The following is a 230,686-nucleotide window of genomic DNA, read 5'->3' as shown; positions in this document are numbered from 1 at the left end:
CAGCCCCGCCCAGGAGCTGATCAGGTGCAGATGGTGGAACATCGCCGTCACGAAGGCGAGGACGCCGAGCACCCCGGTCACCACCATCAGGACGTCCTGGACGGGGTGGGGCCTGCCGTCCGTCGCGAAGAGCGAACCGGTGGCGGGGCGGCCGGTCGTGGACCGGGAGCCGGCGGGACGAATGGTCTGTGCCATGGATGACCTCCTGGCCGGACGGGCGGTGGAATGTAGCGCCTCTCACACCGCATCTGTCTCGATTGTGCCCCTGCGGCTCGGGATCCGCCCTCCGGAAAGCGGCCCGCATGTACCCCCTGACCTCCGGATTTCAACCGGAGGTCGGTCTGCGGGTAGTCTGTACGGTCTGCACCGGTGTCTGCCCAGGCCAGCACGGCGAGCCCCTCCCCCAGGAATCTTCCCGGGAGCGGATTGTCAGTGCCGGGTGTTCTCCTCGACGGACACCGTTGCGATACGCATCACGACCCTCCTGCCACGGAACGACCGTGGCCGCTGAGTCCAAAGGAGGTGGGTTCCACATGCGTCACTACGAGGTGATGGTCATCCTCGACCCCGATCTCGAGGAGCGAGCAGTCTCCCCGCTGATCGAGAACTTCCTCTCCGTCGTCCGTGAGGGCAACGGAAAGGTGGAGAAGGTCGACACCTGGGGCCGTCGTCGGCTCGCTTACGAGATCAAGAAGAAGCCCGAGGGCATCTACTCGGTCATCGACCTGCAGGCCGAGCCTGCGGTCGTCAAGGAGCTCGACCGCCAGATGAACCTGAACGAGTCGGTCCTCCGGACCAAGGTCCTCCGTCCCGAGATCCACTGAGCTTCTAGCTCAGCGGTTTTCGGGTCCGAGTAGCAGCAAGCAGCCAGAAGCAATCCCCGCCGAGAGGTTCACCCATGGCAGGCGAGACCGTCATCACGGTCGTCGGCAATCTCGTCGACGACCCCGAGCTGCGCTTCACCCCGTCCGGTGCGGCGGTCGCGAAGTTCCGTGTCGCGTCCACTCCCCGCATCTTCGACCGGCAGACCAATGAGTGGAAGGACGGCGAAGGCCTGTTCCTCACCTGCTCGGTCTGGCGTCAGGCGGCGGAGAACGTCGCGGAATCGCTCCAGCGAGGCATGCGCGTCGTCGTGCAGGGCCGGCTGAAGCAGCGGTCCTACGAGGACCGTGAGGGCGTCAAGCGCACGGTCTACGAGCTGGATGTCGAGGAAGTCGGCCCCAGCCTCAAGAACGCCACGGCCAAGGTCACCAAGACCACCGGTCGCGGCGGTCAGGGCGGCCAGGGCGGATACGGCGGCGGTGGCGGCCAGCAGGGTGGCGGCAACTGGGGCGGCGGTCCCGGTGGCGGTGGCCAGCAGGGCGGCGGCGGTGCTCCCGCCGACGACCCGTGGGCGACCGGCGCGCCGTCAGGCGGCCAGCAGGGCGGGGGCCAGCAGGGCGGCGGGAGCGGCTGGGGCGGAAGCCCCGGTGGTTCCGGCGGCTCCGGCGGCGGCTACTCGGACGAGCCCCCTTTCTAGGGCGGCTCGTACCCCCACTTCTTGATCACACAGGAGAAACACCATGGCGAAGCCGCCTGTGCGCAAGCCTAAGAAGAAGGTCTGCGCGTTCTGCAAGGACAAGACCCAGTACGTGGACTACAAGGACACGAACATGCTGCGGAAGTTCATTTCCGACCGCGGCAAGATCCGTGCCCGCCGCGTCACCGGCAACTGCACGCAGCACCAGCGTGACGTCGCCACGGCTGTCAAGAACAGCCGTGAGATGGCGCTGCTGCCCTACACGTCCACCGCGCGATAAGGGAAGGGTGACAACAGCATGAAGATCATCCTCACCCACGAGGTCTCCGGCCTCGGCACCGCCGGCGACGTCGTCGACGTCAAGGACGGGTACGCCCGCAACTACCTGGTTCCGCGTGGCTTCGCCATCCGCTGGACCAAGGGCGGCGAGAAGGACGTGGCGCAGATCCGCCGCGCCCGCAAGATCCACGAGATCGCGACGATCGAGCAGGCCAACGAGATCAAGGCCAAGCTCGAGGGCGTGAAGGTCCGGCTGGCCGTTCGCTCCGGCGACGCCGGCCGGCTCTTCGGCTCGGTCACCCCGGCCGACGTCGCTTCGGCGATCAAGGCCGCCGGTGGTCCGGACGTCGACAAGCGTCGTGTGGAGCTCGGTTCGCCGATCAAGACGCTCGGCGGGCACCAGGTGTCCGTGCGTCTGCACCCCGAGGTCGCGGCGAAGCTTGCCGTCGAGGTCATTGCTGCCTAAGGGCAGAGCTCAGCAGAGCAGGTGAAGGGCCGCATCCCCGACGGGGATGCGGCCCTTCGCTGTGTGCGGGGGAGTGTTTCACGTGAAACGGACTGTTTCACGTGAAACAGCGCCGCCGGGGCGGTCGGCTGTGGCGTTTCACGTGAAACAGTCCCGTCGAGCCCGCGCCTCAGCGGGTCGCGCCGGTGACGATCCACCGGCCGGAGCGCGTACGCACCCATAGGGTGGCCAGCCGGACGGCCATCATCAGCGTCATCGCCCACCAGAGCGCGGTGAGGCCACCGCCGAGAGCGGGCACCAGAAGCGCGACCGGAGCGAAGACGGCTAGCGTCGCCAGCATGGCCCAGGCGAGGTAGCGTCCGTCGCCCGCTCCCATCAGCACGCCGTCCAGGACGAAGACCACTCCGGCGATCGGCTGCGAGACCGCCACGACCAGGAGCGCGGGGAGCAGGGTCTCCTTCACCGCCGGATCGCTGGTGAAGAGCGGGATGAAGAGCGGTCGGGCGAGCATGATCAGTACGCCGAGCGCGATGCCGCAGCCGATGCCCCACTCGACCATGCGACGGCAGGCCTCCCGCGCGCCCTTCTCGTCGCCGGCCCCCAGATAGCGTCCGATGATCGCCTGGCCCGCGATGGCGATGGCGTCGAGTGCGAAGGCGGTCAGGCTCCAGAGGGAGAGGATGATCTGGTGCGCGGCGATGTCGACGTCCCCGAGCCGCGCGGCCACAGCGGTGGCGATCATGAGGACGGCCCGGAGCGAGAGCGTACGGACAAGGAGCGGCACACCGGCTCGGGCGCTGGCCCTGATGCCGGCGGCGTCGGGGCGCAGGGAAGCGCCGTGCCTGCGGGCTCCGCGCACGACCACCACGAGGTAGGCGACAGCCATGCCCACCTGGGCGATCACCGTGCCCCAGGCGGATCCGGCGATGCCGAGCCCGGCGCCGTAGACGAGGACCACGTTGAGGATGCCGTTCGCCGTGAAGCCGCCGATGGCGACGTACAGCGGGGTCCGGGTGTCCTGGAGGCCGCGGAGAACACCGGTGGCGGCGAGGACGACCAGCATGGCCGGGATACCGAAGCTGGAGATCCGCAGATACGTGATGGCGTACGGGGCGGCGGTGTCGGAGGCGCCGAACACATCGACGAGCCAGGGGGCCGAGGGGATGGCGAGCGCCACGACGACGGCACCGAGCAGCAGGGCCAGCCAGATGCCGTCCATGCCCTGGCGGATCGCCGCGGGCAGATCGCCCGCTCCGACCCGTCGGGCGACGGCGGCCGTGGTGGCGTAGGCCAGGAAGACGAAGATGCTCACGGCGGTCATCAGCAAGGCCGCGGCGATCCCGAGACCGGCCAGTTGCGGGGTGCCGAGGTGGCCGACGATGGCGCTGTCGACCATCACGAACAGGGGCTCGGCGACCAGCGCGCCGAACGCCGGTACGGCGAGGGCGATGATCTCGCGGTCGTGCCGTCGGCGGCCTGTTCGCGGGGTGGTGGGGGCCGGGGTCATGGGGGTCAATCTAATCTTCCACAGGTAAGAGATGCAATGGCTTAGTGTCCCTTACTCGATCTCCCGTGGGGTGCCTGCCCCTGCGCCGTTTGCGGTGATCTTGAAATCAGGGCGAAAGTTTTTCTCCCCCACAGTCAGTGGACGGAGAACATGCAGGTCAGGCTGGTAATGGCGATCCTGCTATGAGTTTGTCCACAGTGCTGTCCCCTGTTCCGTGCACAGGTTCCGAGGAGTTCTCCACAGCATCTGGTCCGTCATCCACATGCCCTGTGGATAACCAGATTGGCTGACGGTGGAGACGGGCCTACCGTGGTCCGGCGCCCGTACTCCGTTCCGGCACCGGAATCAGCAGAACCAGACGCGCCGGAAGCGGAGTCGGGCGACTTGTTTGTCAGCGCCGTGCCGTAAGAAAGAGTGGCACGGCTAGGTCCGCGATGCGGACGGGAGGAGGTGGGCCCGGTGAGCATTCCCGAGCCTTTGGACGACCCCTGGACCGAGGCCGGTCCCGGCGACCGTCTGCCTGTCTCCCGCCCGCGCCGCGGGGAGCGCAAGGGCAACCGCGAGGACCGGCACGACCGGGGCTCCGACGAGGGATGGGACGGCGGCGGCCCGTCCGGCTTCGAGCGGGTGCCACCGCAGGATCTGGACGCGGAGCAGTCGGTGCTCGGCGGCATGCTCCTGTCCAAGGACGCCATCGCCGATGTCGTGGAGATCATCAAGGGCCACGACTTCTACCGCCCGGCACACGAGACGGTCTACACGGCCATTCTCGACCTGTACGCCAAGGGCGAGCCGGCCGACCCGATCACGGTCGCCGCCGAGCTGGTGAAGCGCGGTGAGATCACCAAGGTCGGCGGAGCGCCGTATCTGCACACCCTGGTCCAGTCCGTGCCGACCGCGGCCAACGCCTCGTACTACGCGGAGATCGTCCACGAGCGGGCCGTCCTCCGGCGGCTCGTCGAGGCCGGCACGAAGATCACGCAGATGGGATACGCGGCCGACGGGGACGTCGACGAGATCGTCAACTCCGCGCAGGCCGAGATTTACGCGGTCACCGAGCAGCGCACCAGCGAGGACTACCTCCCCCTCGGCGACATCATGGAGGGCGCGCTCGACGAGATCGAGGCCATCGGGTCGCGCAGCGGCGAGATGACCGGTGTCCCGACGGGCTTCACGGACCTGGACGCCCTGACGAACGGCATGCACCCCGGCCAGATGATCGTCATCGCGGCCCGTCCCGCCATGGGCAAGTCCACGCTGGCCCTGGACTTCGCGCGCGCCGCGTCGATCAAGAACAACCTGCCCAGCGTCATCTTCTCCCTCGAAATGGGGCGCAACGAGATCGCGATGCGTCTGCTGTCGGCCGAGGCGCGGGTGGCCCTGCATCACATGCGGTCCGGCACGATGACGGACGAGGACTGGACGCGGCTGGCGCGCCGGATGCCCGAGGTCTCGGCCGCCCCGCTCTACATCGACGACTCCCCCAACCTGTCGATGATGGAGATCCGCGCGAAGTGCCGCCGGCTCAAGCAGCGCAACGACATCAAGCTCGTGATCATCGACTATCTGCAGCTGATGCAGGCCGGCGGATCGAAGCGTTCCGAGAGCCGTCAGCAGGAGGTCTCGGACATGTCCCGAAACCTGAAGCTGCTGGCCAAGGAGCTGGAGGTCCCGGTGATCGCGCTCTCGCAGCTGAACCGTGGCCCCGAGCAGCGCACGGACAAGAAGCCGATGGTCTCCGACCTGCGTGAGTCCGGCTCCATCGAGCAGGACGCCGACATGGTCATCCTGCTCCACCGCGAGGACGCGTACGAGAAGGAGTCACCGCGCGCGGGCGAGGCCGACATCATCGTCGGCAAGCACCGTAACGGCCCGACGGCCACCATCACCGTGGCCTTCCAGGGCCACTACTCGCGCTTCGTGGACATGGCGCAGACCTGAGGGCCGTCACTGTAGGGTCTCAAGTTTCGTGTCGGAATCTCACGGTCGATGTCGGAAGGAAGCCGGATCCGCCGTCGACCGTGAGACACCGCAGTTCAGCCGGGCGCGGTGCACGCCGGGGTGCCAGGGGTTCGTGGAGTCGCTTGGCCGGCCGAGCGGGTGGGGGAAGCGTGCGGATCGTCATTGACGGGGCGCACATCGGAAGCCAGGCGGACCTGCACCGGGTTCTTGCCGGGCCTCTGGACCTCGGTCCGTACTACGGGCACAACCTGAGCGCTTTGTGGGACCGTCTGAGCGGGGACGTCGAGCGTCCGGTCGAGATCGTCTGGGAGAACGCCGAAGCCAGTCGTGGCCGCATGGGCGGTGAAGCGTTCGAGGCGATCGCGTCCGTCCTGGTCCGGGCTGCCGCGGAAGACGAGTCGAACGCGCCGCACGAGAGGCTGACCGTGCGTTTCACCTGAGGTGGAGTCCGGCGGCGAGTGGCCACGGTTCGCCGTCGACTTCCGGCACGGAGCTGAGACGCTGAGCATGCGACACGGCGTGAGACGGCGGGCGTGGCCACGTCACAGCCTCAGTGTCCGACACGAGCCGCGAGAACCTGCGGTCACCCCGTCACCGGACCGGAATGATCCGCTCCACGACCGTGTCCACCACGACGCCGAGGTCGATGTCGCCGAGCATCTCGGGCAGGGTGAAGTGCTCCAGGAGCACGCCGGTCATGGCCAGGTAGAGCACGAGGAACGCGGAGTGGTCGCCGGGGAGGTCCATGTCGCGGTGGAAGGCGGCGCTCTCCTCGAAGCCCTTGCGGACGGTCCGGGTCAGCTGTGCACGTAGTTCCGGGCGGCGGGTCGCCTCCAGGCGGAGTTCCAGCAGGGCCAGGTAGCCGGTGCGGTCGTCGGTCATCCGCCGGACCAGCCAGTGCATCAGCTCGGCGACCAGTTCACGGGAGGGCGCGGGGCGCAGCGCCTGTTCGACCTGGGCCGGGTCCGGGGTCATCCGGTCGTGGATGCGGGCGCCTGTCTGCATGAACAGGTCGTCACGGCTGCTGAAGTAGTTCGACGCGGTGCCCACCGGCACGCCGGCCCGGGCGTCCACGGCGCGGAAGGTGAGCCCGCGGGCCCCTTCCCGCGCCAGGACCTCGACCGCGGCGTCCGTGAGCGCCACCCTGCGCTCGGGGTTCTTCGCCATGTTCCTTCTCCCTGCTCGTCGTTCTCCGGAAAGAGGTTGCGTAACCACTACACATGAAGCACTGTAAGTGTCGTGGTTGCGGCTCGTCACCCCGGTGACACGGTCGCCGCCGCGTCCTGGGCCGTCGGGCCCGCGTCGGCACGTCGAACGGGGAACACATGCGCAAGCTCACCTACTTCATCGCCTGTTCGATCGACGGCTTCATCGGTGACCCGCAAGGTGATGCCGAGACGATGATGGCCTTCGTCGACGAGGAGTTCATCGCCTTCCTCAAGGAGGAGTACCCGGAGACGATCTCGGCTCCAGGCCGTAAGGCCCTGGGGATCGAGCACCTGGAGAACCGGCGGTTCGACACCGTGGTCCAGGGGCGGGCCAGCTACCAGCTGGGCCTGGACGCGGGGTTGACGAGCCCTTACGGCCATATGCGCGAGTTCGTCGCCTCCCGGACGCTCACCGAGTCACCGGATCCGAACGTGGAGCTGATCGCGGAGGACGTGGTCGGCAGGGTCAGGAAGCTGAAGGCGGAGGAGAGCGGGCTGGACATCTGGCTCTGCGGCGGTTCCCAGCTGGCGGGCCTGCTGACCGACGAGGTCGACGAGCTCGTGATCAAGACCTATCCGCTGGTGTACGGCTCCGGGATGCCGATGTTCGGGTCCGGGTTCGCGGCCCACGAGTTCACGCTGGAGCAGGTGCGGACCTTCGCGAACGGGATTCTGATGCGGACGTACGGCCGGAAGCGCTGACGCCTGTTCCCGGAACTCCCGCCGCTCGTAATCTCCTCGCCAGGCGGCGGCCCGTCGGGTATGGGTTGACCATGACCTCTCCGCGTGAAGAACTGCTTCCCAGTACCCGGCGCTCCCTTATCCACCGCGTCGCCACGGCCCAGCGGGAGGGCCGGGCGCCTTCACTGGTGGCCGCCGTGCAGCGGGAGGGCCGGGTCGCGTGGAGCGGGGGCCGTACGGGCCTGGAGGGGCCGGCGCCGGACGCCGATACGCAGTACCGGATCGGCTCGATCACCAAGACGTTCACCGCGGTGCTGGTCCTGCGGCTGCGCGACGAAGGCCTGATCGGCCTGGACGACCAGTTGGAGAAGCACCTCCCGGGCACCGGAGCGGGGGGTGCCACCGTCTTCCAACTGCTCGGCCACAGCGCGGGCCTGGGTGCCGAGACTCCCGCACCGTGGTGGGAGCGGACCCCGGGAAGCCTGCGGCCCGAGCTCGCCGATGTGCTCGGCGAGCGGCCGCAGACGCACCCGGCGGGCCACCGATTCCACTACTCCAACCCGGGCTACACGCTGCTCGGTTCGCTGGTCGAAGCGGTGCGCGGGGTCTCCTGGGAGGAGGCGCTGCGCAGAGAGGTCCTGGAGCCGCTGGGCCTGCACCGCACGACCTACGGGCCGGTCGCCCCGTACGCGGAGGGCTGGGCCGTGCATCCCTGGGCCGATGTCGTGGTGAGCGAGCCGGCCGAGAACCTCGGGCTGATGGCGCCCGCCGGCCAGCTCTGGTCGACCGCTGCCGACCTGCTGCGCTTCGCCGGCTTCCTGTCCGAAGGCGACGACCGGGTGCTGTCGGCCGCTTCCGTACGGGAGATGAGGACGCCCGCCGCTGCCGCCGAGACCGGTGGCAGCGGATACGGCCTCGGGCTGCAGGTCGTGAAGACCGACAGCCGCGTCCTCTACGGGCACGCGGGTTCGCTGCCCGGGTTCGTCGCCGGTCTCTGGTTCAGCGAGGAGGACGACGTGGTCGCGGTCGCCCTCGCCAACGCCACCTCCGGGCTGCCCGCCGCCACGGTGGCCGCCGAACTCCTGACCATCGTCGCGGACGCCGAGCCGCGGATCCCGGCGCCCTGGAGCCCGCTGCCCGAGGTCGACCAGGAGCTGCTGGCCCTGACCGGGATCTGGCACTGGGGGACGCACACGTTCACGCTGAGGCTGACCGGGGGCCGGGGCCTTGAGCTCAGGCCGCTGGGCGGTACGGGGCGCGGAGCGGCCTTCGTGCCCCGGCCGGACGGTGGCTGGACGGGCCTGGACGACTACTACGCGGGAGAGACCCTGCGCGTCGTACGCCGGGACGACGGCTCGGTCGACCATCTCGACCTCGGCTCGTTCGCCTTCACCCGGGAGCCGTACGAGGCGGGCGCCGACGTTCCGGGCGGGCTGGACCCGGCGGGATGGCGGGGGCTCGGCGGCTGACGGCTGAATGGCAACGGTCGGTGGGGGGGGGGGGGGGGGGGGGGCGCGGCGCCCCCCCCCCCCCCCCGGGCGCGGCGGGGGGCGGGGCTGGGGGCCGGCGGGTAGGCCCCCGGCGGGGGGGGGCGCGCCCCGCGGGGGGGGGGCCGCGGGGGGGGGGGGGGGGGCGGCGGCGTAGGCGGCTATAGGGCACGGGGGGGGGGGGTGCTTTTTCCAACAAAAACCCCCCCCCCCCCCGACCGTTGCCATTCGAGAGCGAGACCTTCAGAGGGCCAGCTTGAAGCCCACATGGCTGGCCGTGAACCCGAGCCGCTCGTAGAAGCGGTGCGCGTCCTCGCGGGTGGCATCCGAGGTCAGCTGTACCAACTGGCAGCCCTGGCGGCGGGATTCATCGACCGCCCACTGGATCAGCTGCGTACCGAGCCCGCTGCCGCGCTCGTCGGCGTGGACGCGGACGGCCTCGATGATCGAGCGGGTGGCGCCGCGCCGGGAGAGGCCGGGGATCACCGACAACTGGAGGGTTCCGACCACACGGTCCTCGCGGACGGCGACGACGACGTGCTGGTTCGGGTCGCCGGCCAGCCGCCGGAGCGCCGCGCGGTACGGGGTGAGGTCGTCCGGCGACTCGCGCTGCGCGCCGAGCGGGTCATCGGCCAGCATGGCCACCACGGCGTCGAGGTCGGGCTCGGCAACGGGGCGTATCCCAAGATCGCTCATGATCGGCAGCGTACGCGGTCGGCGGCCGTCAGGCCGCGACCTTCAGCTCCTCGACCGCCCGGACCAGCGGCGCCAATTCGGGGTTCTCCGCGGCCTCGTCCAGCGCCGCCCGCAGGGCGCTGTCGTTGGTCGGCCGGGCCTCCGCGAGGAGAGTGAGACCGGCCTCGGTGACATCGGTGTAGATGCCGCGCCGATCGGTGTCGCACAGATACCGGGTCAGCAGCCCGCGGTCCTCCAGCCGCGTGACCAGACGGGTGGTGGCGCTCTGGCTGAGGACCACGGCGTCGGCGACCTGCTTCATCTGGAGATGGCCGCCGGGGCCGCTGTGCTGCCGGCTCAACACGTCGAGCAGCGAGTACTCCCGCGCGCTGAGCCCGTGGCCCGACTGGAGGGCGCGCTCGATGCGGGCCTCGATCTTCCCGTGGAGCAAGGAGAGGGCGCACCAGCCCTGGGCGAGGGCGGTCAGGGCCGGGTCGGTCGCGGTCATGGTCTCTCCTCCGTGCGGGAGCTGCGTGGTTCCAGGATAGGGGACGCCTGCAATAGCCCGCGTTTGCAATTAACCGGCGTATGCAATTATTGTGGACGCTCGTAAGGCGCAGACGCAATCTTCAGAGAAGGTGGAACCCATGCCGCTCGCGCTCCTGGCCCTGGCCATCGGGGCATTCGGGATCGGAACGACCGAGTTCGTGATCATGGGGCTGCTCCCCGAGGTCGCCGCGGACTTCCAGGTCTCGATCCCCACCGCAGGCTTCCTGGTGACCGGCTACGCGCTGGGGGTCGTCCTCGGTGCCCCGCTGATGACGCTCCTGGGCACCCGGGTCACCCGTAAACGGATGCTGATGCTCCTGATGGGCCTCTTCATCGTGGGCAACCTCGTATCCGCCCTCGCTCCCGTCTTCGGCGTCATGCTCGCCGGCCGGGTCATCGCCTCCCTCGCGCACGGTGCCTTCTTCGGCATCGGCTCGGTGGTCGCGGCCGATCTCGTCGCCCCGCAGAAGAAGGCGGGCGCCATCGCCATGATGTTCACCGGGCTCACGGTCGCCAATGTCGTCGGCGTCCCGCTCGGCACCTACATCGGGCAGTCCGCGGGCTGGCGGACCACCTTCGTCATCGTGGCGCTCCTCGGCGTGATCGGGCTCCTCGGAGTGGCGAAGCTCGTCCCCGAGCAGCCCAAGGCCGAAGGCGTACGCATCCGTCACGAACTGGCCGCGTTCCGCAACGTCCAGGTCCTCCTCGCGATGGCCATGACCGTCCTGGGCTTCGGCGGAGTCTTCGCAGCGATCACCTACATCACGCCGATGATGACCGAGATCGCCGGCTACTCGGCCTCCTCCGTCACCTGGCTGCTGGTCCTCTTCGGCCTCGGCATGGTGGGCGGCAACCTGGTCGGCGGACGGTTCGCCGACCGCCATCTGATGCCGATGCTGTACGTCTCCCTCGGCGCGCTCGCCCTGGTCCTCGGCCTCTTCACCGTGACCGCCCACAACAAGGCCGCCGCGGCCGTCACCATCGTCCTCATCGGCGCTCTGGGCTTCGCGACCGTCCCTCCGCTGCAGAAGCGGGTCCTCGACCAGGCCGCCGGCGCTCCCACCCTGGCCTCCGCGGTCAACATCGGCGCCTTCAATCTCGGCAACGCCCTCTCCGCCTGGCTCGGCGGCCTCGTGATCGCCGCCGGCCTCGGCTACACCGCCCCCAACTGGGTCGGCGCCGCCCTCGCCGCCTCAGCCCTGGTGCTGGCCGTGGTCTCCAGCCTGCTGGAGCGCCGTACCTCCGACGCCGGAGGCCGGATCGTCGCCGAGAGCAGCCCCGAGCCCGTCACCGCCCCGGCAAGGCACTGAGCCCCGCCCCAGACCCCTCCTCACCGCACCGCACAATGATCAGGAGCAGTTCCATGACCATCACCACCGCTGTCGCCCCGCTGACCATCCAGGACGCCGAGGCTCTCGTCACCGCCGCCCGTAGCGCCGCCGAGGCGGCCGGGGTCGCCGTCGCCGTGAGCGTCGTGGACGCGGGCGGCCACCTCCTGGCCTTCCGACGGGACGACCGGGCGGTGCTCATCGCCGGGGAGACCAGCACCCGCAAGGCGTTCACCGCACTGCAGCTCGACGCCCCGACCGCGGACCTGGCCGACGCCGTCCAGCCCGGCGGGCTCTTCCACACCCTGCCGACCGCGCTGGACCGCCCGCTGCTCTTCATCGCCGGAGGCATCCCCCTGCACCGCGGCGGCCGGCTGATCGGCGCCCTCGGCGTCGGCGGAGGAGCGCCGGAGCAGGACCACGGGTTCGCGTCCGCCGCCGCGGACTCCCTCGTCTGAGGCCGAGCACCCGGGCGGGGGGCGTCAGCCCGTCGCGATGGTGAGCGGGGCGAACCTGCGGGCCGCGTCGCCCGGGAGGTCCGCGATGCCGTACGTCATCACCGCGGTACGGGAACCCGGTTCGAGGCCGCGCTCCACCAGCCAGCCGAGCAGCTCCTCGTGGCGCGCGTCGACATCGGCCCGCAGCGGCCGGTCCGTCGTGGCGGCCAGCGCGGTGACGAGGGCCTTGGCGGTCGCCGTGTCGCGCGCGATGAGCGGGCCGACGGCGTGGACGTCGCCACTCGGCCAGAGCGCCGCGTAACCGGTCAGCTCGCCGTTCTCCTCCGCGACCTGGAGCCGGTCGGAGAAGGCCGGGAGCCGGGCGATGATGTGCGTACGGTCGACCCCGAAGACCGGCAGGTCGAGGCGGACCATCGCCTGGAGATCGTCCGCTGCGGCCGCGCGCGTGGTGACGGCCGGGGGCCGGTCCTCCGCCCGGAACCGGCCGAGCACCCGCTCGCTCCGGCCGACGTGGGCGAAGCCGAGCTCCTCGTAGAGCCGCTCTCCCTGAGGCGTGGCGTACAGCGCGAGCGGAGTGGACCCGGTCTCCTCCATGACATGGCGCATGAGGCGTCGGGCGACCCCCTGGCGGGTGTGGCGTCCGGCGACGAGCAGCATCCCGACGGTGGCCAGGCGGGGCCCGTACGACGTCACCACACAGGCCGCGACCAGGCCCTTCCCGTCCGGCTCCGCGATCCCGTACCCCGTGCCCGCGGAGAGCAGCAGCCCCCATCGGTGTTCGTCACGCGGCCAGCCGCGTTCCTCGGAGAGGTCGGCGCAGGCGGCCAGATCTCCCCGGGTGAGGCGCCGTACGGGCAGGTCGACGAGGGGCAGGGGTGATGGGCTGTGCATGGGGTCAGGCTGTCCGACGCGATGATCGCCCGTCCACCGGTTTCCCGGAACTGGCCGAGAACCGAAGCTTCCGCCGTCATGTTTCACGTGAAACATGACGGCGGACGCGTGTGGAGGCCAGGGACCGTCAGCTGAGGTCAGGCGCGTGCATCGCCCGTACGCCTTCGATGTTGCCGTCCAGATAGTGGCGCAGCGAGAGCGGTACGAGGTGGACGGCGGCGATCCCGACCCGGCTGAACGGCACCCGGACGATCTCGTACTCCCCGCAGGGCTCGTCGATCTCCGGGCCGTGCCGCCGGCTCACGTCCATCGACGCGAGCCGGCAGACGAAGAAGTGCTGGACCTTCACGCCCGTGACCCCGCCGTCCGCGATGTGCTCGACGGTGTCGACGAAGCAGGGCACCACATCGGTGATCTTGGCGCCGAGTTCCTCGTCGACCTCGCGGTGCAGGGCCTCGACGACGGTGGTGTCCTCCGGCTCGACCCCGCCGCCGGGCGTGAGCCAGTACGGATCGACCCCCGGCTTCGTGCGCTTGATCAGGACGAGGTCGTCGCCGTCGAGCAGGATGGCGCGTGCGGTGCGCTTGACCACAGGACGTTCGGTCATGGCAAGAGAGTGGCCCGTGCGGAGCCGTCTGAAACTCCCCCGGCCTACCGGGCCGCCTCGTCCAGCGCCCGCGCCACGTCCGCCAGCAGGTCCTCCGGGTCCTCCGCGCCGACCGAGAAGCGGATGAAGCCCTCCGGCACGGCGTCGCCGCCCCAGCGGCCCCGGCGCTCCGCGGTGGACCGTACGCCCCCGAAACTCGTCGCGTCGTCGACCAGCCGCAGCGCCGAGAGGAAGTGCTCCGCCGTCTCCCGGTCGGCCAGCTCGAACGACACCACCGAACCGAAGCGCCGCATCTGGCGCACGGCGATCCCGTACGACGGGTCCGTCGGCAGCCCCGGATACCGCAGCCCCGTGACCTCGGCCCGCTTGGACAGCGCCTCGGCGAGGGCCAGCGCCGTGCTGCACTGCCGCTCGATGCGCAGCTGGAGCGTGGAGAGCGAGCGGTGGGCGAGCCAGGCCTCCATCGGACCGGGGATCGCGCCGACGACCTTGCGCCAGCGCCGTACGTCGGCGGTCAGGCCGGGATCACGGCAGGTGACATGGCCCAACAGGATGTCGCCGTGCCCGGTCATGCCCTTGGTGTCGCTGGCGACCGAGAAGTCCGCGCCGAGCTCCAGCGGACGCTGGCCGATCGGAGTGGCCAGGGTGTTGTCGACGGCGACCAGCGCACCCGCCTCATGCGCGGCGGCCACGAGCCGGCGGATGTCGCAGACGTCCAGGCCCGGGTTGGACGGGCTCTCGATCCACAGCAGCTTCGCGCCCTCCAGCAGCGCCAGCTGGGCATCGCCGCCGGTCGGCGCGGTCTTGACCTCGACGCCGAAGGCCGTCAGCTGCTCCCGTACGAGCGGCAGCGCCTGGTAGCCGTCGTCCGGCAGCACCACGGTGTCGCCGGTGCGCACCTGCGAGAGCAGTACCGCGGTGATCGCCGCCATGCCGGAGGCGAACACCGTCGTGCTCACGTCCTCGCCGGGCGCCTCCAGCTCGCCGATGGCCCGTTCCAGATGGGTCCACGTCGGATTGGTGTCCCGGCCGTAGGTGTAGGGGCCCACCGGCTCGCCGGAGAGGTGGAAGTGCGCGGCGAAGACCGGCCCGGGCAGGGTCGGCTCGTACTGCTCCGGTTCGGGAAGTCCGGCGCGTACCGCGCGCGTTCCGTCGCCCATGCTGCTCATGCTGCTCCGTAGTCAAGTGGTCGGGCGGCCCCGGAGGGCCGGGAAATCAGTCCTCGTCCGGCAGGACCATGTTGAGGGCCCAGGAGACGACCGAGATGATCAGGGCGCCGAGGACCGCTGTCCAGAAGCCCTCGACATGGAAGCTGAGATCGAAGACCCCGGCCAGCCAGGAGGTCAGCAGCAGCATCAGCGCGTTGACCACCAGGGTGATCAGTCCGAGCGTCAGGATGAACAAGGGGAAGGTCAGCAGCTGGACCACCGGCTTGACCAGGAAGTTCACCACACCAAAGATCAGCGCGACCAGGATCAGGGTGAGGACCTTGCGGCCGGTGGAACCGCCCTCCAGCGTGATGTCCCCGATCAGCCAGATGGCCACGGCCAGCGCACCCGCGTTGGCGATCGTCTTGACTACGAAATTCTTCATGTGTCTGATCGTGGCAGACATGATCGGTGGTGGACACCGACAGCGCACGCGAACCGACGGCACAGGTCACAAGGGCCGACGGCACAGGTCACAAGGGGCGGACGGGCCATGAAGGCATTCAGACTGGACGAGCTGGAGGCGGAACGGGCCGCCAACGACGGCGCGTATCTGCAGTTCGTGCGGGAGCGGAACATGTCCGTCGGCCTGTACGCCCTCGACGCGGGCGAACTCGATCCGCAGCAGCCGCACCAGCAGGACGAGGTGTACTTCGTCGTCAGCGGCCGTGCGTCGATCACGGTCGGGACGGAGACGACCCAGGTCGGCCGGGGGAGCGTCGTCTATGTGCCGGCCGGAGAGGCCCACAAGTTCCACCACATCACCGAGGACCTGCGGGTGATGGTCGTCTTCTCGCCTCCGGAGGGCTGAGACCTCCCCGCCGGAGGTCCCCGGGCCCCGGGTTCCCTAGGGGTTCGATCAGGGGTCTTCAAGGGCTGCGGAGCCCTCGTCGGGGCTCCTCGCGCGCTTAGCATCGAGGCAGCAACCCAGAGAGACGAGGTAGATGGTCATGGCCGTGCGGGAGATATACGCGGGGATGCCCTGGTGGGTGAAGTGGATCGCGGTGCCGGTCATCGCGATCTTCGTGTTCGGCGGTCTGATCGCCAGTGTGATCGGCTTCGTGATCGGCCTGCTCTTCAAGGTGCTGGTCTTCGTCGTGCTGGTCGGCGGTCTGGTCTTCGTCGTACGCAAGTTCATGTCCTCCTCGTCCTCGCGTGGTGACTGGTAGGAAGGCTGCCGTGGGCCCGTGCGGGATCGGGGGTGCGCACAGGCCTGCGGATTAGCCCAGCTGAGCTAAGTCCCCTGGGAAAACTCCTCCCTTCAGAGGGCGGCCGATACAGTGACGTAACGCTGCCGCCGCCATCTGGAATGTGACCTTCTGTCACCGAACCGACCGAGTGACCAGTGGTTTGAACGACAGTCCGGTCGTGGGTGCGGCAGGCCCGTGGGGGCGGCCCCCACGGGAGGGCCGACGGCCCGTCACCATGCCTGGGGGTGACCTTTGACCACGGCATCGAGCACCGCTGTCCCGACGTTGATCGGTTCGGTTCAGCGGGCGTTGAGGCTGCTGGAGGCTGTGGGCACCCATCGGGACGGGGCGCCCGCCAAGCAACTCGCGCGGGAGGCCGGGCTACCGCTGCCGACGGCGTACCACCTGCTGCGCACGCTGACCCATGAGGGCTATCTCCGCCGGGAGAACGGCGTGTTCCTCTTCGGCGCGGCCGCCGAGAACCTGACCGCGGCCCGGGGCTCCAGGAGCCGGCCCGTCTCCGTCACCGACTCCCTCGCGCACTGGCGGGACGCCATCGGGGTCCCGGTGTACTGCGCGGTCTACCGCGACGGTGAGATCGAGCTGATCGCGGTCGCGGACGCCCCCGACGCCCCGGCGGTCGACGAGTGGGCCTCCTTCCGGGAGACCGGGCACGCGCACGCGATCGGGCAGTGCCTTCTCGGCCAGCTCGACGAGAAGGACCGCGAGGACCACCTCGACCGGCACCCCGTACGGCCCCTTACCCGTTACTCAGTGCGAGATCGCGCGGCACTTCTGGAACGTCTCCGAACGCTGCGACGGGGTGAACCGGTCATCGAACGCCAGGAGTACGCACTGGGCACCGTCTGCGCCGCCATTCCCGTCACAGCCGGTGCCACCATTGCGGCGATGGCCATTTCCGTACCCCTGGACCGTGAAGAACGGTTGCTGCCCGCAGTCGAACAGCTACGTGGCGAAGTGGCGAGCCTCTTGCGTTCGTTCGTGTTCTCTATCAGTATCTGAAAAATCACTCCTTGTGATCTGCTATCGCGTGCACCACGATGGCGTCAATAGGGCCATAGGGGATCATTCCTGGCCAGTTTCATCTACTGCGGGGTTGAGCGATGCGCGAGTCGGTTCAAGCAGAGGTCATGATGAGCTTCCTCGTCTCCGAGGAGCTCTCGTTCCGTATTCCGGTGGAGCTCCGGTACGAGGTGGCTGATCCCTATGCCATCCGGATGACGTTCCATCTGCCCGGCGATGCCCCGGTGACCTGGGCGTTCGGCCGTGAGCTGCTGCTGGACGGGCTCAACAGCCCGAGCGGCGACGGTGATGTGCACATCGGGCCGACCGAACCCGAGGGCCTCGGCGATGTGCACATCCGCCTTCAGGTCGGCGCGGACCGCGCGTTGTTCCGGGCCGGTACGGCACCGCTCGTCGCCTTCCTCGACAGAACCGACAAGCTGGTGCCCCTCGGCCAGGAGCACACGCTGGGTGACTTCGACGGGAACCTGGAGGAGGCGCTCGGCCGCATCCTCGCGGAGGAGCAGAACGCCGGCTGAGCCGCACCGCACGTACCTCCCCGCCTCATGTTTCTCACGCCTTACGGCGGCGGCCCCTGCCGGTCCGTGCGGGGGCGGCGGCCGTCGACGAGGAGAGGGAGGCGCCCGGGCGGTCCGCGGAGACCACCAGCGCGGCGAGCACCGTCGTCACCGGCACCGAGGCGACCAGACCGATCGAGCCGACCAGCGTCCGGACGATCTCCTCGGCGACCAGCTCGCTGTTGGCCACCGTGCCCACGCTGCTCTGGGCGATGGAGAAGAGCAGCAGCAGCGGCAGCGCCGCGCCCGCGTACGCCAGCACCAGGGTGTTCACGACCGAGGCGATGTGGTCCCGTCCGATCCGGATACCTGCCCGGTACAGCCCGCGCCAACCCATCCGCGGGTCCGCCTGGTGCAGTTCCCAGACGGCGGAGGTCTGGGTGACCGTCACATCGTCGAGCACACCGAGCGATCCGATGATGACACCGGCCAGCAGCAGACCGCTCATGTCGATGTCCGGGTAGAGGCCGTGGATGAGGCCGGTGTTGTCGTCGGTGTTGCCGCTCAGGTCCGCCCAGCCGATGAAAAGGGACCCGAGCAGGCCGATCAGCAGCAGGGAGATCAGCGTGCCGACGACGGCGACGGAGGTCCGGGCCGTCACCCCGTGGCACATGTAGAGCGCCGCCAGCATGATGGCGCTGGCCCCGATCACCGCCACCACCAGCGGATTCGAGCCCTGGAGGATCGCCGGCAGGATGAACAGGGTCAGTACGGCGAACGAGACGGCCAGCGCCACCAGCGCCATCACCCCGCGCAGCCGGCCCACCGCGACCACCGCCAGCGCGAAGATCGCGGCCAGCAGCGTCATGGGGATCTTCCGGTTCACATCGGTCACGCTGTACTGGAGGTCGGGCGGCGCGTCGGGGGCGTACGCCACCACCACGCCCTGGCCCTCGCGCAGTTGACGCGGGGCGTCCGGCTGGACCACCTCGACGAACCTGCGGCCCTTGTCGTCGCCGCTGGTCACCTCGACGGTCGCCTTCGCGCACTCCCCCTCCTGCCCGGCGACCGCCTCGCGGCCCGAGGGCGTGGAGGTGTCACCGGTCGGCGGGACCTGTGCGGCGTTGACGTCGGCGCAGTCGACCTTGACGACCTGGACGACCTTGCCGTCCTGGGTCTGCCGGTCGAATCCGACGCCGGTGCGCTCGTGGTCGGGGACGCCGCCGGGCCAGAACGCGATCAGGCCGACGACGACCGCCGTGGCGAACGGGATCAGGACGGCGGCGATGACCTTGCGCAGGTGCTTGGAGACCGGTGCGGCGGGTCCGTGGCTGTGCGTGTGGCCGTGGCTGTGGCCCTGGGGCGGCGGCTGGGGTGCGGGGTCGCTTTGGGGGGAGGTCACGGGGCGATCATCGCAAGAACAGGAGGGCCCTCTGGTCAGCTCGCCGGAAAGGACGCTAGCGTGGAGGCACCTTTGCACACGCGGGAGCTCGGAGCACCGGGCTGAGAGGGCGCTGACCGCCGTAGATCCGTACGGGACACGCTGCGCCGACCGCCGAACCTGTTACCGGGTAATGCCGGCGTAGGGAGTAGGTCTCATGACCACAGCGGACGCACGCACGCCTGCCTCGAAACAGAACGACGGGACGCCGGACGGCGCTCCGAACGGCGAGGGCGGGAAGTCCATCGGCTGGCACAAGGGGTACGTCCAGGGTTCGCGCCCGGACCTCCGGGTGCCGGTCCGGCAGGTGCACCTCACCAACGGCAAGGACGTGACGCTGTACGACACGTCGGGGCCGTACACCGATCCCGGGATCGACACCGACGTCCGCCGGGGCCTCGCGCCCCTGCGGGAGAACTGGATCATCGCCCGCGGCGACACCGAGGAGTACGCGGGCCGCCCGGTCCGCCCCGAGGACGACGGTCTCAAGCACACCTCGCCACGCGGCGGACTGCGCAACCTGGACGCGGTCTTCCCCGGCCGTCCGCGCCAGCCGCGCCGCAGCCGCGACGGACGGCCCGTCACCCAGCTCGCGTACGCCCGGCGCGGGGAGATCACGCCGGAGATGGAGTACGTCGCGATCCGGGAGAACGTCGGGGCCGAGACCGTACGCGAGGAGATCGCGGCGGGCCGGGCGGTGCTGCCGGCCAACGTCAACCACCCGGAGACCGAGCCGATGATCATCGGCAAGCGGTTCCTGGTGAAGGTCAACGCCAACATCGGCAACTCGGCCGTCACCTCCTCCATCGAGGAGGAGGTGGACAAGATGACCTGGGCGACCAGGTGGGGCGCCGACACGGTCATGGACCTGTCCACCGGCCGCAACATCCACACCACCCGCGAGTGGGTGCTGCGCAACTCCCCCGTACCGATCGGAACGGTGCCGCTCTACCAGGCGTTGGAGAAGGTGGACGGCCGAGCCGAGGAGCTGACGTGGGAGATCTACAAGGACACCGTCATCGAACAGGCCGAGCAGGGCGTGGACTACATGACGGTGCACGCCGGAGTGCGCCTGCCGTACGTCCCGCTGACGGCCCGCCGTAAGACCGGCATCGTCTCGCGCGGCGGCTCGATCATGGCGGCCTGGTGCCTGGCGCACCACAAGGAGTCGTTCCTCTACGAGCACTTCGAAGAGCTCTGCGAGATCCTCGCGACATACGACGTCACCTACTCCCTCGGTGACGGACTGCGCCCCGGGTCGATCGCGGACGCCAACGACGAGGCGCAGTTCGCCGAGCTGCGCACGCTGGGTGAGCTGAACACCATCGCCAAGCGGCACGGCGTGCAGACGATGATCGAGGGCCCCGGGCACGTCCCGATGCACAAGATCAAGGAGAACATCGACCTCCAGCAGGAGATCTGCGAGGAGGCGCCGTTCTACACGCTCGGCCCGCTGACCACGGATGTCGCGCCCGCCTACGACCACATCACCTCGGGCATCGGCGCCGCGATGATCGCCTGGTGGGGCACCGCGATGCTCTGTTACGTCACGCCCAAGGAGCACCTGGGCCTGCCGAACCGGGACGACGTGAAGACCGGCGTCATCACCTACAAGATCGCCGCCCACGCGGCCGACCTCGCCAAGGGCCACCCGGGCGCGCAGGAGTGGGACGACGCGCTCTCCGACGCGCGGTTCGAGTTCCGGTGGGAGGACCAGTTCAACCTGGCCCTCGACCCGGACACGGCCCGGGAGTTCCACGACGAGACGCTGCCCGCCGAGCCGGCGAAGACGGCGCACTTCTGCTCGATGTGCGGGCCGAAGTTCTGCTCGATGAAGATCTCCCAGGACATCCGGCGTCAGCACGGCGGTTCGCAGGAGGAGATCGAGGAGGGCATGGCCGAGAAGTCGAAGGAGTTCGCGGCCGCCGGCAACCGGGTCTACCTGCCGATCGCCGACTAGGACACACCCTGGGACCGCGGTCCGCCTCTCCGTCCCCGACGCCCCGTCCGGCGTCGGGGACGGCTTGCGTACGGCCGGGTGACCGGTGACGTGACGCCAAGGCTCTTCACCTATGGGCTACTTGCTGCTTTGGTCACCATCTGGCCTGATTACGGCACGTGTTAAGCGACAGTATGGACACAGTCGTGTGGCAGGTGGATGTACGTTTCGCAGCTGCGTCAACTGGGCTTGACCCGTTCCTTATCTGTGGCTTACTTTCCGGCTTGCTTGGCTGAAATTTGGTGGCCCTCGCACGGGGGCCTGGGGAGGGAACACAGTGAATTGGTACCTGGCCGTACTCAAGAACTACGCAGGCTTCAGCGGGCGCGCGCGCCGCAAGGAGTACTGGATGTTCACGCTCGTCCACCTGATCGTCGCGGCCGTCCTGTACGGCCTCGGCCTGGCGATCGACACGATGCTCCCGTACTTCATCTACGCCCTCGCGACGATCGTCCCGTCGCTCGCCGTGCTGGTGCGCCGCCTGCACGACACCGGCCGCTCCGGCTGGTGGTTCCTGATCGCGGCCGTTCCGCTGGTCGGCGGCATCATCCTGCTGGTCTTCCTCGCCTCGGAGGGCAAGCCGGAGCAGAACCAGCACGGCGCCAACCCGAAGCTGGCTCCGCAGGCTGTCTGATCCACCGCTCCGGCCCTGCCGGAGCGTCGCACAGGCCGGGCGCGGCACTCGCCGCCCCGGCCTGTGGCGTTTCCCGTGACCCGCGGGTCCTACTCCGGCCGGTGGTCCGGTCCGCCGAAGTCCGGGCTGGTGAAGTCGGGGCTCGTGAAGGTCGGCCGGGGGCCGGCCGACGGGCCGTCCTCCGGACCGGAGAAGTCCGGCCTGCTGTAGCCGACCTTCGGGATCCGGTTCGGTGAGCGGTGCGGGGTCCGTGCGGCGGGGCCCGCGGTCGGGTCGGCCAGGGCGTCCCGCAGGAACGGCAGGATGCCGCGCTCCAGCAGCGCGTGGCGCCAGGCCTCCCGGGCCCGGGCGACCTCTTCCGGCAGTTCGTCCTCCTCGTCCTCGGCGGCGAGCGAGGTCGAACCGTTGCGCAGGGCCGTGACGAGCAGCCCCACGGCGGCGACCAGGATGGCCGCGGCGGCGAGGGCCGCGAAGAACCACCCGGCCGCGATCATGGTGGTGCCGAAGCCGACGGACGGGCTGAGGGCCCTCATCAGATAGCCGACGAGCAGGAAGATCACGGCGGCGGCGCCCGCGAGGAGCGGCGTCAGGACCGTGAGGACCGCTCCTATGCCGGCGCCCGGCCCGGTGGCCGAGGATGTGTCTCCGTACGGCTCGCCCTCCGGTACGGCCGCGCTGGCCGCGCGCAGCTCGGCCCGGGCCTTCACGTAGTGCTCGTACTCGGTGGCCGCTGCCGCGGTGATCAGCGCCGTGGCGTTGAGCGCCATCGTGCGCAGCTGCTCGGTGTTGAGCCGGTCGCCGACGCCTTCCAGGTCCGGGCGTTCGTGGGCGTGACGCAGCGCGTCGCCGAGGATCCGGGCGTACTCGGGACCGTCCTCGGCTTGCAGGTGCGGAGCGCTTGTCATCTGCATCCCCCGATGCTCCGTCGGGCCCGGCAGCCCGCGTTGGCCGGGCGGTCGGGCGGAAACGGAGGAGAGCCTGCTACTGATGAGCCGATGGTAGAGCGCTCACGGCGCGCGGTGACAGGGTGTTTCCGGAAATAGGCCCGATGATCGGCGCGGTCCTGTCCAGGAGCGTCTTCCCGGTCAGAGCTCAGTCATGCAGGGGGAGTTGGACGACCAGGAGCTTTCCGGCCATGGTCACTCCGCCGTCCATGGCGATGGCGAGCCCGTCCGCGTAGACGTGCGGGCCGTTCACCACCGGCCCCGAACCGTCCTCGCCGTCCTCCGTGCCGACTTCGCCCAGGAGATACGGGATCGGGCTGTGACCGTGGACGACGCGCTGTCCGCCGTACGTCGTCAGCAGCTCGCGCACCGCTTCGGCGCCGCCCTCGTCGCGGAAGGCGAACCGCTTGGTGAGCTTGCGGAAGAGGTCCCAGCACTCGTCGGCGTCGTTGCGCGTGAGGATGTCGGTGATGGTGTCGTTGACGGCGTCGATGGTGGTGCCGTAGTCGAGGTAGGCCGTCGTGTCGGAGTGCATCAGCAGATGTCCGTCCTCCTCGACGACCGCGTCGAGCCGGGACATCCACTGCAGGTGCACGTCCTGGAGGCGGTCCATGTCGCTCTTCTGGCCGCCGTTGAGCAGCCAGGCGGCCTGGAAGGTGGCGGTGCCCGCACCGGAGTTGACGGGAGTGTCGGAGAACCGCTTGGCGCCGATCAGCAGCAGCTCGTGATTGCCCATCAGGGCCTTGCAGTAGCCGCCGGCCGCCGCCGCCTCTGCGGAGAGCCGCATGACGAGGTCGATGACGCCGATGCCGTCGGGTCCCCGGTCGGTGAAATCGCCCAGGAACCAGAGCCGGGCGTTGCCCGCGGCCCAGTTGCCGTCGGCGTCGATGAGGCCCTGTGCGGCCAGGGCGGCCACCAGCTCGTCGAGGTAGCCGTGGACGTCGCCGACGACGAAGAGCGGGCCTAGCCCTTCCCCGGTGACGGGGCGGGGCTCGGGGACGGTCTCCATCTTGACGGTGTCGCCACGGTTGATGACGGGGAGGTCGCGCTCGGTGGGGGTGTACCCCTCCGGCGGCTCGTCGCCGACGGCGGCGTTGCCCGGATGCGGCAGGTGGGGCGGTGCGGGGGCGTGCGGAGGCACGGAGGCGTGCGGCTCGGTCGGCGCCGGCGCGTGCGGGGGCACGGACGGGTGCGGCGCCGCGCCGGGCGCCGCCGGTGGTACGGGTGTCTGCGCGTACGGCGGAACTCTGAAGTCACGCAACGTCGCCGTCCGCACCACGGGTTCCTGACCGGCCCCCTGAGTCATCGACCCCTCCACCACCGTCGCGCCGCCGTACACCTGACGGGCCCTGCCTGGTAGAGGGGGTCCGCGGTGTCGTGCGCCCATCATAGGAATGCGGATCGATCTGTGTGACGCACCAGGGGTGGTGAATCCGGGCGCACGTACGGTTCACCGGCCGATTGGTCCGAAAAAAGACGATCAGTCCCTGCTCAAGAGACGATCAGTCCCTGCTCGGAGAGCGGGGCGCACTGACCGTGGTGCGCGGCGGACGGCGTTGCGAGGAGGTCCGGACGATGAGCTCCGTCGGTATCACCTGCTCCACCGGCCCGTCGTGCTCCACGCCTTCGATGGCGTCGATGAGGAGCTGGACGACGGCCGTGCCGATGCGCCGGGGCTTCAGCGAGAGCGTCGTGATGGGCGGTTCGGTGGCCGCGTACACGGTGGACTCGCTGCAGCAGACCAGCAGCAGGTCCTCGGGGACCCGCAGTCCGTAGCGGCGGGCGGCCGCGAGGAGGTCGGTGCCGTTGGGGTCGAAGAGCCCGTAGACGGCGTCGGGCCGGTCCGGCCGGGCGAGCAGCCGGTCGGCGGCGACCGCGCCCGCGCAGGGGTCGTGCGCCGGGTAGGACTCGTAGACGGGATCCTGGCCGACCCGCTCGCACCAGTGGAGGTACGCGGTGGTGGAGAGCCGGGTGTACGTGTCGGTGGTGGTGCCGGTCAGCAGGCCGATGCGGCGCGCTCCGGCGGCGGCGAGGTGGTCGAGGAGGTCGAGCACGGCGGCCCGGTGGTCGTTGTCGACCCAGGCGGTGACGGGGAGCGTGCCGGCCGGGCGGCCGTCAGAGACGACGGGCAGCCCCTGGCGGACGAGTTCGGTGACGACCGGGTCCTGGTCGGAGGGGTCGATGACGACGGTCCCGTCGAGCGCGACGTTCGACCAGACGTCGTGCCGGGAGGTGGCGGGGAGGATGACGAGGGCGTAGCCCCGGGCGAGCGCCGCCGAGGTCGCGGCTCTCGCCATCTCCGCGAAGTACGCGAATTCGGTGAAGGTGAAAGGTTCATCCCCGTACGTGGTCACGGTCAGGCCGATCAGCCCCGACTTGCCGGTACGGAGGGTTCGGGCCGCTGCGGAAGGGCGGTAGCCCAAGCGCTCTGCGACCTCGCGGACATGGCTGCGGGTGGCGTCCGGGAGCCTGCCCTTGCCGTTGAGCGCGTCGGAGACGGTCGTGATCGATACTCCGGCCGCGGCGGCCACGTCGCGGATCCCCGCCCGTCCTGGCCGGCCGCTGCGCCGGGGGGTCTCCGTCCGGCTCACCTGGTGCTTCCCTGCTGCTGTCATGGCGAGCCGATAGTAGGGCTCCGAGGGGTGGTCGGTCCGGTCGCATATGCACCCATTGACAGGCACGTTTTTGCATGATCGTTAGCCATCAAATTCCTTGTAAAGAAAGGGCGTTGATGGGCATGTCTTTAGTGTGTCAGGTGTTGGTGGTCGGCGGCCTGCTGAATGGCCGATGTCTCGAAGAGGTCTCAACTCACCACTTCGGGGGACGCGCGCCACGGCGTGAGACACGGGCGCGCGCCGGAAACCGAAACGCTCCCCCTGAGGAAGCCTTCGGATGCGGACCATTCCCGGCACTGCGGGAGATTCCGCGCCCGGGCCATTCGCAGCGGAGCCCAATCCTCATAAGGTGAGCAGTATTGATGTGTACGACGGTATGGATGTGTACGACGGTCGAGGAGGACCTGCGGTGAGCGAGACGAGCCCCAAGCTGCGCGCCGAGCTGGACGGCGTTCCCGCCTATGTGCCGGGCAAGCCCGCCGCGGCCGGCGGACCGGTCGCGTACAAGCTGTCCTCGAACGAGAATCCCTACCCGCCGCTGCCGGGGGTCCTGGAGTCGGCGCTCGCCGCGGCGGGCAGCTTCAACCGCTACCCGGACATGGCGTGCACCGGGCTGATGAACGAGTTGTCGGACCGGTTCGGTGTGCCGCTCTCGCACCTGGCGACCGGCACCGGATCGGTCGGGGTGGCGCAGCAGCTGCTCCAGGCCACCTCGGGCCCGGGTGACGAGGTCATCTACGCCTGGCGGTCCTTCGAGGCGTACCCGATCATCACGCAGGTGAGCGGCGCGACCTCGGTGAAGGTCCCGCTGACCGGCGGTGAGGTGCACGACCTCGACGCGATGGCCGCGGCGATCACCGACCGGACCCGGCTGATCTTCGTCTGCAACCCGAACAACCCGACCGGGACCGTGGTGCGCCGGGCCGAGCTGGAGCGGTTCCTGGACCGGGTGCCGAGCGATGTGCTGGTGGTGCTCGACGAGGCGTACAAGGAGTTCATCCGCGACGCCGATGTGCCCGACGGCATCGAGATCTACCGGGACCGGCCCAATGTGGCGGTGCTGCGGACCTTCTCGAAGGCGTACGGTCTCGCGGGGCTGCGGGTCGGGTTCGCCGTGGCCCATGAGCCGGTGGCCGCCGCGCTGCGGAAGACCGCCGTCCCCTTCGGCGTCAGCCAGCTCGCCCAGGACGCGGCGGTCGCCTCGCTGCGCGCCGAGGACGAGCTGCTGGGCCGGGTCGGTTCGCTGGTCTCCGAGCGGAGCCGGGTGAGCGAGGAGCTGGTGCGGCAGGGCTGGACCGTGCCGGAGTCGCACGCCAACTTCGTCTGGCTGCGGCTCGGCGAGCGGACCCTCGACTTCGCCGCCGCCTGTGAGCGGGCCGGTGTGGTGGTGCGCCCGTTCAAGGGGGAGGGTGTGCGGGTCTCGATCGGGGAGAGCGAGGGCAACGACCTCTTCCTGAAGGCGGCGGAGGCGTTCCGCGCGGAGCTCTAGCGATCCGGCGCTTCGGCGCCTGTACGGCCTGGTGGCCCCTGACCTCGTTCGGTGAGGTCAGGGGCCTTTTGCGTACGTCCAGGGGCGTGTGTGGCCGAAAGGGGTACCCCCGGCGAACGGCCCGAAAGTGTGTGCGCCATAATTGCTTGTGAATGTGAACGCGTTCACAAGCGTGCCCCGTTTAGTCCTGTGATCGGTGGGATTAAAGGGGCGGAGTGCCCGGTGTGGCCACGGCGACGTGGCGTCACCACGGCGACGTAAGGAGAAAGACGACGTGGACCTCGCTCTGGCGCCGGAGACCCTGGCGCGCTGGCAGTTCGGCATCACCACCGTCTACCACTTCCTCTTCGTTCCGCTGACGATCTCGCTCGCCGCGCTCACCGCCGGCCTGCAGACCGCCTGGGTGCGGACGAACAACGAGAAGTACCTCAGGGCCACCAAGTTCTGGGGCAAGCTCTTCCTGATCAACATCGCCATGGGTGTCGTGACGGGCATCGTCCAGGAGTTCCAGTTCGGCATGAACTGGTCCGACTACTCGCGCTTCGTCGGTGACGTCTTCGGCGCTCCGCTCGCCTTCGAGGCGCTGATCGCCTTCTTCTTCGAATCCACCTTCATCGGACTGTGGATCTTCGGCTGGGACCGGCTGCCGAAGAAGATCCACCTCGCCTGCATGTGGATGGTCTCGCTCGGCACGATCCTCTCCGCCTACTTCATCCTGGCGGCCAACTCCTGGATGCAGCATCCGGTCGGCTACCGCATCAACGAGGAGCGCGGCCGCGCCGAGCTCACCGACTTCTGGAAGGTGCTCACCCAGGACACCGCGGTGACGCAGTTCTTCCACACCATCACGGCGGCCTTCCTGGTCGGCGGGGCCTTCATGGTCGGCATCGCCGCCTTCCACCTCGCACGCAAGAAGCACATCCCGGTGATGCGGACCTCGCTGCGGCTGGGTCTGGTCACGGTCGTCATCGCCGGACTGCTCACCGCCGTCAGCGGCGACCAGCTGGCCAAGGTGATGTTCCGCCAGCAGCCGATGAAGATGGCCGCCGCCGAGGCGCTCTGGGACGGCCAGAACGGAGCGCCGTTCTCGATCTTCGCGTACGGGGATGTCAGCGAGGGCCACAACTCCGTCGAGATCTCGCTGCCCGGCGTGCTCTCCTTCCTCGCCGACAACGACCCGAACTCCTACGTACCGGGCATCAACGACATCAACAAGACGCTGGAGGAGAAGTACGGCCCCGGCGACTACCGGCCCAACATCCCGGTCGCGTTCTGGAGCTTCCGCTGGATGATCGGCTTCGGGATGGCCTCCTTCGGCCTCGGCATCCTGGGGCTCTGGCTGACCCGGCGGAAGTTCCTGCTGCCGCCGGCGCTGCGTACCGGCGAGGACGAGGTCCCGAACCTGGTCCTCTTCCGGAACAAGGCGCTCAGCCCGAAGTTCGCCAAGCTCTACTGGCTCACCGCGCTCTGGACCCTGCTCTTCCCGCTCATCGCCAACTCCTGGGGCTGGATCTTCACCGAGATGGGCCGCCAGCCGTGGGTGGTCTACGGAGTGCTCCAGACCCGCGACGGCGTCTCCCCCGGCGTATCGCAGGGCGAGATCCTCACCTCGATGATCCTCTTCACCCTCCTCTACGCCGCGCTCGCGGTCGTCGAGGTCAAGCTGCTCGTGAAGTACATCAAGGCCGGGCCGCCGGAGCTCACCGAGTCCGACCTCAACCCGCCCACCCGGATCAACGGCCACGACGACGAAGACGCCGACCGGCCCATGGCCTTCTCGTACTGAGAGCACAGGAGCTGAGAGATGGAACTCCACGACATCTGGTTCGTGCTCATCGCCGTCCTCTGGATCGGCTACTTCTTCCTGGAGGGATTCGACTTCGGCATCGGGGTCCTCACCAAGCTGCTCGCCCGCGACCGCAAGGAGCGGCGGGTCCTCATCAACACGATCGGGCCCGTCTGGGACGGCAACGAGGTCTGGCTGCTCAGTGCGGGCGGCGCGACCTTCGCCGCCTTCCCCGAGTGGTACGCCACCCTGTTCTCCGGCTTCTACCTGCCGCTGCTGATCATCCTGCTCTGCCTGATCGTGCGCGGCGTCGCCTTCGAGTACCGGGCCAAGCGGACCGGTGAGCGGTGGCAGACGAACTGGGAGAACGCCATCTTCTGGACCTCGATGATCCCGGCGGTGCTGTGGGGTGTGGCCTTCGGGAACATCGTGCGCGGGGTGAAGATCGACGCCGACATGGAGTACGTCGGCACCTTCGTCGACCTGCTGAACCCGTACGCGATCCTCGGCGGGCTCGTCACGCTCTCCCTCTTCACCTTCCACGGTGCGGTGTTCGCCGCGCTCAAGACGGCCGGGGACATCCGGGTACGGGCGCGCTCGCTGGCGCTGAAGCTGGGTCTGGCCACGGCGGTGCTGGCGCTGGGCTTCCTGCTCTGGACCCAGGCCGCGAGCGGTGACCGCTGGAGCCTGGCGGCGCTGATCGTGGCGGTGGTGGCGCTGGTGGCGGCGATCGGAGCCATCGCCAAGGGCCGAGAGGGCTGGTCGTTCACGTTCTCGGGGCTGACGATCGTGGCGGCGGTGGGGATGCTGTTCCTGACGCTCTTCCCGAACGTCATGCCGTCCTCGCTGAACGAGGCCTGGAACCTCACGGTCACCAACGCCTCCTCCACGCCGTACACGCTGAAGATCATGACCTGGTGCGCCGGTATCGCCACACCGATGGTGCTGCTGTACCAGAGCTGGACGTACTGGGTGTTCCGCAAGCGGATCGGCACCCAGCACATCGCGGACGCGCACTGATCCGTACCGGCCCCGCCGGGCCGTGTTTCACGTGAAACACGGCCCAGTTCGCTCCACTGACCCTGCTGATCCCGCTGCTGGGGGATGTTTCACGTGAAACCGATCGACCCGCGTCTCGTGCGGTACGCCCGGGCCACCCGCTTCTTCCTGGCGGCCGTGGTGGGCCTCGGACTGGTCGGCGCCGCGCTGGTGATCGCCCAGGCGATGCTCATCGCGGAGATCGTGGTGGGCGGATTCGAGGACGGACTGACCGTCACCCAGCTCCGCACGCCGCTGTTCCTGCTCGCGGCCGTTGCCGTCGGCCGCGCCCTGGTCGCCTGGCTCACCGAGCTGGCGGCCCACCGGGCGAGCGCGGCGGTCAAGTCCGAGCTGCGCGGCCGGCTCCTGGAGCGGGCCGCCCAGCTCGGACCCGGCTGGCTGAGCGGTCAGCGCACCGGCTCGCTGGTGGCGCTGGCGACCCGTGGCGTGGACGCGCTCGACGACTACTTCGCGCGCTATCTGCCGCAGCTCGGGCTCGCGGTCGTCGTGCCGGTGGCGGTGCTGGCCCGGATCGTCACCGAGGACTGGGTCTCGGCGGCCATCATCGTGGTCACGCTGCCGCTCATCCCGCTCTTCATGATCCTGATCGGCTGGGCCACCCAGTCCCGGATGGACCGGCAATGGCAGCTGCTCTCCCGGCTCTCCGGCCACTTCCTGGACGTCGTCGCCGGACTGCCGACGCTCAAGGTCTTCGGCCGCGCCAAGGCGCAGGCGGAGTCGATCCGCACGATCACCTCCGACTACCGCCGGGCCACCCTGCGCACCCTGCGGATCGCCTTTCTCTCCTCGTTCGCCCTGGAACTGCTCGCGACCCTGTCCGTCGCGCTCGTCGCCGTCACCATAGGGATGCGGCTGGTGCACGGGGAACTCGACCTCTACACCGGTCTGGTGGTCCTGATCCTGGCCCCGGAGGCGTATCTGCCGATCCGGCAGGTCGGGGCGCAGTACCACGCGGCGGCGGAGGGGCTCTCGGCCGCCGAGGAGATCTTCGCGGTCCTGGAGACCGAGCCCCGGGCCGGCGGCACCGAGGACGTCCCGGACTCGACGCGCCTGGAGCTGGAGGGCGTGACCGTACGCCACGAGGGCCGCACCGACCCGTCGCTGGACGCCGCCTCGCTCACCGTCGAGCCGGGGGAGACCGTCGCCCTGGTCGGCCCGAGCGGCGTCGGCAAGTCGACCCTGCTGAACGTGGTCCTGGGGTTCGCCGTACCCGACGAGGGACACGTCCGGGTCGGCGGCCGGGACCTCTCGGAGCTGGACCTGGAGCAGTGGCGGAGCCGGATCGCCTGGGTCCCGCAGCGCCCGCACCTCTTCGCGGGCACGATCGAGGAGAACGTCCGCCTCGCCCGGCCCGGCGCCGACGACGAGGCGGTGACGGCGGCGCTGCGCGAGGCGGGTGCGTACGACTTCGTCGCGGAGCTGCCCGACCGGGAGCGGACCCTGCTCGGTGAGGACGGGGCCGGGCTCTCCGCCGGTCAGCGCCAGCGCCTCGCCCTGGCCCGCGCGTTCCTGGCCGACCGGCCGCTGCTGCTCCTGGACGAGCCGACCGCGAGCCTGGACGGCGAGACGGAGGCGGGGATCGTCGAGGCGGTACGGAGGCTGGCGGCGGGCCGGACCGTGCTCCTGGTCGTCCACCGCCCGGCGCTGCTCGCGGTGGCGGACCGGGTGGTGACGCTGGAGCCGCGCGAGGCGGACGCCTCCGTGCCCGCCACGACCGATGCGCCCGGCCTGCCCGTTCCGCAGCCCCTCGCGGGCGGTGAGCCGCTGGACGCGCGGCGCCCCGGGGACGTACTGGAGGCGGCGGACCTGCTGGAGCCCGGGGACGTACGGGAGGCCGCGACCGAGGTGCTGCGGGAGACCGACGCGCGCTCCGGACGGATCCTGGCCCGGGTCCGGGAGGCGGCGGGCGCTCAGCGCGGGCAGCTGGCCCTGGCACTGCTGCTCGGCAGCCTCGCCGTCGGGTCGGCCGTCGGGCTCATGGCCGTCTCCGGCTGGCTGATCTCCCGCGCCTCCGAACAGCCGCCGGTGCTGTACCTGATGATGGCCGTCACCGCCACGCGCGCCTTCGGCATCGGCCGGGCGGTCTTCCGGTACGCGGAGCGCCTCGTCTCCCACGACGCCGTGCTCAAGCTGCTCGCCGAACTGCGGGTGGCGGTCTACCGGGGCCTCGAACGCGTAGCCCCCGCCGGGCTGCGCACGGTCCGCCGGGGCGACCTGCTCTCCCGGCTCGTCGCCGACGTGGACGCGCTCCAGGACTACTGGCTGCGCTGGCTGCTGCCCGCCGGGACCGCGCTCACCGTCTCCGCGGCCGCCGCCGGGTTCACCGGCTGGCTGCTGCCCGAGGCGGGCGTGATCCTGGCGGTCGGGCTGCTGGCCGCCGGGGTCGGTGTGCCGCTGGTCAGCGGTGGAGTCGCCCGCCGTACGGAGCGTCAACTGGCGCCCGCCCGGGCCGCCCTGGCCACCCGGGTCACCGACCTCCTCGGCGGAACGGCCGAGCTGACCGTCGCCGGGGCGCTCCCGGCCCGGCAGGCCCACATGCGGTCCGCCGACACCCTGCTGACCCGGATCGCCTCCCGCGCGGCCACCGCCACGGCCCTCGGCGGCGGGCTCTCCGCCCTGGTCTGCGGGCTCACCGTGGTGGCCGCCGCGTCCGTCGCCGTCCCCGCCGTGAACGACGGCCGGCTCTCCGGCGTCGCGCTCGCGGTGGTGGTGCTCACCCCGCTCGCCGCCTTCGAGGCCGTCGCCGGGATGCCGCTCGCGGTCCAGTACCGCCAACGGGTGCTGCGGAGCGCCGAGCGCGTGTACGAGGTGCTCGACGCCCCCGTCCCCGTACGGGAGCCCGCGGCCCCGGCCGGTGCGCCCGCCTCGCCGTTCCCGCTGGAGGTGCGAGGTCTCTCGGCCCGCTACCCGGGGGCCGACCGTGACGCCCTGGAGTCGCTCGACCTCACCCTGGTGCCCGGCCGCCGGATCGCGGTCGTCGGCCCTTCCGGCTCCGGCAAGACGACGCTCGCGCAGGTCCTCCTCCGCTTCCTGGACGCCTCCTCTGGGACGTACCGCATCGGCGGTGTGGAGGCGGCCGGCCTGGACGGCGACACCGTACGGCGCTCCGTCGGCCTGTGTGCCCAGGACGCCCACGTCTTCGACAGCTCCATCCGGGAGAACCTGCGCCTCGCCCGTACCGGCGCGACCGACGCCGAGCTGGACGACGCGCTCTCCCGGGCCCGGCTGCTGGAGTGGGTCCGCTCGCTCCCGGAGGGGCTCGACACCCCGGTGGGTGAGCACGGCGCCCGGCTCTCCGGCGGCCAGCGCCAGCGCCTGGCCCTGGCCCGGGCGCTGCTGGCCGACTTCCCCGTCCTCGTCCTGGACGAGCCGGCCGAGCACCTCGACCTGGCGACCGCCGACGCGCTCACCGCCGACCTGCTGGCGGCCACCGAAGGGCGGACGACCGTCCTGATCACCCACCGGCTGGCCGGGGTCGCGGCGGTCGACGAGGTGCTGGTGCTGGAGGCGGGCCGGGTGGCGCAGCGCGGACCGTACGCGGAGCTGGCGGCGGGGGAAGGGCCGCTGCGCCGGATGCTGGAGCGGGAGAAGGAGACGCTGGAGGTGGCCGCGTGAGCCTCCGTGGACGCCTGTGGAAGGAAAACCCGACTTTCCTCCCTAATCGCCACTAACTAGGCTCGGTCCATGGCAGAGCCGGAGCCGGACCCGCAGGACTCACTCGATGCCGCCACGCAGGCCGCCCGCAGCCTGCAAGGCCTCTCCACCGAGCTGACCGCCCGGGTCCCGCAGCTCCTGGAGGCGATGCGTTCGGTCGGCACGGGGCTGGAGCTGCACTCCACCCTCGACCGGATCTGCGCGACCGCCGCCGAGCTCGCCCATGCCCGGTTCGCCGCCATCGGCGTCGTCGACGAGACGGGCGAGGGGCTCTCCGACTTCGTCACCCACGGCGTCCCGGACGAGGTCGCGCGGGCGATCGGGCGCAGACCCGACGGCCACCGTGGCCTGCTGGGCGCGCTGATCCACGACCCCGACCCCGTGAAGCTGGCCGACCTCACCGGTGATCCGCGCTCGGCCGGATTCCCGCCGGGTCATCCCCGGATGCGGAGCTTCCTCGGCGTACCGATCCGGGTCCAGGGCGAGGTCTTCGGCAACCTCTACCTGACCGAGAAGCGGGACGGCGATGAGTTCAGCGACTCCGACCTGCACATGGTGCGGGTGCTCGCCACCGAGGCCGGGATCGCCATCGGCAACGCTCGGCTGTACGAGGCGGCGCGCCAGCGGGAGCGCTGGATCGACGGTTCGGTGGCGGTGACCACCGCTCTCCTCTCGGGCGGGGACGCCGACGACGCGCTCTCCGTGGTCGCCGAACAGGCCCGCCACCTCGCCGACTCCGCCGCCGGGATCGTGCTGCTGCCCACCGGGGACGGCGGGCTGGAGATCGTCGCCGTCTCCGCCGACGACCCCTCGTCCTCGCTCGGAGTGATCATCCCGGCCCGCTCCACGGTGGCGGCGAAACTGCTGGCGGGCGAGGCGGTCTTCATCGACGACTCGGCCGCCGACAGCCGGATGGTCACCAGGCTGGCCGGACTCTACGGGCCCAGCATGCTGCTGCCGCTGCAGAGCGGCGGCCGGGTGCTCGGCGCCCTGGCGACGCCCCGGGCACGCGGAGCGCGTCCGTTCAGCCGGACCGAGCGGACGCTGGCCACCCAGTTCGCCTCGCAGGCGGCCCTCGCGCTGATGATGGCCGAGGCGCAGCGCGACCGGGAGCGGCTCGCGGTCTACGAGGACCGCGACCGGATCGCCCGCGACCTCCACGACCTCGTCATCCAGCGGCTGTTCGCCACCGGGATGATGCTGGAGAGCGCCCAGCGCGGGTCGGTGGTCCCGGAGGTGCGGTCCGGGGTGGGCCGGGCGGTCGACGAGCTGGACGTGACCATCCAGGAGATCCGTACCGCCATCTTCGCGCTCCAGCAGGAACCGGCCGAGGCCCCGTCGGGGCTCCGCACCCGCGTCCTGCGGGAGATCAACATGGCGGCGGTCCCGCTCGGCTTCAAGCCCTCGCACCGTTTCCTGGGCGCGGTGGACGCGCTCGTCGGCGAGCTGACCGGCAAGAACCTGGTCGCCGCGCTCCGCGAGGCGCTGTCCAACGCGTTCCGCCACGCCGGGGCCTCGGTGATCGACGTGGTCGTCGACGCCACGGCCACCCTGCCGGACGGGCGGGGCGCGGTGCGCCTGTCGGTGGCCGACGACGGGGTGGGCATCCCGGAGGGCGGGCGCCGCAGCGGTCTGCGGAACCTGGCCCGCCGGGCGGAGTCGCTGGGCGGGGCGAGCTGGTTCGGGCCGGGGATCGGGGAGGACGGGGGCGGGACGACGGTGGTGTGGGAGGCGCCGCTCTGAGCTTCGGGGGGCGGCCGGCTTCAGGGGAGCCGCTGTGGGCCCGGCGATGCGTGCGGTCAGCGGGTGGCGAGGATCCGCTCGATGACCACGGCCACGCCGTCCTCCTCGTTGGTGAGGGTCTGCCCGGAGGCGGCGGCCAGCGCGGCGGGGTGGGCGTTGCCCATCGCGTACGAGGCTCCGGCCCAGCTGAGCATCTCGACGTCGTTCGGCATGTCCCCGAAGGCGACCACCTCGGTGGGCGCGATGCCGCGCTCCTCGCAACAGGCGGCGAGCGTACTGGCCTTGGAGACGCCGAGCCCGCTGACCTCCAGGAGCGCGGAGGGGCTGGACCGGGTGATGGAGGCCCGCTCGCCGGCCGCCGTACGGGCCAGGGCGAGGAAGGCGTCCGGCGGCATCTCGGTGTGGTGGGCGAGGAGCTTGAGTACGGGAGCGCCGCCGCCCGGCACGTCCTCGTGCAGCAGCTTCTCCGCGATGGCTACGGTGGCGCCCGGGTCCAGGTGGAAGGGCGGGTAGGCCGGCTCGTAGTGGATGCCGGTGGTCAGCTCGACGGCGAAGGAGGTGCCGGGGGCGACATCGCGCAGCGTATGCACGACGTGCAGGGCGGCCTCGCGCTCCAGCGCGCGTACGGTGAGCAGCTCGCGGTCCGCCCGCAGATCGGTGACCACGGCGCCGTTCGCGCAGATCGCCAGCCCGTGGCCCTGCACATGGTCGCTGACGACGCCCATCCAGCGGGCCGGCCTGCCGGTGACGAAGAGGACCTCGATCCCGGCCTCCTCGGCCGCCGCGAGAGCGGCGACGGTACGCGCGGAGAGCGTCTTGTCGTCGCGCAGCAGGGTGCCGTCCAGGTCGGTCGCGATCAGCCGGGTCACGGCAGGCAGAGGCGCATCGGTAGCTGAGGTCACCTCGCCATTCTCGCCCACCGGAGTGCACGTGCGTGCGGAGGGGCGCACATTTGAGTGGGTGCGCCCCTGAGCTGCGGAACATTCCCCAGGCATATGCCAAGGGTTCAGGTGGGCGCGACAGGCCTTCCCCGAGCGCTCGGGGAAGGCACCAGCGCCTTGACCGTCCACGAGCAGGTTCCCGTGGCCGAGGCGGACTCCACCGGTTCGATGCGGAGGCGGGCGAAGGCGTGCGGCGGTGCGCCACCGCCTGGGCCTCTCGTAGGGTCGTCCTCATGCGACTGAGCACTGTGATCCTGCCGATCGACCGCTGGCACGAAGGGGGCCGCGACGCGTGGGCGCGCGCCGAGGAGCTGGGCTTCCACACCGCCTACACCTACGACCACCTGTCCTGGCGGAGCTTCCGCGACCGTACGTGGTTCGGCGCGCTCCCCACGCTCACCGCCGCCGCGACGACCACGAGCCGGCTGCGCCTCGGCACGCTGGTCACCTCGCCGAACTTCCGCCACCCCGTGACCCTGGCCAAGGAGCTGATCTCGCTGGACGACATCTCCGGTGGCCGGATCACCCTCGGCATCGGCGCAGGTGGCAGCGGGTTCGACGCCACGGCGCTGGGCCAGGAGGCGTGGACCCCGAAGGAGCGTGCCGACCGGTTCGGCGAGTTCGTCCCGCTCCTGGACCGGCTGCTCACCGAGGACGCGGTGACCCAGCACGGAACGCACTACTCTGCCGTCGAGGCCCGCAACATCCCGGGCTGCGTCCAGCGCCCCCGGCTGCCCTTCGCGGTCGCCGCGACCGGCCCGCGCGGGCTGCGGCTGGCCGCCCGCCACGGGCAGGCGTGGGTCACCACCGGCGACCCGAAGCTGTACGAGAGCGGCACCCCCGAGCAGTCGGTGGAGGCGCTCCGCGAGCAGAGCGAGAAGCTCGCCGCCGCCTGCGAGGAGACCGGCCGGGACGCCTCCGGACTGGACCGGATCCTGCTCACCGGCTTCACCCCCGACCGCAACACCCCGCTGGAGTCGGTGGACGCCTTCGTCGACTTCGCCGGCCGCCACGCGGAGCTCGGGTTCACCGAGATCGCCGTCCACGCCCCGATCCCGGACTCCGACTTCGACACCGATCCGGCCGTCTACGAGCGCATCGCGACGGAGGCGCTTGCCCAACTGGGCGGACGGCCGGGAGGGTTCACTCCCTGAGCAGCAGGAACTCCGGCGGTACGGCGTCGGCGAGCCAGACCCCGTTGGCGCTGACCCGGAACACCTGGCCGGCACGGTGCATGGCGCCCGCGTCGACCGTGAGGACCAGGGGGCGGCCGCGCCGGGCGCCGACCCGGGTGGCCGTCTCGCGGTCGGGGGAGAGGTGGACGTGGTGGCGGGCCATGGGGCGCAGGCCCTCGGCCTGGATCGCGTCCAGCGCCTGGGCCACCGTGCCGTGGTAGAGGTACGCCGGCGGCTCCGCGGGCGGCAGGTCCAGGTCGACGGTGACGGTGTGGCCCTGGTTGGCACGGATGCGGTCGCCGTCCACGGCGAAGCGCCGCTTGTCGTTGACCGTGACGACGTGGTCGAACTCGGCCCGGCTGATGGCGAAGCCGTGGAGGGCCGCCGCGCTCAGCAGCGTCTCGACGCCCACCCAGCCGTTGTCGTCGAGGGTGATGCCGATGCGCTCCGGCTGGTGCCGCAGATGTTTCGAGAGGTACTTGGATACCTTGACGGTGCGTCGCTCGTCCATTCCGCCAGAGTGCCCGTGCGCGGTTCATCGGTGCATCCGGATTTCCTACAGGCTTCTTTTCGTCTTTCCTCGCACCGATGTTTGATCCACAGCCAACTCGACTTATCCACAGGCTATTTGACAACTCTGTGGACAACTGGCTGGCAATTTAACCCTTTTCATCAACTTTGTTGGTTCTTGAGTGATATGAAGCGAGTGCGTCCAAAGCGCGTGCCTGCACCTCGCGTTCGGCGGCCGTCGCGATGAAGGCCGCGACCTGCTCTGCACCAACCAGGTCCTGTACGGCCTGCGTTGTCCGGGCCGGCAGGAGCACCGGACGGCTTTCGCTCCCCGCGATGGTGCTCTCCTGGGCCCCGAGGTGGTGATGCAGATGCCGGGTGGCGAACATCCGCATCGCACGGGCCAGTTCGGCATCCACCGTCTGCTGTGCCAGCGGCCGCAGCCGGCGCACCATCGACGCCGCCTCCGCCGCGTCGGAGTCGGTGGGCGGCCGGTGTCCCAGATAGCGGGCGAAGACGTGCTCGGTGGTGAACTCCAGGAAGCGGGAGGCTATGTGCTCGACCTGGCCGCGAAGTTCCTTGAGGTGGGAGGAGATCGCGAGCAGCGGGACGCCGGCCGCGTGCAACTCGACTGCCACCGCCAGCTCTTGCGGGCTCGGTACGAGGAACTCGTCGGCCTTGCCCGGGACGCGCTCCAGCACGCCGAGCGCCACCGCCTCCGCGATCGCCTCGTCGTCCTGCGTGCCGCCGAACTTCGCGTCCAGCTCCGTTCGGGTGATCCGGTCCGCCTCCTCGTCGGTCCAGGGCCCGTGCACCTCGGCGACCAGGCCGAGCACGCCGCCCAGCCCCCGCCCCGCGTCCCACGCCTCCAGCAACTCCTTGATGCTGGCCAGGGTGTAGCCGCGCTCCAGCAGGTCCGCGATCTGGAGCAGCCGGGCCAGGTGTGCCTCCCCGTACACATTGGCCCGACCGCGCCGCTCCGGCGTCGGCAGCAGCCCCCGGTCCTGATACCCCCTGATCGTGCGCACCGTGGCCCCGCTGGCATGGGCCAGATCCTCGATCCGGTACTCGGCGGTGCCGCCGCCCGCCGCGGTACCTCCCGCCTCCCGCCCGCTCACAGCGGCGGCTTCACTCGGGCGAGCCGCCGCAGCGCCCCGGGGCTGACCCGCGAGAGCAGCCGGGCGCCGCGCGCCTCCGGGGTCACCGGCACCACGGCGCGGTTGCGGACGACCGCCTCCAGGATCGCGTCGGCGACCTTCTCGGGCGGGTAGTTGCGGCGGCCGTAGAGCCGGGTGGCCTTCTTCTGCCGCCGCTGCTCCTCCGCCGCGTCGGTCCCGGCGAACCGGGTGGTGGCGGTGATGTTGGTGCTGACGATGCCGGGGCATATGGCGCTCACCCCGATCGACTTCTCCGCCAGCTCGGCCCGCAGGCACTCGCTCAGCATCAGCACGGCCGCCTTCGACGTGCTGTACGCGGGCAGAGCGCGGGAGGGCTGAAAGGCCGCGGCCGAGGCGGTGTTGACGATATGGCCGCCCTGGCCCCGCTCGGCCATCTGCCCGCCGAAGATCCGGCAGCCGTGGATGACGCCCCAGAGATTGACGTCGAGGACCCTCTTCCACTCCTCGCTGGTGGTCTCCAGGAAGGAGCCGGAGAGGCCGATCCCGGCGTTGTTGACCAGGACGTCGACGGTGCCGTACTCGGTGGCGACCTTCTCGGCGAGCTTCTCCATCGCCGCCTCGTCGCTGACGTCGACCGCCTCGCCCCAGGCCGCCGGCGCCCCGACCAGCCGGGCCAGCTCCGCCGTCCTGGCGGCCCCTTCCGCGTCGAGGTCGACGGCCACCACCCGGGCGCCGGCCTCGGCGAACGCGAACGCCGTGGCCCGCCCGATCCCGGAGGCGGCACCCGTGACCAGCACCAGCTGACCGCCGAACCGCTCCGCGTACGGCCCCTTCGCCGCGGGCGGGTGCGCGGTCAAGCCCTCCTGGCCGCCCGTCTCGTTGGCGGCGGCGAACTCGCCGATCCACGCCGCCAGCTGGTCGGGCCGGGTCCGCGGCACCCAGTGCTTGGCCGGCAGCGACCGGCGTACCAGACGGGGAGCCCACTGCTCCAGGCCGTCGTAGAGCCGCTCGGAGAGGAAGGAGTCGCCGGTCGGTGTGATGAGCTGGACCGGCGCGTGGGCGTAGGCGTCGGCGCGCGGCCTGGACAGCCGGGCGCGGACGTTGTCCCGGTAGAGCCAGGCACCGTGGGCCGCGTCGTCCGGCAGAGAGGCGGTCGGGTAGCCGCCGGCGGGCACCTTCTCCAGCCGCTGGAGGATGCCGGGCCACCGCTTGCCGAGCGGCCCGCGCCAGGCCAGCTCCGGCAGCACCGGCGTATGGAGCATGTACACATACCAGGACTTGGCGCCCTGGCCCAGCAGTTGGCCGACCCGGCGTGGGGTCGGCCGGGCCATCCGCTGCTTGATCCAGTGGCCGAAGTGGTCCAGGGACGGGCCGGACATCGAGGTGAAGGAGGCGATCCGTCCCTCGGTCCGTCCGACCGTGACGAACTCCCAGGACTGGACGGACCCCCAGTCGTGCCCCACCACATGGACCGGCCGGTCCGGGCTGACGGCGTCGATCACCGCGAGGAAGTCGTCGGTCAGCTTCTCCAGCGTGAAGCCACCGCGCAGCGGCTTGGGCGCCGTCGACCTGCCGTGGCCCCGGACGTCGTACAGCACGACGTGCCACTGCTCGGCCAGCCGCACGGCGACATCCGACCAGACCTCCTTGCTGTCCGGGTATCCGTGGACCAGCACCACCGTCGGCCGGTCCCCGTCCCCCAGCTCGGCGACGCACAGCTCGACGCCACCCGTACGTACCCTGCGCTCGCGCGCTCCCGGCAGATTCACGCCGCCACCCTCTCCTCGGCCCAGCGCCGCACATGCGGCAGATCGTCGTCCAGCCAGAAGGCGCTCTGCTCGGGGTCCTCGGAGTCGGTGACGACCAGGATCTCCTCGAACTTCGCGCCCGTACCCCGGAATCCGAGGTGCGGTTCGACCGCCCACAGCCCGGGCCGCGGTGGATGGTCGGAGAAGCGGTACGGGCTCCACAGCGGCGACCAGCCGTCCCGGTGGCCGTGCACCGCGTCGCTCAGCAGCCCCTTGAGCGACTGCGTACCGAACCCGAACACGCTGGGGGACCAACGCCGTTCGGGGACGCGGTCCACCTTGTGGGCGATCACGCCGAAGGGGTAGGCGCGGTGCCGGTTGGCGTATCCCTGCGTGGCCATGAGGCGTTCGACGTCCTCGTAGATCTCGCGGAGCGAACGGCGCTCGCGCACCTGGCGCAGGATCAGTTCGCGGTGCGCCTCCAGGTCGGCGAGGAGCTTGTCGTGGAGCGGATCGAGGCCGAGGCAGCCGGAATACCCGATGTCCGCGGTGTAGCCCTGATACACCGGTGCCATGTCGAGGATGAACGGCATGCCCGGCTCCAGCTTCCGGTCCGTCGGGAAGAACTGGAGTGGAATCCTGAACCCGGCGAACGCCGTCCGGTCGCCGAACCAGGCGAACGGCAGGTGGAACCAGTCCCGTACGCCCCGCTCGCGCAGCCACACCCGCTGCATCCGGGCCGCCTCGCGCTCGGTCACCCCCGGTCTGAGCTGACCGGCGACGGCCTCCGCGCAGGCGTAGGCGAGGCGCTGCACCTCCCGGAACCCGCGCAGCTCCGAGGCAGTGGATCCCGGCAGTGTCCGGGCCCTCAACCCTCGTACTTCCGGGGCGTTTTCGTCCTGCGCTGCCGCGACCATGCCACCGTCCGTTCCCTGCCGTGTGCGGTACGTGCCCGTAACGTGACACTGATGAATGTGACAATGTCCAGCGGCTACGTCAAGGGGTGTGCACGGGCCTGTGGACAACTCCCGCCGGAGCCGTACGCGGAGGCCGTAGGCAGAGGCCGGAACGCCTCCTCCGCGCGATCCCCCTACGGGGCCGTACGCCTGGAGTCTGATGCTGATCCAGCCGTCAGGGCTGACGATCCCTGTGGCCCGCGCCACTACCGTCGTATCCGTGAATGCCGTCATCGCTACCGAAGCCCTGAGCAAGCGGTTCCCCCGGGTGACCGCGCTCGACCGGCTCACGTTGGACATCGGACCAGGTGTGACCGGTCTGGTGGGTTCCAACGGAGCCGGCAAGTCCACGTTGATCAAGATCCTTCTTGGCCTCTCCCCCGCCACCGAAGGCCGGGCCGCGGTGCTCGGGCTCGATGTGGCGACCAGCGGCGCCGCCATCCGCGAGCGGGTGGGATACATGCCGGAGCACGACTGCCTGCCGCCCGACGTGTCGGCCACCGAGTTCGTCGTGCACATGGCGCGCATGTCCGGGCTGCCGCCGACCGCGGCCCGCGAGCGCACCGCCGACACCCTGCGCCACGTCGGCCTCTACGAGGAGCGCTACCGCCCCATCGGCGGCTACTCGACCGGTATGAAGCAGCGGGTGAAGCTGGCCCAGGCCCTGGTCCACGACCCGCAGCTGGTCCTCCTGGACGAGCCGACCAACGGCCTGGACCCGGTCGGCCGGGACGAGATGCTCGGCCTGATCCGCCGCATCCACACCGACTTCGGCATCTCCGTCCTGGTCACCTCGCACCTCCTGGGCGAGCTGGAACGCACCTGCGACCACGTCGTCGTCATCGACGGCGGAGCCCTCCTGCGCTCCAGCTCCACCAGCGACTTCACCCAGATCACCACCACGCTCGCGGTCGAGGTGACCGACAGCGACACCCACCCCGACGGCACCGACGCCCTGCGCCAGGCCCTCACCAAGGCCGGCGTCGCGCTGGTCGGCCAGGACGGGCTCGACGCGGAAGGCCTGCCGGGCGCGGGCCACATCCTGCTGGTCGAGGCCACCGGCGAGGAGACGTACGACCTGGTCCGCGACAGCGTCGCCGGGCTCGGTCTCGGCCTGATCCGCATGGAGCAGCGCCGCCACCACATCGCCGAGGTCTTCCGTACGGAGCAGGGCGGGGCGCGCACCGTCCCGGCCCCCGCCGCGGGTGCCGTACAGCAGGCCGCCACACCGGGGCCGTACCAGAAGGAAGGGGAGCGGTCGCGATGAGCACCGAGACCAAGGCCGCGGCCGGGCGCGACACCTCCCGGATCCACAACATCGGCTACCGCTCCTACGACGGCAGGCGGCTCGGCCGGGCCTACGCCCGCCGCTCGCTCTACTCGCAGACCCTGCGCGGCTCCTTCGGACTCGGCCGTTCCGCCAAGTCCAAGGTGCTGCCGATGCTGCTGTTCGGCGTGATGGCGCTGGTCGCGGCGATCCTGGTGGCCGTCTCCATGGCCGCGCCGGACTCCACCAAGCTCGTCATCAAGTACACGTCGTACGCGATCTATCTGCAGGCGGTCATCGGACTCTTCATCGCCGCACAGGCCCCGCAGGCGGTCTCCAGGGACCTCCGTTTCAAGAGCGTGCCCCTGTACTTCTCGCGGCCGATCGAACGCGCCGACTACGTCGTCGCGAAACTCGCCGCCATGGCGACCGCGCTCCTCATCCTCACCGGGGCGCCGCTGCTCATCCTCTATGTGGGTTCACTGCTCGCGAAGTTCGACTTCGTCGACCAGACCAAGTGGTTCGGCCAGGGGCTGGTGTCGGTGGCGCTGCTGTCGGTGCTCTTCGCCGGGCTCGGCCTGGTGATGGCCGCCCTGACCCCGCGCCGGGGATTCGGCGTCGCCGCGGTGATCGCGGTGCTGACCATCTCCTACGGTGCCGTCTCCACGGTCCAGGCGATCGCCTGGGAGACCGGTTCGCCCGGCGCCGTGGAGTGGCTCGGCCTCTTCTCGCCGATCACGCTGATCGACGGCGTACAGACCGCGTTCCTCGGCGCCACCTCCGCCTTCCCCGGAGGGGAAGGCCCGGGGGCCGGTACGGGCGTGGTCTACCTGTTCGTTGTCCTCGCGCTCGTCGTCGGCTCGTACGCCGTCCTGATGCGCCGCTACCGGAGGGTCGGGCTGTGACCACCATCGAGATCGACCACACCTCGCGCTGGTTCGGCAATGTGGTCGCCGTCAACGACGTCTCCATGACGGTGGGCCCCGGCGTCACCGGGCTGCTCGGCCCGAACGGCGCCGGAAAGTCCACGCTCATCAACATGATGGGCGGATTCCTGGCCCCTTCGACGGGGAAGGTCACGCTCGACGGGCAGCCGATCTGGCGCAACGAGAGCGTCTACACGAAGATCGGCATCGTTCCGGAGCGGGAAGGGATGTACGACTTCCTGACCGGCAAGGAGTTCGTCGTCGCCAACGCCGAACTCCAGGGCCTGGGCGGGGCGGAGGCGCAGCGGGCGCTGGCCACGGTCCAGATGGAGTACGCGCAGGACCGCAAGATCTCCACGTACAGCAAGGGCATGCGCCAGCGCGTGAAGATGGCGTCCGCGCTGGTCCACGAGCCCTCGGTGCTGCTGCTCGACGAGCCGTTCAACGGGATGGATCCGCGGCAGCGCATGCAGCTGATGGAGCTGCTGCGGCGGATGGGTGCCGAGGGCCGTACGGTCCTGTTCTCCTCACACATCCTGGAGGAGGTCGAGCAGCTGGCCTCGCACATCGAGGTGATCGTGGCGGGCCGGCACGCCGCCTCCGGCGACTTCCGGAAGATCCGCCGGCTGATGACGGACCGCCCGCACCGCTACCTGGTCCGCTCCAGCGACGACCGGGCGCTCGCGGCCGCGCTCATCGCCGACCCGTCGACGGCCGGCATCGAGGTCGACCTGGCCGAGAGGGCGCTGCTCATCCAGGCCGTCGACTTCGGACGGTTCACCGAACTGCTGCCGAAGGTCGCCCGCGAACAGGGCATCCGGCTGCTGACCGTCTCTCCGTCCGACGAGTCCCTCGAATCGGTCTTTTCCTACCTCGTAGCGGCCTGAGTAGTGGCCTGAAAGGAGCTGTGCACCGTCATGTACGACCCCACAGTCGCCCGGCTCACCTACCGGGCCCTGCTCGGCCGGCGCCGGGCCGCCATCCTCTTCGTCCTTCCCGCGCTGCTGCTGCTCCTCGCGGCGGCGGTCCGCATGTTCGCAGGGGCGGATGACCAGGTCGCCGCCAACGTCCTCGGCGGGTTCGCCATCGCCACGATGGTGCCGTTGATCGGCGTGATCGCCGGAACCGGCGCCATCGGCCCGGAGATCGACGACGGCTCGATCGTCTACCTGCTGGCCAAGCCGGTGAAGCGGCCCACGATCATCTTCACCAAGCTCATCGTCGCCATCGCGGTGACCATGGTCTTCTCGGCCCTGCCGACGCTGCTCGCGGGGCTGATCCTGAACGGCAACGGGCAGCAGATCGCCATCGCCTACACGATCGCGGCGCTGGTCGCCTCGATCGCGTACAGCGCGCTGTTCCTGCTGCTGGGCACCGTCAGCCGCCACGCGGTGGTCATCGGCCTGGTGTACGCGCTGGTCTGGGAGGCCCTCTTCGGCAGCCTGGTGCCGGGTGCGCGGACGCTCAGCGTCCAGCAGTGGTCCCTCGCCGTCGCGGAGAAGGTGGCCGGCCAGGGCATGGTCACCTCGGACGTGGGGCTGCCGCTCGCGACGGTCCTGCTGGCCGCCGTCACCGTGGCCGCCACCTGGTACGCGGGCCAGAAGCTGCGCGCGCTGAAGCTGGCCGGGGAGGAGTGAGTCCGGCCTGATTCCGTACGCCTTCCACGCGGCCCCCGCCCTCCGGTTCTCCGGGGCGGGGGTTGTCGTATGTACGAGACAGTCGTAAGAGCGGGACAGATGTGCGCGTAACCGTACGTTTATCGGGTCGTTGGTCAGGGTGCGTGGAGGCAACTGGAATCCGTGGCGTCGTAGCGTTCGTGAAATCGGGGAGTGCCGGATCCGGGTGAGGCCGAAGCCCACCGGTCCGGTCATCGAGTGAGTGGCAACCGTGAGCGTCCTCCACCCCTGCAGCCCGGGGTAGGGGCCGTCCCTTGTCATTCCCTCGTACGGAAGGCATGCCCATGCCCACGGAAGTCGCCCTGCTCGAATCGCGCGCGCTGCGCGTCGAGCAGATGGGGCGCGTCGATGTCCTGGACAAGGTGAAGAGCCTTGTCATGCTCCCGGACGGAATTCACGTTCGCACAGAGGACGTCGCACGTTACTTCGAAGTATCCACAGCCTCGGTCAGGAGGCTTACCGATCGCCATCAGGAGGAGTTCGCCGAAAACGGGCTGCGCGTGTTGCGCGGCTCTGACCTGCAGTCCTTCCATAGCGACATGATGTCGCTATGGAAGGGGGCGGGGCTGGAAAGTTATCCACAGGCGGCCACGCAGCTCCGTCTCTACACCCGCCGAACCGTCCTCAACGTCGCCATGCTTCTTCGCGACAGCGACATCGCCCGCTGCGTCCGTACGTACCTTCTCGACGCCGAGGAGACAGCGCGGGCGCAGTATGACGGACTCGATGTGCGGGTCACCCGGATCGAGAGCTGCCTCGCCGATGTCGGCAGCGCGCTCCAAGAGCTCGGGCCGGTGCTCTGCCGGATGTCGGAGCGGCTGGACAGCCTGGATCGGAAGGTGGAGATGACGCAGCAGCTGGTCGGCGCGATGAGCGTGCGGCTCTCCGACCTGTCGCACGACGTCGTACGGATGGACGCCCGCTTCGACGCGCGGATGGAGGCCTTCGCGTACCGGCTGAAGGATCTGCGGCGCCGCACCGGGCGCCGCTGAGCCGTGAAAAGGCCCTGCCCGCCGCCGCTGGAGTCCAGCGGCGGCGGGCAGGCCCGACAGGCAGGGTTGCGTCAGTGCGGCGCGGCGATGGAGCCCGTGCGGAGCAGCTCCTCCAGGACCACCGCGATGCCGTCCTGCTCGTTGGACGCGGTGATCTCGTGCGCCACGGCCTTCAGCGTGTCGTGGGCGTTGGCCATGGCCACGCCGTGCCGCGCCCAGCCGAACATCGGGATGTCGTTCGGCATGTCACCGAAGGCGATGGTGTCGGCGGCCTTCACCCCGAGCCGGCGGGCGGCCAGCGAGAGGCCGGTCGCCTTGCTCAGCCCGAGCGGGAGGATCTCCACCACGCCGGGGCCCGCCATGACCACGTCGACCAGATTGCCGACAGCCGCGCGGGCCGCGGTGGCCAGGGCGTCGTCGTCGAGCTCCGGGTGCTGGAGGTAGACCTTGTTCAGCGGGGCGGTCCACATCTCCGTGTGGTCGTCCACGAAGACGTACGGCAGCGGCCCCTCCTGCACCCGGTAGCCGGGGCCGACGAGCACTTCGCCCTCCAGACCGTCGCGGCTGGCGGCCAGTGCGAGCGGGCCGACCTCCGCCTCGATCTTGGAGAGCGCGAGCCCGGCGAGCTGCCGGTCCAGGGTCAGCGAGGTCAGCAGCCGGTGCTCGCCCGCGTGGTAGACCTGCGCGCCCTGACCGCAGACGGCGAGGCCGTCGTAGCCCAGGTCGTCCAGGATGTGCCGGGTCCAGGGGACCGAGCGCCCGGTGACGACGATGTGCGCCGCACCGGCCGCCGTGGCGGCGCCCAGGGCCTCGCGGGTGCGCTCGGAGACCGTGTCGTCGCCGCGCAGCAGCGTGCCGTCGAGGTCGGTCGCGACGAGCTTGAAGGGGAAGGTCACTTGGCGACCGGTTCCAGGACCTCGCGCCCGCCCAGGTACGGACGGAGCATCTCGGGCACCCGGACCGAACCGTCGGGCAGCTGGTGGTTCTCCAGGAGCGCCACGATCGTGCGAGGTACGGCGCAGAGCGTGCCGTTGAGCGTGGCCAGCGGCTGGACCTTCTTGCCCTCGCGCATCCGGACGGAGAGGCGGCGGGCCTGGAAGCTGTCGCAGTTCGAGGCGGAGGTCAGCTCGCGGTACTTGCCCTGGGTCGGGATCCACGCCTCGCAGTCGAACTTGCGCGAGGCCGATGCGCCGAGGTCACCGGTGGCGACGTCGATGACCTGGAAGGGCAGTTCGAGGCCGGTGAGCCACTGCTTCTCCCACTCCAGGAGCCTGCGGTGCTCGGCCTCGGCGTCCGCCGGGTCGACGTACGAGAACATCTCGACCTTGTCGAACTGGTGGACGCGGAAGATGCCGCGGGTGTCCTTGCCGTACGTACCGGCCTCGCGGCGGAAGCAGGGGGAGAACCCGGCGTAGCGCAGGGGCAGCTTGTCCGCCTCCACGATCTCGTCCATGTGGTAGGCCGCGAGCGGGACCTCCGACGTGCCGACCAGGTAGTAGTCGTCCTTCTCCAGGTGGTACACGTTCTCCGCGGCCTGGCCGAGGAAGCCGGTGCCCTCCATGGCGCGCGGGCGGACCAGCGCGGGGGTCAGCATCGGGATGAAGCCGGCCTCGGTGGCCTGGGCGATCGCCGCGTTGACGAGGGCCAGCTCCAGGAGCGCGCCGACGCCCGTCAGGTAGTAGAACCGCGATCCGGAGACCTTGGCCCCGCGCTCCATGTCGATGGCGCCGAGCGCCTCGCCGAGCTCCAGGTGGTCCTTGGGCTCGAAGCCCTCGGCGCCGAAGTCGCGGATGGTGCCGTGCGTCTCCAGGACGACGAAGTCCTCCTCGCCGCCGACCGGCACGTCCTCGTGGACGAGGTTGCCGAGCTGGAGGAGCAGCCGCTTGGCCTCGGCGTCGGCCTCGTCCTGGGCGGCGTCGGCCGCCTTGACGTCGGCCTTGAGCTGCTCGGCCTTCTTGAGGAGCTCGGCGCGCTCCTCGGGGGTGGCCTTGGGGATCAGCTTGCCGAGCGACTTCTGTTCGTTGCGGAGTTCGTCGAAGCGGACACCGGACGACCTGCGCAGCTCGTCGGCGGAGAGCAGGGCGTCGACGAGCGCGACGTCCTCTCCACGGGCGCGCTGGGAGGCGCGAACACGGTCGGGGTCCTCACGGAGCAGGCGAAGGTCAATCACCCCTCCAGGCTACCGGTGCGCGGATCTCGCACTCGAACCGATATTGCCGAGCGTGTCACTTTGCCCGAATTGCCGCAATTGGTATTTCTGGTGGTGAATCGCGAGGTGCGCACGCGGGTGGTGCGTCAATAACGGTGGTTAACTCCCCTGAACAGGGCAGAAGGTGCGGGCTCTCTTGACGTACGAGCCTTGGATGGAGGGGGAGTTGGGGGAGGCCTCGCTCGCGTTGTCCACAGGAGAGTGCGCTCCGGAATGGTTATCCACAGGCTGTGAAGAAGTTCTGTGGATGCTGGAACGGAATGTTCCGAGGCGTGGACGAAGGCGGCTCGATCCCCCGGTCTCCGTCGTCGAAACCTGCCCCGCACGCTCATTCGGGTGGCAATTCGTCGCTCTGGTGAGTTGATCAAGAGAATTCGCGCGACCCGGGAGGGCTCATGGCGAGTCGGGCCTCTGTGGAGACATCCAGATCCACCGCGTTGATTTGTCGATGATGTCGCATTGAGGTGTCGACTTGTCCCCAGGTCGAGAAGCGAGCCTGTGGATAACTCTGTGGGCGGATGACTATGTGTAGGTAGGACCACAGCGCAGCGCGGTCGACCGCCCGCGGACCCGGCGCGGTCGACCGCCCGCGGGCGCAGCGCGGTCGACCGCCCGCGGAGCCGACGGGAGCGGAGCTGGGCCGGTCAGATCCGCCCGTCCTGGCTGCGCGCCAGCCAGTCGGAGGCCTCAGTGAAGGCGCTGTCCGAGGTGCCCGCCCGCAGCGGCCGGACCTCGTCCGCCGAGACGCCCGCCCGCGGGTACGAGCCGAGGAACCGCACCTTCGGGCAGATCCGCTTCAGCCCCATCAGCGCCTCCCCGACCCGCCGGTCCGCGATGTGGCCCTCGGCGTCCACGGCGAAGCAGTAGTTGCCGATCCCCTCGCCGGTCGGGCGGGACTGGATCAGCATCAGGTTGACGCCGCGCACCGCGAACTCCTGGAGCAGCTCCAGCAGCGCACCTGGGTGGTCGTCGCCCAGCCAGATCACCACGGACGTCTTGTCGGCCCCGGTCGGCGCGGACGGCCGGGCCGGACGGCCCACCAGGACGAAGCGGGTCTGCGCGTTCTCGGCGTCGTGGATCTCCGTGACCAGCGGTTCGAGGCCGTAGGTGGCGGCGGCGAACTCACCGGCGAACGCGGCGTCGTAGCGCCCCTCCTGGACCAACCGGGCGCCGTCCGCGTTGGACGCCGCCGACTCCCACACGGCCTGCGGGAGGTGGGCCGCCATCCAGTTGCGCACCTGCGGCTGGGCGGCCGGGTGCGCGGTGACCGTCTTGACGTCCGACAGCTTGGTGCCCGGCCGTACGAGCAGCGCGAAGGTGATGGAGAGCAGTACCTCGCGGTAGATCATCAGCGGCTCGCCGCTGGTCAGCTCGTCGAGCGTGGCCGTGATGCCGCCTTCGACGGAGTTCTCGATCGGTACGAGGGCCGCCGCCGCCTCTCCGTTGCGTACGGCGTCCAGGGCCGCCGGCACGGAGACCATCGGGACGAGCTCGCGGGTGGCGGCTTCCGGGAGCGTACGGAGGGCGACCTCGGTGAAGGTGCCTTCGGGACCGAGATAGGCGTAGCGCGTGGCTGACATACGCTCACCCTATTGCGCCGTACGCCAGGGGCACCGCCGTCTCAGAATCCGGTCGGGGCCGGCCCGCGGACACCTGTACGCCTCACGACTCCAGCAGCCGCTGCCCCACGTACTCGCCCTCCGCCGCCCCGCCCGGCACCGCGAACAGCCCGCTCGCCTCGTGCCGGATGAACGGCGACAGCGCGTCGCCCCGGTCGAGCTTCCGCTGCACCGGCACGAACCCCTTGAAGGGGTCCGCCTGCCAGCAGACGAAGAGCAGCCCGGCGTCCGGAGTGCCGTCCTCCGCGACCCCGTCGTGGTATGAGAACGGGCGCCGCAGCATGGCGGCGCCGCCGTTCTTCTCGGGCGAGGAGATCCGGGCGTGCGCGTCGTCGGGGATCAGGAGCCGGCCGTCCGGGCCCGCCTTGTCGAGGTCCATCTCCGTGGTCTCGCTCCCGCCGCTCAGCGGCGCCCCGTCCGCCTTGCGCCGCCCGATGACCCGCTCCTGCCGGTCCACCGGAAGCTTCTCCCAGTCGTCCAGCAGCATCCTGATCCGGCGGACGACGGCGTACGAACCGCCCTCCAGCCACTCATGCGGGGTGCCGGGGGAGGCGGGCACGAACACCCGCTGCCCGAAGTCCTCGTCGGCCGGCTTCGGGTTGCCGGTCCCGTCGATCTGGCCCATCAGGTTGCGCGCGGTCATCGGCCGGGCCGTGGCCCCAGGGGTGCGGTTGAAGCCGTTCATCTGCCAGCGCACCTTTGCTGTTCCCGCGCCCTCCTTCTGTACGGCCCGCAGCGCGTGGAAGGCGACCAGTGCGTCATCGGCGCCGATCTGCACCCACAGGTCGCCGTCGGAGCGCCTGGCGTCCAGCTGGTCGGACGAGAACGCGGGCAGCGGGTCGAGCCCGGCGGGCAGCCGCGAGGTGAGACCCGTACGCGCGAAGAACGTACGGCCGAAGCCGAAGGTGACCGTGAGGGAGGAAGGCCCCGCGTCCAGCGCGATGCCGGTGTCGTGGCCGGGCCCGTCCGCCGAGCCTCCCGCCGGACGGCCCGCCATCAGCTCGCGGGCCACCGCCGACCAGCGCCGCATCAGGGCCACGGCCTCCTTGCGGCCCGCGCCCGCCACCAGGTCGAAGGCGACGAGGTGGCCCCGGGCCTGAAGCGGAGTGGTGATCCCCGGTTGATGTTTCCCGTGAAACATCGCCTCGGTGGAGCCGACGGTGGCCAGAGCGGTCGGCGGATCGGAACGGGTCGCGGCGTACCCGGCGGCCCCGCCGCCCGCGCCGAGTGCCAGCCCGGCGGCGCCCGCAGCGCCCACACCGCCCAGCAGCCGCCGCCGCGAGACGCCGGCGGACGTGGAGTCCGGCGCGGAGTCCGGACCCTCGCCACGGCCCCGGTCCTGGTCCTGCTTCCTGGTCGTGCTCACGTACCTCAGCCGATCTTCACGTTCTTGTCGATGGTGACCTGGTCGATGTCGGAGGTCCGTACCGTCACGTCGACCTTCCACTCCCCCGCCAGCGGGATCTGGACATTGCTCGCCGACCAGTGCCCCGCGGCGAGCCGGTCCGGCGCGACCGGCAGCGGACCGATCTCCTGCGCCTCCAGGGTGAGGGCGACCTTGAGCTCGGGGACGTCCAGCGGCTTGCCGTCGGTGCCGTCGACCCACACGTGCAGTTCGTTGGCGCCGGAGCGCCCGGGGTCGATGTCGATCCGGACGGTTCCCTTGCCGTTCCGGCCGCCGGTGTCGAAGGGCATGCTCAGGTTGACGGGGCCCGCCGCCGGTGCCGCCGCGGCGGTGGAGGCACCCAGGGCCTCCTCCTCCGTACGGCCCGGCTCGGTCGACGTCAGCACCGTGGTGACGGCGAGCAGGACCACGGCGATCGCCGCCTCGGCCAGGACCGAGCGGCGCAGCCCGGAACGCTCCGGGTCGGCGTCCCGTATCCGCTTCTTCTTCGTGGCGGTCAGCACGGCCTGCTGCCGGGCCAGTTGGGCCGCCCGCTCGGGGTCGACACCGTCCGAGGCCGTCACCGGACCGGGCGCCTCCTCAGCGGCCCCGCCGGGTGCGGCATCCGTCAGCCGCCCCGTCCACCGCCGCGAGAACCACGCCACGGCGAGCAGGACCGCGATGAGCGCGACCTTGATGATCAGCAGCTGCCCGTACCGCGTCCCGGTCAGTGCCGACCAGGAGCCGACCTGCCGCCACGACTGGTAGATCCCGGTCGCCGCCAGGACGAGGACGCTGCCGAACGCGACCCGGGAGAACCGCCGTACGGCACCGCTGTCGATGTCCGGCGTCCGGTACAGCGCCACCAGCAGCGAGGCCAGACCACCCAGCCAGGCGGCCACCGCCAGCAGGTGCAACACGTCCACCGGCATGGCGATCCCCGCCTGGATGCCGGTCGACGCGTGCTCGGACATGGCCCAGGTGGCGGCGATGCCCGCCGCGACGACCCCGCCGCCGACCGCGAGACCGAAGGTGAGGTCCCTCTTCTCGACGGCGTCCTCACGTCGGGCGTACGTACCGAACAGCACGGCGATGAAGAGCGCGGCCGCGCCGAGCAGCAGCAGCCGCGAGACGAGGGCGGCGCCCGGCTTGGTGTCCAGGACACCCTGGAGCCCGTCCAGATCGAAGGCGTCCGCGAACTTCCCGCTGCCCGTGTACGGGTTGCGCAGCAGCAGCATGACCAGGGTCGCGGCGGTCAGCGTGACCCAGCCGCGCACCACGAGCCGCTGTATCGGCCGCGCGCTCGCGCCTGGCGGCCAGCAGCCCAGGACGAAGGCCGCGCCGCCCACGAGCAGGACGAACCCGGCGTACGCGACGTACCGCGCGATGCCGTAGACGACACCGACCGGGCCGCCGCCCACCTCCTCGGAGGGCAGGGCCACGGTGGTCTCGGAAGGGGCGCCGATGGAGAAGGTGAAGGCGCCGGAGATGGGGTGGCTGTCGGCGGAGATCGCCTGCCAGGCCACGGTGTAGGTGCCCTCGGGAAGGCCGGAGTGAAGGTCGACGCCGTAGCGGACGGTGGAGCCGTCGGACAGGTCCTTCGGCTCGGCGCCGGTGTCGACGCGCTTGCTGCTGGGGTCCAGGACCCGGATCGACCCGTCGCCGACGGCGATCGCCTCGGAGAAGGTGAGGGTGACCTCCTTCGGCGCGGTGGCCACCACCGCCCCGTCCTGCGGGTCGCTCCCGGTGAGGGCGGCGTGCGCGGACGCCGGTCCGGCACCGGCCAGCAGCAGCCCGAACACCAGGCTCAGCAGGGCGGCGACGAGCGCGGCGGCGGTGAGCGGCCGCGGTATCGGGGACGTTCCGGGGTGCGGGGCGGTGGCAGTCGTCACGGTCGGACCCTCACTGCTTCTTCGGGTTGTGGGTGGTTTCCTTCACCGGCAGGTCGACCGCGATGGGGTCGGCCTTCTCGAAGTGCAGCTCGACGGAGACCTTCTCGCCCTGCTTGGGCATCTGCTTGAGCTTCATGAACATGATGTGGTTGCCGCCGCGTTCGAGATCCAGCTCGCCGCCCGCCGGCACCTCGAACGATTCGACCTCGCGCATCTGCTGGTTCTTCGTCTCGTGGATCGTGACGTCGTCGGAGAGCGGGCTGGTCACCGAGGTGAGCCGGTCGGCGGTGGACCCGCTGTTCTGTACGACGAGGAAGCCGGCGGCCATGTCGCTGACGGGCTGCGGCATGAAGGCGCCGACGACCTTCAGCTCGGGCTCGCCGCCGTCCTCGGAGCACCCCGCCAGCGTCAGCCCCGTGGTGAGGGCGAGGACGGCGGCGAGGGTGGTGCGGCGGTTCACGGGTTCTCCCCCTTGATCAGCTTGGGGAGGTCCTTGGCGTACTCCTCGGCGGTGGTGTCCTCGCCGTACAGCACGTATCCGCCGTCCGTCTTCGGCGAGAAGGCGACGACCTGCGCCCCGTGCATCGAGACGGGCTTGCCGTCCTTGTCCTTCGTCGCCGGCTCGATGCCGATGCCGATCTGCCGCGCGCCCGCCTGGATGGTGGGGAAGTCGCCGGTGAGGCCGGTGAAGGTGGGGTCCTGGGCCTTGAGCCACTTGCCGAGCGAGGCCGGTGTGTCGCGCTCGGGGTCGGTGGTGACGAAGACGACCTGGAGCTTCTCCTGGTCGGCCTTGGGCAGGTCCCGCTTGGCGATGGAGATGTTGCTCATGGTCAGCGGGCAGACGTCGGGGCAGTTGGTGTAGCCGAAGTAGATGAGCGTCGGCTTGCCCTTGGTCACCTCGCGGAAGTCGTACTCCTTGCCGTTCGTGTCGGTGAGGACGAGGTTCGGCTTGGTGAACGGCCGGTCGAGCACGGTCGCGGCCTCGGTCTTCGGGGAGGCCTCGACATCGGCGATCGACGAGGACTCCGTCGTGCTGTCGCCGGTACCGCAGGCCGAGAGGGCCAGTGCGGCCGCCGCGGCGAACGCCACGGCCGTCACTGCTTTTCTGTTGCGCATGAGGGGGTGTCCTGAACGTGGTGCGGGTGGTGGGGCCGGCGGGCCGGGCCGTACGCGTACGCCGTACGGCCCGGCCCCGGGTGGATCAGGTCGTACGGCGGCGGCCGGCGAGCACGCCGAAGGCGACGCCCGCGATGCCGACGAGGATGCCGATGATGCCCAGCGTGCGGGCCGTGGTGTCGCTGGAGGAGGAGGACGCGGCGTGCGTCTCCTTCGTGTCACCCTCGGCCGAGGCGGCCTTGTCGTCGGCCGCGTGGTCGTCACCGGCCTCGTCGGCCGCGCCGCCGCCGTGGTGGTCGTCGCTCGCGGCGGACAGGGCCAGGACCGGTGCCGGGCTGTCGGGCTCCTCGCCGCCGGCCTTCGGCTCCTCGATCCAGCGGACGACTTCCTTGTTGTCGTACGTCTGGATGGCCTTGAAGACCAGCTGGTCGGCGTCCTCGGGAAGCTGGCCGACGGAGACCGGGAACTGCTGGAAGTAGCCGGGCGCGATCTTGGAGCCGTCGGCGGTCCAGGTCACCTTGGTGACGGCCTCGGTGATCTTCCGGCCGTGCACCTCAAGGGGCTTGTCGAGCTTGCCCTTGGTGATCTGGATCTTCCAGCCCGGTACGGCCTCCGGGGTGACGGAGGAGAGCGGGTGCTCGGCCGGGAAGTTCACTTCGAGCTTGACCGTGGAGGCCTGGTCCCGCTCGTTGGGGACCTTGAAGTTGAGGGTGGCGTAACCGCCCTTGGCGGCCTCGCCCTGCGGCTGGACGCTGACGTGCGCGGCGGCGGGCCCGGCGAGCAGCAGGACGGTGGAGGCGGCGACGCCGGCGGCGATGGCGGTACGGGAAAGGTTCATGGCGGAATCACTCCACGGAGGAAGAGGAATACGGGGACGAGGAACACGCTGGTCCGGCGCGCGGGTACGCGACGGCGGCACGACACCTCGTCCGGTCCGTGAGGGATCCGGCCATGCCCGCGTGGGCCGTCCCCGAGGGACCGTCCGGTGGGACGGCCGGCGTTCGGGTACGGCGGTGGGCGCAGGTGTCGCGTCAGGCTGCGAGGGCGTACGGGGCCGGCGGCCCGCGCCTGATCACCAGGTGGTCCAGAGGACCTTCGGTGGCCGGTACCGGGTCGTCGTCGGCCGTACGCAGAGGGCGCGGGCCGCTCGCGAGCTGCTCACGCGCTCCGGCGCGCAGGGCGCGTACGAGCGCGAGCGCGGCGCGCAGGGAGCGCAGCCGGGCGCCGGCCGCGAGCGCCTGGGCGCCGTGCGCGGAGAGCCGGGCCACCCGGAAGAGGGCGGCCTCGCCGCGCCGCAGCAGCCAGCCGGCGGCGAGCGCGGCCAGCAGGTGGGTCAGGAACATCGGCAGGCCCGGCAGCAGCGCGACCACCGAGGCGTACGCCGACACCAGGCCCGACCCGCCCTCCGGAGCCGCCGTGGTGGCGCCCGAGGCGAGGTGGCCGTGGCCCGCAACCGTGGAGGGGTCGATGCCCGCCGTGGTGACGATGCGGTGGGCGTCGGCCGCGTCGAGCTGCCCCGGCCCGCCACCGCACACCAGCCCGGCGGCGAAGCGGATCAGCGGATTCTCACCGCTGCCCCGGGGCGCGGTGACGGCCTGCGCGCTGCCGTGGCTGCCGTACGCGAAGAGGACGTGCAGGGCGAGCTGGCCGCCCGCCAGCGCACCCGCGATCGACGGCAGGGAGCGTTCCCGTCCGGCGAGGACGGAGGCCACGGCGAGGACGCCGAGGAATCCGGCGAGCAGGGTCCAGGCGGGCACCGGCGCACCGGCCGCGAACGCGTGTCCCGCCGCGGACAGCACGACGCAGACCGCGGTGAACACCGCGGCCCTCATGAGCCGCAGACCGGCTCCGGCGTGTGCGACAGGCGTGGACATGGCCGGAACATCATCGCACTGGACACCCCTTGGCGGTACGGCAGGTCCCAAACATCAGCCTCCGTCCGCAAGCGCGCTTGTTGCGGCTGTTGGCGGGGGATGTACGGAGTGTGGACGCGCCGCTTCCGGAACCCGCCCCGGCCTCCGCCGGGGTGGTTCCCCGAGTGGCCATACACCGGTGCGCGGAATATCCGCATCCGCCGAATGAGGGCTCTCACAGCCGATCCGTGCTTACGAAGTGCCTTGTGCGGCAATACGTATCGGTACGTCGAGCCGCAGCCAGGAGGCTGGAGCATGAGCATCTGGTGGTCACTCCATTTGCGGCGCGAAGCTGCGAGCGTTCCGCTCGCCCGTCGTTTTCTGCTCGGCACCATGGAAACCGCGGGGGTGGATCCGGACATCTCCTTCGACCTGTCGGTCGCGCTCAGCGAGGCCTGTGCCAACGCCGTCGAACACGGCGGCGACCGGTCGGGCCTCGATGAGCAAGGGGATCACGGACCCGGAAGGCCTCCGGCGGACTCCGGGCAGTACCGGGTCACGGCCTATCTGGACGGCGAGAAATGCCGTATCGAGGTGGCCGACTCGGGGCCGGGCTTCCCCGCCCGGCGCGCGCTTCGCCCCGCCGCGCACACCGAACACGCGGAGCACATCGAGAAGACCCGGGGCGCCGAGCCCGTCGGTGCCCAGCCCACGTTCCCCCCGTACATCCCGTGCGTCGCCGAGAGCGGCCGCGGACTGGACCTCATCGAGCAGCTCGCCGACCACGTCCAGTTCGGCAACCGGCCGGGCCGGGGCGCGGTGGTCAGCTTCGACAAGGTCCTGAAATGGCGGGAGGGCGCACTGCTCATGGTGTGAGCGGCGCGCCCTCTCATCAGGCGGTGGGCGGATCAGCCCTTGAGCCGGGCCATCCACGCCTCGACCTCGTCGGCCCGGCGCGGCAGCTTGTCGGAGAGGTTCCGGTTGCCGTCCTCTGTGACCAGGATGTCGTCCTCGATCCGGACGCCGATGCCGCGGTACTCCTCGGGCACGGTCAGGTCGTCGGCCTGGAAGTACAGGCCCGGCTCCACGGTCAGGCAGACGCCCGGCTCCAGGACCCCGTCGACGTACGCCTCGGTCCGCGCGACGGCGCAGTCGTGGACGTCCATGCCGAGCATGTGGCCGGTGCCGTGCAGGGTCCAGCGGCGCTGGAGGCCGAGTTCCAGGACCTTGTCCACGGACAGGTCGCCGAGCAGGCCCCACTCCACGAGCTTCTCCGCGAGCACGCGCTGCGAGGCGTCGTGGAAGTCGCGGAAGGAAGCACCGGGCTTCACGGCGGCGATGCCCGCCTCCTGGGCCTCGTACACCGCGTCGTAGATCGTGCGCTGGAGCGGCGAGAACGTGCCGTTGATCGGCAGGGTGCGCGTCACGTCGGCGGTGTAGAGGTCGTTCGTCTCCACGCCGGCGTCCAGGAGCAGCAGCTCGCCGGCGCGGACGGCGCCGTCGTTGCGGACCCAGTGGAGGGTGGTGGCGTGCGGTCCGGCGGCGCAGATCGAGCCGTAGCCGATGTCGTTGCCCTCGATGCGGGCGCGGAGGAAGAACGTTCCCTCGATGAAGCGCTCGCTGGTCGCCTCTGCCTTGTCCAGGCTCCTGACGACGTCCTCGAAGCCGCGCGCGGTGGCGTCGCAGGCCTTCTGCAGCTCGGCGATCTCGAAGGCGTCCTTCACGAGGCGGGCCTCGGAGAGGTATACCCGCAGTTCCTCGTCGCGCTCGGCGGTCACCTTGTCGGTGAGCGCGGCCTCGATGGCGGCGTCGTGGCCGCGGACGTTGCGGACCGGGCCGGTGGCCTCGGCCAGCGCGGCGGCGATCTCGCGGACGTCCTTCGCGGGGATGCCCAGCAGCTGCTCGGCCTCGGCGAGGGAGTGGCGGCGGCCGACCCACAGCTCGCCCTGGCCGTCCAGCCAGAACTCGCCGTTCTCCCGGTTCGAGCGGGGCAGCAGGTAGATCGTGGCCCGGTGTCCGCTGTCTCCGGCCGGCTCCAGGACGAGCACGCCGTCCTGGGTCCGGTCACCCGTGAGGTACGCGTACTCGGTGGAGGCGCGGAAGGCGTACTCGGTGTCGTTGGAGCGGGTCTTCAGGTTGCCCGCGGGGATCACGAGACGCTCGCCGGGGAAGCGGGCGGAGAGCGCGGCGCGGCGGGCGGCGGTGTGCGCGGCCTGGGCGATCGGTTCGAGCCCGTGCAGCTCGGTGTCGGCCCAGCCCGACTTCATGTTCTCGGCAAGCTCGTCGGAGACACCCGGGTACAGGCCGTTCTTCCGCTGCTTGATCGGCTCCGCCGCTTCGTTCTCCTCGGTCTCCTGCTCCGGGGTCTCCGGGATGAGCTCCTCAGACACGATTTGTCTCTCCTTGTTACGACACTGGACCATCACCCATCGTACGGGCGTACGGAAGGGGTCCCAGGGCCGAAAGACCTGTTACCGAGGAGGTCATGCGAAGTGCGCGGCGAGGAGGACCACATCCTCGGTGGAGCCGCTCCGGTCGAGCCCGTCGGGCAGCACCGTGCGCAGGACGTGGTCGGCGACGGCTTCCGGATCGTGCCGGCTCGCCTTCGGTACGGAGGCGGCGGCGGAGTGCAGCCGGGCGAAGGCGCGGTCCATCGCGTCGCCGGTGCGGCGCAGCAGCCCGTCGGTGTAGAGAAGCACCGTTTCTCCGGACGCCGGCGAGAACTCCACGCTCGGCGCCTCCCAGCAGGCGAGCATCCCCAGCGGCGCGGAGAGCGTGGTCTCGACGTACTCGCAGCGCCGCTCGCCGAGTACCAGCGGCGGGGTGTGCCCGGCCCCGGCGAGCACGACCTTGCGGGCGGCGGGCTCGCAGTAGGCGAAGAGGGCGGTGGCGGTCCGCGCGGGCTCGGTCAGCCGGAGCAGGAGTTCCAGATCGGAGAGTACGGCGACGGGGTCCTCGCCCTCCATCACGGCGTACGCCCGCAGGCTCGCGCGCAGCCGGCCCATGGCGGCCATGGCGCTCGGCCCGGATCCGCCGACCGAGCCGACCGCGAGGCCGAGCGCGTGGTCCGGGAGTGGCAGCGCGTCGTACCAGTCGCCGCCGCCTTGGGGGCCGGTCCGGTGCCGGGCGGCGAGCTGGACGCCGGGGATGCGGGGCAGCCGGCTGGGCAGCAGCTCCTCGGCGACGGTCGCGATGTCGGCGCGGGCGCGCTCCAGCTCGATCAGGCGGGCCAGGTGCTCGGTCGCGTACCGCGCGTACAGGCCGACGAGGTGGCGCTGCTTCTCCGAGGGCTCGCCGGGTTCGTCGTAGAGCCAGAGGGCCGCGCCGAGCCGTCCGGCGGCCTCGGAGGCGAGCGGCAGGGCGTAGCTGGCGGCGTAGCCGAGGCGGGTGGCGACCTCGCGGTGGCGGGGGTCCAGGTCCGGATCGCCGAGCAGGTCGGGGGTGCTGACGCCGTCCGCGGTGCCGGGGTGGCCGCCGAGGACGCGGCCGAGCGCGGTGCCGTCGCGCCGCACGCTCTCGATATGCCCGAGGTCCGCGTGGCCGAGGCCGAGGCCGAGAGTGGTGGACGGCATCGCGTGGTCGCCCGCCGGTTCCAGCACGAGGAGGCCGCGACGGGCGCCGACGAGGGCGGCTCCGGCGTGCAGCAGCTCGTTCAGGGCGGCGTCCAGGGTGGTGGTGGAGGCCAGCCGCTCGGTGAGTTCGTGGAGGGTCGTGAGATCGGAGACCCAGCCCGCGAGCCGGTCCTGGATGAAGGCTCCGGGCGCTGCCGGGACCTCTCTCAGCGGCGCGGCAGACTGCGTTGAAACCGGAACTTCTGGATCGATTCCAGCCACTTTCGGAAGGTGTGGGGCGCTCATGGCAGCCAGCTTTCCGGCCGGTGCGATTCGTCGAATAGCATCGCAAACCCCCATGTGATTCTGCGCCACTATCAATCCATCCATATGTACACGCACAAGTAACCTGATGTCCAGCATTGTCCTCTGGAGGCTCGCCGGATCCGCTCCTCTCCAGTGTCAGTCAGGTTGGCCGAAAAGTGCACCCTCCGGCGGCTATTTGCGATCGACTGGGGCCGTTCGACAAGGCTCCACCAGGGGTGTCCCGGGGACGAAATCCCAGGGACAGCGTCATTCCGGGCAGGCTGGGTACGTAATCGACGATGCTCGGGGCAGACGCCCACGGGTGGATGTGATCGCTCAGGAACCTGACAGCGGGTCCGGACGTCCTTACCCGTGACGGTCGTGATCAAGTGACGGTCACGCCTCCGCCCCACGCGGCGGGGGTTCGGGCCCGGCCGGCAGACACGCGGCGCCCGTGGCGGGCGCCCCCGGCTCCACGCAGCTCGGCACCACCCCAGATCGGTTCCACTCGGATCGGTTCCACTCGGCTCGGCTCGGCTCACGCTCGGTACCGAAGGCACGCCCGTATCCCGTACCGCGGAAACCTGATGAGCACGTAAGCACAGCGAAGAGACGCACGCGATGTCCCACCCGCGTGGCGTCATGTGGACTCGGCGTTCAACGGAAAGGAACGAGCGCTCATGCGCGAGATCCTCGGAAGGCGACGCAGGCTCCGGCTCCGGCGCAAGGAGGGTGCCGCCCGGCTCGACGCGGCCCTGACCTTCGCCACCGCATGGCAGTGGCCCGTGCTCCCCGGAGCCGGGACCGCGCCGGCCGCCCTGCGTGACGGGCGTGGCCTCGGCTGCGCCTGCCCCGACCCCGACTGCGCCGTTCCCGGCGCGCACCCCTTCGATCCCGGACTGCTGGCGGCCACCACGGACGAGCGGATGGTGCGCTGGTGGTGGACCAACCGCCCGGCCGCCCCGGTGATGCTGGCGACCGGCGGCCGGGCGCCGTGCGCCGTGAGCCTGCCCGCGCTGGCCGGCGCGAGAGCTCTGGTCGCGCTGGACCGCATGGGCATGCGGCTGGGCCCCGTCGTGGCGACGCCGACCCGGTGGTCGCTGCTGGTGGCTCCGTACACGCTGGAGCGGCTCGGCGAGCTGCTGTACAGCAAGGACTGGGTGCCCAGCTCGCTCCGGTTCCACGGCGAGGGCGGCTATCTCGTGCTGCCGCCCTCCGAGATCGGCACGGGCCAGGTGCGCTGGGAGCGGGTCCCCGCACCCCCGGCGGCCCGCCCTTCGCCTCCGGTCTTCCGCCGGGCCTCCGCCAAGGGCGCCCCGGTGGCCGCGCCCTGGCTCCCGGACGTCGAGGCGGTCCTGGACGCGCTGGTCGCGGCGAGCACCAGCGCCCCGGACGGCGGAAGCCGGCTGGCGTACTAGCCGGTGTGACCGGCGTGCCGGCCGGTGTCACGGGCCCGGCTCTCACTCGTACGGGTGCGAGCCGGGCACTCGTACGGGTGTGAGCCGGGCCGTATGCGCGGTGAACGGGCGCCGGGCGGCACGGCCGCGCGCCCCGCGTCGATATCGTCGCCTCCTGATGCGTACCTGCTTGTGCGCGATATCCGTGATGGTGCGCGCGGTCGGCAAGGGGGCCACCATGAATCTCCGCACGATCGGTCTCACGGCGGCCGTCGCGTTCGCGTGCCTCATTCCTGTCGTTGCTTCCGCAGATCCTGGAGGCTCCTCGGACGGGGTTTCGGCGGGTGAGGAATCGGCGGACAGTTCATCAGAAAGCCGTGAAAAGAAGCTTTCTGATGAACTGTCCGCCGAAAAAACCGATCCCCCTTCTCCGCCGCTGTCGGCATCACCCTCGAAAAGGGGTGTCGAGAACGCTGCCCGGTGCGGTCCTGAGGTGGTCGCGCCGGAGGGCGTCGAGGCGCAGACCTGTGTCATGACCGGGGGTGGCGAGACCTGGGCGCGCGCCTACCACCGCAACACCTCCGGCGGAGAACTCCGTTCCGTACTCACCCTGATGGGACCGGGCGGGCGGACCGTGGAGCTGCACTGCGTCCTCGCGGCCGACGACGAGCCGGGCAGCTGCGAGACTCCGCGAAGCGCTTCGGCGGGTGATCCGGATGACTATGCGGCAGTGGCGGAGTACGCCGGGGCGGGGCCGGTGGAGGAGGCGCCGCTGCTGCTCCGCGCGGGATCACATCGTGCGCCGGGCGCATCGGAGTGAGCGGGAGCGGGTCCGGCTGTGCGCGCCGGGGCGGCCGGAGCGGTCCGCGGCCGGAAACGCAGACGCCCGGTCGCTGGCGACGGGGGATGCACCAGCGACCGGGCTTCTAGAACGGTAACAAGAGATCTGCCGTTCGCAAATTCGATCTGGCCTACAGGGGCGGCGATTTACTTGTGAGTACGGTGAGTTGTGACACGGTTCACCGAATCGGAGCGGGCGTCGCCGGGGCCCCGGCAGGACCCCGGCACAGCGTCCGAAAGGTCAGCTGAGCGTCACCTGGCGGTTGGTGAGACCGCCGCGGGCCCGGCGCTCCTCGGCGGTGAGCGGGGCGTCGGAGGCGAGCGCCGTCGCCAGCCGCTCGGCGAAGGCGACGGCGGGCTTCTCGCACGCCTCGGCCCCCATCGAGGTCGGCAGGTCCCAGACGGGAACGACCAGACCGTGCGCCCGGAACGAGCCGACCAGCCGGGTGTCCTCGCCGAGCGAGGAGGTGCCGGCGGCGTGCAGCCGGGCGAGTGCGTCGAGGAGCTGCTCCTCGGGGTGCGGCATGACCCAGCGCAGATGGTTCTTGTCCGGGGTCTCGCACCAGTACGCGGCGTCGACGCCGGACAGCAGCACCGTCGGGATCGCGGCGGCGTTCGCGCGCTCCAGGGAGGCGGCCACCTCGGGGGTGGTGTTCTCCGCGTCCGGCACCCAGAACTCGAAGCCGGTGTGGACGACCGGCTCGAACGCGGCCTCCGGGTCGAGCAGATCCTGCAGCCGCGGCCCGTCGGCCGGTACGCGGCGGGCGGCGACCGGGGTGCCGGGCTCGACCTCCAGCGCACGCTGGAGCGTGTCCGCGAGGTCGCGGCTGAGGTCGCCGGAGGAGGTGTCGTTCTGCAGGGCGAGGAGGACGGAGCCGTCGTCGCGGCGCAGCGCGGGCCAGGCCATCGGCAGAACGGTCGCGAGCGTCACCGACGGAACGCCCTCGGGCAGCCCGCCCCTCAGCGTCAGCTCGACCGTGGCGGCGGGCACCAGCTCGCGCAGGGCGACCCAGTCGCTCTCGCCCGCGAGGCCCTCGAACGGGCGGTGCACCAGCTCGGTCACGGCCTGGGCGGCGGCGCGTCCGTGACACGCCTTGTAACGGCGGCCCGAACCGCACGGGCAGGGCTCACGGGCCCCGACGACCGGGATCTCACCGGCCTTGAGCTGCTGCTTCCCGGCCTTGGTCTGAGGGCGCTTCTTGGCCATGGTGGGCATTCTCCCGATTGCGACAGTGCGGTCTCGGCGCGAGCCTAGCGGCCCGCGACACCCTCGCCGGACACCCGCCCTCCGCGGCCCTCGCCGACGCAGGCGGTCGGCTGAGCCCGCCTCAGCTCACGGCATCGGCTTCACGGCCTGCGGCACCTCACGGCATCGGCTTCACGGCCCGTGTCAGCTCGCGTCGTCGAGGATGTCGGAGAAGTCGAGCCCTTCGAACCCGGTGAGTCCGCCGACCGCGCCGAGCTCGGGCGGCTTGGGGCAGGGGACATGGGCCCAGACGGTGACCTCGCCGGACGAGTCGTCCCGTACGCCCCACTCCTGCGCCAGCGCGCTGATGATGTTGAGCCCGCGCCCGCCGCGTGCCGTCACCGAAGGGGTGGCGGGAACGGGACGGGTCGGACCGCCGCCGTCCGTGACCTCCACGGTCAGACCGCCACCCGTGTCCACGCGCCACGCGGCCCGGATGTCGCCGTCACCGACATCCGTGTACCGCCCCAGCGGCCTGCCGTGCCGGCAGGCGTTGCTGAGCAGTTCGGAAAGAATGAGAACGGCGTCGTCCACCACCGCGTCCGACACTCCGTTGCCGCGCAACTGCTCACGCATCCGGTGCCGTGCCTGTCCCACGCCGGCAGGGCCATGGGGAACGGCCATGCTCGACGACGCAGGCACCTCTTGTGCCACCACCAACGCCACCCCCGAGACCTCCTTTGCCCCACGCCACGGGTTGGATGCCCCACTGAGCTGCGCCGGAAACCGGCCAAGGCACGGCTGGTGGCGCACTCGTGGCGGCCGAACGCGCAGTGAATGCGCCGGTGTACTCCCTGTCACGGTGGTGCGCGGGTGTTCCGCGTGCCTGTTGTGTGGCTGAGGGGTACTAAATGCGGCCCAGCTGGGACAGCACCTGCTTCGGCCGGTTGGTGATGATGGCTTCGACGCCGAGTTCGGCGCAGAGCTCCACGTCCACCGGTTCGTTCACCGTCCACACGTGCACCCGGTGGCCCGCCCGGTGCAGCCGTTCGACGTATCCCGGGTGGCTGCGCACGATCCGCATGCCGGGTCCGGCGATCCGGGAACCGGCGGGCAGCCGTCCGTCGCGCAGCCGGGGCGAGACGAACTGCATCAGGTAGACCGTGGGCAGCGCGGGCGCGGCGGCCTGGACGCGGTGCAGGGAGCGGCCGGAGAAGCTCATGATCCGGATGGGGGAGGGCTCGTCGGGGGGCGGCGTGGCCAGCTCGAAGCGGTTCAGCAGGTTCAGGAGCCGCTCCTCGACCTGTCCGGCCCAACGGGTGGGGTGCTTGGTCTCGATGGCCAGCTGGAGCGGCCGCCCGGTGGCCCGTACCTCGGTGAAGAGCTCCAGGAGCCGTTCCAGGGTGAGTACGGAGGTGAGCTCGCCCGGCACCGGATCCCAGTCCGGCGACTCCTCGCGGTCCTTCCAGGAGCCGAAGTCCAGGGCGGCGAGATCGGCGAGCTCCAGGGCGGAGACGGCGCCGCGCCCGTTCGACGTACGGTTCACGCGGCGGTCGTGCACGCAGACGAGGTGGCCGTCGGCGGTCAGCCGGACGTCGCACTCCAGGGCGTCGGCGCCGTCCTCGATCGCCTTGCGGTAGGCGGCCAGGGTGTGTTCAGGCGCGTCGTCGGACGCCCCGCGGTGGGCGACGACCTGGATGGAGGTGTGCGGGCTGCGCTGCCGTGCGTGGGTCACCCGGGCCATGGTGTCACCGCTGAGGGGGTAGGCGAACCATGTCACCGTGGGAGGACCGTTTTGTCTGATGTAAAGATTGGTGTGCGGATGCACAGGTCCTGCTTACAGTGGCCCGACGCGCTGTGGGAAAAGCTGACCGCAGACACGTGCACAGCGGATTTCTTGCCGAATGCCGACCGGATGCCGAGTGGAACCGAGGAGTAGAGAGCTGTGAGCACCGAGAACGAGGGCACCGAGGGCAACGCGGTACCGGCCGTGCCGTCCGTTCCGCCCGCACCTCCCGTGCCGGCCACCACTCCCGAGCCGAAGACCGCTCCGACCGCTCCCGGGCCGACGGCGGACGGCGTACACGGCGAGGCCGAGAACGGCGCCGGTGCGGAGACGACCTCGCCGGCAACCCCGCCGGCGGCCCCCACGACGCCTCCCGCACCGTCCACCCCGGCGCACACGGACGCCCCGCGCCACACGCCCACGGCCCAGGGCACCCCGGCGCACCAAGCCACCCCGCAGGACTCCGCGCCGCACTCCGGCGCGCACCAGGCCCCTCCGGCGTACGCGGGCGGACCCACGCACCACCAGCCCGAGCCCCACACCCCTCAGCACCCCCACCAGCCCCCGCACTCCCCGTACGGAGCGGCGCCCGAGCCCCCCGCGGGCGCCGCCTCCTGGCCCCCGCCTCCGCCCGCGGTCCCGTCGTACGCGAGCGGCGGCGCGGCCCACACGCCCGGCGGCGGCATCGGCAACGGCGGTGGGAACGGCTCGGTCTGGGGCGCCCCGCAGCCCGGCCACGACCCCTCCCACGGCAACGGCACCGGCAAGCGCCGGGGCGCGGGCGGTCTGGTCGCGGCGGTCGCGGTGGCGGCCCTGGTCGCGGGCGGGGTCGGCGGCGCACTCGGCTTCTGGGCCGCCGACCGCAACGACAACGGCTCCTCCGGCAGTTCGACCACCGTCTCCGCGTCGGACAGCCCGAGGGACCTCAAGCGCCCGGCGGGCACGGTGGCCGGCGTCGCGGCGAAGGCCCTCCCGAGCGTGGTCACGATCGACGCGCAGGGCGGCGACGGCGAGGGCGGCACGGGTACGGGCTTCGTGTACGACAAGGAGGGCCACATCCTCACCAACAACCACGTGGTGGCCTCCGCGGCGGAGTCCGGCGAACTGTCGGCGACGTTCTCCGACGGCAAGAAGTACGCGGCCGAGGTGGTCGGCCGGGCCCAGGGCTACGACGTGGCCGTCCTGAAGCTGAAGAACCCGCCGGCGGGCCTGACACCGCTCCCGCTCGGCAACTCCGAGAGCGTGGCGGTCGGCGACTCCACGATCGCGATCGGCGCCCCGTTCGGCCTCTCCAACACGGTCACGACGGGCATCATCAGCGCGAAGAACCGCCCGGTCGCCTCCGGGGACGGCCAGAGCAACAAGAACTCCTATATGAGCGCCCTCCAGACGGACGCCTCGATCAACCCGGGCAACTCCGGCGGCCCGCTCCTGGACGCCACGGGCGCGGTGATCGGCATCAACTCCGCGATCCAGTCGACCGGCGGCGGCCTCGGCCAGTCCCAGGCCGGCTCGATCGGCCTCGGGTTCGCGATCCCGATCAACCAGGCGAAGAACGTCGCCGAGCAGCTGATCAAGACGGGCAAGCCGGTCTACCCGGTGATCGGCGCGACGGTCTCCATGGAGGAGAAGACCGGCGGCGCCGAGATTTCTCCCGAGGGCGCCGGCAACACCCCCTCCGTCACCCCGAACGGCCCGGCGGCCAAGGCGGGCCTCAAGGCGGGCGACGTGATCACCAAGTTCAACGACACCGTGATCGACAGCGGCCCCACCCTCATCGGCGAGATCTGGACCCGTAAGCCCGGCGAGAAGGTGACCCTGACGTACGAACGCGACGGCAAGACGTCCACCGCCGAAGTCACCCTGGGTCAGCGCGAGGGCGACAGCTGACCGGCTAGGCTGTCCTACGCGTCGCACCGGCCTTCCGGGACCCTGACGGCCCATCGGCCATCACGGGCCCGGGCCGCCGACGCGGGGTGGGTTGCCCGAGCGGCCTAAGGGAACGGTCTTGAAAACCGTCGTGGCAGCGATGTCACCGTGGGTTCAAATCCCACACCCACCGCAGCGGGCCGGCGTCCGTGCCGGTCATAAGAGGCGCTCCGATTCCGGGGCGCCTCTTTTCGTCGTCCGCTGTTCGTCGTCTCAGTCGTCGCGCCCGCGCCCCCGAGTCAGCCGCTCCGCCGAGGCGATGGCCGCACGTGCCTCCTGTTCCGTGAGGCCTGTGCGGATGGCTGCGGTGGTGAGGGCGTCGGCCAGGGCGTCGCCGAAGCCGTGTTCGTAGGCGCGGCAGGCGGCCCAGAACAGGCGGGTGTTGCGTTGGCCCTCGTGGGCTGCCAGGACGAACTGGATCAGGCCCTCGCCCCGGCGGCCCGGGGGCGTTTCCTTACCGGGTGCAGTGGGCTCGCGGCGTGGCGGGGTGAGGAGGCGGAGGAGCGCGCGGGGGCAGGGGGCCGGGGTGAGGTGGGCGGTGCCGGGGGCCAGGCGGTAGCGGCCGTGGGTGGTGACCGAGCCGGGGCCGACCAGGTAGCCGCCGCTGCCGCGGACGTCGATGCCGGGGGCCAGGCGGCCGGCCGAGTTGGGGACCGTGGTGTCGGCGGGGCCGGTGAGCCAGAGGTGGCGGCCGCCGCTCGGGGTGAGCACGGTGACCGTCGGCGGGATGGTGAACAGGTGCTGGAGTGCCAGCTGCTGGAGGGCGCCCACCGAGTCGTTGCCGTGCGCGGTGTCGATGTCCAGGTCGACCCCGATGAGCCGGTGCGGGGCGCGGCCGCAGGCGATGCCGTAGCCGGTGGCACGGGGCGCGGCGGCGAAGAGGGCCCTGACGGCCGCGGGGTCCGTCGTCGCGTCGTGCACCCCGTGACCGGGCAGCCCGCACTCGCCCCGGCAGTGGACCGGCGGCCGCTCGCCGTGGTGCGGGGAGCGCAGCGCGGGGAGCTTGGTGGCGGACAGGGGGAAGACGGGGAGCCCGCGCCCGGCGGCGGAGAGGGCGTGGGCGAGGGCCAGGGTGGCGGTCTGCCGGTCGATGGTGGCCATGGTTCTAGTTTCGTACAAGAGTTCGAATAAGGGAAGTGGGGGCGGGCGTCGCCGGACCGGGCTGCGTAGCCTTGGTCGTAGTGAGCAAGGAAGGAGTTCCGCATGACTCCCCAGCAGCCCACGACCGAGCTCGACGCCCGCTACAGCTCCGCGCTCAACCCGCGGCCAGGTGCGGAGGACGTCACCGCCACCGACTGGGCCGAGGCACAGAGAAGGCTGCGTGACGCCGAGGTCTTCTGGATCACCACCGTCCGGCCCGACGGCCGGCTGCACGTCACACCGCTGATGGCCGCCTGGCACGACGGGACGCTGTACTTCAGCACCGGACCGGGCGGGCAGAAGGCGAGGAACCTGGCCGGCAACGCCCACTGCGCACTCACCACCGGGCACGGCTCACTCGCGGGAGGCCTCGACATCGTGGTCGAGGGCACGGCGGAACAGGTGGCGGATCCAGCGCGGCAGGACGCGGCCATCGCCGCGTTCGAGGCGCAGTACGGGGACCACATCACCTCGCCGGAGGGCGCCTTCTTCGGCTTCGGCGACAGCATCCGCGAGGGCCGGGACCTGCTGTTCGCGGTGGCGCCGACGACGGCGTACGGCTTCGGGCACGACGGCCAGGTGTTCAGCCAGACCCGGTACACCTTCTAGCGCACCTCCGCCTCTTTCCTCATGGACAGAGGCAGAGGTGGCCCGTGGAAGGTTTAGCGCCTCTTCTTCATGCTTGAGAGGGAATGGGGCGGTGCGGCGCGGTTCGACGGGGATGTGCTGGGCAACTCTGGTCTCGCGACGTCGTGATCAGCACCGGAGTGGTCGGCCAACTGCCCGGGGAACAGCCGCATATGAAGCGCATGAAGCCCGCATCGGGCCCGCATGAAGCCTATGAAGCCGGACTTCCGGTTCCTGGAGGAACTCACATGGCAAGCATCCGTACCGCTCGTGTTCTCGCCGCAGTCGCCGCGCTGCCCCTGACCGTCGCGCTCTGCGGCGGCGTGGCCCTGGCGGACAACGGCTCCTTCGCGAACGACGGATCGAACGCGGCCGTGGCGACGGTCGGCGGCAGTGGCGTCGACGGCAACAACTCCGGCAACTCGTCCACCACGCAGCAGCAGGCCGTCGGTGCCGGGGCGTCGAACCAGAACACCTCGGCCCAGGTCAGCGGCTCGGACTTCACCGCCATCGACCAGTCGGACCACAGCGTCGCCGTCAACTTCACCCCGTTCTTCTGGTGATGGGCCCGGCGGTCACGCCTACTCGGTGACCAGGCGTCCGGGACCTCCCGGGGGGTGGGTTCCGGTCGGCTGAACAGCAGCCCGTGCGGCGGCACTTCGGTGCCCCGTACGGGCTGTCGCCGTTTCCCTTGACGCGACGAGCGGATCTGACGGATAGTCAGAAATTGTTACGCCGAAAGATCCGCGTCCCCCGGAGGTCCCGCCGTGCACCTCGCCCCTACGGAGCGCCAGCAGCAGCTGCGTACCGAACTGCGCGCGTACTTCGCGGCCGCGCTGCCCGAAGGCGGAGGCTGGCGCGACGACCCCGCTGAGCAGCGGCGGTTGCTCCGCGGGATCGGCGCCGACGGCATGCTCGGCCTCGGCTGGCCCGTCGCGTACGGCGGTCAAGGGCGCGGCACCGACGAGCAGTTCGTCTTCTTCGACGAGGCGTACCGGGCCGGCGCCCCCGTCTCCATGGTCACCCTCAACACCGTCGGCCCGACCCTGATGAAGTACGGCACCGAGGAGCAGAAGGCGTACTTCCTGCCCCGGATCCTCAGCGGCGACCTCGTCTTCGCCATCGGCTACAGCGAACCCGAAGCCGGTACGGACCTGGCGGCGCTGCGGACCCGCGCCGTGCGCGACGGCGACGACTGGGTGGTCCACGGCCAGAAGATCTTCACCAGCAACGCCCAGCAGGCCGACTGGATCTGGCTCGCCTGCCGCACGGACCCCGACGCGCCCAAGCACCGCGGCATCTCGATCATCCTCGTGCCGACCGACGACCCCGGTTTCTCCTGGACGCCGATCGAGACCGTGGGCGGGCTGACGACCACCGCCACCTACTACGACGGCGTACGCGTTTCCGCATCGAACCTCGTCGGCGCGGAGAACGACGGGTGGGGGCTCATCACCAACCAGCTCAACCACGAACGCGTCGCCCTCGCCGCCATCGGCATGCAGGCCGAGGACTTCTACGAGGAGGCCCTCGCCCACGCCCGTACCCCCGACCCCGCCACGGGGCGCCGCCGGATCGACGAGCCGTGGGTGCGCGCCCGGCTCGCGGAGGCGTACGCCCGGCTCGCGGCGACCCGGCTGCTGAACTGGCGGCTCGTCGGTGCCGTGGGGGCGGGCGCGCTGGCGCCCGGGGAGGCGAGCGGCGTGAAGTTCGCGGGGACCGAGAGCGCCGTGGAGGTGTATCGGATGTGCCAGGAGGTGGTGGGGGATGCCGGGCTGCTGCGAGGCGGGTCGGCCGGCTGCCTGGGTGGGAGCGGTGCCGACGGCGAGCTGGAGCGGATGAACCGGGCCGCGCAGATCAACACCTTCGGCGGTGGTGTGAGCGAAGTGCAGCGCGAGATCGTCGCGACCATGCGGCTCGGGATGACCCGGAGCAAGCGGTGAACCCGGGGGCCCTGAGTGGTCCGGATGACCCGCGTGACCCGCGTGACCCGCGTGGCCCGCGTGGCCTGAGCGGCCTGGGTGATCTGAGTGACCCACAAGCCCTGGGTGATCTGAGTGACCCGAGTGACCCACAAGCCCCGGGTGACCCGAGAGGCCCAAGAGCCCCGCAGGCCCCAGGCGCCCCGAGAGACCCGCAGGCCCCAGGCGCCCCGGGTGACCCAAGAGACCCGCAGGCCCCAGGCGCCCCGAGTTACCCGACCGTGCAGGTCCGGTCCGGTACGCCCGACGACCCCCTGTACGAGCAGCTCGCCGCCTACGCAGGCCGTCCCGCCGCCACCGCCGCCACCGGCAAGGACCCCGTCAACGCGCCCATGATCCGCCACTGGTGCGAGGCCATGGGCGACACCTCGCCCGCCTACCGTGGCCCCGACGCCGTCGCCCCGCCCACCATGCTCCAGGCCTGGACGATGCGCGGGCTCACCGGAGAACCGGAGTCCGACGACGCAACCGACGCCCGCTCGACCGCGTACGACGAACTCCTCCGCCTCCTCGACGGCGCCGGCTACACCTCCGTCGTCGCCACCGACTGCGAGCAGGAGTACCTGCGGCCGCTCCGCCCCGGCGACCTGATCACCTTCGACGCCGTCATCGAGTCCGTCTCCCCGCGCAAGACGACCAAGCTCGGCACCGGCTACTTCGTCACCACCCGGATGGACGTCCGCACCGGCGGCGAACTCGCCGGGACGCACCGCTTCCGCATCCTCAAGTACCGCCCGGCACACCGCGCGAAGGACCTCCGCCCCCGCCCTGTCATCAACCGCGACAACGCCGGATTCTGGGCCGGGGTCGCCGAGCACCGCCTCCTCATCCAGTGCTGCGCGGACTGCGCCACCCTCCGGTTCCCCTGGCTGCCCGGCTGCAACGCGTGCGCCGGCCAGGAGTGGGACACAATCGCGGCGAGCGGCGAGGGCACGGTCTTCAGCCATGTCGTGATGCACCACCCGTCCTTCCCGGCCTTCGACCCGTCGGGCGAGGGCGGCCCGTACGCCGTCGCGCTGATCGAACTCGCCGAGGGGGTACGGATCGTCGGAAACGTGGTCGGCGTGCCGTACGACAAGGTCCGCGTCGGCCTGCCCGTACGGCTGGAGTTCCTGCGTACGGACCCCGAGCTGGAACTTCCGGTCTTCCGGGCGAGCGAAGGCGGTTGAGATGGACTTCACCCCGAGCGAGGAGCAGTCAGCCGCACAGGGGCTGGCCGCGCGGATCTTCGGCGACCTGGCCACGCACGAGCGGTCCGCGGCGGCCGGGACGGGTACGGACGCCGACCTGTGGAAGGAGCTGTGCGCGGCCGGGCTGCCGGGTGCGGTGGAGGACATCGGGCTGCTCGGCCTCGTACTCCTCCTGGAGGAGCAGGGCCGGACCACCGCCCAGGTCCCGCTGGCCGCGACCTGTGTGTACGGGCTCCTCGCGGTCGCCGGGCACGGTACGGCCGAGCAGCGGGAGCGCCTGCTGCCCGCGCTGCGTGACGGTACGGCGGTGGCGACGGGAGCGTTGCCGGTGCACGGTGAAGTGAGGTCGGTGGAGGGGGCGTTGTACGGGGTCGTGTCCTGGGTGCCGTGGTTGCGCGACGCCACCCATGTGCTGGTCGCCGACGCGGAGCGGGAGCTGTGGATCGTCGATGCGCGGGCGCCGGGCGTGAGCGTGGTGCCGGTGGAGACGACCGCGCCCTGGTCGGCGGGACGGCTCGGCCTCGACGGCGTACGGGGAGAATCCCTCGGTACGGGCCCGGAGGCCCACGCGTCGGTCCTCGCCGCGGGCCGGACCGCCTTCGCCGGGCTCCAGGCGGGCGTCTGCGCGGGCTCACTCGCACGGGCCGTCCAGCACACCACCACCCGCGAGCAGTTCGGCCGCCCGCTCTCCACCAACCAGGCCGTCCTGCTCCGCGCCGCCGACGCCCATATGGACACCGAGGCCATCCGGGTCACGGCGTACGAGGCGGCCTGGCGGTATGACCGGCAAAGGGAGTACGCGGCACAGGCGTTGACCGCCGCCTGGTGGGGATCCGAGGCGGGGCGGCGGGTCGTGCACGCGGGACAGCACCTGCACGGCGGCACCGGAGCCGACCTCGACCACCCCGTCCACCGGCACTTCCTCTGGGGCCGCCAGCTCGACGCGTACCTCGGCTGCGGCGCCGAAATCCTGCAGGAACTCGGCCTGTTGATAGCGGGAGGCAGGCTGTGAAGGACGTGTACCGCGTCGGTGCCGAACTGCCGCCCCTGGAGATCCCCGTCACCCGCACCCTGATCGTCGCGGGCGCCATCGCGTCCCGCGACTACCAGGACGTGCACCACGATGCCGAACGGGCCCGGGAGAAGGGCTCACCGGACATCTTCATGAACATCCTCACCACCAACGGGCTCGTCGGCCGCTACGTCACCGACCACTTCGGGCCGACGGCCGTCCTCCGGAAGGTCGCGATCCGCCTGGGCGCACCCAACTACCCCGGCGACATACTCCGATTGACCGGTCATATAGAAAGCCTGGAAAACGTGGTTCTGGAAGGCGAGAACGACGCCCTTGTAGAGATCGCGGTAACCGGCGACAACCGCAGAGGGCGACACGTCACCGGAAAGGTCACCGTCGCCCTGCCCCAGGAGGCGCGGTCCCTATGAGCATCCGCAGGCCCGACTCCCTCGGCGGAAAGGCGGCCATCGTCGGCATCGGGGCCACCGAGTTCTCCAAGAACTCCGGCCGCAGCGAACTGAAGCTCGCCGTCGAAGCCGTCTCCGCCGCCCTCGACGACGCGGGCCTCACCCCCGCCGACGTCGACGGCCTCGTCACCTTCACCATGGACACCAGCCCCGAGATCACCGTGGCCCAGGCGGCCGGGATCGGGGAGCTGTCGTTCTTCTCCCGCGTCCATTACGGCGGCGGCGCGGCCTGCGCCACCGTCCAGCAGGCCGCCCTCGCGGTGGCGAGCGGGGTGGCCGACGTCGTCGTCTGCTACCGGGCGTTCAACGAGCGCTCCGGCCGCCGCTTCGGCTCCGGCGTCCAGCGGCGCGAGCCCACCGCCGAGGGCGCGGCGCTCGGCTGGAACCTGCCGTCCGGGCTGCTCACGCCCGCCTCCTGGGTGGCGATGGCGGCCCAGCGCTACCTGTACGCGTACGGGCTCGACCCCGAGGTCTTCGGACACGTGGCGGTGGCCGACCGGAGGCACGCGGCCCGGAACCCGGCGGCGTACTTCTTCGGGAAGCCGATCACGCTGGCCGATCACGCCGCCTCCCGCTGGATCGTGGAGCCGCTGCGGCTGCTCGACTGCTGCCAGGAGACTGACGGCGGCCAGGCGCTCGTCGTCACCAGCGTGGAGCGCGCCCGCGACCTGCCCCGTCCGCCGGCCGTCGTCGTCGCGGCGGCCCAGGGCGCGGGCCGGTCGCAGGAGCAGATGACGAGTTTCTACCGGGACGGGCTGACCGGCCTGCCGGAGACCGCCGTCGTGGCCCGGCAGCTCTGGCGCAATTCGGGGCTGGCTCCGGCCGACATCGACGTGGCCATCCTCTACGACCACTTCACGCCGTTCGTCCTGATGCAGCTGGAGGAGTTCGGTTTCTGCGGTCCCGGGGAGGGCGGTGCGTTCGTCGCGGCGGACGCGCTGCCCCTGAACACGCATGGGGGTCAGCTGGGGGAGGCGTACCTCCACGGGATGAACGGCATCGCGGAGGCCGTCCGGCAGCTGCGCTCCACCTCCGTGAACCAGGTGGCGGGGGCGGCGAGGTCCCTGGTCACGGCAGGTACGGGGGTGCCGACGTCCGGGCTGATCCTCGGCGTGGACGGCTGAACGATCCCGGAGGGTCTCGGGGGCGGACCCTTATGGCGGGGTGGTGGCCCGTCCACCTTCAGGAGGTGGAGGGTGAGCCGCCCCTACAACCTGAGGCGGACGGGCCTTCGGGACCTGGGGCCGATCCCCTCGGCGGGCCCCGCTCCTAGGTTGAGTACATGACCACGCCAGTCTGCACGGGCGCCTCCAGGGCGGCCTCCGCCACCGCCGCCGGCCACCACGCGCACACGCCGTACGCGTCGTTCTCCTCGTACGTCCGGGCCCGGGGCCCGGTCCTGCTGCGCACCGCGCGCTCGCTCACCGCGAACCCGTGCGACGCGGAGGACCTGCTGCAGACCGCGCTGGCCAAGACGTACGTGGCGTGGGAGCGGATCGAGGACCACCGGGCGCTCGACGGCTACGTCCGCCGGGCGCTGCTGAACACCCGGACCTCGCAGTGGCGCAAGCGCAAGGTCGACGAGTTCGCCTGCGAGGAGCTGCCCGAGCAGGGGGGCATCCCGGCGCCGGACCCGGCCGAGCAGCAGTCGCTGCACGACGCGATGTGGCGCGCGGTGCTCAAGCTCCCGGACCGCCAGCGCGCGATGGTCGTCCTGAGGTACTACGAGGACCTCAGCGAGGCGCAGACGGCCGAGGTGCTCGGCGTGTCGGTCGGTACGGTGAAGAGCGCCGTCTCCCGCGCCCTCGGCAAGCTCCGCGAGGACCCGGAGCTGACGCCGGTGCGCTGAGGAGCGCGCATCCCCTGGCACCCCCGGACAGGCCCGCCCACGTGCCCCGGACAGGAATTTTCTCCCGCGAGTAGTGACATACCGCTTGGTATGTGCGCAGAATCAGCGCAACCCTACTGCCGCGTAGCGCCCACCGGGAGGACGCCGTGCTGAGCACCATGCAGGACGTACCGCTGACTGTCACCCGCATCCTGCACCACGGGATGACGATTCACGGGAAGTCGCAGGTCACGACCTGGACCGGCGAACCCGAGCCGCACCGACGCACCTTCGCCGAGATCGGCACCCGTGCGACCCAGCTGGCCAACGCGCTCCGCGACGAGCTGGGCGTCGACGGCGACCAGAGGGTGGCGACCCTCATGTGGAACAACTCGGCGCATATCGAGGCATACCTCGCGATTCCCTCCATGGGGGCTGTGCTCCACACCCTCAACCTCCGGCTGCCGCCGGAGCAGCTCGCCTGGATCGTCAACCACGCGGACGACAAGGTCGTCATCGCGGACGGCACGCTGCTGCCGCTCCTCGTACCGCTCCTGCCGCACCTGCCGAGCATCGAGCACGTGGTGGTCTCCGGACCCGGCGACCGCTCGGCGCTGGCCGGGGTCGCGCCGCGCGTGCACGAGTACGAGGAGCTGATCGCGGGGCGCCCGACCACGTACGACTGGCCGGAGCTGGACGAACGCCAGGCCGCCGCCATGTGCTACACCTCCGGCACCACCGGCGACCCCAAGGGCGTCGTCTACTCCCACCGCTCCATCTACCTGCACTCCATGCAGGTCAACATGTCGGAGTCGATGGGGCTGACCGACAAGGACACCACGCTCGTCGTGGTCCCGCAGTTCCACGTGAACGCGTGGGGCCTGCCGCACGCCACCTTCATGAGCGGCGTCAACATGCTCATGCCGGACCGCTTCCTCCAGCCGGCCCCGCTCGCCGAGATGATCGAGCGCGAGCGCCCCACGCACGCCGCCGCCGTCCCCACCATCTGGCAGGGCCTCCTCGCCGAGGTCACCGCCAACCCGCGCGACCTCTCCTCCATGGCCAACGTGACCATCGGCGGCGCGGCCTGTCCGCCGTCGCTGATGGAGGCGTACGACAAGCTCGGCGTCCGGCTCTGCCACGCCTGGGGCATGACGGAGACCTCGCCGCTGGGCACGATGGCCCACCCGCCCGCCGGGCTGAGCGCCGAGGAGGAGTGGCCGTACCGCATCACCCAGGGCCGTTTCCCGGCCGGTGTGGAGGCGCGGCTGGTCGGCCCGGCGGGCGAGCACCTGCCGTGGGACGGCGAGTCGGCCGGTGAGCTGGAGGTCCGGGGGCCCTGGATCGCCGCCGCGTACTACGGCGGGGCCGACGGCGAGCACCTGCGGCCCGAGGACAAGTTCAGCGAGGACGGCTGGCTGAAGACCGGCGACGTCGGCGTGATCAGCACCGACGGCTATCTCACCCTCACCGACCGGGCCAAGGACGTCATCAAATCGGGCGGCGAGTGGATCTCCAGCGTCGAGCTGGAGAACGCGCTGATGGCCCACCCGGACGTCGCGGAGGCGGCCGTCGTCGCCGTACCGGACGAGAAGTGGGGCGAGCGGCCGCTGGCGACGGTGGTCCTCAAGGAAGGTGCCGCCGATGTCGACTACGAGGCGCTGAAGGCGTTTCTCGCCGAGTCGGGCATCGCCAGGTGGCAGCTGCCGGAGCGGTGGTCGGTGATCCCGACCGTACCGAAGACGAGCGTAGGCAAGTTCGACAAGAAGGTGATCCGCAAGCAGTACGCGGCCGGGGAGCTGGACGTCACCCAGCTCTGAGGCGTCAGTTCTGGCCTTGGTTTCACGTGAAACAGGGCGGGGGCGGTACGGGAGTTCCCGTACCGCCCCCGCCTCTGCGCGCCGTCAGTTGGTGCCTATCTTCGCCAGCAGGTCGACGATCCGGGACTGCACCTCGTCGCTGGTGGACCGCTCCGCCAGGAAGAGAACGGTTTCCCCGGAAGCCAGCCGCGGCAGCTCCGAGGGGTCCATCCCGGCCGAGGTGTAGACGACCAGCGGTGTGCGGTTGAGCTGGCCGTTGGCGCGCAGCCAGTCGATGATCCCGGCGCGTCGGCGGCGTACCTGCATGAGGTCCATGACCACCAGGTTCGGCCGCATCCGGCCCGCCAGATCGACGGCCTCGCTGTCGGTCGCCGCGCGGGCGACCTGCATCGCGCGCCGCTCCAGGGTCTGCGCCAGCGCCGCCGCGATCTCCTCGTGCTCCTCGATCAGGAGGACGCGCGGCGGGTGCTGCTCGCTGTCGCGAGGCGCCAGCGCCTTGAGGAGGACGGCCGGGTCGGCCCCGTACGCGGCCTCCCGGGTCGCCTGCCCCAGACCGGCCGTGACCAGTACCGGAACCTCCGCGGCGACGGCGGCCTGGCGCAGCGACTGCAACGCCGTACGGGTGATGGGCCCGGTCAGCGGGTCGACGAAGAGCGCGGCCGGGAACGCGGCGATCTGGGCGTCGACCTCCTCACGGGAGTTGACGATCACCGGACGGTAGCCGCGATCGCTGAGCGCCTGCTGGGTCGGCACGTCGGGAGCGGGCCAGACGAGCAGCCGGCGCGGGTTGTCCAGCGGTTCGGGCGGCAGCTCGTCGTCGAGCGGGCGGGGCTGCGGCCGGTTGGCGACCTCGACCGCACCGCCGGGCCCGTCCAGCGGCTCCGGACCCTCGGCACCCTCGTCGGGCGCCCCTATGGCGTACGCACGCCCCTCGGCCACCGGAGGCGCCAGCAGCTGACCGGAGCCGGGGTGGGTGGCGGAAGGCCCTTGAGTCTCCGGAGACGGGGGCTGGCCCTGAGCCGGCTGGGGCTGCTGAGCCGGAGCGGTCGGAGCAGCGGCCGGCTCCGTTCCGGTGGCGAGCGGCTGGGCTGTCGGGCGCTCACCCTCCGGCGGGGCGGCGAGCTTGCGCCGCCGGCCGGCACCACCGAGGCTCTGCTGCTGGTTCGCCGGAGCGGACTGGGCAGGCTGGCCGGGCTGGCCGGGCTGGTTCTGCTGGTGGGTGAGGTGCTGCGCGAACGGCACCCCCTGGCCCAGCGTCCGCACGCTGAACGCCCGCCCCTGCGTGGAGTCCGGGTTGACGCCCGCCATCGGCTCCTCGGCCGGCAGCGGCTGCCGCCGTGCGTCCGGTGTGGCGGGGGGTGCGCCGGAGTCGGCCGGGTGCGCCGCCGGAACGGCCCCGGTGCCGGTGGCGTGGGCGGTCTGCCCGTTGCCGCCCCAGGACCGGTCGTCCGGTGCGGGCCGGGAGGCGGCGTTCGGGGCGGCGGTCCAGGGCTGCTCGTCGGGTGCGGGGAGCGGCGCGTCCCGCTCCGGGGCGCCGGACCGGTCGGCGGGAGGCGCCACGGGGTGGGCCTGCGGAGGCGTGTGACCGGCCTCGGGTGCGGTGCGCCCGTGGTGGCTCTCGTCGCCGGGAGGGGATGCGGGGGTGGGGCCGGGGGCGGGTCCGTCCGGTGCCGGTACGGGGGCGGGTCCGGGCGCCTCTACGGGAGCGGGGCCGGGCGCCTGCGCCGACGCGGCCGGGGTCCGGTCGGCGTCGGCGGGCGGCAGGGCGAAGGCGGTACGCGGACCGGCGTCGGCGGCCGTGCGCTCCTGGGCGGCGGCCAGCGCGCGGCGGGCCCTTCGCCCACCGGGCTGCTGCGCCGGGGCCTGGCTGAGCGCGAGGGCCTCCTCCTGAGGCTGCTGGCGCCCGTTCTGGCCGCTCGGGGCCTGCTCCGGGTCCGTACCGCCGCTTCCTGCCGCGAGGGCGGGGAGCGCGGGGCGGTGTTCGCCTTCGCGCCGGGCCCGCCGCCCGGCGGGCGGTACCGGCTGCTGCGGGTCGGCCGGTACGCCCTGCGGCGGCACGGTCTGGCCACGCTGGGGCCGTCCGGCGCCCTGGGCGCCTTCGGCCGCGGTGACGACGGACCCCTCGGAGGGCGCGGAGGACGCGGCGGAGGTCAGCGCGAGAGCCTGCCGCTGGGGCTGCTGATCACGCGGCTGAGGCGGTGCCTGCTGATCACGCGGCTGAGGCGGTTCGAGCTGGGCCGGGCCGCTCTCCGCCGTACCGTTGCCGGCCGCCGCGCTCTCCGCCGGACTGGGCCGTCCGCGCCGGCGCCCCGATCCCTCGCCCTGCTGGGCCGGGGTGAGCTCGGGAGCCGTCTCCTCGGCCGCCGCGGCCCCACGGCGCGCCCGGCGCCGCCCGGTCGGCTCGGCGACAGGGCCGTCCGCCGGGCCGTCCGCGACCTCGGCCTCGGGCGCGCCACCGGGACTGTCCAGGAACGCGTCGGTCGACGACCGGCGCGCACGCCGGCGCCCGCCACTGGTGACGCCCGGCGCCCCGAGACCCTCGGCAGGGGCGGCCGGGGAGGGCTCGGGATCGAGTGCGGGATCCACCGGCACCTCGGGCGGCACGATGGTGCCCGAGCCGGCGCCGATCGGGATGTCGAGAACGTACGCACTGCCGCTCATGCCCGGCATCTCGTGCGTCTGGAGCACACCGCCGTGCGCCTGGACGATGCCGCGCACGATGGGCTGGTGCACCGGGTCGCCGCCGGAGAACGGCCCGCGCACCTCGATCCGTACGACGTCACCGCGCTGGGCGGCGGCCACGACCACGGTGGAGTCGACGTATCCGCCGCCGGGGACGGCCCGGGCCTTGCCGGTGGAGTCGACGCCGCAGACGTCCGCGACGAGGTGGGCGAGGGCGGTCGCGAGCTGACGGGCGTCGACCTCGGCCTCGATCGGCGGGGCGTGCACGGCGAACTGCGCGCGCCCGGGCCCGATCAGCTCGACCGCTCCGTCGATCCCGCCCGTCACGATCCCGTCGACCATCGCGGGACCCTTGTGCAGCCCGTCCACGCCCGCGTCGAGGCGCTGGTAGCCGAGCACGTTGTCGACGAGCGTGGTCATCCGGGCGTACCCGGCGGCGAGGTGGTGCAGGATCTGGTTGGCCTCGGGCCACAGCTGCCCGGCCGGGTCGGCGGCGAGCGTGGACAGCTCACCGCGCAGCTCCTCCAGCGGTCCGCGCAGCGAACCGCCGAGCACGGCCGTCAGCTGCGAGTGCTGGGCGCCGAGGGAGGCGAGGAGCTCGGCCTGACCCTCGATCTCGGCGGCGTACCGCTCGGTCCGGTCGGCCAGCTCGGCGGCGTGCGCCTCCTTGAGCGCCGCCAGCTCGGCCGCGTGCGCTTCCTTCAGCGCGGTGACCTCGTCGGAGTGGCTGGTGGTCAGCTCGGCGACGACGTTCTTGTGCTGGGCGGAGAGCTCTTCGTACGGCCTGCGATCGGTGAAGGTCATCACCGCGCCGACGAGCTGGTCACCGTCCCGCACGGGTGCGGTCGTCAGGTCCACGGGCACCTGGGCGCCGCTCTTGGACCAGAGCACCTGGCCGCGCACGCGGTGCTTGCGCCCGGACTTGAGCGTGTCGGCGAGCGGCGATTCCTCGTACGGGAACGGCTCGCCCTCCGCCCGCGAGTGCAGGATCAGCGGGTGCAGCTCCTGGCCGCCGAGGTCGCTGGCCCGGAAGCCGAGGATCTGGGCGGCGGCGGGGTTGACGAGGACGACGCGCCCGTCCGTGTCGGTGCCGACGACGCCCTCGGAGGCGGCACGCAGGATCATCTCGGTCTGGCGCTGCGAACGGGCCAGCTCGGCCTCGGTGTCGACGGTGCCGGAGAGATCCCGTACGACGATCATGAGCAGCTCGTCGCCGGTGTAGCTGGAGTGGATGTCGTTGTACGCGGCCTGGCCGCTGTCCAGGCCGGCGCTGGTGACCTCGACCGGGTACTCGTGCCGGTCGGTGCGGCGCGCGATCATGCGCGCCGGCTTGGTCCTGCCCTGCTCGTCCGCAGCCTCGGGCCGGCGCATCGATCCCGGGATCAGCTTGGAGTCGAACTCCGGCAGCAGATCCAGCAGTCCGCGACCGACGAGCGCGGTGCCCGGGGTCTCGAACATTTCGAGGGCGATGGCGTTGGCGTTGACGACCGTGCCGTTGGCATTGACGAGTAGAAGCCCGTCCGGAAGGGCATCGAGTATGGCTGCGAGGCGAGCAGTGCCTCGGGATGGCCTGCTGCTCACGACGACGCTTCCTCCCTGATTACCGCACCTTGCCGACAGCGGGCCCCATCTTGCCCCTCGGGCCGCAGACTGTCACTGGAGGAGTCTAAGGCCAGGCGAGGGCCCAGGGGCGGCGGATGAGGGGGAGCTCTCACCAAGGTTCTGTGCACGGCGTGTACGCCGGTGGCCCGTCACGTGAGCGTCCGCGCACCGTGTGACGTGCGCGGACGCCTGGCGGAACGGGCCCTGCCGAAGCCTTAGCGAAGATCGGGGAGCACCGGAACCAGGTTGTTCCAGCGCGCGATCTCGCAGCCGTCGCCCCGGGTCACGGTGGTGTCCACGGGCCGGCCCTCCCAGGTCCCGACGATGCGGGCGGAGGCGTCGCCGCCGTAGATCATGGTGCACATGGTGCCTTCGGGCGCCGCCCGGAACAGCTCCGGCCCCGTCCGCGTCGCCCCGACCTCCGCGAGCCGGTCGCAGGCGCCCTGCCGCTCAGGGTGGGTGCCTCCGGTGGGCCCGCAGGTCAGCTCGAACGTCCCGTCGGCGCCGGCGACCCCGGAACGCTCCACGGTTACGGTGAGCCGGGTCCGCGCGGCGGGCTTCTCCTGGCCCACACCGCTGCCGCCGTCCAGGAACGAGGGCAGCGGCGGAAGCGGCACGGGCAGCGGCCCGAGCGCGGGGAAGGCCGAGGAGAGGGGGCCGGCGGTGGGCACGGCGGACGGCACCGGACCGGTGGCGGTCGCCGAAGCGGTCGCGGCGGGCGCGGCGACGGACAGCGCGGCGAGCGTGACGACGGCGGTGAGAGCGAGACGGCGCAACATGCGGGCTCCTGTATCTCCGCACCACGGTCACGGACGACCGGGGACGCGGCGGATGACGAGGCGGGCGGTGGGGTGGTTCACGGCGGGCCGACCGCTCCCGGCCGCCCCCGACCGACGGAGGCCGAAACCTCCACGCCTCTCTAACGCCTCTGCGGCCCGGACGTTGCGCCACCACGCCGAAGTGCTTTGCCCTGGCCCCCGCATGGCTAGTAACGTGAGCGGCGATTGGTGGCACGACGTTCGACTGTGTCATCATCTGCACGCACCACTCGCGTCCGCGCGAGGTGTGTGGAGGAGGCGTCGCCTAGTCCGGTCTATGGCGCCGCACTGCTAATGCGGTTTGGGTCTTAAAGCCCATCGAGGGTTCAAATCCCTCCGCCTCCGCTCCACCCCGAAGCCCCGTGCCCCTGGCACGGGGCTTCGGCCGTTCCTGACCGGATCCCGTGTGCGGCCGTGGTCAGCCGTGGTCAAGGGGGTGGCCGAGATCGGCCCCAGAAGGGTGTTTCCGCAGCTCATAGGTGGTGCGGACAATGGATTTCGCGTCACGGCGCAGGTCATGTAATGTTGTTCCCGCAACGCCGACCAGGCAGAAAAGCCCGGAACGCCAAGCACTCGTAGCTTAACGGATAGAGCATCTGACTACGGATCAGAAGGTTGCAGGTTCGAATCCTGCCGAGTGCACACAGGTAAGAGGCCCCCGGAGATGATCCGGGGGCCTCTTACGTTGGGCTGTACAGCAGCGAAGTACAGCAACCAGGTCAGCCGCTACCGTCCATCGCGCCGGACAGCTGATCGAGTGCCGAGCGCACTTCCTCCTCGCTCGCCTCCGCGTAGACCTCCATCGTCATGGCGATCTGCGAGTGCCGCAGGATGCGCTGAGCGACCTTCGGGTGCACCTTCAGGGCGACCAAGAGCGAGCTGCACGTGTGCCGAGTGTTCCGCAACGGGATCACTCGCAGGCCCGCGCGCCGAGCCCGTAGGGCGAACATCCGAGTGAGGTTCCCCGGCTCGATTGGCGTCCCGTACTTCGTCGTGAAGATCAGGCCACGATCGTCCTGCCACGCGTCCCCGATAGCTTTCCGGTCGCCGGACTGCTGAGCGCGACGCATCCGGAGCGCCTTCAGACAGAGCGCGGGCAGGGGCAAGAAGTCGTCGGAGTCCTCGGTCTTGGTCTCCCGGTGCAGGATCTGCCGACCAGCGCGCTGGATCTGGTGGTCCACGTACAGCTCGCCGCGTTCGAAGTCGACGGACGTCCATGTCAGGCCCAGGACCTCACCCCGGCGGAGCCCGAGGCAGAGCACCAGCATCCACGCGGCGAACAGGTGGTCATCCCGAGCGGCGGCATCAGCGAGGAACTGCCCGGCCTCCGCGACGGACCACGGCTTGATCCGGCGGCGACGCGGCTTGGGCACCTTCACCAGGGAGGCGACGTTCTTGCTGATCTCCTCCTCGGTGACGGCATGGGTCAGAGCGGCTCGCAGGGCATCGCGGGCAGCCTGGATGACGCGGCGGGAGGGGTACGCCTCGCAGCAGTCCCCGACCGCGCAGCACTTCCGCCGGGCCGTTGCTCGCTTCGCATCCTTCTCCTGGGCGCAGCACTGGCAGACGGTCGCCAGCTTGGTCAACCACTCCCGCACATCGCGGACGGTCAGCCGGTCCAGCCGCTTCGCCCCGAGGTAGGGCGCGATGTAGAGCCGTACGCAGCCTTCGTACGAGACGTAGGACAGCGGGGCCAGGTTCGGCTTCACGATCGAGTCAAGCACCCGGCTGCGCTCCGCTCCGCCGGGCGGGCTTCCCGGCTCCGCTGGGGCTGCCGCTCCTGCCTTCGGCCCGCTCCGCCCCGCTGCGCCGACGCCCGCCCACTGTGGATAGGCCCGGAGGTCATGAGTCGAGCACCCGACACGTTCACGGCGCACGGTCACAGACGATGCCTCCGGCGGGGGATCGGCCGGCACCGGGTGGGAGGGGGCGCCGCTCCCGGCCGCGGGCACATCGTGGCGAGCGTGGTGGGCTCCCATCCCGTCCACCGTCGACCCAGGCAGAGCCGAGCAGACGCGGCCCATGGCGTCCAGGTCGTTCGTACAGTGGCGCGCTCCACCTGGACGCCATGAACCACGCCCGCTCCACAGACGTGTGGGTCGACGGCGGACGGGATGGGAGCTAGGGAGAGGTGTGGTTGAGCGAGGCGATACCCCCACTCCCTCCTGGCCCCCCACTAGCAGTCCGTCAGATACTGCGGCAAATCCCCAAGTCGACTGATCACGCGAGTCTCAAATCGCCGATCGAGCTTGGCAACCTTGAATAGATGAGCCCACTGCCGTTCAGTCACGACAATGTCAGCATAGGGAAGCGCCACGGAAAGTGAAGCCAAATCAATGTGGTCGTGCTGTTGCCACGGCCACTGAGCGTTGCGATGTTTCAGGCGGCGAGCGTCATACCTGACAGCAACGGACGGCATACTATGCAAGAACCCTTTCCCCGCCTCTGGACCACCCATCTCAACCAGCCGCCCCAAAACATCCAAATCCGTAATGCCGACCGATTTCGCAGCTTCATGGATGTCCTCAGAAAGCCCTATCAGGTCCTGGGTGGCAATAAAATAATCGAGCTTACCCTTCTTTTCCGGATTCTCCACTAGATGGGCCGAGAGGGCTCGCTCTTGCTCTGCATATGAGTCGCCGATTCTATGCTGACCTCGCGTTTCCCAGTCATCATGAATCATTGAGTCGTTCTCGTTCCCCGCTAGCGACCACCACTCGTAGGCATCGTTAGGAAGGCTTCGCACTCTTTCCAGTAGGTCCATGAACTCCGAGGAAGGCTCCAGCTCTTCCCTCTCGGGGACCCCACGGGCAGCCACGCTTTCAACGAGACGTAGACGCCCGGTAGGCGACGCGAAAGCGTGATCAACACCACGGCCCAGAATTCGATCCCTGATCGTTTCGGACACCATCTGGTTTGCCGCAAAACCAAGGTAGTCAACGAGCGCGAGATCCATTTCCCATCGCTGCACACTTTGAATCGGAGCCAGAGTGGAGAATTGCGATATATCTCGCATGAGTCGCGCCAAAGCGTGTCGCGACTCCCAATTCGACCGATGCCATGTTTCAAGATAATGGCCAGCAGAGAGCGGTACCACTGCACGCCCCGCCGCCACGGCCTGCCGAAGCGCAGCACCTGCCGCCAGAGACGGTGAATCCTCGCCGCTCTTCTCTGCTCTGAGCAGGTCGATCCACTTGTTTTGGTCGAGATAAACGATCTTCGTGGAAGCCATGAGGAAAGTCTGACAGAGAAAAGGACGGAGGACGTCGAATTTATCTCTGAGCTGCTACCCCGCCTCGACCGCCTTACGAACGCCAGTGCAGGCGACCAGCGATCCGCCGTCTCCCGTGAGGAAGAGCATGAACACCCATGATCTATCGGCGGCGGTGACCTGTCCAAGGCGTACTGGTCGCTCATGCTCACCGAGGCGTTGCACCGCGTGTTCCAGGCCCACGGTCTCGACGCCCTTCCGTCGCGTGTGCCGAAGCCGACGTGCATAGACGTTGGCGTACGACTCGGCCGGCGAAACCCCGTCCCAGACAACGTAGGTAGCGCCACCGCGGAGGGCAGCCAAGGCAGCCAGGGATACCTCGTCGCCATCGGCCAGCAGTTGCATCAACGGATCTCGTTCCAAGGCTCCTCCTGCCGGGATCCTGCTGTACAGCAGAGAAGTACCGCAACCACATCGACCGTCCCTGTCCGTTCGAGTGCCTTAGGGACTACGCCTCGACCGGAATAGCCGTCGCTGACCGATCCACATAGAGCTACGGATCAGAAGGTTGCAGGTTCGAATCCTGCCGAGTGCACAGCAGATGAGAGGCCCCCAGGAGAAATCCTGGGGGCCTCTCGCGTCATCCGGCGTTCGCGGTGGTGGGGTGCGGCACGGGGGCTGGGCGCTGTATGACGCCGCGGCGGCGGGTCGGCAGGCCGAGGGTGGGGTTGGCGACGGCCCAGGCCGCGCCCTTGCAGACCAGTTCCTTGTAGAGCGCGGCCAGGCGGCCGGTCAGGGCGGCGGAGCGGGACTGGTCGTCGGCGGTGACGTACTGGATCAGGCCTTCCTTGCGGCCGAGCGAGATGCACTGGTTGAAGTAGCGCAGTGGGATGGTGGGGGACTTCGTGCCGGTCAGGCGGGCCGCGATGGCGTCGGCGGCCTGCCAGGCGGTCGGGCCGCCTGTGGCGCAGGCCATGCGCAGCGGCTTGTCGCCCGGGCCCATCACCAGGGCCGCGTCGCCGATCGCGTAGACGTCCGGGTGGGAGAGCGAGCGCATGGTGGCGTCCACCTCGATTCGGCCCATGGCGTCGGTCTGCAGCGCGGTTGCCTGCGCGATCGGGTGGACCGCGAAGCCTGTCGTCCAGATCGTGACCGATGCCGGGATGTCGCCCGCAGTGGTGGTGACGTGGTCCGCCGATACGGCGGTGGCCGTCGTGTGTTCGTGGACCGTGATGCCGAGCTTGTCGCAGACCTCGCGCAGGTGGCGGCGGCCCTTCGGGGAGAGCCAGTCGCCCAGTGCGCCCCGGGCGGCGAGGGCGACGTCGAGGTCGGGGCGCATCTCGGCGATCTCGGTTGCCGCCTCCAGGCCGGTGAGGCCGCCGCCGACGACGACCACGGGCTCCCCTGCGGCCAGGGCGGCCAGGCGTTCGCGCAGCCGGAGGGCGCCGGGACGGCCGGCGATGTCGTGGGCGTGTTCGGCGGTGCCGGGGACGCCGTGGGTGTTCCAGGTGCTGCCGAGGGCGTACACGAGGGTGTCGTAGGTGAGTTCCTCGGTGGCCTGCTCGTCCGTGACGGTGATCGTCCTGCGGTCCGCGTCCACGGCCGTCACCCTGGCGAGCCGCAGCCGGACCCCCGTACCCGCGAACATCTCGCTGAACGGGCGAGGCCTCAGCTCCTGGCCGACCGCCAGCTGGTGCATCCTCACCCGCTCGACGAAGTCCGGCTCGGCGTTGACGAGGGTGATGGCGACGTCCTCGCTCCGCAGCCGCCTGGCGAGGCGGCCGGCGGCGATGGCTCCGGCGTATCCGGCTCCTACGACGATGACGCGGTGCTGCCCGTGGGATCTGTGCTGTCCGTCCTGCATGACCTGTCTCCTGTCTCGCGCGGGTTCGCCCCTTGAACCGGGCAGCCCGTCGTTTCCTGACAGGTGGGCGAGGTGACCTGCGTCACGTGGTGGTCAGAAGACGTTGAACAGGGGGTCGCCGTGGCCGGTGGCCGACCACTGCCTCGTCGCGCGTTCGAGCTTGTCGGGGTTGGCCTGGCTGCGGAACGCGGCGATGCCCTCCGAGGTGATCTCCAGGCACAGCACGCCGATGACCCGGCCGTCGAGGACGACCACGACGGCCGGGGCGCCGTTGGCGGATGTGAGGTGAACCTCGGGAGAGCCGCCGACCAGATCGCGCTTGGCCTTGCTGGGCTTGAACAGGCCCCGCATGAACTTCGCGACCGCGAGTGCGCCCTGGAACGGCGTGGTGCGCGCCGGAACCTTCCCGCCGCCGTCGCCGATCGCGATGACGTCCGACGTGAGGAGCCGGACCAGCGGCTCGGTCCGCCCGCTGGTGGCCGCGGTGAGGAACTCCTCGACGATCCGCCGGGCGGCGGCCTCGTCGATCTCCGTACGGGCCTTGCCCTGCGCGACGTGCTTCTTGGCGCGGTGGAAGATCTGCTGGCAGGCGGCCTCGTTGATGTCCAGGATCTCCGCGATCCTGCGGTGCGGGTAGTCGAACGCCTCCCGCAGCACGTACACCACCCGCTCGTTGGGCGAGAGGCGCTCCATGAGGGCGAGCACGGCGTACGAGACCGACTCGCGCTGCTCGGCGGTTTCGGCCGGGCCGAGCATCGGGTCTCCGGCGAGCAGCGGTTCGGGCAGCCACTGGCCGACGTACGACTCGCGGCGGGCGCGGGCCGAGGTGAGCTGGTTGAGGCAGAGGTTGGTGAGCACCTTGGTCAGCCAGGCCTCGGGGACCTCGATGCGGTCGATGTCGGCGGCCTGCCACCTCAGGAACGTGTCCTGCACGGCGTCCTCGGCATCGCTCGCCGAGCCGAGCAGCCGGTAGGCGATGGCCTCCAGGCGGGGCATGGAGGCCTCGAACCGGTCCATGTGGGTCCGCGTCAGAGCCATGGGCCGGATCCTACGCTCGCCGGTGTGTGAAGCCCGCCGGTGCGCGAAGCCTTCGGGTCGCCGCCGACCCCCTGTACCGTCGGGGGCCAAGGCGCCGGCGCCCTCGTCTCACGCGAGGACGGTACGGCTCCATGTCGGTCGGGGGGCGACTGAAGTGATGAACCGCTATGCCAGGACGGGCCGTTGGGCAGCTCCGCTGTTCCTTTCCGTCGTTACGTTGTTGGGCGCGGGAGCCTGCAGCGGGGGCGGAGAGGCCGGTGCGCCGCCGTCCTCGTCCTCGTCCCGGAACGGTGAGTCGGCCGGCGTGACGCCTGGCGCGAGCGCCGGGACGGACTCCGGCCCCGGCGCGCCGGCCGCTGTCGACGAGGCCAAGGCCGTCCTGGAGGGGCTTCTCGTCGAGCGGGAGCCCTTCGCGAGTGGGAGCGGCGTGCTGCGGCCGGAGTTCGGCGACGTCCTCCCGGCCGCCCCCGACGGCGTGGTGAACGTGACCTTCGTCTTCACCTGCACCGGCGGCGGCGAGGTGAAGCTGCGGAACGAGGTCGGGGGCACGGACGTTCCGTCGGCCGCCGGGACGCAGACGTGCGACGGCTCGCTCTTCCAGACGCGGGTGGACGTGCCCGCGCCTGATGCGTCCCTCGGCTTCATCGCCACACCGGTGGCGTACTCCGCGGACGGTGGGTACGCCTACGCCTATTACGTGGAGAAGGAGAACCTCCCGTAGCCGGGCGGGACGCCCACGGCCGCGTGCCAGGCTGTCCGGCCAAGATCGAGGGGCGGGCGCCTCCGGTCGGGAGGAAGCTGGAAGGAGAACACTCCTCTCGGGGCTTCTCGGCGAGGTGACGGGTGTGAGCGGGCTTCTTCGGTCGGGTGTGCGGAGCGCGGGATGCGCTGTGGTCGTGGGAGTCGTCGGGATCGTCGGTGCCGGGGCGTGTGCCGGGGGCGGCACCGACGGGGGTGCCACGCCCGTCTCGACCTCGGTGGCCGCACCCGCCTCCACCTCTCCCGCCTCCTCGGCTCCGGCCGAGGTGACCGCCACGGTGACCAGTACCGTCACCGCCTCTCCGGAGAAGACCGCGCCCTCGCCGGAGAGGAGCGCGCCTCCTCCGGCGCCGTCCACGACGAGCACCCTGAGCGCGGAGGCGACCGTGGCCGCCTACTTCGACGCCATCAACTCCCGTGACTACCGCGAGGCTTGGGAGCTGGGCGGCAAGAACCTCGGCGGCGGGTACCGAGCCTTCGTCGACGGTCTCGCCGGGACGGAGCGGGAGACCGTCCGGATCCTCGGTGTGGAGGGCGACTCGGTCCGGGTGGAGCTGGAGGCGCTCCAGACCGACGGCAGCGTGAAGGTCTTCGAGGGCACCTATACCGTCCGGTCGGGCGTGATCACCGATGCCGGTGTACGGGAAGTGACCGAGCCGGAGGACGGAACCGCACCGCCGGGCGAGGAGACCGGGGGCGTGTACTACGAGAACTGCGACGCTGCCCGGGACGCCGGAGTCGCGCCCCTGAAGTCGGGCGATCCCGGGTACGGGGACCACCTGGACCGCGACGGCGACGGGACCGCCTGTGAGCCGTACGTCCCCCTCCCCTGAGGGCGCTCGTGCGTCGGTGGAACGTTACGGGGTAGCCGGATGTGCACGGGGCGTCGTGGGCGCGCCCGGGCGCGGAGGTTACCCATGGGTTCGCAACGGCACGGCCAGGTGCAGCGGTGGCAGGACCGGTGGTGGGCGGTGGCGCTGCTGGTGCTGGTGGTGTGGGTCGGCATCCGGCTGGCCTTCGACGGGTGGTCGGGGTGGCCCGGGATTCTGGTCGGCGGGTTCGTCTACGCCGGGTTCATGACGTGGTACATGATGCGGCGCCGGCGTCGTGACGCCCGGGCGGTCGGGACCGACGCCGCGCGGGTGCCGGAGCTGGAGCGGCGGATCGCGAGGAACGGCGAGCTGCCCGAGGACCCGGCCGAGCAGGCTGCCATGGTCCGGCTGATCCGGCGCCGGGAGGAGAAGCTGCGGCGCAACCGGTGGTGGGCCTTTCCGTTGCTCGGGCTGATCTTCTTCGGGACTCCGGTGCTCTGGTTCGCCGCCGGGAACGTGGCGGCCGGCCTGTGGGGGCTCGCGTTCGGTGCCGCGTTCCTCGGGTGGATGGTCTGGTTCAACCGGCGCTTCGTCCGCCGGATGGCCGGGATGCGGCAGCGGATCGAGGGCGTGGGTGGCGGTGCGGCCGGTGGTCCGGTCGGTGGCCCGCCTGCCGGTCCGGTCGGTGGGCCGGGAGGGCTCGCTCCCGGGGCCCGTTAGCCTTCGCGTTCGGGGTGTGAGGCCCCGGCGGGACGGAGAGAGCGGAGTTCGGGTGGCCTTCGGGTGGCGGTGTGCCGGGGTCGCGTGGCCGGGCCACGGGCCGCAGCTGGGGTGGAGCAGGGGCGCCGAGCGGCGGGTGAGCCTGCTGGCGTACGGGGGGCGGCTCGGGTTCCGGGCCGTGGGTGAGCGGCACTGTGTGGGGGCCCGGGGGAACGTGTGTCCTCTGGGTGCCGTGGTGGCCGGGCGCTCCACCGGGGGCCGGTGCCCGGAGTGTGCGCGGCTGGACCGGGCCCACTCGGTGGCCGCCGACACGATGGTGGACGACCCGCGTACGTACCGCGTCTATCTCGCCTGGTTCGGGCCCGGTCTGGTCAAGGTCGGGATCACCCGGGAGGAGCGGGGCGGTGCGCGGCTGCGGGAGCAGGGGGCCGTGGCGTACACGTGGCTGGGGCGTGGGCCCCTGATGGCCGCCCGGCGGACCGAGGAGGTGCTGCGGGCCGCCCTCGGGGTGCCGGACCGGATCCCGTACGCGCGGAAGCGGACCGTACGAGGCCGACTGCCGGGCCGGCAGGAGCGGTTCGACGAGGTGGTGGAGCTGTACGGGCGGGCCGTGGCGCTTCACGGGCGCGGCTGGCCCGAGTCGTTGGAGCCGGTTCCGGTCGAAGTCGTCGATCACGCGGGGATCTTCGGGCTGGATCGTTCGGACGCCGCCACGCGGTCGGTGGGTGAGCTGGTCGACGGGGGCGTGGTCGCGGGGCGGCTCGTGGCTGCCGCCGGGCCCGATCTGCATCTCGCGGTGGGCGGCGGAGGTGGTGTGGTCGTGCTCGATACGCGGTTGATCACCGGGTGGGAGCTGGAGGCCTTTCAGCCCGTGGGCGAGGGCGAAGGTGAAGTGCGTGTGCCTCTCATCGACATCACGGGTGGTGGCGTGCAGGGTGGGTTGTTCTGACCTTGTCCCGTGAGGGCCTGTCGACCTGTATGGAGTTGTGCGTGGAAGACGACAGCCTTGACGTCGTGCGGTTCTGGGAGCGGCTCGGGCTGCCCGGGATCATCGACGTCCACACCCACTTCATGCCCGAGCAGGTCCTGCGCAAGGTGTGGGCCTACTTCGACTCCGTCGGGCCGCTCACCGGTCTGGAGTGGCCGATCACCTATCGGCACGAGGAAGAGCAACGGCTCGCTCTCATCAGGTCGTTCGGGGTGCTCCGCTTCACCTCCATGCTCTATCCGCACAAGCCCGGCATGGCCCGCTGGCTCAACGACTGGGCCACCGGATTCGCCGCTCGGACGCCCGACTGCCTGCACACCGCGACCCTCTTCCCGGAGGACGGAGTGGAGTTGTACGTGAAGGAGGCCGTCGAGAACGGGGCGCGGGTCTTCAAGTCGCACCTCCAGGTCGGTGCCTACGACGCCAACGACCCTCTGCTGGAGCCTGTTTGGGGGCTGCTCGCCGAGGCCGGGGTGCCCGTCGTGATGCACTGCGGGTCCGGGCCCGCTCCGGGTCGGTTCACCGGGCCCGAGCCGATCGGGCGGCTCCTCGCACGCCATCCTCGACTGCGGCTGATCGTGGCGCACATGGGGATGCCGGAGTACGCGGAGTTCCTGGCGCTGGCGGAGGCGTACCCGGAGGTACGGCTCGACACGACGATGGCGTTCACCGACTTCAGCGAGCGGCTCTCGCCGTTTCCGGCCGGCCGGCGGGGGCGGCTCGCCGATCTCGGGGACCGGATCCTGCTCGGTACGGACTTCCCGAACATTCCCTATACGTACGTCCACCAGCTGGAGGCCCTGGAGCGGCTGGGGCTCGGGGAGGAGTGGCTGCGGGCCGTCTGCCTCCGGAACGCGGAGGCGTTGTTCGGGCCCGTCGCCTGACGGCCGGGCCCCGCTTTCTCAGGCAATTCACAGAAACGGGTCAGGCTTCTCTCACGGGCGGCTCACAGGCTGGTGCCCATGACGACGACCGCGCCCCAGGGGCGTACCGAACTGCTCAGGCCGGACCGTACGCCCGTGCGCGTCCTGGTCGTGGACGACGAGGCTCCCCTCGCCGAACTGCTCTCGATGGCCCTGCGGTACGAGGGGTGGGAGGTGCGCAGCGCCGGTGACGGGGCCGGGGCCGTGCGCGCGGCCCGCGAGTTCCGCCCGGACGCCGTGGTGCTCGACGTGATGCTCCCGGACATGGACGGGCTCTCCGTGCTGGGCCGGCTCCGGCGCGACCACTCCGACGTGCCGGTCCTCTTCCTCACCGCCCGGGACGCCGTCGAGGACCGGATCGCCGGGCTCACGGCCGGTGGCGACGACTACGTGACCAAGCCGTTCAGCCTGGAGGAGGTCGTGGCCCGGCTGCGCGGGCTCATCCGCCGCTCGGGCACGGCGCTCGCGGCCGAGCGGAGCCAGTCGACGCTCACCGTCGGGGACCTGGTGCTCGACGAGGACAGCCATGAGGTGAGCCGGGGCGGGGACGCGATCCACCTGACCGCCACCGAGTTCGAGCTGCTGCGGTTCCTGATGCGCAACCCGCGCCGGGTGCTGAGCAAGGCGCAGATCCTGGACCGGGTCTGGAACTACGACTTCGGCGGCCAGGCCAACGTCGTCGAGCTCTACATCTCGTACCTCCGCAAGAAGATCGACGCCGGACGGACGCCGATGATCCACACCCGGCGTGGGGCGGGGTATCTGCTCAAGCCCGGTGAGTAGGCGCCCCCAGGGCCTGGGTGTGCTGCGGCGGCCGTGGACCCTGCGGACGCGGCTCGTCGTCTCCGCCGTGTCCCTGATCGCCGTCGTCGCGGCCGTCATCGGGTCCGTCACCGCCATCGCCTTCCACAGCTATATGTACGGCAAGCTCGACGACCAGCTCCACTCCGTCGCCGTACGCGCCGAGCGGCCGCCCGGACCCGTGCCGGAAGCCCTCCGGGACGCCGGTCCGCTCGGCTTCGTCGGCGGCGGCGGGCAGCCGCTCGGCACGTTCGGCGCGCTCGTCGACGGCGGGGGCGTCACCGCGTCGAAGGTCGTCGAGGACAGCGGGCTGCGCTCCCAGGAGAGCGCGAAGCCGCTGACGGAGGCGCAGCGGCGGGCGCTGGAGGCGGCGGCTCCGGCGGTCGGCGACGAGGCCCGGAGCGTCGAGCTGCCCGGCCTCGGCGGCTACCGCGTCGAGGCCGCCACCACCACCGAGGGCCACACCGTCCTCGTCGGCATCCCGACCGCCGAGGTCAGCGGCGCGCTCACGACCCTGATCGTCGTCGAGGTCTGCGTCACCGCCGCCGGGCTCATCGCCGCATCGCTCGCCGGCACCGTCCTCGTCGGCGTCGCCCTGCGCCCGCTGCGCCGGGTCGCCGCGACCGCCACCCGGGTGGCCGAACTCCCTCTCCACAGCGGTGAGGTGGCGCTCCTCGAACGTGTCCCGGACGCCGAGGCCGATCCCCGTACCGAGGTCGGGCAGGTCGGCGCGGCGCTCAACCGGATGCTCGGACACGTCGGTTCGGCGCTGGTGGTCCGGCAGGAGAGCGAGACGCGGGTACGGCAGTTCGTCGCCGACGCCAGCCATGAACTGCGCACCCCGCTGGCCTCGATCCGCGGGTACGCCGAGCTGACCCGCCGCGCGTCGGGAAGTGGTGTGCCGGAGTCCGACCCCGTCACCCGGCACGCGCTCGGGCGGATCGAGTCGGAGGCGGACCGGATGACCGGCCTGGTGGAGGACCTGCTGCTGCTCGCCCGGCTCGATGCCGGACGCCCGCTCTCGTTCGAGAGCACTGATCTGCTGCCGTTGGTCGTGGACGCGGTGAGCGACGCCCGGGCGGCGGACACCGCCACCGGCGCCGGCGCACTCCACCACTGGCGGCTGGAGCTGCCCGGCGAACCCGTGACCGTACGCGCCGATCCCGCCCGGCTCCAGCAGGTACTGGTCAACCTGCTGGCCAACGCCCGCACCCACACCCCGCCGGGCACCACGGTGACGGTCTCCGTAGAACCGTCCGCGTCCGTCCGCGCCGAAGGGCCGGTCACGCTGGAGGTACGGGACGACGGGCCCGGCATCCCCGCCGAGCTTCTGCCGCACGTCTTCGAGCGGTTCGCGCGCGGTGACGCCTCGCGCACCCGTGGCCCCGCCGACGAGCGGACCGGCGGCTCCACCGGCCTCGGTCTCGCCATCGTGCAGGCCGTCGTCTCGGCGCACGGCGGGCGCGTACGGGTCGGCTCGGCGCCCGGCCGGACGGTCTTCGCGGTCGAGCTGCCCGCGGAGGCAGACCCGTACGAACCGCCCGCCGAGAGGGCCGCGCACCAGGGTTCACAGGGCAGGGACAGGCTCACCACACCGGTGTGACAGCGCGGTTGGCGAACGTCGGTGCCATGACCACCACCGACAGCCTCCGGAGCGCGAACCGCGGAGACGGGGACCACGGCCGCCTGCCGGGCCGGGAGCACCTCCCGGCCCGGCACACGGCGCCCGCCGCCTCCCGCGTCCCCGTGCTCGACGTCGTCGTCCCCGTGTACAACGAGGAGAAGGATCTCCGGCCCTGCGTCCTGCGCCTCCACGACCACCTCGCGCGCACCTTCCCGTACGCCTTCCGCATCACCGTCGCCGACAACGCCTCCACCGACTCCACGCCCGCCGTGGCGGCCGCGCTCGCGGCGGAGCTGGCCGGGGTGCGCAGCGTACGGCTGGAGGATAAGGGGCGCGGGCGGGCGCTGCGTACGGTCTGGTCGGACTCCGACGCACCCGTCCTCGCCTACATGGACGTCGACCTCTCCACCGACCTCAACGCCCTCCTCCCGCTGGTCGCGCCGCTGATCTCCGGCCACTCCGACCTGGCCATCGGCTCGCGGCTGGCCCGGAGTGCGCGGGTGGTGCGCGGGTCGAAGCGGGAGTTCGTCTCGCGCGCCTACAACCTCATCCTGCGCTCCTCGCTCGCCGCCGGATTCAGCGACGCCCAGTGCGGGTTCAAGGCGATCCGGAGCGAGGTGGCCGAACGGCTGCTGCCGATGGTGGAGGACAGCGGCTGGTTCTTCGACACCGAGCTGCTCGTCCTCGCCGAGCGGGCCGGGCTGCGCATCCACGAGGTGCCCGTCGACTGGATCGACGACCCCGACTCGACCGTCCACATCGTGCGGACGGCCACCGAGGACCTGAAAGGCGTGTGGCGGGTGGGACGGGCGCTGGCCGTCGGCGCGCTGCCGCTGGACCGGCTGGCCCGGCCCTTCGGCGACGACCCGCGCGACCGGGCGCTGAACGGGGTGGAGCGCGGACTGGCCAGGCAGTTGGTCGGGTTCTGTGCTGTCGGGGCCCTGTCCACCCTCTTCTATCTGGCCCTCTACTCCCTCTTCCGGCTCGGCGTCGGCCCGCAGCTCGCCAACGGCGGCGCGCTCCTCGTCTCCGCCGTCGCCAACACCGCCGCGAACCGCCGTCTCACCTTCGGCGTACGCGGCCGGAGCGGAGCCGTCCGCCATCAGGCCCAGGGCCTCGTCGTCTTCGCGATCGGCCTCGCTCTCACCGGCGGTTCGCTCGCGGCGCTCGGGGCGGCCTCCGGATCTCCGTCCCACAGTGCCGAGTTGGCCGTCCTGATCACCGCCAACCTCGCCGCGACCGTGCTCCGCTTCCTGCTCCTGCGCGCCTGGGTCTTCCCGGCCCGCGCCTGCCCTGACTCCGAGGACCTCCGATGACCGCGACCATCACTCCACCGTCGGCACCGCCCGAACGCGCCGCCGGCCCCCGCTGGGCACGTCCCGCGCTGTACGGGCTCCTCCTGGCCGTCGGACTCGCCTACCTCTACAACCTCAGCGCCTCCGGTTACGCCAACTCCTTCTACTCCGCCGCCGTCCAGGCCGGCGGCCAGAGCTGGAAGGCGCTCTTCTTCGGCTCGCTGGACTCCGCCAACGCCATCACCGTCGACAAGCCGCCCGCCGCGCTCTGGCCGATGGCCCTCTCCGTACGGCTCTTCGGCCTCAACTCCTGGGCGATCCTGGTTCCGCAGGTCCTGATGGGGGTGGCCACGGCGGCCGTGCTCGACACCGCCGTACGCCGTCGCTTCGGGCCGGTCGCCGGGCTGATCGCGGTCGGTGTGTTCGCGCTGACACCGGTGGCCGCGCTGATGTTCCGCTTCAACAACCCGGACGCGCTGCTCGCGCTGCTGATGACCGTCACCGTGTGGTGCGTGCTGCGGGCGCTGGAGGACGGCCGGACGAAGTGGCTGCTGTGGGCGGGGGCGGCGGTGGGGTTCGCGTTCCTCGCGAAGACCTTGCAGGCGTTCCTGATCCTGCCGCCGCTGGCGGTGCTGTACGCGGTGTGCGCGCCGGTTCCCGTACGGAAGCGGCTCGGCCAACTCGCCCTTTCCGCACTGACGATGGTCGTCGCCGGTGGCTGGTGGGTGGCGATCGTGGAGCTGATGCCCGCGTCGTCGCGGCCGTACGTCGGCGGCTCGCAGAACAACTCGTTCCTGGAGCTGACCTTCGGTTACAACGGGCTCGGCCGGCTCAACGGGGAGGAGACCGGGAGCGTCGGCGGTGGCGGTGGCGGCCGTGGCGGCGATGGCTGGGGTGAGACCGGGATCGGGCGGATGTTCAACTCCGAGGTCGGCGGCCAGATCGCCTGGCTGCTGCCCGCCGCGCTGATCCTGCTGCTGGCCGGTCTCTGGCTGACCCGCAAGGCCGGACGGACCGATTCGGCGCGGGCCGCGTTCCTGGCGTGGGGCGGGGCGCTGGTGATGACCGGTGCGGTGTTCAGCTTCATGGCCGGGATCTTCCACCAGTACTACACGGTGGCCCTGGCTCCGTACATCGCGGCGCTCGTCGCCATGGGGGTGGCCGTGCTCTGGGAGGAGCGGGCCGCCTGGTGGCCGAGGGTGGTGCTGGCGGGGACGGTGGTCACGACGGTCATCTGGGCGTACGTGCTGTTGGGCCGGACTCCGGAGTACCTGCCGTGGCTGCGGTGGGCGGTGCTCGTGGGCGGGCTGGTGGGGGCCGTGGGGTTGCTGGTCGTGGGGAGGGTCGGCGGACGGGGCCTGGCGCTCGTGGCGGTGGGGCTGAGCTTCGCGGCGTCGCTGGCGGGGCCGGCCGCGTACACCGTCAGTACGCTGAACTCCGGTCACCAGGGGTCGATCGTGACCGCCGGGCCTTCGGGGGCCGGCTTCGGGATGGGCGGGCCTGGTGGCGGCGGCGGCCGGGGTGGTGCCGGTGGTCCCGGTGGCGGGGACGGCGGGCAGCGCGACGGCATGCAACAGGCGCCAGGGCAGGGGCAGTTCCCGGGTCAGGGGCAGGGGGCTTCTCAAGGGGGCCGGCCCGGCAACGGGCCCGGGGGAGCGCCCGCCATGCCCGGCGGGACGGCCCCCGGATCCACCCGCGAGGACGGTGGCGGCATGGGCGGCCTGCTCAACGGCGCGTCCGTCTCCGCCGAGGCGAAGGCACTTCTGGAGAAGGACGCGGACGCCTACACCTGGGCCGCCGCAGCCGTCGGCGCACAGAACGCGGCGGGCTACCAACTCGCCACCGGCGATCCGGTGATGGCCATCGGCGGCTTCAACGGCAGCGACCCCTCCCCGACGCTCGCGCAGTTCAAGAAGTACGTGGAGGAGGGCCGGATCCACTACTTCGTCCTGGGCGGCGGCATGGGAGGCGGAGGAGGCCTGGGTGGGAGCGCCGGGACCTCGTCGCAGATCTCCTCCTGGGTGACGGAGAACTTCACCGAGGTCACCGTCGGCAGCGCCACCTTCTACGACCTGACACGGCCGGTGAGTTGACGGCCTGCCGCGTACGCGGTCGGGGCCGGGGTCAGATTCCGGCTGAGGCCCCGGCCCCGGCCGCGTACGTCCAGAAGTCCCGCATCAGCTGCGGCGCGGCGGGCCCGGCCAGCTCCGTCTGCGTGAGCAGGACGGCGACCGTGCCGGTGGACGGGATGACGTGGGCCGTGGTGCCGGTGCCGCCGATCCAGCCGTAGCGGCCCGGCACGTTGTACGGGGCGGTGATCTCGACGTCCACCGAGCCGCCGAAACCCCAGCCCTGGCCCTCCGTGAAGAGCCCGCTGGCCGCGCGCTGGTCCGCGGTGAGGTGGTCGGTGATCATCTGGCGTACCGACTCGCCGGCCAGGACCCGCCGCCCGTCGTCCGCCAGGCCGTCGGCGAGCAGCATCCGGCCGAAGGCGTACCAGTCGTCGACGGTCGAGACCAGGCCGCCGGCGCCGGACAGGAAGGCGGGCGGGGTGCTCCACTGCCCGTCCGGCGCGTCGACCAGCTCCGGATCTCCGCCCTCGCCGGCCCGGTAGTAGCCGGTGAACCGGTCCAGCGCGGCGGGCGGGACGGCGAACCCGGTGTCCGTCATGCCGAGGGGCTCGAAGATCCGCTCCGCCAGGTACGCGTCCAGCGGGCGGTCCGCGACCCGGGCGATCAGGACGCCGAGGATGTCGGCGCACGTGTTGTAGAGCCAGCCTTCGCCCGGCTGGTGGATCAGCGGGATCCGGGCGAGCGCAGCCATCCAGGCGTCCGGCGCCGGCACGGCCTGCGGCTGGGGCGGGCCCTGTTTCAGCTCGGTGAGGAGCGGGGCGACGGCCGGGAGCGAGAAGTCGGACGGGAATCCGTACCCGGCCCGGAAGGTCAGCAGGTCCAGGAGCGTGATCGGGCGGACCGCCGACACCACGTCGTCGACCGGGCTCTGCGGGGTCCGGACGACCAGCGGCGAGGCCAGCTCGGGCAGCCAGGCGGCGACCGGGTCGGCGGGTGCGATCAGGCCGTCCTCGACCAGCGTCATGGCTGCCGCCGCGACGACCGGCTTGGTGATCGAGGCGAGGCGGAAGACGGAGTTCCGCCGCATGGGCGTGCTCCCGGCGAGCGTGGCCGAACCGGCCGCCGCCACCTCCACCCGATCGCCTCGCGCGACCAGCGCCACCGCTCCCGGCGCCGGTCCCCGGGCGATGTGGGTGTCCAGCAGGTCCTGAAGTCCGTGCGGGGTGCTCATGGTCGGCCTTTCTCCGGTACCGCGTGCTCGGTCATGGGTCCGCCCTTCATGGTGCGTCCCCCCGCAGTTCCAGGTCCGCCACGACCGCCCGGTGGTCCGAGGCGCCGGCGCCGCTCTCCGGCACCCACGCCCGCCGCACCCGCGCCGTCTCCTTCGACACCGCCACGTAGTCGATGCGCTTGGCCGGGTCCTTCGCCGGGAACGTCGGCCCTCCCGGGTCCGCATCCGTCAGCTCCTTCCAGAGCGGGGCCAGCTCCGGAGCGCCGGGCTCCGCGTTGAGGTCGCCGAGCAGGATCCGCGTACGGCCCCGGTCCTCGGCCATGATCCGCCGGGTGTCGGCGACCTGGGCGGTGCGTACGGCGGGGTCCGGGCGGAAGTCGAGGTGCGTCACGTACACGTGCACCGGCCGCCCCTGCACCCGTACGACAGCCTCACCGAACCCCGGAGCGGGCGCGGGCACCGGGTTCGGGTCCTGGGTCGAGAGGCGGGTGATCTCGTGGTTCTCGGCGCTCACGATCCGGTACCGGGAGAGCACCGCCACCCCGTACTCCGCCCGTGGCCCGCCCGGTTCGGCCGGATCCAGGCTGTAGATCGGGGCGAAGAACACGTGCATGCCCAGTCGCTCGGCCAGCTCACCCGCGAGATCGCGCCACTCACTGCGCGGGCCCCAGTGCCGGTCGGCCTCCTGGAGCCCGATGACATCCGCCCGCAGCGAGCGCAGCGCGGCCGCCTGCCGGTCCAGATCGAAGACGTTGTCCAGGCCCGCACCGGCATGGATGTTGTACGTGGCGACGCGCAGCGGCACGGTCCGGGAGCCTGCGGCGGCTGCAGGCGGTGATGCGAGTAACGCACCCAACAGCACTGTGGTCAGCAGGAGTTGCGGGAGGCGAATGAGGCGGCGCAGCGGCATGGCTCTCCAGAGGGTGGCAGGGGCGGTGTGCCGGCCGTAATCAAGTTGTACGCCGTACAGGGAGTGCCCTACGGTGTACAGCGGTCATGTCCTATACGCCGTAGAACACGGGTCCCGCACACCGTAGGGGCCCGCACGACCTCCGCACCGTAGGACTCACCGCACCGTAGGACTCACCGCACCGTAGGACTCACCGAACCGTAGAACTCACCGAACCGTCGTGGCACCAGCCGCGCCGGAGACCCAGGAGCCCGCATGACGGCGCCCGCCGCACCGCGAACCGATCTCGCCGCTCAGCCGCACCCGCAGCGCTGGCTGATTCTCGGCGTCATCTGCCTCGCCCAGCTCGTCGTGCTGCTCGACAACACCGTCCTCAACGTCGCGATCCCCTCCCTCACCACGGAGCTGAACGCCTCCACCGCCGACGTGCAGTGGATGATCAACGCGTACTCGCTCGTCCAGTCCGGCCTGCTGCTCACGGCCGGCAGCTCCGCCGACCGGTACGGGCGGAAGAAGATGCTGGTCGTGGGCCTCGCGCTGTTCGGCATCGGTTCGCTGGCGGCCGGGCTCGCGCAGTCCTCCGGCCAGCTCATCGCGGCCCGCGCCGGCATGGGCGTCGGAGGCGCGCTGCTGATCACCACGACGCTCGCCGTCGTCGTGCAGATCTTCGACGACTCCGAGCGGGTCAAGGCGATCGGCCTCTGGTCGACCGTCAACTCCCTCGGCTTCGCGGCCGGTCCGCTCGTCGGCGGGGTGGTGCTCAACCACTTCTGGTGGGGCGCGATCTTCCTCATCAACATCCCGGTGGCGCTGATCGGCCTGGTCGCCGTCGTCCGGCTCGTACCGGAGTTCAAGAATCCGCGCGGTGAGCAGCCCGATCTGCTCGGCGCGCTGCTCTCCACGGTCGGGATGACGGCGGTCGTCTTCGCGATCATCTCCGGGCCCGAGCACGGCTGGACGTCGGCCCGGGTGCTGCTGACGGCGTTCACCGGGATCGTGGTCCTCGTCGGGTTCGTCGGGTGGGAGCTGCGCATTCCGCATCCGATGCTCGACATGCACTTCTTCCGGAACCAGAAGTTCATCGGCGCGGTGGCGGGCGCGATCCTGGTCGCCTTCGGGATGGGCGGTTCCCTCTTTCTGCTCACGCAGCACCTTCAGTTCGTTCTCGGGTACGGGCCGCTGGAGGCGGGACTGCGCACGGCGCCGATGGCGCTCACCGTGGTCGCTCTCAATCTGACCGGCCTCGGGGCGCGGCTCGTCCCGAGGATGGGGACGCCCGCCACGATCGCGGCGGGGATGAGCGCGCTGGCGGCCGGTCTCGCGGCGATCGCGGTGCTCGGCCGCGACGGGTACACCGGGATGCTGCTCGGCCTGGTCGTGATGGGCGCGGGGATCGCCCTCGCGATGCCCGCGATGGCCAACGCCATCATGAGCGCCATCCCGCCGGAGAAGGCCGGGGTCGGCGCGGGCGTCAACGGCACGCTCGCGGAGTTCGGCACCGGGCTCGGGGTGGCGGTGCTCGGCGCGGTCCTGAACATCCGGTTCGCCGCGCTCGTACCGGCGGCCGTCGGCGCCGCCTCACTGCCGGCCGCGCTGGCCGCCGCCGACGGCACCGGTGAGCGCGCGGCCATCAAGGACGCCTTCGCCACCGGCCTGGAGACCAGCCAGCTGGCCGGCGCGGTCGCGGTACTGGCGGGTGGTCTGCTGGCGGCGCTGCTGCTGCGCCGGGCCGAACGGACGGAGGCGGCCGAAGGCCGGGCCGAGGCGGCGGGACCGGCGGCATAGCATCGAAGGAGGCAGGACGGGCAGTACGGGTCAGTCAGGACGGGTCAGTCAGGACGGGTCAGTACAGGCCGGGGGCCGGGCCGGCCCCGCGAGACGAGGAGAGTGCGCCATGGTGTCCGCGTCCGACCGCGTGACGAACCCCGGGAAGGCCGCCGGGAAGGCCGCCGGGGAAGACCCCGAGGCGCCCGCCGCCAAGGGCTCCGAGGCGGCCCCCGGCCCGGCCCCCGGCAAGGGCTCCGAGACGGCCCCCGCGCGGACCAGCGTGTGGCTCGACCGGCGGACCCCTTCGCGGAGCCGCAGGGCGGCCGAATCCCCGGCGGGCCTGGACCGCAACCGGATCACCGAGGCGTCGGTACGGCTGCTGGACGCCGAAGGCCTCGCCAAGTTCTCCATGCGCCGGCTCGCCGCCGAACTGGACGTCACCGCGATGTCCCTCTACTGGTACGTCGACACCAAGGACGACCTCCTGGAGCTGGCGCTCGACTCGGTCTACGCGGAGATCGCGCCGCCGCGCGAGGACGCCGACTGGCGGGACCGGCTGCGCGAGCTGGCCCGCAGCTACCGCGAACTGCTCGTCCGCCACATCTGGATCTCGCCGCTCGCCGGGACCTTCCTCAACATCGGCCCGAACTCGATGCTGTTCTCGTACGCCGTCCAGGACGTCATCCGGGCCACCGGCCTGCCGCTGGAACGGCAGACGGGCGCGCTCGCGGCGGTCTTCCAGTTCGTGTACGGATTCGGCACCGTCGAGGGCCACTTCAAGGCGCGGTGCGAGGCGACCGGGCTGACGGAGGACGCGTACCACCGGCACGCGATGGGCACGATCCGGGCCCAGCCGCACCTGCGGGCGATCGTCGAATCCTCCGACGACCTGATGGCGGCCCGGGGCGGCGACACGGTGGAGGAGATGCGCGAGCGGGACTTCGTCTTCGCGCTGGACCTGCTGATCGCGGGCATCGAGGCGAAATGCGACCGTACGGACTCCGCGACGGGCTGACGGGCCGACGGACTCCGCGACGGACCGACGGACTCCATAACGGACCGACGGACCGACGGACTCCGCGACGGACCGACGGACTGACGGACCGCGGACTCCGCGACGGCCGCCGCTCAGTAACCGCGCCCCACGTCCACCGCCAACCCGGGACGGCGGCCCTCCCGGACGGCCTCCCAGCAGGCGGCGAAGTCCTGGGCCACGTCCTCGTCGGCGGTGATCCCCGCGGAGTGCGAGGTGATCACCGTACGAGGCAGCCGCCAGACCGGATCGTCGGGCGCGGCCGGCTCCCGCGCCAGCACGTCCAGCACCGCGCGCCGCACCCCACCGCCCCGCAGAGCGTCCTCCAGCGCCGCCAGATCGACCGTCGCGCCCCGCCCCACGTTGACGAACGTCGCACCCCGCACGGCCGCGAACCGGCCCGCCCCGAAGAACCCCTCCGTCGCCCCGGTCAACGGCAGCGCACCGACCACCCACCGCGCCCCCGCCAACTCCTCGGCCTCCGCTTCCGCGTCCGCGCCGATCACCCGGTCGAAGCCCGACGGCATCCGGTCGAAGCCCGACGGCATCCGATCGACGCCCACCGGAGGCGTCCCGCTCCCCGCCGTCCGCCCCACCCCCACCGTCCGCACCCCACAACTCCGCAGCAACCCGGCCACGGCCCCGCCGATGCGCCCGGTCCCGTAGACGAGCGCGGTCTGCCCGGCGACCAGCTCCGTCGGGAGCCGGCGCCACTCGGCGCGGGCGTGCTGGGCGGCGTACTCCGGGACGGCCTGGCACTCCGCGAGCACCCAGCCCACCACGTACTGCGCGATCCGCTCGCCCATCCGTCCCACGGTCCGGGTCAGCAGCGCTCCGGCCGGCCAGGGCCCGGCGGCGAGCAGCGGATCCGTACCGGCGTTGACGCTGTGGAACCACACCAGCCGCTCCGCGGCCCGCACAGGGCCCGGCAGCGCGGCCCCCACACAGAGCAGCGGACCGTCACCCGGCATCTCGTCCGCCAACGGCTCCGCGCCCCGCCCGGTGATCCGCTCCACCTCCCGTACGAGAGAAGGGCTCAGCTCGGGCGCGACGAGCAGCCGGGCCCGCGCGAGAAGCTCCGGTCCGGGCACCACGCCCATCACTTCACCTGCCCGGCGCGAGGTGAGCCGGGAAACCGCCGGTCGCGACCGGACCCCACCGCTCCGGCGTGACCCGGATGATCGACTTGCCCTGCTTCACCATGGCGGCCCGGTACTCGTCCCAGTCCGGATGCTCGCCGGAGATGTTCCGGAAGTACTCCACGAGCGGCTCGACCGACTCCGGGACGTCGAGCACCTCCGCCACACCGTCGACCTGTACCCACGGGCCGTCCCACTCGTCCGAGAGGACGATCACGCTGACCCGCTCGTCGCGCTTGGCGTTCCGGGTCTTGGCGCGCTGCGGGTACGTCGACATGACGATCCGGCCCGCGTCGTCGACCCCGCAGGTCAGCGGGGAGCCCTGGGGGCGGCCGTCGGCCCGGGTGGTCAGCAGGACCGCCCGGTGCCGGGGCCGGACGAACGCCAGCAACTCGTCCAGGTCCACGGCGGTGTTGGTCGCGATGTTCTGTGCCATGGCCACCACCCTACGACCGCGCACGGACACCGCCCCGGCAGCGAATCACGCTCTCACCGGCCCTACCCGGGCAGCGCGTCGCCCTGCACGGCCTGGATGTCCAGCTCCACGCGCAGGGTCGCCCCGATGGCGGAGATGCCGGCCTGGACGACCTGGTTGTAGTTCATCGCGAAGTCGTCGCGGCGCAGCTCGGCCGTGGCGTGGAAGGCGGCCCGGATCCCGCCCCACGGGTCGGGCCCGGTGCCGAGGTAGGTCAGGTCCAGGTCGACGGGCCGGTTGACGCCGTGCATGGTCAGCTCGCCGTGGACGGTCCAGCGGTCGGGTCCCGCCGGGGCCAGGCCGGTGGAGTGGTAGGTGATCTCCGGGTAGCGGTCCACGTCCAGGAAGTCGGGTGAGCGCAGGTGCTTGTCCCGCATGCCGTTGCCGGTGTCGATGCTGGCCGCGCCGATCACCGCGTCGACCCGGGAGCGGGACACGTCGTCGCCGATCTCGATCCGGCCGCCGAAGTCGGTGAACCGGCCGCGGACGCTGGAGATCCCGAGGTGCTGGGCGACCGCGCCGACCGAGGAGTGGACCGGGTCGAGCGACCAGGCGCCCGGCGGCGGCAGCTGCACCCCGCCCTGGCGGGCCAGCACGATCTGCCCGCCTTCGATCCGGCCGCTCGCCGTGACGAGGGCGGTGGAGGCGGCGGGCGCGTACCCGACCGCCGTGACGATGACCGTGTACGCGCCGGCCGGCAGGGACCCGTCCGTGCGGACGGCTCCGTCCTCGTCGGCCGCGGCCCGCAGCACCTGGGTGCCGGTCATGTCGGTGACCGTCACGACGGCGTGCTGGACCGCCCAGCCGTCCCGCGTCCGTACGTGTGCGCGAAGTCCCATGCGTATCTCTCTCCTAGCTCCATGACCCGCGGGCCACATGAGTCGGGCCCCGGGGCGGGTACGGCAGGCCGTCCCCTGCCTGCCGTACCCACCTCCGGGGCCCATTTCCACCCGGCCGCGACAGCCTCTCCGCAAGAAGTGCTGCCCGAACAGGGGTCTTTGCGATCCCTTCACGTGTTGACGCGCATCCCTATAGGCACACGCGTGCACATAAGGGGGGTCAATCACTCACCTGGATGGGCGAGTTCGATGTCGTGTCCGTCAACTCCCGTACCGGTCACCGTCACGGCGCCGGCCACCGGCGGGTAGCCGGTCGCGATGACCGAGTACTCGCCCGCGTCCAGGTCGGTGAAGGCGTACGCGCCGTCCTCACCGGTCGTCGCGGTGGCGACCACGTTGCCGGCCGCGTCGATCAGCGTGACCCGGGCGTCGGCCAGCGCGCTCCGGCCGGACCCGGCCCGTACGACACCTCGGACCAGCGCACCGGCCCGCAGCGCGGCCTCGATACGGGTCACACCCTGGCCGCCGACCTCCACCGGCAGCGCCAGCGGACGGAACCCGGCCGCGTTGACCGCGACGGTCACGGAACCCGGGACCAGCTCGCCGAAGGCGAACTCGCCGGTCGGGCCGGACGTACCGGTGGCCAGGACGTCGCCGCGTACGTCGGTCACGATGACCATCGCGCCGTCCACCGGCGTACCGGACTCGGCGGCCCGTACGGTTCCGGCCAGGCCGCTCGTACCGGAGAGCAGGATGTCGAAGGCCAGCGGCTCCTCGCCGACGACCACCGTGGAGGCCTGCGGCTGGAAACCGTCGGCGGAGGCGATCAGGACGTAGCTGCCGGAGCCCGGCGCGTCCAGGGTGTAACCGCCGTCGGCCCGGGCGACGGACCGCCCCAGCTGACGGCCGCCCAGAGAGATCAGGGTGAGCGCCGCACGGGCGACCGGAACCCCTTCGGCACCGCGCACCACACCGCGTACGGGCGTGCCCTGCGCGGTCTCGTACGAGGCGGCCTGCTCGGTTTCGTTCCCGTACGGGGTGCCCTGCTCGGTCTCGTTCCCGTACGAGGCGGCCTGGACGGTCTCGTTCTCGTACGAGGTGACGGCGCCGACGGTGGCGGGCACGGGAGCCTCCATCACAGAGCTCTCCAGGGTCTCCGGATTCTCCGGGGCGTCATTGGCGGCGCTGGTCTTCAGGGCGACCTCCTTGATGAAGAGCGTCACGACGAAGGCGATCAGCGCGCACGGAGCGGCGTACAGGAAGACGTCGCCGACGCCGTGCCCGTACGCGGCCTCCATGACCAGCCGGAACGGCTCGGGCAGCTTGTCCAGGTCGGGGATGCCTCCACCGCCGGTACCGCCGTGGCCGAGCTTGGCGCCCTCGGGACCGAGTGCGGCGAGGCCGTCCTGCACGTAGTGGGTGACGCGGTTGCCGAGGACGGCACCGAGCGCCGAGACGCCGATCGCGCCGCCGAGGGAGCGGAAGAAGGTGACGACGGAGCTGGCGGAGCCGAGGTCCTCGGGAGCGACCTGGTTCTGCGTCGCGAGGACCAGGTTCTGCATCATCATGCCGATGCCGAGACCCATGACGAACATGTAGACGGCGACGTGCCAGTACTCGGTGTCGTACCGGATCGTGCCGAGCAGTCCGAGCCCGGCCGTGACCAGGAAGCCGCCGGTGACCAGCCAGGCCTTCCAGCGCCCGGTCTTGGTGATGACCTGACCGGAGACGGTCGAGGAGAGGAAGAGGCCCGCGATCATCGGGATGGTCATGACGCCGGACATCGTCGGCGACTTGCCGCGCGCGAGCTGGAAGTACTGGCTGAAGAAGACCGTGCCCGCGAACATCGCGATACCGACGAAGAGCGAGGCGATGGAGGCGAGGGTGATGGTCCGGTTGCGGAAGAGGCGCAGCGGAATGATCGGTTCCTTGGCCCGCGACTCGGTGAAGACGAAGATCAGGCCCAGCAGGACCGATCCGCCGACCATCACGTACGTCTGCCAGGACAGCCAGTCGTACTTGTCTCCGGCGAAGGTGACCCAGACCAGCAGGAGCGAGACGGCGGCGCTGATGAAGAACGCGCCCGTCCAGTCGACCTTCACGCCTTCGCGCTTGACGACCGGGAGCTTCAGGGTCTTCTGGAGCACGATGAGCGCGACGATCGCGAACGGCACACCGACGTAGAAGCACCAGCGCCAGCCCATCCAGCTGGTGTCGGTGATGACGCCGCCGAGCAGCGGGCCGCCGACGGTGGCGACGGCGAAGACCGCGCCCAGGTAGCCGCTGTAGCGGCCGCGCTCGCGCGGGGCGATCATCGCGGCCATCACGATCTGCGCGAGGGCGGAGAGGCCGCCGACGCCGATGCCCTGGACGACACGGCAGGCGATGAGCATGCCGCTGCTGGTCGAGAGACCGGCGACGACCGATCCCAGGACGTAGATGATCAGCGCTATCTGGACCAGCAGCTTCTTGCTGAACAGGTCCGAGAGCTTGCCCCAGAGCGGGGTGGTGGCGGTCATGGCCAGCAGCGAGGCCGTGACGACCCAGGTGTAGGCGCTCTGGCCGCCGCCGAGGTCGGAGATGATCTCGGGCAGGGCGTTGGAGACGACCGTCGACGACAGGATCGCGACGAACATGCCGAGCAGCAGCCCGGTCAGCGCCTCCATGATCTGGCGGTGCGTCATGGGTGTGCCGTCGGAGGCGCCGGAGCCGGTGTGGCCTCCGTGGCCTCCATGACCTCCGTGCTTGGCGTGGCCGCCCCGCACACCGGTCGGTGTGGTCGTAGCCATGGGGTTCCTTATCCGTGCGTGTTTGCTTCTGTTACACAGGTGTACGGGTGTGCGCGTCGTCGCCGAGCCCGTTCCGGCACTCGCCGGAGTGGCTTCCGGGGGCACAGCCACCGGGTCCGCGACAGGCGAAGCTGTCACGCAGCCGGGACAGCAGCGCGTTGAGCCGGCCGACGTCCTCGTCGGACCAGTCCTGGAGGTTGCGGGCGAACATCTCGGTGGTCCGCCGCGTCAGCTCGTCGAGCTGCGCGTGGCCGCCGGGCGTCAGCCGCAGGATGCGGGACCGCTTGTCCGCCGGGTCGGGGGACCGCTCGATCCAGCCGTGCTCGGCCACATGGGCCACGTGGCGACTGGTCACCGAGAGGTCCACGGCCATCAGCTCGGCGAGCCTGCTGATCCGCATCTCGCCGTGCCGGTCCAGGAGCGTCAGCACGGCGGCGGAACCACCGGGACACTCGGGAGGCAGTGCGCGGGCGAGGCCCCGCTTGACGGCGCCGACGGCGCTGAGCTGCCGGGCCAGTTCCTCGTACCGACTCCGTGCGGCCACCAGGCCCCCCAACGCACTGACTGATTCACGCTGTCCATGTTGTTGCTTAGGGCAACCATAGAAGCCGTTGGTTGCTACAGGCAAACGAAAACGGCCTTGCAGGAGTAAAGGAACGCCAAAGCCTCCGTAGGCTCCCGGTCAAGCCGGGCCCACCGCGCGCCGCGGCCCGTTTTCCGCGTGCTTCGCCGCTGGTCGGACGGGACGCAGGGCGGCCCGGGGGTTGGGCGGAAGGCCCGAGTTCGCTAGGGTCCTGCCCCATGGCACACAACCCCCACGCCCCTCAGCCGGGCCCCGAGGGCACCCCTGATCCGGCGGGCAGCACGCAGATGTTCCGCGCCTTCGTCGACGAGGGCGAGCCGCAGCGCCGGGCGCAGCCGGCCGCGACCTCGTCCGGGCCGAGAGTCGGGGTGATCGCGGCGGTCGTCGCGGTCGTCGTCGTCCTCGGCGCGGTGGCGTGGCTCGCACTGGGCTGACGCACCGAACCACGACGGAGACGCTTGTGGGGCGGGCCGCGGCCCGCCCCACAAGCGTCTCCGTCCGTCATGGCCGAGGCTCACTCCCACACGGCGGAGACGTCCTGGGTCTCGACGCGCATCCCGAGCGGAACGCGCCAGGACTCCACGCACACGGTGTACGTCTCCGAGCGCGTGGCCCCGGCCGCGATGGGCGCGGGCAGCGACTGGCTGGACCGGATGGTGGCCCAGTCGACGCCGAGGGCCCCGATGATGTGAGTGGCGAAGGTGACGGTTCCCGAACGGGTCGGCGAGCCGCCGGTGTTGCGGAACTCCACGGTCACCTTCTCGCACCACCGCTTGTCGGCCGGCGCGCGCTGGGGGGTGCTGAGGCTCAGGGCGGGGGGTGAGGGGGGAGGCGCGGGCTCGCCGGGCTCGGAGGGTTTCGGCGCCGGCGTCGGCTTAGGCGCCGGGTTCGGGTTCGGTTTCGAGGGCTTGGCGGCCCCGCCCCCGTCGGGTGTCTCCGTACGAGCTCCGCTCCCGCTCCCATCACGGCTGCCCGCCCCGGAACCGGTGGCCGGCGCCGCGGGACCTCCCGCAGGCCCATGGGCGGCGTCAGGCTCACCGGCAGACGGACCACCGGCAGACGGGCCACCGGCAGGAGGCTCACCGGCGGAGGGGAAGGAGAGTGCGGGACTCCGCCGCCCGGCTCCGTCCTCGCCGGCACCCGCATGGTCGTCACCGCCACGCGTAAGGCCGTCACCGTCCAACGGAACCAGCGTCACCTTGCCCGAGGGCCCGGAGGGCCCGGACCGCTCGGCCCCGTTTCCGGCCGCGCCCACCGCCGCGTAACCGTCCTCGACCGGCCCGCCCCCGCAACCGGTCAGAAGGCCGCCGCCCAGACACAGTGCGACCGCCGAGGTGGCAACCAAGACGCCCCGGCGGCCGTACGGACCGAACGTATGGCGGGTCTGAGATGTCCGACGCAGCATCGTGCCAGTGTGTCTGACGACCCGTCAAATCAGAACCCTCCTGCACGGCTCAGTCGGAGATGAGCCCTTCCCTCAGCTGGGCGAGGGTGCGGGTGAGGAGGCGGGAGACGTGCATCTGGGAGATGCCGACCTCTTCGCCGATCTGCGACTGGGTCATGTTGGCGAAGAACCGCAGCATGATGATCTGGCGCTCGCGCGGGGCGAGCTTGGCCAGCAGGGGCTTCAGCGACTCGCGGTACTCGACGCCCTCCAGGGCCGCGTCCTCGTACCCGAGGCGGTCGGCGAGGGAGCCCTCGCCGCCGTCGTCCTCGGGGGAGGGGGAGTCGAGCGAGGAGGCGGTGTACGCGTTGCCGACGGCGAGACCGTCGACCACGTCCTCCTCGGAGACCCCGAGCGCCTTGGCGAGCTCCGGGACGGTCGGCGAGCGGTCGAGCTTCTGGGCCAGCTCGTCGCTGGTCTTGGTCAGCGCGAGCCGCAGCTCCTGGAGGCGCCGGGGGACCCGGACGGACCAGGAGGTGTCGCGGAAGAAGCGTTTGATCTCCCCGACGACGGTCGGCATCGCGAACGTCGGGAACTCCACGCCGCGTTCGCAGTCGAACCGGTCGATCGCCTTGATCAGGCCGATCGTGCCGACCTGGACGATGTCCTCCATCGGTTCGTTACGGCTCCGGAACCGTGCCGCGGCGTAACGCACCAGCGGGAGGTTGAGCTCGATGAGTGTGTCCCGCACATAGGTCCGCTCCGGACTGTCCGTTCCCTCGGGACCCGAAGCGGGGCCGAGCGCGGCGAGCCGCAGGAACAGGGAGCGGGACAGAGTGCGGGTGTCGATGGCTTCCGGCGAGCTGGTGAGCACGGCGGGTGCCGGCACGCTCTTCGTGAGCGTGAGCACCTTCGAGCTGCCCTGTTCTGCGGACATGCCACCCCCTTGAGGTCGCGGACGGTCGCGGTGGCCGCGACCATCGGAGGAACGCAGCCTCCACCTGAATACCGGAGGTGGGGCTGCGGCAAACGCGCTTCCAGCAGAATGTCACATGTCGGCAACACGCTGTAGTGACATGTCGACAAGTCAGCGGTGAATCCGCCCTGGAAACAGGGGGTGTAGGGCATTTATGCCGTCAGAACCGGTCCCTGGAGGGTCTACCCGTTCCGGTTACGCTTCGATCCTGTTTGCGGACCTCAGTCGGGCGAAACTTCTGGCCAGAAGCCTTGACACATGCATCTGGGAGACGCCTAGTTCGGCGCTGATCTGAGACTGGGTCAAGTTGCTGTAGTAGCGCAGGAGAAGGATGCGCTGCTCGCGCTCGGGGAGCTGGACGAGGAGATGGCGTACGAGGTCGCGGTGCTCGACACCGGCGAGCGCGGGGTCCTCGTAACCGAGCCGGTCGAGCAGTCCGGGCAGCCCGTCGCCCTCCTGGGCCGCCTCCAGGGAGGTCGCGTGGTACGAGCGCCCGGCCTCGATGCAGGCGAGTACCTCGTCCTCGGAGATCTTCAGCCGCTCGGCGATCTCGGCGGTGGTGGGGGAGCGGCCGTGAGCGGTCGTCAGGTCCTCGGTGGCGCCGGTGACCTGGACCCAGAGCTCGTGCAGCCGGCGGGGGACGTGGACGGTGCGGACGTTGTCGCGGAAGTAGCGCTTGATCTCGCCGACGACGGTGGGCATCGCGAAGGTGGGGAACTGGACGCCGCGTTCCGGGTCGAACCGGTCGATGGCGTTGATGAGCCCGATGGTGCCGACCTGGACGACGTCCTCCATCGGCTCGTTACGGCTCCGGAAGCGGGCTGCGGCGTACCGGACGAGCGGGAGGTTCGCCTCGATGAGGGCGGTCCGGACGCGGCCGTGTTCCGGGGTGCCGGGCTCCAGGTTCTTGAGCTGCCCGAAGAGGACCTGGGTGAGGGCCCTGGTGTCCGCCCCGCGGGTTCTGGCAGGCGGGGTGGTGGGGTCGGGGGTCTCGGTCTGGATCTCGTCGGCGGGGGAGGTCCGAGGGCCCTGCGGGGAGCTCGGCAGAGGTCCTCGTGGGCCCTGGGCGGCGGCCGGGGGCGACTGCTGAACGGACTGGGGAGGCACTTGAGGCGCTGTACTGGCCGGCACGGTGACGCCACCCCTTCACGTTCGCGGTCAACTACGGTCAACTCATCCGTCAAAAGCGGTCATAGCATCACAAGACATGTCCACTGTGTGCAAGCACCGCAAAGTGCCGTGTTGAGGACATAAATCCTCAAAAAAGACAGAAAACCCCTCGCCTGAACGGCGAGGGGTCGGTCGGAACGGGTCCCGCGTCTGCGCGCGGGAGGGATCAGAAGGGATAGTCCGCGATCACCCAAGTGGCGAATTCACGCCACTGACCGGCGGCGGCCTGGTGGGCGGGGTGCTCGATGTAGCGCTTGAGGGCGGCCTCGTCGGCGACGGCGGAGTTGATGGCGTAGTCGTACGCGATCGGCCGGTCGGTGATGTTCCAGGCGCACTCCCAGAACTCCAGCTCGGGCACCTGCCCCGACAGCTCCCGGAAGGCACGGTCCCCGGCGACGACCCGCGGATCGTCCCGCTCGACGCCCTCGTTGAGCTTGAAAAGAACAAGGTGGCGGATCATCGATACCCCTACTGCTTCGCTACTTCACCAGTTCGGTCATGAAGTCGCCGACGCTCCGAGCAGCGCTGGAGACGCCTTCGAACCCCACCCCCACGAGCTCGGCGGACCGCTTGGGCGAGGTGATGATCGAGTACAGCACGAAGACCACCAATATGTAGAGCGCGATCTTCCTAGCCTGCGCCACTGCCGTTGCCTCCCCGTAGACCCGCCGGACCCGCGTGTGCCCTACCCAGGGCCGCCTGGGCCGGGCGTGCGATCGGCAGATTGTATCCGCACGTTTGGCCGTATCCGGTGGCTGCTCTCGATCACTGATGCGCCCTTTAAGGCCCTAGGACCCGCCTATAGGGGCCTTTCGCCCACGGCCACGGCTTCCGCGCCCCGGCAGGATGGACCTCAGCCCTCCGGCCCTGGCAGGACCCGGAGAGCCCGGAACAGGCCCTCCCTGCGGGGCCACCGCCGCGCGACTTCCCCCTGACCGCGACGGCCGGCCTGGAGGCCCTGTTCTCCCCGGGGGAAGCGGCCTGTCCCCCCGACGCCGCTTCCCCCGACCTGCCTTCTCCGACGCCGCCCGGGAGCTGACCGAGGGCGTCGCGGACAGGCCCGCCCCCGCGCGCGTGGACCACTTGCCCCACTGGCCGGTCGCCCGGGTGTTCTGGGAGCCACCCCCCGCAGGCGCGGGGGAACACGGCGCGGTGAAGCCGTACGCGACGACGACGTCGGGACCAACCCCGCACGCGCGGGGACCACGGTTGCTGACCTGCGGTGTTATCGGCCACGGGTCCCGTTTTTACTTACTTCCGTAGATTCCGGCATTACGGCTATTTCTCTCTCGTCGTCCACCCGTACCACTGAATCTCCGAAGACGCTCCCCCGCTCAGTACGTGCCTCCCTCACCCCCTGCCGCCCCCGAACCTCCGCCGCTTCGACGCCTTGCTCCATCCCTGCCGGGGCACGTCGGCAGGAGCCTTCCCAGGCTGAGGCCGTGGCGTATGGGGGCTCGGGCGGTGGATCAGGGTGAGGCCCTCGTGGTCGGTCGGGTGCCAGGCGTGGTCGTGGGTCTCGAACGCGTAGCCCTGTTCGGTGTCCGTCTGGTAGGCGAGCAGCGCGCGGCCTTGGCCGGCGTACTCGCGGACCTCGGCCCACAGAAGCTCACGGATACGGGTCGACGGGGAGCCCAGGAAGACGCCCGGTGAGATTTCCAGCAGCCAGCGGGTGAGGAAGCCCCGCAGGCCGACCGGGCAGTTGGTGAGGACGATGACGGTCACCAGATGATCTCGTCTCCGTGGTTCCGGCCGCCTTCGACGTGTACGTCCCCGTCGGACTGGAGCGTGACCCGGTCCCGGTCCGGCGGCGTACCGTCCGCCTGGGCCGTGTCGCGGGTGCCGTCGTAGCCGAGCAGGTCCCTGATGTCACGGACACAGCGGTCGAGCAGCCCGGTGCGGTTGATGCGGTCCCGGAGCATGCGGCGGGTCCGCGCCGCGATGTCCTCCACCCCTTCCGCCGCCGCGTCGAAGGCGGCCGGAATGGCGACCTCCGTCTTGTAGAAGTCCGCCACGTCCATGACGAACGACCGCTCGTGGCCCGAGTGGACGAAGCCAAGCCCTGGGGAGCAGCCGAGTGCGGCGACGACGGAGTGGGAAACGCCGTACATGCACTGGGCCGCGGCCGTCACGGCCTGGTTGGGGGCGTCTCCGGCCGCGAAGTCCTCGCGGTGGTACTCACGGCGCCGCCAAGGGACCCCCGTACGCAATGACTCCCGCTTGTAGCACTCCTTCAGCCGCCGCCCCTCCATCCCGAGCAGGTCCTGCCGGGTGCGGCCCGTCGTGTCCTCGCCGGGGAAGCGCAGCCGGTACATGGCGCGGGCCACCTCCAGCCGGGTCCGCCGGTTCGCCCACGCCGTGGCCTGCGCTTCGATGAGGACGGACGAACGGGTGAGCGCCCGGCCTCCCGCGTAGTACCGCACCCCGTGCTCGCCCACCCATGCCACGCCCGCACCGCTGTCGCCCAGGAGCGCCATCGCCTGGTGGGTGACCCGGGTCCCGGGTCCCAGCAGGAGGGTCCCGATCGTCGCGGACGGGATGTGCGTGACACCGTCCACGTCCTCGGCGGTGATCGCGTTGGAGTCCCGGTGGACCGTGCACCGCTCCAGGTAGACGAACGACAGCCGGTCACCGACGCGTGTGAGCTCGCGGGGCGTGGAGCCACCCCTGCGGCCAACCGTGCTCACGCCGCCCCCTCCCCCCGTACCGGAGCCAGGGTCATCAGACCGCATCCGTACGCCTTGGCCTTGCCCAGCCCGTGCGTGAGCGTCCGGCGGAACAACTCCGGCTCCGTGACGCGCAGCCGGCCGTCGAAGGTGACTTTGGTGATCTGTACGTCATCCCTCCTGGGGGCCCTCGACCGCGTCTGTTCTCCTGCCGGGCGCCGATGGAACTGCAGCGGGATCTGGTCCCGTACGACCAGCTCGTATTCGTCCCCCACCGGCAGCAGCCGCCGCTCCTCCGGCTTCTGGACGATCTCGAAGCCCGCTCTCTCCTGGCGCTCCAGCAGCCACCGCATCTGGTGCCGAGGGGTCCGGTGCGCGGCCCGCTTCGTCCGTTCCTCCTCCTTCAGATACTCGTGGCGGATGTTATGCACGGGGTTGGCGGTCAGCCTGAACCCCCAGGTGTCGCCCGCGTGCAGCGCGGTGAGGAAGTCCGCGTACGAGAACGTCGTCCACCCCGGCTCGTCCGATGCGGGCCACCCCGCCTGCTCGACCAGGTGGGTCAGGTCGGGACGGGTGGGGCTGACGATGTACAGCAGCGTCTCGGCGTTCGCATTGCGGTCCACCCGCCACAGCACCCGGGGGCCCGAGCCCTCCCGTGGGGGAGGTGTGGGGAAGGACGCGTTCACCGCGCCGTGCAGGCGGTGGGGCGAGCCGAGCAGGCGGCGGGCGTCGGACCGGTTGGTGTTCACACGGAAACGGGTGAGGTACATCAGTCGGTCCTCGGTGTGACGGGAGTGAGCAGGGACGTGGGTTCGTGCGGTGGCGGGGGTGGTGGTGACGGCCGAGCCCCGGCCTCGGCGGGCACGCGGGTCTCCGTCGTACGGACGCCCCGCAGCCCGTACCGCCGGTGGCGCGGATCGAAGCTCATGGGGAGATCCCGCAGCGTGATGTCCGGCATCCGGTCCGAGGCGGCCGGGCTGTCCAGCAGGAGGTCGAGGCGTACGTCGTCGGGCGGCACCTGGCCCCGGCGGCGGAAGGAGGCGGCGCGTTGTCTCCTGTACCAGCCGGAGGCCTCCCACCGAGCCTCCCGCAACGCCTGCTCCACCCCTCCCTCCAGCGGCTCCGCGATCGTGACCGGTCGTGAAGGAGGGCAGGATCGGCGTCCCAGGTAGGGAAGGAACATGGGCTCCAACAGCGCCTCGTACAAACGCTGTACGAGCCTTTCCTCACCGCTCACTCCGGCCACGAACACCGCGTCGGCCAGGTAGAAGCGCTCCGACAGCGGCATCGCCTTGAGCGTGTCGCTGTGATGCGCGGTGTGGAAGTCCCGCAGTCGACTGCCGGGTTGGTCGATGCGGACGCCGAACTCCAGTGCCGCCAGGTCGGAGAGGTCGGCGTCCCGCCTGCGCCCCTGGGCGGCGGCGAGGAGGCCGACGACACCGCTCTTCGTCGGGGCGTTCTCCGTGGTGCGGCGAGTGAAACGGGCCGAGGACCCCCAGGACTGGAGCGGACCCGCGAGCCGCAACAGCAGCACGCTCATACCCCGGACTCCGCCGCCACGCCCGCTCCACCGCCCGTGCCGCCGTTCTCCGAGGACTCCGGCGCCAGCCGTGCGGCCACGGCGTCGCCCACCTCGGTCAGCAGCTCGGGCAGGTTCACCGTTCTGCCGAGCCCGCTCAAGGCCTTCGTCTCCTCGCCCACGCGGAGAACCCACCCCTCCGGACCGCCGGAGAGACCGAAGCTCGCTTCCAGGTCCGGAACGAACGTGGCGAGCCTCTCGCAACTCCCCTTGAGGAAGCCACCGTTCTTACTCAGCGCGACAGGTTCCTCGAAGGCGGCCACGTAACTGACCGGGCGCCGTGAGCGAACCTTCACGATCACCGCGGCCGGCAGTGTCTGGTTGCCGAAGGTGTTGATCTTCCCCGTGGGGAGCGACGTGATGAACCCTTCGAGGAAGGCGGCGACGGCTCGCCGCGTAGGCTCCACCGGCCGGGCGTCGTCGTGCCCGGCGCCCAGGTTCTCCTGGAGGCGGTTCACGTCGAGCGCGGCATAGCGGTAGAGCGTTGCGGAGTTGAAGTCGACGGTGCCGATCATCCCGGCGCCCGTCTCGGCATCGGTGTTCTTGTCGTCGACCGCCGTGTAGTAGTCCGACTCGACCTCCACCGCGTGCACGCTGAGCGCATGGGCGACCTGGGCCGCCGCGTCCACGTTGAGATCGGTCGAGTCCGCGACCATGCGGCCGAACAGCGCGATGTCCACCGAGTGTTCGGTGAGGACGAGCTGCTTGGCCCTGGACCTGTTCTCCTTGGCCTTGAGGAAGTCCTTGAGCGCCTGGACGTCTCCGCCCTTCCCACCTTCCACCGTCATGGCGGCAAGAGCGCCGTACTGCCGGTTGCTCAGGAACATCAGGTACGTGGACTCGGCGGCGGGATCCTCCATCTCCTGCTTGCTCTTCCGGCCGGGAACGACGACCTTCGAGCCGGTTGCCGTGGTGATCGTCTCCGCCGCCAGAGCTTGCGCGGCGGCACGTGTGAGCGACGTGTCCAGCGCCATCACCCGATCTGCGAGGACCTCCACGACCTTCTTGGTACGGATGCCGAGCTCGGAGGAGTCGAGCAGCTCCGCGAACGCCTCGCGCGTAGCCCTTTTCCACGCCTGACTGGACACACGCGAGCGCCGCACGCCCCCATAAGTGGCCGACTTCGGCGTCCCTGTGTCGTCACGGTTGAGGTTGCTGGGCGGAACGGTCTGGAGGATGTGGATATCGAGAATGGTCCTGTTCAGGGTCACGCGTGCTCAATTCCTCTGTTTGTCAGGTGCGAAAGGTGCTTGTCGGGAGAAACGAGAGTTCATGGAGAGGCGAGATATGAGTGCGAAGGGGACGGGTGTGTCGGCGCACGGAAGCTGGGCGTCACTCCCCGGCCGCGTAACCGCCGTACTCCTCATCGGCCGCCAGCGTTCGGTCGATCGCCTCGCCGTCCGCGGCCGTCCTCCCCTTCTTCCCGGCGGTGGCGGCGGCCAGATGGAACTCGCGCCCCCACTCCCGCTGCACCCCGGCCCGGTCGGGGCGGTGCTGCCAGCGGTAGAGCTGGCCGGCCAGGCGCGCGTAATCGAGAGGCACCTTCGCTCCCCGGAGCAGCAACACGATCTCTCTGAGCCGTACGGCGACGGAGTCCAGGGATTCGGCCGTGCCGACCCGCACCAGGCGCTTGCGCAGAGAGGAGTCCTCCTCGTCCTCGCCCGCTGTCCCCTGCAACCGGATCAGGGCACGAACCGCCCCGCCCAGGTGGTGATTGCGCTTATGCATGCCCTGTTCACGGCCGGATTGCTGGTGCAGGGCCCACAGGGTGCAGGCGAGGAAGACCGCTTCTTCGGCGTCCTCGGAACGGCCGAACTCACCACGGTCCGCCAACAGGTTGGCCAGATCATCCATCCCCTCGATTCCCCAGAGGTCCTCGACTTCGTGAGCCCGCTTCCCCGCCCCGCGCCGCAGCCGGGCGAGCTCGGACACGGCGTGCGGCCGGTCGGCCAGATACTGGACCTGGATCCGCGCGATGTACCTACCTGTCGCGCCGGAGACCAACCGGTGGACGGGCAGGCGTTCAGCCTCCTTCTCCCCGCTGTTCGCCAGAGGCGGCGAGGCATCCGCGCCCGCTGTCGTAGGGGTAAGGGTCATGAGGTTCCTTCCGGAGGAGCTTCGTCGCCGCTCTCGCTGTCGCCGACGGCGGCCGAGGCAGGCGCAGCTGACGGGGTTCTGGGCAGCACCTTGTTGATCCGGGTCCGGAACCACAGGTCCGCCCGCGAACTGTCGACCCAGCGCTTGCCCACGACCGGCAGGTCGACCACGCGACCCTCCGCCGCACCCCGGCCCGCCGAGTCGAGGAGCTGACGGCCGAGGTCGAGGACAAGGTGCCGTGCGGTGGCCTGCCACTTCACGCGAGCGGCATCCGGCTCGGGCTCTTCCTTGAGGCCGACCAACCACTGCCGGTAGGGCCCGTCCAGTACCCCGAACCCCAGATCTCGTGCCGTGGCTGTGGGTCCCCCTGGTTCCGAGCCCGCCGCGCGCGCCAGGTTTCCGGCCAGTTGGCCGAGTGCGGCCACGGCCCGCTCGGCGTCGGAGACCGCGTCGACGGCGACCGCACCGTACAGAGGCCGGTCCTGGTGGAGCAGGACGACCGGCAGGGCGATGGAGTCGTCGACCACCTCGTCCACCACGGACTGCTGCGTCCCGTAGACCGCGCCGACCAATCGCGTACGGATCAGTGAACCCTTCGGCAGCACGCCTTCGGCACTGAGCAGAGCCAGCCACCGGACGACTGCGGGCGGCAGGCTCTTGTCCGTGCTTCGCCCCGATGTGTCGCCGTCCTGCTTCTGGGCGTACAACAGGCCCGCCAGACCGCGCCAAGCCGCCCTTGCCGGATCGTGCTGGCGCGGCAGGTAGATCAGCGGACGACCGAGCTTCTTCTCCTGCACCGTGCTGCGCCGCCAGCCCGTCATCGGTTCCGACTTGTGCCGGTTGGCGGGGGCGAGCGGGTCCCCGTAACCGAGGACAACTCCAGTGACGTCATGCCCCTCCGTATGGAGGAGCAGTCGCCGGGACTGCCAGGTGTAGAGGTCGCGCGGGCCTGCGGGCCGGGGAACAGACGGATCGCCTTCCAGGACTCCGGGCCCGGGAGGCGGATCGCGACGCCATACCGGAAGATCTGCCTTCGGCTCCGACTTCAGGATGTCCTCATCCGTCGGAATCAGGTTCAGCAGGAGCGTCTCGCGCAGGTCCGCGCCCTCCGCGAAGACACCGCCGAGCCCGCCCACCCAGCCGACGCCCTGCGGATACACCTTCCCGCCCTTGACCCGGTCGTCGCCCTCCATCCCGGACTTGATGCCGGACGAGTCGTACGCATGCGTGTGGACGAGCCAGCGGGCCGCCTCCGCGAGGCCCAGCCGGTCGACACCGGGCCGGCGCATGGAGAAGAACGCCTCGCCGTTCGGCACGTCGGCCACGATCCGGTTCAGCGAGGCGACTTCGTGCTTCTGCGTGTGCAACCCGGCCACCTGGAGGAACGGCCGCGCGGGGTGAAGAAGATCGAAGCGGTCTCGGTACCGGTCGAGGTAGTCGCCGACGACGTCCAGGGAGTCCGGCGCCTCCCACAGCGCCTCCCAGTCCTCCAGCTCCGCCGGTGCGCCCGCGGATCTGCCGTCGGCCTCGTCGAGAGCGTCGTACAGGATCGCGAGCAGCAGCCGCAGCAGGGCCAGCTCCTGAGTCGGAAGGTCACCGACCAGGCGGCGGATGCCTTTCGCCCGTGCGAAGACATCGTGCAGCGACAGCTCACCGGTGGAGCCGTCCTCGTACTGGACGGGCAGCCACGGCCGGGAGACCAGGTCGAAAGAAGGCACTGTGGACGCCACCGCTTCGAGCCCCTTTGCTCTGCCTGCGCTGCGCGCGCCGACAGGACCCACCCGGAGCCCGTCGTCAGCGCTGTAGTGGACTTCCCAGCCTGACAGGTGGGTCTGACGGTCCTCGTCCAGGACGAGCACCAACTCCCCTGCCAGCCAAGGGCACTCCTTCACCTGCCAGGCGGGCACGACGAACCGCTCCAGCTCCGCGATGGTCCGGTCGATCACCCCCGGATGGGTGAGGACGCGAGGCAGCGTCAACGCGGACGCGGCGACGATCTCCGCGGTCCGGTGCGGCGGAGGCGCGTGTTCCGGCAGATCCAGACCGCCACGCCCGCCGTCGAGCCACTCCACGGTGGTCAGCCGGCCGTCCGCGCGCCGCTGGACGACCAGCACCTCAAGGCTCTCGTCGCTGTCCCGCACCTGGGCTCGTCCGCCAGGGCTGTCGTCGGCGTCCCCGGCGTTGCCGTCCAGCCAGCCGAAGAGGGGCCGTCCGGCCCGGCGTACGGGCCCCAGCCGGAACACATCGGCCTCCTCCCGCTTCTTCGCCAGCCTGATCAGGTACTGCCGGCGGGCGTCGGCCAGCGCGGGCGCCCAGTGTTCGGGCCCGGCGGGACGATCGTCGTAAGCGGCCTGTACCAAGGGGCTGATGTGGTCAGGCAGAACCAGCGGTACGCCGTCGAGATGCGGCCCCAGCACGGCGAGCGCCCGGAGCAGGGTGTGCGGCCCCTGGTAGACGGCGACCGAACCCTTCACCGGCTCGGGCGGGTCGGCGTCCCAGTCCTTCACGCCGGTGATCAGACAGCGGGCCTGGGCGAGGCGGGGAGGCCGGGTACGCGGATGGCGGTGCAGCCGCCCCATGCGCTGAAGCACCAGGTCGACGGGGGCGAGATCGGTGACCAGAAGATCGAAGTCGATGTCGAGGGACTGCTCGACGACCTGACTGGCCACGACGATGTGCGGCCCGGCGGGACGCCTGTACGCCCGGCCGGGGGAGTCGGCCGGCTCAGCGGAGTCACCACCACCGGGCCCGAACCGCTCACGCAGCTCGGTGTCCTTGCGCGCGCGGTCGGCGGCGATGAACCGGGAGTGTGCCACGGTGACGGCCTCCGCCCCGAAGCGCTCACGGAGGTGTTCGGCTGCTTCCAGGACCCGGTCGACGGTGTTGCGTACGACGAGGGCGCAGCCGCCGTCCCTCAGCTCCTCCTCCAGCCGGGTGACGAGCGAGGGCAGTTCGTCGTCGAGCCGCTCCAGCACCACATCCGTACTCCGTCCGGAAGCCGGCGCGGGCCGAGCGGTCAGAACACTGCCGCCGGCCGCAGCGGGTGCGACGGCGGTGATCAACGGGTAGGCGTCGTCGGGCAGATGAAGGGCGTCTGCAAGCTCGGGGGTTTCCTCCCCGGCGTACGCGGCGGCCAGTTCACGCCTGCGCTGCGCGGGCAGGGTCGCGGAGAGCATCACCACGGGCACCCGGTAGGCGGCCAGCCACTCCAGTACACGGTCGAGATAGGTGTTCATGTACGCGTCGTAGGCATGCACCTCGTCGATGATGACGACCTTGCCCGCGACGGCGAGGTGCCGCAGCGCCAGGTGCCGGCTCTTGAGCCCGGCGAAGAGAACCTGGTCGATGGTGCCGACGGCGAACGACGAGAGCAGCCCTTTCTTGCGCCCGCGCAGCCACTGGTGGGCATGGAGGGAGGCGGGGGCGGCCCGCTCGGAGGCCCCTGCCGGTGAGACGGTCTCGTCCGGACCGTCGAGGTCGACGGCCGCGATGGTGCGCCGGTCGGCCTTGGTCATCCCGGCCCACACCTCGTTGAGGGCCGCCTTGGCATGGGCGAGGACCACGGACCGGGGTCCGTCCGAGGGAAGCCGCTGCAACCACCCGATCAGCCGCGGGAACATGGCGTCCCCGGTGGCCCGGGTGGGCAGCGCCACCAGACACCCGCCGGCACCCGACCGGGCGGCCATGACCTCCGCCGCCGCGAAGGCCGCCTCGGTCTTGCCCTCGCCCATGGGCGCCTCGATGATCAGGAGGCCGGGTGCGGGCGACTCCCGGGCCATCCGTACGGCTTCTTCCTGTACGGCCCTGATCTCGGCGCCCTCCGGAAGGTCGAACCGAGCCCGGAACAACTCGGCCGCGCTACCGACCGGTTGCTCGGCCCGCCAGGGCCCGGGAAGGTCGAGCCCGCCCCAGGCGGCGGCAAGGCGACGCCGCTCCCCTTCTTCATCCCCCGGCGCCCAGGAGGCAGGATCGTACGGAAACAGCTCGGAGGAACTGGCGATCCAGTCGGAGACGATGACGATCGCGGTGAGCACGACCTGTACGGGCTGCGGCAACCGAACGCCCTGCCAACCGGCGAACCGCCCCTCCACACCGGCCCGTACAGCGCAGGCATCCATCAACTCGAACTGGACGCGCTTCCATACCTCTTCACTCTCGCCCCCGGTACGCAACAGCCGCGGCCGAAGCCCGAGGTCGTGGATCTGCTGGTGGTCCGGCGGCGTCCCATGATGCCCACCTGCGACCACGGCGAACTGCCCCGAGGCCCGCTCACTCCACCCGAACCGCTCACCCAGCCACTCCTGGATGAGCAACTGTCCGGCCAGCCCATGAGGAGCCATCCTGCGATCCAGCCCGAACTGCTTCTGATACGGCATGTCGAGCCCGGCGTCCCGCATCTGATCCGCGAGCCCGTCCACCTGGCAGGCGAAGGCGGGGGTGGCCTTTCCGATGTCGTGCACACAGGCGAGGTAGACGGCCACCTGCCGCGCATCGTCGGCCCCTTGAGGAAAGGCCTCCGCGACGAGCGTCTTCACGTTCCCGGGCACCCACTCGTCCCAGAGCCTGCCCGCGACGGCGGCGCTGTCGGCCATGTGCCGCCACAGGGGGAGCCACTGTTCGGTCGGCCGATCGTGCTTGCCCCAGGCCGTTCGGGCGGCGGGGGACAGGTGGCGGAACGCGGTGAGGAGTTCCGTGTCGATCATGGCCATGTGGGTCATTCGACACGGGCAAGTTACCTAGGAGCGCCAGTTGTTCAAAAGTGATTCGAAATTGACAGGTTTTGACCGGATTAGCCTTTTTAGTGCTCTAGATTCGCTACGCGTGGCTGGGTCGATCTCGGAATATCTTTGCTCGACTTTTCGTACGGGAGACCGTTCCCCGACCTGAATAGCTCTCCGGTCACCCTCGTTCGCCCGGGGGTGACCGGAGTCGAGCTAGTTGGCCGGGCTGAAGTCGCGGGGCCTTGGGGGCATCACCGCAATACGGTCGGCGCGATAGCCACGGTGGTCAAGGTCAGCACGGCGATGGCCGCAGCTCGCCGAGAGAGCGCCGAAGAAACGACCACCCTGGCGGACACCAGAATGGTGAACGCTGGCTGACCACCCTCATCTTGTCTCTCATTCGGCTCTTTCCTGCCCATAAGAGGCTCCTTGCCGCTAGCCGTAATCCGATGTGTGGGGTCGGCCCACCTTGCAGCGGGCAGGTTTGGGGCTGCGTCGATCCTGCTGGTTACGTCTCGGGGCCGACATTGGGACCGTATCTTCTGTGGCCAGTTTCGCGGGCTCTGTTGAGCTGAAAGGGTGTGTCTAGATCGCCATCATTCATGGAGTGGGTCGCCCTAATTGAAAGGTTTCTCCAAGGCCACGGATGAAGCCATCTGACTCCGTTCGGCATTTAAGCAGAACCCCGCGTGCGCGGGGACCACACGCGAGGTATCAACGTGGCGTGGGTCGCCCTAGGGGCCATCCCCGCGTGCGCGGGGCCAAGTCTTGGCTCCGAGGTGGAGCCGCAGACTATCGAGGGACGCTCCCGCGTGCGTGGGCACCACGCCGCGAACGGATGGACCCCGCATTCCTTGCGGGGCCATCCTAGCGTGCGCGGGGACCACAACCTCACGATGAAGGGCGCCGAGCTGGGCCGGGGACCACCCCCGTATGCGCGGGGACCACTTCGTGCAGCACGACGCCGTTGGCCAGGCCGCGGGAACACCCCCGCGTGCGCGGGGACCACACCCCGAGCTGCACCCCCCACACCGCGCCGCTGGGAACACCCCCGCGTGCGCGGGGACCACCCGGCCTCGACGTGGACGACGAGGGCAACAACGGGAACACCCCCGCGTGCGCGGGGACCACGAGGAGGCGGAGCGGCTCGGGCTGCTGCTGCGGGGAACACCCCCGCGTGCGCGGGGACCACGCGCTCTGCGCCCACTGCACCGTGATGAATCCGGAACACCCCCGCGTGCGCGGGGACCACAGGCCGTCGGCCTCGGTCATGTAGTCCGCGGCGGGAACACCCCCGCGTGCGCGGGGACCACCCAATCCAGATAGCCGATGACGTCCTCAGCGAGGGAACACCCCCGCGTGCGCGGGGACCACTCCTCAAAGCCCTCCGCGACGAAGGCCTCACCGGGAACACCCCCGCGTGCGCGGGGACCACACGCGGTGAACGACAGGAGACCCCGGCTCGATGGGAACACCCCCGCGTGCGCGGGGACCACAGTTCGTGACCTGCGGGTTTAGGTGGCTGGAGGCTCGTTTTTACTTACTTCTTGAGAAACGGACATATCTCTCCCGCGTCGCAAACAGCCCTTGCCTGAAGCTGGGCTGTCAGCGGTGATTCTGCCTGTCAGCGGCCGTCGAGGAGGCCTCATTCCTCTAGGAAGACGGTCCAGCGCCTGCCCAGGAGCTTGTGAAGGCGAAGGAGTGCGGTGCCAGTGCTCCGCTCCGTCCCCGCTGCTCTCGGCTTCTGTTGGCTGTGTGGCGCGAGCTCAACCTCATACGGTTCTGAGCAGGTCGCGGAGGTTGGTCATGTGGGTCTTGATGTCGGCGGCTCCGTCGCCTTTGGTGGGGCGGTCCGGGGTTTCGGCGCTTGTTTGGTTGCGGGTTGTGCGGCAGGGGCGGCAGAGGCCGTCGGGGAGTGCTTCTGGCCTCCCGGGGCGGCCGCAGTCGGTGCATTCCATCAGGACGCGGCGGGCCGGGGCTGGGGTGTTGGGTGTGGTGTTCTCGGTCGGGAGGTGGGGTGGCATTTTGTCGGTGAGGCGGCGGCGGACGAGGCCGGCGGGGTAGCCGATCTCGGCGGGGAGTCCTGCGGTGAGTGCGCTGGTGAGGTGGTCGACGCTCGCGCCCCGGGCGAGCCATTCGGCCGCCAGGGCTTCGAGGGCGGCGCAGTCGTCGGCGGAGAGCGTCAGGCGGTGGTCGTTGCGGCCCAGGCGCGCCAGGGCGAGGTAGGCCGGGGACGGGCCCGCCTCGGGGGTGCGGGGTGCTGCCGGGGTCGTGTTCGTCGCGGGAGGCTCGGGTTCTGTGTTCGGGGTCTGGGGTGGGATGCGTTGTTGCGGTACGGCGGTGGATTCCGGGCCCTGTTCCGGACCGGGGTCCTCCGGCGGGGGCGGGGGTTCCTCGTCCGGCGGGGGCTCCTCGTCCGGGACCCACGGCGGCGGGGAAGCCGCCTCCGGCGCGGGGCCCGCCGCCTGGTCGGAGCTCTGGGCGGTGAGGTAGGTGTTCCACCACTCGTTGTCGCGGGCTGTGCGGGACCAGAACGTGCGGGAGACCCACCTGGTCTCGTCGCCCGCGCTGACCGTGCACCGTACGCGTCGCAGGTGCCCGGCGACGGAGAGGGCCGTCAACGCGGAGGAGATGGCCTGCTGGCCGTACAGCGGGAGCTGCTGGCGAGCTGCTTCACGCTCATCGCCGCACCATCCGGGAGGTGGTCGACGAACCCGGCGACGTACCGCTCACGTACCGGCAGGAGCGCGAAGTCCTGCGGTGTGCGGGGGTGTTGGTGGGGTGCGGAGCGTTTGCCGTAGCCGGGGTTGGCCATCGGGTACGCGGCGGGAAGTGCGGGGGACTGCAGGGCGGAGCTAGGGTGCTGGGTAGCCACGGGATCGTCTTTCTAGGGTTGCGATCTTGCGGTCAGACCCCGGCCTGGTGTGGCAACACCTACCGGGGTCGATTGGTTCTCGAACCGTAAGCACTCGTGACGCTCCGCCGCAAGCTGTCACGATTAGTCATACTTGCTCGCCGTGACAGGTCAGGGAGGTAGGGGAGGTTTTCCCCAACCCCCTCATCTACCCGCCGGTTAAAGAAGGCGCTCGAACCTCGAAGCTCGCATCCCGAAGCCCGAATCCCGGGACCCGAGCTTCGGGTCGGGACCCCACCTCCGTACCTCCGTAAGCGGGAACCGACCGGTCCCGACGCTCGGAACCCGGCGCTTGGGACCCGAGCTTCGGGCCGTCAGCCGTATCGCCACCCCATCCGGCACATCCTGATCTCCTGCCCAGTGCGGGCGGAGGGCGCCACGAGCCCTCTGGTTCAGGTCAGGGCGTCGATCGCCTTCACGATCAGGGCGCGAGCCGCGGCGCCGTACACGGCAGCCTTCCTTAGCTCCTCGAACGCCCTTGTGTACAGCGCGATTTCGCTGGGCTGAGTGATACGGACACGGGCCGAGACCAGCTCGACCGAGACGAGTGAGTTGTCGTAGACGTGGAACGTCTCGCGAGGCCACTGTTCGCGGTGCGCGGTCGCCGGGATGACACCCAGCGACACGGCGGGCAAGGCGCCGGCGGTGAGGAGGTAGCCGAGCTGAGCGGCCATCGCGTCGGCATCGCCGATCCGGTAGTGCAGTACGGACTCCTCAATGAGGAGGACGAAGCGGTGGCCCCGCTCGTGGATGACGCGGGAACGGTCGACCCGGGCGCGGGCGGCTTCGGCACTGTCGTCGACCGGCAGATCACGGAAGCGGGCGCTCATACCGAGGACGGCGGCAGCGTACCCCTCGGTTTGCAGCAGGCCGGGAACGAGCGAGGACGAGTAGACGCGGAACAGTTCGGTCTGTCGGAAGAAGGCGATGGAGCTGTTCTGGAGCTGTTTGAGCCCGTGACGGATTTGGTGGCGCCACTCGGTGTACATCGACTCGGCGTGCAGCGACTGGGCAATGAGATCCTCGGCCAGGGCCTCCGCACCGACAGTCCGGCACCATCGGCGGATGTCCCCTGCGGACGGGGCGGTGCGGGCGTTCTCGATGCGGGAGGTCTTGGCGTGGTGCCAGCCGCACCCGGAGGCCAGCTCGGTGACCGTGAGTCCGGCTCCCTTGCGGAGGTCGCGCAGTCGCCCTGCTACGACTTCGCGCGCGGCCTGGGCCGAGGAGGAGGGGGATGTGGTCATGTGCCGGCCTGTCCGGGTGCAGCTGTCAGCGGATTTCGTACTGGTCGTGCGGTACGCCCCGGTCCCACACGGCCTCGAAGGCGTCAGCGCACAGCTTCGCCGCAAATAGCTCGGTGGTGTGCTCCGGGCCTTGGGATGAGCCATCGCCTGCGAAGTGGTTCCACCGGACGAGACGGTCGTCGAAGAGCCAGAAGTCGTTGCCGGGCAAGGCGATGTCGGATGCGCGGTGACGGGGCAGCCACCGTACCTGCTCCCCTGCGGCGATGTTCGTGAAGGTGCAGGAGTGCTCGTACCGGATGTATTCGCTGACGGGTTCGGAAACGATGCGGGCCCGGCGCATGACGACGCCTCGCCCGACGGCCTCGGCTACGAGATCGAGCCAGGGCCGCCACCAAGAGGCTCGGTCCGCCGGGTCGTGACGGATCCCGGCCCGCCACTCGGCGAACGGGCCCGTCTCGTTGCCGACGGCGTAGACGTCCCGCATTTCGAGGTGGACGGCGGACCGTTGGCACTGAGCTAGCAGATCAGCGAACCTGGTCGGCGCTGTCGAGGACATCGCACGCCTTCCTGATCATGTCCACCATCCGGGCGGGGACGCGGACTACGGCTTCGGTGTCCGGGATTCCCACAGCGTGCCCGGGGAGTTCGAGTGCGGCGCACTCGGCTTCGAGTTCGGGGCCCGCTTTCCATCCCTGGAAGACGAGTTCACCTCTCTCCTGGTCTACCCACACAGTGGGACTTTCGTCGTCTCCGGTCTGTGGGTCGATTCCGATGAACTGTAACGACATGCTGCAACCTCCTTCTGAGTGGCGTGCAGTTGTGTGCAACACCGTTGGACATCGAGGGGCTTGGGTCAAGAAGGCATGGCTTCGTGAGCCTGGAAAGAGAGGCTGAGTGCACAGATCTGCACATAGCTGGAATGCGTGCACGGCAGGTCCCTACGGTCTGGCGTATCTCACGAACTGTGACGGGAGCCTTACCCGTGATGACGATCAAGGTGTACGCGGTGAATCGCGAAGGAGATGTTCGCGTCCTGCGTGAACGGACCGAAGTGGTCCCGCTCGACGAGCCCGACACCTCGCAACGGCTCCCCTCTTGCGGGTGCCTCAGGTGCGCGGAGACGGAGCCGGTGCAGTGAGGGCCGTGGAGCGGGTGGCTCGGCCGGACGCGGCGTACCGCATGTTGCTTGGCCACACCATGGTCTGCGTCGACTGCGGGTCGGCCCGCCGCCCCTGCCCGAAGGCCGTGGAGCTGGGCCGTGCGTGGCGGGAGGTCCGCCGTGGTGTGTGACCGCTGCGATGAGCCCATTCCTTCCGGGCAGGCGGAGGAGGTCGTGGTCGACGGGGCGTCCGGTGCGGGTGGCACGGTCGTGATGCACCGGGTTCCGTGGCGGGTATCGGCTCGCGTTCGGCCTGCTTCCTACCCGGTGGAGGGCAGGTGACCGTCTCGCTGTCGGCCACGGATGTCCGTACGTGTGAGGCGTGTTGGCGCGCTCCCGTCACCGCCGTTCGTCGCACCGCGAGCGGTCGGGATCTGTTGTGCCGGGCGTGTGCCTTGGGCGGTTGTCCGCGCCGCGTCGATCTGTTCCCGCCGTACGGGATCTACCGGCTCCACCAGCCCGGTAACCGATCAACCCCACTACATACAGAGGGAGATGGATGATGAGCAGCATTGCGCTGATGGATGACGGTAAGCATGGTGGTCCGCCCTCGGACAAGCCGTGGACGCCGCCTCAGGAGCCGAAGCCGTCTCCGGATGGCAGCCGCCCCAAGTTCGCTCCGCAGTCGTGAGCACCTCACAGTCCGTTCCCACCTACCCGGGCCTGGTGCAGGATCTCGCCGACCGGGGGTTGCTGGATGCCCGGTGGCGGCAGGTGTTCGAGGCCGTGCCGCGCTGCCGGTTCGTTCCGGCTGTGGTGTGGCGGCAGTTGTCCGACCGGTGCGAGCCGGTCGTCGGTAGGGATGCGTGGCTGGCTCTGGTCAACAGCGACGAGCCCGTGGTCACGCAGCTCGATGACGGGGTTGAGGGCGGGCCCGGCGTCGCCACCTCGTCGAACTCGATGCCGTCCATGGTGGCCCGCATGCTCGCCCTGCTCCGTGTCGAGGACGGGCAGCGGGTGCTGGAGATCGGGACCGGGACCGGACATGTTGCCGCGCTGCTGTGCGAGCGGCTCGGGGAGGAGCTGGTGCACAGTGTGGAGCTGGATCCGGTCGTGGCCGGGCAGGCTGCCGAGGCGCTGGCGCGGGCCGGGTACCGGCCGTACCTGCGCGTCGGCGACGGTGAGCAGCCCTGGCCCTCCCTGGGGCTCGTCGACCGGCTGATCGCCACCTGCGCCCTGCGGCACGTCCCGTACGCGCTGCTGCGGCAGGTGCGGCCCGGCGGGATCCTTGTCGCCCCGCTCGCCCGGGAGTTCTGGTCCGGGGCCCTGGTCCAGCTCCACGTCCAGGACGACGGCACCGCGTCGGGCCCCTTCTGCGGCGGGGCCACGTACATGCCGATGCGCTCCCACCGCGCCCCCGACCTCCACCCGGTCCACGGCAAGGGGCGCGCCCGCGCCGCCGGGCTGGACCCCGCCCGTGTGCTCGACCTCGGGTTCGCCCTCTACGCCGGGGCCCGGCTGCCCGGCGTACGCCTTATCCATCAGACCGTCCCCGAAGGCGCCCAGGTCTGGGTCACCCGTGAGAACGGAGCCGCCGCGACAGCGGCCACCGGGGAGCAGGTGTGGCAGTACGGGCCCGGGCTCGTGTGGGAGGAGATCGAACAGGTCTGGTGGGAGTACGAGACGGTCGGGCGGCCCGACGCCGAACAGTTCGGGCTCACCGTCACCGACCGAGCGCAGCAGGTCTGGCTACGAGATCCGTCGGCGGTCATCCGACCGAGCAGGCGGTGATCGGCCGCCTCATGGCCGCCGAGACGTACGACGCATGTCAGAAGGGGCGTCCGACTGCTACCAGTCGGACGCCCCTTCTTCAAGCGGTAGCGGTGGGATTTGAACCCACGGTGACGGGTTACGCCACACTCGCTTTCGAGGCGAGCTCCTTCGGCCGCTCGGACACGCTACCGAGAGAGAGCTTAGACCATCCCGGGGCGTGCACAGAAATCGGTTCCCGGAGGCGGGGGCCTACGCCGTCAGAGCGTGCGGAAGAACGCCGTCAGCTGGGTCGCGCACTCCGTCTCCAGCACGCCCGCGATGACCTCCGGGCGGTGGTTCAGGCGGCGGTCGCGGATCACGTCCCAGAGCGAGCCGGCCGCGCCCGCCTTCTCGTCGCGGGCGCCGTAGACGACCCGGGCCACCCGGGACTGGACCAGGGCGCCCGCGCACATCGTGCAGGGCTCCAGGGTGACCACCAGCGTGCAGTCGGTCAGGCGCCACTCGCCCACCGCCTCGGCCGCCCGGCGCAGGGCCAGGATCTCGGCGTGGGCCGTCGGGTCGCCGGTGGCCTCGCGCTCGTTGTGGGCGGCGGCCAGCTCGGTGCCGTCGGGGCCGAGCACGACGGCGCCGACCGGTACGTCACCGGCCGACGCCGCCCGCTCGGCCTCGGCCAGAGCACGGCGCATCAGGGCCTGCCACGGATCGCGTACGGGGTCGGGGCCGGGCACAGGTACGCGTACGGGATCCGGGGTGGGCCGGGGGGAAGGGGAGGGGTTCGGCGGGCTCGCGGTCACCCGCGGACCCTAACGGACGGGGCAGGAGAGGGGAGGGAGAGCGTCCCGGCCATCAGCCCCGACCGCCCCTAGCGCACCGCCTCCAGGACCTCGGCCGCTCCCAGCGCGTCGGCGATCTCCGTCAACGCGTCCGTTCGCAGCGTCAGCAGGTCCTTCTCCGAGACCCCGAAGTCGGCGAGGATGCCCAGCTCGCCGATCGGGCCCGCCGGCACGGAGTCGGGGTCGGAGTGGGGATCGGGATCGGAGTCCGTGTCCGCGTCCCGGGCGGAGGCGGTGGTCCGATCGGTGGTCGTTGCGGAGGAGGACGCCGGGCCGTCCGGTTCGCCGTCCTCCGTGCCGTCGAGGTCGACGAGCTCCTCCAGTGCGGCGATCTCGTCCTCGGCCCCTGGTTCGCGGCCGAGCAGTTCGTCGGTGAGCAGGATCTCCCCGTACGAGGAGCGGGCGGCGGCGGACGCGTCCGACACGTAGATACGGGGGTCCTCCTCACCGTCCACCCGGAGGATGCCGAACCAGGCGTCCTCCTGCTCGATGTAGACCAGGACCGTGTCCTCGTCCACCGAGGCCTCCTGGGCCAGATCCGTCAGGTCGGACAGGGTCTCCACATCGTCGAGCTCTGTATCGCTCGCTTCCCACCCGTCTTCGGTGCGCGCGAGCAGTGCGGCGAAGTACACCGTGACTCTCCCACTGGTCATAGGTGAATCGGTCCGACGGGAGGGCAGACGGGAAAGTCCGCCTGCCTGAGCCCCGCCCAATCGGCATCGTGGCAGAAACAAGCGCCGAGCGAGACCTCTTCGGCCGTTGCGTCGGCCATCAGTTCCAGGAGTGCCTGGTCGGGCGCCTCCCTGACGGTACCCGCCGATGACCCGATCGGCGGGGGGAGTGCGCCGGTGGTACGGCCCGGCTTCACCAGCGGAACGTGCGCATCCGCATCTGTTGCCGCATACGGGCCGCACGGGCCCGGCGCGGCTGCACGCGGTCGCGCAGCTGCTTCGCCTCGTGGAGCTCGCGGAGGAACTGGGCGCGGCGTCGGCGCCGGGCCGCGTCACTCTCCTGCGCGTCCGTGACGTCACCCGCCGTGTCGCGCGCCGGCTCGCGTGTCGTGTCGCGCGGCTCGCGCGCGTCGCTCACTCCGCGTGAGACCGCGTTCCGCCGCTGTTCCCCGTCCGCCATCGACACACCACCCCAACCCTGGGTCCGTATGCCCCCACCTTCCCCCCGAACAGGTGGTTGATGCCAGCGCAGAGTGCCGGAGGGCGCGGTTACTGTTGACGCATGCGGATCCACGTCGTCGACCACCCGCTGGTGGCGCACAAACTGACCACGCTGCGCGACAAGCGCACCGACTCCCCGACCTTCCGGCGCCTCGCCGACGAGCTGGTCACCCTCCTCGCCTACGAGGCCACCCGGGATGTGCGGACCGAGCAGGTCGACATCGAGACCCCGGTGACGCCCACGACGGGCGTCAAGCTCTCGCACCCCCGGCCGCTCGTCGTCCCCATCCTGCGCGCCGGCCTCGGCATGCTGGACGGCATGGTGCGGCTGCTGCCCACCGCCGAGGTGGGCTTCCTCGGCATGATCCGCAACGAGGAGACGCTCCAGGCGGAGACGTACGCGACCCGGATGCCCGAGGACCTCTCCGGCCGCCAGGTCTACGTCCTCGACCCGATGCTGGCCACCGGCGGCACCCTCGTCGCGGCCATTCGCGAGCTGATCAAGCGCGGCGCCGACGACGTCACCGCCGTCGTCCTCCTCGCCGCGCCCGAGGGCGTCGAGGTCATGGAGCGTGAGCTGGCGGGCACCCCCGTCACCGTCGTCACCGCCTCCGTCGACGAGCGGCTCAACGAGCACGGCTACATCGTGCCGGGCCTCGGCGACGCCGGTGACCGGATGTACGGGACGGCGGAGTAGCCACCTCGGCGGCCCCACGGCCCTACGGCCCCTCGGCGCGACAGGCAAACGGCCCGACAGCGCCACGGCCCGACAGGCCAACGGCCCGACGGCCCAACAGCACGGTGCCCCTTCCACGTAAGTCGTGGAAGGGGCACCGGTGTGTCTGCCCGCGCGTGCTGCTCAGCCGCTCTTCGTCGTCGGAGTCGTCGCGCAGGACGCCGACGGTGCCGGGGAAGGCTTCGTGAGGGCCGTCATGGCGGCCGTGGCCTCCGCCGGGGTGCTGAACGCCTTGAACTTCGCGCCGAGGATCAGGTCGACCTCTGCCGTCTTGCGCTGGTCCGTCTTCTGCACCGTGCCCGGCAGCTGCGTGCCCAGCACGGTGAAGCTGCCGCCGGCCGCCGCGGCCGGGGCGCCGAGCAGCACACCGGGGCCGGGGACCTTCTTGTCGTACGCCTTCGGGGCGTTGCCCACCTCGCCGACGGTGAACCCGCGCTTCTTCAGCTCGTCCGCGGCGGTCTTGGCGAGCCCGCTGGTGGTCGTCGCGTTGTAGACGTTGACCTTGATGGCGGCCGGCTTCGGGAGCGCCTTCGCCGGAGCCACGGGCTTCGGCGTGGGGCAGTCCCGCTGGTGGCCGGCGGCGCTGGCGCTCTGGTCGCCGCCGGTGAAGACGTCGATGAGCTGCAGTGTTCCCCAGCCGGCCAGGCCGAGGGCCACCACGGCCGAGACGCCCACGAGGACGATCCTGCGGCGGTTCCGGGGGCGGCGCATGCGGGGGTAGGTGTCGCCCGTGATGCGGTACTTTCCGCCCATGCCGGGGGGAGTGAGCATGCTCATGGAGGCAGCGTAGTGCGACCCGGTGATGTCGCGTACTAAATGATCAACGTATGGCACCCGGATGAGCGCGAAAGCACCCGAAAGGCCCGAATTCGGGTGTGGGCGTCAGGCGGCTGTTATGAGGGTGATACGTACGGATGCGCGGCGGGCGCGGGAGGGCGCGGCGGCGTCAGCCCAGGTCGAGGACGCGTGCGTGCAGCACCTGCCGCTGCTGGAGTGCGGCCCGGACCGCCCGGTGCAGCCCGTCCTCCAGGTACAGGTCGCCCTGCCACTTCACGACGTGGGCGAAGAGATCGCCGTAGAACGTGGAGTCCTCGGCGAGGAGGGTCTCCAGGTCCAGCTGGCCCTTGGTGGTCACGAGCTGGTCCAGGCGAACCGGACGCGGCGCGACATCCGCCCACTGTCGGGTGCTTTCCCGGCCGTGGTCGGGGTATGGCTTCCCATTTCCGATGCGCTTGAAGATCACACGGAAAGCCTACCGGTCAAGGGGTGCCGGGCGCAGCCACGGAACCCCACAGCGGCCACGGAACCCCCCGGCGGCGGCCGCCAAAGGGTGTGCGGCGTCGCATACCGCTGGATACCGGGACAGGCGTTTCCGCTCGTACGGGTGGAGCGGGCCGAAGAGCGTGCCGAGGGTGGACGGCGTACGTCGCGGGCGGAGGCGGGCGCTCAGGCCTGCGCTCCGCCCGCGACGGACGGTGCTCGGTGTGCGTACGGGCCGCTACTCCGTGACCTCGTGACCGTGGCCGTCGTGCAGGCCGCCGCCGCTGCCCGGCGTGCCGGTGCTCGGGACCGGCTTGACCGGACGGGTCAGCGAGCGAAGGTCGTGGGCGTACGTGCCGACCGCGTTGGCGATCACGTCGATGTTGACGTCGAAGTGGCGCATGCTGATGTTGCTCAGGTCGTCGCAGGCGGCGTGGTAGCACGCGTCGTAGGCGACGCCCGCCTGCCCGCCGTAGGCCTTGGCCTGGGCCTCCGTCTTGATTCCCTCGGCGCCCGTGAACGTACCGCCGGATGGGATGCCGATCTCGATGAACGGGCCGTAGTCCGAGCGGCCGGTGAAGTCCGTGCCCTCGTGCCTCTTGCCCTTGCTGTCGAGGAACTTGTTGATGTCGCGCTCCAGTTGGGCGGAGCCCTCCGGGCCGGGGCCCGCGCCGACGCCGTCGGAGTCGTCGCCGTCGTAGACGAACTGGACGCCGTTGGGCGAGGCGATCATGTCGAAGTTCAGGTAGAGCTTGATCTGCCGGCGCTGCTTCTCGGAGAGCCCCGCGACGTACGCCTCCGAGCCGAGCAGGCCGTTCTCCTCGGCCGACCACCAGGCGAACCGGACCTTGTTGGCGGGCTTGCTCTTCGACTTGGCTAGTTCCAGGGCGACTTCGAGGAGGCCGGCGGAGCCGGAGCCGTTGTCGTTGATGCCGGGGCCTTCGGTGACGGAGTCGAGGTGGGCGCCGAGCACCACGGTGTTCGCCGCCTTGCCGCCGCGCGTCTCCGCGATGACGTTGCGGGTGGCCCGCTCCTCCTGGAGCTCACGGATCTCGAACGAGACGGTGACCTCGCCGGAGGCCAGGTCGGCGACGAGCTTCTCGCCCTCCTCCTGGGTGATGCCGCCGGTCGGGATCCGGCCTGCCGAGATCTCGCTGAGCGTGCCGGACAGAACGCCCTCGGTGTTGTTGTAGACGACCGCTCCGGCCGCACCGGCATCGGCCGCTGCCGCCTGCTTCTCGGCGAAGGAGCAGCCGCCGCGCTTGATCAGCGCGATCTTGCCGGTGAAGTTCGCGGAGGCGTAGTCGGACGCCTCGCAGCCGGAGGTGTCGTCGACGGGGACGTTGACGAGTCCCGCCGTCAGACCCCCGACCGGCGTCGACGGGGTGTACGTCATCGCCGCGATCGTCACGTCGCGGGGCGTCGGCGACACCACGGCGAGCTTCTGGGCCAGGGTCTCGGTGTAGATGAAGCGGAATTTCTCGTACGCGACCTGGTACCCGGCACGCTGGAGCTGCCGGTGGACGTAGGCGGCCGAGGCGTCGTGGCCGGGCGATCCCGCCGCGCGGTGGCCGTCGGCCGAGTCGGCTATCGCCTGGAACTTCTGGAGGTGGCGGTAGGCGTCACGCGCGGACGCCTTCTTCACCAGCTCCCGGGACAGCTTGACCGCCTCTTTCGAGGGGCTCTTCCCATGACCTGCTCCGGGCTTCGAGTGGCCGTGTCCGTGCGAGGGCCCGTGGTACGGGGCCGCGCCCAGGAGGAGCGGCGTGGCCAGGGCGGTGGCGGCCACAACTGCCATGGCTCTGCGACGTGTTGCGTGCACAAGAGTCCTTCCGGTCGAGACGTGACGGAGGTGCGCTTGACGGTGCGAACGAACGTGCTGCGAAAGCTGTTGCGAAAGCTAGCGAGTGGGGTGGCCGCTGGGAACACCGGTGGCCGATTTTGATCGTTTCCGCCGGGTGTTCTGTCCGGCTGTGTGCTGAGCTGTGCATTCCGGTCACCCCTTGGCGTTGGGTGAGCCCTTCGCCGTTTTCGCCGCCTTCGCTGCCGTCCCCGTCTTTGCTGCCGTCCCCGTCTTCGCTGTCGTTTTCGCCGCCTTGGCCGCCTTGGCCGCCGCCTTGGCCTCCTGCTTGTACGCGCGCACCTCCGCCAGCGACTCCGGCCCGGTGATGTCGGCGACCGAGCGGCGCGAACCGTCCTCCCCGTACGCCCCTGCCGCCGTCCGCCACCCCGCAGGACGTACGCCGAACTGCTTGCCGAGCAGCGCCAGGAAGATCTGGGCCTTCTGGGTGCCGAAGCCCGGCAGCTCGTTCAGCCGGCGCAGCAGCTCCTCGCCGGTGTCCGCGTCCCGCCACACCGCGCTCGCGTCCCCCTCGTACTCCGCCACCAGGTACTGACACAGCTGCTGCACCCGCTGGGCCATGGAGCCGGGGTAGCGGTGGAGCGCCGGTTTGGTGGTGAAGAGGGCGGTGAAGGCCTCGGGGTCGTACGCGGCGATCTCCGCCGCGTCGAGGTCGTCCGAGCCCATCCGCTCCGCCAGCGTGTACGGGCCCGTGAACGCCCACTCCATCGGCACCTGTTGGTCCAGCAGCATGCCGACGAGGGCGGCCAGCGGGCTACGGGCGAGGAGCTCGTCGGCCTCCGGCCGCTGGGCGATCCGCAGGGTGGTTTCCTTGCCGCTGTCACTCTTGGTCATACATTCGATGATCCCGACGCGGGGCGCCGACGGCGACTCCAGCGGCGCCGATGAGCCCGTCTGGCCGTGTCCGCCGTGGCCCGGGCGGGTTCGGCCGGTGCTGCGGCTTCCGCCGGAGGGGGTACGCGAGGGTGCTCGTGACGTCGCCGTACGTGTTCGGGTGCGGGCGCTACGGCCCCGACCGCTCCGCGCGCATCCGCAGGTAGCGGGCCTCGGGTTCGCTGAGGGTGGCGTCGGCGGCCGCGCGGTAGGCGGACCGGGCAGCGTCCAACTCCCCGGCACGTTCAAGGAGATGGGCGCGTACGGCGTCGAGGCGGTAGTGGCCGCCCGACGCCTTCGCCACCGCGTCGACCGCCGCGAGGCCCGCCCGGGGCCCGTGCACCATGGCCACCGCGACAGCCCGGCCCAGCGCGGCGGCGGGGTCCGGGGTGCGGTGCACGAGGAGCTCGTACAGGGCGAGGATCTGCGGCCAGTCGGTGTCCTCGGCGCGCCCGGCCTCGTCGTGCAGCGCGGCGATGGCGGCCTGGAGCTGGTAGTCACCCGCCGGGCCCTGGGAGAGCGCCTCCTCGGCCAGCGCGGTGCCCTCCGTGATGGCCGTACGGTCCCAGAGGGAGCGGTCCTGTTCGTCGAGCGGGACCAGCTCACCGTCGCGCCCGGTGCGCGCCGGAGTGCGCGCCTCCGTGAGGACCATCAGCGCCAGGAGCCCGGTCACGCGCCCTTCGTGCGGGAGGAGCCGGCGTACGGCACGGGTCAGCCGGATCGCCTCGCGCGCCAGGTCGGTGCGATGGAGGTCGGGTCCGGCGGAGGCGGTGTAGCCCTCGTTGAAGATCAGGTAGAGGACCTGGAGGACCGCCGAGAGCCGCCGGTCCCGGTTCTCCGGCTCCGGCCTCCGGAACTCCGTCCCCCGCACCGCCCGCTTCGCCCGGCTGATCCGCTGCGCCATCGTCGCCTCCTCCACCAGGTGGGCGCGGGCGATCTCGGCCGTGGTGAGACCGCCGACCGCGCGGAGGGTGAGGGCGATCTGGGCGGCGGGGGTGAGGGCGGGATGGCAGCAGAGGAAGAGCAGGGTGAGGGTGTCGTCCTCGGAGGGCGCCCGGCCGCCCGGCCCGGCGGGGCCTTCTCCGGGCGGCGGGGCGACGAACGCGTCGGCCGGGGTCAGAGCCGCCACGGTCTCCTCGCGCCGCCGCCGGGCCTCGTCGCTGCGCAGCCGGTCGGTGAGGCGGCGCGAGGCGACCCGGATCAGCCAGCCGCGCGGGTTCTCCGGAACCCCGTCCCTGGGCCACTGCCCGGCGGCCGCGATCAGGGCCTCCTGGACGGCGTCCTCGGCCGGGTCGAAGTGCCCGTACCGGCGGACGAGCGCGCCGAGGACCTGCGGCGCGTGGCGGCGCAGCAGGTCCTCGGTGTCGTCGTCGTGATCGTGGCCGTGGCCGTCGTCGCTCGTACGGTCCGCCCTCAGTGGTCGCTCCTGGTCGAAGCCTGCTCCTGGTCGAGCCGGTCGAAGCCTGCTCCTGGCCGGGCTAGTCGATCCCGCCGCCGATGGTGCGGATGAGCACCGGGTACTCGGGCGCCCCGGCCGGCTGCGGACAGCGTGCCACGCGGGCGGCGATCTCGGTCACCCGCTCCAGGCTCTCGCATTCGAGGATCCAGAACCCGGCGAGCAGCTCCTTCGTCTCGCTGTACGGCCCGTCCGACACCACCGGCCGCCCCTCGGCGTCGAGGCTGACGGCCCGCCCCTGCGCGGGTTCCGTGAGCCCGTACGCGGTCACCAGCTCACCCGACTCGGCGAGGTCGTCGTTGATGCCGCCCATGTGGGCGAACATCTCCTGCATGGCCTTCTCGTCCCAGGCCGGACTGTCCGCCGACCCCTTGCCGGCCTGCGCGTCGTAGTCCGCCTGGCTGCCCTGGACCATCACCAGATACTTCATGACCGCCGCCTCCTGGAAGCTCGCTCTTCGTGCTCTTCTTCTCCGCTTACACAGGGGACGTCGGGGCCGGGGCTGGGTTCTCGACACGACGCGCTGATTCTTTTCGGGATTCACCCGCTGGAGGGGTCGGAACGGGACGTTCAGTAAAGTTCGCCAACGTTGCGCCCGCCCGCCACCCGCCCCCGTCCGTCCCCCTCGAACGAGGTCCTCCGCCTGTGTCTGCCGCCCCTCCCGTGGTCATCCCTCCCCCTTCCCCTCCCGTCTCGGTCGTGGGGATCGGCGCGGACGGCTGGTCCGGGCTGTCCGGAGGGGCGCGCGCGGCGCTGCGGGAGGCGGAGGTGGTGATCGGCGGGGCGCGCCAGCTGGACCTGCTGCCGTCGGAGTGCGCGGGCGTACGGGTGGCGTGGCCGTCGCCGCTGCGCCCCGCCGTGCCCCGGCTCCTGGCCGAGCACCGGGAGCGCCGGATCGCGGTGCTGGCGAGCGGGGACCCGATGTTCTACGGGGTCGGGCGCGCGCTCGCGGAGGAGCTGGGCCCGGAGTCGCTCCGGGTCCTCCCGCACCCGTCCTCGGTCTCGTACGCCTGCGCGCGGCTCGGCTGGCCGCTGGAGGACACGGAGGTCGTGACGCTGGTGGGCCGTCCGGCGGCACGGCTGGCCGCCTCGCTCCACGAGGGCCGGAGGCTACTGGTCCTGAGCGCGGACGCGTCGACGCCGGCCACGGTGGCGGCCCTGCTCACGGCCCACGGCTTCGGCCCGAGCCGGCTGCGCGTCCTGGAACAGCTGGGCAGCGAGGCGGAGGCGTACGCGGAGGGCACCTCGGAGACGTGGACGCACGCGCCGGGCGACCGCCTGAACGTCATCGCGATCGAGTGCCGCGCCTCGGCGGACGCGCTGCGGCTCGGTACGGTCCCGGGCCTGCCGGACGAGGCGTACGAACACGACGGCCAGCTCACCAAGCGCCACATCCGGGCCGCCACGCTCGCGACTCTGGCCCCCGCGCCGGGTGAGCTGCTGTGGGACGTGGGCGGCGGCTCGGGCTCGATCGCGATCGAGTGGATGCGGGCGCACGGCTCCTGCCGGGCGGTGAGCGTGGAGCGGGACCCGGCGAGGGCGGAGCGGATCACGCGGAACGCGGACCGCCTGGGGGTGCCGGGGCTGCACGTCGTCACAGGCCGGGCCCCTGCCGCCCTGGCCGAACTGGAAGCGCCCGACGCGGTGTTCATCGGCGGCGGTCTGACGGCACCGGGCCTGCTGGACGCGTGCTGGGAGGCGCTGCGGCCGGGTGGCCGGCTGGTGGCGAACACGGTGACGCTGGAGTCGGAGGCGCTGCTGGGGGAGTGGTACCGGTCGTACGGCGGGGAGTTGACCCGGCTCGCGGTCGCGCACGCGGTCCCGGTGGGCGGATTCACGGGCTGGCGGCAGGCGATGCCGGTGACGCAATGGTCCGTACGCAAACCCTCAGTTTCAGGAGATCGAACATGACGGTGTACTTCATCGGCGCCGGCCCGGGCGCGGCCGACCTGATCACGGTGCGCGGCGCGCGCCTGCTCGCCGCCAGCCCGGTCTGCCTGTACGCGGGCAGCCTGGTCCCGGTGGAGCTGCTGGCGGAGTGCCCGCCCGACGCCCGCCTGGTCGACACGGCGGATCTGGACATCGAGCAGATCACCGAGGAGCTCGTACGGGCCCACGCGGACGGCCACGACGTGGCGCGGCTGCACTCGGGCGACCCTTCGGTGTTCAGCGCGGTGAACGAGCAGATGAAGCGCCTGGACGAGGCGGGCATCCCGTACGAGGTCGTCCCCGGCGTCCCCGCGTTCGCGGCGGCGGCAGCGTCCCTGAAGCGCGAGCTGACGGTCCCGACGGTCGGCCAGACGGTGATCCTGACCCGCATCGCGCAACGAGCCACGGCCATGCCGGAGGGCGAGGACCTGGCCACCCTGGGCCGTAGCGGCGCCCTGATCGTCCTCCACCTGGCGGCCCGCTACGTGGACCGGGTCGTGGAGGAGCTGCTCCCGCACTACGGGGCGGACTGCCCGGCGGCGGTGGTCGCGATGGCGTCCCGCCCGGACGAGATCATCCTGCGCGGCCCTCTGGACTCGATCGCGGAGCAGGTGAAGGCGGCCGGGGTGATCAGGACGGCGGTCATCATGGTGGGCCGGACGCTGGGGGCGGAGCAGTTCCGGGACAGCCATCTGTACGCGGTGGGGCGGGAGCGGGGCGGGTGCTGAGGGGGCGCGGTGTCCGGGAGCCGGGCAGGACACTCGCGACGCTCCGCGTCTACTCCCTCCTCCGCCTTGCGATGCACGGCACCGGACCCCGCTCCCTGATCCGGCCTGATCGACAGGACACCCCCTAGCGCCCACCCCCGTACCGCCCCACCACCACCCCCGCCCGGTCGATGCAGATCACGTCCACCTCCACCGGCGCCCCGCGCAGCACCGACAGTGCCTCGTCGCGTGCCCGCGCCGCCACCAGGTCGCCCAGCCGCACCCCCGCCGCCTCGCTCAGCCGCAGCGCCTCCAGGCCCGTGTTGGCCGTGGCGATCCGGGACGCCAACTCCTCGTCCGCGCCGCCCTCGCGGGCCAGGTCCGCCAGGAAGGGTTTGTCGACCTGGGAGCGGGCCGAGTGGAGGTCCAAATGGCCCGCCGCCAGCTTCGAGAGCTTGGCGAAGCCGCCGCAGATCGTGAGGTGGTCGATGGGGTGGCGGCGTACGTATTTCAGGACCGCGCCCGCGAAGTCGCCCATGTCCAGGAGCGCGATGTCCGGGAGGTTGTACTCGGCAGTGACCGTCTTCTCCGACGTCGAGCCCGTGCAGCCCGCCACATGCGTCAGGCCCGCCGCCCGCGCCACGTCCACGCCCCGGCGGATCGAGTCGATCCACGCCGAGCAGGAGTACGGGACGACCACGCCCGTCGTGCCGAGGATCGACAGGCCGCCCAGGATGCCGAGCCGGCCGTTCCACGTCGAGCGCGCGATCTCCTCGCCGTGGTCGACCGAGACGGTGATCTCCACGTCGCCCGCCTCCCCGTGCTCCGCCGCCACCCGCTCCACGTGCTCGCGCATCAGCCGGCGCGGCACCGGGTTCACCGCAGGTTCCCCGACGTCCAGCGGCAGGCCGGGGAGGGTGACCGTACCGACGCCGGAGCCCGCCCGGAACACCACCCCGGAACCCGGCGGCAGCCTCCGTACCGTCGCTCTCACCAGCGCCCCGTGCGTCACGTCCGGGTCGTCTCCGGCGTCCTTCACCACCCCGGCGCTCGCCCGTCCGGGCCCCAGCTCCTCCACCGCCAGCGCGAACGCCGGGCTCTGGCCCCTCGGCAGCGTGACCCTCACCGGGTCCGGGAAGTCGCCGGTCAGCAGGGCCGTGTACGCGGCCGTCGTCGCCGCCGTCGCACAGGCACCGGTCGTCCAGCCGGGGCGGAGACCCGTGTGCTTGAGTTGGGCACTGCGACCGCCCCGCGCCTCAGCGGTCATGGGAAGCGTTCATGAGAAGAGTCCGTTCGATGCATGTTCTCGTTCTGGGAGGGACCACCGAGGCCCGTCGGCTCGTCGAGAGCCTGGTCGGTGATCCGCGCGTGCGCATGACCACCTCGCTCGCCGGTCGCGTCGCCGCTCCCCGCCTGCCCCCCGGTGACGTGCGCGTCGGCGGTTTCGGTGGAGCCGACGGGCTCGCGGAGTGGGTACGTGAGCACCGCGTCGACGCTCTTGTCGATGCCACCCACCCCTTCGCCGCCACCATGAGCCGCAACGCCGTCCTGGCCGCCGCGCAGGCCCATGTTCCCCTCCTCGCCCTCCGCCGGCCCGGCTGGGTCGCGCAGGACGGCGACCGCTGGCACTCCGTCGGCTCGCTCGCCGAGGCCGCCGAGCTGCTGCCCGCACTCGGGAAGCGGGTCTTCCTCACCACCGGGCGGATGGGGCTCGCCGCCTTTGCCGGTGAACGCCTCGACGCGCTGTGGTTCCTCGTGCGGTCCGTCGATGCGCCGGAGCCGCCCTGCCCGGGGAATATGGACGTCCTGCTCGATCGGGGGCCGTTCAGTCTCGACGGTGAGCGGGAGGTCATCCGGCTCCACGGGATCGATGTGCTCGTCACCAAGGACAGCGGCGGCGACGCCACCGCCCCCAAGCTCACCGCCGCCCGTGAGGCCGGGGTTCCCGTCGTCGTGGTGCGGCGGCCACCGGTTCCCGCAGGAGTGCCGGTGGCCGCCACGGCCGACGAGGCCGTCGAGTGGGCACGACGCCTCTACGCCTCCGGGTAGCGCCTCGGCGTCCACACGATGGACCGGCCCGTCCCGCCCCGCCGCACCCAGCGCGTCCGCGACGAGCCCACGATGAGCAGCGTCCGCATGTCCACCTCCGCCGGGTCGACGTCCGCCAGCCGCACCGTACGGACGGACTCCGCCGGGCCGCCCACGTCCCTCGCCAGCACCACCGGGGTGTCCGGGGAGCGGTGTTGCAGGAGGAGGTCGCGGGCCTGGCCGACCTGCCACGTACGGGACTTGGAACCCGGGTTGTAGAGGGCGAGGACCAGGTCGGCGGAGGCCGCGGCGCGCAGGCGTTCCGCGATGACCTCCCACGGTTTGAGCCGGTCCGAGAGGGAGATCGTGGCGTAGTCGTGGCCGAGCGGTGCGCCGGCGCGCGCCGCCGCCGCGTTGGCCGCGGTGACGCCGGGCAGGACCCGTACGGCGATGTCCGCGTACTCCTCCTGCGCGGCCACCTCCAGCACCGCCGTCGCCATCGCGAAGACGCCGGGGTCGCCGCCCGAGACGACCGCGACGCGGTGGCCGCGCCGGGCCAGGTCCAGTGCGAACTCCGCCCGCTCCGACTCCACCTTGTTGTCCGAGCCGTGCCGCGCCTGGCCGGGGCGGACCGGGACGCGGTCCAGGTAGGTGGTGTAGCCGACCAGGGCGTCCGCCGCCGCCAGCGCGCCGCGCGTCTCCGGCGTCAGCCACAGCGGGCCCGCCGGGCCGGTGCCCACGACGACCACTTCGCCGTCCGCGGTTCCCGACGGCCTGACCGCGTCCACCCGGCTCGGCAGTACCGCCACCGAGAAGTACGGCACCGACGCCGGGTCGATGCCGGCGAGGTCGCCCGTACGCTCCCCGGCCATCGTCGCCCGCTCCACGTACCGCGCCTCCGCCAGCCGGCCCGACGCCTCGAACGCGCCGCGCACCGCCGGGAACGTACGGCCCAGCTTCATCACCACCGCGGTGTCCGTGGCGGCGAGACGGGCCGTCAGCTCCTCCTCCGGGAGGGTGCCGGGGAGGATCGTGAGGATCTCCTCGCCCTCGACCAGAGGGGTGCCGAGGCGGGCCGCCGCCGCGCTGACGGACGTCACGCCGGGGATGACCTCGGTGGCGTACCGGTCGGCCAGGCGCTTGTGCATGTGCATGTACGAGCCGTAGAACATCGGGTCGCCCTCGGCGAGGACCGCCACCGTCCGGCCCGCGTCCAGGTGCGCCGCGAGCCGGGCCGCGGCCTTCTCGTAGAACTCCTCCAGCGCGCCCCGGTAGCCGCCCGGGTGGTCCGTGGTCTCCGTCGTGACCGGGTAGACCAACGGCTCCTCGATGTGGTCCGGGCGCAGGTGCGCGGCGGCGATGGACCTGGCGATCGAGCGGCCGTGGCGGGCGCTGTGGTACGCGATCACGTCGGCCTCGCCGATGGCCTGGACGGCCCGGAGCGTCATCAGGTCAGGGTCGCCGGGGCCGAGCCCGACGCCGTACAGCCTGCCGCCGCCGCTGCCGTTTCCGCTGATCTCGCTCACCGCTTACTCTTCCTCGCTGGCTATGGCGTTGATGGCGGCCGCCGCTATCGCGCTGCCGCCGCGCCTGCCGCGCACGATCAGGTGCTCCAGGCCCGACGCGTGCTCCGCCAGGGCCTCCTTGGACTCCATCGCGCCGACGAAGCCGACCGGGACGCCGATGACGGCGGCCGGGCGCGGGGCGCCCTCCTCGATCATCTCCAGCAGCCGGAACAGGGCCGTCGGCGCGTTACCGACCGCGACCACCGCACCCTCCATCCGGTCCCGCCACAGCTCCAGCGCCGCCGCGCTCCGGGTCGTACCCATCTTCGCGGCCAGTTCGGGCACGGACGGGTCGGAGAGCGTGCACACCACGTCGTTGTCCGCGGGCAGCCGCTTGCGCGTGACCCCGCTGGCCACCATCGCCACATCGCAGAGGATCGGTGCGCCGGCGCGCAGAGCGGCGCGGGCGTCGGCCACGGCGTTCGGCGAGAAGGCGAGGTCCGTCACGAGGTCGACCATGCCGCACGCGTGGATCATCCGGACGGCGACCTGGCTGACGTCGGCGGGCAGCCCGGCCAGGTCCGCCTCCGCGCGGATGGTGGCGAAGGACTGGCGGTAGATCGCCGGTCCGTCCTTCTCGTACTGGTGCACAGTGCTGTCGCTTTCTTCTGCCGTGAGCTGATCAAGGAGGGGGGTTCAGGCGCGGGCCCCGGCCACCGCTGCCGCCAGCCGCGCCGGGTCGTTCCGTACGGTCGTCGGTGCGTCCCGCCGCTCACCCCGGACATGCGCGATCCGGTGCCCGTCCGGCGTGGCGACCACGTCGATCCACTCCCCGTGGGGGTGGCCGCAGCGGCGTTCGCACCCCGACCAGTACACAGGTAGCCGCCCGGGCGCTCCGACAGCGGCCCCCGCTTCGGCCCGCACGTCGGAGAGCGACTTCGCGCAGCCGGGGTGGCCGATGCAGGCGCCTACACCGGTCCACGGGGAGTCGGGGGCGGTGATCAGGCCGGATCCGGAGAGCGCGCGGAGTGCGTCCGCCGCCTCGGCCTCTCCGGCTCCGAAGGGGATGACGACTCCGCGCCACGGGGTGAGCCGCAGTTCGCCGCCGTAGCCCCTGGCGGTGTCGGTGCCGTAGTGCCTGGCCGTTGCGGTGAGCAGCCGCCACTGGGCCGGGGTGAGGCGGCCCAGAGGTACGTCGATGCTGAGCGCGGCCGTGGAGCCGAGCGGGCCGGGGGCGGGGGGCGTTGCCGTACGAGGGCGGGGGCGGTGCTCGGCCGGGCCCGCCGCCGAGCCGATGGCCCGGACCAGTTCGACCCGTACGTCGTCGGGCAGGTCCTTCACGCGCCAGGCGCCGGAACCGGAGGCCACGCGGAGGAACGCCTCGGCTCCCCGGAGCGCGGCGCGCGGGGCCTCGGCGGCCGGGATCCGGAACACCTCGTCCGCCGCGCCGATCCGCAGCAGAGCGGCCGAGCCGCCTTCGGCGATGACCGTCACGTCCGCTCCCAGCGCGTCCACGTCACCGCGGCCGTCGTCCAGCGCGAAGAGGAAGCGGCCGGAGAGCGCGGCGGCGGCGGGCGAGCCGCACACCAGCCGGTCCAGCTCCCTCAGCCAGGCCGTCAGCGACGGCGAACCGTCCAGGCCCGCCGACGGCGAGGCCACGATGTTGCGGGCCCGCTCGTGCGCGGTGGACGGCAGCAGACCGGCGTCGGTGAGCAGCGCCGCCAGCGCGCCGGCGCACTCCGTACCGAGGCCGCGCAGCTGTACGTTGCCGCGCGAGGTGAGATGCAGGTCACCGTCGCCGAACCGCTCGGCCGCCGCCAGGAGCGCGTCCGCCTGGCCGGGGTCGAGCACGCCGCCGGGTATGCGTACGCGGGCCAGCGCGCCGTCGTCGGCCCGGTGCAGCCGCAGCGTTCCCGGGCAGGCGTCGCCGCCGGCGCGGGAGGAGACGCCGCCCACGGAAAGGGGCGAGGGGGCGGAATCGGGCATGGCGGCGAGCATACCGACCGGGCCGGTCCCGACGGCGGGCTCGCGCCTGTGACCTGCGGGACAGGGCCCCGGCTCGCACGCTGCGCCGCACGCGGTAAGGGCCTTGGCTCGCACGCTCCGACCGGCGGGACAAGGCCCCGACCCGCGTGCGGCGGAGGGCGCAAACAGTGATCACCACCGCACCCCCGCCCCCTGCCCCGCCTCCACCCCCGCCGCTTAGGATGCAGGCGGTGGTCCGTTCAGGCCGCCATCGCCAGACGGCGACAGGGGAGGAAGCCCGGTGAGATTCCGGCGCGGTCCCGCCACTGTGAGCCCGGCCGCCACCACCGGCCGGGCGAGTCAGGAACTCCCTTCTCCGAGTGCCCGGTCATCGCCGGGCCGACCGGGGAGACCCTCCGACACCGCCCGGGGCGTGGACACCCCGAGGAAGGCCTGACGCAGCATGATCCTGCTCCTGTCGACGTCCGACACCGACCTCCTGAGCGCCCGCGCTTCCGAGGGGCCCGTCAGCTACCGGTACGCCAACCCCTCCCGCGTCGACCTGGCCGGGCTCCCGGCGCTGCTGGACGGCGTCGACCTCGTCGTCGTACGCCTCCTCGGCGGCGTACGCGCGTGGCAGGAGGGGCTCGACGCGGTGCTGGCCACCGGGCGGCCGGTCGTCGTGCTGACCGGTGAGCAGGCTCCGGACGCGCAGCTCATGGCCGCCTCCACCGTGCCGATCGGGATAGCCGCCGAGGCGCACGCCTACCTCGCGCACGGCGGGCCCGCCAACCTGGAGCAGCTGGCCCGGTTCCTCTCCGACACCGTGCTGCTGACCGGCCACGGCTTCGAGCCGCCCGCCCCGGCCCCGGCGTGGGGCCCGCTGGAGCGGGAGGCCCGTGCGGTGGACGCGGGGGCGCCGACGGTCGCCGTCCTCTACTACCGGGCCCACCACATGAGCGGCAACACCGCGTTCGTGGAGGCGCTGTGCACGGCGGTGGAGGACGCCGGGGCCCGGCCGCTTCCGCTGTACGTCGCGTCTCTCCGTACGCCGGAGAGCGAGCTGATCGACCAGCTCCGCGCCGCCGACGCCATCGTCACCACCGTCCTCGCGGCGGGCGGCACCAAGCCCGCCGAGGCCTCGGCGGGAGGCGACGACGAGTCGTGGGACGCGGGCGCGCTGACCCAGCTCGACGTGCCGATCCTCCAGGCGCTCTGCCTCACCAGCCCGCGCGCCGCGTGGGAGGAGAACGACGAGGGCGTCTCGCCGCTGGACGCGGCCACCCAGATCGCGGTGCCGGAGTTCGACGGCCGCCTGATCACCGTCCCCTTCTCCTTCAAGGAGATCGACGAGGACGGGCTCCCGGCGTACGTCGCCGATGCCGAGCGCGCGGCCCGCGTCGCCGGGATCGCCGTACGCCACGCGAAGCTGCGCTCGATCCCCAACGCGGAGAAGAAGATCGCGCTCGTGCTCTCGGCCTATCCGACCAAGCACTCGCGGATCGGCAACGCGGTCGGCCTGGACACGCCCGCCAGTGCTGTGGCGCTGCTGCGGCGGCTGCGCGCCGAAGGGTACGACTTCGGGCCGGAGGCCGACATCCCGGGACTGGTCTCCGGGGACGGCGACGAGCTGATCTACGCGCTGATCGAGGCGGGCGGCCACGATCAGGAGTGGCTGACCGAGGAGCAGCTGGCGAAGAACCCGGTCCGGATCCCGGCCGCCGACTACCGCCGCTGGTTCGCCCAACTTCCTCAGGAACTCCGGGAGTCGGTGGAGGAGCACTGGGGCCCGGCGCCCGGCGAGATGTTCGTGGACCGGTCCGCCAACCCGGAGGGCGACGTCGTCCTGGCCGCTCTGCGGCGCGGCAACCTCCTCATCCTCATCCAGCCACCGCGCGGCTTCGGCGAGAACCCGATCGCGATCTACCACGACCCCGATCTCCCGCCGTCCCACCACTACTTGGCCGCCTACCGCTGGATCGCCGCCTCCGCCGAGGACAACGGCTTCGGCGCGGACGCCATGGTCCACCTCGGCAAGCACGGCAACCTGGAGTGGCTGCCCGGCAAGAACGCGGGCCTGTCGGCCGCGTGCGGCCCCGACGCGGCCCTCGGTGACCTTCCCCTCGTCTACCCGTTCCTGGTGAACGACCCGGGCGAGGGTACGCAGGCCAAGCGCCGCGTCCACGCCACGCTGATCGACCACCTGGTCCCGCCGATGGCCCGCGCCGACAGCTACGGCGACATCGCGCGCCTGGAGCAACTCCTCGACGAGCACGCCCAGATCGCCGCGATGGACCCGTCCAAGCTGCCCGCGATCCGCGCGCAGATCTGGACGCTGATCCAGGCCGCGAAGCTCGACCACGACCTCGGCGTGGCGGACCGCCCGGAGGACGAGGGCTTCGACGACTTCATCATGCACCTCGACGGCTGGCTCTGCGAGATCAAGGACGTCCAGATCCGCGACGGCCTGCACGTCCTCGGCAACCCGCCCGCCGGGAACGACCGGGTCAACCTGGTGCTCGCCGTGCTGCGCGCCCGCCAGATCTGGGGCGGTACGGCATCCCTCCCCGGCCTCCGCGAAGCGCTCGGGCTCGACGAGTCGGCCGCGACCCGCACGGACGCGGACGCGATCGAGGAGCAGGCGCGCGCCCTGGTCCAGGCGATGGACGACGCGGACTGGGACCCGGCGGCGGTGGCCGGGGTCGCCGCAGGCCTGCCGGACGCGGTAGCCGACATCCTCACCTTCGCGGCCACCGAGGTCGTCCCCCGCATGGCGGCGACGACCGACGAACTCACCCACGCCGTCCACGCGTTGAACGGCGGCTTCGTCCCCGCGGGCCCGTCCGGCTCCCCGCTCCGCGGCCTGGTCAACGTCCTCCCGACGGGCCGCAACTTCTACTCGGTCGACCCGAAGGCGGTCCCCTCCAAGCTGGCGTGGGAGACCGGCCAGGCCCTGGCGGACTCCCTCCTCACCCGCTACCGCACCGACAACGGCGACTGGCCCACCTCGGTCGGCCTCTCGCTCTGGGGCACCAGCGCGATGCGCACGGCGGGCGACGACATCGCGGAGGCGTTCGCGCTGCTCGGCATCCGGCCCGTATGGGACGACGCCTCGCGCCGCGTGACGGGTCTGGAGCCCATCCCGTACGCCGAGTTGGGCCGTCCGCGCATCGACGTGACACTCCGCATCTCCGGCTTCTTCCGGGACGCGTTCCCGCACACGATCGGGCTGCTCGACGACGCCGTACGACTGGCCGCCTCGCTCGACGAACCGGCCGAGCAGAACTACGTACGGGCCCATGCCCAGGCCGACCTGGCCGAGCACGGTGACGAACGCCGGGCCACCACAAGGATCTTCGGCTCGCGCCCCGGCACGTACGGCGCCGGCCTCCTCCAGCTCATCGACTCCCGCGACTGGCGCACCGACGCCGACCTCGCCGAGGTCTACACGGTCTGGGGCGGATACGCCTACGGCCGCGAGCTCGACGGCCGCCCGGCCCGCGAGGAGATGGAGACGGCGTACAAGCGCATCGAGGTCGCGGCGAAGAACACCGACACCCGCGAGCACGACATCGCGGACTCGGACGACTACTTCCAGTACCACGGCGGCATGGTGGCCACCGTGCGCGCGCTCAAGGGCAAGGCCCCGGAGGCGTACATCGGGGACTCCACCCGCCCCGAGACCGTCCGCACCCGCACGCTCGTCGAGGAGACCTCCCGCGTCTTCCGCGCCCGGGTCGTCAACCCGAAGTGGATCGAGGCGATGCGCCGCCACGGCTACAAGGGCGCGTTCGAGCTGGCGGCCACCGTCGACTACCTCTTCGGCTACGACGCCACGACCGGGGTCGTCGCGGACTGGATGTACGACAAGCTCACCGAGACGTACGTGCTCGACCCGGAGAACAAGCAGTTCCTCCAGGAGGCCAACCCCTGGGCCCTGCACGGCATCGCGGAGCGCCTGCTGGAGGCCGAGTCGCGCGGCATGTGGGCCAAGCCGGACCCGGCGGTGCTGGAGGCGCTGCGCCAGGTGTACCTGGAGACCGAGGGCAACCTGGAGGGCGAGGACTGACACCCGCTCCTCCCGTTCTTCTTCCGGCCCCTGCCCCGTTGTCCTCCCGACCGGCACAATCACGGTCATGGGGACGACGGGGCAGCGCGGTTCGGACGAGGTCAACGGGCTTTCTCAGGAGGACCGTTCGGGCGCGAGCCGGTTCCTCGCCGCTCTCCGCCTCGCTCTCCTCTCCGGCGTGACCGGTGCGGCGCTCGCCGCGCTCGTCGTCGGCGTGATCCTCAAGGACGTGCCGGTCCTCGCCACCGGGGGCGGGGTCCTGACCCTCCTGATCCTCCTCGCCTTCCTCGGCGGGCGGCGGGGCGCGGGGCCCGCCGAGCCCCCGGCCCGCAGGACCGCCCTGGCCCGGATCGAGGACCTGCGGGCCACGGGCGGCGAAACGGCCGACGTGCCGGTGACGTTCCGGCTCACCGTGGCACCGGAGCCGGAGGACGGCCGGTCGGCGTACCGCGTGAAGATCAGCCAGTCCGTCAACCTGGTCGACATCCCCGCCTACCGGCCACGCGGGATCGCGGTCGTGGAGTACCACCCGGAGAAGCCCTGGGACGTCCGGATCGTCACCCGGCCCACCCCGGAGTGGAGCCGCCGGGCCGAGGAGGCGCAGATCGACTCCGCGCCCGAGTCCACCCTGGTGAGGGACCCGGAAGGGGGCGCGGGGGCGTGGTGCCTGGTGGCGCTGCTCGGATTGCTGGCGGGTGCGGCGGTGGTGGTGCTGCTCCTCCGGGGTGAGCTGTTCGCGTCGGAGGGTCCGGCGGAGCGATCTTCCTCGTCCTCCTCCGCATCGCATACGTTCTCCACCTCCACCACCGTCTCCGGGCCCTCCTCCTCGCTGCTCACCTTCGGGCGGATGCGGGTGACCGCGATGGAGCTGGAGGCCCGGGTGGACACCCCGTACGTCACCGCACTCACCATCGAGGACCACCGCATGGCGATGCGCGGCGACTCCGCCCTACCGCCCGCCGAGACGTTCCACCTCGCGTCCCTCCCGTACGAACTCCTCCCCGGCCTCGTCCGTGAGGCCCGCACCACCCTCGGCGTCCGCGATGCCGAGAGCTGGCGCATCGATGTGTCACCGGGAGCGGGTGCGGGGTCCGGGCCGCGGGTCCGGGTCACGGTGAGCGGCACGGAGGGGACGGCCCACCTGGACGCGGACGCGACGGGGCGGATCACGGAGCGGCGGGCGGCGGGGGAGGCGGGCTGAACGGCTCGTGCCGTCGGCCCGGGAACAGGCTCCGGGGCCGACGGCACGAGCGAGGTGTCAGGAAGCCCCGTGGGGCCGGGACGGCGGAGATCAGTTGGCGTTCACCAGGTGATGGGCGGGAACCTTCACGGTCCGCGCGCCCTTCTTCCCGCCGAGGACGACCTTCCGCAGGGCGCTGTTGTTCTTGTGGTTGGTCTCCTTGAGCCGGTTCTCCGGGTTGGCGAGGACCTGGATGTAGTACGTGCCGTTCGGCAGGTTCGTGATGTCGAAGGACTGGCCGGGCAGGTCCTGGGTGTAGGTGTCACCGGAGCCGATGTCGAGCACCTCGCGGACGGAGATGGAGTTCTCCTGGCCGCACGCGGTGGACAGGTCGGTGTTCTCCGGGTGCCAGTTGGCGTTCTTGACCGTGTAGTCGACGGCGTCGGTGTTGGCGAGGCAGAACGCCTCCTTGCCGCTGCGCACGGTCTCCTTCTTGTCGGCCTTCAGCAGCCGGTAGCTGGCGAAGTCCGTGAAGTGCCAGTGCTCGTGGCCGGGGCGCGGGTCCCACTCCATGGTGCCGGTCGGGGTGTAGCCGACCTGCTTGCCCTTGGCGTCGTAGAAGTACTGGTAGGCGTCCATCAGCTCCTTGCCCGGCGACCGGAACCCGTCGACGACGAGCTTGGCCGGCCCGGCGTTCCACACGTTGGCGCTGAAGGCGAGGTAGTCCTTGCCGGGCACGTCCTCGTAACCGTCGCTGACGGTGATCCCGTACGCGGGCAGCGAGCGCAGGTCGGGCTTGGGCACGTCGGGCACGGAGGCCTTGCCGGTGGGCCGCTTCGCGTTGGGCTGCACGGCGGGAGCCTGCCGCGACCCGTCGGTCTGCCCGGCCCGGTCCCCGATGCGAGCGGCGGAGAAGCCCTGGCGCTCGGCGGTCTGCTTCTTGAGCGCCCAGGGGAGGGCGGGCGGTGCCGGCGGGTATGGCCCGTGACCGACGTTGTACGTGGCTCCGGCACCGCTCGTCGGGCCGGCGGGGGCGTCGGTACGGGCGGGGGCGCCGTGTCCGGCGTGGGCGGCGGGGGCGGAGGACGCGGGTGCGTGCCCGGAGTGCCCGGAGTGCAGGGAGCCGGAGGCGGCCTTGGCGGCGGCACCACCGGTGCCACCTTCCTCCTCCTCCCAACTACGCTCGCGCACGGTGACCTTGACGCTCTGCGACTTGTCGGCGATCCCGAAGAGGTCGCGGTACTTCTTGGTCACGGAGACCTTGGCGGTGTACTTCCCGGCGGCCAGCTGGACCGGCGCGGAGTAGTACCCGGCATAGGTGTTGGCCGCCCACCCGTTCTCCACGCCCCAGACGGAGCCGAGGGTGAAGGGGTTGACGGGACAGCTCTGCGGATACTTCGACTTGGCGGGAGCGTCGGGCCGCACGCGTCCGGAGGCGTTGTTGGGGCAGAAGGGCTCGGTCTTCTTCAGCACCGCTTTCCCGGCCGCGTCGACGACGCTGACCTGCAGGAAGCCGGGCAGCCCGGTGAAGTCCTTCACCAGCCCCGTGGGAAGCGCCTTCGTGGTGGTCTTCTTCCCGTTCCGGATGATCTGCGAGGCGACGACGGGATCCTTGTAGGACTTACGGGTCACCTTGAGCTCGAAGGCTGCGTTCTCGGAGGTGAGGTAGGTCCCGAGATCGAGATAGACCCCGGGATCGTCCTTCCACGAGTCGAGCGTCACCGAGGCGGACGCGGCGATCAGGCTGAGCTTCGGCCCTGGCTGCGCGGTCTTGGCGTCGGGCGCGGCGGCAACGACACCCGCCGTCACGGCGATGGCCGCGGCGACGGCGATGGAGGGGCGGGTGAGGCGGTTGGTGCGGCCCTGCTGGAATCTGGTCATCGTTCCTCGTGCTCCGGCTCTTTCCGAGTGCGTGACGGACACGGACAGACAGCACGGCCCTCAACTCACCTGTGGCGACGCTGTGTCCGGCCTGTGAGAGGGGGGCTGAGGCGGTCGGGTTGTCTCGTGTCCCTCGAGTGGCCCAGGATTGTCCGAAAAGTTGCGCTTCCCCGAACGGCCGCTGCCCGCCCGGCCTGACGGCTACTCGTGCAGGCCGGGCACCGTCTCGAGGAGCGCCGCATCCAGGTCGGCCGGGGCGAGGCCGAGCTTGGCCGGGAGCCGACGGAGTCGAGGATGCGCGGCGCATTGGTGGCACACAGCGTCTCAATCAACTCGCTCAGTACCGGAGTGCTCGTTGCCGGGTCGACCTCAGGTCGCGCGTACTTGTAGCGCGACAGAAGGCCTGGGCTGAGTGATCGGGCGTCTCACAGAGCGGCGGAGGTTTGCGACGCCACGGACTGAGCGGTGCTGACTGCCTTCGACCCTTGCTCACCTCAGTGCTGCGAGGAACGTGAATGCGGCAAGCACCAACTGAGCAATGATGCAGTACCGGAAAGTGCTGATTGCGGACCTCAAGTGGCGATGGCGTTGGGCGTGTTGCAATATGTCCGTCCAGAGTTCCGCCACTGCATGTCCGAGCATGGAATCCAGGCTGAGTTCTGTCACCTTACGGGCGAAGTCGGTGTGCCCGTCGACAGACTTGAGAGTGTCCCCCCAATTGAACAGAAATCTTGTGGGTATTTCCGCGTGATGAAGAGCGCGAGTTGTTTTGCGTGCAGCGATCGCATTGATGCATCCCCAGAGGCTTCGCATAATTAATGAGAGCGTCAGGGTTGCCAGGGCTGCGAACAGGGATTCGATCAAAATGCTCTGGCGTCGCGTGTCGGACTGTAAGTGATAGTTGACGAGAATCAGAGAGCCGGTGATCAGGATGGCATTGGCGCTGAGTAGAATCGATGCCCGAAGTGACGTTGACGAACGAAGGCGATCGTATCTATCGATGTGCCATTTTGTTATTTCAAGCATCTCCGACGTCGGTGCTGGAGACCCTGAAGCCTGTTCGAGTGCGGGCGGCTTGGAGGCCTTCAACCCCTGATGCAGCCAGCTTTTTCTCGACGGGATTTCTGTCACTTGTTTTCCCTTCGCCGGCGTGAGTATTCAGCATCAAGGGTCTTAGGAGCGGTTGGCGCCTCAGTTGTCATCGATCATTTAGCCTAGAGGGCTGCGGCGGAATGAGCGCGAACGCTGCGGAATTTGGGAAGTCACAGCAGTGGCTAAGGGGTGCTAAGTGGATCAAATATTCGTCAACTACCGCAGAGAGGGGGGTGCCTACGCTGCAGCCCTCCTCGACGAGTTGCTGTCGGAACAATTCGGAGAAGATAGAGTATTTCGGGCATCAAGGTCTATATTGGCAGGCTCTGACTTTGCGCGCTCGATCCTGAGTGCCGTAGAGGGGTGCAGTGTGATGCTGGTGATCATAGATGCTGAATGGTCGGGAAAATTTGACATCCCAGAGAATGATGCCTCACCTACATGCGACTGGGTTCTCAGGGAGATTGAAGAGGCGTTCAAGTTCGGCCGGTTGGTTATTCCCGTGCTGCTTTCAGGGGTTGGCCGATTGTGCGCTCGAGACCTTCCGGAATCGGTGGCGTTCCTGGCTGATCTGCAGTATCTGAGATTCGACTACCGCAATATTCGGAAAGACTCTGATTACATGGTCGAGCAATTAATTCGAGCATGTCCGGATATCGCGATGATAAAGGATTCCGACTGTCAGGGATCCGTTCTTCTTCGCTGGATCCGGCGGCTCTCGAGATCCCTCGGGCAGGGGGGCGAAAAATAAAATGCCAGCGCTAGTCGGCTGAAGCCTGCAGAAGATTCCCCGTGGGTCCTGTATGCCTACAGTTGGTGTGGTCGAACTTGAACCAAGCAGGTTGCTGCTGGTGTTCGTCGGGGATCGCTACCCGCCAACTTGGCGAGCAGCGGCAAGACGCGTCAGCGTCGCACGCATCCAGGACGCCAGTCTTGTTGTCGCCTGTTGTCTCCTCGCATCCGGTTCGCTGGCCACCGTCGGCCAGGCGATGGGAAACGGTTCGGGCGTGGCGCCCAGGTGGTGAGATGTGCCCATGGCCGATACCGCATCCCACACCGAGGTGCCCGCCGCCCACGCCACCGACCTGATCGTCATCGGCGGCGGCCCGGCCGGCTGCGCCGCCGCCCGCACAGCCGCGAGCGTCGGCATGCGCTCGATCCTGGTCGAGCCGGACCGGCTGTGCCGCAGCCTCCACCGCATCCCGGCCCTGGACAACGTCCTCGGCGGCCACACCAGCGGCCCCGCGCTCGCAGACGTCATCACCGCAGAGTTGGCAGACACGGAGCTGTGCCGCCAGGAACTCGGCCGACACGTCACCGAACTCCGCGCCGCCGACGACCACGTCACGGTCACCCTGGACACCGGTACGCGCCTGACGGCCCCGCACGCGGTCGTCGCCACCGGCGTCGGCCCCCTCCAGCCCGGCGACGTCCCCTGGATCACGGCACCCGGCGGCCTCACCCTGTCTCCGCTCTGGCAGGCCGACCCGGACGACGCCGAAGGCCGTACGCTCCTCGTCCTCGGCGGCGACCGCCCGATCGGCACCTTCCTCCGCGCCCACCCGGCCACCGGAACCCGCCTGCTCGTGGCGTACCCGGAGGCGGACACGTACAAGATCGAGGAGATCCGCGACGATCCACGCGTCATGCTCCTGCCCGTCGAGCATCTGACGCTGTACGCCTCCGAAGGAGGCACGGTGACCGCGGACGTACGGAACCGGGGCGGCGGACGGCGTACGGTCACGGCGGACGCCGTCCACCTCAGCATCGGCAGCGCGCCCACCGCTCCTGCAGGCGACCTGGTCCGTGACGCCGACGGCTACTCCCCGCCGGACCGCCAGCACCCGCGCATCATCGTGGCCGGCGATCTCCGCTCCGCCCGCTATCAACGCATCATGACGGCCCTGGGCTCCGGCAGTGAGGCCGCGCTGCGCGCCTACTACGCGGCGCGGGAACTCCTGTAGGGGATTGTGCGGGTGCTGCGGGTGCTGCGGGTGCTGCGTGCGCGAAGAGCCGCTCAGGCTCCGCGTGCCCGCAGGATCCCCTCGACGCCCAGGAGGAAGGTCTCGGCGATCGGCTTCGGGTCGGAAAGGCAGCCGGCGGCCATGGCGCCGTCGCGGAGCATGACGAGGTGCCGGCCGGCACCGTCGGCGGGCTGATCGCCGACTTGCGCCAGCAGCTCGGTGACGGTGTCCAGGAACCACCGGCGGTGGTCCAGGACGGCTCGGTGGATGGGGTGGGCGGGGTCGGGGTACTCGGCCGCCGCGTTGAGGAAGGCGCAGCCGCGGAAGCCGGGGCTCTGAATGCCTCCGGTGATGAACCGGCCGATCGCCCGGACCGCGTCGGCCGCCGACTGCTCGCCCGCCCGCGCGGCCTCGATGCCCGCCCGGATCCCCCGGTCGGCTTGGTCGAGGTAGGCGAGGACGAGTTCTTCCTTGCCGGTGAAGTGCCGGTACAGCGTGGCGCGGGTGACCTGCGCCTCCACGATGATCCGGTCGACACCGACGGAGTGGATCCCCTCCGCGTAGAAGATGCGCGTCGCTGTGTCCAGCAGCCGCGCCCGCGCCGCCGACGTGCTGCTTCCTCCCGTGCCCTCACTCATACGGCCAGGCTACCGCACCGATGAGGGAGAACGTTCGGTCTTGACAGTGCGGCGGTCAGTCCTTTCAATGAAAGAGACCGAACGTTCTCCCTCGTTGAGAGATGCCCTCTCTTCCCTGAAAGGACTCCCGTGAACACCCTCGTCGGCACGACCCCCGCCAGCGTCCCCACCGCCCTGCGCAAGCTGTACTTCCTACGCTTCGGCTTCGCCGCGGCATGGGCGGCCATGCTGTTCGCGACCGCCGGCACGCTGGGCGCGCTCACGGCTACGCTGCTGGTGATCTACCCCTTGTTCGACGTGGCGTGCGCCGTCATCGATCTCCGCTCCGCCCGGGCGGATGCCCAGCCTGCGCGCGGCCTGTACGTGAACATCGCGCTCAGCACCCTCACCGGCATCGGCGTCGCCGTCGCCGCCACGTCCGGCATCCCCGCCGTCCTGCGGGTATGGGGCGTCTGGGCCATCACGGCGGGCGTCGTCCAGCTCCTCGTCGGCGCCGCCCGCCGCCAACTCGGCGGCCAGTGGGCGATGATCGCCAGCGGGGCCATTTCCACACTCGCCGGCGCCTCGTTCTTCGCCCAGGCCGGTACGGGCGACGCCTCCCTGGCCGGTTTGGCCGGCTATGCCCTCCTCGGTGGCGTCTTCTTTCTCGTCTCCGCCCTCCGCTTGGGGCGCACCCGCACGGTGTGACGCGTCGACGCCTCGACCGAGTCCGCCGACGTGAGGGAGCCCAGGGGTCAGACGTCGACAGGGTCGGGCGCGTCGTCCCGGCCGCTCGGCTCTTCCTCTCCATGAGGCTGGGCGGGGATCTCGACGGGATGGGTGCAGCGCCACACGGTGTCCACGCCGGTCTCGGGGTGGACGGTCTCCTTGAGGCCCCGGTGGTCGCATTGGGTGCACGCACCGATGACTTCGCGGTCGTACACCCAGCGGATCTCGGCGTGCAGCCGCCGGAAGCAGGCGAGCGCCAGGGGCGATGCGTGCCAACGCGGAGCCTCGTACTCGGGGATGGAATGGTGCAGCTCGATCGCCTTGTCGATCTTGCCGCTGAGGCTGGTCACCGAGGCGGACGCCGCCTCCGGCGGCCCCATCCGAGGGTTGCGCTCCTTCCACGCCGCGGCGGAGTCGGCAGCCCGCCAGGCGAAGCAGATCATCTGACCGGAGGTGTACCCGTGGGCGAAGCCCTTGCGGATCACGTCGGCGAGTTCCTCGCGCCGCGCTTCGGGCACCGCGGGGTAGCCGTACTTCTTGGTGAGCAGGTTGTCGAGGTAGCCGGAGACGTCGAGAACCTCCAGCCGGTCCACCAGCGTGGTGAAGGCCTCCCGGTCCTCAGCTGCCTGAGGACCGGGCCGAGTCCGGAGGTCATCCGCGATCTTCTTGACGCGCTCCTGCGCGGCGGCCAGGCCACCGACCACCCGCCACGCGACTTCGGTGGAGACGAAGGCGACGCCGTCGCCGTTCTGGGAGGGCCTGAACGCCTCCACCGGACTCTCCGGCGCGAGGGCAAGCAACTGCGCGTCGTAGAGATCCGACAAGAGTTGTCTGTCCTGCTCGGCATCACCTGTCCAGCCCAAGGGGCCGACACTTGAGAGACGGGGAAGTGGCGTGCCGGGATTGCGGGTGGCGTAGCTGATCAACGCCACGTAGAGGGCAAGGGCCAGAGGGCTGTCCTTCGGAAGGGGGTCGGCCGGCTCGGCCTTTCCTTCCTCGTCCGCAAGAGCGTGAGCCACCAGCCGCTGGAGCCTTTCCGCCTGCTGCCGCTCACGTTCCCGCTCGACGCGCTTCTGTTCGGCGGCGCGTTGCTGCCGCTCGGTCTCCTCCTGCTGCCGGATTTTCGAGCACTCCCCGCAGAGGTACGAAGGAGCTTCCGCGTCGAGGTACTTGCCGCCGACCTTGTTGGCCCAGGACCGGTTGGTGACGGTGATCGGTTCGGAGCAGTTCGCGCACGGGCAGTTGAGGAGCGTGGCGTACGAGTGAGCTGTGGCCACCGCCCCGATGTCGCCGGTCACGCCGATGCTGCCGACGGTCCGGGCCCAGGTGCCGTCGTCCTTGATCTCCCAGTAGAGGGCACTGATTCTCCGGGCGTCCTCCGGAGCATCGTGCTTGATCACGACACGGAGGCGGGGAGCGTCCGAGGGGAAAACCCGAACAATCGGCCGGGGAGCAGCCGCTCGCCGTTGCTGTGCCTGGTTCTTCCTGCCCCGTTCCCGCTTTCGGCGGCGTTCGCGCTTACCCACGCGTCTGTTCCTGGCTCATGTGTGGATGGTGACGCAACTGAGGGTCGGCAGGGAGGTTTTCTGACAATTTCGATGGTTTCGGGAGCGCGCGGAGGAATGGGCACTCGGCGGCGCTCCGCCGCCCTGGGAGCTCGGCCTCTGCGCCGCCCGCATCCAGATGATGCGCCGGTCCGGGCCGAAGGCGGCCATGTACGGCAACGTCTGCGGGGCCGCCCTCAGCGGGCGGTGAGCGGAGATGCACCTGCCTCAACGTCGAAGGGCCCCACCGCAAGCGGTGGGGCCCTTCGACGTATTGCCCGGTGAGAGCAATGGCGGAGGATACGAGATTCGAACTCGTGAGGGGTTGCCCCCAACACGCTTTCCAAGCGTGCGCCCTAGGCCACTAGGCGAATCCTCCGCCGCAAACAATACAAGACGTTGGAGGGTGCTCGCGAACACGTTCGCCGAAGATCGTCCGGAGGGGCCGTGCAGGTCGTCCGGCGGGGCGGGTGGTGGACGGGTGGGTGGACCGGAGGGGGTGGGGATCCGCTAAGGTGGGCGTCAGCCCCTCACGTGGCGCTATCTGACTGAACTCCCCCAGGGCCGGAAGGCAGCAAGGGTAGGTTGGCTCTGGCGGGTGCGTGGGGGGCCCTTGCGTTCCGTGGGCCCGTGGGAGCTGCCGGGTACGGAGTCCCGGCCGGAGCCCGCGTTCGGGCCGTGTGGGATCGGTTGTCGGTGCGCCCCGATAACCTCGTAGATGTGTCGTCCCTTGCGCTGTACCGCCGCTACCGCCCCGAGTCGTTCGCCGAGGTCATCGGTCAGGAGCATGTCACTGACCCGCTCCAGCAGGCCTTGCGGAACAACCGGGTCAATCACGCGTACCTGTTCAGCGGGCCGCGTGGCTGTGGAAAGACGACCAGTGCGCGCATCCTCGCCCGCTGTCTGAACTGCGAGCAGGGGCCCACGCCGACCCCGTGCGGGGAGTGCCAGTCCTGCCAGGACCTCGCGCGGAACGGGCCGGGGTCCATCGATGTCATCGAGATCGACGCCGCATCCCACGGTGGTGTGGACGACGCCCGTGATCTGCGCGAGAAGGCGTTCTTCGGACCCGCCTCCAGTCGTTACAAGATCTACATCATCGACGAGGCCCACATGGTCACCCCGGCGGGGTTCAACGCCCTGCTGAAGGTGGTCGAGGAGCCGCCGGAGCACCTCAAGTTCATCTTCGCGACCACCGAGCCCGAGAAGGTCATCGGGACGATCCGGTCGCGTACGCACCACTACCCGTTCCGGCTGGTGCCCCCGGGGACCCTGCGCAACTATCTCGCCGATGTGTGTGGGAGGGAGAACAGCCCCGTCGCGGACGGCGTCCTGCCGCTCGTCGTGCGGGCCGGCGCCGGGTCCGTGCGTGACTCCATGTCCGTCATGGACCAGCTGCTGGCCGGTGCGGGCGACGACGGTGTGACATACGCCATGGCCACCTCGCTCCTCGGGTACACGGACGGCTCGCTGCTCGACTCGATCATCGACGCCTTCGCCGCCGGTGACGGCGCCGCCGCCTTCGAGGTCGTGGACCGGGTCATCGAGGGCGGCAACGACCCCCGGCGGTTCGTGGCCGATCTGCTGGAGCGGCTGCGCGATCTGGTGATCCTCGCCGCCGTCCCCGACGCCGGGGAGAAGGGGCTCATCGACGCCCCCGCCGATGTCGTCGAGCGCATGCAGGACCAGGCCTCCGTCTTCGGCGCCGCCGAGCTCAGCCGCGCCGCCGACCTGGTCAACGACGGTCTCACCGAGATGCGCGGCGCCACCTCGCCGCGCCTCCAGGTGGAGCTGATCTGCGCCCGGGTCCTGCTTCCGGCCGCCTTCGACGACGAGCGGTCGATGCAGGCGCGGCTCGACCGGCTGGAGCGCGGTGCGTCCGCCGCCGCTGCCGCCTCGTTCGCGGCGCCGCCCGCCGCCACGATGCCGATGGGCTACGTACCCGGGCCCGACGCCCACGTCCCGCAGGCCGCACCCGTGGCCCCCGCCGGTCCGGACACCGCCCGTGCCGCCGTACGAGGCGAGGCGCCGGCCCCCGCGCCCGCCGCCTACGCACCACCTCCGGCCCACGAACCCGCAGCCCCGCAGCCCCCCGCCGAAGCTCCCGCCCAGCGGCCCGGGTCCTGGCCCACCGCCGCCGGTGGCGAGCAGGCCCGGCGCCCCGGCGGCTGGCCCACCGCGTCCGCCCCCGGCAGCGGCCCCGCCACCCCACCGCCCGCCGCACCGGCCGCACCCGCACCGGCCGCGCCCTCCGCGTCCGCCGCCGCCCCGGCGCCGGGCGGACAGGGCATGGCCCAAGGCGCCGGGCAGGTCCAGAGCATGTGGCCCGACATCCTGGAGGCGGTCAAGAACAAGCGCCGCTTCACCTGGATCCTGCTCAGCCAGAACGCCCAGGTGAGCGGGTTCGACGGGACCACCCTCCAACTCGGCTTCATCAACGCCGGTGCCCGGGACAACTTCGCCAGCAGCGGCAGCGAGGAAGTCCTCAAGCAGGCGCTCGCCGAGCGGTTCAACGCCCAGTGGCGGGTCGAAGCGGTCGTCGACACCTCCGGCGGCGGCGCGGCCCTCCCGCCCCCCGGCCCCGGACGCCCCGCCCCGCAGTACACGCCCGCCCCGACGCCCTCACCCTCCGCCCCGACCCCGACGGCGTACGAAGGCACCCCGGCACACGCCCCCCAGCAGCAGCACAACCAGCAGCACAACCAGAACCGGCCGCCCGCCACCCCGACCTCGTCACAGCAGCCGCAACACCAGCACCAGCAGCCCCAGCAGGCCCCGCGCACCCGGAGCGCCGGTCCCTCCACCCCCGAGCCCTCCCGCGGCGGGTACGCCTCCGAGCCGCCGCGCTCCGTCGCACCCGAGGACGATTTCGCGGAGGCCGACGATCCGGATCTCGTCGACTCCGCCCTCTCCGGCCATGAGCTGATCGTCCGCGAGCTGGGCGCCACCGTGGTGGAGGAGTTCACCAACGAGCAGTGAGCCAACGAGCAGTGAGCCAACGAGCAGTGAGCCAACGAGCAGTGAGGAAACGAGTAGGGAGGGAAAGAGGAGTGAGGCGGCCGGCGGCGAGGCGGTGACCCGGCTTCCCCGTGCGGGCGGGGCCGTCCACGGACCGGCGGCCGTCCGGGCCTCCCGGCCCCGGCGGCTAGGCTGCACCCCGTGAAGGTCCTCGTCATCGGCGGCGGCGCCCGCGAACACGCCCTGTGCCGCTCTCTGTCCCTCGACCCCGATGTCACCGCTCTGTACTGCGCCCCCGGCAACGCCGGCATCGCAGAGGTGGCCGAACTGCACCCGGTCGACGCGCTCGACGGTGACGCCGTCGCGCGCCTCGCGGCCGGGCTGGGCGCCGGGCTGGTGGTCGTCGGCCCGGAGGCGCCACTCGTCGCCGGGGTGGCCGACGCCGTGCGCGCGGCCGGCATCCCGTGCTTCGGCCCCTCCGGCGAGGCCGCCCAGCTGGAAGGCTCCAAGGCGTTCGCCAAGGACGTCATGGCCGGGGCCGGGGTCCCCACCGCCCGCAGCTACGTCTGCACCACCCCCGCGGAGATCGACGAGGCCCTCGACGCCTTCGGGGCTCCGTACGTCGTCAAGGACGACGGCCTCGCGGCGGGCAAGGGCGTCGTGGTCACCGACGACCTCGCCGCCGCCCGCGACCACGCGCTCTCCTGCGACCGCGTGGTCATCGAGGAGTTCCTCGACGGCCCCGAGGTCAGCCTCTTCGCCATCACCGACGGCACCACCGTGCTGCCGCTCCAGCCCGCCCAGGACTTCAAGCGCGCGCTGGACGGCGACGCGGGCCCGAACACCGGCGGCATGGGCGCCTACTCCCCGCTCCCGTGGGCCGACCCCAAGCTGGTCGACGAGGTCCTCGAAACCGTCCTCCAGCCGACCGTCGACGAGCTCCGCCGCCGGGGTACGCCCTTCTCCGGGCTGCTCTACGCGGGCCTCGCGATCACCTCGCGCGGCGTGCGGGTCATCGAGTTCAACGCCCGGTTCGGCGACCCGGAGACCCAGGTGGTCCTGGCCCGGCTCCGTACGCCGCTGGCCGGTGTCCTGCTCGCCTCCGCCAACGGCACCCTGGACGTCCTCCCGCCGCTCACCTGGCGCGACGACGCGGCCGTCACCGTCGTGATCGCCTCGCACAACTACCCGGACACCCCGCGCACCGGCGACCCGATCGACGGGCTCGCGGAGGTCGCGGCGCAGGATGCGCCGGACGCGTACGTCCTGCACGCCGGGACCCGCGCGCAGGGCGGCGCGGTCGTGAGCGCGGGCGGCCGGGTCCTCTCGGTGACCGCGACCGGCAAGGACCTCGCCGCGGCCCGTGAGCGCGCCTACACCGCCCTCGGCCGCATCCGCCTCGACGGCTCCCAGCACCGGACGGACATCGCCCTGAAGGCCGCCGGCGGCTGATTCCGCCGGACCGCCCGTTCCACCCGGCCCCTCACGCCGCCCCCGAACGCCACCGGCGTACGCGGGGCAGGCGCGAGGGGCCGTCCCGTGCGGGGCACGGAGGAGGGGCACGGAGCCGAAGCCGCAGCGGCCCTGCCCTATGGACGAGGACACGTCAGCAGCTTTGCCCAAAGCCATTCCATCGGGTGACGACTGGGCCAGACGGATGACGCCCGCCGGGACCCCAACTAGGGTGCGGCGCAAGCGTTCCGGCACTTGGCCCACCGGCATTGCGATGTCAGTGACGGGTGCCACAGTGGGGGAGTGAGCAACCGTCGCGGGGCAGAGGGGGTGACATCCGGCCGTGTCCGGTATCGACGTGGGTGAGGAGCTGGGTGCACGGGCCGCACAGGCCCGGGCGCTCGCCCTGCTGCGGATCCGCAGCAGGGCACTGGCCGTGGTGATCACGCCTGCGGCCGTGGCGGTCGTGCTGTTCGCCGCGGGCGCCCAAGGGCACCTCGGCGGGCCCGTCTGGGACGGGGTGCGCTGGGCGGTGCTCGGTGTCGCCGTCGTGGTGCTGCTGGTGGCCGCCGCCGTCGCGGTCTCCGTCGCACGGGCCCGGCCCGCCGTGAGCCCGACCGTCCCCGTGCCGGAGGAAGGGGCTCCGGACCTCTACCGGCTGGTCCGCGACCTGGCCGACCGGCTCGGCGTCCCCGCGCCCTCCGCCATAGCGCTGACCCCGGACTGCGACAGCTGGCTGGAGGACCGCACCCACCGAAGCACCGGCGGCAGCAGCGACAGCACCGGCAGCGGCATCAGCGGAGAAGCGGCGCCGGAGGCCAGCAACGAGGCCAGGAGCACCGCTCCCGTCCTCGTGATCGGCTCCCCCTTCCTCTGGTGGATGCGGGTCGCCGAGCTCCGCGCCGTCCTCGCACCCGTCGTGGCGGGCACCCACTCGTCCGCCCACCCCGACATAGCCGCCGCCCGCCGCTTCGTCCGCGGTCTGGACGCCGCGGTGGCCGACGGAGCCGCCCCCGGCCGGGGAGTCTTCCGCGCCCTCCCGGCCGCCTTCACCGGCTGGGTCGCCCGGCTGCTGCTGCGCGCCTGCCGGGAGCACGCCGCCGAGATGGAGCGGTGCGTGGCCGCCACGGCCTCCATGCGCGCCCAGGGCGTCGACTACGCGCTCCGCATCGCCGCCCAGGAGCAGGTCGGCCTGGCCTATGCCGGCTGGGACCGGCTGCTGACCCGGGTCGCGCTGCCCGCCTGGCGGATGGGCCGCTGGCCCTCCCGGCTGGACGCCGGCGTGGTCTCCGCCCTCACCGAGCTCTCCCGCCGGGACCGGCTTGCCGACGGCTTCACCTCGCGCCTCGGCGAGCGGCCCGCCTGCGACCTGCTGGAGGAGCCCGGCGTCGCCGACGAGGCCACATCCCTGCTCGCCGCCCGCCTCTTCCACGGCGGCCCGGCGGAGAGCGGCCCGGACTGGGCGCCGGTGGACTGGCAGCAGTATCCGGACGAGGTCGTCGACCGGAAGTGGCGTACGGAGGCGGCCCGGCTGCACCGGGTGCTCGACGCCATGGGCGTACCGCCGGCCTCCGCGGCCGATCCGGCGGTGCCGACGCTGGCCCGCGTCATGGAGCACCTGGCCGGACCCGGCGGCCCCGGCGAGGAGCTCGCGGCGGGCATCGGTGCGGCGGTCGCCCGGGACGACGCCCAGGCCCCGGCGCCCGGCCCCGCCCAGCAGGCCTCCGGCACCGGCGCGGACCCGCTGGACCTCTGGGGCCCCGACCCGCTGCCCCTCTTCCCGCTCCAGCCGCCGCGTACGGGCACCGAACTGCTCGCCGACCACGTCGCCGCCATGGTCTGCTGCGCGGCCGTGGACACGGCGGGCGCGTCCCCGGGCCTCGACTGGCTGGACGGTCCAACGCTGCTCGTCGACGGCGAGCGCCGGGCGGACCTCGCGGTGCCGGTCCTCAGCCTCGTTGAGGACGGCGACCCGGACCCGCTGCGCTCCTGGCTGGCCGAGGTGGGCGTCCGCTCCGACAAGCCCGTACGCCTGGGGTGAAGCGGGCGGAGGCCGGAGCGAAGGCAGGCAGCGGCCGGAAGGAAAGGTTCCGTTCACGTCAATTCGCGACGAAGGGTGACGGAGTGCGTGCGTTATGTGATGTGCTGGGGGATCGGCGCTGACATCGTGCGCGCCGGAGTTGTCCGGGGGACCTGAGGGAGGGGCGCGGCATGGGGGCGGAGCAGATTCGCCGGTGGGAGTCGGGTGCCCTTGCGCACGCGGTGAGCGACCCCTTCGGACAGGGCCCGCTGCCCTGGCTGCGCGGCAGTGAGAACTACTTCGACGACACCGGCCAGGTCGTCCCCTGGTACGCGGATCTCGGCCGCTCCACCGGGGGCGGAACCCGCCCGGCCGACGACGTGCACCGCCAGATCAAGGGCTTCGTCTCGCCCGGAGCGGCGGCCCCCGGCGAGGCCGTCGACTTCCACATCACCGTGGACCCGCCGCAGCAGTTCTCCGTGGACGTCTACCGGATCGGTCATTACGGCGGCGACGGCGCGGCCAAGATCACCACCAGCCCGCGCCTCTCCGGCATCGTCCAGCCGCCCCCGCTCGCCGCCGACCGGACCGTCTCCTGCCACCACTGGTGGATGTCCTGGCGGCTCCAGATCCCGAGCTACTGGTCGGTCGGCGCGTATGTGGCGGTCCTGACGACCGCCGACGGATACCGCTCGCACATCCCGTTCACCGTCCGCCACGATCACCCCGCCGACCTGCTGCTCCTGCTCCCGGACATCACCTGGCAGGCGTACAACCTCTATCCGGAGGACGGCCGCACCGGCGCCAGCCTCTACCACGCGTGGGACGAGAAGGGCCGGCTGCTCGGCGAGGAGGACGCCGCCGTCACGATCTCCTTCGACCGCCCGTACGCCGGAGCGGGCCTGCCGCTGCACGTGGGACACGCGTACGACTTCATCCGCTGGGCCGAGCGGTACGGCTACGACCTCGCCTACGCCGACGCCCGCGACCTGCACGCCGGCCGCATCGACCCCAGCCGCTACCGGGGCCTGGTCTTCCCCGGCCACGACGAGTACTGGTCGCTGCCCATGCGCCGGGCCGCCGAGCGCGCCCGTGACGTGGGCACCTCGCTCGTCTTCCTCTCCGCCAACACCATGTACTGGCAGGTGGGCCTCGCGCCCTCCGCTTCCGGCATCCCCGACCGCCTGCTGACCTGCCGCAAGCGCCGGGGCCCTGGCAAGTCCGCGCTCTGGCGCGAGGTGGACCGGCCCGAGCAGCAGCTCCTGGGCATCCAGTACGCGGGCCGCGTCCCCGAGGCCGGCCCGCTGGTCGTGCGCAACGCCGAGCACTGGCTCTGGGACGCCACGGACGCGGCCGACGGCGACGAGATCCCGGGCCTGGTCGCCGGCGAGGCCGACCGCTACTTCCCCCGGACGAGCCTGCCGGAGCACGACAACCGGATCCTGCTCGCCCACTCGCCGTACCAGGACTCCGAAGGTGCCACCCGCCACCAGGAGACCTCGCTCTACCAGGCCCCCTCCGGCGCGCTGGTCTTCGCCTCCGGCACCTTCGCCTGGTCCCCGGCCCTGGACCGCCCGGGCCACACCGACTCCCGGATCCAGCAGGCGACGGCCAACCTCCTCGACCGGATCTGCAAGCGCGACTGACCGGGGTCCGTCCGGGGCGGGAAACACCAGGCCGGGCCCCGCGCGCGCTCCGGCCTCCCCGTACGGGACAATCGGAACCGCTCCTGGATCAATCTACGCGGAGGCACCGTGTCCGGTTTTGTAGAAAAGCCCGAGCCCGTGCAGGTTCCGGGCCTCACCCACCTGCACACCGGCAAGGTGCGTGACCTGTACCGGAACGAGGCGGGTGACCTCGTCATGGTCGCCAGCGACCGCATCTCCGCGTTCGACTGGGTCCTGCCCTCCGAGATCCCCGACAAGGGCCGGGTCCTCACCAAGCTCTCGCTCTGGTGGTTCGACCAGCTCGCCGACCTGGTGCCCAACCACGTCCTCTCCACCGAGCTGCCGCCCGGCGCCCCGGCGGACTGGGAGGGCCGCACGCTCATCTGCACGTCGCTGCGCATGGTCCAGGTCGAGTGCGTGGCCCGCGGCTATCTGACCGGTTCCGGGCTCGTCGAGTACAACGACTCCCGTACGGTGTGCGGCATCGGCCTCCCCGAGGGCCTGGTCGACGGCTCCGAGCTGCCCGGCCCGATCTTCACCCCGGCCACCAAGGCGGCCGTCGGCGACCACGACGAGAACGTCAGCTACGAGGAGATCGCCCGCGAGGTCGGCGTGGAGACCGCCGCCGAGCTGCGGCGGACCACGCTCGACGTCTACCGCCGGGCCCGGGACATCGCGCACCAGCGCGGGATCATCCTGGCCGACACCAAGTTCGAGTTCGGCTTCGAGTCCACCGAGGACGGCGGCGAGCGGCTGATCATCGCCGACGAGGTGCTGACACCCGACTCCTCGCGCTTCTGGCCCGCCGCCACCTGGAAGCCGGGGAGCGCGCAGCCGTCGTACGACAAGCAGTTCGTCCGGGACTGGCTGACCTCGCCGGCCTCCGGCTGGGACCGCGCGAGCGAGCAGCCGCCGCCGGCGCTGCCGCCGGAGGTCGTGGCGGCGACCCGGGCCAAGTACATCGAGGCCTACGAGGTCCTGACCGGCTCCAACTGGTCGTAGGAAGAAGGCAGTAGGCGATACGCAGAAGGCCCCGGTCACTACCGACCGGGGCCTTCTGATCATCTGGAGCGGACGACCAGGTTCGAACTGGCGACCTCAACCTTGGCAAGGTTGCGCTCTACCAACTGAGCTACGTCCGCGCTGCGCCGAAGCGCGATGCTCACTATACCCAACCCCGCTCCCGCGCGAGACGCACCGCCGTGTGCCGGTTCTCCGCACCGATCTTGGAGGCGGCCGAGGAGAGGTAGTTGCGGACCGTCCCCTGCGAGAGCGAGGCCCGCTCCGCGATCTCCGCGACCGGCGCCCCGTCCGCCGCCAGTTCGAGGACCTCGGCCTCCCGGGCGGTCAGTGGCGAGTCTCCGGCGGAGATGGCGTCGGCGGCCAACTCCGGGTCCACGTATCGGTTTCCGGCGTGGACGGTACGGATGATCTCGGCGAGCCGGCGGGCGCTGACGGTCTTCGGCACGAACCCGCGTACGCCGGCGGCCAGCGCCCGCTTCAGATGGCCCGGGCGGCCGTGGCTGGTCACGATCATGGTGCGGCAGGCGGGCAGTTCGCTGCGGAGCGATGTGGCGACCTTCACACCGTCCGCGCCCGGCATCTGGAGGTCCAGGACGGCGACATCGGGGCGGTGCGCGAGGGCCATCGCGAGCGCCTCGGGACCGCTCGCCGCCTCCGCGACCACCACCAGGTCGTCCTCCAGCGCGAGCAGCGCGGCCAGCGCACCCCGGATCAGGTGCTCGTCGTCGGCGAGCAGCACCCGCAGGGGCCGGCCGGCGGCGTCCTCTGTGGTCATCGCGGAGCCTTCGGTGGTCATGTTCCCCTCCGTGGTCATCGTTCGTCCGGAGAAGCGGAGCGTTCGTCCGAAGCGGCGGCGTCGGGGCGGTTACGGGGAGCCGTCAGCGGGACCGTCGCCGTGACCCGGAACAGGCCGCCCCCGGCCGCCCCGGCCTCCAGCGACCCGCCCAGCGCCGCCAGCCGCTCCCGCAGCCCGGCCAGACCCGAGCCGCTCCCACCCGGAGCGGCCGAGCCCGCCCCGTCGTTCTCGACCTCCAGCACTACAGAACCCGCCACCGTCCGGAGCCGGATCACGCACACCCGGGGATCACCGTGGCGCAGGACGTTGGTCGCGGCCTCACGGACCACCCAGCCGAGGGCCGCCTGGACGGCCGGGGGCGCCCCGATCCCCGCCGGTCCTTCGGCGCCCTCCACGGTGCAGGTGATCCCGGCGGCCTCCAGCACGCCCTTGGCGCCGAGCAGTTCGGTGGGCAGGTCGGCCTCGCGGTAGCCCCGTACGACATCGCGTACCTCCTGCTGGGAGGCGCGCGCGATCCGCTGCACCTCGACCATCTGGTCCACGGCGCTCGCGTTCCCGCGCTGCGCCAGCTCCACGGCCAGCTCGCTCTTCAGCGCGATCACCGCCAGGTTCCGGCCCAGCACGTCGTGCATGTCCCGGCCGAACCGCAGCCGCTCCTCCGCCACCGCGAGGCGGGCCTGCATGTCCCGGGCCTCCTCCGCCTGCCACATCACGGACAGGCTCCAGGCGCTCGGCCGGGTCGAGATGAGCACCAGCAGGGTGCCGACGAGCAGCGAGACGGCCGACCCGAACAGCGTGCGGCCGGGCACCCCTACGGCCCCCAGCAGCACCACCACCGCCACCGCGCAGACCGCGCAGCCGAGCAGGTACTTCCGGACCGGGACGAGGAGCACGTACGGCGTCACGAACGCCAGGGGCAGGTCCAGCACCAGCAGGCTCAGCCCCGCGTCTTCGACACCGCCCACCGCCGCGAGGGCCACCAGCAGGCCGGTCAGCACCGCCAGCAGCATCCCGGGCAGCCGCAGCCGCCGCAGCGGGAACGGCTCCAGGCCCCGGTAGTGGGCGAAGGCGGGGCCCACGTTCCGGTTGCTCAGCGCGCACTGGGCGGCGTTCACCGCGAGGAAGGCCGCCGCCAGGGAGGCCGGCAGCGGGCCCTGGCCGAAGGCCTTGCCGAGCGGCAGCAGGCCCCAGGTCACGAGGAAGACCCACGGCAGCGCGCAGAGCGTGAGGCGGGTGTAGAGGTCGATGCGCTGGAGCTTGGTCCGCTCGTTCCAGCCGCGCCGCAAGCCCCGTACTCGACCGATCACCTCGTCCAGCCCCTTCATGTCGTCCCCGTGGCCCTGACCGCCGGCGCCGTCAGCCCCGCGGGTCCCAGCGGAACCACCGCTGCACAGCAAACACCGCGAACCCGGTCCAGGCCAGCGCCGCCACGGTGGCCGTGAGCAGGTCGCCGCCTTCGACACCGCCGAGCCAGCCGTGCCGGATGAGCGTCATCACGCCGGTCAGCGGCAGCAGCTCGAAGACCGAGGCCAGGCCGTCCGGGAAGACCTCCAGCGGGACGAAGATCCCGGAGGCGAAGAGCGAGACGAAGAACAGCGGCAGGGTGGTGAGCTGCGAGGTCTGGACCGTCCGGGTCACCGCGGAGGTCGCGGCCGCCAGGCCGGACATCATCACGAGACCCACCAGCAGCCCCGCCAGGAAGATCTCGGGCCGCTTCGGCGCGCTCAGGTCGAAGGCGACCGCGCCGGCCGCGACCAGCAGCACGACCTGGAGGAGCGCCAGCGCGACGGCGGGCAGCGCGTTGGCCGCCAGGATCTCGCGGTCGGTGACCTCGCCGGTGCGCAGCCGCTTGAGGACGAGCTCCTCGCGCCGGGTGACGTAGCCGGTGACGAGGGTCATGTAGACGACCTGGACCAGCACGATGCCGATGCCGCCGGTGAGGGCGGCGCCCGCGATGGAGAGGCCGGTGCCGGCGAGGTCGATCTGCTGGAGCGAGGCCCGGATCGAGAAGATCATCACGATCGGCAGCACCAGGGCGATGAAGATCGCGGACCGGTTGCGGACCAGCAGGATCAGCTCGGCGCGGGCGAGCGCGGTGAGCCGCCGCGCGGAGGCGGAGGCCTTCGAGGGGGACTTGCGGGGGCCGGTGAGGACGGTCGTCGTCATGCCGTCACCTTCTTCGTCGTGTCGTCCGTGGGCTTGGTCCCCGCCCGGCGCGGATCGTCGGCGCGGGAGCGGAGCTGCGTGTTCGCGATCTGGAGGAACGCCTCCTCCAGTGAGGCGGAGCGCGCGTCGAGCCCGAGCAGCTGGACGCCCGACTCCCCGGCCCAGCCGAGGAGTTCGTGCAGCGCCTCCTGGAGCCCGGAGGTGCGGATCTCGATGCGCTGCCCCTCCGCCGCCGCCCGCAGCGAGAGCGGAAGATGCCCTGCCGGTACGCCGTCGGGCAGCGTGAACCGGATCCTGGCGGGCTGCGACGCGGTGACCTCGGCGGTCGTCCCGGCCGTCACGATCTGCCCCTGGTGCATGATCGCCAGCCGGTCCGCGAGCGCCTCGGCCTCCTCCAGGTAGTGCGTGGTCAGAAGTACGGTCGTACCGCCGTCCCGGAGCGCCCGGATCAGGTCCCAGGTGTCCCGCCGCCCCTCCGCGTCCAGCCCCGTCGTCGGCTCGTCCAGGAACAGCACCTCGGGCCGCGAGGTCAGGGCCAGCGCCAGGTCCAGGCGCCGCTTCTCCCCGCCGGACAGCTGCTTGACCCGCACCCTGGCGCGGCTCGTGAGGCCGACCATCTCCAGGGCCTCGGTGGCGGGCCGCGCGCCGGTGGTGCACGCCGACCACATCCGGGCGGTCTCCAGGACGGTGAGGTCGGAGGGGAAGCCGCCCTCCTGGAGCATCACACCGGTCCGGGGCCGGACGGCGCCGCGTTCGCGGTACGGGTCGTGGCCGAGGACCTTGATGGTTCCGGAGGTCGGGAGCGCCAGGCCTTCGAGGAGCTCCACGGTGGAGGTCTTGCCCGCGCCGTTCGTCCCGAGCAGCGCGAACAGCTCGCCGCGGGCCACGGAGAAGGAGACGCCGGAGACGGCCTCGAAGCCGTCCTTGTAGCTGCGGCGGACGCCGTCCGCCGCGATCACCGTCTCCGCGTCTGCCGGGCCACCTGTCGTTCGGTCGCTGAGAAAGTCTTGGCTGGTCATGCTTCAAGCTTTCCGCCGGAACGGGCCCGCGAGCCGTGCGCGCTGTCACCACTGCTCATGACAAACGTCATGAGCGCGGAGACGGACACGACAAAGGCCCTGATCGAAATCGATCAGGGCCTTTGTCTTCCGGAGCGGACGACCAGGTTCGAACTGGCGACCTCAACCTTGGCAAGGTTGCGCTCTACCAACTGAGCTACGTCCGCAGTGCAGCCACTCGGCTTTCACCGGTGGAGCGAGCACTACTCTACCTGATCCAACAGAGTGGTCCGAAGAGTCGTGCAGAGCGGGTGACAGGAATTGCACACTGCGCCTTCCCCCTGGAAGGGGGATGTTCTACTACTGAACTACACCCGCACGCGGCTCGGGATCCGGCCTTCCGGCCTCGCCCCTCGGCGTGCTCCAGACTCTAGCCGACCTGCGGGGGTGTCGCGCAAGTCGGCTCCCGGCGGGTTCCCCGGAGCGGGCCGCCGGCCGGCTCTCCGGCCCCCGGTCGCGGCCCTGCGCAGTCCGCCTGACGGAGCGTCCGCCGCTCGGAGGGCGGACGCTCACGCCCGCTCCTCAGTCCGCCGCGTCGAACGCCTCGTACACCTTCTTCGGGATCCGGCCGCGGGCCGGCACCTCCAGCCGGTGCGAGCGGGCCCAGGCGCGGACGGCCGCGGGGTCCGGGGCGAGGGAGGTGTGGTGGTACGACGCGGGGGTCCTGCCGTGCTTGCCGGCATTTGTCTGCTTTCGGCCGGCTGCCATGTAAGGAGCCAGGGCCTTGCGCAGTTTCTTCGCGTTGGCGGGATTGAGGTCGATCTCGTACGTCTTCCCGTCCAGGGCGAAGGTGACCGTTTCCGCCGCTGTTCCCCCGTCGATGTCGTCGGAGAGCGTAACCACTACGCGCTGAGCCACGGATATCGGTCCTTTCCTACGGCGTCGGCGCGACGTGCGTGCGCCGATGCGCCGGCCTTCCGGCTGTCAGGCGGATGCGGATACGGATCGACTGATGTCGACTGTTCCGGTGTGTTCCGGGTCGTTCCGGTCGTTCGGCGTTCCGGAGCAATGCTGCTTTCCCCGGTAATCATTTGTACAGCGGTCGGTACCGCATTGTGAAGCCCAGCCAATTACTTCCGCGTGTCCGCACGCAATCCGGGCATGATTTTTTCCCAGGACTTTTCCTGCATGTTGTCGCGGCCGATATCGCGGCGTGATCTGCGCCGAGACGGCGGTGTCCCTGCCCGCCATCCGTTTCCGCCCGATATCTACCCGCGTAGAATTTTCGGCCAGGTACGCTGAGTGGACCCGCGGGGGTCTGGGGAACCCCCCGGAGAGACAGCCGCACCACACCACCACACCGGGAGTGCCAGTGGCACGCGTCGTAGTCGACGTCATGCTCAAGCCGGAGATCCTCGACCCGCAGGGACAGGCGGTGCAGCGTGCGCTGCCGCGTCTGGGCTTCGAGGGAATCGCGGACGTTCGTCAGGGAAAGCGTTTCGAGCTGGAGGTCGCGGGGCCGGTGGACGACGCCGCCCTCGCCCGTATTCACGAGATGGCCGAGACCTTCCTCGCCAACACCGTCATCGAGGACTTCGTCGTGAAGGTGGAGGAGGAGAAGTGACCACCCGTATCGGCGTCGTCACTTTTCCCGGCACCCTGGACGATCAGGACGCGCTGCGGGCCGTGCGGATCGCGGGCGCGGAGCCCGTATCGCTGTGGCACCGTGACAAGGACCTGCACCAGGTCGACGCGGTCGTCCTGGCCGGCGGTTTCTCCTACGGGGACTACCTCCGGGCCGGTGCGATCTCGCGGTTCTCGCCGGTGATGGAGCCGCTCATCGAGCAGGCGAAGGCCGGTATGCCGGTCCTGGGCATCTGCAACGGATTCCAGATCCTGACCGAGGCGCACCTGCTGCCCGGTGCGATGCTGCGCAACAACCACCTCCACTTCATCTGCCGTGACCAGAAGCTGCGGGTGGAGAACGCGGAGACCGCCTGGACCTCGGACTACAGCGCCGGCCAGGAGATCCAGGTGCCGCTCAAGAACATGGACGGCCGGTACACCGCCGACGAGCACACGCTCGACGAGCTGGAGGCCGAGGGCCGGGTCGCCTTCCGCTACCTGGACGGCAACCCCAACGGCTCGCTCCGTGACATCGCGGGCATCACCAACGCGGCGGGCAACATCGTCGGTCTGATGCCGCACCCGGAGCACGCCGTCGAGCCGCTCGTCGGCACCGGCCGCACCGACGGCCTCGGTTTCTTCACCTCGATCATCAAGAAGCTGGTCAACGCATGAGCCTGGATACGGTCAAGCACGCGGCCGAGACCCCGGACGCCGGGCAGCCCTGGAAGGAACTGGGCCTCAAGGAGGACGAGTACGCCCGGATCCGCGAGATCCTGGGCCGCCGTCCCACCGGCGCCGAGCTCGCCATGTACAGCGTCATGTGGTCGGAGCACTGCTCGTACAAGAGCAGCAAGGTCCACCTCAAGCAGTTCGGCGAGAAGGTCCCCGCCAACGACGCGATGCTCGTCGGTATCGGTGAGAACGCGGGCGTCGTCGACGTCGGCCAGGGGTACGCGGTCACCTTCAAGGTCGAGTCGCACAACCACCCCTCGTACATCGAGCCCTACCAGGGCGCGGCCACCGGCATCGGCGGCATCGTCCGCGACATCCTCGCCATGGGCGCCCGCCCGGTCGCGGTCGTCGACCCGCTGCGCTTCGGCGCCGCCGACCACCCCGACACCAAGCGCGTCCTGCCGGGCGTCGTCGCGGGCATCGGCGGCTACGGCAACTGCCTGGGCCTGCCCAACATCGGCGGCGAGGTCGTCTTCGACTCCTGCTACCAGGGCAACCCGCTGGTCAACGCCGGCTGCATCGGCGTGATGAAGCACGAGGACATCCACCTCGCGCAGGCGTCAGGACCGGGCAACAAGGTCATCCTGTACGGCGCCCGCACCGGCGGCGACGGCATCGGCGGCGTCTCCGTGCTGGCGAGCGAGACCTTCGAGTCCACCGGCCCGGCCAAGCGCCCGGCGGTCCAGGTCGGCGACCCGTTCCAGGAGAAGCTCCTCATCGAGTGCACCCTGGAGATCTTCAAGGAGAAGCTCGTCGCGGGCATCCAGGACCTCGGCGGCGCCGGGCTCTCCTGCGCCACCAGCGAGCTGGCCTCGGCCGGTTCCGGCGGGATGCGCGTCGAGTTGGACACCGTGCCGCTGCGCGACTCCTCCCTCTCGCCGGAGGAGATCCTCATGAGCGAGTCGCAGGAGCGCATGTGCGCGATCGTCGAGCCGCAGCACGTGGACCGCTTCCTGGAGATCTGCGAGAAGTGGGACGTCATCGCCACCGTCATCGGTGAGGTCACCGAGGGCTCCCAGCTGGAGATCTTCTGGCACGGCGAGCAGATCGTGGACGTGCCGCCGCGCTCGGTCGCCCACGACGGCCCGGTCTACCACCGCCCGTTCGCCCGCCCGTCCTGGCAGGACGCGCTCCAGGCGGACGACGCGGGCAAGCTGCCCCGGCCGCAGAACGGCGCGGAGCTGAAGGACCAGGTCCTCAAGCTGGTCGCCTCCCCGAACCAGGCCTCCAAGGCGTGGATCACCGACCAGTACGACCGCTTCGTGCAGGGCAACACCGTCCTGGCGATGCCCGAGGACGCGGGCATGGTCCGTATCGACGCCGAGTCGAACCTGGGCGTGGCGATGGCGACCGACGGCAACGGCCGGTACGCCAAGCTCGACCCCTACACCGGCGCGCAGCTCGCGCTGGCGGAGTCGTACCGCAACGTCGCCGCCTCCGGCGCCAAGCCGCTCGCCATCTCCGACTGCCTCAACTTCGGCTCGCCCGAGGACCCGGACGTCATGTGGCAGTTCGCCGAGGCCACGCGTGGCCTCGCAGACGGCTGCCTGGAGCTGGGCACCCCGGTCACCGGCGGCAACGTCTCGCTCTACAACCAGACCGGCGAGACCGCGATCCACCCGACGCCGGTCGTGGCCGTGCTCGGCGTGATCGACGACGTGAACCGGCGTACGCCCATCGCGTTCGCGGAAGAGGGCCAGCTCCTCTACCTGCTCGGCGACACCCGTGAGGAGTTCGGCGGCTCGGCCTGGTCCGAGGTCGTCCACCAGCACCTGGGCGGCCTGCCGCCCAAGGTCGACCTGGGCCGGGAGAAGCTGCTCGCGGAGATCCTCATCTCCGCCTCGCGCGACGGCATGATCGACGCCGCCCACGACCTGTCCGACGGCGGCCTGATCCAGGCAGTCACCGAGTCCTGCCTGCGCGGCGGGAAGGGTGCCCGGCTGGTCGTGCCGGACGGTCTGGACGCCTTCACGTTCCTCTTCTCCGAGTCGGCCGGCCGCGCGGTCGTCGCCGTGCCGCGCAGCGAGGAGCTCCGCTTCACCGACATGTGCGGCGCACGGGGCCTGCCCGTCGTCCGCATCGGTGTCGTCGACGGCGAAGAGGTCGAGATCCAGGGCGAGTTCAGCATCCCGCTGAGCGAGCTCCGTACGGCCCACGAGGCGACGATCCCGGCGCTGCTCGCCTGAGCCCGCGTGTCGTTCGAGCCCCCGTCCGGATCATCCGGGCGGGGGCTTCGGCTTTCCCGCACGCATCCCTTGATGAAAATTACGTAATTACGTAAGGTTGGTGTCATGGAGCAGGACCTGGAGCAGCGGGTCGCCGAGCTGGAGCGGCGGCTCACCGCGCTGGAGCGGCAGGACCGTGAGTCGCCGCGCCTCGGCGACGGCGACTTCTGGGCGCTGGACGGGCTCAAACAGCAGCTCGCGGGCGTCGGAGAGGCCGGAGCCGACGGCGGGGTGCTCTTCACCGGAGCGGTCCGGCTGCCGACCGGCGAGCATTACGAGTGGCAGTACGGAGCCCTCACCGGTGCCCTCCTCGAAGAGGAGGGCGAGGGCGGTGACGGCGGAGCGGCCACGGCGGACTCACTCGCCGCGCTCGGCCATCCGGTACGGCTGCGCCTGCTCCGCGAGATCCTCGGCGGCCGCCGTACCGCCGCCGAACTGGCCGCGCTCGACGGCGTCGGCACCACCGGCCAGATCTACCACCACCTGCGCCAGCTGACCGCCACGGGCTGGCTGCACACGACCGGCCGCGGCCGGTACGAAGTGCCGGCCGCCCGGGTGGTGCCGCTGCTGGTGGTGCTGACGGCGGCGCGGCCGTAGAGCCGGCGCCCACGGGAACGAACAGCGACAAACAGGGGGAAACATGTCCGTCCGTACCGTCCTCGCGATCGCCCTGCGGCTGTCCTGGGTGGTCCTGATCGCACTGGTGATCGCCGAGTTCCTCACGGATCTGCCCGGACCCGGATGGACGACCACGTTCCTGCCCGCGGCGGTCGTGGCCGTGCTCATGCTGACGACCACCGCCCTCCAGACCCGTGCCGCCGCACCTCGGGGCGAGCCGCGCGACCCGGTCGAGGTCGCCCCGCCGGTGACCGGCCGCTGGACGGCCCTGAACAGCCCGGCCGACAAGGTGCCGAGCCATGGGACGCACGTCTACGGGCAGACGTACGCGATCGACATCGTGGCCGAGCCCGGGACCGGGGACGAGCTCGCGGACCGCCCGCCGTTCCGCTGGGTCTGGCCGGTCCTCCGCCGCAACCGCGCCTTCCCGGCCTTCGGCGTCCCGCTGCTCGCGGTGGCCGATGCCACGGTCGTCCGGGCGAGCGACGGCCAGCGCGACCACCTGAGCCGCAACTCGCTGCCCGCCCTCGCCTATCTGATGCTCGTCGAAGGCACCGTCCGCTCGATCCTCGGCGCGCACCGCGTCTTCGGCAACCACGTGATCCTGGACCTCGGCGACGGTACGTACGCGGCCTACGCCCACATCCGGCGCGGCTCGCTCCTCGTGCAGGCCGGCGACACCGTCCGGGCCGGGCAGGAGATCGGGCGCGTGGGGAACTCCGGGAACAGCTCCGAACCCCACCTCCACCTCCAGCTGATGGACGGCCCGGACCTCGATGCCGCCCGGGGCGTCCCCTTCACCTGGCGAGGCGTCGGAGTCCCGGCAGGCGGCGAGACCTTCACCGTCGGCGCCGATGTCGGTGCGGCCGGTTAATCTCGGCCCCATGCCTCCGGCCAAGAAGCGCCCGCGCGCCTACGACCACCTCAGAACCCGGACCGCGGTCCTCGCCCAGTTCGCCCATGTCCACGACGCCGTCCGTCAGTTGACGCCCGAGCAGCTCGCCCGCCCGACCCGGCTCGGCGACTGGACGGTGCGGGAGCTCGCCGCGCACGTGGCGATGGTCCTCGGCAGCGTGAGCCGGTCCCTGGCCCTGCCGGAGCCGCCCGGACCCAAGCCCGCGCTCACGCTCCTCCAGTGGCCGCCCGCCACCGCCGCGTACGCCGCCCGGATCTCCGAGGACGTCGAGGAGCTGGCGACCGGCCGCCCCGACCTCCCCGCGCTGTACGAGGAGGTGGAGGCGGGCTTCCGCGCGGACGTCCCGGCCGCCGGCACCGGCGACCGGCTGCTGCCGACCCGGGTCGGTTCCATGCGGCTGGCCGACTTCCTGGTCACCCGGACCGTCGAGCTGACCGTCCACACGGACGACCTGAACGAGGCGCTCGGTCTGGAGATCCCGTACGACCGGCAGGCGCTGGCCGCCTGCACCCGGCTGCTGGCGGACGTGCTCGCGGACCGTGCGCCCGGCGGTTCGGTCGAGGTGCGCGTCCCGCCGTTCGCGGTGGTCCAGTGCATCGGCGGCCCCAAGCACACCCGCGGCACTCCGCCCAACGTCGTGGAGACCGGCGCGCTGACCTGGATCCGGCTCGCCACCGGCCGTACGGAGTGGGCGCGGGCCCTGGCGGACGCCGAGGTCAGCGCCAGTGGCGAGCGCGCCGACCTGGCGGAGCTGCTGCCGCTGATGGGCTGAGCCGCCTCGCAGCGCACGCGACGGAACCGGAGGCGACGGAACCGGATCGGGGGGCCGTTCCGTCCCATCGCCATGCACACACAACGTATGGCAGTCAGCGTCAGCGTCCTGGCCCTCCTCACCCTCGCCGCCTGCGGTACGGAACCGGGTTCCGGTTCCGGCGGCGGTGGCGGGGACGGCGGGGACACCGTGCAGAGCGATGTGCCGGTCACCGGGGTCGCGTGGAACGTGGAGTCCATGACCGTCGACGGGAAGAGGACCGGGGCCCCGGACGGCTCCCGGCTGGAGATCGACCCGAAGGGCCGGGTCAAAGCCGACTTCGGCTGCAACCGCATCGGCGGCGAGGCCCGCGTGGAGGGCGACCGGATCACCGTGAGCCGGACCGTCTCCACGTCGATGGCCTGCGGGGATGGCGTCGACAGGTTCGAGAAGGCCGCCGTCGCCGCCCTCGACGGCGAGCTCACCGCGAAGCTCACCGGCGAGAAGCTGACCCTCACCACCGAGGGCGGCGACACGATCGCGCTCAGCGAGGAGAAGCCGGCCGAGCTGGTCGGCACGCGGTGGGCGGTGAACACCCTGCTCAGCGGCGAGACGGCGATGTCCGTGCCCGCCGACCTCCCGAAGGGGCGGGTGCCGCACCTGACCTTCGGCGAGGACGGCACCGTCCACGGCAACTCCGGCTGCAACTCCTTCCACGGCAAGGCGACGGTCAAGGGCTCCACGATCACCTTCGGCCCGCCGGCCGGGACCCGGAAGATGTGTCCGGAGGCGGAGATGGCGACGGAGCGCGCGGTCCTCGCGGCGCTGGACGGCCCGGCGACGTACACGATCAAGGGCTCCACGCTCACCATCACGGCCGACGACGGCAAGGGCCTCGGCGCGACGGCCGCTCCGGCGACGAGCGAGGAGTGACCCGGAGCGGCGGACCGGGGCACTCAGGAGCGGCGGAGCGAGGAGTGACCGGGAGCGGCAGGCCGGGGACGGCCTGGAGCGGCAGGCCGAGGGCGCCGAGCGGCATGGCTGAATCCCGGCCACCGGTGTGAGTCTCACCACGAAACGAGCGTTCGGCCAGCGGCCGTGGCGGGTTCGGGCCGGGTTCACCGAGCGCCACGGCCGGCCGGCCGCCGCCGGGCCGCCCCGTACAGCCATTACCAGCCGGTAACCGGCCTCGCGGCCCGGCAGTGAGCCCTCGGGCCTGCCCGCCGGCCCCCGCCGACCCCACCCGTACGTCACACAGCGTCACCGCTCGAAGTCCCGCGAATCACCCGCCCGCCGCGGTGGCCGCGGCCGTTCCCCGTGTTCCGTACCGCCTCCGCCCACCGGTCCCCAATTCGGACCAGTGGTCGATCTCGCCTACACTCGGTGCCGTGCCCCGTGGTGATGGACGACTCAACCACGACCTGCTCCCCGGAGAGAAAGGCCCCCAGGACGCTTGTGGCGTCTTCGGTGTCTGGGCTCCGGGTGAAGAGGTCGCCAAGCTCACCTATTTCGGACTGTATGCCCTGCAGCACCGCGGACAGGAATCCGCGGGCATCGCAGTGAGCAACGGGTCCCAGATCCTGGTCTTCAAGGACATGGGACTGGTCTCGCAGGTCTTCGACGAAACGTCTCTGGGTTCCCTCCAGGGCCATATCGCGGTCGGTCATGCCCGCTACTCCACCACCGGTGCCTCGGTGTGGGAGAACGCGCAGCCGACGTTCCGTGCCACCGCGCACGGCTCGATCGCCCTCGGTCACAACGGGAACCTGGTCAACACGGCCCAGCTCGCGGAGATGGTCGCCGACCTCCCGCGCAAGGACGGCCGCGCCACCCAGGTCGCCGCGACCAACGACACCGACCTGGTGACCGCGCTGCTCGCCGGGCAGCGTGACGAGGACGACAAGCCGCTGACCATCGAGGAAGCCGCCGCCAAGGTGCTCCCCGACGTCAAGGGCGCGTTCTCCCTCGTCTTCATGGACGAGCACACCCTCTACGCCGCCCGTGACCCGCAGGGCATCCGCCCGCTGGTGCTCGGCCGCCTGGAGCGCGGCTGGGTGGTCGCATCGGAGTCCGCCGCACTCGACATCTGCGGTGCCAGCTACGTACGCGAGATCGAGCCGGGTGAGCTCGTCGCCATCGACGAGAACGGCCTGCGCACCTCCCGCTTCGCAGAAGCGAAGCCCAAGGGCTGTGTCTTCGAGTACGTCTACCTGGCCCGTCCCGACACCGACATCGCCGGCCGGAACGTGTACCTCTCCCGCGTGGAGATGGGCCGCAAGCTGGCCGCCGAGGCGCCCGTCGAAGCCGATCTGGTCATAGCGACCCCGGAATCCGGCACCCCCGCCGCGATCGGGTACGCGGAGGCCAGCGGGATCCCGTTCGGCGCCGGACTGGTGAAGAACGCCTACGTCGGCCGGACCTTCATCCAGCCCTCGCAGACCATCCGCCAGCTCGGCATCCGGCTCAAGCTGAACCCGCTGAAGGAAGTCATCAAGGGCAAGCGCCTGGTGGTCGTCGACGACTCGATCGTCCGCGGCAACACCCAGCGCGCGCTGGTCCGGATGCTCCGCGAGGCCGGGGCCGCCGAGATCCACATCCGGATCTCCTCGCCGCCGGTGAAGTGGCCCTGCTTCTTCGGCATCGACTTCGCGACCCGCGCCGAGCTGATCGCCAACGGCATGACCGTGGACGAGATCTGCACGTCGATGGGGGCCGACTCGCTGTCGTACATCTCGATCGACTCCATGATCGAGGCGACCACGATCGACAAGCCCAACCTGTGCCGCGCCTGCTTCGACGGCGAGTACCCGATGGAGCTCCCGGACCCGGAGCTGCTCGGCAAGCAGCTGCTGGAGACCGAGCTGGCGGCAGGGCCCGCGGCCACCGCCGCGGCCGACGCGCTGCGCCGTCCGTGACCCGGACGCGCCGCCGCCCCTCCCACCAGCCCCGTTTCTCCACACGAAAGATCCCAGGCCATGTCTGAGACAACAGGTGCTTCCTACGCGGCCGCCGGCGTCGACATCGAAGCCGGTGACCGCGCCGTCGAGCTGATGAAGGAGTGGGTGAAGAAGACCCAGCGTCCCGAGGTCGCCGGACTGGGCGGGCTCGGCGGCTTCGCCGGCCTCTTCGACGCCTCGGCGCTCAAGAGGTACGAGCGTCCGCTCCTCGCCTCGGCCACCGACGGTGTCGGCACCAAGGTGGACGTGGCGCGTCAGATGGGCGTGTACGACACCATCGGCCACGACCTCGTCGGCATGGTCGTGGACGATCTGGTCGTCTGCGGTGCCGAGCCGCTCTTCATGACCGACTACATCTGCGTCGGCAAGGTGCACCCCGAGCGTGTCGCGGCGATCGTGAAGGGCATCGCCGAGGGCTGTGTCCTCGCGGGCTGCGCGCTGGTCGGCGGCGAGACCGCCGAGCACCCGGGCCTGCTCGGCCCGGACGACTTCGACGTCGCCGGCGCCGGTACGGGCGTGGTGGAGGCGGACCGGCTGCTCGGCCCGGACCGGATCCGCGAGGGCGACGCCGTGATCGCGATGGCGTCCTCCGGTCTTCACTCGAACGGGTACTCGCTCGTCCGCCACGTGGTCTTCGACCGGGCCGGCTGGACACTGGACCGCGAGATCGCGGAGTTCGGCCGGACGCTCGGCGAGGAGCTCCTGGAGCCGACCCGGATCTACTCGCTGGACTGCCTGGCGCTCACCCGCACCACCGAGGTGCACGGCTTCAGCCACATCACCGGCGGCGGTCTGGCGAACAACCTGGCCCGGGTCATCCCGGCCGGGCTGCACGCCACGGTGGACCGCTCCACCTGGACGCCGGGCGCGGTCTTCGACCTGGTCGGCAAGGCCGGTCAGGTCGAGCAGCTGGAGCTGGAGAAGACGCTGAACATGGGCGTCGGCATGATCGCGATCGTCCCGGCCGACTCGGTCGACGCCGCGCTGACGACCCTGGCCGACCGTGGCGTCGACTCCTGGGTCGCGGGTGAGATCACCGCCCGCGGTGACCACGCCACGGGCGCCGAGCTGACCGGCAGCTACGCCCGCTGAACCGTACGTACGGTGTGTGCGCCGGGCTCCCCGTCCGGCGCACCGAACACCGGGGCCGCGCCCGGCGAACCGCACACCGGGACCGGACCGGATCGGGACACACCGGGGCCGAAGCGTCAGGACACGGCGGGGGCCGGAGCTGATCCGGGTCAGGACACACAGAACCCGGCCCGGGGCAGGCCCGGACCGGGTTGATGTGTCAGCGCGAGGTCAAGCGCCGCGGCGCTGTGACGACGGACCGGACTGATCGTCCTGATCCTCGTCATCGTCCTGGTTGTAGCGATCCGCGTACTGTGCGTACGGGTCATCTTCCTCGTCGTCGTCCTCGAACGGCTCGGCGTTCGGTGGCTGACTCGAAGGCGATGCGCCCAGCTCATTGGCCAGACGCGACAGGTCCGTCCCGCCGCTGCTGTACTTCAGCTGGCGGGCGACCTTGGTCTGCTTGGCCTTTGCCCGGCCGCGCCCCATGGCTCGACCCCCTCGGTGACGGGGCTCGACGGCCCCAGAGTCTTGACACGCGTTCATGTTTCAGGACGGACTCTCGACAGAGAGACCGCGCCCGTAGGGCTTTAACGGTACCTGCTTCCGTGGCCATACGGTACGCCGCCCGCGTCTTGCGCCCCGGTGCAGACCAGTGGGGAGCCCTGTCCTCGCTGGTCAACTGCGATTTTAACCTCTTCTGCGCGCACGACCCGCCGACCGGCGTGAGTCTTGTCTCCCGCCGGTGCCTCACGGCTCCTCCGCGGGTCTCCCGCCGGCCGCCGGGCCGTGCGCGTGCGCGTCAGCGGTGACGCGCCTCGGCCATCCGCTGCTCGGCGATCCGGTCGGCCGCCGCGGCCGGCGGAATCCCATCAGCCTTCGCACGTGCGAATATTTCCAGCGTGGTGTCGAAGATCTTCGTGGCCTTCGCCTTGCACCGGTCGAAGTCGAACCCGTGCAGCTCGTCGGCGACCTGGATCACGCCGCCGGCGTTGACCACGTAGTCCGGCGCGTAGAGAACCGACCGGTCGGCCAGGTCCTTCTCGACGCCCGGGTGGGCCAGCTGGTTGTTGGCCGCTCCGCAGACCACCTTCGCCGTGAGCACCGGCACGGTCGCGTCGTTCAGCGCGCCGCCGAGCGCGCAGGGAGCGTAGACGTCCAGGCCCTCGGTGCGGATCAGCGCCTCGGTGTCGGCCACCACGGTGACCTCGGGGTGCAGATCGGTGACGCGGCGCACCGACTCCTCGCGGACATCGGTGATCAGGACCTCGGCCCCGTCGGAGAGCAGGTGCTCGACGAGGTGGTGGCCCACCTTGCCGACGCCGGCGACACCGACCTTGCGGCCGCGCAGCGTCGGGTCGCCCCACAGGTGCTGGGCCGAGGCCCGCATGCCCTGGAAGACGCCGAACGCGGTGAGGACGGAGGAGTCGCCGGCGCCGCCGTTCTCCGGGGAGCGGCCGGTGGTCCAGCGGCACTCCCGGGCCACGACGTCCATGTCGGCGACGTAGGTGCCGACATCGCAGGCCGTGACGTACCGGCCGCCGAGCGAGGCGACGAACCGGCCGTAGGCCAGCAGGAGTTCAGTTTTCTGCGAGGCCTCGATCTTCTCCGGGTCGCCGATGATGACGGCCTTGCCGCCGCCGTGGTCGAGCCCGGCGAGGGCGTTCTTGTACGACATCCCGCGCGACAGGTTCAGCGCGTCGGCGACGGCCTCGGCCTCGGTCGCGTACGGATAGAAGCGGGTGCCGCCGAGGCCGGGGCCGAGGGCGGTGTTGTGGAGGGCGATGACGGCCTTGAGGCCGGTGGCACGGTCCTGGCAGATGACGACTTGCTCGTGGCCCCCCTGGTCCGAGTGGAACAGGGTGTGCAGTACATCAACAGGCGCGCCGGTCACATCGGTCACTGTGGTGACTCCCAAGTACGAAGCGGCGGGAGGCCCTCCTAGGGGTGGGGAGGGCCCCGGGACCTGTCGTCGGACAGGCCACGGACCGGCCGGCACGGCCGGTCCGATGGGCAAGAGCGTAAGTCCTCCGGCGGCGGGGATCTGCCCTCGTGCCGAGGATCACCCCAAGGGGGTGCGCGCGCGTGGCACGATGCGCTGCATGTCGGTGGTGTCTTCGGTGTTCGTCCCTTACACGTCCTACCTCCGGGTGTACGAGCCGCTCGCCGCCTTCGCGGAGCCCGAGCGCAGCCACTGGGCCCGTTACGCGGAGCGCCCGGTGCTCCCGACCGCCCAGGACGAACTCCGCCGCGCGCTGGCCGACCTGGTGCCGACGCCGCCGGTCGGGGTCCCGGTGCACGAGAGCGGTGACGCGTTCGTGGCGGAGGTGGACGGGGTGGTGTGCGTCTGCCCGTGGCGGACCCGGCTGCGCGGGTGGCTCGCGCTGGAGGAGCTGGAGGGGGCGGGCGCGCGGGAGGGGATGTTTCCGGCCAACGTGCTGGAGGCGCTGCTGCCCGAGGTGGTGCGGGGTCAGGCGCGGGCGGACCACGAGCGCTGGCTGCGCCGGAACCCGGACGCGCGCCCGTGGATCCGGACGACGGTGTGGCAGGTGCCGGTGCGGTGGTTCGTCCTCTTCCGGGACGAGGAGCGGGAGTACGCGGCGGCGGACGGCGACGGCGGGGAGCCGGTGCTCCGCTACCGGACGCCGATGGTGGAGGCCCGGCGCCGGCTGGCGCGGGGGCTGCGGACGCTGCGGGAGAACGTGGCCGACGGGCCGCTCACCGAGGGGCTGGTGGAGGTGGGGCGCTGGCTGGAGGAGTTCCACCCGCGCTCGCTGGTGGAGCTGGACTACGGGGGCCTGGTGCACGCGCTCCCGGCCGGGCAGCTCGCGGCGGACCGGTCCGCGGCGGATGTGGCGGAAGGGCTCGCCGCGCTCGGGAACGGTGACGCCGAGGGCGCCGGGGAGGCGTACGCGCGGCTCGCGGAGCGGTGGCGGGCCGTGCGTGATCGCCAGTTCACCAATTGACGTGAAAAGACCCACAGCGGCATCAACAGGACGGAACCGGGGCATCCTTCATCCAGGACGGACCGGAGGGCCGGACGGGCCGGCGGAACGGCGGCCCGACCGGGCGGAGTGCAGGAAGGAGGGGAGAGCTGACGGGCCGTGAACCTGCGTCCCGTGGGACGCGTGTGGTGGGTGGGGCGGAAGGGTACGCCTCGCGACCCAGGACCTACGTCCCGAACCGGGCCTTTGCCTCAAGCGTGATGGATAGCACTAACGGGGCCCTTGCGCCCATCCCTACTCCTCGTGCCAAAATAGGACAAGGAGTCCGGGGAGGGCTCCTTCCGTCCAAGTAAGGGCGGAATACTCAGCATTGCACTCTATGGGGGGTCTGACGACTCCTGATCGCTCTGTGACTGATCGTCACGGTGGTGTGACTGTCCGCTATGGCATGGTCCATCGGCTTCCGTCGCTGATGAACACCTGGGAGGGCAATTCCATCGGTTTGGCCGACGCGGCTGGACGGATGGTGTAGTTGTAGTGCCGAGGACAAGCCGTTCGTCCTATAACCGACTCGGCCCGCGTCCGCCATTTCGGGCAACGCGGGTCAAGGTGCAGAATTTAGAGGAAAGAACCGAGAAGGTTCGGTTCTCCCGAGGAGGCCGCTCATGACCGCTCGCACCCCTGATGCCGAGCCGCTGCTGACCCCGGCTGAGGTTGCCACGATGTTCCGCGTGGACCCGAAGACGGTCACCCGTTGGGCCAAGGCTGGCAAGCTCACGTCCATCCGCACGCTCGGTGGACACCGCCGGTACCGCGAGGCAGAGGTCCGCGCACTGCTTGCGGGTATTCCGCAGCAGCGCAGCGAGGCCTGACACACCCCTGCCTCGCAGCTCAACGCAGTAGCAGCACCGCATCACAACAGGGCAGCCGCCAGGTCCCCCAACCCCAGGCCGCCCCTATACAGCTCCACTCGACGGACGCCTGCCCCAACGGGCGTCATACCTATGTACGGGACGCCTGTACGGGTACGTCGGCATCGATCGCGCTGGACTCCGCCGGGTCCAGCGCGATCTTTTCATGCCCGGGAAGACCTGGGCCGGCATCGCGCCACCGAGGCCTCTCGTGCCCCCGTGCGCCCCTTCCACGCCCCGCGGGGGACCCGGCAACGGGCGGGCGATAACCGGGTGGTCGGTCGGCTTCCGGGCTTCCGTGGCCCGCCCGGCCGACCGCCCCGCCGTCCGTCCAGGCGCCGTTCGTGGGTCTGTGAGCGGGTCTGTGCGGGAGTGTGGGTGAGCGTCCCGGACGCGGTGGGACAGCCCCGGACGGAACGGTCCGACCGGAGGGTCGGGGCAGTGCAATTGCACATATTAAATTCGCCAGTTGTAGGGGAGGCGTAAACTACCCCGGTCTGAAAACTCTTTCGGTGACACCCGTCACACTGCCTGATGCTTGCCAACTCCGAGCGTGCCACTGTCCGGACGCGAAATCATCCGGCCGATGGTCATGGAGTGGAGGGCCTTTCGGCCCCATCGGCGCCCCCGGCCCGGGCCTCGTTCGTGTCCTCGCGCCCGTCCTCGTACCTCTCCGGCGGCACGGAGCCGCTCTCCGCGGTCGTGGGGCCGCCGGAGAGGCTCCGGGGCCCCTGGGGCTCGTAGGGAGGTTCCGGAGCCGGTCCGGCGGCCTTCCGGGTCCCTTCGCCGCCTTCGCCGCTCTCTCCCGGCTCCATGGCGAGGCGCAGCAGCCGGTGGCAGACCGGGCAGTGGCGGGTGAGGTGCCCGTAGCCGTAGGCGGCCGCCAGATGGGCGCGGAGCAGTGCGCGGGTCTCGTGTCGTGCCGTGGACGCGGACATGCGAGCCACCTCCCGGTGGACCCGGCCGCCCCTCGCCGAGGGAAACAGGGGCAGCCTCGTCTCTACGGGGTACCGGCGGCGGAAGGCGCCGTCAAGACGCGCGAAAGCCCGGATCGAAACGATCCGGGCTTTCGTCACTGCGGTCCTGACGGGATTTGAACCCGCGGCCTCCACCTTGACAGGGTGGCGAGCACTCCAAACTGCTCCACAGGACCAGGTTTTCGCCGCTTGCCTTGCGGCTTGCTGCGAAACCAGACTGTACAGGAGGTGGGAGGTCCAGGTCGACTTCACTCCTGGTGGCGACACCGTCACCGCCTCCCGGGCCTCCTCCTCAGGGCGCGAGGGCGTCGATCGCCTTCACGATCCGCTTGTCCGAGACCGGGAACGCGGTGCCCAGCGCGTGCGCGAAGTAGCTCACCCGCAGTTCCTCGATCATCCAGCGGACGTCCAGCACCTCCTGGCCCACCGGCCGTCCCTGCGGGAGCTGTTCGAGCAGCCACGCGTACTCGTCCTGCATCTCGTGGACCTTCGCCATCCGTGTGGTGTCCCGCTGGACGGCCGTCGGCATCTGCTGGAGCCGGCGGTCGGCCGCCACGAGGTACCGCATCAGGTCGGGCAGCCGCCGCAGTCCGGTGGCCGTGACGAAGCCGGGCGGTACGAGCCGGGCCAGCTGCTCCCGTACGTCGGTGACGTTGGCGACCAGCGTCAGGCTGTTCGTCGACTTCAGCCGCCGCTCGCAGGCCTGCCAGGCGGCCAGGATCTGCTGCACCTGGTCGATCGTGCGGACGGTCAGGTCCACCAGGTCCGCGCGCACCTTGTCGTACAGCGTCCGGAACGCCTTCTCGTCCCACGCCGGGCCCCCGTACGCGGCGATCAGCCGGTCGGCGGCGGCGGTGGCGCAGTCCTCGAAGAGGGCCTGCACCGAGCCGTGCGGATTGCGGGACAGCGCCAGCTTCTGCTGATTGCTCAGCCGGTCCGATGCGAACTTCGCCGGGTTCACCGGGATGTTGAGCATGATCAGCTTCCGCGTGCCGCGCCACATCGCCTGCTGCTGCTCCGCCTCGGTGTCGAAGAGGCGTACGGCGACGGTGTCGCCCTGGTCCACGAGGGCCGGGTACGCCTTCACCGGCTGCCCGGCGCGCCTGGTCTCGAAGACCTTGTTCAGCGTGCCGATCGTCCAGTCCGTGAGGCCCGAGCGCTCGATGGACTCGCCGGACGGTCCCGCGGTCGCCGCGGCGGCCTTGGAGAGCGCCTGGCGGGCCTTCGGGCGCAGCTGGAGCTTGAGCGCCTCCAGGTCCTTGTCCTCGGCGACCTTGCGGCGCCGCTCGTCGACGATCCGGAACGTGATCTTCAGGTGGTCCGGGACCCGGGAGAGGTCGAAGTCGTCCGCCGTGACCGGGACGCCGACCATCCGCTGGAGCTCCCGGGCCAGCGTGAACGGCAGCGGCTCCTGGAGCGGGACGGCCCGGTCCAGGAACTTGTCCGCGTAGTTCGGCGCGGGGACGTAGTGCCGGCGGATCGGCTTCGGCAGCGAGCGGATCAGCTCGGTGACGACCTCCTCGCGCAGCCCCGGGATCTGCCAGTCGAAGCCCTCGGACGTGACCTGGTTCAGAACCTGGAGCGGGACGTGGACGGTCACGCCGTCCGCGTCCGCGCCGGGCTCGAACTGGTACGTCACATTGAACTTGAGCTTCCCCTGCCGCCAGGAGTCCGGATAGTCGTCCTTGGTGACGGCCCCGGCCTTCTCGTTGATCAGCATGGAGCGCTCGAAGTCGAGGGCGTCCGGCTCCTCGCGCTTCTTGTTCTTCCACCAGGAGTCGAAGTGCGCCCCGGAGACGATGTGCTCCGGAATGCGCTGGTCGTAGAAGTCGAAGAGCGTCTCGTCGTCCACCAGGATGTCCCGGCGCCGCGCGCGGTGCTCCAACTCCTCGACCTCACCGAGGAGTTTGCGGTTGTCGTGGAAGAACTGGTGGTGGGTGCGCCAGTCGCCCTCGACCAGCGCGTTGCGGATGAAGAGGTCCCGCGAGGCCTCCTGGTCGATGCGGCCGAAATTGACCTTGCGCTGGGCGATGATCGGCACGCCGTAGAGCGTGACCCGCTCGTACGCCATCACCGCGGCCTGGTCCTTCTCCCAGTGCGGCTCGCTGTAGGTGCGCTTCAGCAGGTGCTGCGCCAGCGGCTCGATCCACTCGGGCTCGACCTTGGCGTTGACCCGCGCCCAGAGCCGCGAGGTCTCCACCAGCTCCGCCGACATCACGAACCGCGGCTGCTTCTTGAACAGCGCCGAGCCCGGGAAGATCGCGAACTTGGCGCTGCGCGCGCCGAGGTACTCGTTCTTCTCGGTGTCCTTCAGCCCGATGTGCGACAGCAGCCCGGCCAGCAGCGAGGTGTGCACCGCCTGCTCGGGGATCGACGCGTCGCCCTTGGGCTCCTCGACGGTGATGCCCATCTGCTTGGCGACCGTACGCAGCTGCGCGTAGATGTCCTGCCATTCGCGGATGCGCAGGAAGTTCAGATACTCCTGCTTGCACATCCGGCGGAACGAGGACGAGCCACGCTCCTTCTGCTGCTCGCGGACGTAGGCCCAGAGGTTCAAGTAGGCCAGGAAGTCGGAGGTCTCGTCCTTGAACCGGGCGTGGTTCTGGTCGGCCTGGGTCTGCTTCTCCTGGGGCCGCTCGCGCGGGTCCTGGATGGAGAGCGCGGCGGCGATGACCATGACCTCGCGGGCGCAGCCGTTCTTGTCGGCCTCGATGACCATCCGGGCCAGCCGCGGGTCGACGGGCAGCTGCGAGAGCTTGCGGCCGAGCGGGGTGAGCCGCTTCTTCGGATCCTTCTCCGCCGGGTCCAGCGCACCGAGCTCCTGGAGCAGCTGCACACCGTCGCGGATGTTGCGGTGGTCCGGCGGGTCGATGAAGGGGAACTTCTCGATGTCGCCGAGCCCGGCGGCGGTCATCTGGAGGATGACGGAGGCCAGGTTGGTCCGCAGGATCTCCGGGTCGGTGAACTCCGGCCGGGTGACGAAGTCGTCCTCGGAGTAGAGCCGGATGCAGATGCCGTCCGACGTACGGCCGCAGCGGCCCTTGCGCTGGTTGGCGCTGGCCTGGGAGATCCGCTCGATCGGCAGCCGCTGGACCTTGGTGCGGTGGCTGTAGCGGGAGATCCGGGCGTTGCCCGGGTCGATCACGTACTTGATGCCGGGAACGGTCAGCGAGGTCTCGGCGACGTTCGTCGCGAGGACGATGCGGCGTCCCGTATGGCGCTGGAAGACGCGGTGCTGCTCGGCGTGCGAGAGACGCGCGTAGAGGGGGAGCACCTCGGTATGTCTGAGGTTGCGCTTGTTCAGCGCGTCCGCCGTGTCCCGGATCTCGCGCTCGCCGGAGAGGAAGACGAGCACGTCACCGGGGGCCTCGTGGCTCAGCTCGTCGACGGCGTCGCAGATCGCGGTGATCTGGTCGCGGTCGGAGTCGTCGCTGTCCTCTTCGAGGAGGGGCCGGTAGCGGACCTCCACGGGGTACGTCCGCCCGCTGACCTCCACGATCGGCGCCTCGCCGAAGTGGCGCGCGAACCGCTCCGGGTCGATGGTCGCCGAGGTGATGACGACCTTCAGATCGGGGCGCTTCGGCAGCAGCCGGGCCAGATAGCCGAGCAGGAAGTCGATGTTCAGCGACCGCTCGTGCGCCTCGTCGATGATGATCGTGTCGTACGCCAGCAGCTCGCGGTCCGTCTGGATCTCGGCGAGCAGGATGCCGTCCGTCATCAGCTTCAGATACGTCGACTCCGGGTTCACCTGGTCGGTGAAGCGGACCTTCCAGCCGACGGTCTCGCCCAGCGGCGTCTTCAGCTCGTCCGCGACGCGCTCCGCGACCGTGCGCGCGGCGATCCGGCGGGGCTGGGTGTGCCCGATCATCCCCCGTACGCCGCGTCCCAGCTCCATACAGATCTTGGGGATCTGCGTGGTCTTCCCGGACCCGGTCTCACCGGCGACGATCACGACCTGGTGGTCGCGTATCGCCTCCAGGATCTCGTCCTTCTTCTGGGAGACCGGCAGCTCTTCCGGGTACGACAGGGCCGGCAGCCGGGCCGCGCGCGTGGCGAGCCGTTCGGCCGCCTTGCCCGCCTCGGCCGCGATCTCGTCCAGCACGGACTGGCGGGCCTCGGGCTTGCGGATGCGGCGCGCTCCTTCGAGGCGCCGGCCGAGCCGGTTCGCGTCGCGGAGCGAGAGCTGTCCGAGCTGGGACTGGAGATCGGCGAAGGAAGTAGACATACGGATCCCAGGATCTCACCCGGGCGTGAGGAGTGGCGACCGCATTTCGGGCGGACTGCGTCACGTGCCACGTACCATTTCGGGCAGTCGAACGCTCAGCCTCCCCGCACGAAAGGTGCCGGTCCCGTGTCCCGTACGCAGTGGTGCTGCCTGACGGCGCTGCTCGCGATCGTGCTGGGGCTGCTGTGCGGACCGGTGGGCCTGGCTCCTTCTTATGCTGACGCCTCACCCTCTGAGAGCGTCGCGGTCGCTACAGGGGCAGCCGCTCCGGCTCACGTCGCTCCGGCTCCCGCGGCTCCGGCTCCCGCGGCTCCGGCTCACGCGGCTCCGGCTCCCGCCGTGAAGGCTGTCGACGCGGGCACGCCGGCCAGCGCCGTACGGGCGGCCGCCATTCCCGACCCCGGCGTCCCCGGCTGCGGGAAGCCCGGCGACCACGACAGCGCGCCCGCCGTTCCGGCCCGGGCCCGTGGAACGTACGACCAGGCTCCTGGCCTCGCCCCGTGGGGCCTGCCCGCCGCGACGGGCGCGCTGTCCGCAGAGGAGACGCCGGGGATACGGGTCCGGGCCCCGGTCCGCGCCACTCCGACCCCCGTCGAGCTCTCCGTGCTGAGGGTGTAGGCCGGCCCACCGCCTGACCCGCACCCTCTCTTTCGCTCACCTTTCGCACGGAGTCCCGCATGCCCACGCCCAAGAAGTCCACCGCCGGATCGAAGAAGCCTCTCGTCTACGGCGCGGTGATCGTCACCGCCGCCGCGCTCCTCGGCTTCGCCTCCTACAAGGCCACCGTTCCCGACAGCCCCTCGACGGAGACCGCTTCCGCCGCCGAGGTCTCCGCCGATCCGCAGGCGGGCGTCTACCCGGAGCTCGCGAAGCTGGCCCGCCGCGACGCCGGCGACAAGCTGGCGGTCGGCCGCGCGGACGCGCCGGTCGTGCTGATCGAGTACGCCGACTTCAAGTGCGGCTACTGCGGCAAGTTCGCCCGTGACACCGAGCCCGAACTGATCAAGGAGTACGTGGAGGACGGCACGCTGCGCATCGAGTGGCGCAACTTCCCGATCTTCGGCGAGGAGTCCGAGAACGCCGCGCGCGGGTCCTGGGCGGCAGGTCAGCAGGGCCGCTTCTGGGAGTTCCACGCGGCCGCCTACGCCGAAGGGGCGAAGGAGAAGGGATTCTCCAAGGACCGGGTCAAGGCGCTCGCGCGGGAGGCCGGGGTCAAGGACCTGGCCCGGTTCATGAAGGACCTGGACGGCGAGGCCGCCCGCGCCGCCGTCGCGAAGGACCAGGAGCAGGCGTACGGGATCGGTGCCACGTCCACGCCGTCGTTCCTGATCAACGGCCGCCCGATCGCGGGAGCGCAGCCGAAGGAGACGTTCACGCGCGCGATCGAGGCGGCGGCGGAGCAGGCGAGGACCACCGCGGGGGCAGGAGCCACCGAGGACACGGCCACGGGCTCCGGGGACTCCGAGGGTTCCGAGGGCTCCGCCAAGTGACGCCGGACATCGGCTACTTCGCCGCCTTCCTCGGTGGGCTGCTCGCCCTGGTCAGCCCGTGCAGCGCGCTGCTGCTCCCGGCCTTCTTCGCGTACTCCATCGACTCCACCTCGCGCCTGCTCGCCCGTACCGGCATCTTCTACGCCGGGCTCGCCACCACCCTCGTCCCGCTCGGCGCCGCCGGTTCGTACGCGGGCCGGCTCTTCTACGGCCACCGCGACGCCCTGGTCACGGGCGCGGGCTGGCTGATCATCGCGCTCGGCGTCGCGCAGATCGTCGGCCTGGGCTTCGCGTCGAAGCGGATGGCGGAGATCAGCGGCCGCATCCGCCCGACCACCGCCTTCTCCGTCTACGCGCTGGGCGCGGTCTACGGCCTGGCCGGCTTCTGCGCCGGCCCGATCCTCGGCGGCGTCCTCACCGTGGCGGCGGTCAGCGGCAGCCCGGTCTACGGCGGGCTGCTGCTGGCGGTCTACGCGCTCGGCATGGCCGTACCGCTCTTCGTCCTCGCCCTGCTCTGGGAGCGCTTCGACCTGGGCCGCCGCACCTGGCTGCGCGGCCGGACCGTCCAGCTCGGCGGCCGGTTCCAGCTGCACACGACCTCGCTGCTCTCGGGCCTGTTCTTCATCGGCCTGGGCGCGCTCTTCCTCGTGTACGACGGAACGACCGCCCTGCCCGGCCTGCTCGGGGTCGACAGCTCGTTCGCGGTGGAGCAGTGGGCGCAGAAGCTCGGCGAGCGCGTGCCGGACGCGGTGCTGCTGGGGTCGGTGGTGCTGGTGGTGCTGCTGGTTATCGGCCTACGGGCCTGGCGGCGGCGTGAGCCGGTGGTGGAGGAGACCGGGAAGAGGTGAGAACGGGTCCAGGTCAGCGGAGCGACTCACCGGTGGTGTCGAGCACCGTATCGGCCAGGTGCTCGAAGACGGCCCAGTCGTCCTCGGCCGGGCGTCGCCGCTGATGGTCGCCCAGTTCGGTGTCGAGCCCGACGTACTGGGCGCCCAGCCGGTCCAGCAGGACCAGGTCGGAGTGGAGTTGTTCGAGGTTGCCCTGGCCCGGACGCCGCCTGCGTCACCGACCCGCTGTACGGGCGCGGCATGTCGCTCGCTCTCCAGCGCGCCTTCGCGCCGGCGGAACTGCTCCACGGGCATCGGGAGGTGGGCGTGGAGCAGAGTGAGCGGGCCGTACGGCTCGCCGAGGAGGTTCACCGGCCCTGGTTCGAACAGGCCGTGCACGACAGCCGCGCGCGCGCCCGGCTGTGGCGGTCCCGCGTCGGAGGAACGCCGCCTCGGCCGGTGCCGCCCGTCGCGTCCGGCCGGCCGGCTCTGGGTAGATGTCATGTACCGGGCGACACGTCAGCGCCCTGGCGGCGCGGGAAGCCCTGGGGCCGCCAGGGCGCTGACGGGACGTGCCTGGCGGGGTACATAACGAGAACGTCCCGGACGGTATACCGTCCGGGACGTTCTCATTGGTGGCTGGGGCCGGGATCGAACCGGCGACCTATCGCTTTTCAGGCGATCGCTCGTACCAACTGAGCTACCCAGCCACGCAGTCACAGAGACTGCAGCGGTCCTGACGGGATTTGAACCCGCGGCCTCCACCTTGACAGGGTGGCGAGCACTCCAAACTGCTCCACAGGACCAAGCAATGTGCGAAACAAGTCTCGCACATGGTGAAACGTGCCCCCAACGGGATTCGAACCCGTGCTACCGCCTTGAAAGGGCGGCGTCCTGGGCCACTAGACGATGAGGGCTATTGGCCCGCCGGTTCGCTTCGCAGCGCGTCGGGGACGTGAGAAGCATATGGGATGGGTGGAGCTATCGCCAAAACGGTTTACGGCGAGGGCGTCGGCCGCCCCGGAGAGCCGCTCGGAGAGGGCGTGGGGGAGGGGGAGGCGGGGGTGTCCTTCTTCAGGTTCTCCTCCGGGAGATGGCGGCTGACCTCGGCCGTAGTCAGTCCGAGGCCGCCGAGCGTGATCTCGTCCCAGGCCTGGAGGCGGCGGGTCTCGCGGTCCAGGTAGAGCACCGAGGCGCGTACCTTCTCGGGCTTGTCGTTCTGCACCGCGCGCAGCCCGCCGCCGCCCGTGGAGCCCTCGACCTTGAGCCGCGTACCGAGCGCGAGCTGCTTGTTGACCCGGTTGTGGAGGTGGCCGGCGAGGACCAGCGGGACGGTGCCGTCGGTCTGGCGGGCGGTGGCCGGGTCGTGGGCGACGGCGATGTCGACCGGGGTGCCGGCCTGCTCCTGGTCGCGGAGCGAGGTCGCCAGGCGCGCGCCCTCCAGTTCGGCGGCCGCCTTGCCGCCGACCGGCCGGGTGCGGTCCGGGGTGAAGGAGGCGTCGCCGGTGCCGGCGATGCGGAGTCCGGCCACGTTCACGGCCCGGCCGTTGTCCAGGACGCGTACGTTCCGGAACTTCTCCAGGTACGCCTGCGTGACCTTGGAGTCGTGGTTGCCGCGCACCCAGACGTACGGCGCGCCGAGGTCGCGGATCGGGTCGAGGAACCCGTTCTCCGCCGCCGAGCCGTGGTCCATCGTGTCGCCGGAGTCGATGATCACGTCGATCTCGTACTGCTCGACGAGCGAGGCGATGATGTGCCAGGCCGCCGGGTTCAGGTGGATGTCGGAGACGTGCAGGGCGCGGATGGTGCCGGGGTCCGGCTGGTAGACGGGGAGCGTCGAGGTGGCGTCGTACAGCCGGGTGACGTTGGTGACCAGGCGGGCCAGTTCCTGCTGGTAGATGTCGAACTCGGTGACGATCGAGCGCGCGTCGCCGACGAGGGACGGGGCGCTGGAGAGCAGGCCGGAGAACTTGGGCTCCAGGACGGACTTCGGGTTCCAGGTGGCGTACGCGCTGACGCCCGACGCGGCCAGCAGGGTGAGCGCGAGGCCGCCGGCGGCCAGGGCGCGGCGCGGGCGGCGGTAGACGACGAGGCCGAGCGCGGTCGCGCCGGAGATCACGGCGACACAGGAGCGCAACGCCAGCTCACGGGTGCCGGCGGCGACGTCCCGGGTGACCTCGTCCTGGAGGCCGGAGAACCGTTCCGGCTGGTCCACCAGGGCCTGCGAGCGCACCGGGTCGAGACGGTCCACGTCCACGTCGAGGCGGAGCGGCGCGATGTGCGAGTCCAGCTCCAGCGCACCGAGCGGCGACACGTTGATCTTGCTGCCGCCGGTGAGGGACGGCCGCAGGGTCATGTCGGTGTCCATGGGGCCGACCGGCGTACGGATGGACCCGACGGCGAGCAGCCCGAGCCACGCCCCGAGCACGACGACGGCGAGCATCGAGAGGGCGCGTACGTACGGCCTCCGATGGCCGGATTCCGTCAGGTCGCCGGTGGCGGGCTTGCGTGACGCGGCCTTCGGGCGGGCGGACGGGCTGAGGAGGTGCCGTACGCGGTCGGCTGCGGCACGGAACGGGGCGCGGACCATTGGGCGCGTATGCCCCGGTCAGGGCCCGGCCATGCGGAGAGCCGGGCGCGGTCCACCGCCACCTGCCCGTGGCGGGCCCCGGTACGTGACAATGGCGGTGTGCTGGAGATGACGCGGGAGCAGTTCGAAGAGCTGGTGAGCCAGGCACTTGACCGGATTCCGCCGGAGCTGATGCGGCTCATGGACAACGTGGCGGTCTTCGTCGAGGACGAGCCGGAGCCCGGCGACCCCGACCTGCTCGGGCTCTACGAGGGCACGCCGCTCACCGACCGCGGCGAGTGGTACGCCGGGGTGCTGCCGGACCGGATCACCATCTACCGCGGCCCGACCCTGCGCATGTGCGAGACGCACGAGGACGTGGTGGCCGAGACCGAGATCACCGTGGTCCACGAGATCGCGCACCACTTCGGCATCGACGACGAGCGGCTGCACGCCCTGGGGTACGGGTGAGCGAGCAGGCGCCGGAGGAACTTCCGGAGCCCGGACCGCCCGCCGCCGCGCAGCCCCGGGTGCTGGGCGCGGTCGCGGCGGGCGGCGCGCTCGGGGCGCTCGCGCGGTACGGGGCGCTGGTGCTCTGGCCGGTGGCAGGCGGCCGCTTCCCGTGGACGGTGTTCACCGTCAACGTGACCGGCTGCGCCCTCATCGGCGTCCTGATGGTGCTGACCGTCGAGCGCGGCCGGGTGACGCATCCGCTGGTCCGGCCGTTCCTCGGGGTCGGCGTACTCGGCGGGTTCACGACCTTCTCGACGTACGCGGCCGATGTCTCGGGCCTGCTGGTCCGTCAGGAGCGGGTGGCGGCGGTGGCGTACATGGCCGGGACGGCGGTGTCGGCGCTGGCGGCGGTGTGGGTGGCGGCGGTGGCGACGAGGCGGCTGCTGGACCGGGGCGCCCCGGGCGTACGGGAGGGGGGTCCGGTCGCGTGAACTGGCTGCTGGTGGTGGCCGGCGGGGCGGTCGGCGCGCCGCTGCGCTATCTGACGGACCGGGCGGTCCAGGCGCATCAGGGCCGGGGCGTCGCGTACGCCTTCCCGTGGGGCACGTTCACGGCCAACGCGGCGGGCAGCCTGCTGCTCGGCATCCTGACCGGGGCCGCGGTCTCCTCGCCGGCGTACGCGCTGCTGGCGACGGGGCTGTGCGGGGCGCTGACGACGTACTCGACGCTCTCGTACGAGACCCTGCGCCTGGCCGAGACGGGCCGGGCCTTCCTGGCCGTGGCGAATGTGCTGGCGTCGTTGCTGGTGGCGTTGGGGGCGGTGTTTCTGGGGGCTGAGCTGGTGGGGGGCTGGGCGGGGTAGGGGCGCCGGCCCTGTGGCGCCGGGACTTCGGGCTTCCGGGCTCGGTCCGAGGCGCTGCGGGCGTGTCTCCGGCGGGGTCCGGGGAGTTGGGCACGGCAACCGCCACCGCGTACGGGGAGTTGGGCACGGAAACCGCCACCGCGTACGGGGTGCGTGCTCCGCACTCCCGTACTCCGTGCCGTACGGCTCCCCCGCCCAGCCCTTTCTCCGCCCCCGCTCCCCTCGCCCCGGAGGTGCCACCCGTGCACAAGCTGTCCGTTCCTGCCCGTTGGGCAGCCGTCACCGCGTTGACGATCGTCGCGTCCACCGGCTGTATGAGCGTCGGCGACGGCGGCGCCGACCCGGGGCCCTCGGGCTCGGGCTCCTCCGGCTCGAAGGGCCGGGCCGTCGAGCCGGACGGTGGGACGGTGGCCGGATCCGGCGGCGCCGGCCACCGCGGCGGTGACGCCCACACCCACTCCGACTCCGACACCGCCGGGGCCGCCGACGCGGACCCGAAGAACCCCAAGGGCACGCCGAGCCCGAAAGCGTCCGGCGCCGCGCCGTCGGCCTCAGCGAAGAGCGGCGGCCCACGCCCCGAGCCCGGCGCCCCGCAGCCCTCCCGCCCCGGCCGCCCGCCGGCCCCGGCGCCGTCCGCGCCGGGCCCGGGTGAGCCGCCGCCGGTCGTTCCGGAGCCGCCCGCTCCGCCGCCCGCGCCCGATCCGGACCCGGAACCCGAACCACCCGCACCCACCGAACCTCCCGAGCCGCCTCCCTCCGCCTCGCCCGCCGCGCAGTTCCGTACGCAGTCGATGGACGGTGCGGAGGAGAGCCGGCCGTTGCGGACACCGGAGGCATCACCGCAGGTGAGGCCGGTGTAGCGGCGGCGGAGAGGGGGTCGGGTTGCGCAAAGTGGGTGGGAGTGCGTATGGTAGTAGATCGTTTGATCCCATTGCCCGGCGCCGACACAGAAGAGCGCCGTGTGGCGCGTACTCTCCCTTGCCGTGGCTGGACCGCATTGAGGCGGTCGAAATTGCGAATCACGGAGTTATGGGCGCGTGCCGAGACTCCGGAAGGTTTCGCATTTCGCATGTCAATTTCCAGTTCTGACCGCACCGTCATGCCCGAGAACATCGACAACGCCGAGCTCACCGAGCTCGTCGAGTCCGCTGTGACCGAGGCCCCGGCAGGTGCGGCCGCTGCCGCGGCCGAGCAGGCTCCGGTGGCGGAGAAGGCGGCCGAGAAGTCCGTCGCCGACTTCATCACCGAGGACAACAAGCCGGCGGACTCGGACGAGGCCGACACGGCCCCCGAGGCTGACAAGGCCCCCGAGGCCGACGCCGAGCCGACCGTCACCTTCGGCGACCTGGGCCTGCCGGACGGCATCGTCCGCAAGCTCGCGCAGAACGGCGTCACCACCCCGTTCCCGATCCAGGCCGCGACCATCCCGGACGCCCTGGCCGGCAAGGACATCCTCGGCCGTGGCCGTACGGGCTCCGGCAAGACGCTCTCCTTCGGTCTGCCAACCCTGGCCGCGCTGGCCGGTGGCCGCACCGAGAAGAAGAAGCCGCGCGCGGTCATCCTGACCCCGACCCGTGAGCTCGCGATGCAGGTCGCGGACGCGCTGCAGCCGTACGGCGACGTGCTCGGCCTCAAGATGAAGGTCGTCTGCGGCGGTACGTCGATGGGCAACCAGATCTACGCGCTGGAGCGCGGTGTCGACGTCCTCGTCGCCACGCCGGGCCGTCTGCGCGACATCATCAACCGCGGCGCCTGCTCCCTGGAGGACGTCCAGGTCGCCGTCCTCGACGAGGCCGACCAGATGTCCGACCTGGGCTTCCTGCCCGAGGTCACCGAGCTGCTCGACCAGATCCCCGGTGGCGGTCAGCGGATGCTCTTCTCCGCCACCATGGAGAACGAGATCGGCACGCTGGTCAAGCGCTACCTCTCCAACCCGGTGACGCACGAGGTCGACAGCGCCCAGGGCAACGTCACGACCATGTCGCACCACGTCCTCGTCGTGAAGCCGAAGGACAAGGCGCCGGTCACGGCCGCCATCGCCGCCCGCAAGGGCCGCACCATCATCTTCGTCCGCACCCAGCTGGGCGCCGACCGCATCGCCGAGCAGCTCATCGAGTCCGGTGTGAAGGCCGACGCGCTGCACGGCGGCATGACCCAGGGCGCCCGTACGCGGGTCCTGGAGGACTTCAAGAAGGGTTACGTCAACGCGCTCGTCGCGACCGACGTGGCCGCGCGCGGTATCCACGTGGACGGCATCGACCTGGTCCTGAACGTGGACCCGGCCGGCGACCACAAGGACTACCTGCACCGTTCGGGCCGTACCGCCCGGGCCGGCCGCTCCGGTGTCGTCGTCTCGCTGGCGCTGCCGCACCAGCGCCGCCAGATCTTCCGGCTGATGGAGGACGCGGGCGTCGACGCCTCGCGCCACATCGTCCAGGGCGCGGGCGTCTTCGAGCCGGAGGTCGCCGAGATCACCGGCGCCCGTTCGCTCACCGAGGTCCAGGCCGACTCCGCGAACAACGCCGCCAAGCAGGCCGAGCGCGAGGCCGCCGACCTGACCAAGCAGCTGGAGCGCGTCCAGCGCCGCGCCGTCGAGCTCCGCGAGGAGGCCGACCGCCTGGTCGCCCGTGCCGCGCGCGAGCGGGGCGAGGACCCGGAGGCGGCGGTGGCCGAGGTCACCGCCGAGGCGGAGGCCGCTCTGGTGGCCGCCATCTCCGTGCCCGAGCAGCCGGCCGCCCGTGACGAGCAGCGCCGCGACGAGCGGGGCAACTACGAGCGCCGCGACAACCGCGGTGGCGACCGCGGTGGCTACCGTGGCAACGGCGACCGCCGTGACGACCGCCCGTCGGGTGGTTTCCGCTCCGGTGGCGACCGCCGGGACGACCGTGGTGGCCGTCCGTTCGAGCGCCGCGACAACGACCGCCCCTCGTTCCGCCGTGACGACCGCCCGTCGGGCGGCTTCCGCTCCGGTGGCGACCGCCGCGATGACCGTGGTGGCCGTCCGTTCGAGCGCCGCGACAACGACCGCCCCTCGTTCCGCCGTGACGACCGCCCCTCCGGTGGTTTCCGCTCCGGCGGCGGCGACCGCCCCTCGGGTGGTTTCCGCTCCGGTGGCGACCGTCGTGACGACCGTGGTGGCCGTCCGTTCGAGCGCCGTGACAACGACCGTCCGTCGTTCAACCGCGACCGTCGCGACGAGCGCCCCTCCGGCGGCTTCCGCTCCGGTGGCAGCGACCGCCCGTTCAACCGTGACCGTCGCGACGACCGCCCCGCGGGCGGCTTCCGCTCGGGCGGCAGCGACCGCCCGACCGGCCGTCGTGACGACCACCGCGGCGCCAACACCGGCACCAACACCGGCACCTTCGGCCGCCGCGACGACAAGCCGCGCTGGAAGCGCAACGGCTGACCCCGCCCCGGCCGACTTCCGGCCGGGCAGGTCCGCCTGACAGACCGGCAGGGCCCGTACGCCACCGAACCGACTCGGTGACGTACGGGCCCTGTTGCTGTTCCCCTGGCCGCCTTCCGGGGCGTGAACCGGCGTGAAACGGACACCGTGGGGGCGTAGCGGGGGCGCGACAGGGCCCGACACCGATACCGGATCGGCTGCCGGGATCGGGCGGGCTATGCTCGGGGGTGATGTTGCAGGGGCCGTTAGCTCAATTGGTCAGAGCAGCGGACTTTTAATCCGTTGGTTGTGGGTTCGAGTCCCACACGGCCTACCGACAGCAGGGGCCGAAAACCCTTCAGCCTGCAAAGGAGTGCCCCGGCCGGTGGAACCGGCCGGGGCACTCCTTTGTCGCGCGGCAGCGACCAGGTCAGTCACAGGCAGCCGTCAGTGTGCGACGACCGCCTTCGGCAGAGCCGCCAGTGCGGCCGTGACTCCGTCGGGCCCGAGACCGCCGCCCTGCGCGACCTCCGCCGAGCCGCCGCCTCGGCCGCCGAGGAGTTGCTTCACCAGCTGGGAGGCGTTCAGGCCGGTGGCTTGTGCCGCCCTGTTGAGGGTGAGGACGAGTTGCCCGTCCACCGTGCCGACCGCCACCGCACCGGGCAGGCCGTCGGGCAAGCGGTCGCGGATGGCCAGGGCCAGGGCCCGGGCCTCCTGGGCGTTGCCGCCCGTCGTGGTGGTGACGATCCGCACGCCGTTCACCTCGGTTGCGGTGGTGGCGAGTTCGGTGGCGCGGGCGGTGGTGGCCTGTTGCTTGAGGCGGGCGTTCTCCCGGTCGGCGGTCTTCAGGCGGTCCAGGAGGGCGGAGACGCGGTCGGGCAGTTCGGCGCGCGGGGCCCCGAGCTCTTCGGCGATCCGTGCCACCAGGTCCCGTTCGCGGGCCAGGTAGTTGAAGCCCTCGATGCCGACGGCCGCCTCCAGGCGGCGCATGCCCGCGCCGACCGAGCCTTCCGAGGTGAGCGCGACCGTTCCGATCTGCGCGGACCGGTCCACGTGCGTGCCGCCGCACAGTTCGCGGGACCAGGGCCCGCCGATCTCGACGACCCGCACCTTCTCTCCGTACGTCTCATCGAAGAGGGCGAGTGCGCCGAGTTCCTTGGCCTCGGGCAGGGTCATCCACCGCACGCCGACCGGCAGGTCGCGGCGGAGCGCGCGGTTGGCGGCCTCCTCGATCTCGCTGCGGACGGTGGTGGACAGGGCGCCGCGCCAGGGGAAGTCGAGGCGCAGGTAGCCGGGGCGGTTGTAGGAGCCGGCCTGGAGGGCGTGGGGGCCGAGGACCTCGCGCAGGGCGGCGTGCAGGACGTGGGTGCCGGAGTGGGCCTGGCGGGCGCCGAGCCGCCACTCGGGGTCGACGGCGGCGTGCACGGTGTCGTCGGGGGCGAGTTCGCCCGCCGTGACGCGGACCTGGTGGGCGACGAGGCCGGGCAGCGGGCGCTGGACGTCGAGGACCTCGGCCTCCGCCGAGGCGCCGGACAGCAGCCCGGCGTCGCTGTCCTGGCCGCCGGACTCGGCGTAGAACGGCGTACGGTCCAGGACGACGGTGACGACGTCTCCGGCACGCGCCACCGGCACCGGGCCGGCCGGGCCGAGCACCGCGAGAACGCGGGACTCCGTCTCCAGGGTGTCCCAGGCCCGCCAGTCGGTGGGCCCGTGCGCGTCGAGGACGGTGCGCAGGGCGGTGGTGTCCACGGCGCCGCCGGCCTTGCGGGCGCGGGCGTCCGCGCGGGCCCGTTCGCGCTGCTCGTTCATCAGCGCGGTGAAGCCTTCGCGGTCGACCTCGACGCCCTGCTCGGCGGCCATCTCCAGCGTGAGGTCGATGGGGAAGCCGTACGTGTCGTGCAGCAGGAACGCCTGCGCGCCGGGCAGGGAGCGGCCGCCGTTCTCCCTGACCTGGGCCACGGCGGTGTCCAGGACCGTGGTGCCCTGCCTGAGCGAGGAGCGGAAGGCGGTCTCCTCCGCCCCGGCCTGGTCGGCGATGCGCGGATAGGCGTCGGTGACCTCCGGGTAGCTCGGCGCCATGCAGTCGCGGGCCACCGGCAGCAGTTCGGCCAGCGCCAGGTCCTCGTAGCCGAGCAGCCGCATGGAGCGGACGGCGCGGCGCAGGATCCGGCGGAGCACGTAACCGCGGCCCTCGTTGCCCGGGGTGGTGCCGTCGGCGAGGAGCATCAGGGCCGTACGGACGTGGTCGGCGACGACCCGCAGCCGTACGTCGGCCTCCGGGTCGGCGCCGTAGCGGATCCCGGCCAGGTCGGCGGCGCGCTGGAGCACCGGGCGGGTCTCGTCGATCTCGTAGAGGTTGTCCACGCCCTGGAGCAGGGCCGCCATGCGCTCCAGGCCCATGCCGGTGTCGATGTTGCGGCGGGGCAGCTCGCCGAGGATCGGGTAGCCGGACTTGCCGGGGCCCGCGCCACGCTCGTACTGCATGAAGACCAGGTTCCAGAACTCCATGTACCGGTCCTCGTCGACCGCCGGACCGCCTTCCCGGCCGAACGCCGGGCCGCGGTCGTAGTACAGCTCGGAGCAGGGCCCGCACGGTCCGGGGACGCCCATGGACCAGAAGTTGTCCTCGTCGCCGCGTTCCACGATCCGCTCGTCGGGCAGGTCCGCGACCCGGCGCCAGATGGAGCGCGACTCGGTGTCGGAGTGGTGGACGGTGACCCAGATCCTGGCCGGGTCGAGCCCGTAGCCGCCCTCGGCCTGCGGGCTGGTGGAGAGGTCCCAGGAGTAGGCGATGGCCTCTTCCTTGAAGTAGTCGCCGAAGGAGAAGTTGCCGTTCATCTGGAAGAACGAGCCGTGCCGGGTGGTGCGGCCGACCTCCTCGATGTCGAGCGTCCGTACGCACTTCTGCACGCTGGTGGCCCGCTCCCACGGCGGGGACGCCTCACCGGTGAAGTACGGCTTGAACGGCACCATGCCGGCGTTGACGAAGAGGAGGGTCGGGTCCGGGGTCGGCAGCGGTGCGCCGGGGACGATCGTGTGGTCCCGGGCGGCGAAGAAGTCCAGGAAGCGGTTGCGGATGTCGGCGGTACGCACAGGGAGTCCTCTCAAGTCCTTCGGTCGGTCACCGAGGGAGGGTGACGGGTGGTGCGGCGCTCACGCGGCCCTCGCCGGTGCGGCCGCCGGGTGCAGCGCGGCGTACTCCAGCGGTGCCGACGGGTCGATGGACACGTTCAGCTGCGCCGGGTCCGCGCCCGCCCGCACCAGGAGGTCGCCGACGGCCGCGATCATCGCCCCGTTGTCGGTGCACAGCGTCAGCGGCGGCACCCGCAGCTCGACGCCCGCCGCCGCGCACCGCTCCTCCGCCAGCGCCCGGACCCGGGAGTTCGCCGCGACACCGCCGACCACGACCAGCGTCCGGACGTCGTACCGGCGGCAGGCGGCCAGCGCCTTCCGCGTCAGGACGTCCGCCACGGCCTCCTGGAGCGAAGCCGCTCCGTCGGCCAACGGGATCTCCTCGCCGCGCTGCCGGTGCTGCTCGGCCCAGCGGGCGGCGGCCGTCTTCAGACCGGAGAAGGAGAACGCGTACGGGTCGTCCTTCGACGTCAGCAGCGGCCGCGGAAAGGCGACCGCGCACGGGTTGCCGTCGCGCGCGGCCCGGTCGATGGCCGGGCCGCCCGGATAGGGGAGGCCGAAGACGCGGGCCACCTTGTCGAAGCACTCGCCCGCGGCATCGTCCACGGTGTCGCCGAGGTGGAGGATCGGATCGCGCACCAGGTCCCGTACGAGCAGCAGCGAAGTGTGGCCGCCGGAGACGATGAGGACCACGCACGGGTCGGGCAGCGGGCCGTGTTCCAGGGTGTCGGCGGCCACGTGCCCGGCCAGGTGGTGCACCCCGTACAGCGGTACGTCCGCCGCGTAGGCCAGGGACTTCGCCCCGGCCAGGCCGACCTGGAGGGCACCGGACAGGCCGGGGCCGGTGGTCACCGCGACGGCGTCGAGATCCCGCACACCCAGCCCCGCCTGGGCCAGGGCCTCCTTGACCACGGGGTTGAACGCCTGGAGGTGGGCGCGGGCCGCGATCTCCGGCACCACGCCGCCGAAGCGGGCGTGCTCGTCCATGCTCGACGCCACGACGTGCGCGAGCAGCCGGCCGCCGGAGACGATCCCCGCCCCCGTCTCGTCACACGACGACTCGATGCCCAGCACCACCGGAGTCCGCACGGCTTCCTCTTCTCGCACATCAGTCGTTACTGCAACCTATGTGCAATAAGGTACTCGCCTGCGGCGCGGTGCCGCTGATCGAAGACGCCGCAGCGCTGCCGGAAAGGTGGTCGGGGCGGCCGCTCCGATGGCGTAGAGTTGTGTTCACCGACGCGGGGTGGAGCAGCTCGGTAGCTCGCTGGGCTCATAACCCAGAGGTCGCAGGTTCAAATCCTGTCCCCGCTACTGAAGATCCGGGCCCGGCACGCCGACTGCGTGCCGGGCCCGAGTCGTTCCCCGGCGCGTTCCGGGTTGACCTTGACGCAACGTGAAGATCTAGCGTTTCCGGCATGGAGTGGTCCATCCAGGAAATCGCCAGAAAGGCCGGCACCACCAGCCGCACGCTCCGGCACTACGGGGACCTCGGTCTTCTCGTGCCGAGCCGGCTCGGGAGCAACGGCTACCGCTACTACGACCAGGACGCCCTCGTCCGGCTGCAGCGCATCCTGCTGCTGCGGGAGCTCGGGCTGTCGTTGCCCGCGATCAAGGACGTGCTCGAAGGGCAGCGGGACACGGGTGTGGCGTTGCGGGCGCATCTGCGGCTGCTCGAACAGGAGCAGGCGCGCATCGGGCGGCAGATCGCCTCGGTGCGGACCACTCTCCACAAGACGGAGGAGGGGACGGAACTCATGGCCGAGGAAGTGTTCGACGGGTTCGACCACACCGCTCATGAGCGGGAGGTGACCGAGCGCTGGGGGCGCGCGGCGTACGAGGAGGGCGACCGGTGGTGGCGCGCGCTCGGCGAGGAGGGGCGGAAGGCCTTCCTCGCCGAGCACGAAGCCATCGCGCGGGGCTGGGGACGGGCCCGGGAGGCCGGGGCCGATGCCGGTGGTGAGCAGGCTCAGGAGATCGCCCGGCGGCACTGTGCGTGGCTGTCGTCGTCCACGGCGGCGAGCGGCGCGTCGGGCCGCGTGCCGGGCCGGGCGGCGGACAAGGAGCCCGGCCGCTCCTACGTCATCGGACTCGGCGAGATGTATGTCGCCGATCCCCGCTTCGGAAAGAACTACGATCGCTACGGGGACGGCACCGCCGCCTTCGTACGGGATGCACTGACGATCTACGCCGAACGCCGGCTCTCCGACTGACCACGGAGGGCCTCGGCACCAGGCCCGCTTCCCCCTATTCGGCCGATGACGGGTCGCCGCACGGCGCGGCTCCGGGAAGCCTGGGCGGGGCGCGGTACCGTCCGCAGCCGTGGCCGGACCGGGCAGCAGGAGTGCACAGGTGGTGGGGATGGCGGAGAAGGGGCGCGGGCTCGTGAAGGCGAGCCTCGGGATCCCCGGGCGGGCCGCGCCCGGCTCGACGGGGCGCGGGAAGCCGGTGGTGGCGCGGAGCAAGGGGACGCGGCGGTTCGTGCGGCTGCTGCCGGTGCTGCTGATCGGCGGCGGGCTCCTCTTCGACTCGCTCGCGCCGCCCAACTTCACCGCCGTACCGCTGTTCGTGGCCGCGCCGCTGATCGCCGCGCCGTTCTTCTCGCTCGCCAGCACCATCCGTACGGGAGTGGCCTCGGTCCTCTCCGTCATCGCGATGCGGATCCTTGACGGCACCTCCACCCAGGTCGTCCCGGTCATCGAGATGATCACGGTCCTCACCGCCGCGGCCCTGGCCCTCGTCATCAACGGGGTCGTGCGCCGCAGCAACGAGCAGCTGGCCTCGGCGCGGGTCATCGCGGAGACCGCCATGCGGGCCGTGCTGCCGACGCCGGCGGAGCGGATCGGCGGGCTCCAGGTGGCGGCGCGGTACGAGGCGGCGCAGGCGGACGAGTTCGTCGGCGGGGACCTGTTCGCGGTGGCGGACACTCCGTACGGGGTACGCCTGGTCGTCGGCGACGTGCGCGGCAAGGGGCTGGACGCCGTGGAGGCGGTGGCGGTGATCATCGGCGCGTTCCGGGAGGCCGCCGAGCAGGAGCGGTCCCTGGAGGGCGTGGCGCAGCGGCTGGAGCGGGCGCTCGCGCGGGAGGGGACGCGGCGGTACGGGCTGGACGCCATGGAGGGGTTCATCACCGCCGTCCTGGCCGAGATCCCGCCCGGCTCGGCCTCGCTGCGCCTCGTCAACCGCGGCCATCCCGAGCCGATCCTGCTGCACGCGGACGGGGCCCTGGAAGTCCTGGCCCCGAGCGTGCCCGCGATGCCGCTGGGGATGGACCTCGGGGTGTGGCCGGACCGGTCCGACGAGTGGGAGCTGCCCGCCGGTTCGACGCTGCTCGCCTTCACGGACGGCCTCTCCGAGGCGCGCGACGCGAACGGCGCGTTCTACGACCCGGCGGCCCGGCTGCGCGGCCGTATCTTTCCCGGCCCCGAGGAGCTGCTCTCGGCGCTCACCGACGACGTACGGCTGCACACCGGCGGCCGGTCGACGGATGACATGGCGCTGCTCGCGGTCAGCCGGCCTGCGGAGGGGCAGCCGCCGCGGCGGACGACGGTGAAGATCGTCGGCCGGGGCGATGACACGGTGCGTAATCGATGAGCACCGCTCCGCATAACAGTTGACACACCATCAGAAAAAGAGGTGTGGGCGGGAGATCGCCAAGTCGTCCGATTCGGGCGGCTTGTGGGCGGTAAGTCCCCGTCGAAGCCGTTAATGATCAACAGGAACAGCTTGGAATCGGGCCCGTCTGTCTATTAACGTTCGATAACGCAGTGCGGTCGTCCCAGCCGTCGTCAGAGACGGCGCCGTGCGCGAGCGCCGAATTCCGCAAGGGAACCGGGGAACCACCTACATGGGGTGAATCGGACGCCTGTGTCTCCATCGTGAGGCAGAGGGGCCCGTAGGAGACCTTCCTGCTCCGAACCCGTCAGCTAACCCGGTAGGCGAGAAGGAAGGAAAGGAGTGCGCCCACGTGGCGTCCAATCACCCTGCCCCTGAGGCCCCGTCACCCTTCACTGCCGATGGCCTCGGTGGTCCGGAGCGGACGTGGGAGGAGTGGAATCCCACCGCGGAGTCCGTCCGTCCCGTGCGCGGTAAGCACCGCGTGGCCAAGCAGCGGGGTCTCGCCCGTAGCTCCACCGTCCTCGGGGTCGGCGTCATAGCGGCCGTCGGTGCGGGTGGCATGGCCACCGCTCAGAGCAAGCCACCGGTCTCCATCTCTCTTCCCGATTCCATCGCGGACAACCTCCCCGACGCCAAGTCCCTCCCCGGCGTCGGGGCCTTCATGTCCGACGACGCCGAGGACGCACCGGTCCTCGCCGCCGCTCCGCTCACCTCCGCCGGCATCACGACCGCCGAGGCCGAGCAGGGCACCACCGGCGCCGGTGAGGCCCTGCGCGCCCGGATCCTCCAGCAGGCCGAGCAGCAGCAGGCCAACGCCGACGCCGAGGCCAAGGCAGCCGAGGAGAAGGCCGCGGCCGAGAAGGCCGCCGCCGAGGCGAAGAAGCAGCAGGACGAGGCCGAGGCCAAGGTCAAGGCCAGGATCGCCGCCGAGAAGAAGGCGGCGGAGGAGGCCGCGGCGAAGAAGGCCGAGGAGGAGCGCCTCGCCAAGCTCCGCGCCAGCTACACGCTGCCGGCCTCCTCGTACACGATCACCTCGACCTACGGCCAGTCCGGCGCCATGTGGTCCTCCGGCCAGCACACCGGCCTGGACTTCGCCGGGGCGGCCGGTTCGCCGCTCAAGGCCGTGCACAGCGGCACCATCACGGAGGCCGGCTGGTCCGGTTCGTACGGCTACCGCACGGTCCTCCAGCTGGAGGACGGCACGGAGGTCTGGTACGCGCACCAGTCCTCGATCGACGTCTCGGTCGGCCAGCAGGTCAGCACCGGCGAGACCATCGGCCGCATGGGCGCTACCGGCAACGTGACCGGTGTCCACCTCCACCTGGAGGTCCACACCGCGGGCGGCTCGGCGATGAACCCGGTCGCATGGCTGAACAGCAAGGGCCTCTCCGTCTGAGGCACCCGCGCCCGTAGGACCCGAAACCCCGGCAGCCCTGACGCTCACCCCCCGACGTCAGGGCTGCCGGTCCGTCCGGCGGGTCCAGGGCGGGAACAGAGGGCTCCGGCGCGGAATATGCGGCTCCGGCGCGCGGAACGCGTCGCTCCGGCACGGAATACGGAACTCCGACGCGGAATGCGCCGCACCGGCACGGAATGCGCCGCACCGGCACGGAATGCGCGGCTCCGGGATGGAATACGCCGCTCCGCCGCCGCCGTTGAACCCGGACATGACTTCTCTCCGCACGCTCGGCAGCTCCGACCTCCAGGTCTTCCCCCTCGCCCTCGGCGGCAACGTCTTCGGCTGGACCGCCGACGAGGACCGGTCCTTCGCCGTCCTGGACGCGTACGCCGCGGCCGGCGGCAACTTCGTCGACACCGCCGACGCCTACTCCGCCTGGGCCGAGGGCAACCGGGGCGGTGAGTCGGAGACCGTCATCGGCGCCTGGCTCGCCTCCCGCGCCAACCGCTCCGACATCGTCGTGGCCACCAAGGTCGGCGCCCACCCCGATTTCCAGGGGCTCTCCGCCGCCACCATCAAGGGCGCGGCCGAGCAGTCGCTGCGCCGCCTCGGCACCGACCACATCGACCTCTACTACACGCACTTCGACGACGAGACCGTCCCGGTGGAGGAGATCATCACCGCCCTCGACCAGTTGGTGAGGGACGGCAAGGTGCGCCACATCGCCGCCTCCAACATCAGCCCGGAGCGCCTCCAGGAGTCGCTGGACTTCTCCGAGCGCGAGGGCCTGGCCCGGTATGCCGCACTCCAGCCGCACTACAACCTGGTCTCCCGCGCCACCTACGAGGGCCCGCTCCAGGAGACCGCCGCCCGCGCCGGCCTCGCCGCCGTCCCGTACTACGCGCTGGCCTCGGGCTTCCTCACCGGCAAGTACCGCCCCGGCGCCACCGTGGAGAGCGCCCGCTCCGCGAAGGCGGGCGAGCACCTGGAGTCGGAGCGCGGCCGCATGGTGCTGGCCGCCCTCGACCGTGTCGCCGCGGAGCGGGGTGCCGAGATCGCGACGGTGGCCCTCGCCTGGCTCGCCGCCCGTCCCACGGTCGCGGCCCCGATCGCCTCGGCCCGCACGGTCGAACAGCTCCCCGCGCTGCTGGCCGTCGCGGACCTGGAGCTGACGGAGGCGGAGCTGGCGGCCCTCACGGAGGCGTCGGCCTGAGCGGGCTCGCCCGAACCGCCTTACGAGGGAGGCGGGGTGGGGCCGGACGGGCTCTGCCGGCCGTACGGGTACGGCTGCGGGGGCGGGCCGCCGTACACGGTTCCATGCCCCTGCCCGTAGCCGTAACCCTGCCCGTACCCGTAGCCCTGCGCCTGCGCCTGCGTCTGGCCCTGCCCGTATTCCTGTCGCTGTCCGTACGGCGTCGGCTGTCGGTACGGGTGTGGGCGCGGGCCGGTGCCGGTCATCCGCGCCGCGTGGGTGAGGGCCGGGGCGGCGATGGCGCGGCGTTGCCAGAGGTGGTGCAGCAGCTCCCGCTCCCGGACGGCGAAGTCCGGTCCCACCGCGTCATGGCGGGCGCGGCGGCGCAGGCCGGCCAGGGTCGTCGCGAACGACTCGTACTCCGCCACCGCGCGCGCCGCCGCCCGGCCCCGCGACCGGTCCTGCCTCCCGTGCCAGTGGCGGGCCAGATCGCGCGCCACGCCCCGGGTCCGCATCGAGGAGAGTGCCAGCGGCTCGACCGGGGTCAGCCAGCCGGCCGTGGCGTACGCGGGCAGTTCGGCGGCGAGCGTCCGCAGCTCGCGCCGGCGCCACCAGATCGCCAGCCAGGTCGCCAGCCCGAAGACCGGGACCATCACCATCCCGTACACCGCCCAGAAGCCGTACGGGCCGAAGGCCGACGAGCCGTTCCACAGGGCGTGCAGGCCCATCGCCAGCAGCAGGCCGAGCACGGGCAGGGCGATCCGGCGGACCCGGTGGTGGCGGGCGCTGATGGCCGCGAAGCCGAAGCCGAGACCGGTGAGCACCGTGAACAGCGGATGCGCGAACGGCGACATCACGATCCGTACGAAGAACGTCCCGGCGGTCACCGAGGCGATCCCGGAGCTGCCGAGCTGCTGGTCCTCGTCGAACGCGTTGCCCAGGTAGAGGATGTTCTCGGTGAAGGCGAAGCCGGTCGCGGTGAAGCCCGCGACCACGATGCCGTCCACCACGCCCCGGAACTCCCGCCTCCGGAAGATGAAGATCAGCAGGATCGAGACGGCCTTGGCGCTCTCCTCCACGACCGGGGCGATCACCGTCGCGCCCAGTGTGTCGGCGCTCGTCGGGTCGGCCGTCGCGGTGGCTATCCACCGCATGGCGAACGAGTTGGCGATGATCGCGACGAGTGCGGCGGCGCACGCGCCCCAGGCGAAGCAGAAGATCAGATTCCGCCAGGGGCCCGGCTCGACCCGGTCCAGCCAGCGGAAGGCGGCCATCAGGAGCGGCACCGGCAGCAGCGCCAGGCCGAGCCCGACGAGGAACCCCTCCGGGCCCGTCTGCTCGCGGACCAGTGCGAGGATCACCAGCCCGCACAGCGCGAGCGCCACGATCACGGTCCCGAGGCGGAACACCTTGCTGCGCCAGACCAGGGAGACGCGGCGCGGCCGGTACTGCCACCGGTCGCGCTCCAGCACGGCGCCCAACACCTCCTCGGGCCGCTGCTCGTGGAGGACCGGGACCGCCGGCTGCCGCTGCTGGTACTGCACGGAACCGTCGGACACCCCTCGACCCTAACGAGGAGCACTGACACCCGGCGACGGTGCATCCGGCCAGGACGGTTCGCTGTTCGGCCAGGACACGGCTCACCCGGCGGCGGACCGCCCGTCATCCGGCGGCGGTCTGCCCGGCGGTGTGTCAGATCCGGGCGAACAACAGGTCGTGCACGACGTGGCCCTTGTCCAGGCCCTGGCCCTCGAACCGGGTGAGCGGCCGGAACGCCGGACGCGGCGCGTATCCGCCGTCCGCCGCCGTGTTCGCGAAGCGGGGGTGCGCGGTCAGCACCTCCAGCATCTGCTCCGCGTACGGCTCCCAGTCCGTCGCGCAGTGCACGATCGCACCGGGCTTCAGCACCGGCGCCACCAGGTCCAGGAACTCGGGCTGGATGAGGCGCCGCTTGTGGTGGCGGGCCTTGGGCCACGGGTCCGGGAAGTAGACCCGCAGGCCGTCGAGCGACTCGGGGGCCAGCATCTCGCGGAGCAGGATCACCGCGTCGCCGTTGGCCACCCGTACGTTGGTCGAGCCCGCCTTGTCCGCCAGGCCCAGCAGATTGCCCTGGCCCGGGGTGTGGACGTCGACGGCGAGGATGCCGGTGCCCGGGTCCTCGGCCGCCATCTGCGCGGTGGCCTCGCCCATGCCGAAACCGATCTCCAGGACGACCGGCAGTCCGTCGAAGAGCCCGGCCAGATCCAGGACCCGCTTGCCGTCGATGTCCAGGCCCCACTTCGGCCACAGCCGCTCCAGGGCCTCCTGCTGGCCGGTGGTGACCCGGCTGCGGCGCGGCTGGAAGCTGCGGATCCGGCGCTCGTGGTGCGAGCCGGCCGGGTCGGCGGCGGGGCCGCCGGGGAAGCGGGGCTCCTGGCGCAGCCGGCGCGCCCGCTCGAAGGAGGCGGCCCGCAGCGCGGCGGCCTCCTCAGGGGTGACGTCGGCGGCGGTGGACCCGGTCGCGGATCCGGTCGCAGGCGCCGCCGCCGCCGGCTCGGGAGCCGCGGCGGGTGCGGAGCCGGTCACGGTGGCCTCGGCTGCCTCTTCCGGGGCCGGGGCGGGGGCGTGGTTCAAGGGCTGCTCAGACACAATGACCCGATTCTACGGCGGGCGGCCTCCACCCCGTCTCCTGAGCCCGGCGCAGCGCCAGCCGCGCCACCTCCCGCCCGATCGGCAGGCACGCCGTCGCGGCGGGCGACGGGGCGTTCAGCACATGCACGGTGTGCGGGGCCTCGCGGATCAGGAAGTCGTCGACCAGTGTGCCGTCCTTCAGCACCGCCTGGGCCCGGACCCCGGCGGGCGACGGGCGCAGGTCCTCCTCCCGCACGGCGGGCAGCAGCCGTCGGACGGCCTTGGTGAAGGCGGACTTCGAGAGCGAGCGGTGCACCTCGCCCGCCCCGTACCGCCAGTGTCTGCGGGCGATCCGCCAGGTGCCCGGCCAGCTCAGCGTGGACAGCAGTTCGGCGGGGCGCACCACCGGCCAGGCGTATCCCTCGCGGGCCAGGGCGGGGACCGCGTTCGGGCCGACGTGGACCGTGCCGTCGAAGCCCCGGGTCAGGTGGACGCCGAGGAAGGGGAAGGCCGGGTCCGGCACCGGGTAGACCAGGCCGCGCACCAGCTCGGGGCGGGCCAGCTCGTAGTACTCGCCCCGGAACGGCACGATCCGCACCCCCGGGTCGTCACCCGCCAGCCGGGCCACCCGGTCGCAGTGCAGCCCCGCGCAGTTGACCAGGGTCCGGGCGCGGACCACCAGGCCGTCCGCCGTGCGCACCGCCACGCCCCAGGCACGCCGGTCTATCGCCACGACCTCCGCCCCGTACCGCACGATGCCGCCGGCGGCGGTGACCTCGGTCGCGAAGCGGGTGGCGACGGCGGTGAAGTCGCAGACGCCGGTCGTGCCGACCCGGATCGCCGCGAGGCCCCGGACCTCGGGCTCGTACTCCGCGATCTGCGCCGGGCCGAGCTCCCGCACCGGCAGTCCGTGCTCGCGGCCGCGCTGGACCAGGCTGTGCAGCCGGGGCAGCTCGGAGCGGTCGGTGGCGACGATCAGCTTGCCGGTGGTGGCGTGCGCGATCCCGTGCTCGGCGCAGAAGTCGGCCAGCTCGGCGGAGCCGCGCAGCGCGTACCGCGCCTTGAGCGAACCGGGGCGGTAGTAGATCCCGCTGTGGATCACTCCGCTGTTGCGGCCGGTCTGGTGGCGGGCAGGGCCGTGCTCCTTCTCCAGGACCGTGACCCGGGTGCCCGGCGCGGACCGCTGCAGCGCATACGCGGTCGACAGACCGACGATCCCACCGCCGATCACCAGCACATCGCAGTCGTACGCCGCGTGCGTCATCATCACGCCACCTCCCACCCCGATAGTGCACTGACCCACTGACAACGGGCTCAAACCCGATCCGGGCGGGGCGTCGCGCACATCCGGTCAGGACCTGGCGCACACCCGGGCGGGGCGTGGCGCACCTCGGGCACGCCCCGGCTCCCGACGTCCGGCTCAGGCCTGGGTCACCAGCAGCGGGCGGGCCCGCTCCCGCAGCTCGGCGACGCGCGGCTCGTCCCCGTACGGCTCCAGGCGGTGGAGCAGGTCGCGTACGTACTCGGTGGTGCGCGCCGAGGAGATCCGGCCGGCCACCTCGACCGCCCGGGTGCCCGCCGCGCAGGCCGCGTCCAGGTTGCCCGACTCCAGCTCGGCGACGGCCGAGACGACGAGCCGCAGCCCGTGGCTGCGGACGAACTCGTCGGTCGGCCGGGAGAGCGCCTGCTCGGTGAAGCGCCGCACCTGGCGCGGGGCCTTGAGGTCGCGGTAGCACTCGGCGGCATCGGCGGCGAACCGGTCGTAGCTGTAGAAGCCGAGCCAGGGCGGGTCGGCGTCGCCCGACCGGGACCGCTCCAGCCAGCTCTCGGCGCCCTTGAGCGCGGCTCCCGCGGCCGGTGCGTCTCCGGCCTTGGCATGGGCGCGGGCCTCCACCAGCCGGAAGAAGCTCATCGTGCGGGCGGTCGCCAGGCCCCGGTTGCGCTCCACGGCGGCCTGGGCGAGGTCGACGCCCTCGTCGGCGAAGCCGCGGTAGGTCGCCTGGAGGGACATGGAGGCGAGGACATAGCCGCCGAGGGGTACGTCGGCGGCGGCGCGGGCCAGGCGCAGAGCCTGGATGTAGTAGCGCTGGGCGGCCTCCTGCTGACCGGTGTCGAACGCCATCCAGCCCGCCAGCCGGGTCAGCTCCGCCGACGCGCCGAACAGCGCGCGGCCCACCTCGTCGGTGTACGAGCCGAGGAGCAGAGGTGCGGCGTCGACGCGTAAGCACTCCGGGACCATGGAGGAACGCCAGTCGCCGCCACCGTACTTGGAGTCCCAGCGGCGGGCGTCTTGGGCCGCCTCGCGCAGCTTCATGACGTCGCTGTGGCCCACGCGCAGCGGCGAGGCGTCCGCGACGGACTCCGGGCCGGGCTGCACGGGCACGGAACCGGAACCGGGCACGGGCACGGAACCGGAGCCCGGGCCTGCCCCGGAGCCGCCCGGCGCGCTCGGGGATGTGTGCGGGTTGTGTGCGCCGCGGCCGTCCGCCGCGCCCTGTGGTCCGCGTGGACCGGGCGCGCCTGGGGAGTCCTGGCCGCCGCTCCGGGCGCCGAGGATCGCCGCCTGTGCCGCCGCCGGGTCGCGGGCGACCGACGGATCGGCGGGGGTTATCAGCCAGCGGGACGCGGGGGTCGCGTACGCGCTCACCGCGAACGAACCGGCCAGCGACTGCCAGATCCCGCCGCCGCCCCTGCGCCCGGCCAGATCCAGCCGGTACAGCTCGGTCGCCGACCTGACCGCCTCGCCCACGTCCCGGGGGAAGGCGAGGCCGACCTCCGGCGCGGGATCCGCGTCGGCGAGACCGATCTCGTGCAGCGGGACCGGCCGGCCGAGCTTGGCCCCGATCGCCGCCGCGATCAGATGAGGCGCCGCGCCCTGCGGCACCATCCCCTTGGCGACCCACCGGGCCACCGAGGTCTTGTCGTAGCGAAGTGTCAGACCGCGCTGTGCTCCGAGGTCGTTGACCCGCCGGGCGAGCCCGGCGTTACTGATTCCCGCGAGGGCGAGAACCGTGCCGAGCTTCTCGTTCGGCCCGCGTTGCTCCCTGGACATGCGCCACCCCTCGACACACAGACAGCCGCCGCGTCACCGAGGACGGCGCGCGGCATTCGTACCGATGCTCCCCAGGTTCGAACCCCGTACTCCGCCTGCACACGCATGTGGCCGAGCCCCGAGGAATATGCCCCCCTGCTGAGAACACCAGTAAACACAGCGTAGTTCTCCCCATCCCTACCGTTAAGGGGCAGACGTCCGTATGGCGGGATTGTTGTCCGTGCGGGCGGCGGCGTCCGCGCTCCGGGGGTGCGCGTGCCGGAGCGGTCCGTGCCCCTGGCGTGTGGCCGTGCGCCCGGCCGTGCGCTCTGGCCCGGCCCGTACGGAAGCGGCTTGGCTGGGTACCGCGTGGGTCGGCTCACTGCACTGGACTCAGTGGGCTGGGGGATACCGCCGCTCCATTCCCCGCGGGCGGCGGACCGGTCCGGGAGGTGAGGCCCACCTCCCGGACTGTGCGTGGAGGGGTCCGCCGCGGGGGCGCGGACGGGTATGCGCGGGCGGCGGAGCCTGACGAGAATGGCTGAATAACGACTGTCCGGTGACGGTCTGGCCAACGGTCCGACTATGGCCGGATTTCGGCCGCTCTTCCCTTGCGGTGGCTCCACGGGCGATGGTGGAGTCCGATGCGTGTGCCGCGCGACCGGCGACCGCGCCCATGGCGTTAACTCCCGGAATCAGCACTTCCGTTGCCGGGGATGCGGTGAAGGCGACCGCGAGCCGGGTGTCCGGCCTTTGCCAGGGGCGCATGCTCATCCGGCGTGCGCTGCCCGTACCCCCTCTCCTGCGGCCCTGTCGTGGCAGCATGTCCCGCAGCGGCGATGCGATCAGCACAGTGCGCCGCTTGTCCACAGCCTGTGGAGGCGGCGATGCGTTGGTTGGTGGGATGGAGCAGTATCGCCGCGAGCTTCGGCACCGTCGGGGCCGTCGGCAACGGCGGTGAGGGGCGCACGGTCCATCCGGTGGGCTCCCAACTCCTGTGGGGCGACCCGGATCCGCTCTGGGCGGTCGGCGACTGGCGGCCCGACGAGATCCGCGTCATCGGCGTCGCCACGCCCGAAGGCGCCCCCACCGCGCGCCTCGCCGTCCTCGGCTGCTGCGGGGCCACCGACGAACAGCTGCGCGTCGGACTGCTCGCCGCGCGCGGCGGCGCGATGCGCCACCTCACCGCCTGGCCGGGCAGCTACACCGCCGTCGTCCAGATCGGCCGCCGCATCACCGTCGCCGGAGACCTGGCCGGCGCCCGGCCCGTCTTCCACACCCCGTGGGCCAACGGCACCGCCTACGCCACCGCCGCCCTGCCGCTCGCCGACCTGATCGAGGCCCAGCTCGACATCGGCCACCTCGCCGCCCTGCTCGCCTGCCCGGAGAGCCCCGAGGCGCTCGGCGACGGCACCCCGTACGCCGGGGTGAAGCGGGTCCCGCCGGGCCACGCGCTGATCCTGCGGGAAGGTTCGCGGGAGATCACCGGGTACGAAGCCGTCGCCTCCCTCGCCGTGGCCGCGCCCCAGGCCGACCCGGTGCACGCGGTGGAAGGCGTACGGGACGCGCTCGTCGAAGCCGTACGCGCCCGGCTCACCGCGCCCCGCCACGCCCCCGAGACCCTGCCGCAGGACCCGGGGCCCGTCCCCGGCATGGGCCCCGCCGACCGCCGCGCGGCCCGGGGCGGCCCGGTGGCCGGAATCGGTGCCGACCTCTCCGGCGGCAGCGCCTCCGCCACCCTCGCGCTGCTCGCCGCCGGGCTGCCCGGACTGCCCGGCACCCTCCTCGGTCACGGCACGGGGGCGGGGGAGCGCCTGCTGGCCGTCACCTTCAACGACCTCACCACCCGCGGCCACGAGGACGAGCTGGAGCGCGCCCGCGCCATCGCCGCCAACCCGCGCCTGCACCACGTGGTCGTCGCGGCGGGCGAAGAGGCCCTCCCGTACGCCTCGTTGGGGACCGGACCGCTCACCGACGAACCGGGCCCCTCGCTCGTCGTCGCCGAACGCCACCGCCGCCGCCTCGCCGCGGGCAGCGCCGACCATCTGGTGGGCCACGGCGCCCGGCAGGTCCTCGACGCCCACCCGGCCCGCCTCGCCGACCTCCTGATGGACCGGCGCAGACGCCACCTCCTGCGCCCCGTCGCCGCGCTCACCAAGGCCGAAGGCCCCTCGGCGCACTCGCTGTTCGTCCCGCTGACGGTCTACCGCGCCGCCCGAAGACTGGCCCGTACGTCGTACCGCACCGGCCTGGAGACCGCCGCCGGACTCCTCCCCGACGCCAACCGGCACGCCCCCGACCTCGCCACCCCCGCCGACGCCTCGCTCGCCGCCCTCGCCTGGTCGCGCCCGGGACCGGCGGCCCGCTGGCTGACCGGAGAGGCGCTCGCCGAAGTATCGGTTCGCCTCCAGGAAGCGGCGATCCGGCCCACCTCCGTCCAGCGCCCCGGCGAGGCCCGCGCCCGCGCCGCCCTCGCCCGCGCCGCCGCCGACCACCGCATCCTGGAGCAGGCGGCCGAGATCCGCAGCCAGCGCCTGCACGCCCCGTTCCTCGACAACCAGGTCGTCCGGGCCGCCCGCGCGCTCCCCGAATCCCTCCGCGTCCAGCCCGGAGCCCGCGCCGCGATCCTGCGCCGGGTCCTCGGCGGAGCGGGCATCCACGACCTGCCGCCCGGCTGGGGGACCCCTTCCCAGGCCACCTCCACCGCCGTCACCCGCACCGGCCTGCGCACCGCGCTGCCCGACCTGATGGCCCTCTTCGACGCACCGCTCCTCGCCGACGCGGGCCTGGTCGAGGCCCGCGTCGTCCGCAAGGCCCTGCGCGCCGCCTCCGAGGGCGAGCCGCTCCCGCTGGACGGCCTGGCGGAACTGGCCTCCACCGAGCTGTGGCTGCGCCGGCTGCTGGCCCGCCGGGGCACCTGCTGGACGGGGACGGCGGCGCCGCGCCAGCGCGCGGTGGCGGGCGGCGTGGTCCCGTCCCGGCGCACGCTCCAGCCCTGACGCACCACCGGGTCCACCAGGCCGGACACCGGCACAACGGCACAACGGCACCGGACACCGGCACCAGGGCACAGGACCACGGCACCACGGCACCGGACACCAGCACCACGGCACAGGACCACGGCGTGCCGGGCTCAGGCGCAGCTGATCCGGGACTCCGCCCAGTCGGCCAGCGCCACCCCGCCGAGCGGCCCTTCCGGCTCCACCACGAGCCGGATCGACGACTGCCCGGTGATCCCGACGCTGACCGGGACGGCAGGCGCCCCGCCCGCCATCACGGGGGAGCGCCACAGCCGCGCCCCGTCGCCGTTGTAGACGGAGAAGCGGACCGCGCCGAGCCCCATCGTCAGGTCGTCCACGCCGACCATCGCCTCGTAGCGGGTGCACGGGCGGTTCAGCTGGATGGTGACCGAGGACCGGGCGTGCACGGTGACCCCGTGCGCGTACCGCTTCTCGGCGATCGACACGTTCGACCGCTGCCAGATCCAGCTGCTCCGCCCCGTCACCACCTCAGGCTCGGTGTGGTCGCCGAGCAGGGAGTACGGGAGCTCGCTGACCTGGTACACCGTCGGCGCGGGCGGCGGCGGAGGCGGTGGTTCCGGGCTGGGACCGGGCTCCGGGGGCGACGTCGGGCTCGGAGCGGGCGGCTCGGGCTGCGGTGGCTCCGGGGAGGGCGTGGGCTCGGCGGGCGGCGGAGTCGGCTCGGGCTCCGGGGCCGGAGGTTCCGGCTCCGGTTCCGGGGCGGGGTCCGGCTCGGAGCCTGCCGCGGGCGGTACGGGGTCGGGTGCGGGCACGACCGGAGGTTCGGGCTCCGGTGCGGGCGGCTCCGGCGACGGAACCTCGGGCGCCACCGCAGGCGGCTTCGCGACCGGCTGGGGATCCGGCTTCGGCTGGTCGTCGCCGACCAGCGCCCACACCAGCCCGGCGGCGGCCGCCACGGCGACGGCGGCCGCGATCCCGGCCTTGGCGGGCGCACCGAGCCCTTCCGACGCGGCACCTCCGGCGGCTCCGGAGGAGGACCCTCCCGCCGCACCACCAGCGGCGGCGCCGGTCGTGCCCGATCCGGTGGCCGCGGCGGCGGCCCCCGCTCCGGCCGCCCCGGCGGCACCGCCCGCCACGACACCCGCCGCCTTGAGCGAGTACCCGGCGGCGAACCAGCCGATGACCGCGATCGGCAGCAGCGCCGGAATCCCGGCGTTGACGTGCTGCAACTCGCCTGCCGCCACCCGGCACTTCGCGCACTCGTCCAGGTGTTTGCGCAGCCCGCGCTCGGCCCGCATCCGCAGCCCGCCGCGCGCGTAGGCGCCGAGCCGGTCCGCGTACTGCGCACAGTCGCCGCCGGTGGTGAGCGCCTGGCTCACATGGGCCTGGAGATACGCCTGCTTGAGCCCTTCGCGGGCCCGGCTGGCCAGGACGGCGGTGGCGTTGGCGGTCAGGCCGAAGAGCGGGGCGATCTCGCTGGGCGACTCCTCCTCCACCGTGGTGTGCCAGAGCACCGCCTGCCAGCGCTCGGGCAGGCTCCGGAACGCCTCCATCGCCATCGACTGCTCGGCCTCGTGCATCGCCAGCACATCGGCACCGAGGTCGAGAGTGTCGTCGTCGGAGAGCTCCGAGGTGCGGGATGCCTGCGCGGCGAACACCGCGAAGTCGTCGACCAGCTGCTCCCGCTTGGCGCTCTTCGTCCAGGCGGCGGCGACATGGCGGACGGCGGTCATCAGATAGGCCCGGACGGCCTCCTGCGGCCCCTTGCCGCCCCGTACGGCCTGGAGCGTGCGGGCGAACACCTCGGCGGTCAGATCGTCGGCGGTGTGCCCGTCCCGGCAGCAGGTGCGGGCGTACCGGCGGACCGCGCCCGAGTGGCGCCGGAACAGCTCCTCGTAGGCGAGGTTGTCCCCCTCGCGCATGCCCTCGATCAACTGGGCGTCGGACAGCCCGGTGTCGGGCGACCCGACGCGCCCCTCGCGCTGCGAGGGCACCGCGTACGCACCGGGGACACCGTCTCCGCCATCGGTCTCGACGACGGCCGGCCACGGCCCGGGCAGAACGGTGCCGCCCTGTTCCTCACCGCTCGAACCGCCAGAACCGCCGCCCGAACCGTCCGACGGTCCACGCCCCGCCTGGGCCGGGACATGGACCGAGGACGTCCCGTCGGCCTTCGTGTACCCGCCCGCCGCAGCGATCTCGCCGAGCGGCTCTTCCTGCTGCTCGTTACCGCTCATCGCGGAAGCCCCCGTATACACCCTCGGACCCGAATACCGGCCAAGAGTGCCACATGGCTCAATCGCGATGGAGCCTCAGTACCGGCAACCACTCATCCGGGGTGTTCTCTCGAATACGAGTGCTAGAGAGCCTTCTTTCAGGGAATGCATCCGGGTTGTTCTGCGAACCAGCCACCACCCGCCGCCCGCACCATGCACGGGCGGTGGAGCGGTCAGGCTGACCGAACGAGCTTCGACCGGACTCCGTCCGGCCTCCGAGCGGGCCCCGGACGGTGACGTCAGACCGACGGCCGCGACCGCAGCCCCTCCAGCAGGATGTCCAGCAACCGGGCCGAGGCCGCCGCCTGCTGGGCTGCGTCCGGCAGGGACGGGGCGGCCGTGGCGATGACCAGCAGCACGTCCGCCACCGTCACATCGCCGCGCAGCTCGCCCGACTCCCGCGCCCGGTCCACCAGCCGGCCCACGACCTCCAGCAGCTCGCCCGCGCCCGAATCCTCAACCAGGCCGTCGAACTCGTCCCCGCCACCGGCACGCTGGCCGACGACACGGAAGTCGGCCTGGGCCACGCCCTGCCGCTGCTGCGGAACACGGGTCTCGTCGCCCGCGTCCGCCGCCACCGGCGCGCCCGCCTCCTCCGCGTCGACCCCGACCCGCAGCACCTGCGGAGGCAGCAGCCTGCCCGCGCCCGATGCCACCGAGGTCCGCAGGAAGCGGGAGAGCGCTGACCAGGGCTCCTCCTCCTGACCCAGAGCCGTACGCGCCTGCTCGGTCAGCCGGGAGGTCTCCTCCTCGGCTATCCGCCGCACCAGCACGTCCTTGCTCGGGAACCGCCGGTATACGGTGCCGACGCCGACCCGGGCGCGGCGTGCCACGTCCTCCATCGGAGCCCCGTACCCCAGCTCGCCGAACACCTCACGCGCGGCCCGCAGCACATGCTCCAGATTGCGCTGCGCGTCCACCCGCAGCGGCGCCGAACGCGTCGAGCCCGCAGGTGGGTTGGGCGCAGGACTGCTCGCGGCGGGGCCGGCCGGAACCGCTCCCGCCGTGACCGCACCGATCGCCGCCGCGCTCATCGCCGCGGCGGAGCGCACCGCGTCGGCCGAGCTCATGACGCCGAGCGCGCCGACGGAGCCCAGCCGTCCGTGGTCCTTGGCCGTGTGCGAGCGCGCGGACTGCCCATGCGAATCCTGAATCTGCATAACTTCCCCCGGTTTATGACGTCTCCCCCCGGAGACTTCCCCGCCATGTAGGTCGGGGAGCGAGCACAACGAAATCCGCACCGACTCCCGACGGGTAACGAACATAGTTGAGCCCGCGTCAATTCAGAAGGGGGTAGTTCCGCATGGCGAGCCCCCCGACCGGAGCAGAAGCACCCCGACCCCCTTCCCGCACCCGCCCGTTCGCCCTCCACACAGTGCCTGACCTGCACCGCTTCCTCATCGCCCGGCCGATCGGCCGGGACCGCCCCGCAGAACCCTCCGGTCACACAATTTGCCGGGCCTGTGGACAAACCACCGACTCCGTTGCGTCATGGGGTGGTGATGGCTCCAGATTCCCGGGGGACGACCCCCGGCACCCGGCCAGGTGTGCGCATTCTCGTCGTCGGCGGCGGCTACGTCGGGATGTACACGGCGCTGCGTCTCCAACGGAAGCTGAAGGAGAGACTCCGGAGCGGCGACGCCGAGATCGTGGTCGTCACGCCCGAGCCGTACATGACGTACCAGCCGTTCCTCCCCGAGGCGGCCGCCGGCTCGATCTCGCCGCGCCACGTCGTCGTACCGCTGCGCCGCGTCCTGAACCACTGCACCATCGTCATCGGCGAGGCCGACCGCGTCGACCACGCCAAACGCACGGCCGCCGTCACCACGCTCGCCACCGCGGAGGACGGCACCGGCGCCCTGGAGATCGCGTACGACGAGATCGTCATCGCCCCGGGATCCGTCTCACGCACCCTGCCGGTCCCCGGCCTCGCGGACTTCGGCATCGGGTTCAAGACGGTCGAGGAGGCCATCGGGCTGCGCAACCACGTCATCGAACAGATGGACATCGCCTCCGCCACCCGCGACCCCGCGATCCGCGACGCCGCGCTCACCTTCGTCTTCGTCGGCGGCGGCTACGCGGGCGTGGAGGCGCTCGCGGAGCTGGAGGACATGGCCCGCTACACCGCGCGCTACTACCACAACATCAAGCCCACGGACCTGAGATGGGTCCTGGTCGAGGCCTCCGACCGCATCCTCCCCGAAGTCGGCGAGGCCATGGGCCGGTACGCCGTCGGCGAGCTGCGCGGCCGCGGCGTCGACGTACGCCTGGAAACCCGCCTGGACACCTGTGAGGACCGCGTCGCCGTGCTGAGCGACGGCTCCCGCTTCCCGACCCGCACGCTCGTCTGGACCGCGGGCGTCAAACCGGCCCCGCTCCTGGCCGCCACCGACCTCCCCCTCACCGAACGCGGCCGGCTCCGGTGCACCGCCACCCTCTCGGTCGCGGGCATGCCGCACGCCTGGGCCGCGGGCGACGCCGCCGCCGTCCCGGACCTCACCGCCGCCGAACCGGGTAAGGAGACCGCCCCCAACGCCCAGCACGCCGTCCGCCAGGCCAAGGTCCTCGCCGACAACATCCTCGCGACGCTGGAGGGCCGCCCGCCCGCGGAGTACCGCCACAGGTACGCGGGATCCGTCGCCTCCCTGGGCCTGCACAAAGGCGTCGCCCACGTCTACGGTCGCAAGCTCAAGGGCTACCCCGCCTGGCTGATGCACCGTATGTACCACCTCAGCCGGGTGCCGACGTTCAACCGGAAGGCGCGCGTCCTTGCCGAATGGACCCTGGCCGGACTCTTCAAACGGGAGATCGTCTCCCTCGGCTCGCTCGAACACCCCCGGGCCGAGTTCGAACTCGCGGCCGGCGGCTCGGTGGCCCCCCAGCGCCCCGGCACTCTCCCCCGCCCCGACACCGACGGGACCCCGGAGGACCCGCCGGGCGGCCTGCCGCCCCGCCCTCCGCGCTGACCAGCGGCGCGACCGCGACCGCACCGCCCGCGCACACCCTTCGGACGCCGTCCGGACCGCGGCCGTACGGCAACCGGACGGCGTCCGGACGGCGACTGTCAGTACGGTCGGTCACACTGGACGTGTGACCATAGGTGGGCCCACACCTGCACAGAGTGACCCGGCCGGCAGTGACCGACAGTGACCAGCAGCGACGCACCGAACCGACACACGAGGCCAGAAATTCCGTGAACTTCACGCGTTGGAGCGCCCGCCTTCCCGGAACGCAGCGTCGAGCCGCCGCGCGGGAGGACCGCAGTCCCGTGCCCGCCGCCCGGGCCGAGTACGCCCAGGCGCAGGCCGCGGCCGCAGTCCCGGACGGCACGCTTCCGGAACCTCCCGAAACCGCCGCACCGGCCGTCCCCGGGCCCGCCCTGGACGGCCTCCCCTCCCGCGAGATCCTCGGCCGCCTCCCCGCCGCCGTCGCGCTGCTGCACGGCCCGGACCACCGCGTCGCGTACGTCAACGAGGCATACGAGACCGCGTTCGGCCCCCGCCCCTCCGGCATCCCCGCCGCCGAGGCGCTGCCGGAGCTCGCCGAGCTGAGCGTGCTGCCGCTGCTCGACCAGGTCCTGCGCAGCGGCACCGCCCGTACGGTCAAGTCCCGCCGGACGGCCGAGGGCGGCTCGTACACCGTGACCTGCACGCCCGTCGCGGCCTGGACCGGCACGGAGGACACCGAGGGCGACGGCGAGAAGAGCAGGGCCGAGAGCGGCGTCCTCGTCTACGCGGCCGACGTCACCGACCACGCCGAGGCCGCCGAGCGCCTGCGCACCAGCGAGCGCCGCCACCGCGAGACGGCCGTCACCCTCCAGCGCTCCCTGCTCCCGCAGGAGCTGGAGCAGCCCGACGACCTCCGTATCGCCGCCACCTACCAGCCCGGCGGCACCGACGCGGCCGTCGGCGGCGACTGGTACGACGTGATCACCCTCGGCGCCGGCCGCACCGCCCTGGTGATCGGCGACGTCATGGGCCGCGGGGTCCGCGCCGCCGCCGTGATGGGCCAGCTCCGCACCGCCGTCCGCGCCTACGCCCGGCTCGACCTCCCGCCGCACGAGGTGATCCAGCTGCTGGACGGCCTCGCCTCCGAGATCGACGCGACCCAGATCGCCACCTGCGTCTACGCGGTCCACGACCCGAACGAGGGACAGCTCGTCTATGCCTCCGCCGGCCACCTCCCGATGCTCGTCCGCGACGAGGACGGCACGGTCAGCCGGGCCGCCGACCCCACCGGACCGCCGCTCGGCACCGGCGGCTGGGTCCACACCTCGGGCACCATCGCGCTGCCGCCGGGCTCCACCGCGGTCCTCTACACCGACGGCCTGGTCGAGCGCCGCAGCGAGGACATCGACGAGGGCGTCGCCTCCCTCGCCCGCGCGCTCTCCGGCGCCAAGGGATCACCACAGGTCGTCTGCGACCGGCTGATCCGCTCGCTGGGGGTGACCGCCGAGCACGACGACGACGTAGCGGTCCTCGTCGTCCAGCACCCCGCCCGTACGGGACCGCACGCGGAGCTGTTCCACAACGCCGCGCTCGACCTCCTCGGCGGCATCGAGGCCACCCCGCGCGCCCGCTCCTTCGCCACCGGCGTCCTGACCTCCTGGCGCTTCCCGGCCGAGCTCCGCGACCTCGGCGTCCTCGCCGCCAGCGAGCTGGTCGCCAACTCGCTCCAGCACGGCACCCCGCCGATGCGCCTGGGCCTGCGCCGCACGGACCGGCGGCTGATCATCGAGGTGACCGACGGGGACGACCACCTGCCGCGCCGCCGCCAGGCCGAACCGGCCGACGAGGCGGGACGCGGCATCGAGATCATCGCGTCGATCGCCACCTCCTGGGGCAGCCGCCGCACCCCGGGCGGCGGCAAGGCGGTCTGGTGCGAGTTCGCCCTGCCCCGCTGAGTTCCCGCCGCCGGCTCAGCGACCGGCAGTGGCAGCGGCCGTGGTGGCCGCGGCCGTCGGCGCCGTGACGGACACGGCCCGATCGGCCGCCTCGGCAGAGCTCTCCCCACTCTCGGGCAGCGACACCGCCACCACACGCGAGGGCGCGGGGGCCAGCGACGGCTGATCCTGTACGGGGGTGAGCCGGCGCCCCAGCCGCAGCGCGAGCACCGTGATCCCGAGCGAGAACAGCACGAACGTCACGATGTACGGCCCGTGCAGCGAGGCTCCCATCGGCCCGCCGACCGCCGGACCGACCGCGAGCGCGAGCTGCTTGCACAGCGCGAACGCCGAGTTGTACTGCCCGACCATCGACTCCGGCGCCAGGTCCGCGACCAGCGGCGCCACGGTCGGCGACAGCATCGCCTCACCCAGCCCGAACAGCGCGTACGTCGAGATGAACGCGGCCGTCGCCATGGTCTGGCTGCCGTGCCCGAGCCCCGCGTACCCCGCCACGATCCAGGCGAAGGCCCAGATGAGCCCGACGGCCGCGATGACCCGGCTGCGCCGCCGCCGCTCCACGAGCCGCAGCACGACGAACTGCGCGATGACGATGACCGCGGTGTTGGCGGCCAGCGCGAGACCGAGCGTGGACGGCTGGATCCCGGCGGCCTCGGTGCCGTACGCGGCGAGACCGGACTCGAACTGCCCGTAGCAGGCGAAGAAGAGCACGAACCCGAGCACGCACAGCTGGACCATGGCCCGGTGCGAGAGCAGCGCCCGCATACCGCCCTTGGCCGAGCCGTCGGCCGGCCGGGCTCCGCCGATGGAAGCCGTACGCGGCATCTTCACGGTCGCCGCGACCGCACCGAGGACCACGAACATCCCGGCCTCGATCAGGAACAGCATGGTGAAGCTCGCCGGACGGCTCACGTCCACGAGCTGCCCGCCGACCAGCCCACCGAGCCCGAGCCCCAGGTTCTGCAGGAAGAACTGCATGGCGAAGGCGCGCGTACGGGTGGCGGTGCTGGAGCACCAGACGAGCATCGTGGCCAGGGCGGGCTGCATCACGGCGGTACCGGCACCGAGGACCGCGGCCGACAACACGGCGGCCGGAACGCTGCTCGCGTACCCCAGAGCGGCGGCGCCGACGGAGGCGAGACCGGCGGCCACCACCAGCACGGGCAGCGGCCCGCGCCGGTCGATGGCCCGCCCGGTGAACGGCAGAACGGCCAGCGCCGCCATCGCGAAGACCGCCAGCACGACTCCCGCCGTACCGGCGCCCAGATCCCGCACCTGCGCCACGTAGACGTACAGATACGGAACGGTGAACCCGAGCCCGAACGCGCTCAGCGCGCTGCCCAGCTGGATCCGCCGCAGCGCTGCGCCCATCTCCCTGGTCACACTCACCTGCCTCAAGGTCTAGAAGGACTCACAGGTCCCGAACGAATCAGACTCGAAGACTTTAGCACTAAACTTAGAAGGTGAAAACTATAGCCTGAAGGACTTCAAGGGTGGCGAGAGCGTGCCATACTGCCCGCCATGTCTGAGAGCACCGAGGAGCCAGGCCCCCGCGAGCCGACCCTCGACGAACAGATCGCCGCCTACCAGCGCGAGTTCCGCGATCTCGACCCCCAGGTCGAACAGGTCGTCTCCGCGCTGGGCCGCCTGAACCGCCGGATGAACGTCGCGTACGGGAGGCAGGTCGCCGCCCTCGGCATCAGCAACGCCGAGTGGGAGGTCCTCAAGACCCTCGTCCTGTCGGGCGCCCCGTACCGCCTGGGCCCCGGCGAGCTGGCGAAGCGCCTCGGCCTCACCCCGGCCGCCATGACCCACCGCATCGACCGCATGGCCGGCGAGGGCCTGGTCACCCGGGACCGCGACGAGAACAACCGGGTCCGCGTCATCGTCGAGCTCACCGATGAGGGCCGTACGAAGTGGCTGGAGGCGATGCGCATGGCCACCGACTTCGAGGAGGACCTTCTCCAGGACCTCTCCGGTGACGAACGCGGAGTCCTCGGCGAACTCCTGATCCGCCTCCTGCGCCGCGTGGAGCACGCCCAGCCGGACGCCGGCGGCCGCCTCACCGACCTGGACTGAGGGGGCCGGACCCGGCGCTGGGGCGGGGTTGACACGGACCCGCCCGGTCCGTAAGGTACTTCGAGTTGTCACGGAGCCGCAGCGGTTCCGCGACAGCCGATCCCGCCGCATAACGCGGCCACCAAACTTCAGTACGACCTCCCACTCGGGATAATTTCGGTATGCCGGAATTCATTTCGAAGGCCCGATTATGAGCCACCGGGAGAATCCGCTAGAGTTTGAGCGTCGGAACGGCCCAACGGCTGGAAGGACAAGCCCCGCTGACTGGGGATCAGGCCCGAAAGGATCTGATAGAGTCGGACTCGCCGGAAAGGGAAAACGCGAAAGCGAAGAACCTGGAAAGCAAGACTGCACGGCCCGCTTCGACCGGGAGTCAGACACTGGAAAGTGTCTGATAGAGTCGGAAACGCAAGACAGCGAGACAAAAGAAGTAAATGAAGGGAAGCGCCCGGAGGGCCCCGGTGATACGGGACCGAA

General features: G+C 71.4%; 192 protein-coding genes, 14 tRNA genes, 1 other RNA gene, 1 pseudogene, 1 CRISPR repeat array and 3 riboswitches (1 of these 212 cut by a window edge). Of the genes and pseudogenes, 100 read left to right on the top strand and 108 right to left on the bottom strand.

Translation table 11 applies throughout. The annotated features are described in order from the left end of the window. Positions 1-195, bottom strand: partial view of a hypothetical protein gene (locus tag ACIRR8_RS09555; RefSeq protein ID WP_018513856.1) — the 5' portion only. It extends 147 nt beyond the left edge of the window; the window shows 195 of its 342 coding nt (coding positions 1-195); its start codon is at positions 193-195; its stop codon lies off the left edge, out of view. Positions 196-533: 338 nt separating this feature from the next. Between ACIRR8_RS09555 and rpsF the strand changes: the two genes are divergently transcribed. The 4 genes from rpsF to rplI all read left to right on the top strand — a co-directional run bounded on the left by rpsF (position 534) and on the right by rplI (position 2,264). Further along, positions 534-824 carry a 30S ribosomal protein S6 gene (gene rpsF, locus ACIRR8_RS09550; protein WP_015609864.1) on the top strand — a complete coding sequence of 97 codons (291 nt, stop codon included), beginning with the start codon at positions 534-536 and terminating at the stop codon, positions 822-824. Between the two features lie 74 nt (positions 825-898). After that, positions 899-1,519, top strand: coding sequence for a single-stranded DNA-binding protein (locus ACIRR8_RS09545; protein WP_404061221.1), 621 nt, complete (start codon positions 899-901; stop codon positions 1,517-1,519). Positions 1,520-1,562: 43 nt separating this feature from the next. Next, a complete protein-coding gene (gene rpsR / locus ACIRR8_RS09540) occupies positions 1,563-1,799 on the top strand; it encodes a 30S ribosomal protein S18 (RefSeq protein WP_003967857.1) in 237 nt (78 codons plus the stop codon). 18 nt (positions 1,800-1,817) lie between these two features. Further along, positions 1,818-2,264: a 50S ribosomal protein L9 gene (gene rplI / locus ACIRR8_RS09535; RefSeq protein WP_404061218.1), complete on the top strand. Its 447-nt coding sequence runs from the start codon at positions 1,818-1,820 to the stop codon at positions 2,262-2,264. 169 nt (positions 2,265-2,433) lie between these two features. On the opposite strand, the gene ACIRR8_RS09530 is transcribed toward rplI, so the two are convergent. Then, on the bottom strand, positions 2,434-3,771 hold the full coding sequence (locus ACIRR8_RS09530) for an MATE family efflux transporter (protein WP_404061215.1): 1,338 nt from the start codon (positions 3,769-3,771) through the stop codon (positions 2,434-2,436). A gap of 459 nt (positions 3,772-4,230) precedes the next feature. On the opposite strand from ACIRR8_RS09530, the gene dnaB reads away from it, so the two are divergent. Then, a complete protein-coding gene (gene dnaB, locus ACIRR8_RS09525; RefSeq protein WP_404061213.1) occupies positions 4,231-5,712 on the top strand; it encodes a replicative DNA helicase in 1,482 nt (493 codons plus the stop codon). 170 nt (positions 5,713-5,882) lie between these two features. Continuing rightward, the gene (locus ACIRR8_RS09520) at positions 5,883-6,173 is read left to right on the top strand and encodes a barstar family protein (protein ID WP_404061211.1); all 291 of its coding nucleotides are present in this window, start codon (positions 5,883-5,885) and stop codon (positions 6,171-6,173) included. A 151-nt stretch (positions 6,174-6,324) separates the two neighbouring features. Here the strand turns inward: ACIRR8_RS09520 and ACIRR8_RS09515 are convergent, their stop codons facing one another. Continuing rightward, the gene (locus tag ACIRR8_RS09515; RefSeq protein ID WP_404061208.1) at positions 6,325-6,900 is read right to left on the bottom strand and encodes a TetR/AcrR family transcriptional regulator; all 576 of its coding nucleotides are present in this window, start codon (positions 6,898-6,900) and stop codon (positions 6,325-6,327) included. A 158-nt stretch (positions 6,901-7,058) separates the two neighbouring features. Between ACIRR8_RS09515 and ACIRR8_RS09510 the strand changes: the two genes are divergently transcribed. Together ACIRR8_RS09510 and ACIRR8_RS09505 are read left to right on the top strand one after the other, a co-directional pair. Beyond that, complete coding sequence (locus tag ACIRR8_RS09510) at positions 7,059-7,643, top strand: dihydrofolate reductase family protein (RefSeq protein WP_404061206.1); 585 nt, start codon at positions 7,059-7,061, stop codon at positions 7,641-7,643. A 71-nt stretch (positions 7,644-7,714) separates the two neighbouring features. Further along, on the top strand, positions 7,715-9,091 hold the full coding sequence (locus ACIRR8_RS09505) for a serine hydrolase domain-containing protein (protein ID WP_404061205.1): 1,377 nt from the start codon (positions 7,715-7,717) through the stop codon (positions 9,089-9,091). Positions 9,092-9,352: 261 nt separating this feature from the next. On the opposite strand, the gene ACIRR8_RS09500 is transcribed toward ACIRR8_RS09505, so the two are convergent. Continuing rightward, positions 9,353-9,805, bottom strand: coding sequence for a GNAT family N-acetyltransferase (locus ACIRR8_RS09500; protein WP_404061202.1), 453 nt, complete (start codon positions 9,803-9,805; stop codon positions 9,353-9,355). Between the two features lie 28 nt (positions 9,806-9,833). Further along, the gene (locus ACIRR8_RS09495; protein WP_404061199.1) at positions 9,834-10,292 is read right to left on the bottom strand and encodes a MarR family winged helix-turn-helix transcriptional regulator; all 459 of its coding nucleotides are present in this window, start codon (positions 10,290-10,292) and stop codon (positions 9,834-9,836) included. Between the two features lie 139 nt (positions 10,293-10,431). Here ACIRR8_RS09495 and ACIRR8_RS09490 point away from each other — a divergent pair, with 139 nt between their 5' ends. Continuing rightward, on the top strand, positions 10,432-11,643 hold the full coding sequence (locus tag ACIRR8_RS09490) for an MFS transporter (protein WP_404061196.1): 1,212 nt from the start codon (positions 10,432-10,434) through the stop codon (positions 11,641-11,643). Positions 11,644-11,696: 53 nt separating this feature from the next. Continuing rightward, positions 11,697-12,119 carry a heme-binding protein gene (locus tag ACIRR8_RS09485; protein ID WP_404061193.1) on the top strand — a complete coding sequence of 141 codons (423 nt, stop codon included), beginning with the start codon at positions 11,697-11,699 and terminating at the stop codon, positions 12,117-12,119. 24 nt (positions 12,120-12,143) lie between these two features. Here ACIRR8_RS09485 and ACIRR8_RS09480 read toward each other — a convergent pair whose 3' ends face one another. From ACIRR8_RS09480 to ACIRR8_RS09465, 4 genes are all read right to left on the bottom strand, one after another. Further along, entirely contained in the window at positions 12,144-13,010 is an 867-nt protein-coding gene (locus tag ACIRR8_RS09480; protein ID WP_404061190.1) for a GNAT family N-acetyltransferase, read from the bottom strand. A 127-nt stretch (positions 13,011-13,137) separates the two neighbouring features. Then, entirely contained in the window at positions 13,138-13,617 is a 480-nt protein-coding gene (locus ACIRR8_RS09475; protein ID WP_404061187.1) for an NUDIX domain-containing protein, read from the bottom strand. A 44-nt stretch (positions 13,618-13,661) separates the two neighbouring features. Continuing rightward, on the bottom strand, positions 13,662-14,786 hold the full coding sequence (locus tag ACIRR8_RS09470; RefSeq protein ID WP_404061185.1) for a cystathionine gamma-lyase: 1,125 nt from the start codon (positions 14,784-14,786) through the stop codon (positions 13,662-13,664). Positions 14,787-14,832: 46 nt separating this feature from the next. Then, positions 14,833-15,210: a phage holin family protein gene (locus tag ACIRR8_RS09465; protein WP_404061183.1), complete on the bottom strand. Its 378-nt coding sequence runs from the start codon at positions 15,208-15,210 to the stop codon at positions 14,833-14,835. 108 nt (positions 15,211-15,318) lie between these two features. On the opposite strand from ACIRR8_RS09465, the gene ACIRR8_RS09460 reads away from it, so the two are divergent. The 4 genes from ACIRR8_RS09460 to ACIRR8_RS09445 all read left to right on the top strand — a co-directional run bounded on the left by ACIRR8_RS09460 (position 15,319) and on the right by ACIRR8_RS09445 (position 17,577). After that, positions 15,319-15,636 carry a cupin domain-containing protein gene (locus tag ACIRR8_RS09460; RefSeq protein ID WP_404061181.1) on the top strand — a complete coding sequence of 106 codons (318 nt, stop codon included), beginning with the start codon at positions 15,319-15,321 and terminating at the stop codon, positions 15,634-15,636. Between the two features lie 145 nt (positions 15,637-15,781). Beyond that, positions 15,782-15,994: a DUF5326 family protein gene (locus ACIRR8_RS09455; RefSeq protein WP_356756025.1), complete on the top strand. Its 213-nt coding sequence runs from the start codon at positions 15,782-15,784 to the stop codon at positions 15,992-15,994. 273 nt (positions 15,995-16,267) lie between these two features. Then, on the top strand, positions 16,268-17,038 hold the full coding sequence (locus ACIRR8_RS09450; RefSeq protein ID WP_404061178.1) for an IclR family transcriptional regulator: 771 nt from the start codon (positions 16,268-16,270) through the stop codon (positions 17,036-17,038). A 101-nt stretch (positions 17,039-17,139) separates the two neighbouring features. After that, positions 17,140-17,577, top strand: a complete 438-nt coding sequence (locus tag ACIRR8_RS09445) for an SsgA family sporulation/cell division regulator (RefSeq protein WP_015609883.1) — start codon at positions 17,140-17,142, stop codon at positions 17,575-17,577. Positions 17,578-17,611: 34 nt separating this feature from the next. Here ACIRR8_RS09445 and ACIRR8_RS09440 read toward each other — a convergent pair whose 3' ends face one another. Further along, positions 17,612-18,958 (bottom strand): YibE/F family protein, encoded by a 1,347-nt coding sequence (locus ACIRR8_RS09440; RefSeq protein WP_404061175.1) that lies wholly within the window; start codon positions 18,956-18,958, stop codon positions 17,612-17,614. A 70-nt stretch (positions 18,959-19,028) separates the two neighbouring features. Further along, a riboswitch (TPP riboswitch) is annotated at positions 19,029-19,162 on the top strand. Here ACIRR8_RS09440 and thiC point away from each other — a divergent pair. Together thiC and ACIRR8_RS09430 are read left to right on the top strand one after the other, a co-directional pair. Then, positions 19,155-20,957, top strand: a complete 1,803-nt coding sequence (gene thiC, locus ACIRR8_RS09435) for a phosphomethylpyrimidine synthase ThiC (RefSeq protein ID WP_404061172.1) — start codon at positions 19,155-19,157, stop codon at positions 20,955-20,957. It overlaps the preceding riboswitch by 8 nt. 316 nt (positions 20,958-21,273) lie before the next feature. Next, positions 21,274-21,630 carry a DUF805 domain-containing protein gene (locus ACIRR8_RS09430; RefSeq protein WP_404061169.1) on the top strand — a complete coding sequence of 119 codons (357 nt, stop codon included), beginning with the start codon at positions 21,274-21,276 and terminating at the stop codon, positions 21,628-21,630. Between the two features lie 89 nt (positions 21,631-21,719). Here ACIRR8_RS09430 and ACIRR8_RS09425 read toward each other — a convergent pair whose 3' ends face one another. The 3 genes from ACIRR8_RS09425 to ACIRR8_RS09415 all read right to left on the bottom strand — a co-directional run bounded on the left by ACIRR8_RS09425 (position 21,720) and on the right by ACIRR8_RS09415 (position 25,189). Further along, on the bottom strand, positions 21,720-22,541 hold the full coding sequence (locus ACIRR8_RS09425) for a hypothetical protein (protein WP_404061166.1): 822 nt from the start codon (positions 22,539-22,541) through the stop codon (positions 21,720-21,722). A gap of 181 nt (positions 22,542-22,722) precedes the next feature. Beyond that, positions 22,723-23,880 (bottom strand): metallophosphoesterase, encoded by a 1,158-nt coding sequence (locus tag ACIRR8_RS09420; protein ID WP_404061163.1) that lies wholly within the window; start codon positions 23,878-23,880, stop codon positions 22,723-22,725. A gap of 196 nt (positions 23,881-24,076) precedes the next feature. Beyond that, entirely contained in the window at positions 24,077-25,189 is a 1,113-nt protein-coding gene (locus ACIRR8_RS09415) for a LacI family DNA-binding transcriptional regulator (protein ID WP_076967683.1), read from the bottom strand. 409 nt (positions 25,190-25,598) lie between these two features. Between ACIRR8_RS09415 and hisC the strand changes: the two genes are divergently transcribed. The 5 genes from hisC (at position 25,599) to ACIRR8_RS09390 (ending at position 34,920) form a co-directional block, all read left to right on the top strand. After that, positions 25,599-26,678, top strand: coding sequence for a histidinol-phosphate transaminase (hisC, locus tag ACIRR8_RS09410; protein WP_404061161.1), 1,080 nt, complete (start codon positions 25,599-25,601; stop codon positions 26,676-26,678). A gap of 274 nt (positions 26,679-26,952) precedes the next feature. Continuing rightward, a complete protein-coding gene (locus ACIRR8_RS09405) occupies positions 26,953-28,464 on the top strand; it encodes a cytochrome ubiquinol oxidase subunit I (protein ID WP_404061158.1) in 1,512 nt (503 codons plus the stop codon). An 18-nt stretch (positions 28,465-28,482) separates the two neighbouring features. Further along, a complete protein-coding gene (gene cydB / locus ACIRR8_RS09400) occupies positions 28,483-29,484 on the top strand; it encodes a cytochrome d ubiquinol oxidase subunit II (protein WP_404061155.1) in 1,002 nt (333 codons plus the stop codon). A 93-nt stretch (positions 29,485-29,577) separates the two neighbouring features. Continuing rightward, positions 29,578-33,138 carry a thiol reductant ABC exporter subunit CydD gene (cydD, locus tag ACIRR8_RS09395; protein ID WP_404061152.1) on the top strand — a complete coding sequence of 1,187 codons (3,561 nt, stop codon included), beginning with the start codon at positions 29,578-29,580 and terminating at the stop codon, positions 33,136-33,138. Between the two features lie 69 nt (positions 33,139-33,207). Then, positions 33,208-34,920, top strand: a complete 1,713-nt coding sequence (locus tag ACIRR8_RS09390; protein ID WP_404061149.1) for a GAF domain-containing protein — start codon at positions 33,208-33,210, stop codon at positions 34,918-34,920. A gap of 56 nt (positions 34,921-34,976) precedes the next feature. On the opposite strand, the gene ACIRR8_RS09385 is transcribed toward ACIRR8_RS09390, so the two are convergent. Continuing rightward, positions 34,977-35,822 (bottom strand): Cof-type HAD-IIB family hydrolase, encoded by an 846-nt coding sequence (locus ACIRR8_RS09385; protein ID WP_404061146.1) that lies wholly within the window; start codon positions 35,820-35,822, stop codon positions 34,977-34,979. A gap of 272 nt (positions 35,823-36,094) precedes the next feature. Between ACIRR8_RS09385 and ACIRR8_RS09380 the strand changes: the two genes are divergently transcribed. After that, positions 36,095-37,015 (top strand): LLM class flavin-dependent oxidoreductase, encoded by a 921-nt coding sequence (locus tag ACIRR8_RS09380; RefSeq protein WP_404061143.1) that lies wholly within the window; start codon positions 36,095-36,097, stop codon positions 37,013-37,015. Here the strand turns inward: ACIRR8_RS09380 and ACIRR8_RS09375 are convergent. From ACIRR8_RS09375 to ACIRR8_RS09360, 4 genes are all read right to left on the bottom strand, one after another. After that, positions 37,005-37,547 (bottom strand): RNA 2'-phosphotransferase, encoded by a 543-nt coding sequence (locus ACIRR8_RS09375; RefSeq protein ID WP_404061140.1) that lies wholly within the window; start codon positions 37,545-37,547, stop codon positions 37,005-37,007. The two genes, ACIRR8_RS09380 and ACIRR8_RS09375, sit on opposite strands and share 11 nt — an antisense overlap. A 148-nt stretch (positions 37,548-37,695) precedes the next feature. Then, positions 37,696-38,664, bottom strand: a complete 969-nt coding sequence (locus tag ACIRR8_RS09370) for a MerR family transcriptional regulator (RefSeq protein ID WP_404061137.1) — start codon at positions 38,662-38,664, stop codon at positions 37,696-37,698. Continuing rightward, positions 38,661-40,433, bottom strand: a complete 1,773-nt coding sequence (locus tag ACIRR8_RS09365) for an SDR family oxidoreductase (RefSeq protein ID WP_404061134.1) — start codon at positions 40,431-40,433, stop codon at positions 38,661-38,663. The genes ACIRR8_RS09370 and ACIRR8_RS09365 overlap by 4 nt, the downstream gene beginning before the upstream one ends. Then, on the bottom strand, positions 40,430-41,329 hold the full coding sequence (locus ACIRR8_RS09360) for a M24 family metallopeptidase (protein ID WP_404061131.1): 900 nt from the start codon (positions 41,327-41,329) through the stop codon (positions 40,430-40,432). Before ACIRR8_RS09360 ends, ACIRR8_RS09365 begins: the two co-directional genes overlap by 4 nt. Positions 41,330-41,561: 232 nt before the next feature. Here ACIRR8_RS09360 and ACIRR8_RS09355 point away from each other — a divergent pair, with 232 nt between their 5' ends. From ACIRR8_RS09355 to ACIRR8_RS09335, 5 genes are all read left to right on the top strand, one after another. Next, complete coding sequence (locus tag ACIRR8_RS09355) at positions 41,562-42,635, top strand: ABC transporter ATP-binding protein (RefSeq protein ID WP_404061128.1); 1,074 nt, start codon at positions 41,562-41,564, stop codon at positions 42,633-42,635. Next, a complete protein-coding gene (locus ACIRR8_RS09350) occupies positions 42,632-43,540 on the top strand; it encodes an ABC transporter permease (protein WP_404061125.1) in 909 nt (302 codons plus the stop codon). The genes ACIRR8_RS09355 and ACIRR8_RS09350 overlap by 4 nt, the downstream gene beginning before the upstream one ends. Continuing rightward, positions 43,537-44,448 carry an ABC transporter ATP-binding protein gene (locus ACIRR8_RS09345; RefSeq protein ID WP_404061122.1) on the top strand — a complete coding sequence of 304 codons (912 nt, stop codon included), beginning with the start codon at positions 43,537-43,539 and terminating at the stop codon, positions 44,446-44,448. The genes ACIRR8_RS09350 and ACIRR8_RS09345 overlap by 4 nt, the downstream gene beginning before the upstream one ends. 30 nt (positions 44,449-44,478) lie before the next feature. Beyond that, on the top strand, positions 44,479-45,198 hold the full coding sequence (locus tag ACIRR8_RS09340) for an ABC transporter permease (RefSeq protein ID WP_018513726.1): 720 nt from the start codon (positions 44,479-44,481) through the stop codon (positions 45,196-45,198). Positions 45,199-45,521: 323 nt separating this feature from the next. Continuing rightward, a complete protein-coding gene (locus ACIRR8_RS09335) occupies positions 45,522-46,229 on the top strand; it encodes a hypothetical protein (protein WP_404061119.1) in 708 nt (235 codons plus the stop codon). A 71-nt stretch (positions 46,230-46,300) separates the two neighbouring features. On the opposite strand, the gene ACIRR8_RS09330 is transcribed toward ACIRR8_RS09335, so the two are convergent. The 9 genes from ACIRR8_RS09330 to ACIRR8_RS09290 all read right to left on the bottom strand — a co-directional run bounded on the left by ACIRR8_RS09330 (position 46,301) and on the right by ACIRR8_RS09290 (position 56,323). Continuing rightward, positions 46,301-47,125, bottom strand: coding sequence for an HAD family hydrolase (locus ACIRR8_RS09330; RefSeq protein WP_404061116.1), 825 nt, complete (start codon positions 47,123-47,125; stop codon positions 46,301-46,303). Further along, positions 47,122-48,399, bottom strand: a complete 1,278-nt coding sequence (serS, locus tag ACIRR8_RS09325) for a serine--tRNA ligase (RefSeq protein ID WP_359212221.1) — start codon at positions 48,397-48,399, stop codon at positions 47,122-47,124. The genes ACIRR8_RS09330 and serS overlap by 4 nt, the downstream gene beginning before the upstream one ends. 683 nt (positions 48,400-49,082) lie before the next feature. Then, the gene (gene pheA, locus ACIRR8_RS09320) at positions 49,083-50,018 is read right to left on the bottom strand and encodes a prephenate dehydratase (RefSeq protein ID WP_404061113.1); all 936 of its coding nucleotides are present in this window, start codon (positions 50,016-50,018) and stop codon (positions 49,083-49,085) included. An 82-nt stretch (positions 50,019-50,100) separates the two neighbouring features. Next, a complete protein-coding gene (efeB, locus tag ACIRR8_RS09315) occupies positions 50,101-51,327 on the bottom strand; it encodes an iron uptake transporter deferrochelatase/peroxidase subunit (RefSeq protein WP_404062536.1) in 1,227 nt (408 codons plus the stop codon). Between the two features lie 101 nt (positions 51,328-51,428). Beyond that, the gene (locus tag ACIRR8_RS09310) at positions 51,429-53,333 is read right to left on the bottom strand and encodes a copper resistance CopC/CopD family protein (RefSeq protein ID WP_404061110.1); all 1,905 of its coding nucleotides are present in this window, start codon (positions 53,331-53,333) and stop codon (positions 51,429-51,431) included. A 10-nt stretch (positions 53,334-53,343) separates the two neighbouring features. Next, on the bottom strand, positions 53,344-53,793 hold the full coding sequence (locus ACIRR8_RS09305) for a copper chaperone PCu(A)C (RefSeq protein WP_404061107.1): 450 nt from the start codon (positions 53,791-53,793) through the stop codon (positions 53,344-53,346). Then, positions 53,790-54,449, bottom strand: a complete 660-nt coding sequence (locus ACIRR8_RS09300) for an SCO family protein (protein WP_404061104.1) — start codon at positions 54,447-54,449, stop codon at positions 53,790-53,792. The genes ACIRR8_RS09305 and ACIRR8_RS09300 overlap by 4 nt, the downstream gene beginning before the upstream one ends. Positions 54,450-54,534: 85 nt before the next feature. Further along, on the bottom strand, positions 54,535-55,287 hold the full coding sequence (locus tag ACIRR8_RS09295; protein ID WP_404061102.1) for a YcnI family protein: 753 nt from the start codon (positions 55,285-55,287) through the stop codon (positions 54,535-54,537). A gap of 193 nt (positions 55,288-55,480) precedes the next feature. Then, entirely contained in the window at positions 55,481-56,323 is an 843-nt protein-coding gene (locus ACIRR8_RS09290; RefSeq protein WP_404061100.1) for a hypothetical protein, read from the bottom strand. Between the two features lie 294 nt (positions 56,324-56,617). Here ACIRR8_RS09290 and ACIRR8_RS09285 point away from each other — a divergent pair, with 294 nt between their 5' ends. After that, positions 56,618-57,178, top strand: a complete 561-nt coding sequence (locus tag ACIRR8_RS09285) for an ATP-binding protein (protein WP_404061097.1) — start codon at positions 56,618-56,620, stop codon at positions 57,176-57,178. Between the two features lie 32 nt (positions 57,179-57,210). On the opposite strand, the gene ACIRR8_RS09280 is transcribed toward ACIRR8_RS09285, so the two are convergent. Both ACIRR8_RS09280 and ACIRR8_RS09275 read right to left on the bottom strand, forming a co-directional pair. Beyond that, positions 57,211-58,692: an aminopeptidase P family protein gene (locus ACIRR8_RS09280; RefSeq protein WP_404061094.1), complete on the bottom strand. Its 1,482-nt coding sequence runs from the start codon at positions 58,690-58,692 to the stop codon at positions 57,211-57,213. Positions 58,693-58,785: 93 nt separating this feature from the next. Further along, positions 58,786-60,276, bottom strand: a complete 1,491-nt coding sequence (locus ACIRR8_RS09275) for a PP2C family protein-serine/threonine phosphatase (RefSeq protein WP_404061092.1) — start codon at positions 60,274-60,276, stop codon at positions 58,786-58,788. Positions 60,277-60,839: 563 nt separating this feature from the next. Between ACIRR8_RS09275 and ACIRR8_RS09270 the strand changes: the two genes are divergently transcribed. Then, a complete protein-coding gene (locus tag ACIRR8_RS09270; protein WP_404061089.1) occupies positions 60,840-61,577 on the top strand; it encodes a bifunctional DNA primase/polymerase in 738 nt (245 codons plus the stop codon). Positions 61,578-61,794: 217 nt separating this feature from the next. Further along, a complete protein-coding gene (locus ACIRR8_RS09265; RefSeq protein ID WP_404061086.1) occupies positions 61,795-62,376 on the top strand; it encodes a hypothetical protein in 582 nt (193 codons plus the stop codon). Positions 62,377-62,637: 261 nt separating this feature from the next. Here the strand turns inward: ACIRR8_RS09265 and ACIRR8_RS09260 are convergent, their stop codons facing one another. The 3 genes from ACIRR8_RS09260 to ACIRR8_RS09250 form a co-directional block, all read right to left on the bottom strand. After that, complete coding sequence (locus tag ACIRR8_RS09260) at positions 62,638-63,603, bottom strand: DUF5926 family protein (RefSeq protein ID WP_404061084.1); 966 nt, start codon at positions 63,601-63,603, stop codon at positions 62,638-62,640. A gap of 183 nt (positions 63,604-63,786) precedes the next feature. Beyond that, positions 63,787-64,395 carry an ATP-binding protein gene (locus ACIRR8_RS09255; protein WP_404061081.1) on the bottom strand — a complete coding sequence of 203 codons (609 nt, stop codon included), beginning with the start codon at positions 64,393-64,395 and terminating at the stop codon, positions 63,787-63,789. Positions 64,396-64,489: 94 nt separating this feature from the next. Next, positions 64,490-65,326 carry a glycerophosphodiester phosphodiesterase gene (locus tag ACIRR8_RS09250; protein WP_404062534.1) on the bottom strand — a complete coding sequence of 279 codons (837 nt, stop codon included), beginning with the start codon at positions 65,324-65,326 and terminating at the stop codon, positions 64,490-64,492. A gap of 201 nt (positions 65,327-65,527) precedes the next feature. Between ACIRR8_RS09250 and ACIRR8_RS09245 the strand changes: the two genes are divergently transcribed. Further along, positions 65,528-67,258 carry a trypsin-like peptidase domain-containing protein gene (locus ACIRR8_RS09245; RefSeq protein WP_404061078.1) on the top strand — a complete coding sequence of 577 codons (1,731 nt, stop codon included), beginning with the start codon at positions 65,528-65,530 and terminating at the stop codon, positions 67,256-67,258. Between the two features lie 85 nt (positions 67,259-67,343). Continuing rightward, positions 67,344-67,430, top strand: a tRNA-Ser gene (locus ACIRR8_RS09240). Between the two features lie 80 nt (positions 67,431-67,510). Here the strand turns inward: ACIRR8_RS09240 and ACIRR8_RS09235 are convergent. Continuing rightward, the gene (locus tag ACIRR8_RS09235) at positions 67,511-68,398 is read right to left on the bottom strand and encodes a bifunctional DNA primase/polymerase (protein WP_404061075.1); all 888 of its coding nucleotides are present in this window, start codon (positions 68,396-68,398) and stop codon (positions 67,511-67,513) included. A gap of 102 nt (positions 68,399-68,500) precedes the next feature. Here ACIRR8_RS09235 and ACIRR8_RS09230 point away from each other — a divergent pair, with 102 nt between their 5' ends. From ACIRR8_RS09230 to ACIRR8_RS09190, 9 genes are all read left to right on the top strand, one after another. Next, positions 68,501-69,046, top strand: a complete 546-nt coding sequence (locus ACIRR8_RS09230) for a pyridoxamine 5'-phosphate oxidase family protein (protein ID WP_404061073.1) — start codon at positions 68,501-68,503, stop codon at positions 69,044-69,046. Positions 69,047-69,312: 266 nt separating this feature from the next. Further along, complete coding sequence (locus tag ACIRR8_RS09225) at positions 69,313-69,627, top strand: hypothetical protein (protein ID WP_404061071.1); 315 nt, start codon at positions 69,313-69,315, stop codon at positions 69,625-69,627. 204 nt (positions 69,628-69,831) lie between these two features. Next, on the top strand, positions 69,832-71,007 hold the full coding sequence (locus tag ACIRR8_RS09220; RefSeq protein ID WP_404061068.1) for an acyl-CoA dehydrogenase family protein: 1,176 nt from the start codon (positions 69,832-69,834) through the stop codon (positions 71,005-71,007). Between the two features lie 260 nt (positions 71,008-71,267). Further along, positions 71,268-72,215 (top strand): bifunctional MaoC family dehydratase N-terminal/OB-fold nucleic acid binding domain-containing protein, encoded by a 948-nt coding sequence (locus ACIRR8_RS09215; protein WP_404061065.1) that lies wholly within the window; start codon positions 71,268-71,270, stop codon positions 72,213-72,215. 1 nt (position 72,216) lies between these two features. Continuing rightward, positions 72,217-73,248, top strand: coding sequence for an acyl-CoA dehydrogenase family protein (locus ACIRR8_RS09210; RefSeq protein WP_404061062.1), 1,032 nt, complete (start codon positions 72,217-72,219; stop codon positions 73,246-73,248). Next, positions 73,245-73,679, top strand: a complete 435-nt coding sequence (locus ACIRR8_RS09205; RefSeq protein WP_404061060.1) for a MaoC family dehydratase — start codon at positions 73,245-73,247, stop codon at positions 73,677-73,679. Before ACIRR8_RS09210 ends, ACIRR8_RS09205 begins: the two co-directional genes overlap by 4 nt. Next, complete coding sequence (locus tag ACIRR8_RS09200) at positions 73,676-74,842, top strand: lipid-transfer protein (protein WP_404061057.1); 1,167 nt, start codon at positions 73,676-73,678, stop codon at positions 74,840-74,842. The genes ACIRR8_RS09205 and ACIRR8_RS09200 overlap by 4 nt, the downstream gene beginning before the upstream one ends. Before the next feature lie 158 nt (positions 74,843-75,000). Continuing rightward, positions 75,001-75,567, top strand: a complete 567-nt coding sequence (locus tag ACIRR8_RS09195; RefSeq protein ID WP_392071693.1) for a SigE family RNA polymerase sigma factor — start codon at positions 75,001-75,003, stop codon at positions 75,565-75,567. Positions 75,568-75,713: 146 nt separating this feature from the next. After that, positions 75,714-77,366: a long-chain fatty acid--CoA ligase gene (locus ACIRR8_RS09190; protein WP_404061054.1), complete on the top strand. Its 1,653-nt coding sequence runs from the start codon at positions 75,714-75,716 to the stop codon at positions 77,364-77,366. An 84-nt stretch (positions 77,367-77,450) separates the two neighbouring features. Here the strand turns inward: ACIRR8_RS09190 and ACIRR8_RS09185 are convergent, their stop codons facing one another. Then, positions 77,451-81,629, bottom strand: a complete 4,179-nt coding sequence (locus ACIRR8_RS09185) for a PAS domain-containing protein (protein ID WP_404061052.1) — start codon at positions 81,627-81,629, stop codon at positions 77,451-77,453. Positions 81,630-81,865: 236 nt separating this feature from the next. Continuing rightward, positions 81,866-82,429 (bottom strand): SSI family serine proteinase inhibitor, encoded by a 564-nt coding sequence (locus tag ACIRR8_RS09180; RefSeq protein ID WP_404061049.1) that lies wholly within the window; start codon positions 82,427-82,429, stop codon positions 81,866-81,868. A gap of 293 nt (positions 82,430-82,722) precedes the next feature. Between ACIRR8_RS09180 and ACIRR8_RS09175 the strand changes: the two genes are divergently transcribed. Then, positions 82,723-82,813, top strand: a tRNA-Ser gene (locus ACIRR8_RS09175). 224 nt (positions 82,814-83,037) lie between these two features. Continuing rightward, positions 83,038-83,110: transfer RNA gene (locus tag ACIRR8_RS09170), tRNA-Arg, on the top strand. Between the two features lie 77 nt (positions 83,111-83,187). Here the strand turns inward: ACIRR8_RS09170 and ACIRR8_RS09165 are convergent. The 5 genes from ACIRR8_RS09165 to ACIRR8_RS09145 all read right to left on the bottom strand — a co-directional run bounded on the left by ACIRR8_RS09165 (position 83,188) and on the right by ACIRR8_RS09145 (position 88,581). After that, the gene (locus ACIRR8_RS09165) at positions 83,188-84,192 is read right to left on the bottom strand and encodes a tyrosine-type recombinase/integrase (RefSeq protein WP_404061046.1); all 1,005 of its coding nucleotides are present in this window, start codon (positions 84,190-84,192) and stop codon (positions 83,188-83,190) included. Between the two features lie 452 nt (positions 84,193-84,644). Further along, positions 84,645-85,700: a hypothetical protein gene (locus tag ACIRR8_RS09160; protein WP_404061043.1), complete on the bottom strand. Its 1,056-nt coding sequence runs from the start codon at positions 85,698-85,700 to the stop codon at positions 84,645-84,647. A 54-nt stretch (positions 85,701-85,754) separates the two neighbouring features. Beyond that, positions 85,755-86,102, bottom strand: coding sequence for a hypothetical protein (locus ACIRR8_RS09155; protein ID WP_404061041.1), 348 nt, complete (start codon positions 86,100-86,102; stop codon positions 85,755-85,757). 217 nt (positions 86,103-86,319) lie between these two features. After that, positions 86,320-87,543 (bottom strand): NAD(P)/FAD-dependent oxidoreductase, encoded by a 1,224-nt coding sequence (locus ACIRR8_RS09150; RefSeq protein ID WP_404061038.1) that lies wholly within the window; start codon positions 87,541-87,543, stop codon positions 86,320-86,322. Between the two features lie 93 nt (positions 87,544-87,636). Beyond that, the gene (locus tag ACIRR8_RS09145) at positions 87,637-88,581 is read right to left on the bottom strand and encodes an RNA polymerase sigma-70 factor (RefSeq protein WP_404061035.1); all 945 of its coding nucleotides are present in this window, start codon (positions 88,579-88,581) and stop codon (positions 87,637-87,639) included. Positions 88,582-88,885: 304 nt separating this feature from the next. Between ACIRR8_RS09145 and ACIRR8_RS09140 the strand changes: the two genes are divergently transcribed. The 9 genes from ACIRR8_RS09140 to ACIRR8_RS09100 all read left to right on the top strand — a co-directional run bounded on the left by ACIRR8_RS09140 (position 88,886) and on the right by ACIRR8_RS09100 (position 98,596). Then, positions 88,886-89,302: a hypothetical protein gene (locus ACIRR8_RS09140; protein WP_404061032.1), complete on the top strand. Its 417-nt coding sequence runs from the start codon at positions 88,886-88,888 to the stop codon at positions 89,300-89,302. Positions 89,303-89,477: 175 nt separating this feature from the next. Further along, positions 89,478-90,173 (top strand): excalibur calcium-binding domain-containing protein, encoded by a 696-nt coding sequence (locus ACIRR8_RS09135; protein ID WP_404061030.1) that lies wholly within the window; start codon positions 89,478-89,480, stop codon positions 90,171-90,173. An 84-nt stretch (positions 90,174-90,257) separates the two neighbouring features. Further along, positions 90,258-90,872, top strand: coding sequence for a hypothetical protein (locus tag ACIRR8_RS09130; protein WP_404061027.1), 615 nt, complete (start codon positions 90,258-90,260; stop codon positions 90,870-90,872). Between the two features lie 52 nt (positions 90,873-90,924). Beyond that, a complete protein-coding gene (locus ACIRR8_RS09125; RefSeq protein WP_404061025.1) occupies positions 90,925-91,821 on the top strand; it encodes a DUF2797 domain-containing protein in 897 nt (298 codons plus the stop codon). Positions 91,822-91,850: 29 nt separating this feature from the next. Next, positions 91,851-92,744: an amidohydrolase family protein gene (locus tag ACIRR8_RS09120; protein ID WP_404061022.1), complete on the top strand. Its 894-nt coding sequence runs from the start codon at positions 91,851-91,853 to the stop codon at positions 92,742-92,744. A 78-nt stretch (positions 92,745-92,822) separates the two neighbouring features. Further along, positions 92,823-93,566, top strand: a complete 744-nt coding sequence (locus tag ACIRR8_RS09115; protein ID WP_404061019.1) for a response regulator transcription factor — start codon at positions 92,823-92,825, stop codon at positions 93,564-93,566. Between the two features lie 19 nt (positions 93,567-93,585). After that, positions 93,586-95,187, top strand: a complete 1,602-nt coding sequence (locus ACIRR8_RS09110; RefSeq protein ID WP_404062531.1) for an ATP-binding protein — start codon at positions 93,586-93,588, stop codon at positions 95,185-95,187. Positions 95,188-95,213: 26 nt separating this feature from the next. Beyond that, positions 95,214-96,524, top strand: a complete 1,311-nt coding sequence (locus ACIRR8_RS09105) for a glycosyltransferase (protein ID WP_404061017.1) — start codon at positions 95,214-95,216, stop codon at positions 96,522-96,524. After that, positions 96,521-98,596 carry an ArnT family glycosyltransferase gene (locus ACIRR8_RS09100; protein ID WP_404061015.1) on the top strand — a complete coding sequence of 692 codons (2,076 nt, stop codon included), beginning with the start codon at positions 96,521-96,523 and terminating at the stop codon, positions 98,594-98,596. Before ACIRR8_RS09105 ends, ACIRR8_RS09100 begins: the two co-directional genes overlap by 4 nt. Before the next feature lie 31 nt (positions 98,597-98,627). Here the strand turns inward: ACIRR8_RS09100 and ACIRR8_RS09095 are convergent, their stop codons facing one another. Next, positions 98,628-99,806 carry a serine hydrolase domain-containing protein gene (locus ACIRR8_RS09095; RefSeq protein WP_404061013.1) on the bottom strand — a complete coding sequence of 393 codons (1,179 nt, stop codon included), beginning with the start codon at positions 99,804-99,806 and terminating at the stop codon, positions 98,628-98,630. 46 nt (positions 99,807-99,852) lie between these two features. Then, positions 99,853-100,716: an endonuclease/exonuclease/phosphatase family protein gene (locus ACIRR8_RS09090; RefSeq protein ID WP_404061011.1), complete on the bottom strand. Its 864-nt coding sequence runs from the start codon at positions 100,714-100,716 to the stop codon at positions 99,853-99,855. Positions 100,717-100,971: 255 nt separating this feature from the next. Between ACIRR8_RS09090 and ACIRR8_RS09085 the strand changes: the two genes are divergently transcribed. Beyond that, positions 100,972-102,501, top strand: a complete 1,530-nt coding sequence (locus tag ACIRR8_RS09085) for an MFS transporter (protein ID WP_404061008.1) — start codon at positions 100,972-100,974, stop codon at positions 102,499-102,501. 109 nt (positions 102,502-102,610) lie between these two features. Next, the gene (locus ACIRR8_RS09080) at positions 102,611-103,498 is read left to right on the top strand and encodes a TetR/AcrR family transcriptional regulator (protein ID WP_404061004.1); all 888 of its coding nucleotides are present in this window, start codon (positions 102,611-102,613) and stop codon (positions 103,496-103,498) included. 113 nt (positions 103,499-103,611) lie between these two features. Here ACIRR8_RS09080 and ACIRR8_RS09075 read toward each other — a convergent pair whose 3' ends face one another. The 5 genes from ACIRR8_RS09075 to ACIRR8_RS09055 all read right to left on the bottom strand — a co-directional run bounded on the left by ACIRR8_RS09075 (position 103,612) and on the right by ACIRR8_RS09055 (position 109,302). Continuing rightward, entirely contained in the window at positions 103,612-104,616 is a 1,005-nt protein-coding gene (locus ACIRR8_RS09075; protein WP_404061001.1) for an NAD(P)-dependent oxidoreductase, read from the bottom strand. Positions 104,617-104,620: 4 nt separating this feature from the next. Beyond that, entirely contained in the window at positions 104,621-105,091 is a 471-nt protein-coding gene (locus ACIRR8_RS09070; RefSeq protein WP_404060998.1) for a PPOX class F420-dependent oxidoreductase, read from the bottom strand. Positions 105,092-105,153: 62 nt separating this feature from the next. Continuing rightward, positions 105,154-105,969, bottom strand: a complete 816-nt coding sequence (locus ACIRR8_RS09065; RefSeq protein ID WP_404060995.1) for a YceI family protein — start codon at positions 105,967-105,969, stop codon at positions 105,154-105,156. A 224-nt stretch (positions 105,970-106,193) separates the two neighbouring features. Next, the gene (locus ACIRR8_RS09060) at positions 106,194-108,758 is read right to left on the bottom strand and encodes an MFS transporter (RefSeq protein WP_404060992.1); all 2,565 of its coding nucleotides are present in this window, start codon (positions 108,756-108,758) and stop codon (positions 106,194-106,196) included. A 31-nt stretch (positions 108,759-108,789) separates the two neighbouring features. Beyond that, positions 108,790-109,302: a MarR family winged helix-turn-helix transcriptional regulator gene (locus ACIRR8_RS09055; protein ID WP_404060989.1), complete on the bottom strand. Its 513-nt coding sequence runs from the start codon at positions 109,300-109,302 to the stop codon at positions 108,790-108,792. A 257-nt stretch (positions 109,303-109,559) separates the two neighbouring features. Here ACIRR8_RS09055 and ACIRR8_RS09050 point away from each other — a divergent pair, with 257 nt between their 5' ends. Beyond that, positions 109,560-109,775 (top strand): hypothetical protein, encoded by a 216-nt coding sequence (locus ACIRR8_RS09050; RefSeq protein WP_018513656.1) that lies wholly within the window; start codon positions 109,560-109,562, stop codon positions 109,773-109,775. Positions 109,776-109,855: 80 nt separating this feature from the next. Here the strand turns inward: ACIRR8_RS09050 and ACIRR8_RS09045 are convergent, their stop codons facing one another. The 16 genes and pseudogenes from ACIRR8_RS09045 to ACIRR8_RS08970 form a co-directional block, all read right to left on the bottom strand. Then, a complete protein-coding gene (locus tag ACIRR8_RS09045) occupies positions 109,856-110,092 on the bottom strand; it encodes a hypothetical protein (RefSeq protein WP_404060986.1) in 237 nt (78 codons plus the stop codon). A gap of 703 nt (positions 110,093-110,795) precedes the next feature. Further along, a complete protein-coding gene (locus ACIRR8_RS09040; protein WP_015610039.1) occupies positions 110,796-111,662 on the bottom strand; it encodes an RNA polymerase sigma factor SigF in 867 nt (288 codons plus the stop codon). A gap of 234 nt (positions 111,663-111,896) precedes the next feature. Further along, complete coding sequence (locus ACIRR8_RS09035; RefSeq protein ID WP_404060983.1) at positions 111,897-112,808, bottom strand: RNA polymerase sigma factor SigF; 912 nt, start codon at positions 112,806-112,808, stop codon at positions 111,897-111,899. A 229-nt stretch (positions 112,809-113,037) separates the two neighbouring features. Then, positions 113,038-113,331, bottom strand: coding sequence for a Dabb family protein (locus ACIRR8_RS09030; protein WP_404060981.1), 294 nt, complete (start codon positions 113,329-113,331; stop codon positions 113,038-113,040). A 19-nt stretch (positions 113,332-113,350) separates the two neighbouring features. Then, complete coding sequence (locus ACIRR8_RS09025; protein WP_404060978.1) at positions 113,351-113,515, bottom strand: hypothetical protein; 165 nt, start codon at positions 113,513-113,515, stop codon at positions 113,351-113,353. Between the two features lie 706 nt (positions 113,516-114,221). Beyond that, the gene (cas2e, locus tag ACIRR8_RS09020; RefSeq protein WP_404060975.1) at positions 114,222-114,596 is read right to left on the bottom strand and encodes a type I-E CRISPR-associated endoribonuclease Cas2e; all 375 of its coding nucleotides are present in this window, start codon (positions 114,594-114,596) and stop codon (positions 114,222-114,224) included. After that, complete coding sequence (gene cas1e, locus ACIRR8_RS09015; protein ID WP_404060972.1) at positions 114,593-115,558, bottom strand: type I-E CRISPR-associated endonuclease Cas1e; 966 nt, start codon at positions 115,556-115,558, stop codon at positions 114,593-114,595. The genes cas2e and cas1e overlap by 4 nt, the downstream gene beginning before the upstream one ends. Further along, positions 115,555-116,307, bottom strand: coding sequence for a type I-E CRISPR-associated protein Cas6/Cse3/CasE (gene cas6e / locus ACIRR8_RS09010; RefSeq protein ID WP_404060969.1), 753 nt, complete (start codon positions 116,305-116,307; stop codon positions 115,555-115,557). Before cas6e ends, cas1e begins: the two co-directional genes overlap by 4 nt. Next, a complete protein-coding gene (cas5e, locus tag ACIRR8_RS09005; protein ID WP_404060966.1) occupies positions 116,307-117,077 on the bottom strand; it encodes a type I-E CRISPR-associated protein Cas5/CasD in 771 nt (256 codons plus the stop codon). Before cas5e ends, cas6e begins: the two co-directional genes overlap by 1 nt. Continuing rightward, positions 117,074-118,321 carry a type I-E CRISPR-associated protein Cas7/Cse4/CasC gene (gene cas7e / locus ACIRR8_RS09000; RefSeq protein WP_404062529.1) on the bottom strand — a complete coding sequence of 416 codons (1,248 nt, stop codon included), beginning with the start codon at positions 118,319-118,321 and terminating at the stop codon, positions 117,074-117,076. The genes cas5e and cas7e overlap by 4 nt, the downstream gene beginning before the upstream one ends. Before the next feature lie 127 nt (positions 118,322-118,448). Next, positions 118,449-119,213, bottom strand: a complete 765-nt coding sequence (gene casB / locus ACIRR8_RS08995; protein WP_404060963.1) for a type I-E CRISPR-associated protein Cse2/CasB — start codon at positions 119,211-119,213, stop codon at positions 118,449-118,451. Continuing rightward, a complete protein-coding gene (casA, locus tag ACIRR8_RS08990; RefSeq protein ID WP_404062526.1) occupies positions 119,210-123,916 on the bottom strand; it encodes a type I-E CRISPR-associated protein Cse1/CasA in 4,707 nt (1,568 codons plus the stop codon). Before casA ends, casB begins: the two co-directional genes overlap by 4 nt. Positions 123,917-124,732: 816 nt before the next feature. Beyond that, positions 124,733-125,430: a CRISPR direct-repeat array (repeat unit 29 nt; unit sequence GGGAACACCCCCGCGTGCGCGGGGACCAC). Positions 125,431-125,706: 276 nt separating this feature from the next. After that, positions 125,707-126,749, bottom strand: a pseudogene (locus ACIRR8_RS08985) (MarR family transcriptional regulator). Between the two features lie 491 nt (positions 126,750-127,240). Then, positions 127,241-128,092 (bottom strand): helix-turn-helix domain-containing protein, encoded by an 852-nt coding sequence (locus ACIRR8_RS08980; protein ID WP_404060960.1) that lies wholly within the window; start codon positions 128,090-128,092, stop codon positions 127,241-127,243. Between the two features lie 25 nt (positions 128,093-128,117). After that, the gene (locus ACIRR8_RS08975; RefSeq protein WP_404060958.1) at positions 128,118-128,648 is read right to left on the bottom strand and encodes a DUF6879 family protein; all 531 of its coding nucleotides are present in this window, start codon (positions 128,646-128,648) and stop codon (positions 128,118-128,120) included. After that, entirely contained in the window at positions 128,617-128,880 is a 264-nt protein-coding gene (locus ACIRR8_RS08970; protein ID WP_404060956.1) for a hypothetical protein, read from the bottom strand. The genes ACIRR8_RS08975 and ACIRR8_RS08970 overlap by 32 nt, the downstream gene beginning before the upstream one ends. A 998-nt stretch (positions 128,881-129,878) precedes the next feature. On the opposite strand from ACIRR8_RS08970, the gene ACIRR8_RS08965 reads away from it, so the two are divergent. Next, positions 129,879-130,982: a methyltransferase domain-containing protein gene (locus ACIRR8_RS08965; protein WP_404060954.1), complete on the top strand. Its 1,104-nt coding sequence runs from the start codon at positions 129,879-129,881 to the stop codon at positions 130,980-130,982. Between the two features lie 84 nt (positions 130,983-131,066). On the opposite strand, the gene ACIRR8_RS08960 is transcribed toward ACIRR8_RS08965, so the two are convergent. The 4 genes from ACIRR8_RS08960 to ACIRR8_RS08945 all read right to left on the bottom strand — a co-directional run bounded on the left by ACIRR8_RS08960 (position 131,067) and on the right by ACIRR8_RS08945 (position 132,928). After that, positions 131,067-131,154, bottom strand: a tRNA-Ser gene (locus tag ACIRR8_RS08960). A 67-nt stretch (positions 131,155-131,221) separates the two neighbouring features. After that, positions 131,222-131,650 carry a tRNA adenosine(34) deaminase TadA gene (gene tadA, locus ACIRR8_RS08955; protein WP_404062524.1) on the bottom strand — a complete coding sequence of 143 codons (429 nt, stop codon included), beginning with the start codon at positions 131,648-131,650 and terminating at the stop codon, positions 131,222-131,224. Positions 131,651-131,826: 176 nt separating this feature from the next. Next, positions 131,827-132,429, bottom strand: coding sequence for a hypothetical protein (locus ACIRR8_RS08950; protein WP_404062522.1), 603 nt, complete (start codon positions 132,427-132,429; stop codon positions 131,827-131,829). A gap of 232 nt (positions 132,430-132,661) precedes the next feature. Beyond that, a complete protein-coding gene (locus ACIRR8_RS08945; RefSeq protein WP_404060951.1) occupies positions 132,662-132,928 on the bottom strand; it encodes a hypothetical protein in 267 nt (88 codons plus the stop codon). 102 nt (positions 132,929-133,030) lie between these two features. Here ACIRR8_RS08945 and upp point away from each other — a divergent pair, with 102 nt between their 5' ends. After that, positions 133,031-133,666: a uracil phosphoribosyltransferase gene (gene upp, locus ACIRR8_RS08940; RefSeq protein WP_018513622.1), complete on the top strand. Its 636-nt coding sequence runs from the start codon at positions 133,031-133,033 to the stop codon at positions 133,664-133,666. A gap of 162 nt (positions 133,667-133,828) precedes the next feature. Here upp and ACIRR8_RS08935 read toward each other — a convergent pair whose 3' ends face one another. From ACIRR8_RS08935 to ACIRR8_RS08910, 6 genes are all read right to left on the bottom strand, one after another. Beyond that, the gene (locus tag ACIRR8_RS08935; RefSeq protein WP_404062520.1) at positions 133,829-134,458 is read right to left on the bottom strand and encodes a LytR C-terminal domain-containing protein; all 630 of its coding nucleotides are present in this window, start codon (positions 134,456-134,458) and stop codon (positions 133,829-133,831) included. Positions 134,459-134,651: 193 nt separating this feature from the next. Continuing rightward, on the bottom strand, positions 134,652-134,948 hold the full coding sequence (locus ACIRR8_RS08930) for a type II toxin-antitoxin system VapB family antitoxin (RefSeq protein ID WP_003967677.1): 297 nt from the start codon (positions 134,946-134,948) through the stop codon (positions 134,652-134,654). Positions 134,949-135,203: 255 nt separating this feature from the next. Then, the gene (locus tag ACIRR8_RS08925; RefSeq protein WP_404060948.1) at positions 135,204-136,763 is read right to left on the bottom strand and encodes a M28 family metallopeptidase; all 1,560 of its coding nucleotides are present in this window, start codon (positions 136,761-136,763) and stop codon (positions 135,204-135,206) included. A gap of 198 nt (positions 136,764-136,961) precedes the next feature. After that, positions 136,962-137,660, bottom strand: coding sequence for an HhH-GPD-type base excision DNA repair protein (locus tag ACIRR8_RS08920; RefSeq protein ID WP_404060946.1), 699 nt, complete (start codon positions 137,658-137,660; stop codon positions 136,962-136,964). Between the two features lie 169 nt (positions 137,661-137,829). Next, on the bottom strand, positions 137,830-139,116 hold the full coding sequence (locus tag ACIRR8_RS08915) for an RNA polymerase sigma factor (protein WP_404062518.1): 1,287 nt from the start codon (positions 139,114-139,116) through the stop codon (positions 137,830-137,832). Positions 139,117-139,177: 61 nt separating this feature from the next. After that, the gene (locus tag ACIRR8_RS08910) at positions 139,178-139,585 is read right to left on the bottom strand and encodes a YciI family protein (RefSeq protein WP_364787741.1); all 408 of its coding nucleotides are present in this window, start codon (positions 139,583-139,585) and stop codon (positions 139,178-139,180) included. Positions 139,586-139,800: 215 nt separating this feature from the next. On the opposite strand from ACIRR8_RS08910, the gene cbiE reads away from it, so the two are divergent. Beyond that, positions 139,801-141,066: a precorrin-6y C5,15-methyltransferase (decarboxylating) subunit CbiE gene (gene cbiE, locus ACIRR8_RS08905; RefSeq protein WP_404060942.1), complete on the top strand. Its 1,266-nt coding sequence runs from the start codon at positions 139,801-139,803 to the stop codon at positions 141,064-141,066. Then, the gene (gene cobM, locus ACIRR8_RS08900) at positions 141,063-141,812 is read left to right on the top strand and encodes a precorrin-4 C(11)-methyltransferase (RefSeq protein WP_404060939.1); all 750 of its coding nucleotides are present in this window, start codon (positions 141,063-141,065) and stop codon (positions 141,810-141,812) included. The genes cbiE and cobM overlap by 4 nt, the downstream gene beginning before the upstream one ends. A gap of 124 nt (positions 141,813-141,936) precedes the next feature. On the opposite strand, the gene ACIRR8_RS08895 is transcribed toward cobM, so the two are convergent. Beyond that, entirely contained in the window at positions 141,937-143,058 is a 1,122-nt protein-coding gene (locus ACIRR8_RS08895; protein WP_404060936.1) for a cobalt-precorrin-5B (C(1))-methyltransferase, read from the bottom strand. A 29-nt stretch (positions 143,059-143,087) separates the two neighbouring features. Between ACIRR8_RS08895 and ACIRR8_RS08890 the strand changes: the two genes are divergently transcribed. Beyond that, a complete protein-coding gene (locus ACIRR8_RS08890) occupies positions 143,088-143,840 on the top strand; it encodes a cobalt-precorrin-6A reductase (protein WP_404060933.1) in 753 nt (250 codons plus the stop codon). On the opposite strand, the gene ACIRR8_RS08885 is transcribed toward ACIRR8_RS08890, so the two are convergent. The 3 genes from ACIRR8_RS08885 to ACIRR8_RS08875 are packed head-to-tail and all read right to left on the bottom strand — an operon-like array spanning position 143,825 to position 147,322. Next, positions 143,825-145,345 (bottom strand): precorrin-2 C(20)-methyltransferase, encoded by a 1,521-nt coding sequence (locus ACIRR8_RS08885; protein WP_404060930.1) that lies wholly within the window; start codon positions 145,343-145,345, stop codon positions 143,825-143,827. The genes ACIRR8_RS08890 and ACIRR8_RS08885 overlap by 16 nt on opposite strands. Before the next feature lie 3 nt (positions 145,346-145,348). Further along, complete coding sequence (locus ACIRR8_RS08880; RefSeq protein ID WP_404060927.1) at positions 145,349-145,975, bottom strand: precorrin-8X methylmutase; 627 nt, start codon at positions 145,973-145,975, stop codon at positions 145,349-145,351. Positions 145,976-146,020: 45 nt separating this feature from the next. Continuing rightward, positions 146,021-147,322: a cobalamin biosynthesis protein CobG gene (locus ACIRR8_RS08875; RefSeq protein WP_404060925.1), complete on the bottom strand. Its 1,302-nt coding sequence runs from the start codon at positions 147,320-147,322 to the stop codon at positions 146,021-146,023. Positions 147,323-147,579: 257 nt separating this feature from the next. After that, a riboswitch (cobalamin riboswitch) is annotated at positions 147,580-147,659 on the top strand. A 93-nt stretch (positions 147,660-147,752) separates the two neighbouring features. Here ACIRR8_RS08875 and cobN point away from each other — a divergent pair. Next, on the top strand, positions 147,753-151,358 hold the full coding sequence (gene cobN, locus ACIRR8_RS08870; RefSeq protein ID WP_404060922.1) for a cobaltochelatase subunit CobN: 3,606 nt from the start codon (positions 147,753-147,755) through the stop codon (positions 151,356-151,358). A gap of 67 nt (positions 151,359-151,425) precedes the next feature. After that, positions 151,426-152,559 carry a hypothetical protein gene (locus ACIRR8_RS08865; RefSeq protein WP_404060919.1) on the top strand — a complete coding sequence of 378 codons (1,134 nt, stop codon included), beginning with the start codon at positions 151,426-151,428 and terminating at the stop codon, positions 152,557-152,559. A gap of 90 nt (positions 152,560-152,649) precedes the next feature. On the opposite strand, the gene ACIRR8_RS08860 is transcribed toward ACIRR8_RS08865, so the two are convergent. Continuing rightward, complete coding sequence (locus ACIRR8_RS08860) at positions 152,650-154,419, bottom strand: lysyl oxidase family protein (protein WP_404060916.1); 1,770 nt, start codon at positions 154,417-154,419, stop codon at positions 152,650-152,652. A gap of 489 nt (positions 154,420-154,908) precedes the next feature. Continuing rightward, a complete protein-coding gene (locus tag ACIRR8_RS08855) occupies positions 154,909-155,550 on the bottom strand; it encodes a hypothetical protein (RefSeq protein WP_404060914.1) in 642 nt (213 codons plus the stop codon). Between the two features lie 157 nt (positions 155,551-155,707). Here ACIRR8_RS08855 and ACIRR8_RS08850 point away from each other — a divergent pair, with 157 nt between their 5' ends. Both ACIRR8_RS08850 and ACIRR8_RS08845 read left to right on the top strand, forming a co-directional pair. Then, complete coding sequence (locus tag ACIRR8_RS08850; RefSeq protein ID WP_404060911.1) at positions 155,708-156,262, top strand: toll/interleukin-1 receptor domain-containing protein; 555 nt, start codon at positions 155,708-155,710, stop codon at positions 156,260-156,262. Positions 156,263-156,545: 283 nt separating this feature from the next. Next, positions 156,546-157,475, top strand: coding sequence for an FAD-dependent oxidoreductase (locus tag ACIRR8_RS08845; RefSeq protein WP_404060908.1), 930 nt, complete (start codon positions 156,546-156,548; stop codon positions 157,473-157,475). Positions 157,476-157,528: 53 nt separating this feature from the next. Here ACIRR8_RS08845 and ACIRR8_RS08840 read toward each other — a convergent pair whose 3' ends face one another. Continuing rightward, the gene (locus tag ACIRR8_RS08840; RefSeq protein ID WP_404060905.1) at positions 157,529-158,113 is read right to left on the bottom strand and encodes a TetR/AcrR family transcriptional regulator; all 585 of its coding nucleotides are present in this window, start codon (positions 158,111-158,113) and stop codon (positions 157,529-157,531) included. Positions 158,114-158,242: 129 nt separating this feature from the next. Between ACIRR8_RS08840 and ACIRR8_RS08835 the strand changes: the two genes are divergently transcribed. Beyond that, on the top strand, positions 158,243-158,800 hold the full coding sequence (locus tag ACIRR8_RS08835) for a hypothetical protein (protein ID WP_404060902.1): 558 nt from the start codon (positions 158,243-158,245) through the stop codon (positions 158,798-158,800). Between the two features lie 47 nt (positions 158,801-158,847). Here the strand turns inward: ACIRR8_RS08835 and ACIRR8_RS08830 are convergent, their stop codons facing one another. Further along, positions 158,848-160,221 carry a hypothetical protein gene (locus ACIRR8_RS08830; protein WP_404060899.1) on the bottom strand — a complete coding sequence of 458 codons (1,374 nt, stop codon included), beginning with the start codon at positions 160,219-160,221 and terminating at the stop codon, positions 158,848-158,850. 435 nt (positions 160,222-160,656) lie between these two features. Then, positions 160,657-160,744: transfer RNA gene (locus ACIRR8_RS08825), tRNA-Ser, on the bottom strand. Positions 160,745-160,886: 142 nt separating this feature from the next. Here ACIRR8_RS08825 and ffs point away from each other — a divergent pair. The 6 genes from ffs (at position 160,887) to ACIRR8_RS08795 (ending at position 169,464) form a co-directional block, all read left to right on the top strand. Next, an RNA gene (gene ffs / locus ACIRR8_RS08820) (signal recognition particle sRNA small type) lies at positions 160,887-160,983 on the top strand. A 102-nt stretch (positions 160,984-161,085) separates the two neighbouring features. Continuing rightward, positions 161,086-163,344 (top strand): DNA polymerase III subunit gamma and tau, encoded by a 2,259-nt coding sequence (locus tag ACIRR8_RS08815; protein WP_404060897.1) that lies wholly within the window; start codon positions 161,086-161,088, stop codon positions 163,342-163,344. Between the two features lie 180 nt (positions 163,345-163,524). Further along, positions 163,525-164,775, top strand: coding sequence for a phosphoribosylamine--glycine ligase (gene purD, locus ACIRR8_RS08810; RefSeq protein ID WP_404060894.1), 1,251 nt, complete (start codon positions 163,525-163,527; stop codon positions 164,773-164,775). Between the two features lie 343 nt (positions 164,776-165,118). Continuing rightward, entirely contained in the window at positions 165,119-166,816 is a 1,698-nt protein-coding gene (locus tag ACIRR8_RS08805) for a hypothetical protein (RefSeq protein ID WP_404060891.1), read from the top strand. Positions 166,817-166,986: 170 nt separating this feature from the next. Beyond that, entirely contained in the window at positions 166,987-168,441 is a 1,455-nt protein-coding gene (locus ACIRR8_RS08800; protein WP_404060888.1) for a N,N-dimethylformamidase beta subunit family domain-containing protein, read from the top strand. 108 nt (positions 168,442-168,549) lie between these two features. After that, positions 168,550-169,464, top strand: a complete 915-nt coding sequence (locus tag ACIRR8_RS08795; RefSeq protein ID WP_404060886.1) for a phosphoribosylaminoimidazolesuccinocarboxamide synthase — start codon at positions 168,550-168,552, stop codon at positions 169,462-169,464. A gap of 64 nt (positions 169,465-169,528) precedes the next feature. On the opposite strand, the gene ACIRR8_RS08790 is transcribed toward ACIRR8_RS08795, so the two are convergent. From ACIRR8_RS08790 to ACIRR8_RS08755, 8 genes are all read right to left on the bottom strand, one after another. Then, a tRNA-Gly gene (locus ACIRR8_RS08790) sits at positions 169,529-169,604 on the bottom strand. 23 nt (positions 169,605-169,627) lie between these two features. After that, a complete protein-coding gene (locus ACIRR8_RS08785; RefSeq protein WP_404060883.1) occupies positions 169,628-170,281 on the bottom strand; it encodes a response regulator in 654 nt (217 codons plus the stop codon). A gap of 14 nt (positions 170,282-170,295) precedes the next feature. After that, a complete protein-coding gene (locus tag ACIRR8_RS08780) occupies positions 170,296-171,606 on the bottom strand; it encodes a sensor histidine kinase (RefSeq protein ID WP_404060880.1) in 1,311 nt (436 codons plus the stop codon). Positions 171,607-171,637: 31 nt separating this feature from the next. Further along, positions 171,638-172,447: an ABC transporter permease gene (locus ACIRR8_RS08775; protein ID WP_404060878.1), complete on the bottom strand. Its 810-nt coding sequence runs from the start codon at positions 172,445-172,447 to the stop codon at positions 171,638-171,640. Further along, positions 172,444-173,466, bottom strand: a complete 1,023-nt coding sequence (locus ACIRR8_RS08770) for an ABC transporter ATP-binding protein (protein WP_404060875.1) — start codon at positions 173,464-173,466, stop codon at positions 172,444-172,446. Before ACIRR8_RS08770 ends, ACIRR8_RS08775 begins: the two co-directional genes overlap by 4 nt. 133 nt (positions 173,467-173,599) lie before the next feature. Next, positions 173,600-173,672: transfer RNA gene (locus tag ACIRR8_RS08765), tRNA-Gly, on the bottom strand. A 79-nt stretch (positions 173,673-173,751) separates the two neighbouring features. Continuing rightward, a tRNA-Gly gene (locus ACIRR8_RS08760) sits at positions 173,752-173,823 on the bottom strand. 204 nt (positions 173,824-174,027) lie between these two features. Next, positions 174,028-174,363 carry an Lsr2 family protein gene (locus ACIRR8_RS08755; protein ID WP_404060872.1) on the bottom strand — a complete coding sequence of 112 codons (336 nt, stop codon included), beginning with the start codon at positions 174,361-174,363 and terminating at the stop codon, positions 174,028-174,030. A 454-nt stretch (positions 174,364-174,817) separates the two neighbouring features. Between ACIRR8_RS08755 and purS the strand changes: the two genes are divergently transcribed. The 9 genes from purS (at position 174,818) to purM (ending at position 184,365) form a co-directional block, all read left to right on the top strand. Beyond that, positions 174,818-175,069, top strand: a complete 252-nt coding sequence (purS, locus tag ACIRR8_RS08750; RefSeq protein WP_356753779.1) for a phosphoribosylformylglycinamidine synthase subunit PurS — start codon at positions 174,818-174,820, stop codon at positions 175,067-175,069. Beyond that, positions 175,066-175,746, top strand: a complete 681-nt coding sequence (gene purQ, locus ACIRR8_RS08745; protein ID WP_404060869.1) for a phosphoribosylformylglycinamidine synthase subunit PurQ — start codon at positions 175,066-175,068, stop codon at positions 175,744-175,746. The genes purS and purQ overlap by 4 nt, the downstream gene beginning before the upstream one ends. After that, positions 175,743-177,992: a phosphoribosylformylglycinamidine synthase subunit PurL gene (gene purL, locus ACIRR8_RS08740; RefSeq protein WP_404060867.1), complete on the top strand. Its 2,250-nt coding sequence runs from the start codon at positions 175,743-175,745 to the stop codon at positions 177,990-177,992. The genes purQ and purL overlap by 4 nt, the downstream gene beginning before the upstream one ends. Before the next feature lie 105 nt (positions 177,993-178,097). Beyond that, positions 178,098-178,628, top strand: a complete 531-nt coding sequence (locus ACIRR8_RS08735; RefSeq protein WP_404060865.1) for an ArsR/SmtB family transcription factor — start codon at positions 178,098-178,100, stop codon at positions 178,626-178,628. Between the two features lie 43 nt (positions 178,629-178,671). Then, the gene (locus ACIRR8_RS08730) at positions 178,672-179,523 is read left to right on the top strand and encodes a M23 family metallopeptidase (protein WP_404060863.1); all 852 of its coding nucleotides are present in this window, start codon (positions 178,672-178,674) and stop codon (positions 179,521-179,523) included. A gap of 10 nt (positions 179,524-179,533) precedes the next feature. Further along, a complete protein-coding gene (locus ACIRR8_RS08725) occupies positions 179,534-180,337 on the top strand; it encodes a sterol carrier family protein (protein ID WP_404060860.1) in 804 nt (267 codons plus the stop codon). 72 nt (positions 180,338-180,409) lie between these two features. Continuing rightward, positions 180,410-181,249, top strand: coding sequence for an META domain-containing protein (locus ACIRR8_RS08720; RefSeq protein WP_404060857.1), 840 nt, complete (start codon positions 180,410-180,412; stop codon positions 181,247-181,249). A 455-nt stretch (positions 181,250-181,704) separates the two neighbouring features. Further along, a complete protein-coding gene (purF, locus tag ACIRR8_RS08715; protein WP_003968043.1) occupies positions 181,705-183,231 on the top strand; it encodes an amidophosphoribosyltransferase in 1,527 nt (508 codons plus the stop codon). Between the two features lie 60 nt (positions 183,232-183,291). Continuing rightward, entirely contained in the window at positions 183,292-184,365 is a 1,074-nt protein-coding gene (gene purM / locus ACIRR8_RS08710) for a phosphoribosylformylglycinamidine cyclo-ligase (RefSeq protein WP_404060853.1), read from the top strand. Between the two features lie 210 nt (positions 184,366-184,575). Here the strand turns inward: purM and ACIRR8_RS08705 are convergent, their stop codons facing one another. Both ACIRR8_RS08705 and ACIRR8_RS08700 read right to left on the bottom strand, forming a co-directional pair. Beyond that, entirely contained in the window at positions 184,576-184,833 is a 258-nt protein-coding gene (locus ACIRR8_RS08705; protein ID WP_007447468.1) for a DUF3073 domain-containing protein, read from the bottom strand. Between the two features lie 313 nt (positions 184,834-185,146). Continuing rightward, positions 185,147-186,247 (bottom strand): Leu/Phe/Val dehydrogenase, encoded by a 1,101-nt coding sequence (locus tag ACIRR8_RS08700; RefSeq protein WP_404060850.1) that lies wholly within the window; start codon positions 186,245-186,247, stop codon positions 185,147-185,149. A gap of 199 nt (positions 186,248-186,446) precedes the next feature. Between ACIRR8_RS08700 and ACIRR8_RS08695 the strand changes: the two genes are divergently transcribed. Continuing rightward, on the top strand, positions 186,447-187,310 hold the full coding sequence (locus tag ACIRR8_RS08695) for a hypothetical protein (protein ID WP_404060848.1): 864 nt from the start codon (positions 186,447-186,449) through the stop codon (positions 187,308-187,310). 644 nt (positions 187,311-187,954) lie between these two features. Continuing rightward, positions 187,955-188,161 (top strand): developmental transcriptional regulator BldC, encoded by a 207-nt coding sequence (bldC, locus tag ACIRR8_RS08690; RefSeq protein WP_003949541.1) that lies wholly within the window; start codon positions 187,955-187,957, stop codon positions 188,159-188,161. Between the two features lie 629 nt (positions 188,162-188,790). Here the strand turns inward: bldC and ACIRR8_RS08685 are convergent. The 3 genes from ACIRR8_RS08685 to hrpA form a co-directional block, all read right to left on the bottom strand. Next, a complete protein-coding gene (locus tag ACIRR8_RS08685; RefSeq protein WP_404060845.1) occupies positions 188,791-189,138 on the bottom strand; it encodes a DUF6274 family protein in 348 nt (115 codons plus the stop codon). A 140-nt stretch (positions 189,139-189,278) separates the two neighbouring features. Continuing rightward, a tRNA-Asp gene (locus ACIRR8_RS08680) sits at positions 189,279-189,353 on the bottom strand. A gap of 116 nt (positions 189,354-189,469) precedes the next feature. After that, positions 189,470-193,402: an ATP-dependent RNA helicase HrpA gene (gene hrpA, locus ACIRR8_RS08675; protein ID WP_404060842.1), complete on the bottom strand. Its 3,933-nt coding sequence runs from the start codon at positions 193,400-193,402 to the stop codon at positions 189,470-189,472. A 126-nt stretch (positions 193,403-193,528) separates the two neighbouring features. Here hrpA and ACIRR8_RS08670 point away from each other — a divergent pair, with 126 nt between their 5' ends. From ACIRR8_RS08670 to ACIRR8_RS08660, 3 genes are read left to right on the top strand one after another with little or no spacing between them, the layout of a single operon-like run. Beyond that, a complete protein-coding gene (locus ACIRR8_RS08670; RefSeq protein ID WP_404060839.1) occupies positions 193,529-194,020 on the top strand; it encodes a hypothetical protein in 492 nt (163 codons plus the stop codon). 59 nt (positions 194,021-194,079) lie between these two features. Then, positions 194,080-194,892, top strand: a complete 813-nt coding sequence (locus ACIRR8_RS08665) for a DsbA family protein (protein ID WP_404060836.1) — start codon at positions 194,080-194,082, stop codon at positions 194,890-194,892. Then, positions 194,889-195,740 (top strand): cytochrome c biogenesis CcdA family protein, encoded by an 852-nt coding sequence (locus ACIRR8_RS08660; RefSeq protein WP_404060833.1) that lies wholly within the window; start codon positions 194,889-194,891, stop codon positions 195,738-195,740. The genes ACIRR8_RS08665 and ACIRR8_RS08660 overlap by 4 nt, the downstream gene beginning before the upstream one ends. A gap of 612 nt (positions 195,741-196,352) precedes the next feature. Here the strand turns inward: ACIRR8_RS08660 and ACIRR8_RS08655 are convergent. From ACIRR8_RS08655 to ACIRR8_RS08640, 4 genes are all read right to left on the bottom strand, one after another. Then, positions 196,353-196,429 (bottom strand) — tRNA-Phe (locus ACIRR8_RS08655). Positions 196,430-196,450: 21 nt separating this feature from the next. After that, a tRNA-Asp gene (locus ACIRR8_RS08650) sits at positions 196,451-196,525 on the bottom strand. 38 nt (positions 196,526-196,563) lie between these two features. After that, a tRNA-Glu gene (locus ACIRR8_RS08645) sits at positions 196,564-196,636 on the bottom strand. An 80-nt stretch (positions 196,637-196,716) separates the two neighbouring features. Continuing rightward, complete coding sequence (locus tag ACIRR8_RS08640; protein WP_404060831.1) at positions 196,717-198,309, bottom strand: metallophosphoesterase; 1,593 nt, start codon at positions 198,307-198,309, stop codon at positions 196,717-196,719. Between the two features lie 99 nt (positions 198,310-198,408). On the opposite strand from ACIRR8_RS08640, the gene ACIRR8_RS08635 reads away from it, so the two are divergent. From ACIRR8_RS08635 to ACIRR8_RS08610, 6 genes are all read left to right on the top strand, one after another. After that, positions 198,409-198,759, top strand: coding sequence for a metallopeptidase family protein (locus ACIRR8_RS08635; protein ID WP_015610126.1), 351 nt, complete (start codon positions 198,409-198,411; stop codon positions 198,757-198,759). After that, positions 198,756-199,232, top strand: coding sequence for a CrcB family protein (locus ACIRR8_RS08630; protein WP_404060827.1), 477 nt, complete (start codon positions 198,756-198,758; stop codon positions 199,230-199,232). The genes ACIRR8_RS08635 and ACIRR8_RS08630 overlap by 4 nt, the downstream gene beginning before the upstream one ends. Next, positions 199,229-199,603: a fluoride efflux transporter FluC gene (locus tag ACIRR8_RS08625; RefSeq protein ID WP_404060824.1), complete on the top strand. Its 375-nt coding sequence runs from the start codon at positions 199,229-199,231 to the stop codon at positions 199,601-199,603. Before ACIRR8_RS08630 ends, ACIRR8_RS08625 begins: the two co-directional genes overlap by 4 nt. A gap of 242 nt (positions 199,604-199,845) precedes the next feature. Continuing rightward, positions 199,846-200,463 (top strand): hypothetical protein, encoded by a 618-nt coding sequence (locus ACIRR8_RS08620; RefSeq protein ID WP_404060821.1) that lies wholly within the window; start codon positions 199,846-199,848, stop codon positions 200,461-200,463. 239 nt (positions 200,464-200,702) lie between these two features. After that, a complete protein-coding gene (locus ACIRR8_RS08615; protein WP_404062516.1) occupies positions 200,703-203,009 on the top strand; it encodes a DEAD/DEAH box helicase in 2,307 nt (768 codons plus the stop codon). Between the two features lie 239 nt (positions 203,010-203,248). Continuing rightward, positions 203,249-203,322, top strand: a tRNA-Lys gene (locus ACIRR8_RS08610). 113 nt (positions 203,323-203,435) lie between these two features. Here the strand turns inward: ACIRR8_RS08610 and alaS are convergent. Beyond that, on the bottom strand, positions 203,436-206,081 hold the full coding sequence (alaS, locus tag ACIRR8_RS08605) for an alanine--tRNA ligase (RefSeq protein ID WP_404060818.1): 2,646 nt from the start codon (positions 206,079-206,081) through the stop codon (positions 203,436-203,438). A gap of 60 nt (positions 206,082-206,141) precedes the next feature. Continuing rightward, positions 206,142-207,197 (bottom strand): tRNA (adenosine(37)-N6)-threonylcarbamoyltransferase complex transferase subunit TsaD, encoded by a 1,056-nt coding sequence (gene tsaD / locus ACIRR8_RS08600; RefSeq protein WP_404062514.1) that lies wholly within the window; start codon positions 207,195-207,197, stop codon positions 206,142-206,144. 163 nt (positions 207,198-207,360) lie between these two features. On the opposite strand from tsaD, the gene ACIRR8_RS08595 reads away from it, so the two are divergent. The 5 genes from ACIRR8_RS08595 to ACIRR8_RS08575 all read left to right on the top strand — a co-directional run bounded on the left by ACIRR8_RS08595 (position 207,361) and on the right by ACIRR8_RS08575 (position 212,350). Continuing rightward, positions 207,361-207,434 (top strand) — tRNA-Met (locus ACIRR8_RS08595). A gap of 104 nt (positions 207,435-207,538) precedes the next feature. After that, positions 207,539-208,333: a MerR family transcriptional regulator gene (locus ACIRR8_RS08590; protein ID WP_404060816.1), complete on the top strand. Its 795-nt coding sequence runs from the start codon at positions 207,539-207,541 to the stop codon at positions 208,331-208,333. Between the two features lie 148 nt (positions 208,334-208,481). After that, on the top strand, positions 208,482-209,714 hold the full coding sequence (locus ACIRR8_RS08585) for a PP2C family protein-serine/threonine phosphatase (protein WP_404060813.1): 1,233 nt from the start codon (positions 208,482-208,484) through the stop codon (positions 209,712-209,714). A 207-nt stretch (positions 209,715-209,921) separates the two neighbouring features. Next, positions 209,922-210,076, top strand: a riboswitch (cyclic di-AMP (ydaO/yuaA leader). 11 nt (positions 210,077-210,087) lie between these two features. Then, positions 210,088-211,134, top strand: a complete 1,047-nt coding sequence (locus ACIRR8_RS08580) for a M23 family metallopeptidase (protein WP_404060810.1) — start codon at positions 210,088-210,090, stop codon at positions 211,132-211,134. Positions 211,135-211,405: 271 nt separating this feature from the next. Continuing rightward, a complete protein-coding gene (locus ACIRR8_RS08575) occupies positions 211,406-212,350 on the top strand; it encodes an aldo/keto reductase (protein ID WP_404060808.1) in 945 nt (314 codons plus the stop codon). Between the two features lie 20 nt (positions 212,351-212,370). Here ACIRR8_RS08575 and ACIRR8_RS08570 read toward each other — a convergent pair whose 3' ends face one another. From ACIRR8_RS08570 to ACIRR8_RS08555, 4 genes are all read right to left on the bottom strand, one after another. Next, entirely contained in the window at positions 212,371-213,888 is a 1,518-nt protein-coding gene (locus ACIRR8_RS08570; RefSeq protein ID WP_404060806.1) for a PrsW family intramembrane metalloprotease, read from the bottom strand. A 133-nt stretch (positions 213,889-214,021) separates the two neighbouring features. After that, on the bottom strand, positions 214,022-214,957 hold the full coding sequence (gene trmB / locus ACIRR8_RS08565; protein ID WP_404060804.1) for a tRNA (guanosine(46)-N7)-methyltransferase TrmB: 936 nt from the start codon (positions 214,955-214,957) through the stop codon (positions 214,022-214,024). Further along, positions 214,950-216,206 (bottom strand): L-2-hydroxyglutarate oxidase, encoded by a 1,257-nt coding sequence (gene lhgO / locus ACIRR8_RS08560; RefSeq protein ID WP_404060801.1) that lies wholly within the window; start codon positions 216,204-216,206, stop codon positions 214,950-214,952. The genes trmB and lhgO overlap by 8 nt, the downstream gene beginning before the upstream one ends. Positions 216,207-216,359: 153 nt before the next feature. Further along, positions 216,360-217,991 carry a sporulation protein gene (locus ACIRR8_RS08555; protein ID WP_404060799.1) on the bottom strand — a complete coding sequence of 544 codons (1,632 nt, stop codon included), beginning with the start codon at positions 217,989-217,991 and terminating at the stop codon, positions 216,360-216,362. An 866-nt stretch (positions 217,992-218,857) separates the two neighbouring features. On the opposite strand from ACIRR8_RS08555, the gene ACIRR8_RS08550 reads away from it, so the two are divergent. Further along, the gene (locus ACIRR8_RS08550; RefSeq protein ID WP_404060796.1) at positions 218,858-220,969 is read left to right on the top strand and encodes an asparagine synthase-related protein; all 2,112 of its coding nucleotides are present in this window, start codon (positions 218,858-218,860) and stop codon (positions 220,967-220,969) included. A gap of 134 nt (positions 220,970-221,103) precedes the next feature. Here ACIRR8_RS08550 and ACIRR8_RS08545 read toward each other — a convergent pair whose 3' ends face one another. Both ACIRR8_RS08545 and ACIRR8_RS08540 read right to left on the bottom strand, forming a co-directional pair. Continuing rightward, on the bottom strand, positions 221,104-223,188 hold the full coding sequence (locus tag ACIRR8_RS08545; protein WP_404060794.1) for a sigma-70 family RNA polymerase sigma factor: 2,085 nt from the start codon (positions 223,186-223,188) through the stop codon (positions 221,104-221,106). A gap of 278 nt (positions 223,189-223,466) precedes the next feature. Then, positions 223,467-224,387, bottom strand: coding sequence for a TetR/AcrR family transcriptional regulator (locus tag ACIRR8_RS08540; RefSeq protein ID WP_404060791.1), 921 nt, complete (start codon positions 224,385-224,387; stop codon positions 223,467-223,469). A 342-nt stretch (positions 224,388-224,729) separates the two neighbouring features. Here ACIRR8_RS08540 and ACIRR8_RS08535 point away from each other — a divergent pair, with 342 nt between their 5' ends. After that, on the top strand, positions 224,730-226,193 hold the full coding sequence (locus tag ACIRR8_RS08535) for an NAD(P)/FAD-dependent oxidoreductase (protein ID WP_404060789.1): 1,464 nt from the start codon (positions 224,730-224,732) through the stop codon (positions 226,191-226,193). A 227-nt stretch (positions 226,194-226,420) separates the two neighbouring features. Further along, on the top strand, positions 226,421-228,130 hold the full coding sequence (locus ACIRR8_RS08530; RefSeq protein ID WP_404060787.1) for a SpoIIE family protein phosphatase: 1,710 nt from the start codon (positions 226,421-226,423) through the stop codon (positions 228,128-228,130). 15 nt (positions 228,131-228,145) lie between these two features. Here the strand turns inward: ACIRR8_RS08530 and ACIRR8_RS08525 are convergent, their stop codons facing one another. Further along, positions 228,146-229,501, bottom strand: a complete 1,356-nt coding sequence (locus ACIRR8_RS08525) for an MFS transporter (protein WP_404062511.1) — start codon at positions 229,499-229,501, stop codon at positions 228,146-228,148. Between the two features lie 150 nt (positions 229,502-229,651). Between ACIRR8_RS08525 and ACIRR8_RS08520 the strand changes: the two genes are divergently transcribed. Then, the gene (locus tag ACIRR8_RS08520) at positions 229,652-230,209 is read left to right on the top strand and encodes a MarR family winged helix-turn-helix transcriptional regulator (protein WP_404060784.1); all 558 of its coding nucleotides are present in this window, start codon (positions 229,652-229,654) and stop codon (positions 230,207-230,209) included. Positions 230,210-230,686: the final 477 nt, after the last annotated feature.

The sequence above is a fragment of the Streptomyces sp. NPDC101178 genome, from assembly GCF_044767965.1.
Taxonomy (GTDB): Bacteria; Actinomycetota; Actinomycetes; order Streptomycetales; family Streptomycetaceae; genus Streptomyces.
Note: the sequence above shows the minus strand (reverse complement) of the source record. Positions and strands in the feature narration are given on the sequence as shown.

Excerpts from the sequence above, each read along its gene's own strand:
- rpsF (WP_015609864.1), top strand. The coding sequence starts at position 534 with ATGCGTCACTACGAGGTGATGGTCATCCTCGACCCCGATCTCGAGGAG.
- ACIRR8_RS09545 (WP_404061221.1), top strand. The coding sequence starts at position 899 with ATGGCAGGCGAGACCGTCATCACGGTCGTCGGCAATCTCGTCGACGAC.
- rpsR (WP_003967857.1), top strand. The coding sequence starts at position 1,563 with ATGGCGAAGCCGCCTGTGCGCAAGCCTAAGAAGAAGGTCTGCGCGTTC.
- rplI (WP_404061218.1), top strand. The coding sequence starts at position 1,818 with ATGAAGATCATCCTCACCCACGAGGTCTCCGGCCTCGGCACCGCCGGC.
- ACIRR8_RS09530 (WP_404061215.1), bottom strand. The coding sequence starts at position 3,771 with ATGACCCCGGCCCCCACCACCCCGCGAACAGGCCGCCGACGGCACGAC.
- ACIRR8_RS09515 (WP_404061208.1), bottom strand. The coding sequence starts at position 6,900 with ATGGCGAAGAACCCCGAGCGCAGGGTGGCGCTCACGGACGCCGCGGTC.
- ACIRR8_RS09510 (WP_404061206.1), top strand. The coding sequence starts at position 7,059 with ATGCGCAAGCTCACCTACTTCATCGCCTGTTCGATCGACGGCTTCATC.
- ACIRR8_RS09505 (WP_404061205.1), top strand. The coding sequence starts at position 7,715 with ATGACCTCTCCGCGTGAAGAACTGCTTCCCAGTACCCGGCGCTCCCTT.
- ACIRR8_RS09500 (WP_404061202.1), bottom strand. The coding sequence starts at position 9,805 with ATGAGCGATCTTGGGATACGCCCCGTTGCCGAGCCCGACCTCGACGCC.
- ACIRR8_RS09495 (WP_404061199.1), bottom strand. The coding sequence starts at position 10,292 with ATGACCGCGACCGACCCGGCCCTGACCGCCCTCGCCCAGGGCTGGTGC.
- ACIRR8_RS09490 (WP_404061196.1), top strand. The coding sequence starts at position 10,432 with ATGCCGCTCGCGCTCCTGGCCCTGGCCATCGGGGCATTCGGGATCGGA.
- ACIRR8_RS09485 (WP_404061193.1), top strand. The coding sequence starts at position 11,697 with ATGACCATCACCACCGCTGTCGCCCCGCTGACCATCCAGGACGCCGAG.
- ACIRR8_RS09480 (WP_404061190.1), bottom strand. The coding sequence starts at position 13,010 with ATGCACAGCCCATCACCCCTGCCCCTCGTCGACCTGCCCGTACGGCGC.
- ACIRR8_RS09475 (WP_404061187.1), bottom strand. The coding sequence starts at position 13,617 with ATGACCGAACGTCCTGTGGTCAAGCGCACCGCACGCGCCATCCTGCTC.
- ACIRR8_RS09470 (WP_404061185.1), bottom strand. The coding sequence starts at position 14,786 with ATGAGCAGCATGGGCGACGGAACGCGCGCGGTACGCGCCGGACTTCCC.
- ACIRR8_RS09465 (WP_404061183.1), bottom strand. The coding sequence starts at position 15,210 with ATGAAGAATTTCGTAGTCAAGACGATCGCCAACGCGGGTGCGCTGGCC.
- ACIRR8_RS09460 (WP_404061181.1), top strand. The coding sequence starts at position 15,319 with ATGAAGGCATTCAGACTGGACGAGCTGGAGGCGGAACGGGCCGCCAAC.
- ACIRR8_RS09445 (WP_015609883.1), top strand. The coding sequence starts at position 17,140 with ATGCGCGAGTCGGTTCAAGCAGAGGTCATGATGAGCTTCCTCGTCTCC.
- thiC (WP_404061172.1), top strand. The coding sequence starts at position 19,155 with ATGACCACAGCGGACGCACGCACGCCTGCCTCGAAACAGAACGACGGG.
- ACIRR8_RS09425 (WP_404061166.1), bottom strand. The coding sequence starts at position 22,541 with ATGCAGATGACAAGCGCTCCGCACCTGCAAGCCGAGGACGGTCCCGAG.
- ACIRR8_RS09420 (WP_404061163.1), bottom strand. The coding sequence starts at position 23,880 with ATGACTCAGGGGGCCGGTCAGGAACCCGTGGTGCGGACGGCGACGTTG.
- ACIRR8_RS09415 (WP_076967683.1), bottom strand. The coding sequence starts at position 25,189 with ATGACAGCAGCAGGGAAGCACCAGGTGAGCCGGACGGAGACCCCCCGG.
- cydB (WP_404061155.1), top strand. The coding sequence starts at position 28,483 with ATGGAACTCCACGACATCTGGTTCGTGCTCATCGCCGTCCTCTGGATC.
- ACIRR8_RS09390 (WP_404061149.1), top strand. The coding sequence starts at position 33,208 with ATGGCAGAGCCGGAGCCGGACCCGCAGGACTCACTCGATGCCGCCACG.
- ACIRR8_RS09380 (WP_404061143.1), top strand. The coding sequence starts at position 36,095 with ATGCGACTGAGCACTGTGATCCTGCCGATCGACCGCTGGCACGAAGGG.
- ACIRR8_RS09375 (WP_404061140.1), bottom strand. The coding sequence starts at position 37,547 with ATGGACGAGCGACGCACCGTCAAGGTATCCAAGTACCTCTCGAAACAT.
- ACIRR8_RS09360 (WP_404061131.1), bottom strand. The coding sequence starts at position 41,329 with ATGGTCGCGGCAGCGCAGGACGAAAACGCCCCGGAAGTACGAGGGTTG.
- ACIRR8_RS09350 (WP_404061125.1), top strand. The coding sequence starts at position 42,632 with ATGAGCACCGAGACCAAGGCCGCGGCCGGGCGCGACACCTCCCGGATC.
- ACIRR8_RS09340 (WP_018513726.1), top strand. The coding sequence starts at position 44,479 with ATGTACGACCCCACAGTCGCCCGGCTCACCTACCGGGCCCTGCTCGGC.
- ACIRR8_RS09335 (WP_404061119.1), top strand. The coding sequence starts at position 45,522 with ATGCCCACGGAAGTCGCCCTGCTCGAATCGCGCGCGCTGCGCGTCGAG.
- pheA (WP_404061113.1), bottom strand. The coding sequence starts at position 50,018 with ATGTCAGCCACGCGCTACGCCTATCTCGGTCCCGAAGGCACCTTCACC.
- ACIRR8_RS09300 (WP_404061104.1), bottom strand. The coding sequence starts at position 54,449 with ATGCGCAACAGAAAAGCAGTGACGGCCGTGGCGTTCGCCGCGGCGGCC.
- ACIRR8_RS09295 (WP_404061102.1), bottom strand. The coding sequence starts at position 55,287 with ATGAACCTTTCCCGTACCGCCATCGCCGCCGGCGTCGCCGCCTCCACC.
- ACIRR8_RS09290 (WP_404061100.1), bottom strand. The coding sequence starts at position 56,323 with ATGTCCACGCCTGTCGCACACGCCGGAGCCGGTCTGCGGCTCATGAGG.
- ACIRR8_RS09285 (WP_404061097.1), top strand. The coding sequence starts at position 56,618 with ATGAGCATCTGGTGGTCACTCCATTTGCGGCGCGAAGCTGCGAGCGTT.
- ACIRR8_RS09275 (WP_404061092.1), bottom strand. The coding sequence starts at position 60,276 with ATGCTGGACATCAGGTTACTTGTGCGTGTACATATGGATGGATTGATA.
- ACIRR8_RS09270 (WP_404061089.1), top strand. The coding sequence starts at position 60,840 with ATGCGCGAGATCCTCGGAAGGCGACGCAGGCTCCGGCTCCGGCGCAAG.
- ACIRR8_RS09265 (WP_404061086.1), top strand. The coding sequence starts at position 61,795 with ATGAATCTCCGCACGATCGGTCTCACGGCGGCCGTCGCGTTCGCGTGC.
- ACIRR8_RS09260 (WP_404061084.1), bottom strand. The coding sequence starts at position 63,603 with ATGGCCAAGAAGCGCCCTCAGACCAAGGCCGGGAAGCAGCAGCTCAAG.
- ACIRR8_RS09250 (WP_404062534.1), bottom strand. The coding sequence starts at position 65,326 with ATGGCCCGGGTGACCCACGCACGGCAGCGCAGCCCGCACACCTCCATC.
- ACIRR8_RS09235 (WP_404061075.1), bottom strand. The coding sequence starts at position 68,398 with ATGGCCACCATCGACCGGCAGACCGCCACCCTGGCCCTCGCCCACGCC.
- ACIRR8_RS09230 (WP_404061073.1), top strand. The coding sequence starts at position 68,501 with ATGACTCCCCAGCAGCCCACGACCGAGCTCGACGCCCGCTACAGCTCC.
- ACIRR8_RS09225 (WP_404061071.1), top strand. The coding sequence starts at position 69,313 with ATGGCAAGCATCCGTACCGCTCGTGTTCTCGCCGCAGTCGCCGCGCTG.
- ACIRR8_RS09210 (WP_404061062.1), top strand. The coding sequence starts at position 72,217 with ATGGACTTCACCCCGAGCGAGGAGCAGTCAGCCGCACAGGGGCTGGCC.
- ACIRR8_RS09200 (WP_404061057.1), top strand. The coding sequence starts at position 73,676 with ATGAGCATCCGCAGGCCCGACTCCCTCGGCGGAAAGGCGGCCATCGTC.
- ACIRR8_RS09195 (WP_392071693.1), top strand. The coding sequence starts at position 75,001 with ATGACCACGCCAGTCTGCACGGGCGCCTCCAGGGCGGCCTCCGCCACC.
- ACIRR8_RS09180 (WP_404061049.1), bottom strand. The coding sequence starts at position 82,429 with ATGTTGCGCCGTCTCGCTCTCACCGCCGTCGTCACGCTCGCCGCGCTG.
- ACIRR8_RS09160 (WP_404061043.1), bottom strand. The coding sequence starts at position 85,700 with ATGGCTTCCACGAAGATCGTTTATCTCGACCAAAACAAGTGGATCGAC.
- ACIRR8_RS09150 (WP_404061038.1), bottom strand. The coding sequence starts at position 87,543 with ATGCAGGACGGACAGCACAGATCCCACGGGCAGCACCGCGTCATCGTC.
- ACIRR8_RS09145 (WP_404061035.1), bottom strand. The coding sequence starts at position 88,581 with ATGGCTCTGACGCGGACCCACATGGACCGGTTCGAGGCCTCCATGCCC.
- ACIRR8_RS09130 (WP_404061027.1), top strand. The coding sequence starts at position 90,258 with ATGGGTTCGCAACGGCACGGCCAGGTGCAGCGGTGGCAGGACCGGTGG.
- ACIRR8_RS09120 (WP_404061022.1), top strand. The coding sequence starts at position 91,851 with ATGGAGTTGTGCGTGGAAGACGACAGCCTTGACGTCGTGCGGTTCTGG.
- ACIRR8_RS09115 (WP_404061019.1), top strand. The coding sequence starts at position 92,823 with ATGACGACGACCGCGCCCCAGGGGCGTACCGAACTGCTCAGGCCGGAC.
- ACIRR8_RS09105 (WP_404061017.1), top strand. The coding sequence starts at position 95,214 with ATGACCACCACCGACAGCCTCCGGAGCGCGAACCGCGGAGACGGGGAC.
- ACIRR8_RS09100 (WP_404061015.1), top strand. The coding sequence starts at position 96,521 with ATGACCGCGACCATCACTCCACCGTCGGCACCGCCCGAACGCGCCGCC.
- ACIRR8_RS09095 (WP_404061013.1), bottom strand. The coding sequence starts at position 99,806 with ATGAGCACCCCGCACGGACTTCAGGACCTGCTGGACACCCACATCGCC.
- ACIRR8_RS09090 (WP_404061011.1), bottom strand. The coding sequence starts at position 100,716 with ATGCCGCTGCGCCGCCTCATTCGCCTCCCGCAACTCCTGCTGACCACA.
- ACIRR8_RS09085 (WP_404061008.1), top strand. The coding sequence starts at position 100,972 with ATGACGGCGCCCGCCGCACCGCGAACCGATCTCGCCGCTCAGCCGCAC.
- ACIRR8_RS09080 (WP_404061004.1), top strand. The coding sequence starts at position 102,611 with ATGGTGTCCGCGTCCGACCGCGTGACGAACCCCGGGAAGGCCGCCGGG.
- ACIRR8_RS09075 (WP_404061001.1), bottom strand. The coding sequence starts at position 104,616 with ATGGGCGTGGTGCCCGGACCGGAGCTTCTCGCGCGGGCCCGGCTGCTC.
- ACIRR8_RS09070 (WP_404060998.1), bottom strand. The coding sequence starts at position 105,091 with ATGGCACAGAACATCGCGACCAACACCGCCGTGGACCTGGACGAGTTG.
- ACIRR8_RS09065 (WP_404060995.1), bottom strand. The coding sequence starts at position 105,969 with ATGGGACTTCGCGCACACGTACGGACGCGGGACGGCTGGGCGGTCCAG.
- ACIRR8_RS09060 (WP_404060992.1), bottom strand. The coding sequence starts at position 108,758 with ATGGCTACGACCACACCGACCGGTGTGCGGGGCGGCCACGCCAAGCAC.
- ACIRR8_RS09050 (WP_018513656.1), top strand. The coding sequence starts at position 109,560 with ATGGCACACAACCCCCACGCCCCTCAGCCGGGCCCCGAGGGCACCCCT.
- ACIRR8_RS09040 (WP_015610039.1), bottom strand. The coding sequence starts at position 111,662 with ATGTCCGCAGAACAGGGCAGCTCGAAGGTGCTCACGCTCACGAAGAGC.
- ACIRR8_RS09030 (WP_404060981.1), bottom strand. The coding sequence starts at position 113,331 with ATGATCCGCCACCTTGTTCTTTTCAAGCTCAACGAGGGCGTCGAGCGG.
- cas6e (WP_404060969.1), bottom strand. The coding sequence starts at position 116,307 with ATGTACCTCACCCGTTTCCGTGTGAACACCAACCGGTCCGACGCCCGC.
- cas5e (WP_404060966.1), bottom strand. The coding sequence starts at position 117,077 with ATGAGCGTGCTGCTGTTGCGGCTCGCGGGTCCGCTCCAGTCCTGGGGG.
- casB (WP_404060963.1), bottom strand. The coding sequence starts at position 119,213 with ATGACCCTTACCCCTACGACAGCGGGCGCGGATGCCTCGCCGCCTCTG.
- casA (WP_404062526.1), bottom strand. The coding sequence starts at position 123,916 with ATGATCGACACGGAACTCCTCACCGCGTTCCGCCACCTGTCCCCCGCC.
- ACIRR8_RS08980 (WP_404060960.1), bottom strand. The coding sequence starts at position 128,092 with ATGACCACATCCCCCTCCTCCTCGGCCCAGGCCGCGCGCGAAGTCGTA.
- ACIRR8_RS08975 (WP_404060958.1), bottom strand. The coding sequence starts at position 128,648 with ATGTCCTCGACAGCGCCGACCAGGTTCGCTGATCTGCTAGCTCAGTGC.
- ACIRR8_RS08970 (WP_404060956.1), bottom strand. The coding sequence starts at position 128,880 with ATGTCGTTACAGTTCATCGGAATCGACCCACAGACCGGAGACGACGAA.
- tadA (WP_404062524.1), bottom strand. The coding sequence starts at position 131,650 with ATGCGCCGTGCTCTGGCCGAGGCCGAGCGGGCGGCGTCGGCCGGTGAC.
- ACIRR8_RS08945 (WP_404060951.1), bottom strand. The coding sequence starts at position 132,928 with ATGGCGGACGGGGAACAGCGGCGGAACGCGGTCTCACGCGGAGTGAGC.
- upp (WP_018513622.1), top strand. The coding sequence starts at position 133,031 with ATGCGGATCCACGTCGTCGACCACCCGCTGGTGGCGCACAAACTGACC.
- ACIRR8_RS08935 (WP_404062520.1), bottom strand. The coding sequence starts at position 134,458 with ATGGGCGGAAAGTACCGCATCACGGGCGACACCTACCCCCGCATGCGC.
- ACIRR8_RS08925 (WP_404060948.1), bottom strand. The coding sequence starts at position 136,763 with ATGGCAGTTGTGGCCGCCACCGCCCTGGCCACGCCGCTCCTCCTGGGC.
- ACIRR8_RS08920 (WP_404060946.1), bottom strand. The coding sequence starts at position 137,660 with ATGACCAAGAGTGACAGCGGCAAGGAAACCACCCTGCGGATCGCCCAG.
- ACIRR8_RS08910 (WP_364787741.1), bottom strand. The coding sequence starts at position 139,585 with ATGAAGTATCTGGTGATGGTCCAGGGCAGCCAGGCGGACTACGACGCG.
- cobM (WP_404060939.1), top strand. The coding sequence starts at position 141,063 with ATGACGGTGTACTTCATCGGCGCCGGCCCGGGCGCGGCCGACCTGATC.
- ACIRR8_RS08895 (WP_404060936.1), bottom strand. The coding sequence starts at position 143,058 with ATGACCGCTGAGGCGCGGGGCGGTCGCAGTGCCCAACTCAAGCACACG.
- ACIRR8_RS08890 (WP_404060933.1), top strand. The coding sequence starts at position 143,088 with ATGCATGTTCTCGTTCTGGGAGGGACCACCGAGGCCCGTCGGCTCGTC.
- ACIRR8_RS08875 (WP_404060925.1), bottom strand. The coding sequence starts at position 147,322 with ATGCTCGCCGCCATGCCCGATTCCGCCCCCTCGCCCCTTTCCGTGGGC.
- cobN (WP_404060922.1), top strand. The coding sequence starts at position 147,753 with ATGATCCTGCTCCTGTCGACGTCCGACACCGACCTCCTGAGCGCCCGC.
- ACIRR8_RS08865 (WP_404060919.1), top strand. The coding sequence starts at position 151,426 with ATGGGGACGACGGGGCAGCGCGGTTCGGACGAGGTCAACGGGCTTTCT.
- ACIRR8_RS08860 (WP_404060916.1), bottom strand. The coding sequence starts at position 154,419 with ATGACCAGATTCCAGCAGGGCCGCACCAACCGCCTCACCCGCCCCTCC.
- ACIRR8_RS08845 (WP_404060908.1), top strand. The coding sequence starts at position 156,546 with ATGGCCGATACCGCATCCCACACCGAGGTGCCCGCCGCCCACGCCACC.
- ACIRR8_RS08840 (WP_404060905.1), bottom strand. The coding sequence starts at position 158,113 with ATGAGTGAGGGCACGGGAGGAAGCAGCACGTCGGCGGCGCGGGCGCGG.
- ACIRR8_RS08800 (WP_404060888.1), top strand. The coding sequence starts at position 166,987 with ATGGGGGCGGAGCAGATTCGCCGGTGGGAGTCGGGTGCCCTTGCGCAC.
- ACIRR8_RS08785 (WP_404060883.1), bottom strand. The coding sequence starts at position 170,281 with ATGACCACCGAAGGCTCCGCGATGACCACAGAGGACGCCGCCGGCCGG.
- ACIRR8_RS08780 (WP_404060880.1), bottom strand. The coding sequence starts at position 171,606 with ATGAAGGGGCTGGACGAGGTGATCGGTCGAGTACGGGGCTTGCGGCGC.
- ACIRR8_RS08775 (WP_404060878.1), bottom strand. The coding sequence starts at position 172,447 with ATGACGACGACCGTCCTCACCGGCCCCCGCAAGTCCCCCTCGAAGGCC.
- ACIRR8_RS08770 (WP_404060875.1), bottom strand. The coding sequence starts at position 173,466 with ATGACCAGCCAAGACTTTCTCAGCGACCGAACGACAGGTGGCCCGGCA.
- purL (WP_404060867.1), top strand. The coding sequence starts at position 175,743 with ATGAGCCTGGATACGGTCAAGCACGCGGCCGAGACCCCGGACGCCGGG.
- ACIRR8_RS08735 (WP_404060865.1), top strand. The coding sequence starts at position 178,098 with ATGGAGCAGGACCTGGAGCAGCGGGTCGCCGAGCTGGAGCGGCGGCTC.
- ACIRR8_RS08730 (WP_404060863.1), top strand. The coding sequence starts at position 178,672 with ATGTCCGTCCGTACCGTCCTCGCGATCGCCCTGCGGCTGTCCTGGGTG.
- ACIRR8_RS08725 (WP_404060860.1), top strand. The coding sequence starts at position 179,534 with ATGCCTCCGGCCAAGAAGCGCCCGCGCGCCTACGACCACCTCAGAACC.
- ACIRR8_RS08720 (WP_404060857.1), top strand. The coding sequence starts at position 180,410 with ATGCACACACAACGTATGGCAGTCAGCGTCAGCGTCCTGGCCCTCCTC.
- purM (WP_404060853.1), top strand. The coding sequence starts at position 183,292 with ATGTCTGAGACAACAGGTGCTTCCTACGCGGCCGCCGGCGTCGACATC.
- ACIRR8_RS08705 (WP_007447468.1), bottom strand. The coding sequence starts at position 184,833 with ATGGGGCGCGGCCGGGCAAAGGCCAAGCAGACCAAGGTCGCCCGCCAG.
- ACIRR8_RS08695 (WP_404060848.1), top strand. The coding sequence starts at position 186,447 with ATGTCGGTGGTGTCTTCGGTGTTCGTCCCTTACACGTCCTACCTCCGG.
- bldC (WP_003949541.1), top strand. The coding sequence starts at position 187,955 with ATGACCGCTCGCACCCCTGATGCCGAGCCGCTGCTGACCCCGGCTGAG.
- ACIRR8_RS08685 (WP_404060845.1), bottom strand. The coding sequence starts at position 189,138 with ATGTCCGCGTCCACGGCACGACACGAGACCCGCGCACTGCTCCGCGCC.
- hrpA (WP_404060842.1), bottom strand. The coding sequence starts at position 193,402 with ATGTCTACTTCCTTCGCCGATCTCCAGTCCCAGCTCGGACAGCTCTCG.
- ACIRR8_RS08665 (WP_404060836.1), top strand. The coding sequence starts at position 194,080 with ATGCCCACGCCCAAGAAGTCCACCGCCGGATCGAAGAAGCCTCTCGTC.
- ACIRR8_RS08640 (WP_404060831.1), bottom strand. The coding sequence starts at position 198,309 with ATGGTCCGCGCCCCGTTCCGTGCCGCAGCCGACCGCGTACGGCACCTC.
- ACIRR8_RS08615 (WP_404062516.1), top strand. The coding sequence starts at position 200,703 with ATGCCCGAGAACATCGACAACGCCGAGCTCACCGAGCTCGTCGAGTCC.
- ACIRR8_RS08590 (WP_404060816.1), top strand. The coding sequence starts at position 207,539 with ATGGAGTGGTCCATCCAGGAAATCGCCAGAAAGGCCGGCACCACCAGC.
- ACIRR8_RS08585 (WP_404060813.1), top strand. The coding sequence starts at position 208,482 with ATGGCGGAGAAGGGGCGCGGGCTCGTGAAGGCGAGCCTCGGGATCCCC.
- ACIRR8_RS08575 (WP_404060808.1), top strand. The coding sequence starts at position 211,406 with ATGACTTCTCTCCGCACGCTCGGCAGCTCCGACCTCCAGGTCTTCCCC.
- lhgO (WP_404060801.1), bottom strand. The coding sequence starts at position 216,206 with ATGATGACGCACGCGGCGTACGACTGCGATGTGCTGGTGATCGGCGGT.
- ACIRR8_RS08555 (WP_404060799.1), bottom strand. The coding sequence starts at position 217,991 with ATGTCCAGGGAGCAACGCGGGCCGAACGAGAAGCTCGGCACGGTTCTC.
- ACIRR8_RS08550 (WP_404060796.1), top strand. The coding sequence starts at position 218,858 with ATGCGTTGGTTGGTGGGATGGAGCAGTATCGCCGCGAGCTTCGGCACC.
- ACIRR8_RS08545 (WP_404060794.1), bottom strand. The coding sequence starts at position 223,188 with ATGAGCGGTAACGAGCAGCAGGAAGAGCCGCTCGGCGAGATCGCTGCG.
- ACIRR8_RS08540 (WP_404060791.1), bottom strand. The coding sequence starts at position 224,387 with ATGCAGATTCAGGATTCGCATGGGCAGTCCGCGCGCTCGCACACGGCC.
- ACIRR8_RS08535 (WP_404060789.1), top strand. The coding sequence starts at position 224,730 with ATGGCTCCAGATTCCCGGGGGACGACCCCCGGCACCCGGCCAGGTGTG.
- ACIRR8_RS08525 (WP_404062511.1), bottom strand. The coding sequence starts at position 229,501 with ATGGGCGCAGCGCTGCGGCGGATCCAGCTGGGCAGCGCGCTGAGCGCG.
- ACIRR8_RS08520 (WP_404060784.1), top strand. The coding sequence starts at position 229,652 with ATGTCTGAGAGCACCGAGGAGCCAGGCCCCCGCGAGCCGACCCTCGAC.